195 protein-coding genes, 2 tRNA genes, 3 pseudogenes and 1 riboswitch (2 of these 201 only partly in view) are annotated in these 230,686 nt (G+C 61.9%); of the genes and pseudogenes, 82 read left to right on the top strand and 118 right to left on the bottom strand.

Annotated elements, in window-relative coordinates; translation table 11 throughout:
* Positions 1 to 151, top strand: the end of a protein-coding gene (locus DTP52_RS05460) for an AGE family epimerase/isomerase (RefSeq protein WP_109752190.1). The gene continues 983 nt to the left of window position 1, outside the view; the window shows 151 of its 1,134 coding nt (coding positions 984-1,134); its start codon lies off the left edge, out of view; its stop codon occupies positions 149 to 151.
* Between the two features lie 159 nt (positions 152 to 310).
* Here DTP52_RS05460 and DTP52_RS05455 read toward each other — a convergent pair whose 3' ends face one another.
* From DTP52_RS05455 to DTP52_RS05415, 8 genes are all read right to left on the bottom strand, one after another.
* Positions 311 to 1,075: an SDR family oxidoreductase gene (locus DTP52_RS05455; protein WP_003197302.1), complete on the bottom strand. Its 765-nt coding sequence runs from the start codon at positions 1,073 to 1,075 to the stop codon at positions 311 to 313.
* An 850-nt stretch (positions 1,076 to 1,925) separates the two neighbouring features.
* The gene (locus DTP52_RS05445) at positions 1,926 to 2,642 is read right to left on the bottom strand and encodes an ABC transporter ATP-binding protein (protein ID WP_018606262.1); all 717 of its coding nucleotides are present in this window, start codon (positions 2,640 to 2,642) and stop codon (positions 1,926 to 1,928) included.
* Positions 2,639 to 3,511 (bottom strand): ABC transporter ATP-binding protein, encoded by an 873-nt coding sequence (locus DTP52_RS05440; protein WP_109752188.1) that lies wholly within the window; start codon positions 3,509 to 3,511, stop codon positions 2,639 to 2,641. Before DTP52_RS05440 ends, DTP52_RS05445 begins: the two co-directional genes overlap by 4 nt.
* Positions 3,508 to 4,788 (bottom strand): high-affinity branched-chain amino acid ABC transporter permease LivM, encoded by a 1,281-nt coding sequence (gene livM / locus DTP52_RS05435; RefSeq protein ID WP_109752187.1) that lies wholly within the window; start codon positions 4,786 to 4,788, stop codon positions 3,508 to 3,510. The genes DTP52_RS05440 and livM overlap by 4 nt, the downstream gene beginning before the upstream one ends.
* Positions 4,789 to 4,790: 2 nt before the next feature.
* Positions 4,791 to 5,705: a branched-chain amino acid ABC transporter permease gene (locus DTP52_RS05430; protein ID WP_042732182.1), complete on the bottom strand. Its 915-nt coding sequence runs from the start codon at positions 5,703 to 5,705 to the stop codon at positions 4,791 to 4,793.
* A gap of 164 nt (positions 5,706 to 5,869) precedes the next feature.
* Positions 5,870 to 7,006: a branched-chain amino acid ABC transporter substrate-binding protein gene (locus tag DTP52_RS05425; protein ID WP_109752186.1), complete on the bottom strand. Its 1,137-nt coding sequence runs from the start codon at positions 7,004 to 7,006 to the stop codon at positions 5,870 to 5,872.
* 371 nt (positions 7,007 to 7,377) lie between these two features.
* Positions 7,378 to 8,661, bottom strand: a complete 1,284-nt coding sequence (locus DTP52_RS05420) for an FAD-binding oxidoreductase (protein WP_109752185.1) — start codon at positions 8,659 to 8,661, stop codon at positions 7,378 to 7,380.
* 155 nt (positions 8,662 to 8,816) lie between these two features.
* A complete protein-coding gene (locus DTP52_RS05415) occupies positions 8,817 to 10,307 on the bottom strand; it encodes an aldehyde dehydrogenase family protein (protein ID WP_109752184.1) in 1,491 nt (496 codons plus the stop codon).
* A 178-nt stretch (positions 10,308 to 10,485) separates the two neighbouring features.
* Between DTP52_RS05415 and DTP52_RS05410 the strand changes: the two genes are divergently transcribed.
* From DTP52_RS05410 to nadE, 3 genes are all read left to right on the top strand, one after another.
* Positions 10,486 to 11,397, top strand: a complete 912-nt coding sequence (locus tag DTP52_RS05410) for a LysR family transcriptional regulator (RefSeq protein ID WP_109752183.1) — start codon at positions 10,486 to 10,488, stop codon at positions 11,395 to 11,397.
* Positions 11,398 to 11,539: 142 nt separating this feature from the next.
* A complete protein-coding gene (pncB, locus tag DTP52_RS05405) occupies positions 11,540 to 12,766 on the top strand; it encodes a nicotinate phosphoribosyltransferase (protein WP_109752182.1) in 1,227 nt (408 codons plus the stop codon).
* Between the two features lie 4 nt (positions 12,767 to 12,770).
* A complete protein-coding gene (nadE, locus tag DTP52_RS05400) occupies positions 12,771 to 13,598 on the top strand; it encodes an ammonia-dependent NAD(+) synthetase (protein ID WP_109752181.1) in 828 nt (275 codons plus the stop codon).
* Positions 13,599 to 13,769: 171 nt separating this feature from the next.
* Here nadE and azu read toward each other — a convergent pair whose 3' ends face one another.
* The gene (azu, locus tag DTP52_RS05390) at positions 13,770 to 14,216 is read right to left on the bottom strand and encodes an azurin (protein ID WP_109752180.1); all 447 of its coding nucleotides are present in this window, start codon (positions 14,214 to 14,216) and stop codon (positions 13,770 to 13,772) included.
* A gap of 342 nt (positions 14,217 to 14,558) precedes the next feature.
* On the opposite strand from azu, the gene DTP52_RS05385 reads away from it, so the two are divergent.
* Both DTP52_RS05385 and DTP52_RS05380 read left to right on the top strand, forming a co-directional pair.
* A complete protein-coding gene (locus DTP52_RS05385; RefSeq protein WP_109752179.1) occupies positions 14,559 to 15,146 on the top strand; it encodes a TIGR00730 family Rossman fold protein in 588 nt (195 codons plus the stop codon).
* Between the two features lie 68 nt (positions 15,147 to 15,214).
* On the top strand, positions 15,215 to 15,403 hold the full coding sequence (locus DTP52_RS05380; RefSeq protein ID WP_109752178.1) for a hypothetical protein: 189 nt from the start codon (positions 15,215 to 15,217) through the stop codon (positions 15,401 to 15,403).
* A 43-nt stretch (positions 15,404 to 15,446) separates the two neighbouring features.
* On the opposite strand, the gene DTP52_RS05375 is transcribed toward DTP52_RS05380, so the two are convergent.
* The 14 genes from DTP52_RS05375 to rnr all read right to left on the bottom strand — a co-directional run bounded on the left by DTP52_RS05375 (position 15,447) and on the right by rnr (position 34,347).
* Positions 15,447 to 15,824 (bottom strand): NUDIX domain-containing protein, encoded by a 378-nt coding sequence (locus DTP52_RS05375; RefSeq protein ID WP_109752177.1) that lies wholly within the window; start codon positions 15,822 to 15,824, stop codon positions 15,447 to 15,449.
* 124 nt (positions 15,825 to 15,948) lie between these two features.
* Positions 15,949 to 16,842, bottom strand: a complete 894-nt coding sequence (locus DTP52_RS05370) for a transglutaminase family protein (protein WP_109752176.1) — start codon at positions 16,840 to 16,842, stop codon at positions 15,949 to 15,951.
* Positions 16,842 to 19,328, bottom strand: coding sequence for a circularly permuted type 2 ATP-grasp protein (locus DTP52_RS05365; protein WP_109752175.1), 2,487 nt, complete (start codon positions 19,326 to 19,328; stop codon positions 16,842 to 16,844). The genes DTP52_RS05370 and DTP52_RS05365 overlap by 1 nt, the downstream gene beginning before the upstream one ends.
* Positions 19,329 to 19,416: 88 nt before the next feature.
* Complete coding sequence (locus tag DTP52_RS05360; RefSeq protein WP_109752174.1) at positions 19,417 to 22,692, bottom strand: DUF2126 domain-containing protein; 3,276 nt, start codon at positions 22,690 to 22,692, stop codon at positions 19,417 to 19,419.
* A gap of 174 nt (positions 22,693 to 22,866) precedes the next feature.
* A complete protein-coding gene (locus tag DTP52_RS05355) occupies positions 22,867 to 23,328 on the bottom strand; it encodes a hypothetical protein (RefSeq protein ID WP_109752173.1) in 462 nt (153 codons plus the stop codon).
* A complete protein-coding gene (locus DTP52_RS05350) occupies positions 23,325 to 24,251 on the bottom strand; it encodes an NAD synthetase (RefSeq protein WP_109752172.1) in 927 nt (308 codons plus the stop codon). Before DTP52_RS05350 ends, DTP52_RS05355 begins: the two co-directional genes overlap by 4 nt.
* A gap of 303 nt (positions 24,252 to 24,554) precedes the next feature.
* Positions 24,555 to 26,855, bottom strand: a complete 2,301-nt coding sequence (locus DTP52_RS05345) for a YgiQ family radical SAM protein (protein ID WP_109752171.1) — start codon at positions 26,853 to 26,855, stop codon at positions 24,555 to 24,557.
* A 196-nt stretch (positions 26,856 to 27,051) separates the two neighbouring features.
* Positions 27,052 to 28,449: a replicative DNA helicase gene (gene dnaB / locus DTP52_RS05340; RefSeq protein WP_027911801.1), complete on the bottom strand. Its 1,398-nt coding sequence runs from the start codon at positions 28,447 to 28,449 to the stop codon at positions 27,052 to 27,054.
* 117 nt (positions 28,450 to 28,566) lie between these two features.
* Positions 28,567 to 29,013: a 50S ribosomal protein L9 gene (gene rplI, locus DTP52_RS05335; protein WP_003197251.1), complete on the bottom strand. Its 447-nt coding sequence runs from the start codon at positions 29,011 to 29,013 to the stop codon at positions 28,567 to 28,569.
* A gap of 18 nt (positions 29,014 to 29,031) precedes the next feature.
* On the bottom strand, positions 29,032 to 29,922 hold the full coding sequence (locus tag DTP52_RS05330) for a hypothetical protein (protein WP_109752170.1): 891 nt from the start codon (positions 29,920 to 29,922) through the stop codon (positions 29,032 to 29,034).
* 36 nt (positions 29,923 to 29,958) lie between these two features.
* Positions 29,959 to 30,189 carry a 30S ribosomal protein S18 gene (gene rpsR, locus DTP52_RS05325; protein ID WP_002551829.1) on the bottom strand — a complete coding sequence of 77 codons (231 nt, stop codon included), beginning with the start codon at positions 30,187 to 30,189 and terminating at the stop codon, positions 29,959 to 29,961.
* 28 nt (positions 30,190 to 30,217) lie between these two features.
* A complete protein-coding gene (rpsF, locus tag DTP52_RS05320; protein ID WP_003186395.1) occupies positions 30,218 to 30,646 on the bottom strand; it encodes a 30S ribosomal protein S6 in 429 nt (142 codons plus the stop codon).
* 306 nt (positions 30,647 to 30,952) lie between these two features.
* Complete coding sequence (rlmB, locus tag DTP52_RS05315) at positions 30,953 to 31,714, bottom strand: 23S rRNA (guanosine(2251)-2'-O)-methyltransferase RlmB (RefSeq protein WP_109752169.1); 762 nt, start codon at positions 31,712 to 31,714, stop codon at positions 30,953 to 30,955.
* Entirely contained in the window at positions 31,711 to 34,347 is a 2,637-nt protein-coding gene (rnr, locus tag DTP52_RS05310; RefSeq protein WP_109752168.1) for a ribonuclease R, read from the bottom strand. The genes rlmB and rnr overlap by 4 nt, the downstream gene beginning before the upstream one ends.
* A gap of 227 nt (positions 34,348 to 34,574) precedes the next feature.
* On the opposite strand from rnr, the gene DTP52_RS05305 reads away from it, so the two are divergent.
* Both DTP52_RS05305 and DTP52_RS05300 read left to right on the top strand, forming a co-directional pair.
* Positions 34,575 to 34,661: transfer RNA gene (locus tag DTP52_RS05305), tRNA-Leu, on the top strand.
* Between the two features lie 177 nt (positions 34,662 to 34,838).
* Positions 34,839 to 34,925 (top strand) — tRNA-Leu (locus DTP52_RS05300).
* Positions 34,926 to 35,299: 374 nt separating this feature from the next.
* Here the strand turns inward: DTP52_RS05300 and DTP52_RS31530 are convergent.
* The 13 genes and pseudogenes from DTP52_RS31530 to DTP52_RS05240 form a co-directional block, all read right to left on the bottom strand.
* Entirely contained in the window at positions 35,300 to 36,004 is a 705-nt protein-coding gene (locus DTP52_RS31530; protein ID WP_370873794.1) for a methyl-accepting chemotaxis protein, read from the bottom strand.
* A 201-nt stretch (positions 36,005 to 36,205) separates the two neighbouring features.
* Positions 36,206 to 36,259 (bottom strand): annotated as a pseudogene (locus tag DTP52_RS31525) (hypothetical protein); the annotation flags it as partial.
* A gap of 1,125 nt (positions 36,260 to 37,384) precedes the next feature.
* Positions 37,385 to 38,677 (bottom strand): adenylosuccinate synthase, encoded by a 1,293-nt coding sequence (locus tag DTP52_RS05290; RefSeq protein ID WP_003186407.1) that lies wholly within the window; start codon positions 38,675 to 38,677, stop codon positions 37,385 to 37,387.
* A 54-nt stretch (positions 38,678 to 38,731) separates the two neighbouring features.
* Positions 38,732 to 39,919 carry an ATP phosphoribosyltransferase regulatory subunit gene (locus DTP52_RS05285; RefSeq protein WP_109752166.1) on the bottom strand — a complete coding sequence of 396 codons (1,188 nt, stop codon included), beginning with the start codon at positions 39,917 to 39,919 and terminating at the stop codon, positions 38,732 to 38,734.
* A 313-nt stretch (positions 39,920 to 40,232) separates the two neighbouring features.
* Positions 40,233 to 41,102 carry a protease modulator HflC gene (hflC, locus tag DTP52_RS05280; RefSeq protein ID WP_109752165.1) on the bottom strand — a complete coding sequence of 290 codons (870 nt, stop codon included), beginning with the start codon at positions 41,100 to 41,102 and terminating at the stop codon, positions 40,233 to 40,235.
* Positions 41,102 to 42,274 carry an FtsH protease activity modulator HflK gene (gene hflK, locus DTP52_RS05275; RefSeq protein ID WP_109752164.1) on the bottom strand — a complete coding sequence of 391 codons (1,173 nt, stop codon included), beginning with the start codon at positions 42,272 to 42,274 and terminating at the stop codon, positions 41,102 to 41,104. Before hflK ends, hflC begins: the two co-directional genes overlap by 1 nt.
* Before the next feature lie 85 nt (positions 42,275 to 42,359).
* On the bottom strand, positions 42,360 to 43,661 hold the full coding sequence (hflX, locus tag DTP52_RS05270) for a ribosome rescue GTPase HflX (protein WP_109752163.1): 1,302 nt from the start codon (positions 43,659 to 43,661) through the stop codon (positions 42,360 to 42,362).
* A 12-nt stretch (positions 43,662 to 43,673) separates the two neighbouring features.
* Positions 43,674 to 43,934 (bottom strand): RNA chaperone Hfq, encoded by a 261-nt coding sequence (gene hfq, locus DTP52_RS05265; protein WP_003186419.1) that lies wholly within the window; start codon positions 43,932 to 43,934, stop codon positions 43,674 to 43,676.
* 91 nt (positions 43,935 to 44,025) lie between these two features.
* Positions 44,026 to 44,997, bottom strand: a complete 972-nt coding sequence (miaA, locus tag DTP52_RS05260) for a tRNA (adenosine(37)-N6)-dimethylallyltransferase MiaA (RefSeq protein WP_109752162.1) — start codon at positions 44,995 to 44,997, stop codon at positions 44,026 to 44,028.
* Positions 44,997 to 46,910: a DNA mismatch repair endonuclease MutL gene (gene mutL / locus DTP52_RS05255; protein ID WP_109752161.1), complete on the bottom strand. Its 1,914-nt coding sequence runs from the start codon at positions 46,908 to 46,910 to the stop codon at positions 44,997 to 44,999. Before mutL ends, miaA begins: the two co-directional genes overlap by 1 nt.
* On the bottom strand, positions 46,907 to 48,337 hold the full coding sequence (locus DTP52_RS05250) for an N-acetylmuramoyl-L-alanine amidase (RefSeq protein WP_109752160.1): 1,431 nt from the start codon (positions 48,335 to 48,337) through the stop codon (positions 46,907 to 46,909). The genes mutL and DTP52_RS05250 overlap by 4 nt, the downstream gene beginning before the upstream one ends.
* Positions 48,337 to 48,807, bottom strand: coding sequence for a tRNA (adenosine(37)-N6)-threonylcarbamoyltransferase complex ATPase subunit type 1 TsaE (gene tsaE, locus DTP52_RS05245; RefSeq protein ID WP_109752159.1), 471 nt, complete (start codon positions 48,805 to 48,807; stop codon positions 48,337 to 48,339). The genes DTP52_RS05250 and tsaE overlap by 1 nt, the downstream gene beginning before the upstream one ends.
* Positions 48,795 to 50,294 carry an NAD(P)H-hydrate dehydratase gene (locus DTP52_RS05240; RefSeq protein ID WP_109752158.1) on the bottom strand — a complete coding sequence of 500 codons (1,500 nt, stop codon included), beginning with the start codon at positions 50,292 to 50,294 and terminating at the stop codon, positions 48,795 to 48,797. The genes tsaE and DTP52_RS05240 overlap by 13 nt, the downstream gene beginning before the upstream one ends.
* 63 nt (positions 50,295 to 50,357) lie before the next feature.
* Here DTP52_RS05240 and queG point away from each other — a divergent pair, with 63 nt between their 5' ends.
* The gene (gene queG / locus DTP52_RS05235) at positions 50,358 to 51,437 is read left to right on the top strand and encodes a tRNA epoxyqueuosine(34) reductase QueG (RefSeq protein WP_109752157.1); all 1,080 of its coding nucleotides are present in this window, start codon (positions 50,358 to 50,360) and stop codon (positions 51,435 to 51,437) included.
* Here queG and DTP52_RS05230 read toward each other — a convergent pair.
* Positions 51,419 to 52,033 (bottom strand): trimeric intracellular cation channel family protein, encoded by a 615-nt coding sequence (locus tag DTP52_RS05230; RefSeq protein ID WP_170866829.1) that lies wholly within the window; start codon positions 52,031 to 52,033, stop codon positions 51,419 to 51,421. The genes queG and DTP52_RS05230 overlap by 19 nt on opposite strands.
* Positions 52,034 to 52,286: 253 nt before the next feature.
* A complete protein-coding gene (gene orn, locus DTP52_RS05225; protein WP_003197208.1) occupies positions 52,287 to 52,829 on the bottom strand; it encodes an oligoribonuclease in 543 nt (180 codons plus the stop codon).
* A gap of 109 nt (positions 52,830 to 52,938) precedes the next feature.
* Between orn and rsgA the strand changes: the two genes are divergently transcribed.
* Complete coding sequence (gene rsgA / locus DTP52_RS05220) at positions 52,939 to 53,970, top strand: small ribosomal subunit biogenesis GTPase RsgA (protein ID WP_028237543.1); 1,032 nt, start codon at positions 52,939 to 52,941, stop codon at positions 53,968 to 53,970.
* Between the two features lie 138 nt (positions 53,971 to 54,108).
* Here rsgA and motB read toward each other — a convergent pair whose 3' ends face one another.
* On the bottom strand, positions 54,109 to 55,146 hold the full coding sequence (gene motB, locus DTP52_RS05215; RefSeq protein ID WP_109752156.1) for a flagellar motor protein MotB: 1,038 nt from the start codon (positions 55,144 to 55,146) through the stop codon (positions 54,109 to 54,111).
* Positions 55,147 to 55,149: 3 nt separating this feature from the next.
* Entirely contained in the window at positions 55,150 to 56,001 is an 852-nt protein-coding gene (gene motA, locus DTP52_RS05210; protein WP_003197198.1) for a flagellar motor stator protein MotA, read from the bottom strand.
* A gap of 166 nt (positions 56,002 to 56,167) precedes the next feature.
* Here motA and DTP52_RS05205 point away from each other — a divergent pair, with 166 nt between their 5' ends.
* From DTP52_RS05205 to DTP52_RS05190, 4 genes are all read left to right on the top strand, one after another.
* Positions 56,168 to 57,706: an HDOD domain-containing protein gene (locus DTP52_RS05205; protein ID WP_109752155.1), complete on the top strand. Its 1,539-nt coding sequence runs from the start codon at positions 56,168 to 56,170 to the stop codon at positions 57,704 to 57,706.
* Between the two features lie 42 nt (positions 57,707 to 57,748).
* Positions 57,749 to 58,564, top strand: coding sequence for a rhodanese-like domain-containing protein (locus tag DTP52_RS05200; RefSeq protein ID WP_109752154.1), 816 nt, complete (start codon positions 57,749 to 57,751; stop codon positions 58,562 to 58,564).
* A 19-nt stretch (positions 58,565 to 58,583) separates the two neighbouring features.
* The gene (asd, locus tag DTP52_RS05195; protein WP_109752153.1) at positions 58,584 to 59,444 is read left to right on the top strand and encodes an archaetidylserine decarboxylase; all 861 of its coding nucleotides are present in this window, start codon (positions 58,584 to 58,586) and stop codon (positions 59,442 to 59,444) included.
* 125 nt (positions 59,445 to 59,569) lie between these two features.
* Complete coding sequence (locus DTP52_RS05190) at positions 59,570 to 61,330, top strand: molecular chaperone (RefSeq protein WP_109752152.1); 1,761 nt, start codon at positions 59,570 to 59,572, stop codon at positions 61,328 to 61,330.
* 184 nt (positions 61,331 to 61,514) lie between these two features.
* On the opposite strand, the gene serB is transcribed toward DTP52_RS05190, so the two are convergent.
* Positions 61,515 to 62,729 (bottom strand): phosphoserine phosphatase SerB, encoded by a 1,215-nt coding sequence (serB, locus tag DTP52_RS05185; RefSeq protein WP_003197189.1) that lies wholly within the window; start codon positions 62,727 to 62,729, stop codon positions 61,515 to 61,517.
* A gap of 133 nt (positions 62,730 to 62,862) precedes the next feature.
* Here serB and DTP52_RS05180 point away from each other — a divergent pair, with 133 nt between their 5' ends.
* Complete coding sequence (locus tag DTP52_RS05180) at positions 62,863 to 64,380, top strand: AhpA/YtjB family protein (RefSeq protein WP_109752151.1); 1,518 nt, start codon at positions 62,863 to 62,865, stop codon at positions 64,378 to 64,380.
* A 236-nt stretch (positions 64,381 to 64,616) separates the two neighbouring features.
* Here DTP52_RS05180 and DTP52_RS05170 read toward each other — a convergent pair whose 3' ends face one another.
* From DTP52_RS05170 to DTP52_RS05120, 10 genes are all read right to left on the bottom strand, one after another.
* Complete coding sequence (locus tag DTP52_RS05170) at positions 64,617 to 65,321, bottom strand: membrane integrity-associated transporter subunit PqiC (protein ID WP_109752149.1); 705 nt, start codon at positions 65,319 to 65,321, stop codon at positions 64,617 to 64,619.
* A gap of 179 nt (positions 65,322 to 65,500) precedes the next feature.
* A complete protein-coding gene (gene parC / locus DTP52_RS05165) occupies positions 65,501 to 67,765 on the bottom strand; it encodes a DNA topoisomerase IV subunit A (protein ID WP_109752148.1) in 2,265 nt (754 codons plus the stop codon).
* A 10-nt stretch (positions 67,766 to 67,775) separates the two neighbouring features.
* On the bottom strand, positions 67,776 to 68,297 hold the full coding sequence (locus DTP52_RS05160) for a TIGR02281 family clan AA aspartic protease (protein ID WP_109752147.1): 522 nt from the start codon (positions 68,295 to 68,297) through the stop codon (positions 67,776 to 67,778).
* Positions 68,294 to 69,280, bottom strand: a complete 987-nt coding sequence (locus DTP52_RS05155; protein ID WP_109752146.1) for an esterase-like activity of phytase family protein — start codon at positions 69,278 to 69,280, stop codon at positions 68,294 to 68,296. Before DTP52_RS05155 ends, DTP52_RS05160 begins: the two co-directional genes overlap by 4 nt.
* Positions 69,280 to 71,184 (bottom strand): DNA topoisomerase IV subunit B, encoded by a 1,905-nt coding sequence (parE, locus tag DTP52_RS05150; RefSeq protein ID WP_109752145.1) that lies wholly within the window; start codon positions 71,182 to 71,184, stop codon positions 69,280 to 69,282. The genes DTP52_RS05155 and parE overlap by 1 nt, the downstream gene beginning before the upstream one ends.
* Positions 71,185 to 71,226: 42 nt before the next feature.
* Complete coding sequence (locus DTP52_RS05145) at positions 71,227 to 71,835, bottom strand: YqiA/YcfP family alpha/beta fold hydrolase (protein WP_109752144.1); 609 nt, start codon at positions 71,833 to 71,835, stop codon at positions 71,227 to 71,229.
* A gap of 589 nt (positions 71,836 to 72,424) precedes the next feature.
* Positions 72,425 to 72,781, bottom strand: a complete 357-nt coding sequence (locus DTP52_RS05140; RefSeq protein ID WP_109752143.1) for a DUF6124 family protein — start codon at positions 72,779 to 72,781, stop codon at positions 72,425 to 72,427.
* Between the two features lie 799 nt (positions 72,782 to 73,580).
* The gene (gene cpdA / locus DTP52_RS05130; protein WP_109752141.1) at positions 73,581 to 74,396 is read right to left on the bottom strand and encodes a 3',5'-cyclic-AMP phosphodiesterase; all 816 of its coding nucleotides are present in this window, start codon (positions 74,394 to 74,396) and stop codon (positions 73,581 to 73,583) included.
* Between the two features lie 99 nt (positions 74,397 to 74,495).
* On the bottom strand, positions 74,496 to 74,948 hold the full coding sequence (locus DTP52_RS05125; RefSeq protein WP_003186471.1) for a DUF1249 domain-containing protein: 453 nt from the start codon (positions 74,946 to 74,948) through the stop codon (positions 74,496 to 74,498).
* Complete coding sequence (locus DTP52_RS05120; protein ID WP_109752140.1) at positions 74,939 to 75,556, bottom strand: NUDIX domain-containing protein; 618 nt, start codon at positions 75,554 to 75,556, stop codon at positions 74,939 to 74,941. Before DTP52_RS05120 ends, DTP52_RS05125 begins: the two co-directional genes overlap by 10 nt.
* A gap of 214 nt (positions 75,557 to 75,770) precedes the next feature.
* Between DTP52_RS05120 and DTP52_RS05115 the strand changes: the two genes are divergently transcribed.
* Positions 75,771 to 76,517 (top strand): DUF3298 domain-containing protein, encoded by a 747-nt coding sequence (locus DTP52_RS05115; protein ID WP_109752139.1) that lies wholly within the window; start codon positions 75,771 to 75,773, stop codon positions 76,515 to 76,517.
* Here DTP52_RS05115 and cytX read toward each other — a convergent pair.
* On the bottom strand, positions 76,486 to 77,778 hold the full coding sequence (cytX, locus tag DTP52_RS05110; protein WP_109752138.1) for a putative hydroxymethylpyrimidine transporter CytX: 1,293 nt from the start codon (positions 77,776 to 77,778) through the stop codon (positions 76,486 to 76,488). The genes DTP52_RS05115 and cytX overlap by 32 nt on opposite strands.
* A gap of 171 nt (positions 77,779 to 77,949) precedes the next feature.
* Positions 77,950 to 79,839, bottom strand: coding sequence for a phosphomethylpyrimidine synthase ThiC (gene thiC / locus DTP52_RS05105; protein WP_109752137.1), 1,890 nt, complete (start codon positions 79,837 to 79,839; stop codon positions 77,950 to 77,952).
* A 175-nt stretch (positions 79,840 to 80,014) separates the two neighbouring features.
* Positions 80,015 to 80,120: riboswitch (TPP riboswitch) on the bottom strand.
* A gap of 154 nt (positions 80,121 to 80,274) precedes the next feature.
* Between thiC and DTP52_RS05100 the strand changes: the two genes are divergently transcribed.
* Positions 80,275 to 81,714 carry a TolC family outer membrane protein gene (locus tag DTP52_RS05100; protein WP_109752136.1) on the top strand — a complete coding sequence of 480 codons (1,440 nt, stop codon included), beginning with the start codon at positions 80,275 to 80,277 and terminating at the stop codon, positions 81,712 to 81,714.
* Positions 81,715 to 81,846: 132 nt separating this feature from the next.
* Here DTP52_RS05100 and waaA read toward each other — a convergent pair whose 3' ends face one another.
* Both waaA and DTP52_RS05085 read right to left on the bottom strand, forming a co-directional pair.
* On the bottom strand, positions 81,847 to 83,121 hold the full coding sequence (gene waaA / locus DTP52_RS05090) for a lipid IV(A) 3-deoxy-D-manno-octulosonic acid transferase (RefSeq protein WP_109752134.1): 1,275 nt from the start codon (positions 83,119 to 83,121) through the stop codon (positions 81,847 to 81,849).
* 22 nt (positions 83,122 to 83,143) lie between these two features.
* The gene (locus DTP52_RS05085) at positions 83,144 to 84,034 is read right to left on the bottom strand and encodes a LysR family transcriptional regulator (RefSeq protein WP_109752133.1); all 891 of its coding nucleotides are present in this window, start codon (positions 84,032 to 84,034) and stop codon (positions 83,144 to 83,146) included.
* 104 nt (positions 84,035 to 84,138) lie between these two features.
* On the opposite strand from DTP52_RS05085, the gene DTP52_RS05080 reads away from it, so the two are divergent.
* The 4 genes from DTP52_RS05080 to DTP52_RS05060 all read left to right on the top strand — a co-directional run bounded on the left by DTP52_RS05080 (position 84,139) and on the right by DTP52_RS05060 (position 87,659).
* The gene (locus tag DTP52_RS05080; protein WP_109752132.1) at positions 84,139 to 84,471 is read left to right on the top strand and encodes a multidrug efflux SMR transporter; all 333 of its coding nucleotides are present in this window, start codon (positions 84,139 to 84,141) and stop codon (positions 84,469 to 84,471) included.
* Between the two features lie 203 nt (positions 84,472 to 84,674).
* Positions 84,675 to 85,850: an FAD-binding oxidoreductase gene (locus tag DTP52_RS05070; protein WP_109752130.1), complete on the top strand. Its 1,176-nt coding sequence runs from the start codon at positions 84,675 to 84,677 to the stop codon at positions 85,848 to 85,850.
* Positions 85,847 to 86,659, top strand: a complete 813-nt coding sequence (locus tag DTP52_RS05065; protein WP_109752129.1) for an aldo/keto reductase — start codon at positions 85,847 to 85,849, stop codon at positions 86,657 to 86,659. Before DTP52_RS05070 ends, DTP52_RS05065 begins: the two co-directional genes overlap by 4 nt.
* 34 nt (positions 86,660 to 86,693) lie before the next feature.
* Complete coding sequence (locus DTP52_RS05060; RefSeq protein WP_109752128.1) at positions 86,694 to 87,659, top strand: metal ABC transporter ATPase; 966 nt, start codon at positions 86,694 to 86,696, stop codon at positions 87,657 to 87,659.
* Positions 87,660 to 87,800: 141 nt separating this feature from the next.
* Here DTP52_RS05060 and hldE read toward each other — a convergent pair whose 3' ends face one another.
* From hldE to DTP52_RS05025, 5 genes are all read right to left on the bottom strand, one after another.
* Positions 87,801 to 89,222 (bottom strand): bifunctional D-glycero-beta-D-manno-heptose-7-phosphate kinase/D-glycero-beta-D-manno-heptose 1-phosphate adenylyltransferase HldE, encoded by a 1,422-nt coding sequence (hldE, locus tag DTP52_RS05050; protein WP_109752363.1) that lies wholly within the window; start codon positions 89,220 to 89,222, stop codon positions 87,801 to 87,803.
* Between the two features lie 99 nt (positions 89,223 to 89,321).
* Positions 89,322 to 89,930: an adenylyl-sulfate kinase gene (gene cysC, locus DTP52_RS05040; RefSeq protein WP_176688733.1), complete on the bottom strand. Its 609-nt coding sequence runs from the start codon at positions 89,928 to 89,930 to the stop codon at positions 89,322 to 89,324.
* On the bottom strand, positions 89,923 to 90,627 hold the full coding sequence (locus tag DTP52_RS05035; RefSeq protein ID WP_109752124.1) for a sulfotransferase family 2 domain-containing protein: 705 nt from the start codon (positions 90,625 to 90,627) through the stop codon (positions 89,923 to 89,925). The genes cysC and DTP52_RS05035 overlap by 8 nt, the downstream gene beginning before the upstream one ends.
* A gap of 314 nt (positions 90,628 to 90,941) precedes the next feature.
* The gene (gene msbA / locus DTP52_RS05030) at positions 90,942 to 92,747 is read right to left on the bottom strand and encodes a lipid A export permease/ATP-binding protein MsbA (protein WP_109752123.1); all 1,806 of its coding nucleotides are present in this window, start codon (positions 92,745 to 92,747) and stop codon (positions 90,942 to 90,944) included.
* A 15-nt stretch (positions 92,748 to 92,762) separates the two neighbouring features.
* Entirely contained in the window at positions 92,763 to 93,935 is a 1,173-nt protein-coding gene (locus tag DTP52_RS05025; RefSeq protein ID WP_109752122.1) for an O-antigen ligase, read from the bottom strand.
* Between the two features lie 107 nt (positions 93,936 to 94,042).
* Here DTP52_RS05025 and DTP52_RS05020 point away from each other — a divergent pair, with 107 nt between their 5' ends.
* Positions 94,043 to 94,648, top strand: a complete 606-nt coding sequence (locus tag DTP52_RS05020; RefSeq protein ID WP_109752121.1) for a toluene tolerance protein — start codon at positions 94,043 to 94,045, stop codon at positions 94,646 to 94,648.
* Here the strand turns inward: DTP52_RS05020 and DTP52_RS05015 are convergent.
* From DTP52_RS05015 to glnE, 15 genes are all read right to left on the bottom strand, one after another.
* Positions 94,634 to 95,737, bottom strand: coding sequence for a glycosyltransferase (locus DTP52_RS05015; RefSeq protein ID WP_109752120.1), 1,104 nt, complete (start codon positions 95,735 to 95,737; stop codon positions 94,634 to 94,636). The two genes, DTP52_RS05020 and DTP52_RS05015, sit on opposite strands and share 15 nt — an antisense overlap.
* A gap of 48 nt (positions 95,738 to 95,785) precedes the next feature.
* On the bottom strand, positions 95,786 to 96,550 hold the full coding sequence (locus DTP52_RS05010) for a hypothetical protein (RefSeq protein WP_109752119.1): 765 nt from the start codon (positions 96,548 to 96,550) through the stop codon (positions 95,786 to 95,788).
* Between the two features lie 55 nt (positions 96,551 to 96,605).
* The gene (locus DTP52_RS05005; protein ID WP_109752118.1) at positions 96,606 to 97,562 is read right to left on the bottom strand and encodes a glycosyltransferase; all 957 of its coding nucleotides are present in this window, start codon (positions 97,560 to 97,562) and stop codon (positions 96,606 to 96,608) included.
* An 84-nt stretch (positions 97,563 to 97,646) separates the two neighbouring features.
* On the bottom strand, positions 97,647 to 99,047 hold the full coding sequence (locus tag DTP52_RS05000; protein WP_109752117.1) for a PIG-L deacetylase family protein: 1,401 nt from the start codon (positions 99,045 to 99,047) through the stop codon (positions 97,647 to 97,649).
* Positions 99,048 to 99,055: 8 nt separating this feature from the next.
* Positions 99,056 to 99,952, bottom strand: a complete 897-nt coding sequence (locus tag DTP52_RS04995; RefSeq protein WP_109752116.1) for an antimicrobial resistance protein Mig-14 — start codon at positions 99,950 to 99,952, stop codon at positions 99,056 to 99,058.
* Positions 99,952 to 101,082 (bottom strand): glycosyltransferase, encoded by a 1,131-nt coding sequence (locus tag DTP52_RS04990; RefSeq protein ID WP_109752115.1) that lies wholly within the window; start codon positions 101,080 to 101,082, stop codon positions 99,952 to 99,954. Before DTP52_RS04990 ends, DTP52_RS04995 begins: the two co-directional genes overlap by 1 nt.
* Entirely contained in the window at positions 101,066 to 102,823 is a 1,758-nt protein-coding gene (locus DTP52_RS04985) for a carbamoyltransferase (RefSeq protein ID WP_109752114.1), read from the bottom strand. The genes DTP52_RS04990 and DTP52_RS04985 overlap by 17 nt, the downstream gene beginning before the upstream one ends.
* A 358-nt stretch (positions 102,824 to 103,181) precedes the next feature.
* A complete protein-coding gene (locus DTP52_RS04975; RefSeq protein WP_109752113.1) occupies positions 103,182 to 104,642 on the bottom strand; it encodes a lipopolysaccharide kinase InaA family protein in 1,461 nt (486 codons plus the stop codon).
* Positions 104,642 to 105,394, bottom strand: coding sequence for a lipopolysaccharide kinase InaA family protein (locus tag DTP52_RS04970; RefSeq protein WP_109752112.1), 753 nt, complete (start codon positions 105,392 to 105,394; stop codon positions 104,642 to 104,644). Before DTP52_RS04970 ends, DTP52_RS04975 begins: the two co-directional genes overlap by 1 nt.
* Positions 105,391 to 106,125: a lipopolysaccharide kinase InaA family protein gene (locus tag DTP52_RS04965; RefSeq protein ID WP_109752111.1), complete on the bottom strand. Its 735-nt coding sequence runs from the start codon at positions 106,123 to 106,125 to the stop codon at positions 105,391 to 105,393. Before DTP52_RS04965 ends, DTP52_RS04970 begins: the two co-directional genes overlap by 4 nt.
* On the bottom strand, positions 106,125 to 106,931 hold the full coding sequence (gene rfaP, locus DTP52_RS04960; RefSeq protein ID WP_109752110.1) for a lipopolysaccharide core heptose(I) kinase RfaP: 807 nt from the start codon (positions 106,929 to 106,931) through the stop codon (positions 106,125 to 106,127). Before rfaP ends, DTP52_RS04965 begins: the two co-directional genes overlap by 1 nt.
* The gene (locus DTP52_RS04955; protein ID WP_109752109.1) at positions 106,928 to 108,052 is read right to left on the bottom strand and encodes a glycosyltransferase family 4 protein; all 1,125 of its coding nucleotides are present in this window, start codon (positions 108,050 to 108,052) and stop codon (positions 106,928 to 106,930) included. The genes rfaP and DTP52_RS04955 overlap by 4 nt, the downstream gene beginning before the upstream one ends.
* A complete protein-coding gene (waaC, locus tag DTP52_RS04950; protein WP_109752108.1) occupies positions 108,052 to 109,110 on the bottom strand; it encodes a lipopolysaccharide heptosyltransferase I in 1,059 nt (352 codons plus the stop codon). Before waaC ends, DTP52_RS04955 begins: the two co-directional genes overlap by 1 nt.
* Position 109,111: 1 nt before the next feature.
* On the bottom strand, positions 109,112 to 110,146 hold the full coding sequence (gene waaF / locus DTP52_RS04945; protein WP_109752107.1) for a lipopolysaccharide heptosyltransferase II: 1,035 nt from the start codon (positions 110,144 to 110,146) through the stop codon (positions 109,112 to 109,114).
* Positions 110,147 to 110,490: 344 nt separating this feature from the next.
* Positions 110,491 to 113,430 carry a bifunctional [glutamate--ammonia ligase]-adenylyl-L-tyrosine phosphorylase/[glutamate--ammonia-ligase] adenylyltransferase gene (gene glnE / locus DTP52_RS04940; protein ID WP_109752106.1) on the bottom strand — a complete coding sequence of 980 codons (2,940 nt, stop codon included), beginning with the start codon at positions 113,428 to 113,430 and terminating at the stop codon, positions 110,491 to 110,493.
* A gap of 382 nt (positions 113,431 to 113,812) precedes the next feature.
* Between glnE and aceE the strand changes: the two genes are divergently transcribed.
* From aceE to msrA, 5 genes are all read left to right on the top strand, one after another.
* Entirely contained in the window at positions 113,813 to 116,458 is a 2,646-nt protein-coding gene (aceE, locus tag DTP52_RS04935; RefSeq protein WP_063323231.1) for a pyruvate dehydrogenase (acetyl-transferring), homodimeric type, read from the top strand.
* Positions 116,459 to 116,469: 11 nt separating this feature from the next.
* Positions 116,470 to 118,110, top strand: coding sequence for a dihydrolipoyllysine-residue acetyltransferase (gene aceF, locus DTP52_RS04930; RefSeq protein WP_109752105.1), 1,641 nt, complete (start codon positions 116,470 to 116,472; stop codon positions 118,108 to 118,110).
* Positions 118,111 to 118,461: 351 nt separating this feature from the next.
* Complete coding sequence (locus tag DTP52_RS04925) at positions 118,462 to 119,853, top strand: alkaline phosphatase D family protein (protein ID WP_109752104.1); 1,392 nt, start codon at positions 118,462 to 118,464, stop codon at positions 119,851 to 119,853.
* 194 nt (positions 119,854 to 120,047) lie between these two features.
* A complete protein-coding gene (locus DTP52_RS04920) occupies positions 120,048 to 122,741 on the top strand; it encodes a bifunctional diguanylate cyclase/phosphodiesterase (RefSeq protein WP_109752103.1) in 2,694 nt (897 codons plus the stop codon).
* Positions 122,742 to 122,859: 118 nt separating this feature from the next.
* Positions 122,860 to 123,507, top strand: coding sequence for a peptide-methionine (S)-S-oxide reductase MsrA (msrA, locus tag DTP52_RS04915; RefSeq protein WP_109752361.1), 648 nt, complete (start codon positions 122,860 to 122,862; stop codon positions 123,505 to 123,507).
* 122 nt (positions 123,508 to 123,629) lie between these two features.
* Here the strand turns inward: msrA and DTP52_RS04910 are convergent, their stop codons facing one another.
* From DTP52_RS04910 to tssI, 3 genes are all read right to left on the bottom strand, one after another.
* Complete coding sequence (locus DTP52_RS04910) at positions 123,630 to 124,469, bottom strand: 23S rRNA (adenine(2030)-N(6))-methyltransferase RlmJ (protein WP_109752102.1); 840 nt, start codon at positions 124,467 to 124,469, stop codon at positions 123,630 to 123,632.
* 81 nt (positions 124,470 to 124,550) lie between these two features.
* A complete protein-coding gene (locus tag DTP52_RS04905) occupies positions 124,551 to 125,282 on the bottom strand; it encodes a DUF4123 domain-containing protein (protein ID WP_162893888.1) in 732 nt (243 codons plus the stop codon).
* Entirely contained in the window at positions 125,279 to 127,333 is a 2,055-nt protein-coding gene (tssI, locus tag DTP52_RS04900) for a type VI secretion system tip protein TssI/VgrG (RefSeq protein ID WP_109752101.1), read from the bottom strand. The genes DTP52_RS04905 and tssI overlap by 4 nt, the downstream gene beginning before the upstream one ends.
* 266 nt (positions 127,334 to 127,599) lie before the next feature.
* On the opposite strand from tssI, the gene DTP52_RS04895 reads away from it, so the two are divergent.
* Positions 127,600 to 128,094, top strand: coding sequence for a DUF2165 family protein (locus DTP52_RS04895; protein ID WP_109752100.1), 495 nt, complete (start codon positions 127,600 to 127,602; stop codon positions 128,092 to 128,094).
* A 220-nt stretch (positions 128,095 to 128,314) separates the two neighbouring features.
* Here the strand turns inward: DTP52_RS04895 and putP are convergent, their stop codons facing one another.
* The gene (gene putP, locus DTP52_RS04890) at positions 128,315 to 129,799 is read right to left on the bottom strand and encodes a sodium/proline symporter PutP (RefSeq protein ID WP_109752099.1); all 1,485 of its coding nucleotides are present in this window, start codon (positions 129,797 to 129,799) and stop codon (positions 128,315 to 128,317) included.
* Positions 129,800 to 130,262: 463 nt separating this feature from the next.
* Here putP and putA point away from each other — a divergent pair, with 463 nt between their 5' ends.
* Entirely contained in the window at positions 130,263 to 134,216 is a 3,954-nt protein-coding gene (gene putA / locus DTP52_RS04885; RefSeq protein ID WP_109752098.1) for a trifunctional transcriptional regulator/proline dehydrogenase/L-glutamate gamma-semialdehyde dehydrogenase, read from the top strand.
* Positions 134,217 to 134,484: 268 nt separating this feature from the next.
* Positions 134,485 to 136,287 carry an acyl-CoA dehydrogenase gene (locus DTP52_RS04880; protein ID WP_109752097.1) on the top strand — a complete coding sequence of 601 codons (1,803 nt, stop codon included), beginning with the start codon at positions 134,485 to 134,487 and terminating at the stop codon, positions 136,285 to 136,287.
* Positions 136,288 to 136,449: 162 nt separating this feature from the next.
* On the opposite strand, the gene DTP52_RS04875 is transcribed toward DTP52_RS04880, so the two are convergent.
* Complete coding sequence (locus DTP52_RS04875; RefSeq protein ID WP_109752096.1) at positions 136,450 to 136,752, bottom strand: cell division protein ZapA; 303 nt, start codon at positions 136,750 to 136,752, stop codon at positions 136,450 to 136,452.
* Positions 136,749 to 136,979, bottom strand: a complete 231-nt coding sequence (locus tag DTP52_RS04870) for a hypothetical protein (protein WP_109752095.1) — start codon at positions 136,977 to 136,979, stop codon at positions 136,749 to 136,751. Before DTP52_RS04870 ends, DTP52_RS04875 begins: the two co-directional genes overlap by 4 nt.
* A 258-nt stretch (positions 136,980 to 137,237) precedes the next feature.
* Here DTP52_RS04870 and DTP52_RS04865 point away from each other — a divergent pair, with 258 nt between their 5' ends.
* From DTP52_RS04865 to DTP52_RS04840, 5 genes are all read left to right on the top strand, one after another.
* A complete protein-coding gene (locus DTP52_RS04865; protein ID WP_109752094.1) occupies positions 137,238 to 138,863 on the top strand; it encodes a methyl-accepting chemotaxis protein in 1,626 nt (541 codons plus the stop codon).
* A gap of 275 nt (positions 138,864 to 139,138) precedes the next feature.
* Entirely contained in the window at positions 139,139 to 140,881 is a 1,743-nt protein-coding gene (locus DTP52_RS04860; RefSeq protein WP_109752093.1) for a potassium/proton antiporter, read from the top strand.
* A gap of 34 nt (positions 140,882 to 140,915) precedes the next feature.
* On the top strand, positions 140,916 to 144,278 hold the full coding sequence (gene mscK, locus DTP52_RS04855) for a mechanosensitive channel MscK (RefSeq protein WP_109752092.1): 3,363 nt from the start codon (positions 140,916 to 140,918) through the stop codon (positions 144,276 to 144,278).
* A gap of 36 nt (positions 144,279 to 144,314) precedes the next feature.
* Positions 144,315 to 145,778: a protein adenylyltransferase SelO gene (gene selO / locus DTP52_RS04850; protein WP_109752091.1), complete on the top strand. Its 1,464-nt coding sequence runs from the start codon at positions 144,315 to 144,317 to the stop codon at positions 145,776 to 145,778.
* A 538-nt stretch (positions 145,779 to 146,316) separates the two neighbouring features.
* Positions 146,317 to 146,667, top strand: coding sequence for a DUF6124 family protein (locus DTP52_RS04840; RefSeq protein ID WP_109752090.1), 351 nt, complete (start codon positions 146,317 to 146,319; stop codon positions 146,665 to 146,667).
* A 124-nt stretch (positions 146,668 to 146,791) separates the two neighbouring features.
* Here DTP52_RS04840 and DTP52_RS04830 read toward each other — a convergent pair whose 3' ends face one another.
* The 3 genes from DTP52_RS04830 to DTP52_RS04820 all read right to left on the bottom strand — a co-directional run bounded on the left by DTP52_RS04830 (position 146,792) and on the right by DTP52_RS04820 (position 148,931).
* The gene (locus tag DTP52_RS04830) at positions 146,792 to 147,193 is read right to left on the bottom strand and encodes a type II toxin-antitoxin system HigA family antitoxin (RefSeq protein ID WP_109752089.1); all 402 of its coding nucleotides are present in this window, start codon (positions 147,191 to 147,193) and stop codon (positions 146,792 to 146,794) included.
* A 303-nt stretch (positions 147,194 to 147,496) separates the two neighbouring features.
* The gene (locus DTP52_RS04825; RefSeq protein WP_109752088.1) at positions 147,497 to 147,775 is read right to left on the bottom strand and encodes a hypothetical protein; all 279 of its coding nucleotides are present in this window, start codon (positions 147,773 to 147,775) and stop codon (positions 147,497 to 147,499) included.
* Positions 147,776 to 148,025: 250 nt separating this feature from the next.
* Positions 148,026 to 148,931: a LysR family transcriptional regulator gene (locus DTP52_RS04820; RefSeq protein WP_204334279.1), complete on the bottom strand. Its 906-nt coding sequence runs from the start codon at positions 148,929 to 148,931 to the stop codon at positions 148,026 to 148,028.
* Positions 148,932 to 149,138: 207 nt separating this feature from the next.
* Between DTP52_RS04820 and ycaC the strand changes: the two genes are divergently transcribed.
* Positions 149,139 to 149,765, top strand: a complete 627-nt coding sequence (gene ycaC / locus DTP52_RS04815) for an isochorismate family cysteine hydrolase YcaC (RefSeq protein WP_109752086.1) — start codon at positions 149,139 to 149,141, stop codon at positions 149,763 to 149,765.
* A 175-nt stretch (positions 149,766 to 149,940) separates the two neighbouring features.
* On the top strand, positions 149,941 to 150,363 hold the full coding sequence (gene trxC / locus DTP52_RS04810; protein WP_178082462.1) for a thioredoxin TrxC: 423 nt from the start codon (positions 149,941 to 149,943) through the stop codon (positions 150,361 to 150,363).
* 152 nt (positions 150,364 to 150,515) lie between these two features.
* Here trxC and DTP52_RS04805 read toward each other — a convergent pair whose 3' ends face one another.
* Positions 150,516 to 151,286, bottom strand: coding sequence for a ParA family protein (locus tag DTP52_RS04805; protein WP_109752084.1), 771 nt, complete (start codon positions 151,284 to 151,286; stop codon positions 150,516 to 150,518).
* 340 nt (positions 151,287 to 151,626) lie between these two features.
* Here DTP52_RS04805 and DTP52_RS04800 point away from each other — a divergent pair, with 340 nt between their 5' ends.
* From DTP52_RS04800 to DTP52_RS04700, 21 genes are all read left to right on the top strand, one after another.
* Positions 151,627 to 152,355, top strand: coding sequence for a beta-ketoacyl synthase chain length factor (locus tag DTP52_RS04800; RefSeq protein WP_109752083.1), 729 nt, complete (start codon positions 151,627 to 151,629; stop codon positions 152,353 to 152,355).
* On the top strand, positions 152,331 to 153,140 hold the full coding sequence (locus tag DTP52_RS04795; RefSeq protein ID WP_109752082.1) for a 1-acyl-sn-glycerol-3-phosphate acyltransferase: 810 nt from the start codon (positions 152,331 to 152,333) through the stop codon (positions 153,138 to 153,140). The genes DTP52_RS04800 and DTP52_RS04795 overlap by 25 nt, the downstream gene beginning before the upstream one ends.
* The gene (locus DTP52_RS04790) at positions 153,121 to 153,378 is read left to right on the top strand and encodes a phosphopantetheine-binding protein (RefSeq protein WP_109752081.1); all 258 of its coding nucleotides are present in this window, start codon (positions 153,121 to 153,123) and stop codon (positions 153,376 to 153,378) included. Before DTP52_RS04795 ends, DTP52_RS04790 begins: the two co-directional genes overlap by 20 nt.
* Positions 153,379 to 153,387: 9 nt before the next feature.
* Positions 153,388 to 153,642: an acyl carrier protein gene (locus tag DTP52_RS04785; protein ID WP_030140951.1), complete on the top strand. Its 255-nt coding sequence runs from the start codon at positions 153,388 to 153,390 to the stop codon at positions 153,640 to 153,642.
* Entirely contained in the window at positions 153,639 to 154,184 is a 546-nt protein-coding gene (locus tag DTP52_RS04780) for a hypothetical protein (protein ID WP_109752080.1), read from the top strand. Before DTP52_RS04785 ends, DTP52_RS04780 begins: the two co-directional genes overlap by 4 nt.
* Positions 154,181 to 155,860, top strand: coding sequence for an AMP-binding protein (locus tag DTP52_RS04775; RefSeq protein WP_109752079.1), 1,680 nt, complete (start codon positions 154,181 to 154,183; stop codon positions 155,858 to 155,860). Before DTP52_RS04780 ends, DTP52_RS04775 begins: the two co-directional genes overlap by 4 nt.
* Before the next feature lie 146 nt (positions 155,861 to 156,006).
* Positions 156,007 to 156,741: a glycosyltransferase family 2 protein gene (locus tag DTP52_RS04770; RefSeq protein WP_109752078.1), complete on the top strand. Its 735-nt coding sequence runs from the start codon at positions 156,007 to 156,009 to the stop codon at positions 156,739 to 156,741.
* Entirely contained in the window at positions 156,738 to 157,682 is a 945-nt protein-coding gene (locus tag DTP52_RS04765; RefSeq protein WP_109752077.1) for a glycosyl transferase, read from the top strand. The genes DTP52_RS04770 and DTP52_RS04765 overlap by 4 nt, the downstream gene beginning before the upstream one ends.
* Positions 157,663 to 159,207, top strand: coding sequence for a histidine ammonia-lyase (gene hutH, locus DTP52_RS04760; protein WP_109752076.1), 1,545 nt, complete (start codon positions 157,663 to 157,665; stop codon positions 159,205 to 159,207). Before DTP52_RS04765 ends, hutH begins: the two co-directional genes overlap by 20 nt.
* The gene (locus DTP52_RS04755) at positions 159,200 to 159,625 is read left to right on the top strand and encodes a thioesterase family protein (protein WP_109752075.1); all 426 of its coding nucleotides are present in this window, start codon (positions 159,200 to 159,202) and stop codon (positions 159,623 to 159,625) included. The genes hutH and DTP52_RS04755 overlap by 8 nt, the downstream gene beginning before the upstream one ends.
* Positions 159,622 to 160,215: an outer membrane lipoprotein carrier protein LolA gene (locus DTP52_RS04750; RefSeq protein WP_109752074.1), complete on the top strand. Its 594-nt coding sequence runs from the start codon at positions 159,622 to 159,624 to the stop codon at positions 160,213 to 160,215. The genes DTP52_RS04755 and DTP52_RS04750 overlap by 4 nt, the downstream gene beginning before the upstream one ends.
* A complete protein-coding gene (locus DTP52_RS04745) occupies positions 160,199 to 162,538 on the top strand; it encodes an MMPL family transporter (protein WP_109752073.1) in 2,340 nt (779 codons plus the stop codon). Before DTP52_RS04750 ends, DTP52_RS04745 begins: the two co-directional genes overlap by 17 nt.
* Positions 162,535 to 163,692, top strand: coding sequence for a sodium:proton antiporter (locus DTP52_RS04740; RefSeq protein ID WP_109752072.1), 1,158 nt, complete (start codon positions 162,535 to 162,537; stop codon positions 163,690 to 163,692). The genes DTP52_RS04745 and DTP52_RS04740 overlap by 4 nt, the downstream gene beginning before the upstream one ends.
* Positions 163,679 to 164,926 carry an NAD(P)/FAD-dependent oxidoreductase gene (locus tag DTP52_RS04735; RefSeq protein WP_109752071.1) on the top strand — a complete coding sequence of 416 codons (1,248 nt, stop codon included), beginning with the start codon at positions 163,679 to 163,681 and terminating at the stop codon, positions 164,924 to 164,926. The genes DTP52_RS04740 and DTP52_RS04735 overlap by 14 nt, the downstream gene beginning before the upstream one ends.
* 10 nt (positions 164,927 to 164,936) lie before the next feature.
* Positions 164,937 to 165,665 (top strand): class I SAM-dependent methyltransferase, encoded by a 729-nt coding sequence (locus tag DTP52_RS04730; RefSeq protein ID WP_109752070.1) that lies wholly within the window; start codon positions 164,937 to 164,939, stop codon positions 165,663 to 165,665.
* The gene (locus DTP52_RS04725) at positions 165,662 to 166,144 is read left to right on the top strand and encodes a DUF3261 domain-containing protein (protein ID WP_109752069.1); all 483 of its coding nucleotides are present in this window, start codon (positions 165,662 to 165,664) and stop codon (positions 166,142 to 166,144) included. Before DTP52_RS04730 ends, DTP52_RS04725 begins: the two co-directional genes overlap by 4 nt.
* On the top strand, positions 166,141 to 167,337 hold the full coding sequence (locus DTP52_RS04720) for a beta-ketoacyl-[acyl-carrier-protein] synthase family protein (RefSeq protein ID WP_109752068.1): 1,197 nt from the start codon (positions 166,141 to 166,143) through the stop codon (positions 167,335 to 167,337). Before DTP52_RS04725 ends, DTP52_RS04720 begins: the two co-directional genes overlap by 4 nt.
* Entirely contained in the window at positions 167,334 to 167,801 is a 468-nt protein-coding gene (locus DTP52_RS04715) for a hotdog family protein (RefSeq protein ID WP_109752067.1), read from the top strand. The genes DTP52_RS04720 and DTP52_RS04715 overlap by 4 nt, the downstream gene beginning before the upstream one ends.
* Positions 167,798 to 168,526, top strand: a complete 729-nt coding sequence (gene fabG / locus DTP52_RS04710; protein WP_109752066.1) for a 3-oxoacyl-ACP reductase FabG — start codon at positions 167,798 to 167,800, stop codon at positions 168,524 to 168,526. The genes DTP52_RS04715 and fabG overlap by 4 nt, the downstream gene beginning before the upstream one ends.
* On the top strand, positions 168,526 to 169,752 hold the full coding sequence (locus DTP52_RS04705; RefSeq protein WP_109752065.1) for a beta-ketoacyl-ACP synthase: 1,227 nt from the start codon (positions 168,526 to 168,528) through the stop codon (positions 169,750 to 169,752). The genes fabG and DTP52_RS04705 overlap by 1 nt, the downstream gene beginning before the upstream one ends.
* Before the next feature lie 42 nt (positions 169,753 to 169,794).
* Positions 169,795 to 170,241 (top strand): hypothetical protein, encoded by a 447-nt coding sequence (locus DTP52_RS04700; protein ID WP_003197008.1) that lies wholly within the window; start codon positions 169,795 to 169,797, stop codon positions 170,239 to 170,241.
* Positions 170,242 to 170,396: 155 nt separating this feature from the next.
* Here the strand turns inward: DTP52_RS04700 and DTP52_RS04695 are convergent, their stop codons facing one another.
* The 3 genes from DTP52_RS04695 to DTP52_RS04685 all read right to left on the bottom strand — a co-directional run bounded on the left by DTP52_RS04695 (position 170,397) and on the right by DTP52_RS04685 (position 172,225).
* Positions 170,397 to 170,672 carry a PAAR domain-containing protein gene (locus tag DTP52_RS04695; protein ID WP_109752064.1) on the bottom strand — a complete coding sequence of 92 codons (276 nt, stop codon included), beginning with the start codon at positions 170,670 to 170,672 and terminating at the stop codon, positions 170,397 to 170,399.
* On the bottom strand, positions 170,669 to 171,202 hold the full coding sequence (locus tag DTP52_RS04690; RefSeq protein ID WP_109752063.1) for a PAAR domain-containing protein: 534 nt from the start codon (positions 171,200 to 171,202) through the stop codon (positions 170,669 to 170,671). Before DTP52_RS04690 ends, DTP52_RS04695 begins: the two co-directional genes overlap by 4 nt.
* 579 nt (positions 171,203 to 171,781) lie before the next feature.
* Positions 171,782 to 172,225, bottom strand: a complete 444-nt coding sequence (locus tag DTP52_RS04685) for a DUF2846 domain-containing protein (RefSeq protein WP_109752062.1) — start codon at positions 172,223 to 172,225, stop codon at positions 171,782 to 171,784.
* A gap of 246 nt (positions 172,226 to 172,471) precedes the next feature.
* On the opposite strand from DTP52_RS04685, the gene DTP52_RS04680 reads away from it, so the two are divergent.
* The gene (locus tag DTP52_RS04680) at positions 172,472 to 172,885 is read left to right on the top strand and encodes a hypothetical protein (protein ID WP_146206836.1); all 414 of its coding nucleotides are present in this window, start codon (positions 172,472 to 172,474) and stop codon (positions 172,883 to 172,885) included.
* Here the strand turns inward: DTP52_RS04680 and DTP52_RS04675 are convergent.
* On the bottom strand, positions 172,875 to 173,777 hold the full coding sequence (locus DTP52_RS04675) for a LysR family transcriptional regulator (RefSeq protein ID WP_109752060.1): 903 nt from the start codon (positions 173,775 to 173,777) through the stop codon (positions 172,875 to 172,877). The two genes, DTP52_RS04680 and DTP52_RS04675, sit on opposite strands and share 11 nt — an antisense overlap.
* 221 nt (positions 173,778 to 173,998) lie before the next feature.
* Here DTP52_RS04675 and DTP52_RS04670 point away from each other — a divergent pair, with 221 nt between their 5' ends.
* On the top strand, positions 173,999 to 175,174 hold the full coding sequence (locus DTP52_RS04670; RefSeq protein ID WP_269154843.1) for an MFS transporter: 1,176 nt from the start codon (positions 173,999 to 174,001) through the stop codon (positions 175,172 to 175,174).
* A 261-nt stretch (positions 175,175 to 175,435) separates the two neighbouring features.
* Here the strand turns inward: DTP52_RS04670 and gspM are convergent, their stop codons facing one another.
* From gspM to DTP52_RS04540, 24 genes are all read right to left on the bottom strand, one after another.
* Entirely contained in the window at positions 175,436 to 175,882 is a 447-nt protein-coding gene (gspM, locus tag DTP52_RS04665) for a type II secretion system protein GspM (protein WP_109752058.1), read from the bottom strand.
* Positions 175,882 to 176,985 (bottom strand): type II secretion system protein GspL, encoded by a 1,104-nt coding sequence (gene gspL / locus DTP52_RS04660; protein WP_109752057.1) that lies wholly within the window; start codon positions 176,983 to 176,985, stop codon positions 175,882 to 175,884. The genes gspM and gspL overlap by 1 nt, the downstream gene beginning before the upstream one ends.
* Positions 176,986 to 177,831, bottom strand: coding sequence for a type II secretion system protein GspK (locus DTP52_RS04655; protein ID WP_109752056.1), 846 nt, complete (start codon positions 177,829 to 177,831; stop codon positions 176,986 to 176,988).
* Positions 177,828 to 178,361, bottom strand: a complete 534-nt coding sequence (locus DTP52_RS04650) for a type II secretion system protein GspJ (RefSeq protein ID WP_109752055.1) — start codon at positions 178,359 to 178,361, stop codon at positions 177,828 to 177,830. The genes DTP52_RS04655 and DTP52_RS04650 overlap by 4 nt, the downstream gene beginning before the upstream one ends.
* A complete protein-coding gene (gene gspI, locus DTP52_RS04645; protein ID WP_109752054.1) occupies positions 178,354 to 178,740 on the bottom strand; it encodes a type II secretion system minor pseudopilin GspI in 387 nt (128 codons plus the stop codon). Before gspI ends, DTP52_RS04650 begins: the two co-directional genes overlap by 8 nt.
* A complete protein-coding gene (gspH, locus tag DTP52_RS04640) occupies positions 178,733 to 179,200 on the bottom strand; it encodes a type II secretion system minor pseudopilin GspH (RefSeq protein WP_109752053.1) in 468 nt (155 codons plus the stop codon). Before gspH ends, gspI begins: the two co-directional genes overlap by 8 nt.
* Before the next feature lie 2 nt (positions 179,201 to 179,202).
* Complete coding sequence (gspG, locus tag DTP52_RS04635) at positions 179,203 to 179,658, bottom strand: type II secretion system major pseudopilin GspG (RefSeq protein ID WP_109752052.1); 456 nt, start codon at positions 179,656 to 179,658, stop codon at positions 179,203 to 179,205.
* Between the two features lie 3 nt (positions 179,659 to 179,661).
* Positions 179,662 to 180,870 carry a type II secretion system inner membrane protein GspF gene (gene gspF, locus DTP52_RS04630; protein WP_109752051.1) on the bottom strand — a complete coding sequence of 403 codons (1,209 nt, stop codon included), beginning with the start codon at positions 180,868 to 180,870 and terminating at the stop codon, positions 179,662 to 179,664.
* A gap of 4 nt (positions 180,871 to 180,874) precedes the next feature.
* Positions 180,875 to 182,347, bottom strand: coding sequence for a type II secretion system ATPase GspE (gene gspE / locus DTP52_RS04625; RefSeq protein ID WP_109752050.1), 1,473 nt, complete (start codon positions 182,345 to 182,347; stop codon positions 180,875 to 180,877).
* Complete coding sequence (gene gspD / locus DTP52_RS04620) at positions 182,344 to 184,260, bottom strand: type II secretion system secretin GspD (RefSeq protein ID WP_109752049.1); 1,917 nt, start codon at positions 184,258 to 184,260, stop codon at positions 182,344 to 182,346. The genes gspE and gspD overlap by 4 nt, the downstream gene beginning before the upstream one ends.
* 7 nt (positions 184,261 to 184,267) lie before the next feature.
* Positions 184,268 to 184,807, bottom strand: coding sequence for a type II secretion system protein N (locus DTP52_RS04615; protein ID WP_109752048.1), 540 nt, complete (start codon positions 184,805 to 184,807; stop codon positions 184,268 to 184,270).
* The gene (locus tag DTP52_RS04610; protein WP_109752047.1) at positions 184,804 to 185,346 is read right to left on the bottom strand and encodes a cytochrome b; all 543 of its coding nucleotides are present in this window, start codon (positions 185,344 to 185,346) and stop codon (positions 184,804 to 184,806) included. Before DTP52_RS04610 ends, DTP52_RS04615 begins: the two co-directional genes overlap by 4 nt.
* Positions 185,347 to 185,413: 67 nt before the next feature.
* The gene (gene gbpA / locus DTP52_RS04605) at positions 185,414 to 186,880 is read right to left on the bottom strand and encodes an N-acetylglucosamine-binding protein GbpA (protein ID WP_109752046.1); all 1,467 of its coding nucleotides are present in this window, start codon (positions 186,878 to 186,880) and stop codon (positions 185,414 to 185,416) included.
* A 343-nt stretch (positions 186,881 to 187,223) separates the two neighbouring features.
* Complete coding sequence (hemE, locus tag DTP52_RS04600) at positions 187,224 to 188,291, bottom strand: uroporphyrinogen decarboxylase (protein ID WP_109752045.1); 1,068 nt, start codon at positions 188,289 to 188,291, stop codon at positions 187,224 to 187,226.
* A gap of 279 nt (positions 188,292 to 188,570) precedes the next feature.
* Positions 188,571 to 189,989 carry an FAD-dependent oxidoreductase gene (locus DTP52_RS04590; protein ID WP_003196992.1) on the bottom strand — a complete coding sequence of 473 codons (1,419 nt, stop codon included), beginning with the start codon at positions 189,987 to 189,989 and terminating at the stop codon, positions 188,571 to 188,573.
* Positions 189,990 to 190,022: 33 nt separating this feature from the next.
* Positions 190,023 to 194,471, bottom strand: coding sequence for a glutamate synthase large subunit (gene gltB / locus DTP52_RS04585; RefSeq protein ID WP_109752044.1), 4,449 nt, complete (start codon positions 194,469 to 194,471; stop codon positions 190,023 to 190,025).
* Positions 194,472 to 194,820: 349 nt separating this feature from the next.
* Entirely contained in the window at positions 194,821 to 196,404 is a 1,584-nt protein-coding gene (locus DTP52_RS04575; RefSeq protein ID WP_109752043.1) for an AAA family ATPase, read from the bottom strand.
* Positions 196,405 to 196,414: 10 nt separating this feature from the next.
* A complete protein-coding gene (gene aroB, locus DTP52_RS04570) occupies positions 196,415 to 197,515 on the bottom strand; it encodes a 3-dehydroquinate synthase (RefSeq protein ID WP_109752042.1) in 1,101 nt (366 codons plus the stop codon).
* A 148-nt stretch (positions 197,516 to 197,663) separates the two neighbouring features.
* Entirely contained in the window at positions 197,664 to 198,182 is a 519-nt protein-coding gene (gene aroK, locus DTP52_RS04565) for a shikimate kinase AroK (protein WP_003196983.1), read from the bottom strand.
* Positions 198,183 to 198,186: 4 nt separating this feature from the next.
* On the bottom strand, positions 198,187 to 200,274 hold the full coding sequence (gene pilQ, locus DTP52_RS04560) for a type IV pilus secretin PilQ (protein ID WP_109752041.1): 2,088 nt from the start codon (positions 200,272 to 200,274) through the stop codon (positions 198,187 to 198,189).
* A 13-nt stretch (positions 200,275 to 200,287) separates the two neighbouring features.
* Complete coding sequence (locus DTP52_RS04555; RefSeq protein ID WP_109752040.1) at positions 200,288 to 200,815, bottom strand: pilus assembly protein PilP; 528 nt, start codon at positions 200,813 to 200,815, stop codon at positions 200,288 to 200,290.
* Positions 200,812 to 201,435 (bottom strand): type 4a pilus biogenesis protein PilO, encoded by a 624-nt coding sequence (gene pilO, locus DTP52_RS04550; protein WP_109752039.1) that lies wholly within the window; start codon positions 201,433 to 201,435, stop codon positions 200,812 to 200,814. Before pilO ends, DTP52_RS04555 begins: the two co-directional genes overlap by 4 nt.
* Positions 201,432 to 201,998 (bottom strand): PilN domain-containing protein, encoded by a 567-nt coding sequence (locus DTP52_RS04545; protein WP_109752038.1) that lies wholly within the window; start codon positions 201,996 to 201,998, stop codon positions 201,432 to 201,434. The genes pilO and DTP52_RS04545 overlap by 4 nt, the downstream gene beginning before the upstream one ends.
* Positions 201,998 to 203,062 (bottom strand): pilus assembly protein PilM, encoded by a 1,065-nt coding sequence (locus tag DTP52_RS04540; RefSeq protein ID WP_109752037.1) that lies wholly within the window; start codon positions 203,060 to 203,062, stop codon positions 201,998 to 202,000. The genes DTP52_RS04545 and DTP52_RS04540 overlap by 1 nt, the downstream gene beginning before the upstream one ends.
* A gap of 207 nt (positions 203,063 to 203,269) precedes the next feature.
* Between DTP52_RS04540 and DTP52_RS04535 the strand changes: the two genes are divergently transcribed.
* Positions 203,270 to 205,714: a penicillin-binding protein 1A gene (locus tag DTP52_RS04535; RefSeq protein WP_178082464.1), complete on the top strand. Its 2,445-nt coding sequence runs from the start codon at positions 203,270 to 203,272 to the stop codon at positions 205,712 to 205,714.
* 296 nt (positions 205,715 to 206,010) lie between these two features.
* On the opposite strand, the gene DTP52_RS04530 is transcribed toward DTP52_RS04535, so the two are convergent.
* Positions 206,011 to 207,279, bottom strand: coding sequence for a malic enzyme-like NAD(P)-binding protein (locus DTP52_RS04530; protein WP_109752035.1), 1,269 nt, complete (start codon positions 207,277 to 207,279; stop codon positions 206,011 to 206,013).
* 303 nt (positions 207,280 to 207,582) lie between these two features.
* Positions 207,583 to 207,807, bottom strand: coding sequence for a 50S ribosomal protein L31 (gene rpmE, locus DTP52_RS04525; RefSeq protein ID WP_003196965.1), 225 nt, complete (start codon positions 207,805 to 207,807; stop codon positions 207,583 to 207,585).
* Positions 207,808 to 208,014: 207 nt separating this feature from the next.
* On the opposite strand from rpmE, the gene DTP52_RS04520 reads away from it, so the two are divergent.
* The 10 genes from DTP52_RS04520 to DTP52_RS04465 all read left to right on the top strand — a co-directional run bounded on the left by DTP52_RS04520 (position 208,015) and on the right by DTP52_RS04465 (position 221,165).
* Positions 208,015 to 210,234 carry a primosomal protein N' gene (locus tag DTP52_RS04520; protein WP_109752034.1) on the top strand — a complete coding sequence of 740 codons (2,220 nt, stop codon included), beginning with the start codon at positions 208,015 to 208,017 and terminating at the stop codon, positions 210,232 to 210,234.
* 210 nt (positions 210,235 to 210,444) lie between these two features.
* Positions 210,445 to 212,181: an arginine--tRNA ligase gene (gene argS / locus DTP52_RS04515; protein ID WP_109752033.1), complete on the top strand. Its 1,737-nt coding sequence runs from the start codon at positions 210,445 to 210,447 to the stop codon at positions 212,179 to 212,181.
* A 1-nt stretch (position 212,182) separates the two neighbouring features.
* Positions 212,183 to 212,878 (top strand): SPOR domain-containing protein, encoded by a 696-nt coding sequence (locus DTP52_RS04510; RefSeq protein ID WP_003196959.1) that lies wholly within the window; start codon positions 212,183 to 212,185, stop codon positions 212,876 to 212,878.
* Between the two features lie 266 nt (positions 212,879 to 213,144).
* Complete coding sequence (hslV, locus tag DTP52_RS04505) at positions 213,145 to 213,675, top strand: ATP-dependent protease subunit HslV (protein ID WP_003196958.1); 531 nt, start codon at positions 213,145 to 213,147, stop codon at positions 213,673 to 213,675.
* 50 nt (positions 213,676 to 213,725) lie between these two features.
* Positions 213,726 to 215,063 carry an ATP-dependent protease ATPase subunit HslU gene (gene hslU / locus DTP52_RS04500; RefSeq protein WP_109752032.1) on the top strand — a complete coding sequence of 446 codons (1,338 nt, stop codon included), beginning with the start codon at positions 213,726 to 213,728 and terminating at the stop codon, positions 215,061 to 215,063.
* A 195-nt stretch (positions 215,064 to 215,258) separates the two neighbouring features.
* The gene (locus DTP52_RS04490; protein ID WP_109752031.1) at positions 215,259 to 215,636 is read left to right on the top strand and encodes a gamma-butyrobetaine hydroxylase-like domain-containing protein; all 378 of its coding nucleotides are present in this window, start codon (positions 215,259 to 215,261) and stop codon (positions 215,634 to 215,636) included.
* A gap of 278 nt (positions 215,637 to 215,914) precedes the next feature.
* Positions 215,915 to 217,594, top strand: a complete 1,680-nt coding sequence (gene phaC / locus DTP52_RS04485) for a class II poly(R)-hydroxyalkanoic acid synthase (RefSeq protein ID WP_109752030.1) — start codon at positions 215,915 to 215,917, stop codon at positions 217,592 to 217,594.
* A gap of 240 nt (positions 217,595 to 217,834) precedes the next feature.
* Positions 217,835 to 218,689, top strand: coding sequence for a poly(3-hydroxyalkanoate) depolymerase (phaZ, locus tag DTP52_RS04475; RefSeq protein ID WP_109752028.1), 855 nt, complete (start codon positions 217,835 to 217,837; stop codon positions 218,687 to 218,689).
* Positions 218,690 to 218,801: 112 nt separating this feature from the next.
* The gene (phaC, locus tag DTP52_RS04470) at positions 218,802 to 220,484 is read left to right on the top strand and encodes a class II poly(R)-hydroxyalkanoic acid synthase (RefSeq protein WP_109752027.1); all 1,683 of its coding nucleotides are present in this window, start codon (positions 218,802 to 218,804) and stop codon (positions 220,482 to 220,484) included.
* Positions 220,485 to 220,544: 60 nt separating this feature from the next.
* On the top strand, positions 220,545 to 221,165 hold the full coding sequence (locus DTP52_RS04465) for a TetR/AcrR family transcriptional regulator (protein WP_109752026.1): 621 nt from the start codon (positions 220,545 to 220,547) through the stop codon (positions 221,163 to 221,165).
* 206 nt (positions 221,166 to 221,371) lie between these two features.
* On the opposite strand, the gene DTP52_RS04460 is transcribed toward DTP52_RS04465, so the two are convergent.
* The 3 genes from DTP52_RS04460 to DTP52_RS04450 all read right to left on the bottom strand — a co-directional run bounded on the left by DTP52_RS04460 (position 221,372) and on the right by DTP52_RS04450 (position 223,247).
* Entirely contained in the window at positions 221,372 to 222,271 is a 900-nt protein-coding gene (locus DTP52_RS04460; RefSeq protein ID WP_109752025.1) for a phasin family protein, read from the bottom strand.
* 10 nt (positions 222,272 to 222,281) lie between these two features.
* The gene (locus tag DTP52_RS04455; protein WP_039592410.1) at positions 222,282 to 222,704 is read right to left on the bottom strand and encodes a phasin family protein; all 423 of its coding nucleotides are present in this window, start codon (positions 222,702 to 222,704) and stop codon (positions 222,282 to 222,284) included.
* A gap of 267 nt (positions 222,705 to 222,971) precedes the next feature.
* Positions 222,972 to 223,247: a polyhydroxyalkanoic acid system family protein gene (locus DTP52_RS04450; protein ID WP_109752024.1), complete on the bottom strand. Its 276-nt coding sequence runs from the start codon at positions 223,245 to 223,247 to the stop codon at positions 222,972 to 222,974.
* A 155-nt stretch (positions 223,248 to 223,402) separates the two neighbouring features.
* Here DTP52_RS04450 and ubiE point away from each other — a divergent pair, with 155 nt between their 5' ends.
* The 11 genes and pseudogenes from ubiE to DTP52_RS31515 form a co-directional block, all read left to right on the top strand.
* Positions 223,403 to 224,173 (top strand): bifunctional demethylmenaquinone methyltransferase/2-methoxy-6-polyprenyl-1,4-benzoquinol methylase UbiE, encoded by a 771-nt coding sequence (gene ubiE / locus DTP52_RS04445; RefSeq protein WP_003196937.1) that lies wholly within the window; start codon positions 223,403 to 223,405, stop codon positions 224,171 to 224,173.
* Positions 224,173 to 224,797: pseudogene (locus DTP52_RS04440) on the top strand (SCP2 domain-containing protein). The gene ubiE and the pseudogene DTP52_RS04440 overlap by 1 nt, the downstream one beginning before the upstream one ends.
* Complete coding sequence (ubiB, locus tag DTP52_RS04435) at positions 224,794 to 226,398, top strand: ubiquinone biosynthesis regulatory protein kinase UbiB (RefSeq protein WP_109752022.1); 1,605 nt, start codon at positions 224,794 to 224,796, stop codon at positions 226,396 to 226,398. The pseudogene DTP52_RS04440 and the gene ubiB overlap by 4 nt, the downstream one beginning before the upstream one ends.
* 81 nt (positions 226,399 to 226,479) lie before the next feature.
* Positions 226,480 to 226,878: a phosphoribosyl-AMP cyclohydrolase gene (gene hisI / locus DTP52_RS04430; RefSeq protein ID WP_003196931.1), complete on the top strand. Its 399-nt coding sequence runs from the start codon at positions 226,480 to 226,482 to the stop codon at positions 226,876 to 226,878.
* Positions 226,871 to 227,203, top strand: coding sequence for a phosphoribosyl-ATP diphosphatase (locus DTP52_RS04425; protein ID WP_003186671.1), 333 nt, complete (start codon positions 226,871 to 226,873; stop codon positions 227,201 to 227,203). The genes hisI and DTP52_RS04425 overlap by 8 nt, the downstream gene beginning before the upstream one ends.
* 24 nt (positions 227,204 to 227,227) lie before the next feature.
* Positions 227,228 to 227,515: a twin-arginine translocase TatA/TatE family subunit gene (locus DTP52_RS04420; protein WP_109752021.1), complete on the top strand. Its 288-nt coding sequence runs from the start codon at positions 227,228 to 227,230 to the stop codon at positions 227,513 to 227,515.
* 10 nt (positions 227,516 to 227,525) lie between these two features.
* Positions 227,526 to 227,945, top strand: coding sequence for a Sec-independent protein translocase protein TatB (gene tatB, locus DTP52_RS04415; protein WP_109752020.1), 420 nt, complete (start codon positions 227,526 to 227,528; stop codon positions 227,943 to 227,945).
* On the top strand, positions 227,942 to 228,739 hold the full coding sequence (tatC, locus tag DTP52_RS04410) for a twin-arginine translocase subunit TatC (protein WP_109752019.1): 798 nt from the start codon (positions 227,942 to 227,944) through the stop codon (positions 228,737 to 228,739). Before tatB ends, tatC begins: the two co-directional genes overlap by 4 nt.
* Positions 228,736 to 229,443, top strand: coding sequence for a 16S rRNA (uracil(1498)-N(3))-methyltransferase (locus tag DTP52_RS04405; protein WP_109752018.1), 708 nt, complete (start codon positions 228,736 to 228,738; stop codon positions 229,441 to 229,443). Before tatC ends, DTP52_RS04405 begins: the two co-directional genes overlap by 4 nt.
* Positions 229,444 to 229,607: 164 nt before the next feature.
* Positions 229,608 to 230,621, top strand: a pseudogene (locus DTP52_RS31520) (methyl-accepting chemotaxis protein); the annotation flags it as partial.
* Positions 230,622 to 230,630: 9 nt separating this feature from the next.
* Positions 230,631 to 230,686: the beginning of a methyl-accepting chemotaxis protein gene (locus DTP52_RS31515; RefSeq protein WP_371925583.1), read on the top strand. 838 nt of this gene lie beyond the right edge of the window; the window shows 56 of its 894 coding nt (coding positions 1-56); it begins with the start codon at positions 230,631 to 230,633; its stop codon lies off the right edge, out of view.

The raw sequence follows: 230,686 nt of genomic DNA, 5'->3' as shown, positions 1-230,686 counted from the left end.
ACTACGGGCGTTGCAACAGCATTTCCTGCATGCCAAGGGCTGGAACGAATGCCTGGACGCCGATGGCATGGTCAGCCGTCGGGACATGCCGTCCACCACGCCGTATCACCTGCTGACCTGCTATCGCGGGCTGGCCGATTATCTAGGCTGATTGACAAACCGCTATCGCGGGCAAGCCTTGCTCCCACAGGGATTTGAGCAGCCCTGCTCCCCCAGGGATAGATCAAGCCTGTGGGAACAGCCCTATTTCCCAGAAATGAATCAAAACCTGTGGGAGCAAGGCTTGCCCGCGATGAACGATAACGCGGTCTTATGTTTTGTTGCGCTCAATGGCGAAACCAGCCCAGGTCTGGCTCACCGGCATCAGCTCCAGGCTGTTGATGTTGATGTGCGCCGGGGCGTTGAGCACCCAGAAAATCGTATCGGCGATGTCCTGTGGCTGGATCGGCTCGGCACCGGCGTAGGTGGCGTTGTAGCGCTCCTGGTCGCCACCGAAGCGCACCAGGGAAAACTCGCTTTCGCACAGGCCTGGCTCAATATTGCTCACCCGCACGCCCGTGCCTTGCAAGTCGCAACGCAGGTTCAGGGAAAACTGTTTGACGAACGCCTTGCTCGCGCCATACACGTGGCTGCCCGGATACGGGTAGTTGCCGGCGATGGAACCCAGGTTGACGATCCCGGCCCCTCGGCCGTGGGCGATCAGGCGCGGCAGCAGCAGGCGAGTGCTATAGATCAGCCCTTTCACATTGGTGTCGACCATGGTGTCCCAGTCATCGAGATCACACTTGGGCGCCGGGTCGACGCCCAGGGCCAGGCCGGCGTTGTTGATCAGCCCGCGCAATTTGGCGAAGGACGGCGGCAGGTTGGCGATTGCCTCTTCCATGGCCTTGCGATCACGCACGTCCAGGACCAGGCCATGGACTTCGGTCTGCTTCGACAACTCGGCACAGAGAGCATTGAGGCGTTCTTCACGACGACCGGTCAGCACCAGTTTCCAACCGGCCTCGGCAAAACGACGGGCACAGGCTTCACCAAAACCGGACGTCGCGCCGGTGATAAACAGGGTGTCAGACATCGTGTTCTCCTTGTTTGAACTTCAAAAGCCGTTGAATGGAAATCGGCACACAGCATGCCCGGCCTGGCACGCTGGGAGCAAGGCTTGCACACGCGCGTTGCCCCACAACTGCTCATAAAACATCCAATCCAGGCCAGGCCTTGTCCAACAAGGCCCGCAGCCGGTTGCCCGCATCTTATCCACAGGCACGTCCACAGTAATCGGGGGCAAGTGCAAATCCCGCAAGCCGCTGTGCATAAGGCTTTGCGAGGTATTTGGAAATTTTTTTCGCTTGACCCTGCAAGTGACGTTGTGCAGCGCAATTTATCTGCTATAAGCCGACACTGGGTGGGCGATGGCTCCAAGCCAGTAACGACGGCCCTCAGCGCGGTCTTTCCAGAGTTTAATCACAGACTTATCCACAGGCTTGCCCACAGAATTTCGAGCCCATTGCAGCGCCCATAAAAGTGTTGACAACAGCTCCTTGAGCTTGACCAAAAACACCTGATCAAAAAATAACCACAGCCCTGCAAGCCACGTATTCAAAGGCTTGCAGCCAGCTACTCCCACGTTACCCACAGCCAGTTCCACAGCAAACGGGGACAAGTCAAAACCGTGACAAAACAACTGTTTGCGGCGACTTTATGTCGCGGTTTCGCAGGGGCTCAGGATTGTTGTCCACAATTCTTCGGCACAGCCAAAATCCCATTGTGGGAGCGGGCTTGCTCGCGAAGGTGGCGGGTCAGTCAACATTGACGTCCCCGGCACTCCGCTTTCGCGAGCAAGCCCGCTCCCACAGGGGTTTTCGGTGGGTTGAAGAATAAAAAAACCCGGCGATCACTCGCCGGGTTTTGTTATTGCTGTACCCGCCTCAGTGCCCGCCCAGATACGCGTTGCGCACTTCCTCGTTGGCCAGCAGTTCCTTGCCCGTGCCGGTCAGGCGGATTTCACCGTTGACCATCACATAGGCCCGGTCCGACAGCCTGAGGGCGTGGTTGGCGTTCTGCTCCACCAGGAAGATGGTCATCCCGGTGGAGGCCAGCTCACGCAGGGTGGCGAAGATCTGTTTCACCACGATCGGTGCCAGCCCCAGGCTCGGCTCATCGAGCAGCAACAACTTTGGCCGGCTCATCAATGCCCGGGCGATGGCGAGCATTTGCTGCTCGCCACCGGACATGGTCATGGCCCGCTGGTTGCGCCGCTCCTTGAGCCGTGGAAACAGCTCGAACATGCGCTGCATGTCTTCGCTGGCGTATTTGTCACCAATGGGGATGGTGCCCATCAGCAGGTTTTCCTCGACGGTCATGTCGGGGAAGACCCGCCGCCCTTCCGGCGACTGCGCAATGCCGTTGGAGGCAATGTAGTGCGACGACTTGTGGGTGATGTCCACGCCTTGGTAGATGATCTGCCCGCCTGCCGCACGTGGCTGGCCGAAGATCGACATCAGCAGCGTGGACTTGCCGGCCCCGTTGGAGCCGATCAGGCTCACGGTCTCGCCTTCGCCAATGTGCATCGAGACTTTTTTCAGGGCCTGGATCGGCCCGTAGAACACATCCAGTTCCTTGAGTTCGAGGATAGGTCCACTCATACCAGTTCCTCTTCATCGGCACCCAGGTAGGCCGCGATCACCTTCGGATCGTTGCGGATCGCCTCGGGACCGCCCTCGGCGATCACGTTGCCGTGGTCCAGCACCACGATGTGGTCGGAAATGCTCATTACCATGCCCATGTCGTGTTCGATCAGCACCACGGTCAGATCATGCTCGTCACGCAGCAGCCGGATCATCGCGCTCAGCGCTTCGGTTTCCTGAGGGTTGAGGCCGGCGGCCGGTTCATCGAGGCAGATGATCTGCGGGCGGGTGCACATGGCCCGGGCGATTTCCAGGCGCCGCTGCTGGCCATAGGAAAGCTCCCCGGCGAGGCGGTTGGCACAATCCACCAGGTCCACCACTTCCAGCCAGTAGAACGCATGGTCCAGGGCGTCGCTTTCAGCCTTGCGGTAGCCCTTGGTGTTGAGGATGCCCGCCACCAGGCTGCGGTTGACCCACATGTGCTGGGCGACCAGGAGGTTTTCCAGCACCGACATTTCCTTGAACAGGCGAATGTTCTGGAAAGTGCGCGCCAGGCCGGCGCGGTTCACCAGGTGGGTGCCGCCGAACATCTTGTAGTACAGCCGGCTGGCGAAGGATTTCGGCGACACGAAGTCGGTTGGGCGAAACGCTTCGCCCAACAGCTTGATGACGTTGGTTCGCTCGCCACGCACGTTGAGTTCGATCTTGCCGCCCGAGGCCTTGTAGAAACCGGTCAGGCAGTTGAACACCGTGGTCTTGCCCGCGCCGTTGGGGCCGATCAGGGCGAAGATCGAGTTGCGTTTGACTTGTAGGCTGACATCGCTGAGGGCCTTGATGCCGCCGAACTGCATCATCAGGTTTTCAACTTTGAGTACGACTTCGCTCATGGCGCTACCCCCTTGCGCGGCGTCACACCGGTACGGCTGATACGGATCAGGCCGCGCGGGCGCCAGATCATCATCAACACCATCAGTACGCCGAACAGCAGCACCCGGTATTCAGAGAAACTGCGCAGCAGCTCCGGGGCCACGGTGAGCACGAACGCGGCAATCACCACGCCGACCGTCGAGCCCATGCCCCCCAGCACCACGATTGCCAGGATCAGCGCCGACTCGAAGAAGGTGAACGACGCCGGGTTGACGAAGCCCTGGTAACTGGCGAAGAACACCCCGGCCAGGCCCGCCGTGGACGCGCCAATAGTGAAGGCCGAGAGCTTGACCAGCACATGATTCAGGCCCATGGAGCGGCAAGCGATTTCATCCTCGCGCAGGGCCTCCCAGGCACGCCCGACTGGCATGCGGGTCAGGCGATGCTTGATGTAGAGCACCAGCAGCACAACGATGAACAGCACGATGTAGATGAACAGGAATTTCAGGTTCGGGTTGTAATCGATGCCGAAGAACTCATGGAACGGCACCCCGCCATCTTTCGCCCTTCGACCGAACTCCAGGCCGAAAAAGGTCGGCGAAGGCACAGGCATGCCGTTCGGTCCGCCGGTGAACGACAGCCAGTTGTTGAGCACCAGGCGAATGATTTCCCCGAAGCCCAAGGTCACGATGGCCAGGTAGTCACCGTGCATTCGCAACACAGGAAAACCCAGTATGCACCCGGCCATCGCCGCCGTAATGGCCGCCAGCGGCAGCACCGTCCAGAAACCCAGCCCCAGGTATTGATAGCCCAGCGCCAGGCCATAGGCGCCGATGGCGTAGAACGCCACGTAACCCAGGTCGAGCAGCCCCGCCAGGCCAACCACGATGTTCAGGCCCAGGCCCAACAGCACATAGATCAGCCCGAGGATGACCACCGTGAGCACATATTTGTTGGCAAAGAACGGAAACACGATGGCAATCACGATCAGCGCCGGGATAATCCAGCGCAGGTTCGACTTGTAGTCCGGTGGCAGTACATGAACGCCGGAACCGGTGCTTTCGAACCCCTGGAGCACCTTCAGGCCCTTGGGTGTTTGCAGGAACAGGCTCAGGGCAAAGCGCCCGATCATCACGATCGCCACCAGCCAGCCAACGCGGGTCGGTTGCAGGTTGAAGCTGTAGCCGTCGAGCACCACGCCGACAATCGGCCCGAACACGATCAGCGAGATCAGGCCGGCCAGGATCGCGTCGATGACGCTCTTTTTGATATCAATCGGTTTATTGGCAGCAGACATACTTATACCTTCGCCACGAGTGGGCGACCCAACAGGCCTTGGGGACGGAAAATCAGAATCAGCACCAGCAGCGAGAAACTGAACACGTCTTTGTAGTCAGAGTTGATCAGACCGGAGAACAGCGACTCGGAGATCCCGAGGATGATCCCGCCAAGCATCGCCCCAGGCAGGGAGCCGATACCGCCGAGTACCGCCGCGGTGAACGCCTTGATGCCGATGATGAAGCCGGCATAGAAGTCGAACGTGCCGTAGTTCATGGTGATCAGCACACCGGCCAGGGCCGCCATGGCTGCACCGATGATGAACACGTAGGAAATCACCCGGTCGGTGTTGATCCCCAGGATCGACGCCATCTTGCGGTCTTGCTGGGTGGCGCGGCACATGCGCCCGAGCTTGGTGTACTTGATGATGTAGGTCAGCAAGGCCATCCCGGCGAATGCGGCGACCAGGATGAAAATCTTGGTGTAGGTGAGCTGGACGAAGCCGCTGCCGATGTCGACGCGCATGGCGCCTTCGAGCAGTGTCGGCACGCCCTGTTGGCGGGCGCCCTGGCTGATCTGCGCGTAGTTCTGCAGGATCAGCGAAATGCCGATGGCACTGATCAGCGGTGCCAGCCGGGTCGAGTTGCGCAGGGGTTTATAGGCGACGCGTTCGATGACCCAGCCATAAACCCCGGTGACCACGACCGTGAACACGAGAGTGCCGAGGATCATAAGCGGAAAGGATTCGATACCGAAGTAAGCCAGCAGAGCCAGACTGATTGCCGCGAGGTAAGCGGAAATCATGTAAACCTCGCCATGGGCGAAGTTGATCATGCCGATGATGCCGTAGACCATTGTGTAGCCGATGGCGATCAGACCATAGACCGACCCGAGGGTCAGGCCATTGATCAGTTGCTGCAGGAAAATACCATCCATAACGCAATCTCACGCAGTGAGAACCTGCACACCCTGGGGTGTGCGGTTCTTCTAAGGAAAATACAGATGTACGTCGGAGCAATGTCAGGCACGACCGCTGCGCATCCCTTGGCAACCGGGGCTTGCCCGGCTCCCAAAGGAGGCCTGGACGGTCGCGTCAGGCCTTACTTCTGTTTTTCCAGCTGGTGGTATTTGCCGTCCTTGTCCCACTGGTAAACCACGTAGTCGGAGACTTTCAAGTCGCCCTTGGCGTCCCATTCCTTCTTGCCCATCACGGTCTGGACAGGGTTGGCCTTGAGCCACTTGGCCGCGTCTTCGCCTTTATTGGACTTGGCGCCATTGAAGCCGGCGGCCAGGGCCTGGACCGAAGCGTAGGCGTACAGGGTGTAGCCTTCAGGCTCGGTGCCATTCTTGCGGAATTCGTCAACCACGGCCTTGCTGTCTGGCAGCAGGCGCGGGTCGGCGCCAAAGGTCATGTACACGCCATCGACGTATTGCGCGCCGCCGGCGGTGGTGACCAGTTCGTCGGTCACGATGCCATCGTCGGACATGAATTTCACGTCCTTGAGGCCTTGTTCACGCAATTGGCGAACCAGCGGGCCGGCTTCCGGGTGCAGGCCGCCGAAATAGACCACATCGGCACCCGTCGAACGGATCTTGGTGACTACGGCGCTGAAGTCTTTTTCGCCACGGGTCAGGCCTTCGTACAGCACTGGCTTCACGCCACGCTCCGTGAGCCGGGCCATGGTTGCATCCGCCAGGCCCTGGCCGTAGGTGTCCTTGTCGTGCAGCACGACGACTTTCTTGCCCTTGAGCACGTCGACAATGTAGTCACCCGCCACGATGCCTTGCTGGTCGTCACGACCGCACATGCGGAACATCGCGCTCAGGCCACGCTCGGTAACCTTCGGGTTGGTCGAGCCCGGGGTGATCGCGATGATGCCGGCTTCGTCATAGACCTCGGAGGCCGGGATGGTATTGGACGAGCAGAAGTGCCCGACCACGCCGATTACCTTGTCCTGTTCGACCAGGCGGTTGGCCACGGCAACGGCCTGCTTGGGTTCGCAGGCGTCGTCGCCCGCAACCAGTACGATTTTCTCGCCGTTGACGCCACCCGCTTTGTTGATGACATCGGCTGCCGCCTGGGCCCCCTTCATGTACTGCTCGCCAAATGCAGCGTTGGCGCCGGTCATCGGCCCCGCCACACCAATTTTCACATCAGCTTGAGCAAACGCAGAAACACCCAGCGCAGCTGCCACTGCGAGGGCCAGGAAACCTTTCTTGTAAAACGTCTGGGACATGAGGTGGTGCTCCAAGGTTTTTTTTAGTTGGCACTGCGACTTCATTTCACTGAAAAGCTCAGAGCAAGGGCCGTGCCATCGGTTTTTTATTCTGAAAAAAGTCGCTGCTTTATTGTTATTTCGACTGTTTCGGGCCCTTTTTCATAGGGCGTGCAACCGTCTAAACCGCACGAGGTGCAACCTTTTACTTAAATGGGTGAAACCCTCCTTGAGCCATCATTGCAACCATCACACGAAACGGCGTGCAACCACTGTGTAACAACCCACGTCACCGAACTGCACACTGTCGGTGCGCGACTGCTACAACCCGCACCATAACAGGCTAGACGCTATGCCGGAAAAACGTGGCTTCCGGCAACATTTTTCAACACTCAAATGACGATCCGCAGGCACTGGCCCGCGTGATACAGCGAAAAGCCCGCCTCATACAAGCAACTGCGCAGGCCCACCCCGGCCAACGGCTGCATGGGTGCGAACGGAATCGGCAGCGCCTGGGCATTGCCGTGGCACAGGTAGTCGGCGAAAGCCTTGCCCACCACTGTACCGGTGGTCACGCCCCGACCGTTGTAGCCGGTCACGGCCACCAGCCCCGGGGCCGGTTCGAACAGACGCATCAGGTGATCAGGGGTGAAGGCAATGCAACCGGTCCAGGTACATTCCCACTCAACCGACTTGAGGTAAGGGAAATAGTGCTGCTGCACCCGGTCGGCCCAAGCCTTGAGGAACCAGGTCGGCTTGCGGTTGCCATTGCCCAGGCTGCCCAGTAGCAAACGGCCGTCCTTGTCCCGACGGATGCTGCTTAACACCTGGCGGGTATCCCACGAACCCTGCCCACCCGGCAGAATGCGTCGGGCGGCCTCGTCGGTCAGTGGGGTGGAGGCGACCTGATAGTAATAACCGGGGAAGAAATTTCGCCGCAGCTCGGTCCAGTCGCCTTCGGTATAGGCGTTGGAGGCGATCACTACCTGCTCGGCCAATACCGAACCCTGGGCGGTCTGCACCGACCAGCGCTGGTCTTGGCGTTCCAGGCGCGTCACCTGGGAATGGTCGAACAACTGGCCGCCAAGGTCCGTGGCCGCCTTGGCCAACCCGCTGGTGTAGGCCATCGGATTGAGGGTGCCGGCGCGGCGGTCGAGCAATGCCGCGGCGATTTTCGACGTACCGGTCGCCTCGGCACACGCCTGGCCGGTGAGTAACTCCACCGGGGCACCACGGCGTTTCCATTGTTCTTCGCGACTGCGCAGGTCTGCCTCACCCCGGGCGTTATGGGCCATGTGCAAAGTGCCTTCGCGGCGCAACTGGCAATCAATGTTGTATTTATCGATGAGGCTGAACACCAGGGCCGGCGCGGCCCCCAGCATGCGGTTGAGCTGGCTGCCCACCGCCTCGCCGAACCCGGCCTCGATGTCGTCCGGCGGGATCCACAGGCCGGCGTTCACCAGGCCGACGTTACGCCCCGATCCGCCATGCCCGGCGCGGTGGGCTTCCAGCACGGCAACACGCTTGCCCTGCTCCAACAAGTGAACCGCCGCCGACAGCCCGGTGAAACCGGCACCGATCACACACACATCAACGGTGATTTCGCCCGTCAGCGCGGTGTTTTCAGGCCTTTGCGGCGTCAGCTTTTCCCACAGACATTCTTCGCGTAACGGCATTGCCAGACTCCGAAAAAGAAACCCAACCATCACACACGACTCATTGTGGGAGCGAGCCCGCTCGCGATGGCGGTGTATCTGCCAATATTGATGTCGGCTGATCCGGCGCTATCGCGAGCAGGCTCGCTCCCACAGGGAATTCCGTTGACTCAGCCTCAGTCGAAGGTAATCCCCTGCGCCAACGGCAACTCCAGCGAGTAGTTCACGGTGTTGGTCTGGCGACGCATGTAGCCGCGCCAGGCGTCGGAACCGGATTCGCGACCGCCGCCGGTTTCTTTCTCACCGCCGAATGCACCGCCGATTTCCGCGCCGCTCGGGCCGATGTTGACGTTGGCGATGCCGCAGTCGCTGCCCACCGCCGACATGAACTGCTCGGCTTCACGCACGTCGGTGGTGAAGATGCAGGACGACAGGCCTTGGGGCACGGCGTTGTTCAGGTGCAGGGCCTCGGCAAAGTCCTTGTAGCCGACCACGTACAGGATCGGGGCGAAGGTTTCGCTACGCACCACATCACTCTGCTCCGGCATCTCGACGATGGCCGGCGAGACGTAATAGGCATTCGGGAACTGGTCTTCGAGCTGGCGCTTGCCACCAAATACTCGCCCGCCTTCGCTCAAGGCCTGCTCCAGCGCATCCTGCATGTTGTCGAAGCTGTGCTTGTCGATCAGCGGCCCGACCAGATTGCCTTCCAGTGGGTGGCCAATGCGCACTTTCGAATAGGCGGCCTTGAGGCGGGTGACGATTTCTTCCTTCACCGACTCGTGGGCAATCAGCCGGCGCAGGGTGGTGCAACGCTGGCCGGCGGTGCCGACGGCGCTGAACAGGATGGCGCGCACGGCCATATCCAGGTCGGCGCTCGGGGCCAGGATCATGGCGTTGTTGCCGCCCAGCTCCAGAATGCTGCGGGCGAAGCGCGCGGCGACTTTCGGCGCCACTTCACGGCCCATGCGGGTGCTGCCGGTGGCGCTGATCAAGGCCACGCGCGGGTCATCCACCAATGCTTCACCGGCATCGCGACCACCAATGATCACCTGGCTCAGGTACGGCGGTGCATCGCTGAAGTTCTTCAGTACACGCTCGAACAACGCCTGGCACGCCAGGGCGGTGAGCGGGGTCTTTTCCGACGGTTTCCAGATCACCGCGTTGCCGCACACCAGGGCCAGCGTAGTGTTCCAGGCCCAGACCGCGACGGGGAAGTTGAAGGCACTGATCACCCCGACCACGCCCAGCGGGTGCCAGGACTCACGCATGTGGTGGCCCGGACGCTCGGAGGCGATGGTCAGGCCGTACAACTGGCGGGACAGGCCGACGGCGAAGTCGCAGATGTCGATCATCTCTTGCACTTCACCCAGGCCTTCCTGGGTGATCTTGCCAGCTTCCCACGACACCAGTTCGCCAAGGTCAGCCTTGTATTCACGCAACAGGTCACCGAATTGACGTACCAGCTCGCCACGACGCGGGGCCGGCACCTGGCGCCACAGGTCGAAAGCGTGTTCGGCACGGCTGACCTGCTGCTCGACTTCAGCCGCGCCTTCCCAGTTCACGGCGCCGATGCGACTGCCATCAATGGGCGAATGCACCGGTTGTGTGCCGTTCTGGTACAGGGCCGAGTCGACGCCCAGGCGATCAAGCAATGCAGCAACCATGGAAAATTTCCTCAAACGAAAGACAAAGAATTGGCAGCCGGACGAATACGGCTGATCAGACCTGTAGTTGTAGCTGGCCCGAGACTTGCCAACAAACGACCTTTAAGCGAGATATCATTCCGTTTATTCATGCTGGCCATGACCGGATAAGCAGAGCCACAAGAAATAAGGCCTCATCATGCTCAATAAACGCTATTTGCCGTCGATCACGGCACTGCAGTGCTTCGAAGCGGTGACCCGCCACCTGAGCTTCACCCGCGCCGCCGAAGAGCTGAACCTGACCCAGAGCGCAGTCAGCAAGCAGGTCGCGCAATTGGAGGAGTTGCTGCAGCATTTGCTGTTCCGGCGCATACGCCGCCGCTTGCAACTGACGCCAGCCGGAGACTTGTACCTGGGAGAAGTGCGAAAAATCCTCACGCAGGTGGAGATGTCTACCCATTACCTGCGCTCCTACGGCGGCGATACCGAAGTCCTGCGCGTTTCCACTCCCCCGACCTTCGGTGCCCGCTGGCTGGTCCCGCGCCTGAAGGGCTGGCGACTGCGGCATCCGACGATTCACCTGGACCTGTGCAGCGAGCAGGAGGCCGACGATCTGCTGCAAGGGCGCAGCGACCTGGCGTTCTATTTCGGCCAGGGCTCACGGCCCGGCACCGAATCCCTGAAGCTGTTTGGCGAAGAACTGGTGCCGGTCTGCGCGCCCGGCAGCCTGCCTGAGCAGCCTTTTACCGACCCGACCCAACTGGCCGAGCTGGTGCTTTTGCAAAATGCCTCGCGCCCCCAGGCCTGGCACGACTGGTTCGACAACCAGGGCTATCACACCGAACACAGCTACCACGGGCCGCGCTTCGAAACCTTCTACATGTGCATTCGTGCCGCCCAGGTTGGCTGTGGCGTAGCCTTACTGCCGCGTTTTTTGGTGGAAGAAGAATTGGCCGACGGCAAGTTGGTCATTCCCTGGCCTCATGCGATGCCCAGCACCAACGCCTACTACCTGGCCTACCCGGAACATTCGGCGGAAGTACCCAAGGTGCGGCTTTTTGTCGAGTGGATGCTGGAGCAGATCGACAACCCGGATGGACTGCAGCAATAAGCCATGGATGACGTTCATGGCCAAAAAAGCTTCAGTGACCAAAAAAAACTGGCAATCATCATGAGTGATATGCGCCACTAACCCCTTCACCAACCGCAGCACCCCGCCGCCTACCGCAGCGGCCTGTCTGGAGATTCCCGTTATGAGCGAGAGCGTATTTGCCGATCGTATCGTGCAGAACCTGCTCGACACCGACTTCTACAAACTGACGATGATGCAGGCAGTGCTGCACAACTACCCCAACGTCGAAGTCGAGTGGGAATTTCGTTGCCGCAACAGCGAGGACTTGCGCCCGTACCTGGCGGAGATCCGCTTCCAGATCGAGCGTCTGGCCGAGTTGAGCCTGAGCGCCGACCAGTTGGGCTTCCTGGAGCGTATCAGCTTCCTCAAACCGGACTTCCTGCGTTTCCTGGGACTGTTTCGCTTCAACCTGCGCTACGTGCATACCGGTATCGACAACGGTGAACTGTTTATCCGCCTGCGTGGGCCGTGGCTGCACGTGATTCTGTTCGAAGTGCCGCTGCTGGCGATTGTCAGCGAGGTACGCAACCGCTATCGCTACCGTGAAATTGTCCTGGAGCAGGCCCGCGAGCAGTTGTATCGCAAGTTCGACTGGCTGAGCGCCAACGCCAGCGCCGAAGAGCTGTCCGAGCTGCAAGTCGCGGACTTCGGCACCCGCCGTCGTTTTTCCTTCCGCGTCCAGGAAGAAGTGGTCAACGTGCTCAAGCACGACTTCCCGGGGCGTTTCGTTGGCACCAGCAACGTGCACCTGTCCCGTGAGCTGGACATGAAACCGCTGGGCACCATGGCCCATGAATGGATCATGGCCCACCAGCAACTGGGCCCGCGACTGATCGACAGCCAGATCGCCGCCCTCGATTGCTGGGTGCGCGAGTACCGCGGTCTGCTGGGGATCGCCCTGACCGACTGCATCACCATGGACGCCTTCCTCAAGGATTTCGATCTGTTCTTCGCCAAGCTGTTCGACGGTTTGCGCCACGACTCCGGCGACCCGGTGATCTGGGCCGAAAAAGCCATCGCCCACTATCACAAGCTCGGCATCGACCCGATGAGCAAGACCCTGGTGTTCTCCGATAGCCTGACATTGCCCAAATGCCTGGAGATTTTTCGGGCATTGCGTGGTCGCATTAATGTCAGCTTCGGTATTGGCACCAACCTGACATGTGACATTCCAGGTGTAGAGCCGATGAGCATCGTGCTTAAAATGATCAGCTGTGACGGGCAACCCGTGGCCAAGATTTCAGACGAGCCCGGCAAGACCCATTGCAAAGACCCGAATTTCGTCGCCTACATGCGACACGTTTTCCAAGTACCTGCCGCCCTTTCTGACACATCAAGCAAGGAGTGAATTCATGCAAGCCGTACAGCGTGAGATTGCTGAACAGCTCAAGGTCCAGCCACCGTTCGCCGATGACGCCGCCCTCAAGGCCGAAATCGCCCGGCGGGTGGGCTTTATCCAGGATTGCCTGGTCAACTCCGGTCTCAAGTCCCTCGTGCTGGGCATCAGTGGCGGGGTCGACTCGCTGACTGCCGGGCTGCTGGCCCAACGAGCCATGCGCGAACTGCGGGAGAAAACCGGCAACACCGCCTACAAGTTCATCGCCGTGCGCCTGCCGTACGAAACCCAGTTCGACGAACATGAAGCGCAAGCCTGTGTGGACTTCATCGATCCGGACGAGCGTCATACCGTCAACATCGGTCCGGCGGTCAAAGCCTTGGCCGAGCAGGTCGCAGCGTTCGAAGGCAAGGCAGCGGTGTCGCGGGATTTCGTGCTGGGCAATACCAAGGCGCGGATGCGCATGGTGGCGCAATACACCATCGCGGGCACTGAGCAAGGCCTGGTAATCGGTACCGATCATGCAGCCGAAGCGGTGATGGGCTTCTTCACCAAGTTCGGTGACGGTGCTTGCGACTTGGCCCCGCTCAGCGGCCTGGTGAAAAACCAGGTCCGGGCCATTGCCCGAGACTTCGGCGCACCGGAATCGCTGGTGGAAAAAGTCCCCACCGCCGATCTCGAAGACCTGTCGCCAGGCAAGCCGGACGAAGCCTCCCACGGTGTGACCTACGCCGAGATCGATGCTTTCCTGCACGGCGAGCCGGTGCGGGACGAGGCGTTCAGGATCATTTGCGACACCTACCGCAAGACCGAGCACAAGCGGGTGATGCCGTACGCGCCGTGACCGGCAGTCCCTGTGGGAGCGAGCCTGCTCGCGATAACGGTGGATCAGTTTGCATTGATGTTGAATGTGCCGCAGCCATCGCGAGCAGGCTCGCTCCCACAGGAGATGCGATTATTGGCCGGACACAAAAAAGCGCCCTGCACGGGGGCGCTTTTTTGATGCCGAAGCGGGTTACTTCAGGGTAACAGTGCCTTTCATCATCGAGATGTGGCCTGGGAACGAGCAGAAGAAGCCGTACTTTTCAGCGGCATCCAGTTTCGATACGTCGAAAGTCACCGAGTCTTTCTCCCCGGCACCAATGATTTTGGTATGGGCGATGACGCGAGCGTCATTTTCTTTCAGGTAGTTCTTGTCGATACCGGCGGCCAGGCCATCAGTGGCGATCGGCTGCATGTCAGCCTCTTTGCTCAGCACCCAGTTATGGCCCATGACGTTTTTCGGCAAGCTGCCCGAGTGAGTCAGCTCAACGGTGAACGTCTTGCAGCTCTTGTCGATCTCGATGGCCTTGGTGTTGAAGGACATCTGGTCGGTCGAATCGATGGTGGTCTTGCACTCCGCTGCCATCAGTTGGCTGCTGGCCAGCGTCAACAGGGATACTGCAACAAGTTTGGCAAACATCGTGAATCTCCAAGGCATGGTTAACAAAATTCCGTCAAAGGGGAAGACTGCCTGAATTTGAGACAAGTTCCTATGACCTGAATCAAACATTGTATACAACTTAAGGCTATCAGCCTGATGGACACAATCAACCAGCCAGAGGAATGACACCTCTCTATGATTGGCCCCATCACCTCTCTGGAGCGCCCATCATGAACCTCAACAGCCTGTTGTGCAGCTTGCTCGCCGCCTATGCCTGCGGCGCCAGTGGTACCTACGAAAAACCCCAACGCGAGGTTTAAGTCCTTTGCGCAGCATAGGCCAGGCTTTACTCTGGATCGGTTACTGATCATGGAGTAAAGCATGTCCATAGCATCCGTTTGTGTATTTTGCGGCGCCAGCACCGGCACCGATCCAACGTATCGTGAAGCGGCGCAGGCCCTGGGCCGGGCGTTGGCGGAACGAAAATTGACCCTGGTCTATGGTGGCGGAGCCGTCGGCCTGATGGGCATCGTCGCCGATGCGGCCCTGGCGGCCGGCGGCGAGGTCATCGGTATCATCCCGCAAAGCCTGAAGGACAAGGAAATCGGCCACGGCGGCCTGACCCGCCTGGAAGTGGTGGATGGCATGCATGCCCGCAAGGCGCGCATGGCCGAACTCAGCGATGCCTTCATCGCCCTGCCCGGCGGCCTCGGCACGCTGGAGGAGTTGTTCGAGGTCTGGACCTGGGGCCAGCTCGGCTACCACGGCAAGCCGCTGGGGCTGCTGGAAGTGAACGGTTTCTACAGCAAGCTCACCGGTTTTCTCGATCATATCGTCGGCGAAGGCTTCGTCCGCCCGGCCCATCGTGACATGCTGCAAGTGAGCCAATCACCGCACAACCTGCTCGATGCGCTGGACGAATGGCAACCGTCCGTGCAGCCAAAGTGGGCCGAACAAAAACCCAGCTAACGGCTCGGCCCCGATACAGGGCAGAATACGCGCCGCTCTACCTCACCTTCGACCCCAGAGGATCGCCCATGGCTAAACCCAATTATTCCTTCGCCAAACGTCAGAGAGACCTGGCCAAGGAGCAGAAGAAAGAGGAAAAGCTGCAGCGCAAGAAAGCCACAGCTGAAGAAGAAGCCGCACTGAGCCCGGATACCGAAGGCGAAGTAGCAGCAGAACATGACGTCGATGCACCGAAAGATCAGGCACCCGACGCCTGATACCCCATCTTGTGTCCAGGGCCGACAGCCCCGCTGTCGACCCTTACAATCCCAGCGCCTTGGTAATCGACAGGCGATAACCGACAGGCAGGTTCACCGGCAACCGGCCCGGCGCGAACAGCCCGATCTCTTTGTGCTCATGACTGACGATCGGCACGAAACCGCCCAGCAACTGGCAGCGGTACGTGGAGATGAAGACGTGCTTGCCGGGAATGACCTCGAACAGGTACGAATCCAACGGCTCCCCTACACTCACCTCAACCGCCAGCTCCTCGGCAATTTCCCGCGCCAGACATTGCGGCGCCGTTTCGCCCAGTTCGATCCGCCCACCGGGCAGTTCCCATTCGTCCCGTTCGTTGAGCATCAGCACAACCAGGCCTTCGGGGGATTGCAGCACGCCTTTGATGGACACCGGGAACATGCACCCTCCTTAGTTCGATACATACTGTGGGAGCGAGCCTGCTCGCGATAGCGTCACGACAGTCAATTACATGCTGGATGTGATGGCCTCATCGCGAGCAGGCTCGCTCCCACAAGGGAACGCTTCACGACTCCAGTGGCATCACCGTCACACGCACTTCAGGATCATGGGCACCGCCCCCCAGGATCACTCCCCGCAGCGGCGACACATCGGAAAAATCCCGGCCCCAGGCCAGAGTGATGTGTTCCAGGGCCGGCTGTACGTTGTTGGTCGGGTCGAAGTCCACCCAGCCCAACACCGGGCAATACACCGAGACCCAGGCATGGGACGCATCGGCGCCAATCAGCCGTGGCTGGCCGGGTGGCGGCTGGGTCAGCAGGTAGCCACTGACGTAACGCGCCGCCAAACCGCGAGAGCGCACACAAGCCAGCATCAGGTGAGCAAAGTCCTGGCATACGCCCCGCCGCCGCTCCAGCACCTCCACCAGCGGCGTTGCCACCTGGGTCGCCTCGGCATCGAAGGTGAACTCCTCGAAAATTTTCTCCATCAGCGCTCGAACCCCCACCATCAAGGGTCGCCCCGGCGGGAAGCAGCTTTCGGAAAACTCGACGAAACTGCGCTTGAGGTGCACATACGGTGACTCGAAACGGTAACGGCACGCCTCCAGCAGTGGCGCCGCGAGTGGCCGGCCACTGTAGGTCAGCGCGTTGCAGGTCGACTCCCAGGCCGGGGACAGGTTGAAATCCAACTCGGGGCGAGTCAGCACCTCGACACTCAAGCGAGCATTGACCAACAGCTCGTCATGGGGCCGTTCAAAGGCCAGGCGCGTCAGCGGGTTGCCGAACACATCCTGCTCATCGCGACGGATCGTCGGCTCCGGGCTGATCAGCAACTGTTGTTCGGTGCACCGCTGCCAGTCACAGGCGCGCGGCCACAAGTGAGCGAGTTGCTGGGCCAGGGACACCGGGCTGTCGTAGTGATAATGAGTGTCGTGGAGGATCTGGTAACGAGCGTTCATCAGACGGACACCGTGCGTTGGCTGACATCATCGACATGGGCGAAATGACGCAACGCCAGGCGATCGGAGACCTGGCCACTGACGTCGGCCACTTCCTGCAACAGGTCGGCCAGACCATCGAGTGCGGCGCGCAGGCTGGCTTCACCAAACAGGGGGTTTTCCAGGCATCGCAGGTCAAAGCGTGACAGGCGTGCGACCAAGTCCGGCAATGCGGTTTCCCTGGGCGCGGCAAAATCATCGTTCAAGCGCTTGAGGGTACGGGCCACCAATTTCAACTGGAAGAGCACCGCGTGGGGGTTCTGCTCGTCCAGTAGCAACAGGTCCAGCACCGGGATCAACTGGGCCACCGCCAAATAGCGCGAGCGGTAGGTGATGCTGCTGTTGCCCAGTTCCAACAACCACTCCAGCCCGGCCTGGTCGAACACCGCCTCGCCCCGCAGGAACGCAGCCAGGCTACTGCTGAGAAACTGCAAGCGCTCCAGGCGCCGGCCCATCATCAAGAAGCGCCAGCCCTCATCGCGGGTCATATCGTCCAGGGCGAACCCGGACAATGCCGCCAGGGACATCACCAATCGGTTGAGGAAATCCAGCAGTTCACCAAAATCCGGCTCCCCGGTTTCCAACTCCATGGCCTCGCGCTGCAATTCCACCAGCGCTTGCCAGTTTTCCCGGGACAACTTGCCGCGCACCTGCGAGGCCGCCCACTGCAAGCGTTGCAGGTTGGCGCGCAGGCTGAACGACCAGTCATCCCCCAACAGTGCCGCCAGCAAACGCTCGGGCAACTCGCCCTCTTCGGGCAACAGCATCAGGCTTTCGCCCAGGGACACCGCCGATTGCAGGGCCTGTGGGTCGTCGCCATCGACATAGCGCGCCAGCATGATCCGCAGCAGCCGCGCGCTGTCGTCGCAACGCTCGCAGTAGCGACCGAACCAGAACAGGTTTTCCACCACCCGCGAAGGCAAATACGGATCGCGTCGAACCAGGTCGTGGACCCCCACGGTTCGCTGGGCCTTCCATTGTTCACCGCCAGGCGCCTGCTCCCCCAGCACCCAGGTGTCCTTGCTGGCGCCACCGCGCTGCATCGACACCACTTCGGCGTCGGCCTCGGCGGCCACGCGGGTCAGCCCACCCGGTAGCACCCGGTAATCGTCCTTGCCGGACACGGCATACATGCGCATGCCAATCGCCCTGGGCTGGATCTGGCCATCTTCGGCCTGCCAGACCGGGGCCTGGGACAATTGCGCCAGTTCCTGGGCGACATAGGCATAGGGCCGTGCCTGCATGCGCGCCGCCAGTTGGACGCGCTGCTTCTCGCTCAGGTCGCGGCCGAACACCGGGCTGAAACTCTGGGAAGGAAACGCCGGCTTGATCAACAGCTGCGGCAATTTTTCCAGGGCCTGGGCCAGCACCGGCGGCTCACCGCACCACCAGGTGGCGATGGACGGCAGCAGCAGCTCTTCGCCGAACAGGTACTGGTTGATCTTTGGCAGGAACCCCAGGAGGCCCGGTGATTCCAGCACGCCGCTGCCTAGAGCATTGGCCACCAGTACCCGGCCCTGACGCACCGCTTCCAACAACCCTGGCACGCCGAGGGCTGAATCGGTGCGCAGCTCCAAGGGGTCGCAGAAATCGTCGTCGAGCCGGCGCATGATGGCGTGGACCCGACGCAGGCCGCTGAGGGTCTTGAGGTAGACCGTGGCGTCCCGAACGGTCAGGTCACCCCCTTCTACCAGCGGATAACCCAACTGGCGCGCCAGGTAGAGATGTTCGAAATAACTTTCGTTGAAGCGCCCCGGCGTCAACAGCACCACCAGCGGCGATTCGCCGTCGCTGGGAGCCTGTCGTGCCAGGGTTTCCTGCAAGGTACGGAAAAAGCCGGACAAGTGCCGCACCTTCAGATCACGATACAAATCGGGAAAGGCGCGGGAAACGATCATGCGATTTTCCAACGCGTATCCGGCACCTGAAGGCGCCTGGGTCCGATCCGCCGTGACCCACCAGCGTCCATCGGGCGTGCGCGCCAGATCCACCGCATACAGGTGCAGAAAGCTGCCGTCCGGCGGCGCGATGCCCTGGCAAGGCCAAAGGAAATTGTTGTGCCCATACACCAGTTCTGCCGGCAACAGCCCTTCGCTGATCAGCCGTTGTGGCCCGTACAGGTCGGCCAGCACCGCGTTGAGCAGCCGAGCACGCTGGGCGATTCCGGCCGACAGTTGCTTCCACTCTTGCGGGTCGATCACGTGGGGCAGCAGGTCCAGTTCCCACGGCCGGTCGGCGCCTTTGGGGTCCGCGTAGACGTTATAGGTCACGCCGTTTTCCTGGATCTGCCGGGTCAGCAGGGCCTGGCGCTGGACCAACTGGGCCGGCGTGCTGCGCTGCAACTGGTCGAACAGCCGCCGCCAGTGCGTACGCACGGTGCCGCTGTCGTCCAGCAGTTCATGATAGGTGCCCGTTGTCAGCGGGTAATGGTCAAGCAGGTCAGGCATGGAAAGCTCGGCAGACGGCAATGAAAGGTGAGACTAGCGCAAGCGCATGACGCCCGGATAGTTGAAATATCCGGGCGTCGCGTAAGACTCAGAACCGTCGCAGATCGAGCGTGAGGGGAAACTCGTCATCCATGGCCAGGCTGGGTATAGGAAGTTTCCCAGGCGTGTGTCCGAGACGGAAGAAACGCGCCATCCGCCGGCTCTCAGCCTCATTGGCATTGACCGGCAGGCTGTCGTAGTTGCGCCCGCCCGGATGAGCCACGTGATACTGGCAACCGCCTATGGAACGTTGCATCCAGGTGTCGAGCAAGTCGAAGACCAGCGGCGCATGCACCGGGATGGTCGGTTGCAAGCAGTTGGCCGGTTGCCAGGCGCGGAAACGCACCCCGGCGACGAACTCGCCAACCCGGCCGGTGGGTTGCAACGGCACCGGCACGCCATTGCACGTCAGCAGGTAGCGTTGCGGCGCCAGGCCGCTGAGCTTGACCTGCAAGCGCTCCAGGGAGGAGTCCACATAACGCACAGTGCCGCCCACCGCGCCCTCTTCCCCCAGCACATGCCAAGGCTCGAGGGCCTGGCGCAATTGCAGTTCGATACCGTTGACCGCGTAATCGCCCACTTTGGGGAAGCGGAACTCCAGGTGTGCGGCGAACCACTCGGCCCGCAGCGGGTAACCGGCGGCGTTCAGCTCATGGATGACGTCGGCAAAATCCTGCTCGATAAAGTGCGGCAACAGGAAACGGTCATGCAGCTCCGTGCCCCAGCGCGCCAATTTCGCCGGTGCATAAGGCTCACGCCAGAACCGCGCCACCAGCGCCCTTAGCAATAATTGCTGGGCCAGGCTCATGCGCGCGTGAGGCGGCATTTCGAAAGCACGCAGTTCCAACAGGCCAAGACGGCCCGTGGCGCCGTCCGGTGAGTAGAGCTTGTCGATGCAGAATTCGGCGCGGTGGGTATTGCCTGTCACGTCGATCAACAGGTTGCGCAGCAAGCGATCGACCAACCATGGCGGGCATTCCTCGCCGGGTTGTGGCATTTGCGCAAAAGCGATTTCCAGCTCGTACAACGCGTCGTTGCGCGCCTCATCCACCCGAGGCGCCTGGGAGGTCGGGCCGATGAACAATCCGGAAAACAGGTAGGACAACGACGGGTGGTTATGCCAATAGCTGATCAGGCTGCGCAACAGGTCGGGACGCCGTAGGAACGGTGAGTCAGCCGGTGTCGCGCCACCCAGTACGAAATGGTTACCGCCACCAGTGCCGGTGTGCCGGCCATCGATCATGAATTTCTCGGTGGTCAGCCGAGTCTGTCGCGCCTGCTCGTAGAGGAACTCGGTGCGCTCGACCAACTCATCCCAGGTTGCCGAGGGTTGCACGTTGACCTCGATCACACCGGGGTCGGGGGTGATGCGAAAATTGCTCAGGCGCGGGTCGCTCGGCGGCTCGTAGCCTTCCAACAGCACCGGACAGTGCAACTCCTCAGCCGTCGCCTCGATGGCGCTGACCAGCTCCAGATAATCCTCGACCCGCTCCAGCGGCGACATGAACAGATAGAGCCGGCCTTCACGGGCCTCGGCACAGAAGGCAGTGCGGGTCAGCCAGTCGGCGGATATGTCGATCTGTGGGACACGCTCCTGTTCGGTCGCCGACTCGCCGTGACGCGCCAGCGACTCGGTGCCGGGCAGTTCAGGCAAGTCCTGGTTCGGGTCGGTGGGATGAATGTACGGGTACTCGGCCGCCGTCACCCAAGGCTGGGACGCCAGCGGCAAGCGATAGCCCAGGGGCGAATCCCCCGGCACCAGGCGGCAGTGGTTGTCGCGCAGGTACCAACGACCGCTTTGCCATTGATCGCCCTTGGCAGTGCGAGCCAGCGGCAGGACCTGGCCAATCACTTTATCCAGGCCCTGGCTGAAGACCTTGCGCAATCGTGCCCGCTCCAGGGCGTCCTCCAGACGCGGATCCTCGGCCGTGACATTCGACGGCAACGCACCTTCGCGCCAGAGGTAGTAGAAATTGTCTTCGTAGGCCGGAAACACGAACCGCGCAGGAATCTTCAAACGCTCGGCGACGCTCGCCAGGAAGCGCCCAGCCAGTTCGCCATCGGCACCGTAATCCTCCTGCTCGTCGGCGATCAATGCGCTGTTGTGCCAGATCGGCACACCATCGCGTCGCCAATAGCAGTTGAGCGACCAGCGCGGCAATTGCTCGCCCGGGTACCACTTGCCCTGGCCAAAGTGCACCAGACCTTGGGGCGCATAGTGCTTGCGCATGCGCTGGAACAGCTCGGCGGAGAGCCGGCGCTTGTCCGGCCCGAGGGCGGCGGTGTTCCACTCGGCGCCGTCCGGGTCATCGATGGAGACAAAGGTCGGTTCGCCGCCCATGGTCAGGCGCACATCGCCCTCCAGCAGGTCGGCGTCGATCTGGCGCCCCAGCGCCTGGATCGCCAGCCATTGCGCTTCGGTGTACGGCTTGGTCACCCGCGGCGCTTCCCAGACCCGCTCGACGGACATTTCGTGGCTGAACTCACACTCGCAAGGCTCCACCAGGCCGCTGATCGGTGCTGCCGAGGACGGATCGGGACTACAGGCCAGCGGAATATGGCCTTCACCGGCGAACAGCCCGGACGTCGCATCCAGGCCGATCCAGCCGGCACCGGGCAGGTAGACCTCGCACCAGGCATGCAGGTCGGTAAAGTCCACCTCGGTGCCGGATGGGCCATCGAGGCTTTTCACATCGGCGGTCAACTGGATCAGGTAACCGGACACGAACCGCGCCGCCAGGCCGAGGTTGCGTAACAACTGCACCAGCAACCAGGCCGAGTCGCGGCAGGAGCCGGACGCGTGCTCCAGGGTGTGCTCCGGCGTCTGCACGCCGGGCTCCATGCGGATCAGATAGTTGATGTCTTCGCTCAGGCGCTGGTTGAGCGCCACCAGGAAATCCACCGCCGGCAATGGCGTGCGGTCGATGCCATCCAGATACGCCTGGAACCTCGGCGTCAGCGGCGGGGTTTCCAGGTAAGGCGCCAGTTCCTTGCGCTCATCGGCCGCGTAGGCGAACGGAATCTTTTCGGCGTAGGGTTCGAGGAAGAAGTCGAAGGGATTGAATACCGCCATTTCCGCCAGCAGGTCGACCTCGATCCGCAGCTCCCGGGTTTTCTCGGGAAACACCAGCCGCGCCAGGTAGTTGCCCTGGGGATCCTGCTGCCAGTTGATGAAATGCTGGTCGGGCGAAACCTTCAGCGCATAGGAAAGAATGCGCGTGCGGCTGTGGGCCGCCGGGCGCAGGCGAACGATCTGCGGGCCGAGCTCGACGGCGCGGTCGTAACGGTAATGCGTGACGTGATGCAATGCGACATGGATCGACACGACGTGCCTCCTGCGAGCCTGGGCGATATCGAAAGCGGCGCAAGACTTATGCCATGCAGGCAGGCCGGACACTTTCTTGATCTACTCAAGGCAGTAGAGCACTAAAAACGCGCGATGCCCGTATTCATCTGCAAAGCAACGCACATAAATGCGGCGCGGGCAGCGCGAATCGACTCAGCGACGCGACCGTGGTGCCTTGGCGGCCTGGGTGATGAGTGAGCGCTGGCGGCGGATCTCCACCAGTTTTTTGCGCATTTCCCGGTGGCGCTTGCTGTTGAGCAGCAACAGCCCCAGCAGTGGCAACAGCACCGCGAACAGGTACACCCCCTGATGCGGTCGATAAGCGAGCATAGGCACCACTGCCGCCAGACAGGCCAGGAAATACCCCGCTACCCACCAGACCGCCCAGGCGCGTCCGCGAACGATCAAGAGGTTGCCCAGGACCAGGACGAGCACCAGGGCCAGAGTGCCGAGCCCGATATAGTCGGTCCTGGCTGACGGCTCCAGGGCACGCCAATAAGTGGTTCCGGCCAACACAAGCAGGGTCGACCCGGAAAAGCAGCCCAGCAGGATCGTCCCCATGAAAACCGGAAAATAACGGGCGAGGAATTGCTTGAGCGATCCGCCACCAATCATTCCGTGAATTCCTCATACAGGCCGACGGCAACAGTCTTCACGGCGCCATCGCCGGTATAACTGCCAATGATCCCCAGCGCGCCGCCGAGGGAATCCTTTATCTGGGTCAGGGTCGCGTGCCTGATTTCGGCTGAAGAATAACGCTTGGGCATGGCCCCGGCCCGTTGCTGCAACTTGAGTAGCTTGGCAGTCAGGCTCGGGTCCTTGAGCGTCAACAGTTCCTTGGTCAGCTTGCTTCGCTCTTGCCGATTCAAGCCCTTGAGCAACTGATACCAACTCTTTCCAGTGCCAGCCGCCTTGTTGGCCTTGAGCAGTCGGACAGTCGTCAGGGCCGAGCCACCGACACCCACCAGGGACACTCCGTCAAGGATCGGCGACACGATGTTGTACCAGTCAGCATCATTCATCTCATCGTTGCCAGTCGGATTGGTCAGCTCATTGGCCACCCGCATCCCGCCAATGACACATTGCGCGGTACTGGCCGTCGCGGCAGCAGCGCCCAGGGCAACGACAAAGGCGCTGGCCCCCGCCGTAAAGGGCACCGCGACGCTGCCACTGAACACCACCACCCAACCAATCACCGCGGCGACACAGGACAACCCGGCATTGGTTGCTTCAAGCCCGAGCTTGGATTCACGCGGGCTGCTTTTCACCTGGTCGATGAACTGCTGCGGCGCGATGTATTTTTTCGCCTCGCGCAGAATGATGCGCTTGGGCGCGATGCTGCAAATCGGCTTGAATTCGCGCAGGGTCACAACGTTGTATTCGGAATCGACATAGACCACACCCGCTCCGGCGATGCCAGGATCAGCGTCGATGGCAGCGAACAGGCGTGGCAGGTTGATCTGGCTTTCGATGCGTTTGCGGGCCATGAACTGGGAGAAGCTCAGGTCCATGCCGATGCCCGTTGAAGCGCTGCTCATATGAATCGTCCTTGAGAGTCGGAAAGTGAGTCTTTATCCACACACAATACTGTGGCGAGGGAGCTTGCTCCCGCTCGGCGGCGAAGCCGTCGTAAACCGGCCGGCACGGTCTGTCTGAGAACATTGCATGGGATTATTTGGGGCCGCTTCGCAGCCCAGCGGGAGCAAGCTCCCTCGCCACAAAAGGCTATGCATCCGCCATCACGTCGTAAGGCGGTCGCCACGATAACAAACGGCCAGCACCGTCGCTAGAAAGCAAAACGCCAGCACTTAAGGCTGGCGTTTTACGTTGTCGCTCAAGGATCAGCGCGGCACGACAGGCTTGCGCGCCGGTTTCGGGCCCTTGCCCTTGGCGGCGTCCTTGCGTTCCTTGGCGGCCTGCTGGTTGCGGGCGAATGCCGCGGCCTTGGCTTGCTCACGCTTGTCCCATGGGTTGCCACCGTCACTGGCACGCGGTGGCAGCCCAGTGTGCTGGGTCAGGATCTTGGTGGTTTCCTTGCCCACCTTGTGGCTGCCAGCCGGCGTCGAGTTCTTGCGCCGGGCGCTCTGGTAGCTGTCGGTGGCCGGCTGGTGCAACGGAATCAGCTGGTTCTTGCCCGGCCCGATCAGGTCGGCGCGGCCCATGCGGGTCAGCGCTTCACGCAGCATCGGCCAACCCTTGGGGTCGTGATAACGCAGGAAGGCCTTGTGCAGGCGGCGCTGCTCCTCGCTCTTGACGATGGTCACCGCATCGCTCTTGTAGGTGACCTTGCGCAGCGGGTTCTTGCCCGAGTGGTACATGGCGGTCGCGGTAGCCATCGGCGACGGGTAGAACGCCTGCACCTGGTCGGCACGGAAACCGTTGCTCTTGAGCCACAGCGCCAGGTTCATCATGTCTTCGTCGGTGGTACCCGGGTGAGCGGCGATGAAGTACGGAATCAGGTACTGCTCTTTCCCGGCTTCCTTGGTGTACTTCTCGAACATCCGCTTGAATTTGTCATAGCTGCCGATGCCCGGCTTCATCATCTGGTTGAGCGGGCCTTCCTCGGTGTGCTCCGGGGCAATCTTCAGGTAACCACCAACGTGGTGGGTCACCAGTTCCTTGACGTATTCCGGCGACTCGACCGCCAGATCGTAACGCAGGCCGGAGGCGATCAGGATCTTCTTCACCCCAGGCAATGCCCGGGCGCTGCGGTACAACTGGATCAGCGAAGAATGGTCGGTATTGAGGTTCGGGCAGATGCCGGGGAACACGCACGACGGCTTGCGGCACGCGGACTCGATTTCCGGGCTCTTGCAGGCGATGCGGTACATGTTCGCGGTCGGGCCGCCGAGGTCGGAAATGACGCCGGTGAAGCCTGGGACCTTGTCGCGGATCTCTTCGATCTCGCGAATGATCGATTCTTCGGAACGGTTCTGGATGATCCGGCCCTCGTGCTCGGTGATCGAGCAGAAGGTGCAGCCGCCGAAGCAGCCACGCATGATGTTCACCGAAAAACGGATCATCTCGTAGGCCGGGATCTTTTCCTTGCCATAAGCCGGGTGCGGAACACGTGCGTAAGGCATACCAAACACGTAGTCCATTTCCTCGGTGGTCATCGGAATGGGCGGCGGGTTGAACCAGACATCGACCTCGCCGTGTTTCTGCACCAGGGCACGGGCGTTACCCGGGTTGGTTTCCAGGTGAAGTACCCGGTTGGCGTGGGCGTACAGCACCGCGTCGCCACGGACCTTTTCCACCGATGGCAGACGAATCACGGTTTTGTCGCGGGTCATCTTCGGGCTCGCCAGGATCTGCACAACCTTGGCTTCGCTCGGATCTTCAACCGGCCCCTTCTCCTGCTCGATGGCGCAAGCAGCAGTGTCCTGGGTATTCACATACGGGTTGATGATCTTGTCGATCTTGCCCGGGCGGTCGATGCGCGTGGAATCGACTTCGTACCAGCCTTGCGGCGTGTCGCGGCGGATGAACGCCGTGCCGCGCACATCGGTGATGTCTTCGATCTTGTGGCCGTAGGACAGGCGCTGGGCGACTTCGACAATCGCCCGCTCGGCGTTGCCGTAGAGCAGGATGTCGGCGCAGGCGTCGATCAGGATCGAATTGCGGACCCGGTCCTGCCAGTAATCGTAATGGGCGATACGCCGCAGCGACGCTTCGATACCGCCAAGCACGATCGGCACATGCTTGTAGGCTTCCTTGCAGCGCTGGCTGTAGACCAGGCTCGCACGGTCCGGCCGCTTGCCCGCCAGGCCGCCGGGGGTGTAGGCGTCGTCGGAGCGGATTTTCTTGTCGGCGGTGTAGCGGTTGATCATCGAGTCCATGTTGCCGGCCGCGACACCGAAAAACAGGTTGGGCTCGCCGAGCTTCATGAAGTCGTCTTTGGACTGCCAGTTCGGCTGGGCAATGATCCCGACGCGAAAGCCCTGGGCTTCCAGCAAACGGCCAATGATCGCCATGCCGAACGACGGGTGATCGACGTAGGCATCACCGGTCACGATGATGATGTCGCATGAATCCCAGCCGAGCTGATCCATCTCCTCCCTGCTCATGGGCAGGAACGGCGCCGGGCCGAAACATTCGGCCCAGTACTTGGGATAGTCAAATAACGGCTTGGCTGCTTGCATGTCGATGACCGGTATAAAGGATGAAAAATCGCGGGCGCGGAATATAGCACAAAATTTGACCAATTCCGACGGCTATGGTCGGAAATGGTGACGCCCTCATCGCGAGCAGGCTCGCTCCCACAAAATATCTGCAACACACAGATCCCATGTGGGAGCGAGCCTGCTCGCGATGAGGCCAGATCAGGCGATGAAGAATTTACTCATCGTCATCAAAATTGTAGCTACCCGGCGCCAGGTTCTCGAATCGGGTGTATTTACCGATGAACGCCAGGCGAATGAAGCCGATCGGACCGTTCCGCTGTTTGCCGATGATGATTTCGGCGATGCCCTTGTGTTCCGTCTCAGGGTGATACACCTCGTCACGGTAGACGAACATGATCACGTCGGCGTCCTGCTCGATCGCTCCGGATTCCCGCAAGTCGGAGTTCACCGGGCGTTTGTTCGGGCGCTGTTCCAGGGAACGGTTCAACTGGGAAAGTGCAACCACCGGGCAGTTGAATTCCTTGGCCAGGGCCTTGAGGGACCGGGAGATTTCGGAAATCTCGTTGGTCCGGTTGTCGCCGCTGGAACCCGGGATCTGCATCAATTGCAGGTAGTCGATCATGATCAGCGCGATGTCACCATGCTCACGCACCAGGCGACGGGTCCGGGCACGCATTTCCGACGGGCTGATACCCGCGGTATCGTCGATGAACAGCTTGCGGTCGTTGAGCAGGTTGACCGCCGATGTCAGGCGCGGCCAGTCATCGTCTTCCAATTGGCCGGAACGGACCTTGGTCTGGTCGATACGCCCCAGGGACGAGAGCATACGCATGATCAGCGATTCGCCTGGCATCTCGAGGGAGTACACCAGCACGGCTTTGTCGCTGCGCAGCACGGCGTTTTCCACCAGGTTCATCGCAAAGGTGGTCTTACCCATGGACGGACGGCCGGCGACGATGATCAGGTCGGATGGCTGCAGACCGCTGGTCTTCTCGTCGAGATCGGTGTAGCCAGTGGACAGGCCGGTGATGGCGTTGTCGGTGTTGAACAAGGTGTCGATACGGTCGATGGCCTTGGTCAGCAGGTCGTTGACACTCACCGGGCCGCCGGTTTTCGGCCGGGCCTCGGCGATCTGGAAGATCTGCCGTTCGGCTTCGTCGAGGATCTCGGCGGCGGTGCGGCCTTCCGGGTTGAAGGCGCTGTCGGCGATTTCAGTGCTGATACCGATCAACTGACGCAACGTCGCCCGTTCGCGGACGATCTGCGCATAGGCCTTGATGTTGGCGACCGACGGCGTGTTTTTTGCCAGTTCGCCCAGGTAACCGAGGCCACCGACCTGGGACGTCTGCCCTTCCTTGTCCAATTGCTCGGCCAGGGTGACGACGTCGATCGGCATGTTCTGATCGGCAAGCCTGGCGATCGCACGGAAAATCAGGCGATGGTCATGTCGATAGAAATCGCCGTCGGAGACTTGATCGAGCACACGTTCCCAGGCGTTGTTGTCCAGCATCAGGCCACCGAGCACGGCCTGTTCGGCCTCGATGGAATGCGGGGGCACCTTCAGGGCAGCGGTTTGCAGATCATATTGCTCGGGAGCGGTGATTTCGTTCATGGCCACGTCTGGTTATGAAATTCAGCAATTGCAGAAAGACAAAGGGCACGACCTGTAAACAGGATCGTGCCCGATGTTACCGGCAAGCACCCGAGGGTGCCAGCCGACAGGTGTTGCTTAGGCTGCTACCACGACAACGCGTACGGTGGCTTCAACTTCGGCGTGCAGGTGCACGGCTACGTCGAATTCGCCTACGTTGCGGATGGTGCCGTTCGGCAGACGAACTTCGCTTTTCGCAACTTCAACGCCAGAGGCGGTCAGTGCGTCAGCGATGTCGTGAGTACCGATCGAACCGAACAGCTTGCCTTCGTCGCCAGCGGTGGCAGTGATGGTCACTTCCAGCTCGGCCAGTTGGGCAGCACGGCTTTCAGCCGAGGTTTTACGGTCTGCGGCAGCTTTTTCCAGCTCAGCGCGACGCTCTTCGAACGCAGCCAGGTTGGCAGCGGTCGCAGCGGTGGCTTTGCCGTAAGGCAGCAGGTAGTTACGACCGTAGCCGGCCTTAACGTTTACTTTGTCACCCAGGTTGCCCAGGTTGGTGACTTTTTCCAGAAGGATCAGTTGCATGTGAAAATCCTCTAACTTTTAACCTTCACCGTTCGCGTTGTCGGCGTCTTTCGGCGCCATACGACCGCGAAAATCAATCAGGCTGTCGACGATGGCCAAGACCACGAGCAACGGACCGAGCAAGTGCATGAAAGGCAACAACGTCACGTATATCCCCACCAGCCAGAACGTGGCCAGTCGCTTCTGCGCCACCAGCCCGTGAATCAGGGCCAGGCCGGCGAAGACCAGCGGTACACTGCACAACGGCAACAGGATCAGTGCATGCAGCCCGAAAAACGGGGCAACACACATGACGGCCAGCAGTGACAGCGCCACGCTCTTGGGGAATCGGATGGCGCGAAACTCGCGACCGAAACCACCGGGGTTATACAACGACGCCTGCCAATAGCGCCCAAGAATCAGGCACAGCACGCTAAAGATCTGCAGCGAAGACGCTATCGAGATGATCATCAGCGGAGCGCTCAGCGCGGCGAGAAATGCCTTCTGGTCTGCCGAGAATGTCTCGTAGACCTCACCCATCGCCAGCGGCAGGACGTGTTCGAACGTCTGCGCCAGTGACTCGATGAAGGAACCGAATACGGTCCCCAGGCTCACCGCACACAACAACCCCACGGCCACGCTGCACAGCAGCACGCGGTTCCAGGTATGTCCGGCGCGCAGAACCAACGCCAGGCCACAAGCCCCGAGCAACACCAGGAGTGTTGTCGGGTCCTTCAGGAAATACCAGCTCACCAACGCTGACAGCAACCCGATACCCAGGACGCTCAAGGCGTCCGAACCGCGCCGCAGGAGCACAAGGCACCCAGCGGCGGCACTCAACCAGAACAACAGCGGCAATGCCGCGGATCCGGCCACAACCAACGTGGCCTGCACACGTCCCCGCATGATGAAGTCAGCTAAGGCGCGCATGCATTCAATCCCTTACTACTCGTCGACTGCCCGGTCTCAGCGGCCGTGGCTGTCGGTGTAGGCCAGCAGGGCCAGGAAGCGGGCGCGCTTGATAGCGGTGGCCAGCTGACGCTGATAACGAGCTTTGGTACCGGTGATACGGCTTGGAACGATTTTGCCGGTCTCGGATACGTAGGCTTTCAGAGTGTTGAGATCTTTGTAATCGATCTCTTTCACGTCTTCAGCGGTGAAGCGGCAGAATTTACGACGACGGAAGAAACGTGCCATGTGATTGGCTCCTTAAAAGGTCCGTGGATTACTCGTCAGCGTTATCGCTGTTGTCGCTGTCGCTATCGCTGTCATCGCCATCGGCGCTGTCAGAGTGCTCAGGACGGTCGCGACGCTCACGGCGCTCACTGCGGTTTTCTTCAGCCTTGAGCATCTCGGATTGGCCGGTGACGGCTTCTTCGCGACGGATGACCAGGTTACGGATCACTGCATCGTTGTAGCGGAAGTTGTCTTCCAGCTCGGCCAGGGCCTTGCCAGTGCACTCAACGTTCAGCATCACGTAGTGAGCCTTGTGAACATTGTTGATTGCGTAGGCCAGTTGACGACGGCCCCAATCTTCCAGACGGTGGATTTTGCCGCCGTCTTCTTCGATCAGCTTGGTGTAACGCTCAACCATGCCGCCGACTTGCTCGCTTTGATCCGGGTGGACCAAAAAGATGATTTCGTAATGACGCATGAATGCTCCTTACGGGTTGTAGCCTGCCGCTCAAAAACGGTCAGACAAGGAGTGAATGACACTTATGGACTTGTGGACGCTAGACACATAAGTGCCTGCCATCACAGCAAGGGGCGCAATTGTAGAGAAGGGCCGAGGGAGGCGCAAGGTAATTGGTGATTATTTGAACAGCCACCAATCCACGCTCAAACACAAAATCAATGTGGGAGCGAGCTTGCTCGCGATGAGGACGCCACATTCAACATTTGCGCTGAATGACACGCCGCTATCGCGAGCAGGCTCGCTCCCACAGGACTTACAGCAAGATCAGGGCTTTTTGGCGACAGCCTTGACGCTACGCTGGCGCAGCGCTTCGAACAGGCACACCCCAGTCGCCACCGAGACGTTGAGGCTGCTGACGCTGCCAGCCATCGGCAACTTGACCAGGTAATCGCAATGCTCGCGGGTCAGGCGGCGCATGCCCTTGCCTTCGGCCCCCATGATCAGGATCGTCGGGCCGGTCAGGTCCTGGTCATAGATGCTGACCTCGGCCTCGCCCGCCGTGCCGACCACCCACAGGCCGCGCTGCTGGAGTTTTTCCAGGGTGCGCGCCAGGTTGGTCACCGCCACCAACGGAATCACTTCCGCGGCGCCGCAGGCGACTTTACGCACCACTGGCGTCAAGGTGGCCGACTTGTCCTTGGGCACGATCACCGCCAACGCACCGGCGGCATCCGCCGAACGCAGGCAGGCGCCCAGGTTGTGCGGATCGGTCACGCCATCGAGCACCAGCAGCAAGGGCGCGCCCTCGGTGCGATCGAGCAGTTCGTCGAGCATCGCTTCGCCCCAGACCTGGCTCGGACTGACCTCGGCCACGACACCCTGGTGCACGCCTTCGACCCAGGCATCCATTTCGCGCCGTTCGGCCTGGCCGACCGCGACGCGGCTTTCGTTGGCGAGTTCGACCAGGGTCTGGACCCGCGGATCGCTACGGCCTTCGGCCAACCAGATCTGCTTGACCCGCTTGGGGTGATGACGCAACAACGCTTCCACGGCATGCACGCCGTAGATTTTTTCCAACTGACTCATGACTTGGCCTTGGGTTTACGCGCCCCGCCGCTCTTGGCTGGGGCCGAGCCCGCTTTCGGCGGACCCTTCCGGTGTTTGCTTGGCTTGCTCGACGACTTTTCCGCCCCGTGGGACTTTCCCCCAGACGCCGCTTTACCACCGCTTTTGGCTTCGTTGAGCAACTGCTGCTTCAACTCGCGGCTCTTGCGAAGCTCGGCGTTCTTCGCCGCTGCGTCGCTGGGGCGGTAGGCTTCGGGAGCCTTGTCCTTGACGGACGAACGACGACCGGCCTTGGCTGGCTCAGACTCTGCGGTTTTGGCAGGAGCACCTTTACCTTTACCCTTGGTCGCAGGCGCTGCGGTCTCGCCGCCACGCTTTTTACGGCCAGTCGGCGCTTCGGCGGGCTTGTCAGACATTCCGAAGTCGATCTTGCGCTCATCGAGGTCGACGCGCATGACCTGCACTTCCACAGTGTCGCCCAGACGGAAGCTGCGACCGGTGCGCTCGCCCGCCAGGCGGTGGTGCACAGGATCAAAGTGATAGTAATCACCCGGCAAGGCGGTGACGTGCACCAGGCCCTCGACGTAGATGTCGGTCAGTTCGACAAACAAACCAAAGCCGGTCACCGCAGTGATCACGCCTGGGAACGACTCGCCCACGCGGTCTTTCATGAACTCGCACTTGAGCCAGTTCACTACGTCACGCGTGGCTTCGTCGGCGCGGCGTTCGCTCATGGAGCATTGCTCGCCCAACTGTTCCAGGGCCGCTTCGTCGTACGGGTAGATCCGCGCCTTTGGAATGGTCATGGCACCGGCGCGCTTGACGTGCGGGGTGTTCAGCTTGGAATGGATCACGCTGCGGATCGCGCGATGCGTGAGCAGGTCCGGATAACGGCGGATCGGCGAGGTGAAGTGGGTGTACGCCTCGTAATTCAGACCAAAGTGGCCCTGGTTGTCGGCGCTGTACACCGCCTGGCTCAGAGAGCGCAGCATCACCGTCTGGATCACATGGTAATCCGGGCGGTCCTTGATGCTGGCCAGCAGTGCCTGGTAGTCCTTCGGCGTCGGACCGTCCTTGCCTTTGTGCAGGGACAGGCCGAGCTCGCCGAGGAAGGCGCGCAGTTTTTCCAGGCGCTCCGGCGGCGGGCCGTCGTGCACGCGATACAACGCAGGAATCTCGTGCTTCTTGAGGAACTCCGCAGTGGCCACGTTGGCCGCCAGCATGCACTCTTCGATCAGCTTGTGCGCATCGTTACGGGTCGTCGGGGTGATTGCGGCGATCTTGCGCTCGGAACCGAAGACAATCCGGGTTTCCTGGGTCTCGAAATCGATCGCGCCGCGCACGTGACGGGCACCCAGCAACACCTTGTACAGCGCGTACAGCTGCTTGAGGTGCGGCACCACGCCAGCGTATTCGGTGCGCAACGCCTTGGCTTCACTGGTCTTCGGCGTTTCCAGGATGGTGCTGACCTTGTTGTAGGTCAGACGCGCCTGGGAGTGGATCACCGCTTCGTAGAACTGGTAGTCGGTCATTTCGCCGGTTTTGGAGATGGTCATCTCGCAAACCATGGCCAAACGGTCGACTTTCGGGTTCAGCGAACACAGGCCGTTGGACAACTGCTCAGGCAGCATCGGGATCACGCGCTCAGGGAAATACACGGAGTTGCCGCGCACCTGGGCTTCGTTATCCAGGGCCGAACCGATCTTCACGTAGCTGGACACGTCGGCAATCGCGACGAACAGCTTCCAGCCGCCGGAGAACAGGCGCAGCTTACCGGGTTTGGCTTCGCAGTAGACCGCATCGTCGAAGTCGCGGGCGTCTTCGCCGTCGATGGTGACGAACGGCAGATGGCGCAGGTCGATGCGTTTTTCTTTATCTTTCTCTTCGACTTCCGGCTTGAGCTTGGCGGCTTCCTTGAGCACAGCCTCGGGCCAGACGTGAGGAATGTCGTAGGTGCGCAGCGCAACGTCGATTTCCATGCCCGGCGCCATGTAGTTGCCGACCACTTCAACGATATCGCCCTGTGGCTGGAAGCGCGCAGTTGGCCAGTGGGTGATTTTCACCTCGACGAACTGACCCACCTTGGCGGCGCCATTACGACCCGGAGTAATCAGCACTTCCTGCTGAACCTTCGGGTTATCCGGCACAACAAAACCGATGCCGCCTTCTTCGAAGTAACGGCCGACAATGCTTTCATGGGCACGGGACACCACTTCGACGATCACGCCTTCACGGCGACCACGACGGTCCAGGCCGGAAACACGGGCCAGGGCCCGGTCGCCATCGAACACCAGACGCATTTGCGCCGGGCTCATGAACAGGTCGTCGCTACCGTCGTCCGGAATCAGGAAACCAAAGCCGTCACGGTGGCCGGCGATGCGGCCCAGGATCAGGTCGAGCTTGTCCACCGGCGCATAGGTGCCGCGCCGGGTGTAGATCAGTTGAGCGTCGCGCTCCATGGCGCGCAGACGGCGGCGCAGGGCTTCGAGCTGGTCCTCGGTGGTGAGACCGAACTCTTCGACCAACTGCTCGCGGCTAGCAGGCGAACCCCGATCGGCGAGATGCGCCAGGATCAGTTCGCGACTAGGAATAGGGTTTTCATATTTTTCCGCTTCACGAGCGGCCTCGGGATCGAGGGACTGCCAATCGGCCATTAGAGAGTTTTCACCTTGTCTATATGCGGGTTAGTTTGGCATAGGCTTAATGAAACGGGAAATTTCAAACATGCGATGGCTTTTCCAGATCGATTTGGCCTGCCTTTGAAGCCCCGGAAAAGCACCGCTCGTGAAATTTAGCGGTTTTTTTCTCAGGAGGGGTTTACAGTTAAAAACACGCTCCGTATAGTGCGCGCCATCGACGACGTACACACGTTGCCGATACTGCCCAGATGGTGAAATTGGTAGACACGCCAGCTTCAGGTGCTGGTGACCGCAAGGTCGTGGAAGTTCGAGTCTTCTTCTGGGCACCAATTTCGAGCAACAGGTCAATGACCTGCAAGCCCAACAAAAACCCGCGAAAGCGGGTTTTTGCATTTCTGTCTCCCTGAAATTGCGTTTGGCAATTACTAAAACAAAAACAGGGGTTTACAGATCAAAACGCGCTCCGTATAGTGCGCCACATCAACAGCGGCAACGCTGAAGATGCTGCCCAGATGGTGAAATTGGTAGACACGCCAGCTTCAGGTGCTGGTGACCGCAAGGTCGTGGAAGTTCGAGTCTTCTTCTGGGCACCAATTCAAGCTTCAAGGTCACGACCTTGAACCTCACAGAAACCCGCGAAAGCGGGTTTTTGCGTTTCTGCCATCTGAACTTTTGCTCCCGCTGGAGGGCAAAGCCCTCCCCGACCGAACCAGGCCTGATGGAGGCACGACCGGAAGAACCGGGTCGGCTGTCAGGCCGCCTTCGCGAGCAAGCTTTGCTCCCACAAAATCTGACTGGTGTACCACCGGGAAGAACCAGGCCGGCTGTCAGGCCGCCTCGCGAGCAAGCTTTGCTCCCACAGATCTGATGGGTGTACGACCGGGAGGACTCAGGTCGGCTGTTAGGCCGCCTTCGCGAGCAAACTCGCACACAGGTTTTGGTCGCGTATAAGCCTGTGAAAACCCGATCAAGCCCTGAACTGCCCCAAACTCGCCTTCAACTGCGCCGCCAAACTATCCAGCACCTTGCCACTGGCCGTGGTCTCAACCACAGCCTGGGCCGCTTTCTCAGCCTGGGCATGAATCGTCTCCACCCGCCCACGCACCGCCTGCGCCCCCTGGGCCTGATGAGCCGCCGCCTGAGTAGCCAGACCAATAGCCGCATGCACCTGCTCTACAGAGGCCTGCACCGACTGCTGCAACCGCGCGCTGTCTCGCAGCACCAACAAACCTTCACTTGCCTGGCGCCCAGCTTGGCCGATGGCGGCCACAGCCTCGCGAGCCCCCTGCTGCAAGGCCACGATATGCGCCTGTATATCGCCCGTCGAGCTTTGGGTCTTGCTCGCCAACGCCCGCACCTCATCCGCTACTACGGCAAACCCGCGCCCGGTTTCCCCAGCCCGCGCCGCCTCGATGGCCGCGTTCAAGGCCAGCAAGTTAGTCTGCTCGGCGATGCCGTGGATCACCGTCAACACCACTTCGATCTGCTCGCTCTGTTGCGCCAGCCGCTCGATCACTTTCGCCCCTGTGTCCACCTGCCCAGCCAGCGCCTCGATCAAGCCACTGACCTTGGCCGAAGTGCGGGTGTTTTCATCGGTGGCCTGGCGAATTTCTACCACCTGCTGCAAAGCCGCCTGCATCGCCTGGCTTTCCGACTGAGCTTCATCAGCCATTTGCGATAGCGCACGCAGGCTCTCGGCCACTTCATCACGCTGCATCCCGGCCGCCGCATCGGCACCGGAGTTACGCAAGGTCATCGCACCGATTTCCACACCGGTACGCTGGGCCACATCACCCGCCTCGCGCACGATGGGCTGCAACTTATCCACAAAGCGATTGACCGCCGAGGCCATGTCGCCAATTTCGTCCTTGCTGTTGATTTGCACACGCTTGGTCAGGTCCCCCTCACCCGCCGCCAGGTCGTTCATGGCCGCGATCAGCAACTTCAAGCGATTGACCACCCGACGCCCCAGCACCACAGCCAGCAGCGCCAGCACGCCAAAGCCCACCAGCGCCAGGCCCAGGCCGATGCGCCAGCGCAGGGTAGCCGCGGCTTCCTGCACGGTGGTGGCGGTGTTGGTCTGCATCTGCGTGGCGGTGGCCTGGGCCGATTCCAGGCGACCGCGCATGGCGGTGGCGCTGTCGGCTGCCGCCCCCTTGAGGCTGTCGCCGACCAACTGGTCGCTGCTGGCGATCAAGGCCGAGAAGCGCTGGTCCAGCGCCTTCAGATCGGTTTCAACGGCAGCCGTGGAAACCCCCATCAGTACTTTGCCGATCTCCACGCCGTTGGGATTGATCGAGGCTTCAAGGTAATACACGGAAGGGTCGTTCTTCGCCGCATCCAGCACCTTGTCCAAGGCCCGCTCGCCCTTGCCTTTCTCCAGCAGCGCCTTGTTGATCGGGTTTTCCCGGTTCAGGTAGCGGGTGAGGTGCTCACCATTCGCGTCGTCATAAATGACAAACAGCACATTGGGATTACGCTGGGCCCGACGGGCGAATTCGGAGAGCGTGGGCACGTCGCTGTCCCACATGGCGCGAGGAGCGACGGAAGCCAGGAGTTGCGCCATATCATTGGCGGAATCCCTCAAATCCTTTTCCAATGTCCCACGCAGTTGCGCCTGCTCATCCTTCAGGCGAGCCGACAACCCGGCATTGAGCCGCTGGCGGGTATTGGCAGAGAGACTGTCCAGGCTCGACGTGACTTCACGCCCCGCCTGCTCCAGCTCGCCGGAAAGCTTCTGGCTGTCAGCCCCCAGGCGCGCACCGAGGTCGGCTTCCAGCGCCGTGACCGTGCTTCGGGTCAGCGCAACGGCCACCAGTACCTGCACCAAAAGGGCGATACCGAGGGTAATGAACACAGGCCGCAACAAACGGCTTTGTAACAGTGAGAGAACGGCCGACACGTGAAATCCCTCTACCAAACGCCATTAATTTGATGGCACTTATGGAAGCGGTGCCTTAATGAAGATGCATAGCAAGTGTCGTGCCGTGCGGCAACCAGAAACGACAAAGGACCCAAACGAGGGTCCTTTGTTTTTTACATCAATGACTTATCAGGCAAACGGATGACGCAGAACGATGGTTTCGTTGCGGTCCGGCCCCGTCGAAATAATGTCGATCGGCGCACCGACCAACTCTTCGACGCGCTTGATGTAGTTGCGAGCCGCCACAGGCAGTTCTTCCAGGGTCTTGGCACCCACGGTCGATTCAGTCCAGCCAGGCATCTGCTCGTACACCGGCTCCAGGCCAATGTAGCTGTCGGCGTCGGTCGGAGCGTCGATGACGGCGCCGTCCTGGTTCTTGTAGCCCACGCAGATATTGATGGTTTCCAGGCCGTCCAGCACGTCCAGCTTGGTCAGGCACAAGCCCGAGATGCTGTTGACGTCGATGGCGCGACGCAGGATGACGGCATCGAACCAGCCGCAACGACGGGCACGGCCAGTGGTAGCACCGAACTCGTGGCCACGCTTGGCCAGGAAGGCACCGACGTCGTCGAACAGCTCGGTCGGGAACGGACCCGAACCCACGCGAGTGGTGTAGGCCTTGGTGATGCCCAGGATGTAGTCCAGGTACATCGGACCGAAACCCGAACCGGTGGCGATGCCGCCAGCGGTGGTGTTGGAGCTGGTGACGTACGGGTAGGTGCCGTGGTCGATGTCCAGCAAGGAACCCTGGGCACCTTCGAACATGATGTCCTTGCCGGCGCGACGCAGCTCGTGCAGTTCGGCAGTGACGTCGAGCATCATCGGCTTGAGCAGCTCGGCGTACTCCATGCACTCGTCCAGGGTTTTCTGGAAGTCGATGGCCGGTTCTTTGTAGTAATTGACCAGGACAAAGTTGTGGTAGTCCAGCAACTCGCCCAGCTTGGCCGCGAAACGCTCACGGTGGAACAGATCACCGATGCGCAGGCCACGACGGGCCACCTTGTCTTCGTAGGCCGGGCCGATGCCGCGACCGGTGGTGCCGATCTTCAGCTCGCCACGGGCCTTTTCACGGGCCTGGTCCAGCGCAACGTGATAGGACAGGATCAGCGGGCAGGACGGGCTGATACGCAGGCGCTCGCGCACCGGTACGCCTTTCTCTTCCAGCTTGATGATTTCCCGCAGCAAGGCGTCGGGAGCAACCACCACGCCGTTGCCGATCAGGCACTGGACGCCTTCGCGCAGCACGCCCGAGGGGATCAGGTGCAGGACGGTTTTTTCACCGTCGATCACCAAGGTGTGACCTGCGTTGTGGCCACCCTGGTAGCGCACTACGGCGGCAGCATGTTCGGTCAGCAGATCAACGATCTTGCCTTTGCCCTCATCACCCCACTGGGTGCCCAGGACTACGACATTCTTACCCATAACACTTGTCCTCATTCGCGCAAACTTGGTGCCGGCCGCGGCCGGCAGGAAAACTCAAGAAGCCAGCGGCAATACTTGCCAAAGCCCGTTCTGCTGAATCAATTGCCGGTCGCAGTCCGCTTCACGGGCGGCGGCCAATGGTTGCCCAGGCAAGGCCTGGACGACACGCTGACCCTCACTGCGCAACTGGCAGACTGCTTGCCAGAGTGCCGCATCCGTACTGTCAGGCATCCAGATACCGCCAGACGGTAGCTCGACTTCAGCACGCCCCAGGGTCACCAGGGTTTTCAAATCGGTAGAAAAACCGGTCGCCGGACGGGCACGACCGAAGTCGGCACCGATGTCGTCATAACGACCGCCCTGGGCAATGGACTGGCCCACGCCCGGGACGAACACGGCGAACACCACGCCGGTGTGGTAGTGATAACCGCGCAACTCACCCAGGTCGAAATACAGCGACAACTCGGGGAAGCGCACCGACAGACGCTCGGCAATCGCCAGCAAGTCGTCCAGCGCCGCCAATACAGGCGCCGGCGCACGAGCCAGGCGCTCACGGGCAGCGGTCAACACCTCACGTCCGCCACACAGATCCACCAGCGCCCGCAACATGTCCGACAGATCGGCCGGCAGGCCCTCGGTCAGGCTGATGACCTCGTCGATGGCCTTGCGTTGCAGGGCATCGAACAACTGTTGCTCCACTTCGCCGGACAAACCGGCCGCACGGGCAAGGCCGCGATAGATGCCGACATGCCCCAGGTCCATGTGGACATCCGGCACGTCAGCCAGTTGCAGCATGGCCAACATCAGGCTGATGACTTCTACGTCGCTGCTCGGGCTGGCGTCGCCATACAATTCGGCACCCAGCTGGATCGGGCTGCGCGAAGACGACAAGGCCCGCGGCTGGGCATGCAGCACACTGCCGGCGTAGCACAGGCGGCTCGGACCTTCACGGCGCAGGGTGTGGGCGTCGATGCGCGCCACTTGCGGCGTGATGTCGGCACGAAAGCCCATCTGCCGGCCCGACTGCGGGTCGATAACCTTGAAGGTGCGCAGGTCCAGGTCCTGGCCCGCGCCGGTGAGCAGGGATTCCAGGTACTCGATATGCGGGGTGACGACGAACTCGTAACCCCAACTCTGGAACAGATCCAACACCTGCCGACGCGCTACTTCGATACGCGCAGCTTCCGGTGGCAGTACTTCTTCGATGCCATCTGGCAGCAGCCAGCGGTCTACCGTTGCCATTACGCCATTCCCCTATGGTCCGGGCGGCCAGCCCTCGGGCAAGCCTTGAGTGAAGCAGAAAACACTTGGCCCACACGCAAAACACGCGCATGAGCGACGTGACGAATGGCCCGCAATCGGCCTCGCCCAGCGCTTTCCTCGAAAAACCTGTCGGATCGTTCGACCCGACGCCTGCAACCAAAACCGCAATCAAACGTGCAGACGCAAAAAAGCCGGGAATTTCCCGGCTGCCGCATCATACACACGTTTTCCCAAAGGATCACCCCGCCCGACGCTTTAGCCGCCGGGCGGAGTGTCTCAGGTCAACGTCGCATCAAGGCTTGGACTTTTCCAGGTAGTGGAAGAAGTCGCTGCTTGGGTCCAGGACCAGGACGTCGGATTTGTTCGCGAAGCTTTCACGGTAGGCACGCAGGCTACGGTAGAACGCGTAGAACTCCTGATCCTGCCCGTAGGCCTTGGCATAGATCGAAGCGGCCTGGGCATCACCATCACCACGGACCTCTTCCGATTCACGATAGGCTTCGGCCAGCAGCACACGGCGTTGACGATCGGCGTCGGCACGGATGCCTTCGGCCAGCTCGTTACCCTTGGCACGGTGCTCACGGGCTTCACGCTCACGCTCGGTGCTCATGCGCTCGAACACGCTGCGGTTCACTTCCTTCGGCAGGTCGATGGCCTTGACCCGGACATCGACCACTTCGATACCCAGCTCTTTTTCTGCCATCGAGTTCAGCGAACGGGTGATGTCGGCCATGAGCGCATCACGCTCACCGGACACCACTTCATGCAATGTGCGCTTACCGAACTGGTCACGCAGGCCCGACTCCAGGCGACGGGACAAGCGCTCGTCGGCGATCTGCTTCAAACCCGAGGTCGCGGTGTAGAAGCGCTCGGCATCCTTCACGCGCCACTTGGCATAGGCGTCGACCATCACGGCTTTCTTTTCCAGCGTCAGGAAGCGTTGCGTCGGCGCATCCAGCGTCATCAGACGCGCGTCGAACTTGCGCACCTTGTTGACGTACGGCACCTTCACATGCAGCCCCGGCTGGACATCAGCCTGGACCACGCGACCGAATTGCAGCAACACCGCACGCTCGGTCTGAGCCACGATGTAGAAGCAGTTCCAGGCAGCGATCGCCACGACGACACCGACAATAAGGGCGATCAGCGATTTATTGCTCATCAGCGACTCTCCCTGGTACGTGCTTGCTGTTGCTGCAGATCCGCCGCCGCACGAGCGTTGGCTTCATTGCTGGCGGCCGCCGAACTGGTCGCTGGCGTGCTGGTGTTGCGACCGCTCTCGACCATCTTGTCCAGTGGCAGGTACAGCAGATTGCTCTGGCCGTTCTTGTTGCCGGTCACGAGGACCTTGCTGGTGTTGCTGAAGACTTCCTGCATGGTGTCCAGGTACAGACGCTGGCGGGTCACTTCAGGGGCCTTGCGATACTCGGCCACCAACTTGGTGAAGCGATCAGCCTCACCCTTGGCGCGGGAGACCACTTCGTCACGGTAACCGTTGGCATCCTCGATGATGCGCTGGGCCTGGCCACGGGCTTCCGGCACGACGCCGTTGGCATAGGTTTCGGCCTGGTTGCGCGAACGCTGCTCGTCTTCACGGGCACGGATCACGTCATCGAAGGCTTCCTGGACCTCACGCGGTGCCGCTGCGCTCTGGACGTTGACCTGGGTCACGGTGATCCCGGTGCGATAGGTATCGAGGAACCGTTGCAGGCGTTCCTTGATTTCGCTGGCCATCAGTTCACGACCTTCAGTCAGCACCTGGTCCATGGCGGTGGAACCCACCACATGGCGCAGGGCGCTTTCGGTCGCGTGCTGCAGGCTGATTTCCGGCTGGTCGACGTTCAGCACGAAGTCCTGCAGGTTGGTGATCTTGTATTGCACGGTCAGCGGCACTTCGACGATGTTCTCGTCTTCGGTCAGCATCTGGCCCTGCTTGGTGTACGCCCGCTCACGCGTGACGTTTTCCATGTACTTCTGGTCGATCGGCGGGAAATAGATGTTCAGGCCCGGGCCAACCGTCTCGTAGTACTTGCCGAAGCGCAGCACCACGGCCTGCTCCTGCTCGTCCACGACATAGACCGCGCTGTACAGCCAGACAGCCGCCAGCACGACGAGGCCGATGCCGAGCAGGCCGAAACCGCCGCCCTTGCCCGGACGACCACCACCCTCGTCACCGCGTTTTTTACCACCACCGAACAAACCGTTCAGGCTTTCCTGCAGCTTTCGGAAGGCCTCGTCGAGATCCGGCGGCCCCTTGCGGTCGCCGTTGTTACGACGCTTGCCACCCCAAGGATCCTGATTATTCGAGTTGCCACCCGGCTCATTCCAAGCCATAGCGCTCTCCATCTGATAAAGCAAAGACGCACCCACGGCGCGCCGACCAATGCTACAGAATGCCTGACACAGCTTTCTCAGGCTTTTATTGCAAAGTGTGTTGCTCGATGAATTCCATCGGTTGCAGCCCTTCGCGGCTGACCAGCCGGTTGAGCTCCGACCGAGGCAGGCGAACAGCCAGCAGGCAGACGCCTTCGTCGTCGTGTTCTTCTTTTTGCACGGCCCCCAGCTCGAAAAACTGCGCACGCAGCCGGGCGAAACGTTGCGGCAATTTCAGGGTGCCTACAAACAGATCGTTGCCCAACAGCTCGGCCACGGCCTGCCTGAGCAGGTCCAGGCCGGTGCCATCGCGGGCCGACAGCCAGACCCTTTGCGGCTTGCCATCGGCATCGCGCTGGATCTGCGGCTCCACGCCTTCGAGCAAATCGAGTTTGTTGTATACCTCGAGGATCGGCAAGTCCTGGGCTCCGATCTCACCCAGCACCACCATCACCTGCTCGATCTGCAGCATCCGGTCCGGTTCGGCGGCATCGATCACGTGCAGCAGCAGGTCGGAGTTGCTCGACTCTTCGAGCGTAGCCCGGAAAGCCTCGACCAGCTTGTGCGGCAGGTGACGGATGAAGCCTACGGTGTCGGCCAGCACGATCGGCCCGAGGTCGTCCAGGTCGAGCCGGCGCAGGGTCGGGTCGAGCGTGGCGAACAATTGGTCGGCGGCGTAGACGTCGGATTGGGTGACGTTATTGAACAGGGTCGATTTGCCGGCGTTGGTATAGCCCACCAGTGAAACCGTCGGGATATCCGCGCGCTTGCGGCCGCGTCGCGACTGCTCGCGCTGGCTGCGGACCTTTTCCAGCCGCCCCTTGATCTGGCGCAGGCGAACCCGCAACAGGCGCCGGTCGGTTTCCAGCTGGGTTTCACCCGGGCCGCGCAGACCGATACCGCCTTTCTGCCGCTCAAGGTGAGTCCAGCCTCGAACCAGCCGCGTACTCATGTGCTCAAGCTGGGCCAGTTCGACCTGGAGCTTGCCTTCATGGGTGCGGGCGCGTTGGGCGAAGATATCGAGGATCAGCCCCGTACGGTCGATCACGCGACACTCGAAGACACGTTCGAGGTTACGTTCCTGACTGGGCGTGAGGATGTGATTGAAAATCACCAGGTCGACCTGCTCGGCCTTGACCAGGTCGCGCAACTCCTCGACCTTGCCACTGCCGATCAGGAACTTGGCGGTTGGCCGATGACGCGGCACGTTGAAAAACGCGACGGTCTCGGCGCCGGCCGAAAGTGCCAATTCCTGAAACTCCTGCGGATCTTCGCGCGCCTCAGGGTCCTGTCCATCCAAGTGAACGAGAATGGCCCGTTCACCACCACCGTGGCGCTCAAAGAACAAAGGAGGCTCCTATCAGGCGTTACCCGGTTCAGCGTCACCGCCTTCGGATTCGGTTGCGCTAGGCAGACGAATTGGACGAACTGGCACGACTGTAGAGATCGCGTGCTTGTAGACCATCTGGCTGACGGTGTTTTTCAGAAGGATGACGAACTGGTCGAAAGACTCGATCGTGCCTTGCAGTTTGATCCCGTTGACCAGATAGATGGACACCCCAACTTTCTCTTTACGTAAAGTGTTCAAGTAAGGGTCTTGTAGCGAATGCCCTTTTGACATGTGCCGCACTCCTTTAAGGATCAATTATAAAAATCGGAATCAGATGGCTTGGGCCGTCACACCCCCAAGGATAGACGGCAATTGCAAGGACTCAGCTCAATATGGAGATGGTCCCAAGGTATTTCAAGGCGCGTGGCAGATTGTCGCAATCGAGACTGTCGAGCCAATGCAGGTCAGTCCAGCTGCGCAGCCAGGTGAACTGGCGTTTCGCCAATTGGCGCGTGGCAATGATCCCACGCTCCTGCATCTCGGCTGACGTCAGCTTGCCGTCCAGGTAATCCCAGACTTGTCGATAACCTACCGCACGTATAGACGGCAACCCGGGATGCAGGTCACTTCGCTCACGCAGGGCTACGACCTCGTCTATGAACCCCTGTTCCAACATTAATGTGAATCTTTGTTCAATTCGCCGATGCAGCACTTGCCGGTTCGCCGGAGCGATGGCCAGATTCGCGACAGTATAGGGCAATTGTTGCAGTCCCGAAGCGGCTGCTTCAGTACTTTGCGCAGATTGTCGTTGGCGCAGGGCCGTCATGCTCTGGCCGCTGACCCGATAAACCTCCAGGGCCCGACTGAGCCGCTGCGGGTCATTGGGGTGAATACGCGCCGCCGACTCCGGGTCGATGACCGCCAATTGCTCATGCAGGGCTTGCCAGCCAAGGCGCGCGGCTTCTTCTTCAATCTGCGCGCGCACCTCGGGATCGGCCGCCGGCATGTCCGCCAGCCCGTCGACCAAAGCCTTGTAATACAGCATCGTGCCGCCCACCAGCAGCGGGATCTTGCCTCGCGCGGTGATTTCGGCCATGGCCTGGAGCGCGTCACGGCGGAAGTCGGCCGCTGAATACGCCTCGGCCGGGTCCAGGATGTCGATCAGGCGGTGGGGAAATTCGGCCAGCAGTTCTTTTGACGGCTTGGCAGTGCCGATGTCCATGCCCCGGTAGACCAGGGCCGAATCGACGCTGATCAGCTCGCAGGGCAAAACCTTGGTCAACTCGATCGCCAGGTCGGTCTTGCCGGCGGCGGTCGGGCCCATCAGGAAAATCGCAGGAGGCAACTGGCTCATCAACGACCGCGCAGGAACAGTTTGTCCAGGTCGTCCAGGCCCAGTTGGGTCCAGGTCGGCCGGCCATGGTTGCATTGACCGCTACGCTCGGTGTTTTCCATGTCCCGCAGCAGGCCGTTCATTTCCGGCAGGGCCAGGCGCCGGTTGGCGCGGATCGCGCCGTGGCAGGCCATGGTGCCGAGCAGTTCGTTCAGGTGCGCCTGGATCCGGTCGCTGGTGCCGTATTCCATCAAGTCCGCCAGCACGTCGCTGACCAGGCGATTGGCCTCGGCCTGTTTCAACAACGCCGGAATCTGGCGGATCGCCAGGGTTTCCGGCCCCAGGCGCTGCAATTCGAAGCCCAGGCGCTGGAACCAGGCCACATGTTCCTCGGCACAATCGGCTTCGCGCTGGCTGACGGCCAGGGATTCGGGCACCAACAGCGGCTGGCCGCTCAAGCCTTCGCTGGCCATGGCGATTTTCAGCCGCTCGTACATGATCCGTTCGTGGGCGGCGTGCATATCCACCAGGACCAGGCCCTGGGCGTTTTCCGAAAGGATATAGATGCCTTTGAGTTGTGCCAGGGCATAGCCCAGCGGCGGGATATCGCCCTGGCCGTCGGGCATCGCTGCCGCTCCCGCTTCCGGCAAAGGCTTGAAGAACTCGCGATAGGCCGCCTGGGCCTCGGCCGCCGGCACGTTGGATTGCGGGCGCGGGGTGTATTGATACTGGTAGCCGCTGCCGGCACCGCTCCCGGCCGTGTTGTAGCTCGGTTGTGGCTGAGGTTGCTCCAGCAGTGCGTTGGCCGCCAGGCGCATTTCGCCCTGCGGGCCGAACTCGCCCGCTTCCAGCCCCGTTGGCCGGACCATGCCAGCCACTGCCGCCGGAGCCGCCAACTGATCTTCCGGGCGCACATCGCCCAAGGCACGGTGCAAGGTGCCATAGAGGAAATCGTGGACCATGCGCCCGTCACGAAAGCGCACTTCGTGCTTGGTCGGGTGCACGTTGACGTCCACCACCGCCGGGTCGACTTCGAAAAACAGCACGAAGGTCGGATGCCGACCGTTGAACAGCACATCGCGATAAGCCTGGCGCACCGCGTGGGCCACCAGCTTGTCGCGCACAGCGCGACCGTTCACGTAGAAATACTGCAAGTCCGCCTGGCTGCGGGAAAACGTCGGCAACCCGACCCAACCCCACAGGTGCAGGCCATTGCGCTCCACCTCGATGGGCAATGCCTGCTCCAGGAAACCGGCACCGCACACCGCGCCGACACGGCGGGCACGGGCCGCATCATCATGGGCCTCGTGCAGGCTGAGAATGGTCTTGCCGTTGTGGCGCAAATGGAACGCCACGTCAAAACGCGCCAGGGCCAGGCGCTTGATGACTTCCTGCAAGTGATCGAATTCAGTCTTCTCGGCCTTGAGGAACTTGCGCCGGGCCGGAGTGTTGAAGAACAGGTCGCGCACTTCCACCGAGGTACCCACCGGATGGGCCGCGGGCTGGACGCGAGAGGCCATGTCCCGGCCCTCGGTCTCGACCTGCCAGGCCTGTTCGGCGTCACGGGTGCGGGAGGTGAGAGTCAGGCGCGACACCGAACTGATGGACGCCAGCGCCTCCCCCCGAAAGCCCAGGCTCATGACCCGCTCAAGGTCTTCCAGGTCGCGAATCTTGCTGGTGGCGTGACGCGCCAGGGCCAGCGGCAGGTCCTCGGAAGAAATACCGCCACCGTCATCGCGTACCCGCAGCAGCTTGACGCCGCCTTGCTCGACATCCACATCGATGCGCCTGGCCCCGGAGTCGAGGCTGTTTTCCAGCAACTCCTTGATGACCGACGCCGGCCGCTCGACCACTTCGCCGGCGGCGATCTGGTTCGCCAGCCGGGGGCTGAGCAGCTCGATGCGGGCGTTGCTGCCGATCACTTCGTCACTCATTGCTGAACCGCCACGTCATTGCCGGGAATGGTCAGGGTCTGGCCGATCTTGAGCTCGTCGCTCTTGAGGTTGTTGGCGCTGCGCAAGGTCGCAGGCGACACCTGGTAACGCACGGCGATCATCGCCAGGGTTTCGCCGGGGTTGACCCGATGGTCCCGCGGGCCCTGGGCAATCTTGCCGGAATCGCGCAGCCAGGCAATGTAGGTACCTGGTGGTGGATTCTGCTGGAAGAACTGCCGCACGCCACTGCTGATGGAACGGGCCAGGGCCTGCTGATGACTGGAGGACGACAGCTTGGACGCCTCGTTGGAGTTGGAGATGAAGCCGGTTTCCACCAGGATCGACGGGATGTCCGGCGACTTGAGCACCATGAACCCGGCCTGTTCGACGCGCTGCTTGTGCAGCGGCGTGACGCGACCGATGTTGCTCAGGACTTTCTGGCCGACGTTGAGGCTGGAGGTCAACGAGGCCGTCATCGACAAATCGAGCAATACACCGGCGAGCATCCGGTCCTTGTCATCGAGGCTGACGTTGCCGGCACCGCCGATCAGGTCGGAACGGTTTTCGCTGTCGGCCAGCCAACGGGCGGTCTCGGAGGTGGCGCCACGGTCGGACAGGGCAAACACCGAGGCCCCGAACGCAGCGGCCGAAGGCGCAGCGTCGGCGTGGATGGAGACGAACAGGTCGGCGCCCTTCTTGCGGGCGATTTCGGTACGCCCGCGCAGGGGAATGAAGTAGTCGCCGGTACGGGTCAGCTCGGCGCGGAAGCCTTTCATGCCATTGACCTGGCGCTGCAATTCGCGGGCAATGGACAGCACCACGTCCTTCTCACGTTGTCCGCGCGAGCCCGAGGCTCCAGGGTCTTCGCCACCGTGACCGGCATCGATCACCACGATGATGTCGCGCTTGCCGGCCGGGGCCGGTGGTAGCTTGAGCGCAGGCTCGGTAGGGGTCACCGGCACCGCTGGGACCGTGGCGACATTGGTCGGCGGCGGTGGAGGTGGCGCCGCATCGGCCGGGTTGTCGAACAGGTCCACCACCAGCCGGTTGCCGTATTGGGCGTTGGGGGCCAGGGTGAAGCTTTTCGGGGTCACGGCTTTTTTCAGGTCGATGACCACCCGCAGGTCGGTCGGCGTACGCTGGGCCGAGCGCATCGCGGTAATCGGCGTGTTGGCGGTCGCCACGTTCAATGGCGCGCCCAGGGTCGCACCATTGATGTCGATCACCAGGCGATCCGGGGCGGTCAGGGTGAATACGCTGTGCTGCACCGGGCCCGTCAGGTCAAACACCAGCCGTGTATTGTCCGGCGCCCGCCAGAGGCGAACGCTGTTGACCTTTGTCTCGGCCACAGCATCGACGGCCAGTGCCGTAAGCAACAGTCCTACGACAGCAACCACCGCGCGAAAGCGCATACCAAACCCCATCATCAATTAGTTTCCAATGCCAAAGCGGCACACCACGACTCGCCACGCGAGCCTTGCGGCGTCAGTTTCAGCGAACGCCCGCCGTTCTGCGCGCCAATGGTAATGGTCAGGTCGGGCTTTGGCAAAAAGCCTGCACCCTTCTGGGGCCATTCGATCAGGCACAAGGCGTCATCTTCGAAATAATCGCGGATACCGAGGAATTCCAGCTCTTCAGGATCCACCAGTCGATACAGGTCGAAATGGAAGGCGCGAATGTCGCCGATCTCGTAGGGCTCGACCAGGGTGAACGTAGGGCTTTTGACGGAGCCGACGTGCCCGAGGCCGCGAATGATGCCACGGGACAAGGTAGTTTTCCCCGCGCCAAGGTCGCCTTCGAGAAAAATCAGGCCATGGCCGGCGGTGATCTGTGCGATGCGAGCGCCAAATTGTGTCATGGCGTGTTCGTCGGCCACGTACAGGGTTACTTCAGACACGGTGAATGCTCCTCCAACAACTGACGAATGGTCGGGATCAGATCGGTCGCCGCCAACCCCCGCCCCGCACGACCGGCCTGGGCGCCAGCACTGGCATGCAGCCAGACCGCCAGGCTCGCGGCCTCGAAGCTCTCCATGCCCTGGGCGAGCAAGGCACCGACCACGCCGGCCAACACATCCCCCAGGCCCGCCGTGGCCATGGCCGGATGGCCCTGGCTGCAAACCGCCAGGCGACCATCCGGGCTGGCAATCAGGCTGCCGGCGCCCTTGAGGATCACCGTGGTGGTGTATTTCTGACTCAATGCATGGGCCGCCGCCGGGCGATCGGCCTGCACCTGGGCTGTGGATATCCCCAGCAATCGCGCCGCCTCGCCCGGGTGTGGGGTGATCACACACTGCTCGGGCAAACCAACGCCACCGTTGCTCAGCAGGTTCAGCGCATCGGCATCCCACACTTGCGGCAGCGACGCATTGGCCGCCGCCGACAACAGGCTACGCCCCCAAGCGGCCTGGCCCAGGCCTGGCCCGACCACCAGCACACTGGCCTGTTGGAGCAAGCCCATCAATTGGTTCGCCGAATGGGTACCCTGCACCATGACTTCAGGTAAACGCGTCAGCGCAGCCGCTACATGCTCGCTGCGGGTCGCCATCGACACCATGCCCGCACCGCAGCGCAGGGCGCTTTCGGCACTCATCTGGATCGCACCGCCAAAACCCCGGTCGCCACCGATCAACAGCACGTGACCGAACTTGCCTTTGTGGGACGTGGCGGCGCGAGGTGTCAGACGTGGCAGATTATGGGGTGAAAGCAGTCGGGCACTGGCCGGTGTGGCTTCAACAATATCTGGGTCGGCGTGCAGATCATTGAATACCAGTTCACCGACCCGGTCCGCCGCTTCGCCGGTAAACAGGCCCAGTTTCAAGCCAATGAAGGTCACGGTCAGGTCAGCCGTCACCGCCGTGCCCAGCACCCGCCCGGTGTCGGCACACAACCCCGAGGGAATATCCACCGCCGCGACCGGCAGGCCGCTGACATTGATCGTATCGATGGCCTGCACATAAGGCTCGCGCACATCGCCACTCAGGCCCGTGCCCAGCAGTGCGTCCAGCAATACGCCACGCAACTCTGCCTCATCCGACCATGGCTCCATCGGCACGCCCACCGCCACGGCTTCGGCATGGGCATTGGCCGCGTCGCCCTGCAATCGCCGGGGCTCGCCCACCGTCAGCACCCGCACCGACCAGCCAGCGCGCCGGGCCAGGGTAGCGACCAGGTAGCCATCACCCGCATTGTTGCCATGCCCGGCCAGCACGGTCAGTTCGCGGGCGTCAGGCCAGCGCCGAACAATCGCTCGCCAGGTGGCGCGGGCAGCACGCTGCATCAATTCGAAACCGGCGGTGCCGGCCGCGATCAGTTGTGCGTCGAGGGCCCGGACCTGCGCAGCACTGTACAGCGCGTCGGGAAAATCATCTTTAGTGTGCGGCATGCGTCTTCGGGCTCCGATGTCTGGCAGAATTATACGCATCTCAGCTCTGGTTTCTCTCGCCTCATGCCTGCCATTCCCACAGACCTCCCCGCCCTCGCCCAATCCATCAAGGAATGGGGCCGCGAGCTGGGTTTCCAGCAGGTCGGCATCAGCGGCCTGGACCTTGCCGAGCATGAGCAACACCTGCAACGCTGGCTCGACGCCGGCTACCACGGCGAAATGGACTACATGGGCGCCCACGGCAGCAAACGCTCACACCCCGAGGAGCTGGTGCCAGGTACGCTGCGGGTGGTGTCCCTGCGCATGGACTACCTGTCGGGCGACACGCACATGGCGCAGATGCTCGGTCAACCGGAGAAAGCCTACGTCTCGCGTTATGCGTTGGGCCGCGATTACCACAAATTGATCCGTAAACGCGTGCAACAACTGGCAGAAAAAATTCAGGCGGTCATCGGCCCCTTCGGTTATCGCGCCTTCGTCGACAGCGCGCCGGTGCTGGAAAAAGCCATCGCCGAACAGGCCGGGCTGGGCTGGATCGGTAAAAACACCTTGGTGCTGAACCGCAAGGCCGGCAGCTATTTCTTCTTGAGCGAGCTATTTGTCGATCTGCCCCTGCCGGTGGACCCGCCCCATGCCAGCGAACATTGCGGAAAATGCACCGCATGCCTGGATATCTGTCCTACGAATGCCTTCGTCGGGCCCTACGTGCTTGACGCCCGACGCTGCATTTCCTACCTGACCATCGAACTGAAAAACGCCATCCCCGAGGAGCTGCGGCCGTTGATCGGCAACCGGGTGTTCGGCTGTGATGACTGCCAGATCGTCTGTCCATGGAACCGCTTCGCCCGACCGTCCGGGGAAAGCGACTTCAAACCACGGCACAACCTGGACAATGCCGGGTTGGCCGAGCTGTTCATGTGGGACGAGGCGACTTTCCTCAGCAGCACCGAAGGTTCACCGCTGCGCCGCGCCGGCTACGAGCGCTGGCTGCGCAACCTGGCGGTGGGCCTGGGTAATGCGCCCTCGACGATTCCCGTGCTGCAAGCTCTGGAGGCCCGGCGCGACTACCCGTCGGAGCTGGTGCGCGAGCACGTGGAGTGGGCGTTGCGCCAACATGCCGAGCGTCAAACTTCGTCGTTGTAGACGAACTTCGGCATTTCCCAGTGGAAGCGAATCGCCAGGAGCCGCAACAGGAAACCACCGAACAAGGTGATGAGGATCGCTTGTTCGTTCGGCAGTTGCAGGAAGACACACAGCAGATAACACCATGCCGCGGCAAACGAGACGCTGGCGTAAAGTTCACGACGGAAGATCAGCGGAATATCGTTGCAGAAGATGTCCCGCAGAATGCCGCCGAACACCCCGGTGATCACCCCACTGACCGACGCCACCAGCATGCCATGACCCATTTCCAGGGCCGTCATGCAGCCGATCAGGGTGAACGCCACCAGGCCCACGGCGTCGAGCACCAGGAACAACGAGCGCAAATGGCGCATCCAGCGCGCCAGGAACACCGTCAGCATCGCCGCTGCCGTGGTCAGCACCAGGTATTCGGGGTGCTTGACCCATGTGAGCGGGTAATGACCGAGCAGCACGTCGCGCACCGAGCCGCCACCCAGCGCCGTGACACAGGCGATCAGCACCACGCCGAACCAGTCCATGCCCCGGCGTCCGGCAGACAAGGCGCCGGTCATGGCTTCGGCGGTGATGGCGATCAGATAAAGCATCAGCAACATGATGGCGGTCCGTACGGGAAGGCGCGCAGTCTAGCCAGTTTGGGCAGGCACCAAAAGAGGGCGCAGCAGCGTCTTCTGCCTGAGCGCCATACCGCCAACTACCTCTGTGGCGAGGGAGCTTGCTCCCGCTCGGCTGCGCAGCAGCCGCCAAACCGGACAATTCGGCCTACCTGAAGCTGTTGGGGCCTGCTGCGCAGGCCAGCGGGAGCAAGCTCCCTCGCCACAAAAGCAATCTGGCCAGCCGCTGGGGTGCCGGTTAGAACTTGATGAAGTGCTTACGGTAATGCTGCAACTCGGCAATGGACTCGCGAATGTCGTCCAGGGCCAGGTGGCTGCCACCCTTCTGGAAGCTGTCGCGCACTTGCGGGGCCCAGCGGGCGGCCAGTTCCTTGAGGGTGGAGACATCCAGGTTGCGGTAGTGGAAGTAGCTTTCCAGGGATTTCATGTGGGTATAGAGGAAGCGACGGTCCTGGCAGATGCTGTTGCCACAGATCGGCGACTTGCCCTTTGGCACCCACTGTTCCAGGAAGGCGATGGTCTGGGCCTCGGCCTCGGCCATGCTGATCTTGCTTTCGCGCACCCGCTGGGTCAGGCCCGAGCCGCCGTGCTGGCGGGTGTTCCATTCGTCCATGCCGGCCAGGATCTCGTCGCTGTGATGGATTGCGATCACCGGGCCTTCGGCCAAGGTGTTGAGGTCGCTGTCGGTGACGATGGTGGCCATTTCGATGATGACGTCGGTATCAGGGTTCAGACCGGTCATTTCCAGGTCGATCCAGATCAGGTTCTGCGGGTTTTGCATAGGGAAGCTCCTCGGCGTAGCCACGCAGTTTAGCCTAGGCCGGCCTTTGGGCGTGCTAAACTCGCGGCCGTTTTACCCTATTCGCTGCATTTCTTCATACGGAACACCCATGGCCAAACGCCAACTCAATCGTCGTCAGAACTGGCGCATCGAAAAGATCCAGGGCGAGCGCGCCGCCCGCGCCGCCAAACGCGAATCCAGTGCTGTCGAAGCCCTGGAGGGTGGCGACCTGGGCCCTGAACAGACCGGCCTGGTAATCGCCCACTTCGGCGTGCAGGTCGAGGTCGAGGCCCGGGAAGGCGAATTGGCCGGCCAGGTATTCCGCTGCCACCTGCGCGCCAACCTGCCGGCGCTGGTGACGGGCGATCAGGTCGTCTGGCGTGCCGGCAACCAGGGCATCGGCGTGATCGTCGCACAATTGCCGCGCCACACCGAGCTGTGCCGTCCAGACAGTCGGGGCCAGCTCAAGCCCGTGGCCGCCAACGTCGACATGATCGTCATCGTGTTCGCCCCGCTGCCCGAACCCCACGCCAACCTGATCGACCGTTACCTGGTAGCCGCCGAGCATGCTGGCATCCGACCGTTATTGCTGCTCAACAAGTTCGACCTGATCGACGAACACAACGCTCCGGCGCTGAACGCCTTGCTGTCGGTCTATCGGGACTTGGGTTACCCGGTGCTGGAAGTCTCGGCCCATCACGGCAACGGCATGGAGCAATTGCAGCAGCAACTGGACGGGCGCATCAGTGTGTTCGTCGGCCAGTCCGGTGTCGGCAAGTCGTCGCTGGTCAACAGCCTGCTGCCGGACGTCGAGACCCGTGTCGGGCCACTGTCCGAACTGTCTGGCCAAGGCACCCACACCACCACCACCGCGCGACTGTTCCACTTCCCCGGCGGCGGTGAATTGATTGACTCACCGGGCATCCGTGAGTTTGGCTTGGGTCACGTGAGCCGGGCCGATGTCGAAGCCGGATTCATCGAGTTCAACGAGCTGATCGGCACCTGCCGCTTCCGCGACTGCAAGCACGATCGCGAACCCGGCTGTGCCCTGCTCAAGGCCTTGGAAGAAGGTCGTGTGCATCAGCAACGGATGAACAGCTACCGCTCGATCATCGCCAGCCTGCCGGAAAGCAGTTACTGACCCGACCGGACACCTTTGTGGCGAGGGGATCCGTGGGAGCAAAGCTTGCTCGCGAAACAGGCACCTCGGTCTCTGAAAGACCGCATCGCCTTCATCGCGGGCAAGCCTTGCTCCCACAGGTCTGTATCGGCTCTTAGGTCACTGCGCCGGCGGTTCGGCCGGTTTCGGCGCAGCATCGTCGAACAGGTTCAGACGTTCGCGCAGCTCATGGGCCGGCACCGGTTGCTTATCCGCCGGCAAGGCGTTCGGATCAACCGCAGCACCAGGCGTCGCCGGGACTTCACCCGGTGCGCCCTGGCCCTGGGCCGGATCCGGCGCCGGGTCGTCGGTTTGCGAACCTTCGATGGCTTGCTGGGCCTTCTTGGTCAACACCACGATATCGATACGCCGGTTGACCGGGTTGAACGGGTCCTTGCGGTCGAACAACGCCGAGGATGCGTAACCGACCACCCGCGCCACCTGTTCGTCCGGATAGCTGCCAGCCACCAGGGCACGACGGGCCGCGTTGGCGCGGTTGGCGGACAGCTCCCAGTTACCGAAATCACCTTTGCCGACGTAGGGCTTGGCATCGGTATGACCGCTGATGCTGATCTTGTTCGGCACCGCCTTGATGGTGTCGGCCATGGCCAGCAGAATGTCTTCGAAATAAGGTTTCAGGCGCGCACTGCCGGAATCGAACATCGGCCGGTTCTCGGCGTCCATGATCTGGATGCGCAAGCCGTTCGGCGTAATCTCGAACAGGATCTGGTCCTTGAATTTCTGCAGCTGCGGGTTCTCCTCGACCTTGTTCTGCAATTCCTGCAGCAACAATTCCAGGCGCTCGCGCTCGATCTGCTCGGCCATGCCTTCGACCTGCTCGGAATCCACCGTCACCTTGTCGGGCTGGGGCTCGGATTTGACTTCAGGATTGAGGGTCGTGTCCGGCGCCAGGGTCGGTGAACCACCCAGGTCGATGATGTACGGCGTGCCGCTTTCAGTAAAACCGACCGGGTCCTTGAAGTAACCGGCGATGGCGATCTTCTGTTCCGGGGTCGCGGTGGACAGCAGCCACAGCACCAGGAAGAACGCCATCATCGCCGTCGCAAAGTCGGCGAAGGCGATTTTCCAGGCGCCCCCGTGATGCCCCGCGGCTATGCGCTTGACGCGCTTGATGATGATCGGCTGGTTATTTTCCATGACTTAACGACCGCGAACCGCTTGTTCCAGCTCGGCGAAGCTTGGACGGTGCGCCGGGTACAGGACCTTGCGACCGAACTCCACCGCCAGCGATGGCGGCATGCCCGAGGCCGAGGCCACCAGGGAAGCCTTGATGGCTTCGTAGACGTTGAGTTCTTCCTTGGCGTCATGGGCCAGGGAGTGGGCCAGTGGGCCGAAAAAACCATACGCAGCCAGAATACCGAAGAAGGTACCCACCAGTGCCGCCCCCACGTGCAGGCCGATGGACTTCTGGTCGCCGTCGCCCAGGGAAGCCATGGTCACCACGATGCCCAATACCGCCGCGACGATACCGAAGCCGGGCATGGCGTCGGCGATACCGGTGACTGCGTGGGAAGGGTGCTCCAGGTCTTCCTTGAGGCTGTACAGCTCCATGTCGAACAGGCCTTCGAGCTCATGGGGCGCCATGTTGCCGGACGACATGATGCGCAGGTAATCACAGATGAACGCCGTCATGCGGGCATCTTTGAGCACCGCAGGATACTTGGCGAAAATCGGGCTGGCAGCGGCGTCTTCAATATCGCCTTCGATCGCCATCATGCCTTCGCGGCGGCTCTTGTTGAGAATCTCGTAGATCAGGCCCAGCACTTCGAGGTAGAAGGTGTGGCTGAAACGCGAACTGAACATGCCCAGGGACTTCTTGAGCACGTGCATCGTCATATAGCCAGGGTTGGCCTGCAAGAATGCGCCAAGGGCCGCGCCACCGATGATCATCACCTCGAAAGGCTGGATCAGGGCGGCAATCTTGCCATGGGAGAGCACGTATCCGCCGAGTACGCTCGCGAACACGACAATGATGCCGATAATTTTAGCCATAGATAGAAAGTACTTATTTAAGTCGGGTTCAAGGTCATATTCGGAAGCTGAAAAATCTCTTCTTCTACTTATCGGCAAAACTGCGCCAGACTATAGCCAGTTCTGGCGAAAAGCCAGTTTGGCCCGCTTCGGGCGTAGAGAATTCATACGATGATCACGTCCAGCCATGACTAACGAAACTAAGGTTCCAACGCCGCGACCGACCACGCTCGAAGGCTGGGTAAAGCTGCTGGACGGCGTGCACCTACCAGTGCCCCAGGCCAGTCATGACCTGGTCTGCAAGGCCATTGCCGACAGCCGCCGCTCGTTGCGCGACATCGCCGAACTGATGCAGGACAGCCCGGCCCTGGCCCTGAGCGTCATCCGCGAGGCCAACCATCACACCCATGGCAGCCTTGCAGAACCGGCGGAAAATCTCGAAGTAGCCATCAACCGTCTCGGCCTCAAGCGCACCGAGGAACTGCTCGCTCGCTTGCCGTCGTTGCCGGGGCAAGAAATCCCCGTTGCCTTGCGCCAGCTGCAATTGATCAGCCAGCACGCCACGCAACAGGCCAATGGCTTTTTTGCCAGCCGCCTGGCGCGACTGTGGCAGGACATACACTGGGGCAGCCTGTTGTTTCTGTCGCCGCTCTGGCCCCTGGCACTGACTCACCCGCGGTTGCTGGGGGAGTGGGAGTTGCGGGTCGTCCATAAAGGTGAGCCCGCGAGCAAGGTCGAGCGCGAATTGTTCGGCGTCAGCCTGCTGAAGATCTGCCTGGCGCTGGTAGAAACCTGGCGCTTGCCGATCTGGGTGATGCAGGGCTATCGCCTGCTGCTCAATGAACGCCGCGAGCTGGTAAGAGTGCTGCGCATCGCCCGGGACAGCGAACACCCACTGCGCCAACAGAATCGCCTGGACGATGACCCGACGCTGCGGCGCTGGCTCAATCAACCGGCCAATACCGTATTGCTGGCCAACGGCCTGGCACTTTCAGCGCAACAGGCCTGGGACAGCCCCCACATTGTCCGCTGGCAATACCTCACCAGTTTGTATCTGCAGATACCGATGGATGAGGTCCAGCAACAACTGCACCAACAAGCTGTCACCAGCGCCCGTCATGACGCCATGCCGGACCTCTGGCACCCGGCCGTGGCGTTGCTCTGGCCCTGGGACAGCCGTCGCATCCACCCCGGATTGCTCCCCCCCGCCCCACCCAGCGCCGAAGACCTGAGCCAGTGGCGCAAGCAATGCTCCGCACTGTTGGTGGAACCGAGCCCCTTTCGCAATGCCATGCACTTGACCACCTCGGCACGGGACGTGTTGGTGGCCTGTGGCATGCGTCGGGTGATGATCCTGATGGCCGACCGCAGCCAGGCCAGCGTGCGCGTACACCAGACCGCCGGCCTGCCGAAAGAAGCCGCGGCCATGAGTTTTACCATCAGCCAGAGCAAGATATTGCAGCGGTTGCTGGCCCAGCAAGCCCAGGTTCGCCTGAACCCGGACAACAATGCGCAGTTTTCGGCTCTGCTGCCACCGGGCCTGCGCAGCCTGTTCCGGGGTGAGCACCTGCTGTTGCGCTCACTGACCTGCAATGGCCGAGTCATCATGCTGGTGGCGGTGGACCAGGGCGGCGGGCCGTTCTCGGACGTGACCGTGCAAGCCTTCGGCAAAACCGTGCAATGCATCGAACGGGCCCTGCATACCTTTACCAACCGCGGCCGCTGAACTTGCTACAATCCTTTCCCTTTGCGCCCCTGGAGACCTCACATGCCTGACTTCTCTGGCTTGCCACTGGTGATCGAGCCGAGCGAACTGCTACCGCGCCTCGACGCCCGCGAACTGATTCTGGTGGACCTGACCAGCGCCGCCCGCTACAGCACCGGGCATATTCCCGGTGCACGCTTCGTCGATCCCAAACGCACCCAGCTCGGCCAGCCGCCAGCCCCGGGCCTGCTGCCAGCCAAAGCCGACCTCGAAGCACTGTTCGGCGAGCTCGGGCATAACCCGGATGCGGTCTACGTGGTCTACGACGATGAAGGCGGCGGCTGGGCCGGGCGTTTTATCTGGCTGTTGGACGTGATCGGTCACTCGAACTACCACTACCTCGACGGCGGCTTGCTGTCGTGGCTGGCCGAAGGCCTGCCGGTGTCCGTCGACGTCCCTGCACCGGTTGCAGGCCCGGTCAGCCTGACACTGCACGATGCTCCCACCGCTACCCGCGAGTATCTGCAAAGCCGTCTCGGCGCTGCCGACCTGGCCATCTGGGACGCTCGCGGCCCGCTGGAGTATTCCGGCGAGAAAGTCGTCGCAGCCCGAGGCGGACACATTCCCGGAGCGGTCAATTTCGAATGGACTGCTGGCATGGACCAGGAGCGCAACCTGCGCATCCGCAAGGACATGCCGCAAATCCTCGAACAATTGGGCATCACGCCCGACAAAGAAATCATCACCCACTGCCAGACTCACCACCGCTCCGGCTTCACCTACCTGGTGGCCAAGGCGCTCGGTTATCCACGAGTCAAAGGCTATGCCGGTTCCTGGGGTGAATGGGGCAACCACCCCGATACCCCCATCGAGCTTTGAAGGTTCTTAAGGACAGTTAATGAAAAACCGTTTGTTCATCCTCACTCAATACCTGCTGCCCCACCACCTGCTGTCGCGGCTGGCCGGCTGCATTGCCGAATGCCGCGTGCGCTGGTTCAAGAACGCCTTCACCGCGTGGTTTGCCAAGCGCTACCAAGTGGACATGTCCCAGGCCCTGGTGGAAGACCTGACGGCGTACGAGCACTTCAACGCCTTCTTCACCCGCGCCCTGAAAGACGGTGCGCGTCCGCTGGACCCAACCCCGGGCGCCATCCTCAGCCCCGCCGACGGTGCCGTCAGCCAGCTCGGCCCGATCGAGCACGGCCGGGTATTCCAGGCCAAGGGCCACAGCTTCAGCGTACTGGAGCTACTGGGCGGCGATGCAGCCAACGCGGCGCCGTTCATGGGCGGCGATTTTGCCACCATCTATCTTTCCCCCAAGGACTACCACCGCGTGCACATGCCGCTGGCCGGCACCCTGCGGGAGATGGTTTATATCCCAGGACGAATTTTCTCGGTCAACCAGACCACCGCCGAAAACGTTCCAGAACTGTTTGCTCGTAACGAACGCGTGGCGTGCATTTTCGACACCGAACGCGGGCCGATGGCCGTGGTGCTGGTGGGCGCGATGATCGTGGCGTCCATCGAAACCGTCTGGGCCGGCCTGGTGACACCGCCCAAGCGCGAACTCAAGACTTTCCGCTACGACGAAGTCGCCCGTGCGCCGATCCACCTGGAAAAAGGCGCCGAACTGGGCCGCTTCAAGCTGGGTTCGACCGCCATCGTGCTGTTTGGTCCGGATCAAGTGAAATGGGCCGAGGAACTGGTGGCCGGTTCGCCCGTGCAGATGGGTCAAGGCCTGGCACTGCCAAAAGCCTGAGTCATCGGCCCCTGTGGGGAGCGAGCTCCCCACAGGGCATGCTGCATAGATAGAGCACCTCTTTCGCCCACAACTGCTAGAGTTGGAAACATCACGTTTATTTCCCGCCGGAGCCCGACCACGGCATGAATGAGACCAGCCCTCTCCAGCTATTGCGCGTCCAGCCCCCAACGCAATCACGCCTGTCGTTCTGCGATGCCACGCCACGGGACCTCAAGCGCTGGATCGCCAACCTGCCCAAGGCCAACATCGGCGAAACCGCCCGCCTGTTGTACCAGGCCCTTGGTGAACTCAACCAACTGCTCACGCCCAGCGACAATCGACTGCAACTGCTCGAGCTGCTGCGGCCCGAGGTGTATTACGTCTGCAAGCATCTGGAGCGGCACTTCCTGCAACAGGCCATCGTGCTGGATGAGCGCTCGCGCAAGATCGTCAACCTGTGCCAGGCCCTGCAAACCCAACTGGCGATGGGCTACAAACAGATCGTGGCGCGTATCGCCTCGAAATACACCAAGGATCGGGCTCGCCTGCTGAGCACCGCGCTGCAACGGGCGATACATGCCCTCAACGGCCCGCTGCTGCGTGCCAGCCAGCTGTACAGCCCAGTACCTGAAGGGCTATGGCTCGATTTGCATCAGCTGTACCGGATCGCTTGCCTGCACCGCTTGCAGCACCTGAGCGTGAGTGATGACCTGGCCAGCCAGGTTCATCAATTGAACGCCGAGCAAACCTATGTCGTCGCCCTGCTGCTGGGCGCGTCACGCAGCAATCAACTGCGCCAGAGCCAGATCGGTCGACTGACCCAAGTGCTCGAATCCTGGAGCCAGTGGGTCAAGCTGGACCCTGCCACCGCTGCCAGCAGCCTGTTCGCGGTCGCGCCGGAGCTGGATGTCGGGCCGCGCTACCGCTCCAAGTTCCGAGCCGAACAGCAGCCGACCTTGCAGGGCTTCGATCCCCAGCCCCTGGTGCGTGCAATCGCCACTCACCTGGAACAACCTGCCGAGAACAACCTGCCAGTACCTGGCGGCATGAGCGTCGACACCTTGCATCACCTGCAAGCGGCCTGGGGCGAAGCGGCCGAACGCAGCTTCCAGCGCACCGAGGGCAACGGCACGCTGACCCTGTGCGTGGGCATGAGTGCGCTGCACTACTACCTCGGCGGCGAGCGCTCTTTCAACGAAATCCTGAAAAGCCCCACCACCCGCAAAGCCCGCTTCGAAGCCTCGCCGAGCAAGACAAACGACGCCTGGAAGCAGGCCTTCGACGCCGCCCCCGCCGGTGACAGCGACCTGCTGCCCTATGAAGAAATCGAGTACCCGGTCAACCCGGCCGATGACGACGGCACCAGCTCCGACAATCAGCACCACTTTCCCACCTACGACCTGCCGATCATCAACCACAGCCCTGGCGGTTATTGCCTCGGTTGGCCCAAGGAAGTGCCGGAACAGCTTCAAGCCGGTGAAATGATCGGCATTCGAGACAGCAGTGACCAAGCCTGGAGCGTTGCCGTGGTGCGCTGGATCCGACAAGTGCGCAACGGCGCCATGCAGATGGGCATCGAACTGGTCGCACCCCATGCCCAGCCTTGTGGGCTGCAACTGGTCCGGGAAGAGAACGAGCACGGTCACTACCTGCGCGGCTTGTTACTGCCCGAGATCAGCGCCATCGACCTGCCTCCCACCATGATCGCCCCACGCCTGCCGTTCCAGGAGGGCCAGCGTGTACTGATCAACACCAACGGCCAGGAACGCCGCGCCGGCCTGGACCGCCGGGTGACCAGTACCCACAGCTTCAACCAGTTTTCCTATCACCCGGAAGACTCAGCCGAGACTGAGGGTGGCGGCGACCAAGAGGGGAATTTTGATTCGTTGTGGAAGTCGCTCTAAACAGCGCATAGCCCCCTGTGGCGAGGGAGCTTGCTCCCGCTGGGGCGCGTAGCGGCCCTAAACCTGAGACCGAGGAGTGTCAGGTTGGCCGCCTTGGGCCTGCTGCGCAGGCCAGCGGGAGCAAGCTCCCTCGCCACAAAGTGCGTGCCTCCCCAGAGTCGGCGTATTGCTCAAAGCATGTTACTTAGAGCTGCCCGTCACGATCCCTGAAACCCAACAGGTACAACACCCCATCCAGCCCCAGGGTTGAAATCGCCTGCCTGGCCGACTGCTTGACCAGCGGCTTGGCGCGGAACGCCACGCCCAGGCCGGCGATCGCCAGCATCGGCAAGTCGTTGGCGCCGTCTCCCACGGCGATGGTCTGCTCCAGGCGCAAGCCTTCCTTTTCAGCCAGCTCTCGCAGCAGGTCCGCCTTGCGCTGGGCATCGACGATCGGCTCCACGGCCACGCCGGTCACCTTGCCATCCACCACTTCCAATTCGTTGGCGAATACGTAGTCGATACCGAGCTTGGCCTGCAATTGCTTGGCGAAGTAGGTGAAGCCGCCGGACAGGATGGCGGTCTTGTAACCCAGGCGCTTGAGTTCAGCGAACAGGGTCTCGGCACCTTCGGTCAGGCGCAGGGAAGCGCCGATGGAATCCAGCACACTGACGTCCAGCCCCTTGAGCAGCGCCAGGCGCTCCTTGAAGCTGGCGCGGAAGTCCAGCTCGCCGGCCATGGCTCGTTCGGTGATGGCCGAAACCTTGTCGCCGACGCCGGCCGCCTTGGCCAGTTCATCGATGACTTCGGCCTCGATCAGCGTCGAATCCATGTCGAACACCGCCAGGCGGCGGTTACGACGGAACAGCGAATCTTCCTGGAAGGCGATGTCGACGTTCAGTTCCTGGGCCACGCTGAGGAACTCGGCACGCAACGCCTGGGGGTCAGCCGGCTCGCCACGCACGGAAAACTCAATGCAACCCTTGCCCTTGTCGTCCGGGGTGTCCAGCGGCATGCGCCCGGACAGTCGGTCGATATGGTCGATGTTCAGGTCATATTTGGCGGTGATCGAGCTGACGCGCTGCAATTGTTCGGCAGTGACCTTGCGGGTCAGCAAGGTAACGATGTGGCGCTTCTTGCCCTGGCCGGCCACCCAATGCCGGTAATCGTCCTCGGACACCGGGGTGAAGCGCACCTGTTGGTCGAGCTTGTAGGCGGTGAACAGGATGTCCTTGAGCACCGACTTGCCTTGTTCGGCGTCCGGAATTTCAACCAGGATGCCGAACGACAGCGTGTCGTGGATCACCGCCTGACCGATGTCGAGAATGTTCACACCACCCTGGGCCAGAACGCCGGTAATGGCCGCAGTCAGACCCGGACGGTCGCTGCCAGTGATGTTTATCAGGACGATTTCGCGCAAGGCGCACCCCCGCAGGTGGAAAAAAACCGCATTCTACCCACATTCAGTGACCATCGGGCACCGCCAGTGCTTTGCCGGTCATGGGGCTGTCGCTATACTGCGCGTCAATTTCACGGACAAAGAGCCGAGCTCAGTGAACCGGCCCACGCCAGTCAAAACCGACAACTTCTTCCTGCTGATCTTCCGTGCACTGCGTCACCGTCGTGTACCGATTGCATTGCGCATTGCCAGCCATAACGTGATCCTGGTCGCCCTGGCCCTGGTTATCTATGCCTGCGTGATGGGCTTGCAATTCAAGCAGGCGATGCACGAGCAGGCCGATGCCCTGGGTGAAAGCCTGACCACCCAGACCGCCACGTCCGCCACCGAGCTGCTGGTGTCCAACGACATCCTCAGCCTCAACGTGCTGCTCAACAACCTGACCAAGAACAAACTGGTGGCCCACGCCGCCATCTACAGCGTGGACAACCGCATCCTCGCCGAGGCCGGCCAACGGCCCAAGCCGGGCCTGCTGGGTGAGTCCGGCGGCATGTACCAGAGCAAGATCACCTTCCAGGACGTGACCGCCGGACAACTGCGCATCAGCCTGGACATGGACCAGTTCCAGCAACCGATGACCATCAGCCTGCAAAGCATGGGCATCCTCAGCGCGATACTGCTGGCCCTGGCTTTGGCCTTGAGTCTGCGCCTGGGGCGGCACATCTCCACGCCGCTGTTGCAATTGCGCGTCTGGCTGCGGGACATCGACGAACACACCCCTGCCACCCAGCGCCAGGATGAAATCGGCGACCTGGCCCGGCAACTGCACGCCAGCTTCGCGCCGGAACCCGAGCCCTTGCCGGAACCTGAAGACATCGACTACGTGGACGACGAGGACACTGAGCCGGGCTTCGAAGTGCGTAACCTGCGCGACCCGGGCTTTGATGAAAGCCAGCCGATGCCCGCCTCCAAACCGGCGCCACGCCACGTGGTGCGCACGGTGGAGGATGAGGAAGACGATGACGCCTTCGCCGACCTGCGTGACGAATCAGTCGATGGCGCACCTCAACCGCTCGCCAGGCCCGCTGCCTCGAACCTGCCCCAGCACAGTGCCGTGCTGGCCGTGCAACTGGGCGCCCAGGACCAACTGCGCCGCTTGCCCCAGGCCCGCCTGAAGGAACTGCTCGAACGCTACCGCGACTGCCTCGACCAGGCCGCCTCGCTTTATCAGGGTGAACTGCACACCCTGAACGACGGCAGCACGCTGATGCTGTTCCACACCGAAGACAGCGGCGACGACTACCTGACCAACGCCATTTGCTGCGGTGAGTTGCTGCGCGCCTTGGGCCACCAGTTGCAGATCGAAGTCGCCGACAGCGGCATCACCTTGCAACTGCAATTGGGCCTGACCTTGGGCGATGGTCTGTTCGGCCTGAGCCAGATCGACCTGCTGCTGACCGAAACCGCCCAGGACGCCCTGGCGTTGTCGCAACACAGCCGCAACCTGCTGCTGGTGGAACGCAAGATCAACGACGACGCCCTGATCCGCCAGCGCGCCCGCATCCGCCCCATCGCCAGCCCCGAAGGCGCGTGCTGCGTGGAGCGCTTGATGGAGCCTTATCCATCGTTGCTGGAGCGGCAACTGGCGCGGATGCATGAGCGCCAGGCCTGAGTCCCGGTACTTGAAGTAACGAAGCCCGCAGATGAGTGATTGTCTGCGGGCTTTTTGTTGTCTTCAGCGCCGCCATCGCGAGCAGGCTCGCTCCCACATTGGGTCTGTGGCTTGCAGAGCTCCCCTGTGGGAGCGAGCCTGCTCGCGATGAGGCCGGTACAGACACTGAAGAACCAACCCGCAGAAACAACAAAGCCCGCATCAATGCGGGCTTCGCTTTGCATCCAGGCCTGGCGTCAGAACCTGAACACTTCCATGTCCGTACGAATCGGCAAGGCCATGGGAATCTTGTCCTTTTCCTTTTCCACCGGCTTGGCTGGGGCTGGAGCGGGCTTGCGTGGCACTTCGGCGACAGGCGGCTGGTTGGCCAGGGGCTTGAGCGATACAGACAGTTGTTCGGCCAGGCGTTGCAGGAGCACGCCTTGAGCCTGGACCTGCGCGGCGGTGGTGCCGGCATGTTGCTCTTGCAGATGAACGATGCGGTTCTCACGCACCTTGCCACGACGGTCGATCAACCGCCATTGGGCATCGAGCACTGCCGGTTGCGCTTTACCCGAGTCCAGGCGAGTAATCGACAGCAGCACCTGCACATCCGGGGTGAAGCCCTGGGTCGCAGGCGCCAGTACCACACGCTGGCTGTCCAGGTGCCCGGCGACCTGACGCAACAGCAATTGATCGATGTCGGAAGACAGGCTGCCAGCCCAGCGTCCGTCGGTGGCGGCCTGCAGGCTACCGTCCGGTTGGCGTTGCAATAAGGTTTCGCGTTGCAGGTAATCGGCGATCAGGACCGGCCCCAGCAATACTGCCATGCCTGTGCTTTGCGCAGGCTGGGCCGGGGTTCCGCTGTCGAGTTGGTACAGCGACACCGGCTGGTTCATGCTGCAACCCGCCAGGCCAAGCAGGCCGGCGAGCCACAAAATAGGAAGGCGCAGAGCAGTCATCGTTCCGTCCAGGTGGCAGCCACAAGGCTTGCCACAGTGAAAAAATACTCGGTCATTATGAAGAACGCTCGGCCACGCCGGCGCTTGAAAGGGCCTATCATCCGTGAATATGCGCCGCGACTCCAGCGCCAAAGCATCGATCTGCGGCTTTTAATCGCAGACCGAGCCCTCTAGCACGCCTAATTGAGGTTTTCGACGAGCAGTGCATCCACCCGCTGGAAACCTCTTGGAAGCTTGTTGCCTCGCCGCCCGCGCTCACCTTTGTAATGTTCAAGATCGTCTGCTTTCAACGAAAGCGTACGTTTTCCAGCCTGTAGCACAAGCGTGGCGCCTTCCGGCAACACTGCAATATCCGTGACATATTCCTCGCGACTGGCCACCCGTTCGCCGGAAATACCGATGATCTTGTTGCCCTTGCCTTTACCCAACTGAGGCAAGTCGCTGATTTTGAACACCAGCAAGCGACCTTCGGTCGTTACCGAAGCCAGCCAATTGTTCTCTCGATCGCTGACCGCCCTCGGGGCAATGACCTTGGCGTTGTTCGGCAGGCTCAACAACGCCTTGCCCGCCTTGTTCTTGGCTTGCAGGTCTTCACCCTTGACCACGAACCCATAACCCGCGTCCGATGCAATAACGTACAGCCCATCATCATCAGGCATCAGCACGCATTCAAAAGTTGCACCCGACGGGGGCGTTAAACGACCGGTCAGCGGTTCGCCCTGGCCGCGAGCCGATGGCAGGGTGTGGGCCGGCACCGAATAACTGCGCCCGGTAGAATCGACGAACACCGCAAACTGGTTGGAACGCCCGGCCGCCAGCGCCTTGAAACCGTCCCCAGCCTTGTAGGAAAGCCCGGTAGCGTCAATATCATGACCCTTGGCCGAGCGCACCCAGCCTTTTTCCGACAGTACGACGGTCACTTTCTCGTTCGGTAGCAGGTCGTGCTCACTCAATGCCTTGGCTTCGGCGCGCTCAACGATTGGCGAACGACGATCATCACCATAAGTCTCGGCGTCCTTGAGCAGTTCAGTGCGCACCAGCTTCTTGAGTTTGGCTTCGCTGCCCAACAAGGCTTGCAACTTGGCTTGCTCCTTGAGCAGTTCATCCTGCTCGGCGCGCAGCTTCATCTCTTCCAACCGCGCCAATTGCCGCAGGCGGGTGTCGAGGATGTAGTCGGCCTGGATTTCGCTCAGGGCAAAGCGCTCGATCAGGCTGGCCTTGGGGTGCTCCTCGGTGCGGATGATGTGGATCACTTCATCCAGGTTCAGGTAGGCAATCAGCAAACCGTCCAACAGATGCAGGCGGCGCTCGACCTTGTCCAGGCGGAACTGCAGGCGCCGACGCACGGTCTTGACCCGGAACTCCAGCCATTCGACCAGCAATGCCCGCAGGTTCTTCAACTGCGGTTTGCCGTCCAGGCCGATGATGTTGATGTTGACCCGGTAGCTGGACTCAAGGTCAGTGCTGGCGAACAGGTGCTGCATCAGCGCGTCGTGGTCGACCCGGCTGTTGACCGGAATGATCACGATGCGGCAGGGGTTCTCGTGGTCGGACTCATCGCGCAAATCGGCGACTTGTGGAGCTTTCGACGGTTTTGCCTGCATCATCGCCGCGATTTGCTCCAAGACCTTCGCCCCGGAGACTTGGTGCGGCAATGCCGTGACAATGATGTCGCCGTCTTCGATGTGGTACACGGCGCGCATGCGCACCGAACCGCGACCGGTCTCGTAGATTTTCAGCAGGTCGGCGCGCGGCGTGATGATTTCCGCTTCGGTCGGGTAATCCGGGCCCTGGATGTGTTCGCAGAGTTGTTCCACCGTGGCTTTCGGCTCGTCCAGCAGACGCACGCAGGCCGTGGCCACTTCCCGCAGGTTGTGGGGAGGTACGTCAGTGGCCATGCCCACGGCAATGCCGGTGGTGCCATTGAGGAGAATATTCGGCAAACGTGCAGGCAATACGAGGGGTTCTTCAAGGGTGCCGTCAAAGTTCGGGCCCCAGTCCGCCGTACCTTGGCCCAGTTCGCTGAGCAGAACCTCGGAATAACGCGACAGCCGCGCCTCGGTGTAACGCATGGCAGCGAAGGACTTGGGATCGTCCGGCGCACCCCAGTTACCCTGCCCGTCCACCAGCGTGTAGCGATAGCTGAACGGCTGGGCCATCAGCACCATGGCTTCATAGCAGGCCGAGTCGCCGTGGGGGTGGAACTTACCGAGCACGTCACCGACGGTCCGCGCCGATTTCTTGTGCTTGGAATCGGCATCCAGCCCCAGCTCACTCATGGCATAGATGATCCGCCGCTGGACCGGCTTCAGACCGTCGCCAATGTGCGGCAAGGCGCGGTCCATGATCACGTACATGGAGTAATTGAGGTAGGCACTTTCGGTGAAGTCAGCCAGCGATCGGCGTTCTACGCCGTCTAAGCTGTCTGCAAGAATGTCGCTCATGCGGGCCTCATCAGTTCGTTGTCTGGCGCAGCAGCATGGTGCCGTCGCGCTGGGTAAATTCAAGTTTGTTCAGGGCGCTCATGCCCAGCAGCACTTGCGTGCCACCCAGGCCTGGCGCCACCAGGGCACGGACATCGCGCAAGACGATGTCGCCCAATTGCAGCCGGTCGACGCGGGTACGGTAGCCCTCGCTCACACCGTTGGCGGTGCTCAAGGTCACGCCGAAACCCTTTTCCAGCTTGAGGCGCTCGGCCAACTCCATCGGAATCGCCACGTCGGTGGCTCCGGTGTCGAGCATGAAGTCCACCGGCTGACCGTTGATCTGGCCGCTGGCGACGAAATGCCCCTGTTGATTGCCGACCAGCTTCACCTCGATAAAACCTTCACCTCTTTGCGAGTACACCTGGGTATTGGGGTTTTGCTGGCGCTGTTCCCATTGGGCAAAAAACCGCGTCGCCAGAAACAGCGCCGCGCACCAGGCCAATATCATCAACACCCGGCCAGCACGCTTGCCCGGCGGCTGCTGACTCATGGCGAGGCGCCCCAACCACCGTCCGGCGCGGCAAAGCGCCAGATGATCGGCCGCGTTTCGCCGTCGGCGCGAGCACCATCGTTGTTGTCCAGGCCGATCCAGGCGCCCTCGGCGTCCACTACCAGCGCTTCGGCCAGGCCATAGGCCTGCGCGTAACGACGATTATCCAGCAACGCCTCGGCGGCGAACGACCAGCAGCGCTCCACTTGGGCGGTCTGCGAGTCACGCCGGCAGATCTGAAAGGCGTTGCGCTCCAAGGTAAACAGCTTGCCATTGAACAGTGACAGATCGGCGAAATCACGTGGAACCGCCTTGGCCTTGGGGAACTGCGCTGGCTGCATCTCCAGCCCCGCTTCGCTCAGCAATACACAATTGCCATCGCAGTCCCACACCGTCTGCTTGCGCTTGATCAGCAACAGGCCGCGACTTTCGCGCTCGGCCGCCAGCCACAATTGATCGCCAGCCGGGTTGATCGCCAGGCCTTCGAACAGGGCATTGAAATGCAGCAACATGCCACTGGCACGGGCCTGGCGGATCAGCGTCGGGGCGATTTTCAACCACGACGCAGGTCCCGATGGCGGCACCTGCAACACCGCGGCATGGGACTCACTGACCACATAGCGATTGCCAGCACTGTCGCAGCTGATGCCTTCGAAATCCAGCTCGCCACCGCGCAGGAACGACGCCGCCCAGGTGCGGGATTTCAAGCCCCAGGGAAAACCGCTGTCCGGCACCTCAGGCACCTCGATATCGACCACTTGCGCCGGCCAGACTGGTGCCTCGGAGGGTGTGAGGCGGTAGATCCGATCATCGTCGCGATCAGACACCGTCCACATTTCACTGCCGCACAGGGCCAGCCCGGACAGATTGCCACCGCGCATGCCCTCGACGACGTGCTCGGACAGCAACTTCAGTTCCGGCGCCGGTCCTGCGACCACAACCCCCGCCCACAGCAATAACGCCAGGGCGAAACCGTTGCGCATCAGGCCAGCACCTCGGCCAGGTCCCCTTTGGATTCGAGCCAGGACTTGCGATCACCGGCGCGCTTCTTCGCCAGCAACATGTCCATCATTTCCGAAGTCGCTTCGAAATCATCCAGGGTCAACTGCACCAGGCGGCGAGTGTTCGGATCCATGGTGGTTTCGCGCAGTTGCGGCGGGTTCATTTCGCCCAAGCCTTTGAATCGGGTGACCTGCGGCTTGCCACGTTTCTTCTCGGCCACCAGACGATCGAGGATGCCGTCACGCTCGGCTTCGTCCAGGGCGTAGTAGATTTCCTTGCCCAGGTCGATCCGATACAGCGGCGGCATTGCGACGTAGACGTGGCCGGCATCCACCAGTGGGCGAAAATGCTGGACGAACAAGGCGCAGAGCAACGTGGCGATGTGCAGGCCGTCGGAGTCGGCGTCGGCGAGGATGCAGATCTTGCCGTAGCGTAGCTGGCTCATGTCCTCGGCGCCCGGATCGACACCGATGGCCACTGCGATGTTATGCACTTCCTGGCTGGCCAGCACTTCGCTGCCGTCCACTTCCCAGGTGTTGAGGATCTTGCCCCGCAGCGGCAGTATCGCCTGGAACTCTTTGTCCCGCGCCTGCTTGGCCGAACCACCGGCGGAGTCACCTTCCACCAGGAACAGCTCGGAACGCATCGGGTCCTGCCCGGCGCAATCGGCGAGCTTGCCCGGCAACGCCGGCCCTTGGGTGATGCGCTTGCGCTCGACCTTCTTGCTGGCCTTGAGGCGCCGGCCGGCGTTGTTGATCGCCAGTTCCGCCAGGGCCAAACCGGTTTCCGGGTTGGCGTTGAGCCACAGGCTGAACGCGTCCTTGACCACACCGGAAACAAACGCCGCCGCTTCGCGGGACGACAGGCGCTCCTTGGTCTGGCCGGAAAACTGCGGTTCCTGCATCTTCATCGACAGGACAAAGGCGATGCGTTCCCAGACGTCTTCCGGCGCCAGCTTCACGCCACGGGGCAGCAGGTTGCGGAACTCGCAGAACTCGCGCATGGCATCGAGCAAACCCTGGCGCAACCCGTTGACGTGGGTGCCGCCCTGGGCCGTGGGGATCAGGTTGACGTAGCTTTCCTGGACGCTTTCGCCACCTTCGGGCAGCCACAGCAGCGCCCAGTCCACCGCTTCCTTGTTACCGGCCAGGCTGCCGCAGAAGGGCTCGCTGGGCAGGCGTTCGAAATCGTTGACCGCGTCCACCAGATAAGAACGCAGGCCGTCTTCGTAATGCCACTCGACTTTCTCTCCGCTGGCCTTGTCCTCGAAACTGACCAACAGCCCCGGACACAACACCGCCTTGGCCTTGAGCACGTGCTTGAGGCGGCTGACGGAAAACTTCGGTGAATCGAAATACTTCGGATCCGGAGCGAAATACACGCTGGTCCCGGTGTTGCGCTTGCCGACGGTGCCGACCACTTCCAGCTCGGTGGCCTTGTAGCCGTCGGCGAAGGTCATCTGGTATTCGTTGCCATCACGCTTGACCCGCACCCGCACCTGAGTCGACAAGGCGTTGACCACAGAAATACCCACCCCGTGCAGACCGCCGGAGAACTGGTAGTTCTTGTTGGAAAACTTGCCGCCGGCGTGGAGCTTGGTGAGGATCAGCTCGACGCCCGAAACACCCTCTTCAGGGTGAATGTCCACCGGCATGCCGCGACCGTCATCGCTGACTTCCAGCGAGTGATCGGCGTGCAGGATGACCTGCACCGACTTCGCATGCCCGGCCAAGGCTTCGTCGACACTGTTGTCGATGACTTCCTGGGCGAGGTGGTTCGGCCGACTGGTGTCGGTGTACATGCCGGGGCGCTTGCGCACCGGGTCGAGGCCCGAGAGGACTTCGATGGCGTCTGCGTTATAGGAGCTAGCGCTGGGAGTGGCCATGGGGTCTCGTCGTCAGTGTTCAATGAAAAAGGGGCGATGGGCTCACAGCGACGTGAAGTCGATCGCCTGGTACAAATCGGCGCCAATGCCGGCAAAACTCAACAGCGCCGGCAACTGCTGGGCAAACCCTTGGAAACTGTGGTCGCCGCCGGCCTGGATGCGCAAGGCACAGGCGCGGTAATACTGCTGGGCGTGGCGATAATCCAGCGTTTCGTCACCGGTTTGCAACCATACCTGATACCGCTGCGGATCCTGGGGCGCCGGCACTTCCAGTTCGGCCAGGGCCGTGACGTGGTCGTGGGTCAATTCCCAGGTTTCGTCGGTGTACAAATTCTTCTGCGTGCCCAGGTAACCGTCAAACATCCGATGGGGGCTGACGGCAGGGTTGATCAACAGGGCCTTGAGGCCGTGGCGCTCGGCCAAGTGAGTCGCATAGTAGCCGCCGAGCGAGCTGCCGACCAGCAGCGGCCGTCCCAGTTGTGTAATCGCCTGCTCCAGCTGACCGATGGCCTGGCGGGGGTGGTGGTGCAAGGCGGGCACCTGTAATTGGTCGCTCAGGCCGAGGCGGGCCATCACCTCGGTCAACTGACAGGCCTTGGTCGACGCTGGGGCGCTGTTGAAGCCATGGATATAGAGGATTGAACCCGACATTGCCGACTCCCTGGGTGTTGGGCAAAGGCCGGAGTTTACAGGGAGTTTGTGGGGGTTTGGGGGATTTGACTGTCTTGTTGTTGCCGATGATCAGTTGATCACGGTGCCTGTGGGAGCAAAGCTTGCTCGCGAGGCGGCCTTATAGCCGGCCGGGATTTTGTTGATTGAGTACATATCCATTGCTGCGGTAACGGCGACTTATGGTTCCGCTCTTACAGCGGGTCACTTTCGAAAAGCGCGAAAGTAACCAAAGCGCTCCTGCCCCACCACTCGGCACCTCGCCTAGGCTCGGTGTGCCCTCACTCCGGCATTGCTCCGTGGGCCCGCCGCGAAGGGCCATCCATGGCCCAGCGCGGCTATCCCGGCATCCATGCCGGGATGGCCACTCCGCAATACCTGCGTTCGGCCATCGTGGTTAACGGGGCGCCGAGATCAACGTCCACCATGAGGCGGCCTAGTAGCCGACCTGGTTCTTGGTGAGACCGCGTTTCTCCTGTGGGAGCGGGCTTGCTCGCGAATGCGTCGGGTCAGCCAACATCAATGTTGAATGACACACCCAAGTGCTCCCACACAATGCTTGCGCTTGACGTTAGCGCGGATCGACGATGTCCAACGCCCGGTTCGCCAACAATTCACTGAGTTCGATCATCTGCTGGACTCCCAGGGCGAAATGCCGACGCGAGCCTTCCAGGTCGAAGGTCAGGTCGCCGAGCATGGCGTTGGCGGAGGCCAGGGTTTCGCTGAGGTTGGCTAGGAGGGTTTCGGTGTCTGCGCTCTCCGCGACGGAGAACAATTGGCTTGAGGGTTGTTTCTTCTTGGGTTGGGGCTTGGGGTCGAGGTAATGGTCGATGGCGCGCTTGGCGGCTTCATCAAGCATTGGGGGAATCTGGCTGGCTTCGGGAGAAATGGAATCTTTTTTTGTTGGCCCAGAGTTACTTTCAGACATGTTGAGCGCTCCATTAGGATTGAAATAACGCCCCCTACTTTCGGGTTTCCAGACCCGGCCGCTGAGTTTTCAGCGACAGAAAAAGGTTAGCGACAGCCCTTCCCACCCGGCAACCGCCAGAGCTCGTCGGAAAAATCTAATGCAGCCCGGAGGGGTGTCCGACCATTCCCACAAACCCTGGTCGGCTGTCAGGCCGCCATCGCGAGCAAGCTCGCTCCCACACAGGTTTTTGGTCGTTTATAAGATGAGCGTCCATCGCCGATCCCTGTGGGAGCTGAGCTTGCTCGCGATAGCGGTGGGTCTGCTTGCATCAATGTTGAATGTACCGCCGCCTTCGCGAGCAGGCTCGCTCCCACAGTTGGATTGGGTACACCCGCAAGAGCAGGTCGGCTATAAGGCCGCCTCGCGAGCAAGCTTTGCTCCCACAGGTCCAGCTCAAACAAGTCTGATGGGTGTACACCCCACAAGAGCCAGGTCGGCTATCAGGCCGCCTCGCGGTGGACGTTGATCTCGGCGCCCCGTTAACCACGATGGCCGAACGCAGGCGTTGCGCAGTGGGCATCCCGGCATGGATGCCGGGATAGCCGCGCTGGGCCATGGATGGCCCTTCGCGGCGGGCCCACGGAGCAATGCCGGAGTGAGGGCATGCCGAGCCTAGGCGAGGCACCGAGTGGTGGGGCAGGAGCGCTTTGGTTACTTTCGACTGGGCCGGCTTCCGGGCTTTTCGAAAGTGACCCGCTGTAAGAGCGGAACCATAAGTGGCCGTTACCGCAGCAACGGATATGTACTCAATCAAAACTCAGTAACCGTTGGACTCATAGTCCGGGGTAAACGCAAACCCAACCACCCGCTCAACCCCCGTCTCCAACCGCCCATCCGGCCAAAGCCGCAACCACCGATACCCCGGCGCCTGCGAGCCCACCGCAAAATCCTCACTCCCCGGCTCAAACTGAATACAGGTCGAAGGCGAAGCCAACAAACGAACCCCCTCCCGCACCCGATCAACCTCCTGATGCACATGCCCCCACAGCACAGCACGCACCTGAGGAAACCGATCCAACACCGCAAACAACGCCTCCGGATTACGCAACCCAATCGGCTCCATCCACACACACCCAACCGACACCGGATGATGATGCAGACAAACAAGGTGATGCCGCTCCGGCGCCTCGCTCAAGGCATTGGCCAACAGAATCAGCTGCTCCTCGGCCAAAAAACCCGGCACCGACCCGGGCACGGCGGAGTCGAGCATCGTCACGCGCCAGTTGCCAATATCCACCACAGGATCGAGCAACGTGCTCTTGACCGCCGCCTCGAGCATCACCTGCGGCTCATCATGGTTACCCGGAATCCAACGCGCCGGAGCCTCGATTAGTCCACTCAACTGCCGAAACGCTTCATAGGATTCCAGCGTCCCGTCCTGGGACAAATCCCCAGTGGCAAGCATCAGGTCGATGTCGGGCTGCTGCTTGAGCACCAGGTCAATGACCGCCCGCAAACTGTCACGGGTGTTCATGCCCAGCAACGAAGCATCGGCCTCGGCGAACAAATGGCTATCGGACAGTTGGACCAACAACGCCGCATCGGCAGTGGTCAGGCTGGATACGCTCGGCAAATCGCTCTCTCCCAGGCGCAATCACGCCGTTGCATGAAGCCGCAATTATGCTGGGGGACGATCGAAAGGGGAAACCCGCGAACCGGAACCGGTTCACAACTACCGAACGACTTCGAACTCGTGACCCAACGCCAGGCAATGACTCAGCCATTCACCCAAAAACAGATTCAACTGGGCTTTTTCGTCCGGCTGGTGCATTGACGCATTGGGGTAAGGATAGATGCCACGAAAGCGTCGTGCATGTTCAGCGCTCACGACTTCGGCCATGCGCGCATCGTGATAGACCTGCACTTCCAGTTGCGGCACCGGCAACCAGGGCAGGCTGTGTTCCTGGCGCACCTGCAAGGTGGTGGTGTAGGGACAGGTCTGCAATACCTCGAGGGCCAGCACGCCGAGCATCTGGTCGCCGTGGGTCACGGCGATGCGCCGTGGCGCCGGGTCGTTGCGCATGTCCGGCAACAGGCGCATCAGGCGGGCGTAGTTGGCCTCGCAGGCGGCCTGCAGCCCCACCAGATCGACGCGATAACGATCGCGCAGCTTGTTCAGGACCATAGCCCCCTCACTTCATCGCGATTCAAGGCCAGCCATTGCAAGGCAATGATGCTGGCCGCGTTGCAGATACGTCCGTCGCGCACCGCCTGCAAGGCATCTTCGAAAGCCCAGACCTTCACCCGAATGTCTTCAGCTTCCTCCTCCAGGCCATGCAGGCCTCCGGCCCCCGTGCTGTCGCAACGCCCCAGGTACAAATGTACGAATTCATCACTGCCGCCCGGCGATGGAAAATACTTGGTCATCGGCCAGAGCGCAGCGAAGACAAGCCCAGCTTCCTCCTGCGCCTCACGATGAGCAACTTCTTCCGGTTGCTCGTCCTTGTCGATCAGGCCGGCCACCAGTTCAACCAGCCAAGGGTTGGTCGTCTTGCCTATGGCGCCCACGCGAAACTGTTCGATCAACACCACTTCATCGCGCTGCGGGTCGTAGGGCAACACGCACACCGCGTCATGGCGTACGAACAGTTCACGGTTGATTTCACGGCTCATGCCACCGGCAAACAACTCGTGGCGCAGGACGAGGCGATCGAGCTTGTAGAAACCCTTGAAGCAGGTTTCACGCTTGACGATGTCCACGGTGCTGGGTGCGGCGTTGGCGAAGTCGGTCATGACAATCCTCGTGTGCAGTGAATCAATACGAGGTTCCAACCTCGGCTTCGCGCCATCCTAACGCGCCCGTACCCTTTGATGCAGCCCCTTTCCACTCATCGGGATGGACGGCAGAAGGTGAAAGAACTCTAATGAGCTTAGTGGCGAACTGATTGTCCTGCTGGCAGTCGAAGCGGGTAACTTTTCGCCTTTCCCTGTTCCATGAAGGACGCCCATGTCGCTTTTCAAAACTGCCTCCGTGGCCGCCATTGCCCTGACCCTGGGCGCTTGCCAAAGCCTGTTCCAACCCAACTACCGCGCCCCGCTGGAAACCACCCGCGATGCCTCGGAACAACTGCAACAAGGTTGCGCCAGCGCCGACTGCCCATTGGTAAACATCGACACCTTGCACTTCCCCACCGAACCGGTCCTGGACGGCATTATCGAAAAACGCCTGTTGGAACTGACCCGCACCACCCCGGGCGCCCCCGTGGCACCGACGCTGGCCGCCTATCGCGAGCAGTTTTTGCGCAGCGCCGCACCGCGTAACAGCAGCTATTTGCAAGCCAAGGTACGTGAGCAACATGACGGCCTGGTGATCATCGAACTGTCCAGCTACCTGGACACCGGCGGCGCCCACGGCACGCCGGGGCGCGGCTTCATCAACTATTCGCGCCAGCAACACAAGGTGCTGACCCTGTCGGACATGCTGCTGCCGGGCCAGGAAGAAGCCTTCTGGAAAGCCGCGCAGGTCGCTCACAACAGTTGGCTGATCAGCACCAAGCTGGATCAGGAACCCGATTTCCTGAAACAGTGGTCCTTCCAGAAAACCCCACACGTGGCGCTGACCTACGGCGGTGTGATCCTCAAGTACGAAGTGAGCACCATTGCGCCCTACGCCCTGGGCCACATCGAATTGAAGATCGCTTACCCGCGCCTCAATGGCATTCTCAAGCCCGAGCTGTTTCCTGGCCGTAGCTGAAGGCCCGGCCCAGCAACAGCTGCAGCAACCCTGCCAGGATCAGCGACGGCAGGGTTGCGCCAACATCCGGATAGAAGTTCGCCAGCAGGTGATAAGTGCTCACCCCACCCAGCCAGGCCAGCAGCGCCGGCCAGCGCAACGCGGCTGACAGCACCTGGCTGCGGCGTTTGCGCAGGATGAAGTGGTCCACCAGCACCACGCCGAACAGCGGCGCGAACACCGAGCCGATCAGCAACAGGAAGTTCTGGTATTGCGCCAACGGCGCGAAGCAGGCGATCAAGGTGCAGATGACGCCAATCGCCAAGGCCAGGTGTTCGACTTTCAGCCCCGACAGCATGCCACTGGACACCGCCGCCGAGTGAATGTCAGCGAAGGCATTTTCCGACTCATCCAGCAAAATCAAAAGCAGTGGAATCCCCAACCCGGCGCCCGCCAGGGCCAGCAGCAGCGCATTGACTTCGCCGCTTGGCGCAAACGCCAGGGTGTAGGCCACGCCCAGGCTCATCAGCCAGAAATTACCGATGAAGAACCCCAGCGCGGTACCGCCGAAGACATTCTTGGCGCGTTTACCGAAGCGCGAATAGTCGGCGATCAGCGGCAGCCACGACAGCGGCATCGCAATGGCGATGTCAAACCCCACCGCCAGCGGCATCGAGCCGTCACCCGCCTGGGCCCACAACGCCGCCAGGTCAGCCTTGGCGAACAGGTTCCAGGTCAGCCAGATGCACGCCGCCAGCAACAGCCAGATGCCCCATTTACGCAGGACCTTGCGCACGAACGTCAGCGGTCCGCTCACCGCGAGCAGCGTCGCCAAGGCGCCAAAGAACAGCGTCCACAACAGCGGATTCGCCCCCAGGCTACCTTCGCTGAAAGCCCGGGCGCCAAGCAGGCTGGCGGCGTCACGCATGACAATGATTTCGAATGAACCCCAGCCGATCAGCTGCAGCAGGTTCAACACCGCCGGCACACTCGCGCCCTTGCCGCCAAGGCTGAGCTTGAGGGCGGCCATGGCCGACAGGCCAGTGTCGCTGCCGATCACCCCGACGGCCGCCAGCAGCAGGACGCCCACCAGCGTGCCGAGGAAAATCGCCAGCAGCGCACCACTCAGGCCCAGGCCCGGCGCGAGCAAGGCGCCGACCTGCAAGACCATCAGGCCGATGCCGAGGGAGAACCACAGGGAAAACAGGTCGCGAGCGCCGAAGACGCGTTTGTCCAGGGGGACGGCGGTGTCTGGGGAGTAGGTGCTGGGTTGGATGTTCAAGAGTTGTTATCTCAGAGGAATATTTGTTGTTCTATCGATCGCTTTCGCGAGCAGGCTCGCTCCCACAGGGGACTTGCGGCGAACACGAGATGGGTGAACGACCGAGATCCATTGTGGGAGCGAGCCTGCTCGCGAAGGCGGCGGTGAAAACACCGCCGCCCACAGCTCACATCACACTTTCTTGTAAAGCTGACTACCTTCCTTCTTGAACCGCTCAGCCTGTTCCGCCAAGCCCTGGGCGACATCGACATCCACCGCTTCAATGCGCTGGTTGGCCGCGTACTCGCGTACTTCCTGGGTAATTTTCATCGAGCAGAACTTCGGCCCGCACATCGAGCAGAAATGCGCGACCTTGGCCGAATCCTTCGGCAGGGTTTCATCGTGGTACGAACGGGCGGTGTCCGGGTCCAGGCCGAGGTTGAACTGGTCTTCCCAGCGGAACTCGAAACGCGCCTTGCTCAAGGCATTGTCGCGGATCTGCGCGCCCGGGTGCCCTTTGGCAAGGTCGGCCGCGTGGGCGGCGATCTTGTAGGTGATGATCCCGGTCTTGACGTCATCCTTGTTCGGCAGGCCCAGGTGTTCCTTCGGTGTGACGTAGCAGAGCATCGCGCAACCGAACCAGCCGATCATCGCCGCACCGATGCCGGAGGTGATGTGGTCGTAGCCCGGCGCGATGTCGGTGGTCAGTGGGCCGAGGGTATAGAACGGCGCTTCATCGCAGCACTCGAGCTGCTTGTCCATGTTCTCCTTGATCAACTGCATCGGCACGTGGCCCGGGCCTTCGATCATGCACTGCACATCATGCTTCCAGGCGATCTTGGTCAGTTCGCCGAGGGTTTCCAGCTCACCGAACTGCGCTTCGTCGTTGGCGTCGGCAATCGAGCCCGGACGCAGGCCATCGCCCAGCGAGAAGCTGACGTCGTAGGCCTTCATGATTTCGCAGATGTCTTCGAAGTGGGTGTAGAGGAAGTTCTCTTTGTGGTGTGCCAGGCACCACTTGGCCATGATCGAACCACCACGGCTGACGATACCGGTGACGCGCTTGGCGGTCATTGGCACATAGCGCAGCAGCACGCCGGCGTGGATGGTGAAATAGTCGACGCCCTGCTCGGCCTGTTCGATCAGCGTGTCGCGGAACAGCTCCCAGGTCAGGTCTTCGGCCACGCCGCCGACTTTTTCCAGGGCCTGGTAGATCGGCACGGTGCCGATCGGCACCGGCGAGTTGCGGATGATCCATTCGCGGGTTTCATGGATGTGCTTGCCAGTGGACAGGTCCATGACCGTGTCCGAACCCCAGCGAATACCCCATGTCAGTTTCGCCACTTCTTCTTCGATGGACGAACCCAGGGCACTGTTGCCGATGTTGCCGTTGATCTTCACCAGGAAGTTACGGCCGATGATCATCGGTTCCAGTTCGGTGTGGTTGATGTTGGCCGGGATGATCGCGCGACCGCGGGCGATTTCATCGCGTACGAATTCCGGGGTGATGACTTTCGGCACGCTGGCGCCGAAGCTGTGGCCGGCGTGTTGCTGGTCCAGCAGGCCGGCGGCGCGGGCCACTTCCAGCTTCATGTTTTCGCGGATGGCGACATATTCCATCTCGGCGGTAATGATGCCTTTGCGCGCGTAGTGCATCTGGCTGACGTTGGCGCCCGGCTTGGCACGGCGCGGGTTGTTCACGTGGGCGAAGCGCAGCTTGGTCAGCTCGGGGTCGGCCAGGCGTTCCTGGCCGAAGTTGGAACTCAGGCCAGCCAGGCGTTCGGTGTCGCCACGGGCTTCGATCCACGGCGAGCGCACATCGGCCAGGCCCTTGCGCACGTCGATGATCACGTTCGGGTCGGTGTAGGGGCCCGAAGTGTCATATACCACCACCGGCGCGTTGATTTCGCCGCCGAAGTCGGTGGGGGTCACGTCGAGGCTGATTTCGCGCATGGGCACGCGGATATCCGGGCGACTGCCCTGGACATAGATTTTTTGCGAGCGGGTAAAGGGCTGGACCGATTGCTCATCGACCTGGGCCGATTCACTGAGGTTGGTCGCGTTTTTTGCTTTTGTCGTCATCACGGGCTCTCCAGACACACATCCAGGCAGTGGATTTTTGTCGGAGCGAACCTGTAGCGAATGGACGCGTCCCTGCACGAGAGTGCGGACGCTGTGCTTGCTGCTCGAGGATGCTCGAAAATCGAAAGTCGATGGTCGAACAACATCCCGGACGAAGCACAAGAGGACTCGCCGGGTGACGAGAAATCTTGTTCCCTACGCAGGCGTTAACCTGATCAGGTTCAACGGGATCCGAAATTATTCGATCTCAGCCTCATAGCAAGGCACCCCGACAAGAACCCGGCCAGTCTAGACACAACTACCAGAGAACGCCATCGCCAGGGCAAAAGGCGTGATGAATGGCGCATATACAGGATTGTTGCCGTGCCATCGCGCAACTACACTCGCTACGCCGCGCCTCTTGTGCGCACTCATCCGTGAAATAGGGATCGCCTCATGTTGCGCAAACTCTCACTGGCCCTAGCCGTGTCTTGTGCGTCCAATGGAATGGCCTGGGCTGCCGAAGCGCCCATCACCACCAAAACCGATCTGGTGAGCGTGTACCAGGAAGCGGTAGACAACAACGCCGACCTGGCCGCTGCCCGCGCCCAGTACGGCGCCCAGAAGGAAGTGGTACCCCAGGCGCGTGCCGGATTGTTGCCAAACCTGTCCGGCGGTGCCGAAGTCGCCAACGTGCGCACCGATATCGACCAGCCTGCCGCGGTCGCCAACCGCAGTGCCCGCTCGTATCAGGCCACACTCTCCCAGCCGCTGTTTCGTGCCGACCGCTGGTTCCAGTTCCAGGCGGCCAAGTCGGTGAACGAACAAGCGTCGCTGCAACTGTCGGCCACCGAACAGAACATGATCCTGCAAAGCGCCGAGAGCTACTTCAATGTGCTGCGCAGCCAGGACAACCTGGCCTCGACCAAGGCCGAAGAAGCCGCGTTCAAGCGTCAGCTCGACCAGTCCAACGAGCGCTTCGACGTGGGCCTGTCGGACAAGACCGATGTGCTGCAATCCCAGGCCAGCTACGACACCGCCCGGGCCAACCGGATCCTGGCCCAGCGCCAGGTCGAGGACGCCTTCGAAGCGCTGATCACCCTGACCAACCGCCAGTACAACTCGCTCCAGGGCATCGTCCATACCCTGCCGATCCTGCCGCCGACGCCCAACGATGCCAAGGCCTGGGTCGACACCGCCGCCAGACAGAACCTTAATCTGTTGGCCAGCAACTACGCCGTCACCGCCGCCGAAGATACTTTGCGCCAGCGCAAGGCCGGTCACGCGCCAACCCTGGACGCCGTTGCGAAATACGAAAAAGGCGACAACGACGCCCTGGGCTTCAGCAACCCGAACGCATTTGGCCGCGCCTACAGTGGCGACGTCGATCAGCGCACGCTGGCCTTGCAACTGAACATTCCGATTTTCAGTGGTGGGCTGACCAGCTCCCAGGTGCGCGAGTCCTACTCGCAACTCACCCAGACCGAGCAACAACGCGAAGCCCTGCGCCGCCAGGTCGTGGAGAACACCCGTAACCTGCACCGCGCGGTGAACACCGATGTGGAGCAGGTCCAGGCCCGACGCCAGTCGATCATCTCCAACCAGAGCGCGGTGGAAGCCACGGAGATCGGCTACCAGGTCGGCACGCGCAACATCGTCGATGTGCTCGATGCCCAGCGTCAGCTATATACCTCGGTGCGCAACTACAACAACGCCCGCTACGACTACATCCTCGACAACCTGCGTCTCAAACAGGCCGCCGGCACGTTGAGCCCGGCGGACCTGCAGGACCTGTCACGCTACCTCAAGCCCGACTACAACCCCGACCGCGACTTCCTGCCGCCGGACCTGGCCAAGGCGGCAGCGGAGCAGTTGCGTTCGCGGCCGGCGCAGTAACCCCTTGGAGGGAAGCCCTGCCAACAACATCCTGTGGGAGCAAGGCTTGCCCGCGATGAATACAACTCAGTCTCCCTGGAACCGGGGCGCTTGCATCGCGAGCAAGCTTTGCTCCCACAGATATTCAGTCGCTCAATCAATCAACCGCCCCAACCCCTCCAGCAACCGCTGCAACGCGCCCTGATTGCGGCGCATCACCGCAAGCCCCGCCTCGGCCATGCGCTGGGCATCGCGGGGCAGTTCGAACAGGCGCTGTACCGCCAGGGCCAGGCTTTGGGCATCGTCCACTTCCGCCAGGGCACCGGCGGCACGCAGTTGCGCGGCGATTTCGAGGAAGTTGAACAGGTGCGGCCCGCTGAGCACCGGTTTCGCCAGCGCCGCCGGCTCGAGCAGGTTGTGTCCGCCGTTGGGCACCAGGCTGCCTCCGACAAAAGCGCTGTCGGCCAAGGCGTAGAGAAACAGCAGTTCGCCCATGGTGTCGCCCAGCAACACTGACGTCTGGGCGGTGACCGGTTGAGCGCTGGAGCGCCGGGCCGTGGCGAAGCCTTGGTTCTCACAGAGCTGATGCACGGCATCAAAACGCTCGGGATGCCGCGGCACCAGGATCAGCAAGGCATCGGGATAGCTGTCGAGCAGCCGACGATGGGCGGCCAGCACCACTTCGTCCTCGCCTTCATGGGTGCTGGCGGCGATCCATACTGGACGCTCGGTCGCCTGCCACTGGCGGCGCAAGGCGCTGGCGCTCTCCAGCAATTGCGGGTCGATGGTCAGGTCGAACTTGATGGAACCGGTGACTTCGACGGTTTCCGTCCGAGCGCCCAACTGGCGAAAACGCTCGGCTTCGGCTTCGGTCTGTACAGCGAACAGGCTCATCTCGGCAAGCATCGGTCGGGTCAACTTGGGGAACCGCGCGTAACCGCGTGCCGAACGCTCCGACAGCCGCGCGTTGGCCAGGGCCACGGGAATGCCGCGCCTGGCGCATTGGTGAATGTGGTTGGGCCATAGCTCGGTTTCCATGATCACCGCCAGGGACGGTCGGACCCGGTCGAGAAAACGCTTGGCCGCGCAAGGCAAATCGTACGGCAAGTAGCAATGCTGGATACGCGGCTCGTTGGCGAACATGGCCTGGATCCGCTCCGAACCGGTGGGCGTCATGCAGGTAACCGTGATCGGCAGCTGTGGATAACGTTGCAGCAAGGCACGGATCATCGGCGCGGCGGCAATGCTCTCGCCCACCGACACCGCATGAACCCAGATGCCCCCCGGCACCATGACCGGCAGCCCCCAGGAAAACCGCTCGCCAATGCGCCGGGCATATGCCGGCGCCTTGCGGGCCCGTAACCACAGCCGAATCGCTACCAGTGGCAGCCCCAGATAAAACAACGCGCTATAGAGAGTTCTGTTCATGGCGGCGGAGTTTATCGGTTTTTCAGCCGATCGCCTGCAACTGCACGGCAAAACGTTCCGCCAGCCAACGGGCGGCTGGGCCCAGGGGTTCGTCGCGGCGCCAGACCAGTTCCACCACCAGGGCCGGAGGGGTCCATTCGCTGCTGAGTTCGATCATGTCGCCCAGGTACGCCGGGTATTGCACCACATGCCGTGGCAACCACGCCCAGCCCAGGCCACTCCTCAGCCATTCGGCCAGCACATAGAAACTGTCGGCCCGCCAAACTTGCGGGCTGGCCTGTTCGCTGCCGGGGTAGACGCTGGACTGGGTCGCCATCAACAATTGGCGATGCCGGGCCATTTCCCGGCAGGTCACATAACCATGGTCCGCCAATGCATGGCCCCGGCCGCACACCGTGACCATTTCGACGCTGCCCAACACCCGGCGTTCCAGCGCCTCGGGGATCTGGTCGTGATAGAACAGCAAGCCCAGGTCGGCGCGCCGCTCCACCAGTTTGCGCGCCACATCGCCCTGGGCGGCGCTGGCCAGTTGCACTTCGAGGGTGGGAAATTGCTCGGCCAGGGCCGCCAGGCTGTCGATGACCGGTTGATAGGGCATGGCTTCGTCCTGGGCCAGGCGCAGCGACGCTTCCTGCCCGCGCATCAGGGCCAGGGCCCGGCCATTGAGGCGCTCGCACTGGCGCAGCACCTCCCTGGCTTCTTCGAGCAGGGCTTCACCAGCGTCGGTGAGCCTCGGCTGACGGCCGCTGCTGCGCTCGAACAGGCTCACCCCCAGGTCGTCTTCCAGCAAGGCAATCGCACTGCTGATGGCCGACTGCGCCTTGCGCTGGTCCCGGGCCACGGCGGAAAACGAACGCTTCTCGGCGACCCCGACAAACAGTCGCAATTGCTCCAGGTTCCACTGTACGTTCATGGCCCAACCTATCTTGATTACAGATAGGTAATGACTTTACCGCATCTGGGCAATCTCTAGAATGGCCTCCATCGAAAGACGCAACCGTCGAAGAGGAACTGCCTATGAACGCCTACTACTACCTGGCCATCGCCATCTGCGCCGAAGTGATCGCCACCGTTTCGATGAAAGCGATCAAGGGCCTGAGCACACCCCTGCCCTTGCTGCTGGTCATCGCCGGCTACGGCACCGCGTTCTGGATGTTGACGCTGGTGGTACGCACCGTACCGGTGGGCGTGGCCTACGCGGTCTGGGCCGGGTTGGGGATCGTCATGGTCAGCGTGGCGGCGCTGTTCATCTACGGGCAGAAACTGGACGTGCCGGCGATGCTGGGGATGGCCTTGATTGTGTTGGGGGTGGTGGTGATCCAGCTGTTTTCCAAGACGGCAGGGCACTGAAGACACAGCTTAATAGGGCTGAAAATACATGTTTGGCAAGGAGGAATCTGGGAGCAAGGCTTGCCCGCGATGAAAACGACGCGGTCTCTCTGGAACCGAGGCGCCTGTATCGCGAGCAAGCTTTGCTCCCACAGGTTGAGCGGCGAAAACTCCACCCATCGAGTCTGTATACTGCGCCCTCGTCTTGAACACTGAGGTCGCTCATGTCATCCGTTATTTCCACCGACATTCTGATTGTCGGCGCAGGCGTCGCCGGTCTCTGGCTGAACGCCCGCCTGCGGCGCCAGGGTTTTTCGACCGTGCTGGTGGAAAGCGCCAGCCTCGGCGGCGGGCAGAGTGTCAAATCCCAGGGCATCATCCATGGCGGCGCCAAGTACGCCTTGCATGGCGCCCTGACCGGTGCCTCGGAAGCCATCGCCGACATGCCGCGCCGCTGGCGCGAAGCCCTGAAAGGGGAAGGTGAACTGGACCTGTCCGGTGTGCGTATGCTTTCCGACGCCCATTACCTCTGGTCCCCCGGCACCCTGGCCGGCAACCTCACCAGTTTCTTTGCCAGCAAGGCCGTGCGCGGGCGAGTCGACCAGGTCAAGGGCGATCAACTGCCGCCGGCCCTGCAAGACAAGCGCTTCAAGGGCAAGGTCTATCGCCTGGCCGAACTGGTGGTGGACGTGCCCAGCCTGATCGCGCGCCTGGCGGAACTGGCCGGCGACAGCCTGCTGGCCGGGCAGCGCATCGAGCCATTGCGCGAAGCGGGTGAGCTGGTCGGCCTGAAGGTCGACGACCGCGAGATCCGTGCCCAACGCATTATCCTCAGCGCTGGCGCGGGCACCGCTGACCTGCTCAAAGCCCTGGGCCTGGACAAACCGGCCATGCAGACCCGGCCGTTGCACATGGTTTTGGCCAAGGGGCCGAGCCTCAAGCCCCTTTACGCCCATTGCCTGGGCGGGGGACCGAAGCCGCGCGTCACCGTGACCACCCACCCGGCCGCCAATGGCCAATGGGTCTGGTACCTGGGGGGTGACCTCGCCGAAGGCGATGCCATCGCCCGCGAACCCGCCGAGCAGATCGCCGTCGCTCAGAAAGAACTTGGCCAATTGCTGCCGTGGATCGACCTCAGCACCGCGCAATGGGCCACGCTGCGGGTTGACCGCGCCGAACCGTTGCAGTCGGGCCTGACCCGCCCGGACAACGCCTTCCTCGCCGAGCAGGATCGTCTGCTGGTGGGTTGGCCGACCAAACTGGCCCTGGCCCCGGACTTCGCCGATCGGGTGGTCAATGCGCTGCAACGCGATGGCATCCAACCCAGTCACCCTGCCCCCTTGCCGGAGCTGCCGAAGCCGCCGATGGGCGTGCCTGCCTGGGAGCAACTGTTGCCATGAGCCAACCGACCCTGCATGACCTCTATCGCCCCTTGGGCCATGATGGCCCGCGGGTCTCCCCGTTGGGCCTGGGCACCGTCAAGCTGGGCCGCGACCAGGGCGTCAAATACCCCAACGGCTTTCGGATCCCCGATGACGACGAAGCGCGCATGTTGCTCAAACAGGCACGCGACCTGGGTATCAACCTGATCGACACCGCGCCGGCCTATGGCCGCAGCGAAGAACGTCTCGGCCCGCTGTTGCGTGGCCAACGCCAGGACTGGGTGATTGTCAGCAAGGTCGGCGAAGAATTCAGCGATGGCCAGTCACGCCACGACTTCAGTGCCGCCCATACCCGCTTCTCGGTGGAACGCAGCCTCAAGCGCCTGGAAACCGACTATATCGACCTGGTGCTGGTGCATTCCGACGGCAACGACCTGGCGATCCTCAACGACAGCGAGGTCTACCCGACCCTGGCGGCACTCAAGCGCGAAGGCAAGATCGGCGGTTTCGGTTTTTCCGGCAAGACCGTCGACGGCGGCTTGAAAGCCTTGGAGCAAGGCGATTGTGCGATGGTCACCTACAATCTGAACGAACGAAACGAAAAGGCGGTCATTGACTACGCCAGCGAGCACGGCAAAGCGATCCTGGTGAAGAAAGCCCTGGCCAGCGGTCACGTCTGCCTGAGCCCGGGCGTGGACCCGGTCCGTGCCAGTTTCGAACTGTTGTTTGAGCATCCCGGGGTCGCCAGTGCTATTGTCGGCACCATCAATCCGCTGCACCTCGCCCATAACGTCGCGACCGTAGCCAAGGTCCTGCGTAAAAACTGACGCCGCCCTACGCGGCCTTAAGGAAGGAGCCGACATGCCGCGTACGCTCATCAGAAAGAATCCAAGCAACTTCAAGACCCTGCCCCTGTTCGTCGAAGCAACACCCGAAGGCCTGACTTACCAGAGCGTCGGGATGCCACTGAATTTCGCCCAGACCTTGCAGCGCCGCCGCCCTGTCGCGGTGGCCGATACCGAGCGCTTCTCCCTGGAGCTGGCCAACCTGGGCGTCTCGGTGCGCCTGACCCTGCATTGGCAGAACCGCGATTACTGGGTGCTGGTGCGCCAACGCCGACAGGATCGCGGCGACGTGGTGCTCAAGCTGATTTCCGGCTACGTCCCGGCCCATGAACTGAACCTGCCGCTGCTCACCGCCATCAGCGAGATCGCCGAAGAATGCCTGCTGGAAACCCCTGAAGGCTGGCTTGGCGGGCGTTTCAACGACACCTGGCTGCCGGCCCCCTACGCCACGGCCCTGCATTATCGCGAAGCCTTGCCGTTTCGCCTGACGCCGCTGTCGGGCTCGGCCCGCCCGGTGCGTAGCGCCAACCTGCAACTGATCGAGCGGCCACGGGCCTACGTGCACCTGCCGACGGCATCACTGCAACTGATCTATGACTTACGCCTGGATGTGCCCAGGGAAGCCAAGTCCCTGAGCCTGTTTCACGTTGATGAGCGCCTGGAGGGCGATCAACTGGTTGCGCGCCTGGACCGCAAGCGGCCTGACCTGTACCTGATGCCGCTGCAGGATGGGCAGCCCTTGCCTGAGCTGTACACCTTGAAAAAGGATCAGTTGTACCCGGCCAGCACTCGGGGGCTGTACCTGGCGGAAAGTTTCGCCCGACAGGATGGCTGGCTGGTGCGCGACGAGCGGATTCGCTGGAAGGACTGGCTGCGCCAGCAAGGGCTGACACCACCGGGCAAGGAGTCGGGCCTGACCCGACTCAAAGGCAAGGCCCGGCAATTGCTCAAGAAGATCGTGCCGCGCAAGGTGGCTCGTTAGTTACAGCAATTGGAACGCTTCTGTGGCGAGGGAGCTTGCTCCCGCTTGGGTGCGCAGCGCCCATAAAAAAGGGGTTGCTGCGCAACCCAGCGGGAGCAAGCTCCCTCGCCACAACAGCCGCCAGGCCCTACAAACTGCGGCTCAGTTATTGCGGATCTTTTCCACAATCGCCGTCGTCGAGCTGTTTTCCACCAGCCCCAACACCTTCACCGTACCGCCGTAGGCCGTGACGATGTCCGCGCCCACGACCTGATCGATGCCGTAGTCACCGCCCTTGACCAGCACATCCGGCTTGACCTGGCGCAGCAGGTTTTCCGGCGTGCCCTCGCTGAAGCTGATCACCCAGTCCACCGCGCCCAGGCCGGCCAGGACCGCCATGCGCCGGTCGACGCTGTTGATCGGGCGACCCGGTCCTTTGAGACGGCTTACGGACGCATCGTCGTTGACCGCGACGATCAGGCGATCGCCTTGGGCCCTGGCCTGCTCCAGGTAGGTCACGTGACCAGCGTGCAGGATGTCGAAGCAACCGTTGGTGAAGACGATTCTTTCGTTGTGAGCTCGCGCGTCGTCAACGGCCAGCAGCAGTTGTTCCAGGCCCAGCACGCCTCGCTCGGATCCTTCCTCGCGCTGGATGGCGCGGCGTAGCTCGGGAGCGCTGATGGCCGCCGTGCCGAGCTTGCCGACGACAATGCCCGCCGCCAGGTTCGCCAGGGCGACCGCATGGGGCAATTCCTCGCCGGCAGCGATCGCCGCGGCCAGGGTGGAAATCACGGTATCGCCGGCACCCGTCACGTCGAACACTTCGCGGGCACGGGCCGGCAGGTGCAACGCGGGGTGATCAGGACGCAGCAGGGTCATGCCGTGCTCGCCACGGGTCACCAGCAAGGCACCGAGGTCGAGGTCCTGCATCAACTGCGCGCCTTTGCTCACCAGGTCGTGCTCATCGACGCAACCACCGACGATGGTTTCGAATTCGCTGAGGTTCGGCGTGATCAGGCTCGCGCCACGGTAAATGGAAAAATCCTTGCCCTTGGGGTCGGCCACTACCGGAATACCACGGGCACGGGCAGCCTGGATCAGCACCTGGTGGTTTTTCAACGCGCCTTTGCCGTAGTCCGACAACACCAGGACCTTGATACCTTCGAGCAGGTTGTCGACCTCGGCACCGAGGGCCAAGGGATCAGTGGCGAACGGTTCTTCGAAGTCGATACGCAGCAGTTGCTGGTGACGACTCATGACCCGCAGCTTGACGATGGTCGGCTGGTGCGCGATGCGCTGGAATATCGCCCGCACACCCGCCCCCTTGAGGCTGTTGGTCAGGCTGTCGGCAGCCTCGTCGTCGCCGGTCACCCCCACCAGGGAGGCCGGCGCGCCGAGGGCGGCGATGTTCAGGGCAACGTTGGCGGCACCACCGGGGCGATCCTCGATGTGCTCGACCTTGACCACCGGTACCGGGGCCTCAGGGGAAATCCGTGAGGTACCGCCATGCCAGTAGCGGTCGAGCATGACATCGCCGACCACCAATACAGGGGCTTGATCGAATCGCGGCATGGACAACTTCATGGAGCATCCCACATACAAAATGAACAGGGCCGCGATATTAGCACAGGGTTGGCGAAGGCTTATCCATGGCTGCAAGGCGACCCCAGGATGCGCGCTCGATCAAATCTGCAGCAACGCCGACAGCCGGGCACAGGCCTGGGCCATTTCCACCTCGCTGGTATCGATCGCGCAGTCCGGCGCGAGTGGCGCCTCGTAGGGACTGTCGAGCCCGGTGAAGTTCTTGATCCGCCCGGCACGGGCTTCGCGGTACAACCCCTTGGGGTCACGCTGGGCACAGACGTCGAAAGGCGTACTCACATAGACTTCCACGAAGGTGCCTTGGGCAAACAACTGTCGAGCCGCTTCCCGGTCGGCGCGAAACGGTGAGATGGCCGCAACGATGACGATCAGGCCGGCGTCGACCATCAGGCGCGCCACCTCGGCAATGCGGCGGATATTTTCCTTGCGGGCCTCGGCATCCATGCCCAGGCCCCGGCACAGTCCCTGGCGCAGGTTGTCGCCATCGAGCAGGGCGGTGTGCAAACCCTGCTGGTTGAGTTGCACCTCCAAGGCATTGGCCAGTGTCGACTTGCCCGCCCCCGACAGTCCGGTCAGCCAGATACAACGTGGGCGCTGGGCTTTGATGGCAGCCCGATCCTCGGGCGTGAGCGCCTGCGCATAAGGACGAATCTGCACCTGTTGCATCGATACCTTTGACGTTTCATTCATAACCAAGCATCTCGTAGTCACGTTGGTACACCCGCCGCACCAGCCGACGGGTCCGTACCGAGCAAATGTCCCGTACCGGCACCACGACGCGCTGGCGGGTGCGGTTCACATGGGGCAACGTCGCAGCCAGCCCCAGGTACTCGCACACCCGCTGATAGTCCCGCTCCAGGTATTCCTGATAACCGATGAAGTCCAACGCCAGGTGGCCGAGGGAGTCGGTGAGGAAATCTGTCTGCGCAGCGAAATGCAATTGCCGGGTGATGTTCTCCGGATGCAGCCAGCGAACGACAAAATCGTCGAAGTCGCGGTATTGGCCGACCAGTTTCTGAGCCGCATGGTCGCGCGACCCCAACGTGTTGCCCCGCAGGAAAGCATAGGCCGAATATGCACGTTCCAGCGGATCACGGACAAAGGCAAACTTGAAACTGGCGGCGTACTGCTGCGCAAACTGCTCTTCGTACCAGTACAACGGCAGGTGGCCCGGGCTGTAGCCATCGAAAAGCCCGACGCAAATACTGCTGCCGGCGCATTTTGGCACATGGATGAACAAACAGCCGCGTTGGGCGAAAGCTTCGGGAAAACGGCAATTGGCCGACATCGATTTGTTCACGACCTGTCGGTCGACAACCGACAGGCGCCCCAACAGAAAGGAGCGCTGCGACTTGGGCAGTAGCTTCCAGAGATAGCGTTGCAACATTCAAGCACCCGCGCGAGAAGGATGGCCCCCTCGATGACTAAGTTGGTCCAGGAAAAGTCCTGTGGCCAGACCTTAGCAGTCACGAGTCGCGGATTTATTGTGGGTTGGTCAAGGCGGGTAAAGATTTCGATACAAACTTGTGGGAGCGAGCCTGCTCGCGATGGCGTCGGAACATTCGACATCGCCGCCCCGGAGACACCACTATCGCGAGCAAGCTCGCACATTGGTAATGGCTGCACACAACATTTGTGCCCCACAGTTGATCGAAGCCGGCCGAAAGAAACAGGCCGGCTGTCACAGCCTGGAATCCGAACTCAGGCGATATTCTCGGCGGGGGCGTCCAGCCCCATGGCGTGAAGACGCGCGTAGTAGCCGTTCTGCGCCAGGAGCTCGCCATGGGTTCCCCGCTCGACGATACGGCCCTGGTCCATCACCAGGATCATGTCGGCTTTTTCGATGGTCGACAGACGATGGGCGATGACCAGGGTCGTACGGCCTTTCATGACCTGATCCAGCGCGGCCTGGATATGCCGTTCGGATTCGGTGTCCAGCGCCGAGGTGGCCTCGTCGAGGATCAGCAGCGGCGCGTTCTTCAACAACGCCCGGGCAATGGCCAGGCGCTGGCGCTGGCCGCCGGACAGCAACACGCCGTTTTCGCCGACCTCCGTGTCCAGGCCATCGGGCAACTGCTCGATGAAGTCCATCGCATAGGCATCCCGAGCCGCCTTTTCAATGTCGGCCCGTGGCGCACCGGCCAGGTCACCGTAGGCGATATTGTTGGCCACCGTGTCATTGAACAGCGTGACATGCTGGGTCACCTGGGCGACATGACGACGCAGGTTACGCAGGCGGTAGTCTTCGATTTCCACGTCGTCGAGCAGAATCTGGCCGACCTCATGGTGATAGAAGCGCGGGATAAGGCTCGCCAGGGTCGATTTACCACTACCTGAACGGCCCACCAATGCAATCATCTGTCCGGGTGCCGCCGTGAAGCTGATGTCCTTGAGTACCTCGCGCTCAGCGTCGGGGTAGGTAAAGCTCAGGTTGCGCACATCGAGACGACCACTGACCCGCTCCTGCTCAACGGTCCCCCTGTCGATCTCCGGCTCGACATCCAGTTGCTCGAAGATGCTCTCGGCACCGGCCACGCCTTTCTGGATGGTGGAGCTGACTTCCGAGAGTTGGCGAATCGGCTTGGGCAGCAGACCAGCAGCCGTGATGTAGGCCACCAGGTCACCGGCCGTCGCGTCGCCGCGCAGGAACAGCACCAGGAACATCAGGGCCGCCATGGCGGTGTAGATCACCAACTGCAACATCGGCGTGTAGACCGCGCCGGTGCGAGTCATGCGCAATTGCTTGTCGGTGTTGCCCTGGCTGGCGTTGGTAAAGCGCTGCTCTTCATAGGCCTCACCGCCGAAGCTGCGCACCACTCGGTAGCCCTGGATGGTCTCGGAGGCAACGTGAGTCACGTCGCCCATGGCCACCTGGATCTTTTTGCTCTGCTTGCGGAATTTCTTGCTGGTACTGCTGACCATGACCGCGATCAGCGGCAGGATCGCCAGCATCACCAGGGTCAGCTTCCAGTTCATCCACACCAGGTAGGCGAAGAGGAACACCACGGAGAGACCTTCGCGGATCACCACCTTGATGGCATCGGTGGCAGCACCGGTGACCATGGTCACGTTGAAGGTGATGCGGGAAATCAGGTGCCCGGAATTGTGGGTGTCGAAATAGCGATTAGGCAGCACCAGCAACTTCTTGAACAACTCGACCCGCAAGTCGTGCACCAGCCCCAAGGAAACCTTGGCCAGGTAATAGTTGCCCAGGAACGACCCCAGGCCCTGCCAGGCAGCGATCAGAACGATCAGCAGCGGCACCGCCATCAGCAGTTTCAAATCCTTGAGGTACGGCACGTTGGGGAAGAGCACCGCATCGGGGTTGCTCAAGCCGTCGACGAAATATTTGAGAATCCCGGCCAGCATGGGCTGGGTCGAGGCAAATATCACGAAACCCACGATACTCAGCAGAAAAATGCCCGCGTAGGGTTTGACGTATCCCAGCAACCGAAAATAGATCTTCAGGCTGGAATCCTGTTCCGCTTTGGGCGGTGCGTCACTCATCGTCGGGCTCACTGGTTAGGAAGAACGCGGAATTTTATCACAGCCACCGGCATTGGCCTGCGCCCAGGTCAAAACGCTGGCCAGACCAATCGGCAGCCAGGTAATGAACCATTCGGCGCGGGGGGTTCCGGTCAGGCTCGCAGCGTCGAACTGCATCGCCAGGAATGAAAACACCCACATACCGAGCACGCCCCGGCCCAGCAGGCTTTCCCGGGCGCGCCAGGCTTCGCGCAGCACGGCGAACCAGACGATGCACCACAGCAGCAGCCCCGGCAACCCGAGTTGAATGGCGACATGGCTGAACAGATTGTGGGCGTGATCGAACTTGAGGCCGTGGACGATAACCCGGTAATCAGCCGCCACGCCAAGACCGCCCCATGGGCGCTCGGCAATCATGTGCAGGCTCGACATGAAAATCTCGGGCCGATAGGAAGCACCGCGCGCCATGACCAACGGCTCGAGCAACCAGAAAGTCAGCATTGCCAGCACCAGGGTCGTGGCGGCGATAATCCGGACCCTCTGGTCCCGACAATAGATCGGCATGGCCAGTACGCTGAGCAGCAAGGCCAGCGCAGCGCCGCGACTCTGACTCGCCACGACGAATATGCCCAACAGCGCCAAGGCCACGACCCAAAGCACTTGCAACCCCAAATGACGTGGCATCCAATGCAACATCCAGATTGCCGCCAACCCGATCACGTAGCCGCCAAGGATTGGATGAGACAACTCCCCCAACCCTTGCAGACGCACATTCCAGTGATGGTTCGCATACCCATAGAAATGGATGATGGCCAACAAGGCCGTCAGCGCAAGCCCCAGGCCGCCCCATTGCATGATACGAATCACGCGTTCGGGCTGACCGTTGGCAAAGATCGGGAAAAACAACAGGAACGCCAGGATGTAGAGCAATCGCTTGGCCTCGCGGGCAGGCTCTGCCACTTCGGCCCAGGCCAGTGTCACCAGGGCCCAGGCCATCAGCGCCAGCAGCGCCGTGTAGATCACGCGTTGGGCACGCCATACCTCCGCCAACCGATGACGGGCCGGCCAGGCGAAGACGATCACCGGCAGCCAGACAAATACAACCAACCCCTGTTGATAAATCTTGTTAGTCGGTGCCAGGGCTATCGCCAGCAAAAACCATAACAAGCCAAAGGCCATCCAGCCCTGTGCCCAACGTGTTGCCTGCATCTAACGCTCCTAAACGGTCTACCAGCCAAACCGGCATGGTGAAAACAAAAACTTTTGGGCATCATGGCCCGCCACGGCACCGGTTCTTTCAACAAGGTTTCCCTACGATGCAATCCTCACGGCTTCCCCAAGCCGCTTTGAATCAATTGATTGAAGGCGCCAGCATTCTGGAGGCCGACAGCTACGGCCCAAAAGTCTATCTGCTGCAGGATGGGAATATCCTCAAGCTGTTTCGCCGCAAGCGGCTTTTTTCTTCGGCCTTGCTGAGGCCTTATTCAACGCGATTCATCCATAATGCGGCCCGCCTGCAGAAGCTCGGCGTACCGACCCTCGAAGTGCTGGCCTTCTACAAACTGCAAAAACCCGGCATGACCGCCGTACTGTATCGACCGCTTCCTGGTAAAACCCTGCGTCAATTATCAAGTCAGGAAAACTTCAGCTGGCAGCATACCCTTCCAGCGCTTGTCGAGTTGATCCGCAGCCTGCATGCCAGCGGTATTTATTTTCGCTCGCTGCATCTGGGCAACATCGTCGTCACGCCTGAAAACCAACTGGGGTTGATCGATGTGGCCGACATGCGCTTCCTGCGCTCGCCACTGCCACGCTATCTGGCACGTCGCAACTTGCGGCATTTCGCTCGTTATATTGCCCGAGAGAACCTGAACGGGAGCTTTCCGATGCAAGCATTGGAAAATGCCCTACTGACTGCCTGAGATCAACTGCCGGGCGACCTGGCTGAAGCTCGACCAGGCCTCGTCAGGGGCCAGTGCCCGGTACTGAGCCGCTGCGACCGTATCGGCCGAAGCCTGCGCCGCTCGTTCGATCGCCTCGCTCCAGCCACTTTCGTCGTTGGGCATCGCGTACCAGCCGGTGTCGCCCAGTTGTTCACGAAAGACCGCAAGTTCGCTGGCCAGCACCGGGACACGAGCCAGGACAGCCTCTTGGAGGGTCAGTCCAAGGCCCTCGTCCAGGGACGGGATCAGCACCCAGTCAAATGCCCGATAGAGCGTCGCCACATCCTCCAGATGCCCCACCAGCAAGACTTTGTCGACCAGATCCGGCCGGGCGATCCTCGCTTGCAGCGCTTCGCGCCTCGGTCCCTCGCCGACAATCACCAGGCGCCAATCGGGGTGGTGGATCGCCGCCCGGCCAAACGCCTCCAGCAGACAGGCGAACCCCTTGCTGTCCACCAGCCGTCCCACCGCGCCAAATATCCGCGTCTGCGAGTCTGGTAGACCCAGTCGGGCACGTGCCGCTTCGCGAGACAGCAGCGCGGCCTGGAATTGCGCCGGATCGAACGCGCTACGCAGCGCAGCGACCTGCATGCCCAACTCGTCCTGGAGCGACATCGCCAGGGTCTGGGAGACCGCAGCCAGGGTCAGGCGGGAGGCAGGGAAGCCGCGCAACAGCTCGCGCCCCGCAGGATTGAGCCGTGTCGCGCCATGGAAGATCACCACTACGCGGATCTGCGGCATGACCTTGAGGACCGGCAACAGGGTACGGGCCACACCGATGCCATCGAGCAATACCACACGCGCATCGCTGTCGAGCAACGCCTGACGGAAACGATTGTGCATCAGGGGTTTTAGCAGACGCCAAACGTGTCGACCCTTGAGCCGGGCCGATGTCATATTCCACTCAAGCGCCGCCCCGACATCAATCTGGCAGGCAGCCGCCGACCCCTGCAAGAGCCATGTCTTGACAGGCATCGCTGGTTCCATCCGCGAGAGAATCTGATTATGGACCTTGTGTACCGAAGCGAACGGTGCACCGCCCGCCCACATGACATTGATAATGCTCATCGAGCAGCAAACCTTTTATCGCGGACCAGGATTCATGCTTCGCGGCATTCAGTAGTTGATAAGCCAGCCAATGCAGACCCCGAGCAAGAGAACCAGGGACAACTTGACTTGCTCGCGGCGCTTGCGGCGGGCCTTGCGCTGGCGCTCCACGGGTACTTCCACATGCACCCCGAATCCGGTATGCAAAACAGCATCCCCTTCGAGCGTGACCGCCGTCAAGTTCAGTTCGGCATAACGAAGCGACAAGGCTTTTTCACCGCCGAAACCGGCGAAAGGGGCACACAGCCGATACTCCTTCAACCGCCGCAGGCCAGGATTGAGGGAGAAGCTTTGCCATTCGGGCTTGTCTGAAATCAATGGATAACAGGGCACGCCGCCGATGACTTCACGCTCGCCCAGGCGAATATAGGGACTGTGCACGCACAAATCGTAGACATAGTTACGCAACCACACCTGAAGAATATCTGGCCGTTGCTCCAGGATCGTGCGCGAATCTTCCACGAAGGCCGGGCGATAGAACGCCCAGTCATCTTCACAGTGAAAGATATAAGGCGTCTTGACGTGCTCGTACGCCAGGTCGATCGAAGCCAGTTGTCCCAGCTTCGGTCGATTGACGAAGGCCGTCGTGCGGTCCTTCCAGTGAGCGGGAATGACCGCATGTACGCCTTCGTCGCCGGCATCTTCGGTAATGAAGACCTCACGGATCGGCGCGGTGTTGAAACGGTCGAAGCTCTCCAGGGTCTGCTTGAGCAGGTCGAGCCGGCCGCAACTGGTTACCACCAGGGTAATGTCACTATCGTCGGAAAACTGCACTGAAATACCATTTAGTCAAACGCCATCTGAACACCGGATGGCTCAACGGTTCGTATCAAACGCCCAGTTTCAGGCGCAATGTTTCCAGCAGATTCAATGGGGCTCGAGGCCGCAGCGGCGGCTCCAATGCTTCAACGATTTTCTGCCCGATGCGCGCGAAGCTGAACTGCTCAAGCGCCAGCTTCTGGCCGTTGTGCGCCACACTGCGCGCCAGCTCGGGGTCGGCGCGCAGCCGGGAAAGTTTTTCCTGGAGCTGTGGGATGTCACGGTACAACACCACGTTGTGCATGTCCTGCAACCCCAACGCCCGCGCCTCCTCGACGCCCTGATCGAACGCCAGCAGCACACAACCGCAGGCCATCGCTTCAAAATTCTTGATCATGAATTCGCCCATGCCTACGTCGGCACTGACGAAAAAACGGATACGGTTAAGGGTTTCGCAATACTCTTCGCCGGACTTGGTCCGGGTCACGACCAGCGGCTCAACGCGCCCCAGCTCATCCAGCAGGGCCTTGCGACCACTGTAGGCGACACTGTTGGTGCTGCCGACGAAGGCCAACTCGATGTCCCGCTCACGCCCCTGATCCTGCAATAACGACTGATCGTAGCCCTTGGGCACGAAAACCGCATCGAAACCTTCGCCGCGCAGACGTTCGGTCACCATGAAGCCGGAGCTGATCACCCGCACCCACGGCAGGCGACGGTAATGCGCACTGAACTTGCCGGTGTATTTGCACGGGATGTAATTCTGGTAGGCATCGTGCTCGAGGATCACCAGGTTGGGGATCGTGCGAATGAAACCAGCCTGGCGGATCTCCTGCTTGAAACGCAGGAAAAACACGATCCGGTCATAACGCGATACATCCACGTGGCGGCGGAAATATCCCCGCAGGTTGCGTTGCTCCTTGCTGTCGAGCCAGCGCAAGTCGCACTCGCAATGAGCGGCCACGCCTTCGTAGAGTCGGTCCAGGATGGCCCGCTGTTCTTTCTGCACCAGAAACAGAACTTTCATCGTTTTCCTTGCGGCACCGAACGACTTGATAAATAACCGGAGGCCGGTTTGCGCCGTAGCGCAAAGCCTCCCCACCTTGGGCCGTTACAACCGCCAGAACAGCTCATGGCGACGCACAGCCTTGCGAAAAAACTCGTTCTCGCCATACGGCGAGCCCGTGCGCCCGGCCAGCAGGCGCTGGATGCCACGGCGCAAGCGTCGCTTGAACGGCGCGCGCGGTTGCAGGTCATGCATCATGCCCAGCGCCATGGCCTTGTCGCGCTGTCCAGGCAACGCCAGCGGCAGGCTGACAGGCTGCATCGGCTGGGCCGGCTCGAAATACGGCGGCAACGCAATGCCTGTGCCCGCATCCCCCATGGGCCAGCGATCATTGTCGTGCAGGTGATTGGCGTAGCCCAACAGCGTGGTCGGTTGCCACTCCAGGCCTTCGAGGGCTTGCAGGACGGCATGATGGGCGCAGAGATGATCGGGGTGCGGATCGAGGGTCGGATGTGGCAATACAATGACTTCGGGACGCGCCTTGAGCAGCAGTTCGCGCAGGTCCGCCAGCAGGTTGTTCCAGGTCGGCGCGCCGTCGGCATCGCCCGGCAAGGTGAACGGGTTCAACTGGCGGAACAGCCGGATATCGCTCAGGCCAGCCTCGCGAGAGCCTTGTGGTTGGCTCGGCGCCGCCTGCATGGCCGCCAGTTGCAGGCAGAAATACCCCAACTGCACACAGTGCGCTTCAGGCACCCCTGCCCAACGCGGTACGGCAATGCTGTCCCAGGCGCGCAAACGGCCCTTGAGCCGCGCGGCCTCGACACGGTCCAAGCCCATCTGTTGATAATGCTCAGCTTCGATTTCACCGGCGGTCAGCGTCACAATCCAGGTTTCGTCTGCCTGGCTGTACAAACCATAGGCAGCCAGTTCCGCATCATCGGCGTGAGGGGCGATGACCATCACCCGCTGGCGCTGGACTTGTGGTGGCGTGAAAGACCACAGCGTCGGCTCGCCCAGCAAACGGCAATGGCGCCCACGCAGACGCAGCTCGCCCCGGGACAACGCCGGACCCTGCTCGCTGAGGTTGAGATAGCGCAGGCCATTGACCCCGCGCTCGAAAGTTTGCAGGTCCCTTTCGCCGCCCGACAATTCGACGAGCGGGTCGATAAAGCGTCCCAGCCAAGTGCTCTTGATCCGCAGCGCGAGGATCAGCGTCGCGCCATCGTCCAGGATCACGCCTTCGTCCAACCGTAGCCGCCCGGCATTCAAATGCACCTTGGGTTGCTGGGTGAACGGCGGGAAGCTGTATTGGTAATCGTCCCGGGGCGAATAGAACAAGTGATCGGCGAACCACGCCTCGTGGGCGATCCAGCCCAGCACCGCCAATACCAGGGGCAGCCACCAGGCCACCGCGACGCCCAGCGACACCAACACCACCAGGGCGAGTAACAACCCCACGCGCTTGTTGCGACGGTGGCGCCGGAGCAGCTGTTGCTTGCGACTCATGGGTGGGTTCATACGGTAAACACCGGCACGGGGTTGCACCAACGGTCCTTGTATTCCCGGTCCGCCCGGCCGAATGAAAAACGCAACGGCTTGCCGGCGGCACGAGCATGTTCCCAGGCGCTTTGGGTGTTGAGGAAGCTCAACACGCTGCCAGGGCTGAATTCGCGGGTCTGCGGATCGACGCCACCGTTGATGTACTCGACGCTGATCCACTCGGGCGCTTCTACGCGATACACCAACTGGATGGCAATCGGCGCATCGTTGAGAAAAATCACCGAGCCGATCAACCATTCGCGCAGCAACTCGATCACCTCGCCCATGCGCTCGGCACCGGTGGCCGCAAAGCCCCAGCGACGCAGGAACAGGTCACAGTAGATCGAGGCCAACTCGGCGCTGGTAAACTCGCCGACCGGCCGTACCACCCCGCCCGCCTCTTCCAGCAAACGCAACTCGCGGCGCTGGTTGTAGCGAAACTTCTTGGACAGTTCTTCCGGCGTGCGGGCCATGGCCAGTTGTTCCTGCTGCAACTTCAAGCCGCTGAAGCGTCCCTCATTGAGGGCCGACAGGTAACGTCCACGATGCCGCAACGGGGCTTGTGCATCGGGCGCCGCCGGCAGGATCAGCTCGGCATTGCCCAGGTCGAACAGGCCCTTCTTGCCGCTGCGCTTGAGCACGTCTTTGGACAGCGCCAGGTCGCGGCCCCAGGTCGGTATGGCGGCCTTGAGTTCGCCATCCTGCTCGAACGCCAGGTAGCGCACGGGAATCCCGGCCAGGGCCGCCAGGCGCTCGACCACCAAAGGATGGGTCGCCACACTGCCGCCAAAACGCTGCCAGGCCTGGGCATAAATCGACGCATCGACAGCGGTCCAGCCGCGCTCGCGCCAGCCTTGGAATCGGTTGAGCATCAGGCCCTCGGCGCCAGTTCGGTGACTTGGGGCAAACGCCAGAATGCCTCGCGTACGGCGCGATCCGAGAAGCGTTCGCGCAAGCGGTCGAGCATCAGCTCGGCGCATTGGCGACGCTGCAGATCGTCCATGGCCGCCAGGTGTTGCAGCCCCTGGGCCATGTGCTCGGCGTCGCCCAGCGGAAACAGGATGCCCACGTCCTCGACCACTTCCTTGGCGCCGCCGCAGGCCGTGGCCAGCAACGGCACGCCAGCGGCCATGGCTTCGAGCAGCACCATGCCGAACGGTTCGTGGTCGGAGCTCAGGGCGAACACATCAAAAGCGCGGAAATAACGGCGCGCCTCGGGCACCTGGCCAAGGAACAGCACGCGATCAGCAATGCCCAGCTCACGAGCCAGTGCCTTGAGATCCTGCTCCAGACGGCCCTTGCCGAGAATCGCCAACTGGCTGTTGACCGGCAGATACTCCAGTGCCGCGGCAAAGCCGCGCAACAGTGTGGCCTGGTCCTTGTCCGGGTGAAGACGGCCAACATTGCCGACAATCCAGGCGTCCGTATCCAGCCCGAGCGTATGCCGCGCCTCCTCCCGGGAGACTTGGCCGGCCTGGGCGGCATCGAGGTCGATGCGGTTGTAGAGAGTCTGGATCCGCGTAGCCGGCCATTTCGGCAGGCAGCGACGCATGTCGTCACGCACCGCATCGGACACTCCGAGCAGGCTCAGACGCTTGCGAAACACATGGGCGAACAGCCGGCGCGTACGCCGCTGGTAGTCACCAAAGGCATGGTGCACGCCGATCACCGGCAGGCGCGTGCCCAGCAGGGCGATGTAGATCGGCTTGAAGCGATGGGCAATGCAGAAACTGAAATTGCGTGAGGCGGCGATCTTGCGCAGATCGCTGATGGCCCCCAGCTTCAGGCCGCGAACGGCACTGGAGCTGTACTCCATGAACAGCACCTCGTCCGAGGCACAGCCGGCGGCGACCTCAGCATCGGCCGCCCCAGTGAGAAACACCGTGGTCACGCGATAGCCAGTGCCCGCGAACAGGCTGGCGTACTGACGGGCGCAGTCGAGGAACGGCCCGTCATAACCGTGGCAGAACTGCAGCACATGTCGCTCAGCCGAGCGTGTCATAAGCGTCCACGCCGTCTTTGACCACCAGGATGTCTTCCATGATCAGGTACTGCAGGTCGGAACCATAGAACATGTTCAGCGCGTCGGTCGGCGAGCAGATCATCGGTTCGCCACGACGGTTGAGCGAAGTATTCAGCGACACGCCGTTGCCGGTCAGGACTTCCAGCGCCTTCATCATGTCGTAGTAGCGCGGGTTGTATTCACGCTTGAGCACCTGGGCCCGGGACGTGCCGTCTTCATGGACGACTTCCGGCACGCGGGTTTTCCATTCTTCGGCCACTTCGAAGGTGAAGGTCATGAACGGCGCCGGGTGGTCGACCTTGATCATCTGCGGCGCGACGGTGTCGAGCATCGACGGGCAGAAAGGCCTCCAGCGCTCGCGGAACTTGATCTGTTCGTTGATGCGATCGGCCACGCCGCTGGCGCTCGGGCAGCCAATGATCGAGCGACCGCCCAGGGCGCGCGGGCCAAACTCCATGCGCCCCTGGAACCAGGCCACCGGATTGCCGTCGACCATGATCTTGGCGATGCGCTCAGGCGTGTTGTCGATCTTGCGCCATGCCGGCTTGCTCGGATGGCGGGCGCATGCAGCGATCACGTCTTCGTTGCTGTAGGCCGGGCCGAGGTAGACATGTTCCATCTTCTCTACCGGCACACCACGGGCGTGGGACACATAAGCCGCCGCACCCACCGCGGTACCGGCGTCACCGGAAGCCGGTTGCACGAACAGCTCCTTGACGTCGTCGCGGGCGATGATTTTCTGGTTCAGCTTGACGTTCAACGCGCAGCCGCCGGCGAAAGCCAGCTTGCCGGTTTCCTTGAGTACGTCGCCCAGGTAGTGATCGATCATTTGCAGCGCGAGCTTCTCGAACAGCGCCTGCATGCTGGCCGCGTAGTGAATGTACGGCTCGTCGGCGATGTCGCCTTCGCGTTTCGGGCCGAGCCACTCGATCAGCTTCGGCGAGAAGTAGAAACCCTTGCCCTTCTCTTTATAGCGACGCAGGCCGATCACGTTGGCATAGTCGGTGTTGATCACCAGCTCGCCGTTTTCGAACGAGGCCAGGCGCGAGAAATCGTACTTGCTGGCATCGCCGTAAGGCGCCATGCCCATGACCTTGAATTCACCGTCGAGCATTTCAAAACCGAGAAACTCGGTGATCGCGCCGTACAGGCCACCCAGGGAGTCTGGGTCGAAGAATTCCTTGATCTTGTGGATCTTGCCGTTTTCGCCGTAGCCGAAGAAGGTCGTGGCGTATTCGCCCTTGCCATCGATGCCCAGGATCGCGGTTTTTTCCTGGAAGCCCGAGCAGTGGTAGGCGCTGGAGGCGTGGGCCAGGTGGTGCTCGACCGGCTCGATCTTGATTTTTTTCGGATCGAAGCCCAGTTGCTCCAGGCACCAGACGATCTTGCGGCGATAGCGCTTGTAGCGACGGTTACCCATCAGGATCGCGTCGAGGGCGCGGTCCGGGGCGTACCAGTAACGCTTGGCGTAGTGCCAGCGAGCCTCGCCGAACAGGCTGATCGGGGCGAAGGGAATCGCCACCACGTCAACGTCGGACGGCTTGATGCCAGCCTGTTCCAGGCAGAACTTCGCCGACTCGTAGGGCATGCGGTTCTTTGCATGTTTATCGCGTACGAAGCGCTCTTCCTCGGCCGCCGCGATCAGCTTGCCGTCAATGTACAGCGCTGCGGAAGGATCATGGCTAAGGGCGCCGGACAGGCCAAGAATCGTCAATGCCACAGGGGTCTAGCCTCTTATGTCTGCATACGGGCGACAAGCGCCGCGAAAAATTGATGTGCCGCGCGCCAAGGGTGCGGGGCAGCTAAAGGGCGGGATTATAGCTTAAAAGCGGCCTTAAGCCTCTAGCGGTGAGTGGCGAGCGTGCAGCACACGATCGCCTGGCGCTTGCAGGGCAGCGTACCTGTGGCGAGGGAGCTTGCTCCCGCTCGGCGGCGCAGCCGTCGTAAACCGGTTGATGCGGTTTTCCTGCGGGAATGCGCCGGCCTTTTTGGGGCTGCTGCGCAGCCCAGCGGGAGCAAGCTCCCTCGCCACGGTGCATCGGCGACCTCACGTGAACAGCACGGTCTTCACTTGCGATTCATAGGGCGGACGAGGCGCTATCGATTGTTTTGGGCAACCGCCCATCAATCACCCGATACAACGCACTGTCCTGCGGCCAATTGCGCATGAACCGCGCGCGATCCCGGGCGTAGGCCGGGGCGAAGCTGGCCTGGGTGCGGTGTTGGCACATGGAGTCGAGGTCGATCAGCGCCCAGCGGTCGTGCTGCCAGAACAGGTTGTGGCCCTTGAAGTCGCCATGGCTGATGCGCTCGCGGATCAGGTCGGCAAACAAGCGATCCAGCGCCAGCAATTCAGCTTCGGGGGCTTCACCGTTCTCCACGTAAGGGCCGAAGCGCTCGATGATGTCCGGCCCCGCCAGGTGTTCGGTGACCAGGTAGGCGCCGCGGCGCAACCACAGGAAGCGCTTCTCCAGCAAAGCCAGCGGCTTGGGTGTGGCAATGCCGAGGAAAGCCAGGCGATGGCCTTCGCGCCAGGAATGCCAGGCACGACTCGGGCGCCAGAAGCGCTTGAGCCAGTGGGCGAAGTTCTTGATGTTGTAGCGCTTGATCACCAAGGTACGACCGTTCGCCTCGACTTTGCCGACGCTGGCCGCGCCACCGGTCTTGTACAGATGGCCCTGGTCAAGCAACGCATCGGCCTGCTCCAGCACCGGCGTCATCGCCGCTTCTTCATCACGACGGACCGCCCGCAGGCCGAACGCCCCGCGCTGCACACTGAACAGGCTGCACTCACGCCCGACTTTTGCCAGGAAGTCCTTGAGACGCCAGGCTTGCACCTTGTCGATCTGTTTTTGCAACGCTTCCATGGGCAGCGCGTGTTCGGCGTTGCCCAGCAGGTAATACACCAGCAGCTCTTCATTGAACGGCTGGAGGGTTTTGGGCAGCTGGGCGAAAAATACCCCCAGGTTCTCCAGGACCTTCTGCCGCGACAACGGTTGCCCCGGGGTCTCAGCGCGGATGCCAGCGCCGTCGATCAAATAGAGCTGGCCGTCATGGCGCAGCAGATTGTCCAGGTGCAGGTCTTCCTGCCAGAGGCCTTTGCCGTGCAGTTGCGCGATGGCGCCGAGGGCTTCGGCCAGCACCGCCGCCTGCTCGTCGGCCAGCAACGGCAGGTGTTCGACCTGTTTCCAGGCATCGCCCAGGCTCTCGGCGTCTTCGAGCAATTGGAACAACAACCAGCCGCCTTCACCCTCTTTCAGGCCATCGGCGAGCAATAACGGCGTGGTCAACCCTTGCTCGGCCAGCAAGCGCACGCCTTGCAGTTCCCGCTGGAAATGCCGGGCGGCCTTGCTGCCCACCAATAATTTGGCCAGCACCGGCCGACCACGCCAGACGCCCGCGCCGACATAACGCTGCCCCGGCAACACCCGCAACAGCGAAAGCAGCTGCAATTGCGCCGCGCCAGCAGCGTCGGCCAGTTCCAGGCTCAGCGGCAGGCTGGGGCTGCGGCCGGCATTCTTCAATTCGGACAAATGCATCAACGGGCTTCCTTGTGGCTACGCCGGGCGGTCAGGCGGGTCATCCAGCTGTCGACCAGCCCACTGTCGAGCGGCTGGTCCAGGTAGGTAGACAGCAATTGGCGCACATCGGCATCGCTCCAGACTGCCGCGCGACGCAGCAGAGGCTCCAGGTCCTTGACCCGATCCCGTTGGCCGAACAGCAGTGGCCGGGTCTTTTCCAGGTCGATCAATTGCGCCTGGTAACCGCTGGCGGTGGCTTGCAGGAAGATGTGTTTCGGATAAAAGCAGCCGTGCACCTGATGCATGCCGTGCAGTCGCCGCGCCAACTGACCGCAGGCGTCGAGGATGGTGGTGCGCTGCGCCGTCGTCAGGCTCGGCCAGCGTTGCAAGAGTGAATCCAGGTCGTCCCAGCCATCCAGGGCGCGGGTCAGCAGGATCGCTCGCACCTCGCCATCCACTTTGCGCTGGCCGTAGAACACCGCTTGCAGGGCCGGAATCCCCAACTGGCGATAACGGCTGATGTTGCGAAACTCCCGGGAAAAACTCGGTTCGCCAAACGGGTGGGACCAGGTTCGGGTCAGGTAATTGCTCTGGCGCTTGAGGTAATAACCCTGCCCTTCCAGCTCCAGTCGGAACACGCTGCTCCAGCCGTCGCCCGAGGTATTGGGTTCGTCCACCGCCTCCAGTTGCCGCGCCCACAAGGCCTCGAAGCTGTCCAGGCCATGACGCTGCAACAACGCCCGGTCTTCAGCGGCCAGAAAATCAGTCATTCACGCCCCTCGAAAAATCTCACCACGTGACGGATGCGTTTCTTGTCGCACGCATCGAGCCGGTCGCGCTGACGGTATTGCAGATAAAAACGCAGGCGCTGCGTGGCCGACAAATGGTATTTGGCCACTTTATCCAGGCACGCCAAATCCTTGGTGATACGGTACTTGAGCCAGAAACCACGCCAGAAGTCGCCGTTTGGACAGTCGATCAGAAACAGCCGCGAGCGATCGTCGATCAACAGGTTGCGCCACTTCAGATCGTTATGGGTGAAGCGATGGTCGTGCATGGTCCGCGTGTAGCCGGCCAATTGCCGGCTCACGCCATCGACCCAGGCGCGATCCGCCAGTCGCGGGTCGTGCCGCTCGGCCAGGGCCGAGAGGTCTTCGGTATGCGGCAGTTCGCGGGTGATCAGCGCGCCACGGGCATAGGTCGCGCCGTTTCGCTCCAAGCCCCAGCCCACGACTTCGGCGGTGGGGATGCCCCATTTGGCGAAGCGCTTGAGGTTCTGCCACTCGGACTTGACCCGCGGCTTGCCCAGGTAGCGGCGCAAACCCTTGCCGGCGCCGACGTAGCGCTTGACGTAATAGTTCACGCCGTTGCGCTGCACCCGGATCACCTCTGACAACGGGTCACGGGTCAAACGCTCCCCTTGCAACGCGAACACCGCGTCGAGACTGCCAAAGTCCTGCGCCAGCTCGACGTACGCAGGTTCCAGATTCCAACCCGACATCAGAGCGCGTCCCCGTACCGCTGCTTGCGGGCATACAGCTTGTTGGCCTTGCCTTCGAGCCAGGCCAGCAACGCAGCCTCTTCGGCGAGGATCCGCCGTAACGGCTGCTGGAAATAGCCCTTGAGGAAACGCAACTTGTCGCGGCGGGTCAGGCCGATGTCCAGCGCCGAGAAATACAGTGCCGCCAGGTCCTTGTTGCGCCAGCGAGTGGTGATGGCCGGGCGGGTCTGGGCGCGGTGCAGGTCGATCACCGAGAGTTTGAAATCCGCCGGCGTCACCGGCTTGTCGGTATGCAACAGGAAGTGGCAGATGTAGCAGTCACGATGATTGACCCCGGCGCGATGCATCATGCCGGTCATGCGCGCCACTTCGGCGATCAGGGCACGCTTGAGTGTCGGTTGCGGCGGCTGCTTGACCCAGTCGATGCTGAAGTCTTCGAGGCTGACGGTCGGCGCCAGCTCTTCGGTGACGATGAACGAATGCTGGTCCGCCGGGTTGCGGCCTTTCTCGCCGTAGGCTACAGCCGTCATGGTCGGTACGCCGACTTCCTGCAAACGCTGGATCGCCTTCCACTCCTGACCCGCGCCGAGTACCGGCAGCTTGGCGGTGAACAGGTTCTTGAAGATCTCGCCCCAACCGATACCGCGGTGGATCTTCACGAAAAAACCACGACCGTCCACCTCCGTGCGCAAGGTGCGCCGGGCTTCCAGTTCGCGATAGACCTCGCCCTTGAGCGCCTCGACTTCGGCGAACGCATCGCGCCCGGCCCAAAGGCTCTTGAACGGTTCGGCCAGCATCAATTTCATTGTGCGTGCTCCGCCAATATCACATCGGCCGCGTGCTGCGGCATGCTGTAGAGGTCGGCCGTCTCGGCGAAGGCCAGACCATTGCGGCTCCAGGCCGCCCGGGCATCGGCGTCGTTCAACATGCGCTCCAGGTATTCGTTGAGCTGGGCTTGTTCGAACGGCTCGTCGAGCACCAGGCCACTGTCGGCCTCGGCGATGTAATGGGCGTACCCACATACCGCGCTGACCAGTACCGGCAACCCGGCCACCAGCGCTTCGAGCAGCACGGTGCCAGTGTTCTCGTTGTACGCCGGATGGATCAACAGGTCTGCGCCCAACAGGAAACGCGGGATGTCGCTGCGGCCCTTGAGGAACCGCACATTGTCACCGAGCCCCAACGCAGCGCTCTGCAGTTGGAATACTTTGGGGTCGTCCTGGCCGATTACAAACAGTCGGGTGCGTTTTCGCAGTTCGGCTGGCAACGCGGCCAGGGCCTTGAGGCTGCGATCCACGCCCTTGGTCTTGAACCCGGAGCCGATCTGCACCAGCAGCAGGTCGTCGGCGGCCAGCTCGAATTCAGCCCGGAACGCCGCGCGGATCTCCTCGGCATCGGCGGGCCGACGGCGGTCCTGGGCGATGCCCGGTGGCAGCAGGTGAAAGCGTTCCAGCGGCGTGCCGTAATGCTTGATGAACAGTGGCTGCTGGACTTCGGAGATCATCAGCACGTCAGTCTTGGCGTCCTTGGCGAACACCGCCCGCTCGTACTCGGCGAAATGCCGGTAGCGACCCCAGCGCCGGTACAGCGAATTGCGCAGGTTCTGCGCCTTGTCTTCGAAGCAGCCGTCGGCGGCGTAGTACACGTCCAGGCCGGGCATTTTGTTGAAGCCGATCAAACGGTCCACCGGGCGCTTGGCCAGATCGGCCTCCATCCACGCACTGAGCTTCTCGTTGCGGCGATGGTTGAACAGCGCCTTGACCGGCGCCACCAGCACCTCGAAGCCAGGCGGCACGTCGCCTTCCCAGATCAGCGTGTAGACACGGATCTGGTGGCCGCGTCGCTGGCATTCCAGGGCGATGCGCATGAAGTCACGCTGCAGGCCACCAAAGGGGAAGTACTTGTAAAGGACAAAAGCCAATTGCATCAGCGCGGCTCCTCAGCCAATAACGTGCTCAGGTGGCTGGCAACACGCTCGGGGTTCAGACGCGTGAAGCACAGGGGCTGCTCGCGTTTCAGGTCAAACCGCCGAGCATCTTCGGCGGTCGGCGGGTAAGTGCATTGTTTCTGCATGCACGGCGCGCAGGGGAAATCACTGGCGAGGTGAATCTGGCCCTTGCCGTAGGCGCCGGTCAGCACCGGATTGGTCGGACCGAGCAGCGAAATGGTCGGCACGTCCAGGGCCGCGGCCAGATGCCCCAGACCGGTGTCCACAGCCACGCAGGCCTGGGCGCCGGCAAGCACCTTGCCCATCCCGCCCAGGTTCAGTTTCGGCAGTACCAAGGCGTTGCGCAGCCCGCTGGCGATGCGTTCGGCCCGGGCCTTTTCGGCGGGGTTGCCCCACGGCAGTTTTACCACCACTCCGAACTGCCCCATGCGCTCGGTGAGCTGGCGCCAGTAAAGTTCGGGCCAATGCTTGGACTCCCAGGTCGTGCCGTGCAGGAACACCACGTAGGGGTAGGGGCGTGGCAATTCCACCAATCGGTCGATGTCGAGGCCATAACTGCCCTGGGTTTGCGGCAAGTCATAGCCCAGCGCCAGAGCAAACAACTGGCGCACGCGCTCGACCGCATGCTGACCACGGGCCACCGCCAGGCGCCGGGAATAAAAGCGCGCCGCCAGGGGTTCGCGGGCCGAGTGCTTATCCAGGCCGGCGACCGGGGCCTTGACGTAGCGGGTCAGCCAGGCGCTTTTCAGCAGGCCCTGGGCGTCGATCACCAGGTCGTACTTTTCGGCCCGCACGTTCTGTTTGAAGCGTCGCCATTCGCCACTCTTGATGGTTTGCCAGAGGTTCTTGCGCCAGCGCCGGATCGCCACCGGGATGACCTTGCCCACGGCCGGGTGCCAGGTGGGGATTTCGGCGAAGCCTTCTTCCACCACCCAATCGAACTTGATGCCAGGAATCGCTCGCGCCGCGTCGGTCAGCGCCGGCAGGGTATGAACCACATCCCCCAGCGAAGAGGTCTTGATCAGCAATACCCGCAAGTTACCGGACCTCCACGGGTGTGCCTTGCAAACGTTCCAAGGCTTCGTTCACGGCAGGCGGCATAAGCTGGCGCAGGCAGTTGTAATGACCGAAGCGGCAGGTGCGGTCGAAGCACGGGCTGCACTCGATGCCCAGGCGCACGACTTCGACCTTGTCGGCCAACGGTGGTGTGAAGCCTGGCGAAGTAGAGCCGTAGACCGCCACCAATGGCCGATTCAGGGCGGCGGCCACGTGCATCAGGCCGGAGTCGTTGGACACCACGGAATCGGCGCAGGACAGCAGGTCGATGGCCTCGGCCAGGGAGGTGTCGCCGCTGAGGTTCACCGACTCTTCCCGAAGCCCCGGGATCAACCGCGAGCGGATGTCCTCGCCCACCGGATGATCTTTTTTCGAGCCGAACAGCCAGACTTGCCAGCCTTCGCGAATCTTCGCCTCGGCAACCTGGGCGTAATGCTCCGCCGGCCAGCGCTTGGATTCACCGAACTCGGCACCCGGACAGAGAGCCAGCACCGGACGATCCAGGCTCAGGCCGAACTTGGCCAGCGCCGCTTCACGGGTCACCGGGTCGATCGCAAGGCTCGGTCGCGGATAGGGTTTGGGCAACTCGACCCCAGGCTCGTAGGCCAGGGCCATGAAGCGCTCGATCATCAGCGGATAACGTTCTTTATCCAGTGTGCGCACATCGTTGAGCAGGCCGTAGCGAAACTCGCCACGCCAGCCGGTGCGCTTGGGGATACGGGCGAAGAACGGCACCAGTGCCGATTTCAACGAATTGGGCAACAGGATCGCCTGGTCGTACTGGCCGGCCAGGGATTTGCCGATACGCCGACGGGTCGCCAGTTCCAACACGCCGTGGCCGAGCGGGAAGCTCAAGGCCTTGCGTACTTCGGGCATGCGCTCAAGGATCGGCCGGCTCCACTCGGGGGCCAGGACGTCGATTTCGCACTGCGGATGGCGCTGTTTCAGGCACTGGAACAGTGTCTGCGCCATCACCATGTCACCGACCCAACTGGGCCCAACGATCAGAATATTCATGTGCTTTCCAAAAACGATACAGGGAGGCCTACGCCTCCCCGCCTCGAGAATCACTGTGGCTTAGGTCGTTGCCTGTTGCCCTAATCTACAACACACCCCCATCAACTGTGGGAGTGAGCCTGCTCGCGATGAGGCCGGTACATTCAACATCAATGTCGCCTGACACTCCGCCATCGCGAGCAGGCTCGCTCCCACAAGGGGCCTTCATCTGTTTCAAGTACAGTGCCGCACCGCAAATCCACTGTGGGAGCGAGCTTGCTCGCGATGAGGCCATCACATCCAACCTCAATGTCGCCTGACACTCCGCCATCGCGAGCAGGCTCGCTCCCACATTCATTCAATACTCAGCTCAGCCCCAGCTCCCGCCAGATCCGCAAGACCTGCCGGCGTTCATCCACGAACTGGTCGCCTGCGATCACCCCGGTATCTTTCTGCAAGGCCTGGCGGTGGGCAGCGGAGCGGTAGGCTTTATAGGCTTCGCGCAACAGCGTGGCATCTTCGGCCGGCATCAACCCGAGCTCCTGCAACCCGTCGAGGATGCGGATGTTATCGGTGTAGCGCACCAGCGAGGGGTGTTCCTCGGACCACGCCAGGGCCGCGTATTGCACCATAAATTCAATATCGACGATACCTCCGGCGTCCTGCTTGAGGTCGAAGGGCGCCGCGGCCTCGAAGGCATTCGGCGCAGTCCCGGCGGCGGTAGCCTTGCTGCCAAGGTTGTCCCGCATCTTGGCGCGCATTTCGCTGACTTCCTGACGCAGCATCGGCAAGTCACGCTTGCGTCCCAGCACCTGGGCGCGGACCTTCTCGAACGCCTGGCCCACATCCTGGCTCCCCACCAGCACCCGGGCTCGCACCAATGCCTGGTGTTCCCAGGTCCAGGCTTCATTCTCCTGATAACGGGCAAACGCCCCAAGGGAACTGACCAGCAACCCCGACGCCCCGGACGGTCGCAGGCGCATGTCCACTTCGTACAACTGCCCGGAGTTGGTCTGGGCGGTCAGCAGGTGGATGATCCGCTGGCCGAGCCGGGTGAAGAACTGCGCGCCGTCGATGGGTTTCGGGCCATCGGTTTCCGCCTGTGGGTCGCCATCGTGGATGAACACCAGGTCCAGGTCGGAACCATGCCCCAGTTCCAGCCCGCCGACTTTCCCATAACCGACAATAATGAAGCCCGGATCGCACAGACTGCCATCGGTGCGCAATGGCACGCCGTGCTTGGTCACCGTCTGGCGCCAGGCCAGGGCCAGCACTTGCTCGAGAATCGCCTCGGCCAGCCAGGTCAGGTAATCGCTGACTTTCATCAGCGGCAGGCTGCCGGCGATTTCCGAAGCCGCTACCCGCAGGCGATGCGCCAGCTTGAAATGCCGCAACGCCTCCATCTGTTGCTCCAGATCATCCTCGGGAATGCGCGTCAGGCGCTCACGCAACTCCGCCGCCAACTCCGGCGCCAGGGGCGGCTTGAACAGCCGGCCCTCATTGAGCAATTCATCGAGCAACAATGGGAAACGGGTGATTTGTTCCGCTATCCAAGGGCTCGCCGCGCACAGCGTCAGCAAGCGTCGCAGGGCTCCGGGGTTTTCCGTCAGCAACACCAGATAGGCCGAACGGCGGGCGACAGCCTCTACCAATGGCAGCACCCGCTCCAGCACCAGGTCCGGATTGGCATGCTCCACGGCCTGGGCCAACAGGCGTGGAATGAAGGCATCCAGACGCTCGCGCCCCAGGCGCTGCATGGCGCGCAGTTGCGGGCTCGCGCGCAAGGCAGCCAGTGCCTTGAGGGCCTTGGGTGCATCGACGAAGCCACCGTCCTGCAACTGACGACATGCCGCCTCTTCATCCTGGCTGTCTTCCCACAAGGGCAACCATTCGCCACCCACCACCACTTCGCTTTCCCCGCCCTCCTCTTCATCCGGGTCGGCGATGACCTGGCCGAAATGCCAGGCCACACGCCCGCGCCAGTACATCAATTGCTCGTGAAAGGCCGACCAGTCGGCAAAACCCAGCATGAATGCAATGCGCGCCTGATCCTGTGGGCTGTCCGGCAACATCTGGGTCTGGCGGTCGGCGATGGCCTGGATAGCGTGCTCGGTATAACGCAGGAACTCATACCCCTGGCGCAACTCGTCGACCACCTTGGCCGGCAGATAGCCCTGGCCTTCCAGGGTGCCCAGCACTTTGAGCAACGGCCGCTGCTGCAAGCTCAAGTCGCGACCGCCGTGGATCAGTTGGAACGCCTGGGCAATGAATTCCACCTCGCGAATGCCGCCCGAACCCAGCTTGATGTTGTCGGCCATGCCCTTGCGCCGCACCTCCTGCTGGATCAGTTGCTTCATGGTGCGCAGCGCTTCGATGGCGGAAAAATCCAGGTAACGGCGATAGACGAACGGGCGCAACATGTCGAGCAATTGCGTACCGGCCACCTGATCGCCCGCCACCACCCGCGCCTTGATCATGGCGTAGCGTTCCCAATCGCGGCCCTGGTCCTGGTAATACTGCTCCAGGGCATTGAAGCTCAGCACCAGCGCGCCGGCCGAGCCGTAGGGGCGCAGGCGCATGTCGACGCGAAAGACAAAACCGTCGACGGTCATCGGGTCCAGGGCCTTGATCAGGCGCTGGCCGACACGGATGAAAAACTCCTGGTTATCCAGCGGTCGCTTGACGCCAACGGTTTCGCCGCCCTCGGGGTAGGCGAAAATAAGGTCGATGTCCGACGACAGGTTCAGCTCCACGGCGCCAAGCTTGCCCATGCCCAGGATGACCATCTGCTGCGGCTCGCCGCTGCGCCGTCCGGTGGGCGTGCCGAATTGCTGACTGAGGCGCTGGTACAACCATTGATAGGCTTGGTCGATGCAGGTGTCGGCCATGTCCGAGAGATCGCGACAGGTCTGGACCAGGTCGGCCTGGCGGGTCAGGTCGCGCCAGATGATCCGCACCTGCTGGCGCGTACGCTGACGGCGCAGGACGCGTCCCAGTTCATCCTCGGTCTCGGCGGCCTGTACTGCGGCACCGATCTGTGCGCACATTTCACCGGGAGCCAGGCTGCGGTCCAGTTCGCCGCTGCGCACCAGCTCCAGCAGCATCGCCGGGTCACGGAGACTCTGCTCGATGAAAAAATCACTGGCGGCGGCAACGCGCTTGAACGCATCCCAACGCTCGGGCGTCCAGGCAGACAACCCGTGGTCGTCGTCGAACAAGGCGACCGCGGCACGGAACGACTGCTCGGCCCGACTGACCAATGACTGGAGAATGGCCGGTACTTCGGCAAGCGAGGGCAGGCTCATGGTCTATCCTTGATCGGCGCGGGAGAGGCTGGATGTAGTGTTTTTTCAGAAGACACTACCTGATCGACTGTCGAACAAAGATGATAAATAGCTGAAAATCTGATTTTATTGGCAGCCGGCATCAAGTTTTTACCTGTTCGAGTTGGCTAAAGACCAACAGTAACGATTATTCTCACAACGAAACGAGCGGCCATAAGCCGCTCATGTGTAGTTTTACTACTCGTCTATACATTCGAAAGGCTGAAACGGCCAACGATTTGTAGTAAAACTACACGCCGCCGAAACAACCTTCGGCAATCCAAGAATTTATATCGTCTGCCCACAAGGCCAGTCGCAAACTCAGGCAACCGATTCTGGTAGCCTTTCCGCCCTGGAGCAAGCCATGCAAGACCTCGATCCCGTCGAAACCCAGGAATGGCTGGACGCCCTGGAATCGGTTCTCGACAAAGAAGGCGAAGACCGTGCTCATTATCTGATGACCCGTATGGGCGAACTCGCGACCCGCAGCGGTTCGCAACTGCCCTACGCCATCACCACGCCGTACCGCAACACGATCCCCGTTACCCACGAAGCACGCATGCCTGGCGACCTGTTCATGGAACGCCGCATTCGCTCGCTGGTACGTTGGAACGCGTTGGCCATGGTCATGCGTACCAACCTGAAAGATTCTGACCTGGGCGGTCACATCTCCAGCTTCGCCTCCAGCGCGACGCTGTATGACATCGGTTTCAACTACTTCTTCCAGGCCCCGACCGACGAACACGGCGGCGACCTGATCTACTTCCAGGGCCACGCATCGCCAGGCGTCTACGCCCGTGCGTTCATGGAAGGCCGCATCTCCGAAGACCAGATGAACAACTTCCGCCAGGAAGTGGACGGCAACGGCCTGTCCTCGTACCCGCACCCTTGGCTGATGCCAGACTTCTGGCAGTTCCCGACCGTATCCATGGGCCTGGGCCCGATCCAGGCGATCTACCAGGCGCGCTTCATGAAGTACCTGGAAGCCCGTGGTTTCATCCAGCCAGGCAAGCAGAAAGTCTGGTGCTTCATGGGTGACGGCGAGTGCGACGAGCCGGAATCCCTGGGCGCGATCTCCCTGGCCGGCCGCGAGAAGCTGGACAACCTGATCTTCGTCATCAACTGCAACCTGCAGCGCCTCGACGGCCCGGTTCGCGGCAATGGCAAGATCATCCAGGAACTCGAAGGCGTGTTCCGTGGCGCCCAGTGGAACGTCAACAAAGTCATCTGGGGCCGTTTCTGGGACCCACTGCTGGCCAAGGACGTCGACGGCATCCTGCAACGTCGCATGGACGAAGTCATCGACGGCGAGTACCAGAACTACAAGGCCAAGGACGGCGCGTTCGTCCGTGAGCACTTCTTCAACACGCCTGAACTCAAGGCAATGGTTGCCGACTTGTCCGACGACGAGATCTGGAAACTCAACCGTGGCGGCCACGACCCGTACAAGGTCTATGCGGCGTACCACGAAGCGGTCAACCACAAAGAGCAGCCGACCGTCATCCTGGCCAAGACCATCAAGGGTTATGGCACCGGTGCCGGCGAAGCGAAGAACACCGCGCACAACACCAAGAAGGTCGATGTCGACAGCCTGAAGCTGTTCCGCGACCGCTTCGACATTCCGGTCAAGGACAGCGAGCTGGAAAACCTGCCGTTCTTCAAGCCGGAAGAAGGCAGCGCCGAAGCCCGTTACCTGGCCGAGCGCCGTGCCGCGCTGGGCGGTTTCGTACCACAGCGCCGCGCCAAGAGCTTCAGCGTCCCGACCCCGCCACTGGAGACCCTCAAGGCGATCCTGGACGGCTCGGGCGACCGTGAAATCTCCACCACCATGGCCTTCGTGCGGATCCTCGCGCAATTGGTCAAGGACAAGGAAATCGGCCAGCGCATCGTCCCGATCATCCCGGACGAAGCCCGTACCTTCGGTATGGAAGGCATGTTCCGTCAGTTGGGCATCTACTCCTCCGTCGGCCAGCTCTACGAGCCAGTCGATAAAGACCAGGTGATGTTCTACCGCGAAGACAAGAAGGGCCAGATCCTCGAAGAAGGCATCAACGAAGCGGGCGCCATGAGTTCCTTCATTGCCGCCGGTACTTCGTACTCCAGCCACAACCAGCCGATGCTGCCGTTCTACATCTTCTACTCGATGTTCGGCTTCCAGCGTATCGGCGACCTGGCCTGGGCGGCCGGCGACAGCCGTACCCGTGGCTTCCTGATCGGCGGTACCGCTGGCCGGACCACGCTGAACGGCGAAGGCCTGCAACACGAAGATGGCCACAGCCACATGCTGGCCGGGACCATCCCGAACTGCCGCACCTATGATCCGACCTATGGCTATGAGCTGGCGGTGATCATCCAGGACGGCATGAAGAAGATGACCGAAGAGCAACAGGACGTCTTCTACTACATCACCGTGATGAACGAGTCCTACCAGCAGCCAGCCATGCCGGCCGGTGTCGAGGCAGGCATCGTCAAGGGCATGTACCTGCTCGAGGAAGACACCCGCGAAGCGGCGCACCACGTCCAGCTGATGGGCTCCGGTACCATCCTGCGCGAAGTGCGTGAAGCAGCGAAGATCCTGCGTGAAGAGTTCAACGTCGGTGCCGACGTGTGGAGCGTCACCAGCTTCAACGAACTGCGTCGCGACGGCCTGGCCGTAGAGCGCAGTAACCGCCTGCACCCTGGCCAGAAGCCTAAGCTGAGCTACGTCGAAGAATGCCTGAACGGCCGTAAAGGTCCTGTCATCGCCTCTACCGACTACATGAAGCTGTTCGCCGAGCAGATCCGCCAGTGGGTTCCTTCCAAGGAATTCAAAGTGCTGGGCACCGACGGTTTCGGCCGTAGCGACAGCCGCAAGAAGCTGCGTCACTTCTTCGAAGTCGACCGTAAGTTCGTTGTGTTGGCAGCCCTGGAAGCCCTGGCTGACCGTGGCGATATCGAACCGAAAGTGGTGGCCGAAGCCATCGTCAAGTTCGGCATCGATCCGGAAAAACGCAACCCACTGGACTGCTGAGGAGAATTTTCGTGAGCGAACTCATTCGCGTACCTGACATCGGCAGCGGTGAAGGTGAAGTAATTGAACTGTTTGTGAAGGTCGGCGACCGCATCGAAGCCGACCAGAGCATCCTGACACTTGAATCGGACAAGGCCAGCATGGAAGTGCCTGCGCCGAAGGCCGGTGTGATCAAGAGCCTGAAAGTGAAGCTGGGCGACCGCCTGAAAGAAGGCGACGAGTTGCTGGAGCTGGAAGTCGAGGGCGCCGCCGCGGCGCCTGAAGCGGCCGCACCCGCTGCTGCCCCGGCCGCGGCTGAAAAGCCTGCCGCCGCACCGGCTGCCGAGGCGGCTCCCGCACCCGCTGCTGCGCCTGCCGCTGCCACGGTCCAGGACATTCATGTCCCGGACATCGGTTCGTCGGGCAAGGCCAAGATCATCGAGGTGCTGGTCAAGGCTGGCGACACCGTCGAAGCCGACCAGTCGCTGATCACCCTGGAATCCGACAAAGCCAGCATGGAAATCCCATCGCCGGCCGCCGGTGTGGTGGAAAGCGTCGAGGTCAAGCTGGACGACGAAGTCGGCACTGGCGACCTGATCCTGAAGCTGAAAGTAGCGGGCGCCTCGGCACCTGCCGCGCCAGCCCCAGCCGCTGCGCCTGCCGCCAAGGCTGAAGCAGCTCCAGCGCCAGCCGCCGCGCCTGCGGCCAAGGCCGAAGCGGCTCCTGCGCCTGTTGCCGCCGCGCCTGCGCCAAGCGGTGCCAAAGTGCATGCCGGTCCTGCGGTGCGTCAGTTGGCCCGTGAATTCGGCGTCGAGCTGTCTGCCGTTGGCCCGAGTGGTCCACACGGTCGCGTGCTGAAGGAAGATGTGCAGGCCTACGTCAAGGCCATGATGCAGAAGGCCAAGAACGCACCGGCCGAAGGCGCCACTGGCGGCGCGGGCATTCCGCCGATCCCGGCGGTGGACTTCAGCCGCTTCGGCGAAACCGAAGAAGTGGCCATGACTCGCCTGATGCAGATCGGCGCGTCGAGCCTGCATCGCAGCTGGCTGAACATTCCCCACGTGACTCAGTTCGACCAGGCCGACATCACCGAGCTGGAAGCCTTCCGCGTCGCCCAGAAAGCCGTGGCGGAAAAGGCCGGTGTGAAGCTGACCGTGCTGCCGCTGTTGCTCAAGGCCTGTGCGCACCTGCTCAAGGAACTGCCGGATTTCAACAGCTCCCTGGCGCCAAGCGGCAAGGCAGTGATCCGCAAGAAATACGTACACATCGGCTTTGCCGTCGACACCCCGGAAGGCCTGCTGGTACCGGTCATCCGCAACGTCGACCAGAAGAGCCTGCTGCAACTGGCTGGCGAAGCCGCTGCCCTGGCCGAAAAAGCCCGGAACAAAAAGCTCACCGCCGACGACATGCAGGGCGCCTGCTTCACCATCTCCAGCCTCGGCCACATTGGCGGCACCGGCTTCACGCCGATCGTCAACGCGCCGGAAGTGGCGATCCTGGGTGTTTCCAAGGCCACCATCCAGCCTGTCTGGGATGGTAAAGCCTTCCAGCCGAAGCTGATGCTGCCACTGTCGCTGTCCTACGATCACCGTGTGATCAACGGCGCCGCCGCCGCACGCTTCACCAAGCGTCTGAGCGACCTGCTGGGCGACATCCGTACCATCCTGCTGTAACACCGGGCGGCCCTCCCTTTGCGGAGGGCCATCCGGACCGCTGTTTTCCGAGCGCCACGCTCGTACCTCAACCCCGCCCGTTTGGCGGGGCTTTTTTTTGCCTGCCATTCAAGCCAGTCAGCAGGCCGGGCGCTTCTGTGGGAGCGAGCCTGCTCGCGATAGCGGTATGCCAGACATCCCAGCACTTTTCCTACCCCGCAAGTTTTAAATGACTACGCCCCCTATTAGTCATTACCCACAACCTGTGCCCCCTCCCCTCTCGATATTTATGACGCGCGGCGCTTTAGCATCAAACCGCCAAGGCAACTTGATGCTTACCCCCACCGATTACAACTTCGAATGGATTCGAACATGTTCAAACCTACCGTCGGCCCCATCGTCGGCCACACGACAACGGATCACGCTCGGATATTTCTGCGAGGCGATCTCGACAACAACCTGGTATTCGCCGGAGTTCGCCACAGGCGCCAAGGTGATCCCCACTGGTCGAAAGGGCATTTCGTCCAACTGAAGGCCTACCGCGACATGTCCGATGTCATCGTGTTGAAAGGCCTGCAACCCGACACCGCCTACGAATACCAGGCCGGCTGGTTCAGCCCCCTGAGCCCCACCCATACTGTGGAAACCGTCCAGGAACTGCCGCTGCAATGGCCCCGCAACACTTACTGCTTCCGAACGCCGGCCAGCAGAACCAACGCACCGCGCGCTTACATCGTGGGTTCTTGTCGCTACTTGCGAATCGCCGCCCGCACCCCATTGTTACCCGGGCTTGGGGACCGCACCTTTGCCGGTATCAATCGCATCGTGGCACAGGCCAACCCGCCGATCAGCGCAGTGTTAATGATCGGTGACCAGGTTTATCTCGATGACCTTAACGTCATCGGCCCGGACCGAATCTATAAGAACATTCTCTTCAGGTACCGTGCGGTGTTTACCCAGCCGCACATCAGGAAGTTAATGTCGGGCATCCCTACCTACATGATCCTCGACGACCATGAAATCGAAGACAACTGGCCCGCCAGGAAAACCGTCAACGACGACGTTCTATACGCAAATGCCATGGACGCTTATGGGCTTTATCAGGCCAGCCATGGGCCCGCCCATGAACTGTCGGGCGACGGAAGATTAAACAAGTCGTTAACGCACTACTGGTACATCCTCACTCACGGCGATATCCAATGGTTCGTCACCAACAGCCGGACGCAACGCAATCTGTCGGCGGACGACCGACGCATCCTCGACGAGGAACAGGAACAGTCTTTGCTCCAATGGCTCATCGACAGCCCCGCCCGGGTCAAACTCATCGTGACCAGCGTCATGTTCTTCCCTGACAGCAAGCACAATGACGGCGATGCCTGGCAGGCCTTCCCCGAACAACGCCTGCGCCTGCTGGAAACCATTCGCCACCATCGGATCAAAAACGTGGTTTTCGTCTCGGGCGATGTCCACGGCTCCATGACCAGCCGATTGCGTCACAGCGAGGATCCTGATTTCGAGGTCAACACCGTGGTTTCCTCGCCGTTCTACAACAGCAAATTGCTGCCTTTTGCAAAAGCCTCGGATTTTATTTTCCACAGGCCCATGGCCCGCACCAAAAGCGGTCAGTATCGCTATGAACTGACCAGCAAAGTGGTGAGCCAAGACAACTTCGCCCGCCTGCATGTCACGGCGCAGAGCCTTCAAGTCACTTTCCACGACCGGGACGGCGCCCCCTTGCAGAGCGTCGATATACCACTGCAATGACAGGCACTGGTACCTTCCATGGCCTCTGATCGGTCGGCGACTGGAGAAATCCCCTCGTCGGCCGATAAAAGGTTTATAGCACTTGGCCTTCATCTCTCTTGTCAGCCAGTGCCGCAATGATGCAACCTTGCGCCAATCCGTAATAACGAGGGCGTCAGCCCGGCGCGATCAGCATTTTCGAAGCGAGTTTCCCCATGAAAAGCCAACCCGATGCCGCCAGCCGTATGGCGGCCGAGGTAGTGACGCAGTTACCGGTGCCCTCGCGGCTCGGTATGCTGCGTTTCGAACGGCTGAATGAAGCAAGCTGGGCGCTGTTGTTCCTCGACCCCAACTGCGAGCGATACTTCGGCCTGCCGGCGGTAGAGCTGTGCTCGCTGGTCAGTGCGCCCTATGCCAGCCTGATGGAGCCCGAAGCGCGCTATCAGTTGCATGACGCCATCCAGCAGCAACTGGCCCAGGCCTCGCATTACCAGATTCGCTACACGCTACACACCGCCAAAGGCCCGATGAACGTGCTGGAAACCGGTGAGGCCTATAAGCAACACAATCGTCATCTGCTGCGCGGTTTCCTGCTGGCGGTGGACAATTTGCTGCAAGGCGAACCCTCCATGCCGGCCCTGGACCTGGAAACCCAGAATTCACGCTTGCAGATCGCCCTGGAACTGAACCAGCGCGCCCAGCAAGAACAGCTCCAGCATCTGGACCGGGTGCGAGCCCAGCAAGACCTGATTCTGCTGCTGACCCGTCAACGCTACAGCGCCAACAATTCCCTGCTCGAAGCGGCCGAACTCATCACCCGCAGCGCCTGTGACATCTACCAGATCGACTGCGCCAGTATCTGGAACCTGGACGACGGCAAACTGGTACCGATCTCCGCCTACAACCGCGCTTCCCAGGAGTATTTCCTGCCGGAGGTGATCGACGCCAACGACTTTCCCGACTACATGGAGGCGTTGCAGACCTGCCGCGCCATCGACGCTCACAACGCGATGCGCGACCCGCGCACCCGGGAAATGGCCGAGAGCCTGCGCGCCCGCGACGTCAACGCCATTCTCGACGCCAGCATTCGTATCGACGGCCAGGTAGTCGGCGTACTGTGCCTGGAACAGGTCGGCGTCACCCGAGCCTGGCAATCGGACGAAATCGCCTTCGCCGGTGAACTGGCCGACCAGTTCGCCCAGGTCATCAACAACCACAATCGACGAACCGCGACCAGCGCCCTGCACTTGTTCCAGCGCGCCGTGGAACAGAGCGCCAATGCGTTCCTGCTGGTCAATTGCGACGGTGTGGTGGAGTACGTCAACCCAAGCTTCACCGCGATCACCCAGTACACCACCGAGGAAGTCCACGGCCAACGCCTCTCGGAACTGCCGGCCCTGGAGAACCTCAGCGAACTGCTGTTCGACGCGCCATCGGCGCTGGCCCAGAGCAACAGTTGGCAGGGCGAATTCAAGAGCCGGCGCAAGAACCTGGAACCCTACTGGGGCCAGTTGTCGATTTCCAAGGTCTACGGCGACAACCGCGAACTGACGCACTACATCGGCATCTACGAAGACATCACCCAGACCAAGTTGGCCCAGCAGCGCATCGAGCGCCTGGCCTACACCGACAACCTGACCAACCTGGGCAACCGTCCGGCGTTCATCCGCAACCTCGATGAACGCTTCGCCCGGGACAGTGATTCGCCCATCAGCCTGCTGCTGGTGGACATCGACAACTTCAAGCGCATCAACGACAGCCTTGGCCACCAGACCGGTGACAAGCTGCTGATCAGCCTGGCTCGGCGCCTGCGCAACAGCCTGAGCCCCAGCGGCAGCCTGGCGCGATTCGCCAGTAACGAATTCGCGGTCCTGCTGGACGACACTGACCTGGAAGCCGGGCAGCAGATCGCCAGCCAATTGCTGATGACCCTCGACAAACCCATGTTCGTCGACAACCAACTGATCAGCGTGACCGGCTCCGTGGGCCTGGCCTGCGCTCCGCTGCACGGCCGCGATCCACAGACCCTGATGCGCAACGCCGGCCTTGCCCTGCACAAGGCCAAGGCCAACGGCAAACATCAGGTCCAGGTATTCACCGAGGCGCTGAATGCCGAGGCCAGCTACAAGCTGTTCGTGGAAAACAACCTGCGCCGCGCCTTGACCCAGAACGAACTGGACGTGTTCTACCAACCCAAGTTGTGCTTGCGCAGCGGCCGTCTGCTGGGCATGGAGGCGTTGCTGCGCTGGAACCATCCGGAAAAGGGCATGATCCGCCCGGACCAGTTCATCAGCGTGGCCGAAGAAACCGGGCTGATCATCCCTATCGGTAAATGGATCGCCCGCCAGGCCTGCCGCATGAGCAAGCAATTGACCGCCGCCGGCCTGGGCAACCTGCAAGTGGCGATCAACCTGTCGCCCAAGCAGTTCTCCGACCCCGACCTGGTCGCCTCCATCGCCAGTATCCTCAAGGAGGAACAACTGCCGGCCCGGCTGCTGGAACTGGAGCTGACCGAAGGCCTGTTGCTGGAAGCCACCGAAGACACCCACTTGCAGCTCGACCAGCTCAAGCGCCTGGGGCTGACCCTGGCGATGGACGACTTCGGCACCGGTTACTCGTCCCTGAGCTACCTGAAGAAATTCCCGATCGACATCATCAAGATCGATCGCAGCTTCATCCATGAGATCCCGGACAACCAGGACGACATGGAAATCACCTCGGCGGTGATCGCCATGGCCCACAACCTGAAACTCAAGGTCGTGGCCGAAGGCATCGAAACCGCCCAGCAGTTGACATTCCTAAGGCGTCACCGCTGCGATGTCGGCCAGGGCTACCTGTTCGACCGCCCGATCCCCGGCGCCGAGCTGATCGAAAAGCTCAAGCGCTACCCCCGCGGGCCGCTCGTCTGACGGCCTTGCCTGCCCCTACGTCCATCCCCTCGTCAACGCTGTGTCTTTCTTAACTAACCGGCATTGGGCACACTGACGGTCTATTTCGCTCAACCCAATCTGACTGAGAGGACTGATGATGGTCTTGCGCTCGGAAATCCTGGTGAACAAAAACGTGCTCCCTACTCAAGAACAAGCCCTGCCTGGCCGTGAAACCCCAATGACCGTGCCGGAAAAACACTTCGTACTCGACGCGCCGCTGCTGGGCCCGTTTGCCATGGACGTGGATTTCGCGATCTTTGGCCTGGGCTGCTTCTGGGGTGCGGAACGCAAATTCTGGCAGCGCGAAGGCGTGGTCAGCACGGCGGTGGGTTACGCCGGCGGCTTCACGCCAAACCCGACGTATGAAGAAGTCTGTTCGGGCCTTACCGGCCACAGCGAGGTGGTACTGGTGGTCTATGAGCCGGCAAAAGTCAGCTACGACCAGCTTCTGAAAATGTTCTGGGAACTGCACAACCCGACCCAGGGCATGCGCCAGGGCAATGACATCGGTACCCAATACCGCTCGGTGATCTATGCCACCAACCCGGCTCAACTGGCGGCGGCCAAACACAGCGAGCAAGTATTCCAGGCTGAGTTGACCAAGGCAGGCAAAGGCACCATCACGACCGAAATCGAAGAAGCACCGACGTTCTACTTCGCCGAGGCCTACCACCAGCAGTATCTGGCGAAAAACCCGGAAGGCTATTGCGGGATTGGCGGGACCGGCGTGACGTGCCCGATCTGAACCCTCTGTCCTGAAAAAAAGCTTCGCGAGCAAGCTCGGCTCCCACAGGGATTGGTGGCAGTGCGTCCACATGTGGGAGCGAGCCTGCTCGCGATGGCGGCCTTCCAGACGCCATCGGTGCATCAGCTTTCAGCGATCAACCAATCCATCTGCCACCCACCTTGGGTCTGCCCCAGTTTTTTCGACAGCCACGGCAGCAGTTCACGCAGCTCCTCCTCCAGCCCCCACGGCGGATTGGCAATCGCCAGGCCGGAGCCGTTCAGGCTGTTGGGCGTCGCCAGTGGGTGCACCAGCAACTCCACGCGTAACAGCTTCGGCGCCCCTGTGCCGGCCAGGTCCTGGTAGAAACGGCGCAACATCCGCTGGTCCTTCACCGGGTACCAGATCGCGGCCACTGTCTGGCGCATCCGGCCAATGGCCTCCTTGAGCGAAGCGGCGCAGCGCTGCATTTCGTCAAGCTGTTCGAAGGGCGGATCGATCAGCATCAGGGCACGCTTCTCCGCCACCGGCAGCAGTGCTCGCGACACATGCCAACCTTCACCCAGGTGTACCGCCACGCGACGGTCGCCTTTCATGTTGTCCTTGAGCAATACACCGTCTTCAGGGTGTTTCTCATTGAGCAGCACACGGTCCTGCGACCGGGTCAGGCGCCGCGCCAGCTCCGGCGAGCCCGGGTAGTAGCGCAACTGCCCGTCCGGGTTCATCTCGCGCAGCACCTTCATGTAATCGGCGGTCAATGGCGGCAGATCGCTCTCGCCCCACAACCGCGCGATGCCTTCCAGGTACTCACCGGTACGGTTGGCCTGGTCACCCTGCAAGTCGTACAACCCGATGCCCGCATGGGTATCGAGGTAAGCGAAGGGTTGCTCCTTGCGCGACATCAAGGCGATGAGGCGGGTCAAGGTCAGGTGTTTGAACACATCGGCGTGATTGCCGGCGTGGAAGGCGTGGCGATAATTCATGGCGGCTCCTGCGAAGGGCGACGAGTTTACCTCGAAGCGCGTCGGACGTCAGGCGTTCGCAGCCCGGCGGACAGGCCACAATCAGCCCAGCTCTCGCACCAGATACGCCAGCAATGGCGCCTTTGATGCTTCAACCGACTCCGATCGCTCAAGAAAGTAGGCAATCTTGCTGCGCAGGACGCTGTCGTCGACGCGCTCGAACAAATACGGATGCTCTTCGCCCAGCCAAGTGAGCAAGTTATCCAACAGACAGTCCGTCGGGATCTCGGCCATTGTCTCCAACAACGCGACGGGTACCTGCCACCATGGAAAAGCCCGGGCCGCCCGCTGGGCATTTCCCATGATCTCAAGGGATTGCCCGTTGATCAGGCAGCGCGTGATGACTGGCAAGAGTTGCCCGGCCTCCACCTCCGTCGATTGCAGGATCGACCGCACAAAGCGCCCATCCCAAAAACGCAGGAAGACCGGCTTGCCACCCGGCAACAGCACCTGCGTGAGCCCCCGCAAATGTTCGGCAAGGGTCTGCTGGTTCACACACGAAACCGCCAGCCAGCCCCAATCGAGCGAGTCGGTGGCGGCTATCCAATCAAGAAATCCGTTGTCCACGCCGACAAGCCCTACATAGGGCATGACCGATTCCCACTCGGCGTATGGCGTGTCGGCCCAGATCGGACTCGCCTCCGAGCTCATCGAGCGCTTCCAGGCCGACAACACCCCGGCGCTACTGGCGTTGCTGAAGATGGCGAAAAGTTGCTCGCAGGCCTGCAAGGGATGGTCCTCAAGCCAGGCGCGGGGAGATTGACCGCAGCTCATGGTCGCTCCTGGATATCGACAGGTTTGCGAAAGACCGATGGCGCTACGCAGACGCCGCTTCTGCAACGTTCACACTCCTCGCAGAACGGCGCCGAGCCCTGGAAACTGAGGATTTGCGCGAGGGAAAGCGCAGGCGCCGCAGCGACCCGTTTCTCGGCACTGCCTGGCGTGCCGGATGCCGCGCTCATGACCGCCATCGGCGCCCCACCGACCTCGATCGGCACGCTGCTGGAGATCCCGCCGGCCCCGATGCTGATCCAATGGCCGCCGGCCTGGAGGGTCACACTGGCACCCGCTTCCAATACTACGTGTTGGCCGGCGCTGACATGAAACTGCTGGCTCGCACTCAGCACCTGACTGGTGACACGAATATGCCGTTCGCCACTCACCAGCAGATGATCATCCTGCCGGACTTCAGCCCGGCGCCGACCATGGGTAAGGCGCTGTTCATCGGCCTTGAGCTCGTGTCGCGCCGTACCGGTGACGACAATGCTGCGCTCATGATCGACCTGCACCCGCTGGTCATGCAGCACATGCTGGGTCCAGTTTCGCTGGGCCCGCAGGTAGATCTCCTCGGCGCCCTTGCGATCCTCGATGCGCAGTTCGTTGTAACCTCCCCCGCCAGGGCTGCTCCGACTGCGCAACAGGCTGCGGGTCTTGTCCGCCGGCAAGTCCAGCGGCACCGGGTTGGCGCCATTGGGCAGACAACCCACCACCATCGGCTTGTCCACGTCGCCATCGATGAACCCGACCAGGACTTCCATGCCAACCCGGGGGATCATCACCACGCCATAGTGATCGTGGGCCCAACCGGAGGCCACACGCAGCCAGCAGCTGGAATGTTCGTCGTGTTTACCGTCGCGATCCCAGACCAACTGCACCTTGACCCGCCCGAACTCATCGCAATGGATCTCGCTGTCGACCGGCCCGGTCACCACCGCCGACTGATAACCATGGGCCCGCGGCTTTTCGTGATGCAGGGGTGGCCGAAAGAACACGTCCCATGGCGTGGCGAGAAAGGTATTTTTGTAACCCTGGAATTCATCCGGGCCGGCACTGGCGACTTCTTCCAGCACCTGCGGTTGACGACCATGATGGTCGACATGCGTCAAGAGCCAGAGATCATTGAACTGCTCACGAGGATGCTCCTTCATGCACATGAAATGTCCGCTGACGAAGGCGCTTTCATCGCTGCCGCCCTCTGCCACGCGCTGGTCGGCACCATGACGCTCAAGGGCGCGCCGGGTCAGATGCTTGCCGTCGTCACGGGCAGAGAATCCGCCGGGATAGCGATAGTCTTCCAGGGCAGGACGCTGCCGATTATCCAAATGGGTTTCCAATAACAAGCCGGGCTTGCGGAAGTCGTAATCGCGCAACGTTACGGCAGTGGTGCAGGTCTGGAGCCGCACCGCCAGGCGCTTGATCGCCGACTCGTCGGCGACCATGCCGCTGTCCGGCAGGTACAGCGTCGATTCGGGCAGGCGGGGAAACACCGTCTGGTCGTCACCGAACACCAGCAGATGGCCGTCAGGGCGGTGCCTGAAGTGATAATGGATACCGACTTCGGCGCAAATTCGCTCGATGAAGGCCAGGTCGCTTTCGCCATACTGCACACAATATTCGCGTTCGGGGTACTGCCCGCCAAGCGTGAACTGGCAGGCATCCGCCAGGATTCCGTGTTCCTTCAACACCCGGGCGACGATATCGGGCACGCTCAGGTGTTGGAAAATCCGCTGGTTGATGCGATGGCGCAAGTAGGCCAGGCGAGGCACCAGGCTGATCTGGTAACGGGTCAGGCGTTTGCCCGAATCCCCCTGGGCCACGCTGTAGACCTGACCGTGTATGCCACCCTTCCCGCCATCGAAACCCAGAAATGCCTGGCGATGCAGGAGTTCTTCCAGTGCCAGGTCAGACCGCTCACTGACCAGCTCCAGGTCAAAACGATAGGGCTGACTGATGGCTTCCGTGCCCTTGAACTCAAGCACCTTGAGGTCATTCGGTCCGCTGTCGAGCGTCAGCGTGAAAAGCGGTGGGTTGGCAGGCGGGAACATCCGATGTGCCTCTGCAAAATGGAGGCGGGCGATTGTGCATGAGCCCTACGCAAAGCTGATCGACCCTCATTAAAAACAGATTTGCCTTACACCCAAGAAGATAAAGGCATGCGGCATGCGCTGTATTTTCCGACAGACATTCCTTGCGTGACGGCAAACTGAAATGGCCGCACGAACAATCAGCAACTTCCTACAAAGTGACGGGCCTCGGGACTGCAACTGGCCGTGCTAACGTTCTTTCGTCGCAAAAAGCAAAGGAAGCACCGATGACGATCCGTTACGCAAAAATCGCAATGATCCTGGCGCTCGCCGCCTTCGCCTTCCTGACCGTGTTCAACAACATCACGGACTACAGCTCCAACTTCAATTTCGTCCATCACGTGCTGAGCATGGACACCACCTTCCCCGACAATGCCGCCCGATACCGGGCCATCGATCAGCCCTGGATGTGGCATGGCGCCTATTGGCTGATCATCGTCGGCGAAGCGCTGACAGCAGGGCTTTTGGGTTACGGCACACTGAAACTGTGGCAGGCACGCCGGGCCGAGGCCTCGGTGTTCGCCCGCGCCAAGGGGTGGGCCGTTGCCGGTCTGACGGTGGGTTTCTTCGTCTGGTTCTTCGGTTTCATGGTCGTCGGCGGCGAGTGGTTCCTGATGTGGCAATCAGAAGTCTGGAACGGCCAGGATGCCGCGTTCAGGTTCTATATGGCGATTTTGGGCGTGTTGATCTTTCTCAACCAGCCTGACACCGAGGTGAAGTGATGCGCGTCCTTTGAAGATCCAGCGTGGGAGCGAGCCTGCTCGCGATAGCGGCGTACCAGCTTGCCTGGATGCTGAATGTGACACCTCATCGCGAGCAGGCTCGCTCCCACAGGTAACAGGCGTGGTCGATAAATTCCGCGCATAAAAAACGGCCCGTTTCCATTGGAGACGGGCCGTTTTCATGTTCTTCAAGCGCGCCGTCAAGGCCGCGCTGAAGGTCTTACTGATTCAGACGGAAATCTTTCTCGGCCGCTTCGAAGCGCTGCAGCATACCGGCGGTAGGCGAGCCCATCTTGCTGACAACGTAGATGGCCAGGCTGGCGAAGATGAAGCCCGGGATGATTTCGTACAGGCCCAGCAGCTCGAAATGCTTCCAGACGATCACGGTGATCGCACCGACCAGGATGCCGGCCAGCGCGCCGTTACGGGTCATGTTCTTCCAGATCACCGAGATCAGCACAACCGGGCCGAACGCGGCACCGAAACCGGCCCAGGCGTAGCTCACCAGGCCCAGTACGCGGTTTTCCGGGTTGGCGGCCAGGGCGATGGCGACCAAGGCCACCAGCAACACCATGGCACGGCCGACCCAGACCAGTTCCAGCTGGGAAGCGTTCTTGCGCAGGAAGGTCTTGTAGAAGTCTTCGGTCAGGGCACTGGAGCACACCAGCAACTGGCAGCTCAGGGTGCTCATTACCGCCGCCAGGATGGCCGACAGCAGGACACCGGCGATCCACGGGTTGAACAGCAGTTTCGCCAGCTCGATGAACACGCGCTCATGGTTTTCGGTCACCGGACCGGCCACTTCAGGGTGCGCCGAGAAGTAAGCGATACCGAAGAAGCCGACAGCCACGGTGCCGCCCAGGCACAGGATCATCCAGGTCATGGAGATACGACGGGCGTTGGCGATGGACTTGACCGAATCAGCCGCCATGAAGCGCGCCAGGATGTGCGGTTGACCGAAGTAGCCCAGGCCCCAGCCCATCAGCGAAATGATGCCGATGAAGGTGGTGTTTTTCAGCATGTCGAAGGACGAAGGATCTTTCGCTTCGATGGCCAGGAACGTGGTGTCCACGCCACCGGTGGCCAGCAGCACGATGATCGGCGTGAGGATCAGCGCGAAGATCATCAGGGTGGCTTGTACGGTGTCGGTCCAGCTCACGGCCAGGAAACCACCGACGAAGGTGTAGGCGATGGTCGCGGCGGCACCGGCCCACAGCGCGGTCTCGTAGGACATACCGAAAGTGCTTTCGAACAGACGGGCGCCGGCGACGATGCCGGAAGCGCAGTAGATGGTGAAGAACACCAGGATGACCACCGCGGAGATGATCCGCAGCAGGCCGCTGTGGTCCTCGAAACGGCTGGAGAAATAGTCTGGCAGCGTCAGCGCGTCACCGTTGTGCTCGGTCTGCACCCGCAGGCGCCCTGCCACGAACAGCCAGTTGAGGTAGGCACCGACGATCAGGCCAATGGCGATCCAGCTTTCCGACAGGCCAGACATGTAGATGGCACCCGGCAAACCCATCAACAACCAGCCGCTCATGTCGGAAGCACCGGCGGACAATGCCGTGACCACGCTGCCCAGGCTACGACCGCCCAGGATGTAATCGGAAAGGTTATTGGTGGAGCGGTAAGCCATCAGACCGATCAGGACCATGGCTGCGATGTAGATCACGAAAGTGATCAAGGTGGGATTACTAACACTCATGAGTTACGCCCTGGCTTTGTTTTTATGTAGCGGTGGCAGTTGAAAGCGTCGACAACGCGGACGTTGTAGCGACGATTTGCAGTCCCGCGAATTTATGACTGATGTTTCCCCAGGAAAGCCATCAGCCGATGCCCCTCGACTTTCAAGCCGGTTGCACCTTGGCCGCGAATGCTATTCAACAAATGAAATAAGGTGCAACCTGTTTCGCTCGAATAAGTTGCACCTGATCGGTTTTATCGCAGAATCTGTACTTTTTGCTCCTTTTTAGTGCAGTCCATAGCGGTCCGCTAGAAGCCAAAGCACTAAGCCGGTGCAGGATTGACGGGGCAGAATTTGCTTCCAGATGAACTGCCTGTCATTTCAAGAAAAAAAGGGTTGCACCCGGTTGCACCTCAATCATCGCGCAGCTAATCTTGCCGCCAGCTGATGCCACGCCATACGTGGTAAACATGAGGATAAAAATATGGCTACCACCACCCTTGGGGTCAAACTCGATGACCCGACCCGCGAACGCCTCAAGGCGGCCGCAACCTCGATTGATCGCACACCACACTGGCTGATCAAGCAGGCAATTTTCAATTACCTGGAAAAACTCGAGGGTGGTGCAACCCTGACCGAGCTGAACGGTTCACCCCGCGCCGACAGCGATGATGCCGGCGATGTACAGGTCGACCACGCTCACCAATGCTTCCTCGAATTCGCCGAGAGCATCCTGCCGCAATCGGTCCTGCGTGCCTCCATCACCGCCGCTTACCGTCGCCCCGAGCCGGAAGTGGTGCCGATGCTGATCGAGCAGGCCCGCCTGCCGGCGCAAATGGCCGAAGCCACCAACAAGCTGGCCGCCTCGATTGCTGAAAAGCTGCGCAACCAGAAAAGTGCCGGCGGCCGTGCCGGTATTGTCCAGGGACTGCTGCAGGAGTTTTCCCTGTCATCCCAGGAAGGCGTGGCGCTGATGTGCCTGGCCGAGGCGCTGCTGCGTATCCCGGACAAAGGCACCCGTGATGCACTGATCCGCGACAAGATCAGTACCGGTAACTGGCAACCGCATTTGGGCAACAGCCCATCGCTGTTCGTCAACGCTGCCACCTGGGGCCTGCTGCTGACCGGCAAACTGGTTGCCACCCACAACGAAGCCGGCCTGACTTCCTCCCTGAGCCGTATCATCGGCAAGAGCGGCGAGCCGATGATCCGCAAGGGCGTCGACATGGCCATGCGCCTGATGGGCGAACAGTTCGTCACCGGCGAAACCATCGCCGAGGCCCTGGCCAACGCCAGCAAGTTCGAATCCAAGGGCTTCCGCTATTCCTACGACATGCTGGGTGAAGCCGCGCTCACCGAACATGACGCCCAGAAGTACCTGGCCTCGTACGAGCAAGCCATCCACTCGATCGGCAAAGCGTCCCATGGCCGTGGGATTTATGAAGGCCCGGGCATTTCCATCAAACTGTCCGCATTGCACCCGCGCTACAGCCGCGCCCAGTACGAACGCGTCATGGACGAGCTGTACCCGCGCCTGCTGTCGCTGACCTTGCTGGCCAAGCAATACGACATCGGCCTGAACATCGACGCCGAGGAGGCCGACCGCCTCGAGTTGTCCCTGGACCTGCTGGAACGCCTGTGCTTCGAGCCGCAACTGACCGGCTGGAACGGCATCGGCTTCGTGATCCAGGCGTACCAGAAGCGTTGCCCGTATGTGATCGACTACGTTATCGACCTGGCTCGCCGCAGCCGTCATCGCCTGATGATCCGCCTGGTGAAAGGCGCGTACTGGGACAGCGAAATCAAGCGCGCCCAGGTCGAAGGCCTGGAAGGCTATCCGGTCTATACCCGCAAGGTGTACACCGACGTGTCCTACATCGCTTGCGCCCGCAAGTTGCTGTCGGTGCCGGAAGTCATCTACCCACAGTTCGCCACGCACAACGCCCATACCCTGTCGGCGATTTATCACATCGCCGGTCAGAACTATTACCCGGGCCAGTACGAATTCCAGTGCCTCCACGGCATGGGTGAACCGCTGTACGAACAGGTTGTAGGCAAGGTCTCCGAAGGTAAGCTGAACCGTCCGTGCCGCGTGTACGCTCCGGTAGGTACTCACGAAACCCTGCTGGCGTACCTCGTACGTCGTTTGCTGGAAAACGGCGCGAACACCTCGTTCGTCAACCGCATCGCCGACCAGTCCATTTCGATCCAGGAGCTGGTGGCCGATCCAGTGGCCAGCATCGAGCAGATGGCAACCCTGGAAGGCGGCTTCGGCCTGCCGCATCCGCGCATCCCACTGCCACGCGACCTGTATGGCAGCGAGCGCGCCAACTCCAGCGGCATCGACCTGGCCAACGAGCATCGCCTGGCGTCGCTGTCTTGCGCCCTGCTGGCGACCGCCCATAACGACTGGAAAGCCGTGCCGATGCTCGGTTGCGCCGCCAGCGAAGAAGCACCGGCAGCAGTGCTGAACCCGTCCGATCACCGTGACGTGGTCGGCCATGTGCAGGAAGCCACGATCAGCGACGTCGACGATGCCATCCAGTGCGCCCTCAACGCCGCGCCTATCTGGCAGGCCACGCCGCCAGCCGAACGCGCCGCGATCCTCGAGCGCGCCGCCGACCTGATGGAAGGCGAGATCCAGCCGCTGATGGGCCTGCTGGCCCGCGAAGCCGGCAAGACCTTCGCCAACGCCATCGCCGAAGTACGTGAAGCCGTGGACTTCCTGCGCTACTACGCAGTGCAGGCACGCAACGATTTCACCAATGACGCCCACCGTCCTTTGGGTCCGGTGGTTTGCATCAGCCCGTGGAACTTCCCCCTGGCGATTTTCAGCGGCCAGGTCGCCGCCGCCCTGGCCGCCGGCAACCCGGTACTGGCCAAGCCCGCCGAGCAGACGCCATTGGTGGCGGCCCAAGCGGTGCGCCTGATGCTCGAAGCCGGCATTCCGGAAGGCGTGCTGCAACTGCTGCCGGGCCGTGGCGAAACCGTCGGCGCCCGTCTGGTGGGTGACGAGCGGGTCAAAGGCGTGATGTTCACCGGCTCCACCGAGGTCGCGCGCCTGCTGCAACGCAACATCGCCGGTCGCCTGGACAACCAGGGCCGTCCGATCCCACTGATCGCCGAAACCGGTGGCCAGAACGCCATGATCGTCGACTCCTCGGCGCTGACCGAACAAGTGGTCATCGACGTAGTGTCTTCGGCCTTCGACAGCGCCGGCCAGCGTTGCTCGGCCCTGCGGGTGCTGTGCTTGCAGGAAGATTCCGCCGACCGTGTCATCGAAATGCTCAAGGGCGCCATGGCCGAATCGCGCCTCGGCAATCCTGAACGCCTGTCGGTAGACATCGGCCCGGTGATCGACGCCGAAGCCAAGGCCGGCATCGAGAAACACATCCAGGCCATGCGCGATAAAGGTCGCACCGTGTACCAGATGGCAATCGCCGACAGTGACGAGTGCAAGCGCGGCACCTTTGTGATGCCGACCCTGATCGAACTGGAAAGCTTCGACGAGCTGCAACGGGAGATCTTCGGACCGGTGCTGCACGTAGTGCGCTACAAGCGCAAGGAGCTGGATCAGTTGATCAGCCAGATCAACGCTTCCGGTTATGGCCTGACCCTCGGCGTGCACACCCGTATCGACGAGACCATCGCCAAAGTGGTCGATAACGTCCATGCCGGCAACGTCTACGTGAACCGCAACATTGTCGGGGCCGTGGTCGGCGTGCAGCCGTTCGGTGGCGAAGGCCTGTCGGGCACCGGCCCCAAGGCCGGCGGTCCGCTGTACTTGTACCGCCTGCTGTCGACCCGTCCTACCGATGCAATCCAGCAATCCTTCGTGCGTGGCGATGCCCTCACTGCGCCAGACCTGCGTTTGCGTGAAGCCCTGAGCAAACCGCTGACCGCCCTGCAAGCCTGGGCCGACAGCCAGAAACTCGCCGAGCTGAGCGCCCTGTGCGTGCAGTTCGCCGCCCAGTCGCAAAGCGGTATTACCCGCCAGCTGACCGGCCCGACCGGCGAACGCAACAGCTACGCCATCCTGCCGCGCGAGCACGTGTTGTGCCTGGCGGACGTGGAAGGCGATCTGCTGACGCAACTGGCGGCGGTACTGGCTGTGGGCGGCTCGGCCGTGTGGCCGGAAACCGACACCAGCAAGGCTTTGTTCGCACGCTTGCCGAAGGAGATTCAGGCACGCATCCAACGGGTTGCCGACTGGACCAAGGACGACGTGCTGTTCGACGCCGTGCTGCATCACGGCGATTCGGACCAACTGCGCGGCGTTTGCCAGCAAGTGGCCAAGCGGGCCGGTGCTATCGTCGGGGTGCACGGTTTGTCCCAGGGCGAGACCAACATTGCGTTGGAGCGTTTGGTGATCGAGCGGGCGTTGAGCGTGAACACGGCTGCCGCGGGTGGTAACGCCAGTCTGATGACCATTGGCTAAACCGTTGTAGACCAGGCACCTGCAATGGGTGCCTGGTCATAGAAACCCTATGTGCGAGTTTTGTGGGAGCAAAGCTTGCTCGCGACCCAGGCGCTGCGGTCCTCAAGAGACCGCGGCGCTTTCATCGCGGGCAAGCCTTGCTCCCACAAAACTCGCTCCCATATTGAATTAGTGTCGCCCTAACCTCTGCATCACTGCCATCAATCATCCTGTTCAGCCTCTATTCCCACGCCTAGACTCGGCCCATTCCAAAAAAAGGTAGGCCGCCATGTCCGAGACGTTGCTCAGTTCCCGCAATCTGGCTTTCGAGCTGTATGAAGTCCTCGATGCCGAGGGCCTGACCCAGCGCGAGCGGTTTGCCGAGCACAATCGCGAAACCTTCGACGCAGCCCTCGCTACGGCCCGCAGCATCGCCGAGAAATTTTTCGCGCCCCACAACCGCAAGAACGATGAAAACGAACCGCGCTACGAGAACGGCGAGGCGATTCTGATTCCCGAGGTGAAACCGGCGGTGGATGCCTTCCTCGAGGCTGGCTTTCTCAATGCCGCACGCAGCTTCGAGGCTGGCGGTATGCAACTGCCGACGTTGTTGTCCCAGGCCTGCTTCGCGCATTTCCAATCGGCCAACGCCGCTTCGACCTCTTACCCGTTCCTGACCATGGGCGCGGCGAATCTGATCGAGAGCTTCGGCAGCGAGGAGCAAAAGCAACGCTTCCTGCAACCGATGATCGACGGCCGCTTCTTCGGCACCATGGCCCTGACCGAGCCACATGCAGGTTCTTCGCTGTCGGATATTCGTACACGCGCGGAGCCGGCGTCCGACGGCACCTACCGACTCAAGGGCAACAAGATCTTCATCTCCGGCGGCGATCATCCGCTATCGGAAAACATCGTGCACATGGTGCTGGCGAAACTGCCGGATGCACCGCCTGGCGTGAAAGGCATTTCGCTGTTTATCGTGCCCAAGTTCCTGGTCAACGACGACGGCAGCCTCGGCCCGCGCAACGATGTGCTGCTGGCGGGGCTGTTCCACAAAATGGGCTGGCGTGGCACCACCTCTACCGCGCTGAACTTCGGCGACAACGGCGAATGTGTCGGTTACCTCGTAGGCAAACCGCACCACGGCCTGAGCTACATGTTCCAGATGATGAACGAGGCACGGATCGGCGTCGGCATGGGCGCGGTGATGCTGGGTTACGCCGGCTACCTGTATTCACTTGAATACGCCCGCGAGCGCCCGCAGGGCCGGGTACCCGACAGCAAGGACCCGACTACGCCGCCGGTGGCGATCATCCAGCACGCCGACGTACGCCGCATGCTGCTGACCCAGAAGGCCTACGTTGAAGGTTCATTTGACCTGGGCCTGTACGCCGCGCGGCTGTTCGACGACACCACCACCCTGGAAAGCGAAGCCGAGCGCCGGCGCGCCCATGAGCTGCTGGATTTGCTGACCCCTATCGTCAAATCCTGGCCCTCGGAGTTCTGCCTGAAGGCCAACGAGCTGGCGATTCAGATTCTTGGCGGCCACGGCTACACCCGCGAATACCCGGTGGAGCAGTATTACCGCGACAACCGCCTGAACCCGATCCATGAAGGCACCCACGGCATCCAGTCCCTGGACCTGCTGGGGCGCAAGCTGGCGCAGAACGGCGGCGCTGGCCTCAAGCAATTGATCCGGCTGGTGGCCGACACCACTGAGCGCGCCCAGGCCCACGCATCACTGACGCCATTGCGCCAACCACTGGAAGCGCTGGTAGCACGCCTGCAAACGGTTACCCTCGGCCTGCTGACGGACCTGGCCCAAGGCAAGGTCAACAGCAGTCTCGCCAACTCGGCGCTGTACCTCAAGGTGTTTGGTCACATGGTGATTGGCTGGCGCTGGCTGGAACAGGCGATTCGGGCCGAGGAAGGTTTGGCCAAGGGGAACGAGGCGGACAGCGACTTCTATAAGGGCAAGCTGCAAGCGGCGCGGTACTTCCTGACCTGGGAAGTGCCGGGGTGTCACCATGAGCTGGAGCTGCTCGAGACGCGGGATGATACGTGCCTGGGGATGCGGGATGAGTGGTTCTGAGCCTGCTCTTGTGCGGGGCTGAAAACCGATCGCGAGCAGGCTCGCTCCCACAGTGGAACGGGGTGAACACAGATTTTATGTCCACTTAGCCCCTATGTGGGAGCGAGCCTGCTCGCGATGACTCAGGTGCAGACAACACTGCTGCACAAGCCCGTCGCAGGTTCAGGCCTGCTGAATAGTCTTGGCAATCACCTCGACCGTGGCGCTGACTTGCTCTTGGTAACGGTCGAGTTCCGCTTGATGAGCCTTTTGCATTTCCATCTGTTGCGAACACAGGTTCATCGCCGCCAGTACCAGCAGGCGATCACCGATCAGCGTCGGGTATTTCCTCTTGGTATCGGCCAGGGCGGCCTTGAGCATGGCAGCGGCGTCCAGCAGGGCCTGCTCCTGCCCGGCCGGGGCCTTGATTGAATAGTCTTCTCCCAGGATCGAGATGACTGTCACCCCATCGGCGCCGTGCTTCATGCGCTGACAGGACCGGCGCTGGCGCGCTCGATCAACGCCTGGATGCGGGCAGCGGTAGCGCCGTGCAGTTCTTCCTGTTCCATCAGGCTCAGTTGCAGGCTCTCGTTTTCATCCTTGGCCCTGGCAAGTTCCGCGCTCAGGGTTTCGTTCAGGCCGGTGAGGTGACGGTTCTGTTGCACCAGGTCGTTGACCAGTTGCTCCAGCTGGCTGAGGGATGTTTCCAACATATTGATTTCCAGGCATTTTCAAGGGGCGCGTACGATAAAGAAAAGTCACCGCCGATGCCACGGTTACACGGCGGCGGTGCTTCGCTCGCGAGCTGTAGAGACTGCGATTCGGGAATCTGGTTCCTACCCTTCGTCGCACGGTAGGTGTTGCCCTGCGACAAAAGCACGCGTCGGCCTCAAGACTTCAGTCGTATGACCGATAAGTCAGGGAACAGCAGTCACAGCCCCGCACGGACGCGTCTTCTTCCGGTACTTCCCATGTCTCTACGTAATATGAACATCGCGCCGCGGGCGTTCCTGGGGTTTGCCCTGATAGGCGCCCTGATGCTGGCCCTCGGGGTGTTTGCCCTGGCCCAGATGAGCAACATCCGCACCTCTGGCGAAAGCATCGCCCGCAACAGCGTGCCCAGCATCAAGGCCCTGGATGAGTTCACCCAGCTCACCCTGCGTCTGCGGGTGCTGTCCTATCGCTTGCTGACCAACCGCGAACCGGACATCCAGCAGAAAACCTACGATCTGTTCGAGCAACGCAACCAACAGATCCGCGCCGCCCAGACGGCCTACGAAAAACTCATCAGCGCCCCGGAAGAACGGGCCGCCTACGATCAGTATGTGCAACTGCTGGGTCAGTACCGTCAGCTCGAAGAGCGGATGAAAACCCTGTCGCGCAATAATCAGATCGAGGAACTGCGGGTATTGCTCAACACCGAACTGCTGAGCAACTCCGAAGCCATCAACGCAATCCTGGGCCGCCTGCTGGAAATCAATAACCACCAGGCCGAGGCTTTCAACCAGAGCGCTGAGCAGCAATATTCAAAAGCCTTCATGCTGGTCGTCACGCTGCTGGTCATCGCCACCGGCCTGACCCTGCTGTTCGCCTGGCTGCTGACCAATAGCATTACCAAGCCGATTGCCAATGCCCTGGACGCCGCCGAGGAAATCGCCAAGGGCAACCTGACCCGGCCAATCACCGTCGATGGCACCGATGAAGCCGGTCGCCTGCTCAAAGCGATGGCGACCATGCAGGAGAAACTGCGCGACACCCTGCAGCGGATTTCTGGCTCGGCCACACAACTTGCGTCGGCGGCCGAAGAGCTCAACGCCGTCACTGACGAAAGCGCCCGTGGCCTGACCCAGCAGAACAACGAAATCGAACAGGCCGCCACGGCAGTCAACGAAATGACCAGTGCCGTGGAAGAAGTGGCGCGCAATGCGGTCAGCACCTCCGAAGCATCGAAAGACGCCACGACTTCCGCCGGTGATGGCCGTGACCTGGTGCAGGAAACCGTCAGCGCCATCGAACGCATGAGCGCCGACGTGCAAAGCACTGCCACGCTGATTGGCAACCTGGCCAATGAGTCCCGCGATATCGGCAAGGTGCTGGACGTGATCCGTGGCCTGGCCGACCAGACCAACCTGTTGGCGCTGAACGCCGCTATCGAAGCGGCCCGTGCCGGTGAGGCCGGTCGTGGTTTTGCCGTGGTCGCCGACGAGGTCCGCGCCCTGGCTCACCGCACGCAGCAATCGACCAGCGAGATCGAACGCATGATCGGCAGTATCCAGAACGGCACCGAACAGGCCGTGGATTCGATGCGCAACAGCACCGAACGCGCCGAGTCGACGCTGAACATCGCTCGCGGCGCCGGCATGTCCCTGGACACCATCAACACCGCCATCGTCGAGATCAACGAACGCAACCTGGTGATTGCCAGCGCCGCCGAGGAGCAGGCCCAAGTGGCCCGCGAAGTGGACCGCAACCTGGTGAACATCCGCGACCTGTCGGTGCAATCGGCCACCGGCGCCAACCAGACCAGCGCCGCCAGTACCGAACTGTCGCGCCTGGCCGTGGACCTGAACAGCATGGTTGGACGGTTCAGCCTTTAACCGCAAACCATTGATCGCTCACAATCCATGAGCGATCAATGCTGTTGTGGCGAGGGAGCTTGCTCCCGCTGGGCTGCGAAGCGGCCCCAAAACTTCAAAAGCGACGACTGCTTCGCAGCCGAGCGGGAGCAAGCTCCCTCGCCACAAGGGCTGCGCCCAGAACCCGATCCCCCAACCTTTTTTGACAGCATCACATTTCAACAGGTTAGAATCGCTGGCACGCAGACTGCATGGTCAGTCTGTGCCCGCCCTTCAGTTTTCCCGGAGTAACGCCTTTGACTGCGACGACCATCAACAGCCTGTTCTTGATCGGCGCGTTGCTGGTAGGTGCGAGCATCCTGGTGAGTTCTCTTTCGTCCCGCCTGGGTATCCCGATCCTGGTGATCATCCTGGCCGTGGGCATGGTGGCCGGTGTCGATGGCGCCGGTATTCTTTTCGATAACTACGCCACGGCCTACCTGGTCGGCAATCTCGCATTGGCTGTCATTCTGCTCGACGGCGGCTTGCGCACGCGGGTGTCGAGCTTTCGCGTGGCGCTGTGGCCGGCGTTGTCGCTGGCCACGGTCGGGGTATTGATCACCACTGGACTGACCGGCCTGGCGGCGGCGTGGCTGTTCAACCTGAACCTGATCCAGGGCCTGCTGATCGGCGCCATCGTCGGCTCGACGGATGCGGCGGCAGTGTTTTCACTACTGGGCGGCAAGGGCCTGAACGAGCGGGTCAGCGCCACCCTCGAGATCGAGTCCGGCAGTAACGACCCCATGGCGGTGTTCCTCACCGTCACCCTGATCGGCATGCTCGCCAGTGGCGAAACCGGCCTGCACTGGAGCCTGCTGGGACATCTGGTGCGCGAGTTCGGCATTGGCTCGGTGCTTGGCCTGGGCGGTGGCTGGCTGATGCTGCAACTGGTCAATCGCATCAACCTGGCCAACGGCCTCTACCCGATCCTGGTCATCAGCGGCGGCCTGGCCGTGTTCGCCCTGACCAACGCCCTGCACGGCAGTGGTTTCCTGGCGGTGTACCTGTGTGGCCTGGTGCTGGGCAACCGTCCGGTACGCAGCCGCCACGGCATCCTGCACATGCTCGATGGCATGGCCTGGCTGGCGCAGATCGGCATGTTCCTGGTGCTGGGGCTGCTGGTCACGCCCCACGACCTGCTGCCCATTGCCCTGCCGGCCCTGGGCCTGGCGCTGTGGATGATCCTGTTCGCGCGCCCGCTGTCGGTCATGGTGGGCCTGCTGCCATTCAAGGCGTTCCATGGTCGCGAAAAAGCCTTTATTTCCTGGGTCGGCCTGCGCGGCGCGGTGCCGATCATTCTCGCCGTGTTCCCGCTGATGGCCGGCCTGCCCCACGCCCAACTCTATTTCAACCTGGCGTTCTTCATCGTGCTGGTCTCGCTGCTGGTGCAGGGCACGAGCCTGCCGTGGGTCGCCAAGTTGCTGCACGTGACCGTCCCGCCCGAGCCGCTGCCGATTTCCCGGGCGGCGCTGGAAGTGCACGTCACCAGCGAATGGGAGCTGTTCATCTATCGCCTGGGCGCGGAAAAATGGTGCATCGGCTCGCCCCTGCGGGACCTGAAAATGCCCGAAGGCACGCGCATCGCTGCACTGTTTCGCGGCCAACAACTGCTCCATCCGTCGGGTAGTACGGTGTTGGAAGTCGATGATTTGCTCTGTGTTATCGGCCATGAACATGATTTGCCGGCCCTTGGAAAACTGTTCAGCCAAGCGCCGCAACGGGGCCTTGATTTGCGCTTTTTCGGCGACTTCGTACTCGAAGGAGACGCCCAGTTGGCCGCGGTTGCCGCCCTGTACGGATTGCAACTGGATGGCATCGATCCGGACATGTCCCTGGGGCGCTTCATTGCCCAGAAAGTCGGCGGCGCGCCGGTGGTCGGCGACCAGGTGGATTGGAACAACACCCTGTGGACCGTCGCGGCCATGGACGGGAACAAGATCGGCAAAGTGGGCGTCAGATTCCCCGAAGGAAGTCGCCCGGGTCCCGGCTTGTTCCTCTAAACTGCTCCCACTCTCACTTGCTCGACCGGTCTCTATGCCTACCCTGCGCTCCTTTTTCGCCATCGCCCTGCTGGGCTTGAGTCTCTCCGTCTGCACACTGCAAGCCGCTGATCTTCCCTCCAGTGCTTCGGTGCAGGCCAGCCTGGACAAGATCGCCGACCGCAAACTGCCGGAAGCCGACCAGAAAGCCCTGCAGGCCGTCTTGCAGAACACGCTGACCCAGCTCAGCAACAAGGCCGACTACGAACAGAAGTTGCAGGCGCTCAAACAGCAACTGGCCACCGCGCCCAAGCAGAACATCGAGAACCAGCGCGAACTGGCGCGGCTCAAGGGCACCACGGTGGTGCCGGTGGCGCAACGCTATGCCAACCTGCCGATTCCCCAGCTTGAGCAAATGCTCTCGGATCGCTCCACCCAGCAGGGTGATCTGCAAAAAGCCCTGGCCGACGCCAACAGCCTGATCATCACCGCCCAGACCCGTCCCGAGCGTGCCCAGGCGGAAATCTCCAGCAGCCAGACCCGCATCCAGCAAATCAACACCATCCTCAAGGCCGGTCGAGACGCCGGCAAAACCCTGAGCGCCGAGCAACGCGACCAGCTCAACGCCGAGTTGGCGGCGCTCAACGCGCTGATTCCGCTACGCCGCCAGGAGCTGGCCGGCAACAGCCAACTGCAGGATCTGGGCAACGGTCAACACGATTTGCTGATGGAAAAAATCGCCCGCACGGAGCAGGAAATCCAGGACCTGCAAAACCTGATCAACCAGAAGCGCCTGGCCCAGTCCCAGGAGACGGTGACCCAGCAATCCATCGAAGCCCAGAAGGCCGGTGGCAGCAGCTTGCTGGCGACCGAAAGCGCGGCCAACCTGAAGCTCTCCGACTACCTGCTCAAAAGCACCGACCGCCTCAACGAGGTGACCCAGCAGAACTTGCAGACCAAGCAACTGCTGGACAGCGTCACCCAGACCGACGCCGCCCTGGACGAGCAGATCAGCGTGCTCAAGGGCAGCCTGCTGCTCTCCAAGATCCTCTACAAGCAGCGCCAGACCCTGCCGCGCCTCAAGCTGGACCAGAACCTGGCCGACCAGATCGCCGACATCCGCCTGTACCAGTTCGAAGTCAGCCAACAACGTGAGCTGCTGAACAATCCCAGTGCCTATGTCGACAACCTGCTGGCCTCCCAGCCATCGGAACAGGCCACGCCGCAACTGCGCAAGACCTTGCTGGAACTGGCACTGACCCGCGTCGACCTGCTGGAACGGCTGAACCGCGAATTGAGCGCAGTGCTCAACGAATCCATCACCCTGCAGCTCAACCAGAAGCAACTGCTCAGCACCGCCCAGAACCTGCGGGCGACGCTTGAAGAGCAGATGTTCTGGATTCCCAGCAACAAGCCGCTGGATTTCGAATGGATGCGCGGCGTGCCGATGCGCCTGGAAAAACAGATCGATTCGCTGCCCTGGGCTTCGAGCCTCAGTGAGCTGGCCGATGGCCTGACCCAGCGTCCGCTGCTGTTCCTGCCCCTGGCGCTGCTGATTGGGGCACTGCTGTGGCGGCGCAAGAATCTTTATGCGCGCTTGAACAAGGTTCACCAGGACGTTGGTCACTTCAAGCGCGACAGCCAGTGGCACACGCCCCAGGCGATCCTGATCAATATCCTCCTGGCAATGCCGGTGGCCCTGGCGCTGACCCTCTGCGGCTATGCCTTGCAGATCGACGCCCGCGGCCAGAACGCCAACCTCGGCGCGGCGCTGCTGCAGATCGGCCAGGCCTGGCTGGTGTTCTACACCGCCTATCGGGTGTTGGCCCCGGGCGGCGTGGCCGAATTGCATTTCCGCTGGGAGAAACCCCAGGTCGAATTCCTCCAGGGCTGGATCCGCCGGCTTGGGCTGGTGGTGCTGGCGTTGGTGGCCGTGGTGGCCGTGGCCGAGTTGCAGCCCTCGACCCTGGCCGATGACGTGCTCGGCATGCCGGTGGTACTGACCTGCTACGCGCTGATGGCGTGGTTGCTCAGCCGCCTGTTGCTGAGTAGCCCGACACACAAGAACACCTCGCTGTTCCGCAAGGCCGTCGGGGTGCTGTTCACCGCGCTGCCGATCGCGCTGTTCGTGGCGGTGTGCTTCGGCTACTACTACACCGCACTGAAGCTCAGCGACCGGTTGATCAATACCCTGTACCTGCTGATGTTCTGGCTGGTGATCGAGGCGACCTTCGTGCGCGGCCTGTCGGTGGCGGCGCGGCGCCTGGCCTACCAGCGTGCCTTGGCCAAGCGCCAGGCCGCCAAGGAAGCCGGCGACGGCGAAGCGGTGGTCGAGGAGCCGACCCTGGACATCGAGAAGGTCAACGAGCAGTCCCTGCGCCTGATCCGCCTGGCCTTGCTCGGCGGCTTCATCGCCGCGTTGTACTGGGTCTGGTCGGACCTGATCAGCGTGTTCTCGTACCTGGACAACATCACCCTCTACGAATACACCAGCGGCACCGGCGTCAACATGAGCATGGTGCCGATCAGTATCGGCGACATGCTCGGCGCGTTGATCATCATCGGCATCACCTTCGCCCTGGCACGCAACCTGCCGGGCCTGTTGGAAGTGTTCGTACTGTCGAAACTGAACCTGGCCCAGGGCAGTGCCTATGCCACCACCACGCTGCTGTCCTATGTGATCGCCGGTGTCGGCTTCGTCACCACGCTGTCCACCCTGGGCGTGAGCTGGGACAAACTGCAATGGCTGGTGGCCGCACTGTCGGTGGGCCTGGGTTTCGGCATGCAGGAGATCTTCGCCAACTTCATCTCCGGGATCATGATCCTGTTCGAGCGTCCGGTGCGCATCGGCGACACCATCACCATCGGCAACCTGTCGGGCACCGTCAGCAAGATCCGCATCCGCGCGACCACCATCACCGACTTCGACCGCAAGGACATCATCGTCCCGAACAAGACCTTCATCACCGGGCAACTGATCAACTGGTCGTTGACCGACACCGTGACCCGGGTGACCCTGAAACTGGGCGTGGACTACGGCTCGGACCTGGATCGGGTGCGCGAACTGCTGCTCAAGGCCGCCCGTGAAAACCCACGGGTACTGAAGGAGCCGGAACCGATCGTGTACTTCCTGAACTTCGGTGAAAGCACCCTGGACCATGAGCTACGCATGCACGTGCGCGACCTCGGTGACCGCAACCCGGTACTGGACGAGATCAACCGTTTCATCAACCGAGAGTTCAAGAAGGAGCACATCAACATCTCCTTCCGGCAGATGGAAATCTATCTGAAGAACATGCAAGGCCAGGAATACAAACTGGTGCCTGCCGAGCCCGACAAAAAGACCATCGCACCCGTGCCTTCGGCTGTTGCCAGCATCAAGCCGGTACCCGAGCCGCCGCAAGAAACACTCGACTGATGCGCGCTGCCTGAAGGCCTCGCGCCGGAGACGGCCATGAAAACGCTGGAAACGTTGACCTTCGATAACCGTTTCGCCCGCCTGGGCGACGGGTTATCGACCCACGTGCTGCCCGAGCCCATCGACAATCCGCGACTGGTGGTCGCCAGCCCGGCCGCCATGGCGTTACTGGACCTGGATCCGGCCGAAGCCGAGGCTCCGCTGTTTGCCGAGATCTTCGGCGGCCATAAGCTCTGGGCCGAAACCGAGCCCCGGGCGATGGTGTATTCGGGGCATCAGTTCGGTCACTACAACCCGCAATTGGGCGATGGCCGTGGGTTGCTGCTGGGCGAGGTGTACAACGAGGCCGGCGAGCATTGGGACCTGCACCTCAAGGGTGCCGGCCAGACGCCGTTCTCACGGATGGGCGATGGGCGGGCAGTGCTGCGTTCCTCGATCCGCGAATTCCTCGCCTCCGAAGCCCTGCACGCCCTGGGCATCCCCACCACCCGCGCCTTGTGCGTGATCGGTTCGGACACCCCGGTGTGGCGCGAAAAACAGGAGCGCGCCGCCATGGTGCTGCGCCTGGCACCCAGCCACGTGCGCTTCGGCCATTTCGAATATTTCTACTACACCAAGAAGCCCGAGCTGCACGCGGCCCTCGCCGAGCACGTGTTGAACCTGCATTTTGCCGAGTGCCGCGAGCAGCCGGAGCCGTACCTGGCGATGTTCCGCGAGATCGTCGAGCGCAACGCCGAGCTGATTGCCAAATGGCAGGCCTACGGTTTCTGCCACGGCGTGATGAACACCGACAACATGTCGATCCTGGGCATCACCTTCGACTTCGGGCCGTTCGCCTTCCTCGACGACTTCGACGCCAATTTCATCTGCAACCACTCCGATGACCAGGGCCGCTACTCATTCAGCAACCAAGTGCCCATCGGTCAGTGGAATCTCAGCGCCCTGGCCCAGGCCCTGACGCCGTTCATCAGCGTCGAAGCCCTGCGCGAAACCCTCGGCCTGTACTTGCCACTGTTCCAGGCCCACTACCTGGACCTGATGCGCCGCCGCCTCGGCCTGACCCTTGCCGAAGAAGATGACCAGAAACTGGTGGAGCGCCTGCTGCAACTGATGCAGAACAGCGGCGTCGACTACAGCCTGTTCTTCCGTCGGCTGGGCGATCGATCACCCGAACTGGCCATTGCCAACCTGCGCGACGACTTCGTCGACCTCAAGGGTTTCGATGCCTGGGGCGAGCTGTATATTGCCCGCGTCAACCGCGAAGGCGTTGTCGATCAGGACCTGCGCCGAGCCCGCATGCATGCCGTCAACCCACTGTATGTGCTGCGTAACTACCTCGCGCAGAAAGCCATCGACGCCGCCGAATCAGGCGACTACGAAGAAGTCCGCCGCCTGCACACAGTGCTGAGCAAGCCGTTCGAAGAACAACCGGGCATGGACAGCTACGCGCAACGTCCGCCGGAATGGGGCAAGCACCTGGAGATCAGCTGTTCGTCGTAACCTTCCCGCCAAACACATAACCCTGTGGCGAGGGGATTTATCCCCGCAGGGCTGCGCAGCAGCCCCAAGAACCAGGCAGCGCGGTGCAACAGATAAACCGCGTCAGCCGGATTACGACTGCTTCGCAGCCGAGCGGGGCGGTGCGACGTTTCGCTAAATCCCCTCGCCACAAGAGCACTGCAGTCACCGCGTTTATTTCGATGTAGGACCACTCAGGACCAGGCTACGCCGCCTTGCGCCATTGCCTACAACTACGCCAGAATCCGCCGGCTTGTGCGCCTTGGGGTCGGGCTCTATCGTTTCCCCGTCGCTGAAAATCAGCGATCGGGTTTAGCGATCCGACTCAACACAGACGCAACAATGCCCAGTCTCGATTGCAGTCTTTTACATCTGCAATTTGCTTAATGGTGGCTGTGCGTGGGAGACCTTCTGGTCTACCCGGGGTTTCTGTGACCCGGATCGCTAACCTGCGTACAGCCGCCACCTTTACTTGTTTAGCGATAGGTCGTGGCGGCTCAACCAATCACGGAGATTCGCCATGTTCAAAGCAACCCCCAACCCGCCTGATACCGATCCAGCCCACCCAAACTCAAAAGAATTCGACGAAACGGCCGACCGCGTCCTCGACTACTACCTCAACCCAAAACCCAGCAAACCCGAGGCTGATCCCAGCCAACTGTTCACCGTCGTCAATGGCGTCGACACCGAAACCCTGCTCGCCAACCTCAGCGAAAACCTAGCCTCGGCCAACGCCATGATCAGTGACCTGGCATTCGACCTGAAAGGTTCCAGGCGGCACGTTGCCATGGGTATTCAGCAATTGATCGAGCTGAGCAGCTTATTGGCGAACAGCGCACTGGACAGTGTCGAACCACGCCAGTCGACATAACGCATCCCCCTGTGGCGAGGGAGCTTGCTCCCGCTGGGCTGCGCAGCGGCCCCAAAACCTCAAAAGCGACGACTGCTTCGCAGCCGAGCGGGAGCAAGCTCCCTCGCCACAGTACGCCAAGCCATCAAATAAAGGTCTCAACCGATACGCCGAAGCGCTCCGCCAGCCAGCGGATCTGCCTTAAATTGAGCTGGCGCTTGCCGCTCAATATCTCCGACACCACCGACTGGGTGCCTATGCCCGGCAAATCGCTCTGGCTCAAACCGTGTTCACGCATCAGATAACGAAGCGCCTCAACGCCAGTAGCCTTGGGCATCGGCCGGTGTTGATGATCCCAGGCCTCGATCCATTCACCGATGATGTCCACCAGGCTCATCAGCGGATGGGCTTCTTCTTCGCCAACCAACTCCAACAATTCATCGAGCGCTGCAGCCAACCGGTCGTAATCCTCTTCGCTCCTGGGCTTACGCAGCAGGGGCGACACAAACTCCCAATGGGCGGCGACTTGTTCGATCAGCGGACTCATCTTTTTACTCATCTCATTTTGCTATGGACGAGTTAACCACGGACTTGGCTAATCGCAAACTGCGATAATTTCGGCAAGAGTGATGAAAACAGACGAAGCTTCTGTGGCGAGGGGATTTATCCCCGTTGGGTTGCGAAGCAGCCCCAAAAACCAGTCAACGTGGTGCAGCAGATAAACCGCATCAGCCGGGTTACGACTGCTTCGCAGCCGAGCGGGGCGGTGCGACGTTTCGCTAAATCCCCTCGCCACAATGTTTCTGACTGGCTTTGAGTGGTTCATCGCCCGCCCAAACCGTCTGCCTGCTCATCCAACCTTATCGTTCCCCTGCTCAGGCGTCTCGATCCCCGACTCTGCCTCTTCAACCCCCTTCTCCTTGGGGTTGGCCGGTGGTTTTTCCTCGGGATAGCCGGGCATGCCGCGGGCGTCTTCAGGGGTCAGTTCATCCCGGTCGTGGCGGCGGTCGGTGGCGTAGGACGGGGCGGCGTTGGGGTCTTCATCGCGGCCGGCGGTGCCGAGGACGAAGCCGTCGTCGTTAGGGTTGTCCACTGCCTGGGGCGTGGTTGGGTCTTGAGGATGGCTCATGGGACCTCCTGAGTCTGCAAACAGGTACGTGGTGTCTTTTTGAGGCCGTGACACCTTCTCAGTGCGGCGCACCTGATGAATGGCAGCCTTGGATAACTTTGGCGAAACTCGGAAGGAAGATCAGTGAAAAGCCTGTGGGAGCTGAGCCTGCTCGCGATGAAGGCACCACGATCTACCGGAAGATCGCGTTATCGTTCATCGCGAGCAAGCTTGACTCCCACAGAAGCACGCTCACTCAAGAGCGCCCGCCCTACGCCATATCACTGTGGCTGAATTCCTCGGCCAGAAAATCAATCAACGTACGCACCGACGGCAGCAACCCCCGTCGCGAAGCAAAGATCGCATGGACGATGCCGCACTTGGGCGTCCAGCCCGGCACCAGCTCCACCAACCGCCCGGCTGCGATATCTTCGCGCACCACCACGGTGGGCAGGTGAGCGACGCCGATGCCGGCCAGCACGGCGTGACGCAAGGCCAGCAGGTCGTCGGTGACCATGCGCGGTTCATGACGGATCAGCGCGCGGGTGCCGTCGGGGCCGAACAATTCCCACTGGTATTCACGTTGTGCCGCCCCCCAGTGCACGCTCGGCAAGCCGTTGAGGTCCGCCGGGGAAGCCGGTGCAGACAAACGCTCCAGGAACGCCGGGCTGCCCACCAGGCATTGGGTGCTGTTGCTCAACACCTTCATGACCATGTCGGTGTTTTCCAGCGGCGGAAAGCGCACCCGCAAGGCGATGTCGAACCCTTCGTGGATCAGGTCGACCCGGCGGTTGGTGCTCTCGATGAACAACTCCACCCGTGGGTACTTGAGCATGTAGCGGGTCAGCATCGGTCCGACCCAACTGTTGAGCAGCGCCGTCGGACAACTGATGCGCACCAGCCCCTGGGGTTCGGAGCGGTTGCGCTCGATCACTTCCGCCGCGCTCTCGGCCTCGACCCGCATCGCCAGGCAGCGCTGGTAATAGGCCTGGCCGATCTCCGTCAGCGTGCAATGGCGGCTGGTGCGGTGGAGCAGCCGCACCCCGAGTCGCTCTTCCAGTTGGGCGATACGTCGGCTGAGTTTCGACTTGGGCATGTCCAGCGCGCGACCGGCGGCGGCGAAACCACGGTGCTCCACGACCTGGGTGAAGTAGTACAGCGTGTTGAGGTCTTCGATGATCGTTCTCCAAATAGAACGCTAAGGCTGATTTTCGCAGTCTAGCGCATCAAAGGTGCCAGTTTTAATCTACACCCATCGAAACGCAACACGGTTTGAAGCCGAAGCGCTTCGACCGGATGAGTCACCGATCAATCGCTACACCGACATTAAAAACCTTAACCACGCCGAAACCTTCGGCAACCAAAACTTAATGAGGGCTACGCCATGACTACTTCCTACAACCGTCTCGACAAAGATAACGCCGCCGTTCTGCTGGTGGACCACCAGGCTGGCCTGCTCTCGCTGGTGCGTGACATCGACCCGGACCGTTTCAAGAACAACGTGCTGGCCCTGGCCGACCTGGCCAAATACTTCAAGCTGCCAACCATCCTCACCACCAGTTTCGAAACCGGCCCCAACGGCCCGCTGATGCCAGAACTCAAGACCCTGTTCCCGGACGCGCCGTACATCGCCCGTCCCGGCCAGATCAACGCCTGGGACAACGAAGATTTCGTCAAGGCCATCAAGGCCACCGGCAAGAAGCAACTGATCATCGCCGGCGTGGTGACTGAAGTCTGCGTGGCCTTCCCGGCACTCTCGGCCCTGGCCGAAGGTTTCGAGGTGTTCGTGGTCACCGATGCCTCAGGCACGTTCAACGAACTGACCCGTCAATCGGCCTGGGACCGCATGTCCTCCTCCGGTGCGCAACTGATGACCTGGTTCGGCCTGGCCTGTGAACTGCACCGCGACTGGCGCAACGATGTGGAAGGGCTGGCGACCTTGTTCTCCAACCACATCCCGGACTACCGCAACCTGATGACCAGCTACAACACGCTGACCAACGCCAAGTAACAGCCACACCGATCCACCTTTGTGGGAGCGAGCCTGCTCGCGATGACGGCAGGACAGTCAATGATGTATTGACTGTCAGGTCGCAATCGCGAGCAGGCTCGCTCCCACAAAGGTTTGCGGTGTGCTTTGCACGGTGTTCAAATCTTCGCCAATGATTTTTCTGGAGACTGCCCCGATGCTGATCCCCTGCCCCCATTGCAACGGGCTCAACCGCATCCCCGCCGAACGCCTGGGCGACCAGCCCAAGTGCGGGCGCTGCAAGGCCCCAGTGCTATTGAACAAACCGTTCGAACTCAAGCAAGGCGACTACGCCAGCCAGATCAAGGGCGACCTGCCGTTGCTGGTGGATGTCTGGGCCGATTGGTGCGGACCGTGCAAGTCCTTCGCGCCGGTGTTCGAACAGGCCGCTGCGCAACTGACGGGTAAATGCCGGTTGGCCAAGCTCGACAGCGAGGCTAATCAGCAGTTATCGGCGCAGTTGGGGATCCGCTCGATTCCCAGCCTGATTCTGTTCAGGGAAGGCCGGGAGGTGGCGCGTCAGAGTGGGGCGTTTCCCTTGCCTCAGTTGATGAGCTGGTTGCGCAGCCAGGGGATTTGAAGCCATGAGATAACTGTGGGAGCGGGCTTTTTGTGGGAGCAAAGCTTGCTCGCGATCCAGGCGCTGCGGTCCTCAAGAGACCGCGGCGTTTTCATCGCGGGCAAGCCTTGCTCCCACACAGTTGCTCCCACAGGGTTTTGCACAGGCCAGAATCAGGCGCCTTCCAGCAGGCTATGCAATTCCATGAACTGCTGGGTCAGCTTGTGCCGTGGGTCCAGGTGGATCAGCGGCAAACTGGCCTGGTGGGATTCGCGCATGCGCACCGAACTGCTCAGGTACACCGGCAGTACCGGCAGGCCTTCGGCGATCAGTTCGTCGAGGATCTGCTGCGGCAGGCTGGCGCGAGCCTGGAACTGGTTGACCACGATGCCTTCGACTTCCAGGCCCTCGTTATGGTCGTCCTTGAGCTCTTCGATTTCCGCCAGCAGGCCGTACAGGGCCTGACGGGAGAAACTGTCACAGTCGAAGGGGATCAGCACTCGATCAGCAGCGATCAACGCTGAAACCGCATAGAAATTCAGCGCTGGCGGGGTATCGAGGTAAATCCGGTCGTAATCTTCCTCCAGTTCTTCAAGCAGTTTGCGCAGCTTGTTGATCTTGTGCTTGGCCTCAAGCTTGGGCTGCAGATCCGTCAGCTCCGCCGTGGCGGTGATCACGTGCAAGTTGTCGAACGGCGTTTCGTAGATATCCACCTTGTTCTTTTTCGAAAAGGGCCCGGATGACAGGGTTTGCTTGAAGAAATCGGCAATGCCCATGGGAATGTCATCGCCGGTCAGGCCCGTCAGGTATTGCGTGGAGTTGGCCTGGGCATCCAGATCCACCAACAGCGTGCGATAGCCTTCGCTGGCGCTGACTGCCGCCAGGTTGCAGGCGATGCTGGATTTGCCCACGCCACCTTTCTGATTGAACACCACACGCCGCATGTCAAAACCTCCGTGTATCAAAGATCCCCGAGTGTAGTAGGCCGCGACACCGCTTAGCTACCTTCTGCGTAGAAGGACTACGGCAACAGTGGCTTTTCCAACAATCGAAGCGTCAATTCACCCGGAAAATGACAGAAAGAACCGACAGACAGGCGAGCAATGATCGCGACAATAGTTTGCAACTGAACCAAGTCGTACATTTCGCTGGACAAAATGTAACCAGTATTTGCTACAAGCCAACCGCACCGGGATAATGCGCGCCACTTGGGTCGCAAGGCCATGCAGGGTTGGACGCGGGTCAAACCACTGAGCCGTGACAATAAAAGCCCGCAGGGGTGGGATGAATTTTGTGATCAATTTCAATATCGCCCAATGGCGCGCGTGGGCCCCTGGGCTCGAAAGCGTGGACGACTGGCAGGCCTGGAGCCGACAGCCGGTCGTATTGCCGCCCAGCGATGCCTCCCCTGACGTATCGTTCCTGCCGGCCATGCAGCGTCGGCGCCTCAGCCGCCTGGCGCGGATGGCCTTCAGTGTTGGCTGGCCGCTGGCCGAGGATCGGCCGGACCTACCGTTGGTCTTTATTTCCCGCCACGGCGAAACCCCACGCACTTTCGAGATTCTCAAGGACCTGGCAGCCGACCAGCCCTTGTCGCCGACCCAATTCAGCCTGTCGGTGCACAACGCAGTGATTGGCCTGTGGTCGATCATGCGAGGCGAAACCAGCGAAATGACTGCCCTGGCCGCTACCGGCGACGGGTTGGAGCACGGTGTGCTGGAAGCCGCCGCACTGTTGAACGAAGGCTCGCCGGCGGTGTTGCTGGTGATCACCGAGGAGCAACCCCCGCAGGTCTACGCGCCGTGGGTCAATGACGTGCCGTTTCCCTATGCCATGGGCTTGCTGCTAACCCCGGGCGACGACTGGCAACTGGACCTGTGTGCGCAAACCGGCCAATTGCCTGGCAGCGACTGGCCCCATGCCCTGGATCTGTTGCGTACCCTGCTGAACAACGAAACCACCTGCCAACATGCCTGGAAGAATCGTGTATGGACCTGGCAACGCAACCGGTGACCGGTAAACATCGCGACGCCTATTACTGGCGCCTGATCGCGACCGCCGCAAGCTTCGCCCTGTTCGGGCTGGGCGGGCTGTGCCTGCGTTTGCTGGTGTTTCCGTTGCTGGCCTGGTGGCCCGGCGATGCCCAGGCCCATCGGCAACGGGCCCGTCGCACGGTCGGGCGGTTGTTCTGGTTCTTCATCCGGTTCATGGCCCGCACCGGGGTGCTGACCTACCGGATCGACGGCGCCGAACGGCTCGGCCGCCCCGGACAAATGATCATCGCCAATCACCCGTCGCTGATCGACGTGGTGTTCCTGATCGGGCTGGTGCCCAACGCCAACTGCGTGGTCAAGCAAAGCCTGTGGGACAACCCCTTCACCCGCGGCCCGCTGCGCTCGACCCAATACATCAGCAACGACGGCAGCATGGACATGCTTGATGCCGCCAGCGATGCCCTGCAGGATGGCCAGACCCTGATCGTCTTCCCCGAAGGTACGCGCACCCAGCCCGGCCAGGCACCGGCCTTTCATCGGGGGGCGGCGGCCATTGCCCTGCGGGGTGCGAAAATCCTCACGCCCGTCACCATCAAGGTTTGCCCCACTACTCTGACCAAGGCCGAACCCTGGTATCGCATTCCCCAGCGCCGCGTGCACTTCAGTTTTCGCGTGGGGGCCGATATAGACCCACAGGCCTTCGCCGCGCTCGGCCCACCACCCCAGGCTTCGCGCAGGCTCAACGATTTTTTGCATCACTATTTCATCAAGGAGCTCGCCGAAGATGAGCGATCTGCACCGTGACATCAAACAGCTGATCATCGATGCCCTCGGCCTGGAGGACATAAGCATCGACGATATCGGCGACCACCAGACCCTGTTCGGCGAAGGCCTGGGCCTGGACTCGGTGGATGCCCTGGAGCTAGGCCTGGCGATCCAGAAGAAGTACGGCATCAAGATCGATGCCGACGCCAAGGACACCCGTAACCATTTCAGCAATGTGGCAAGCCTTGCGGCCTTCGTCACTGCAAAAAGCGCCTGAGACCAGACCATGCAAACTCGTGACGACATCTTCAACACCCTGCGCGATGCTCTGGTCGAGCTCTTCGAGCTGGACCCCGAGCGCGTGACGCTGGAATCGAACCTGTACCAGGACCTGGAAATCGACAGCATCGATGCGGTCGACCTGATCGACCACATCAAGCGTCAGACCGGCAAGAAAATCGCCGCCGAAGAATTCAAGTCGGTGCGCACCGTCAATGACGTGGTCGAGGCGGTCTATCGACTGGTCCAACCGGCCGCATGACCCGGCTGATTGGCCTCGGCCTGCTGCTGGCGGGCCTGCTGTACCCCTTTGCGGTGTATTTCGGCATGGAGCACTTCGCCCCGTGGCAGTTCGGGTTGCTGCTCGGCAGCCTGTGGCTGGCCCGGGCATTGCTTGGCAAGGGCGGGCCCGGCAGCCGCTGGATGGCGGCCACGGCGATCGTGTTTTGCGTACTGCTGGCGCTGTTCGACAGCCCGCTCCTGCTGCGCTGGTACCCGGTGCTGATCAGCGCGTTCATGCTCGGGCTGTTCGTCCTGAGCCTGAAATACGGCCCGCCGATGATCGAACGCCTGGCCCGCCTGCGCGAACCGCAGCTACCTGCCAAGGCGGTGGTGTATACCCGCCAGGTCACAGTGGCCTGGAGTGTGTTTTTCCTGTGTAACGGTTTGCTCGCCGCCGCCCTGACCCTCTGGGCGCCGCTGAGCTGGTGGATGTTGTACACCGGCCTGATTTCCTACGGATTGATGGGGCTGCTGTTTGCCATTGAATGGCTCATACGACAACGGGTAAGAGGCCGCCCATGAATTGGATAACACTTGAGCAGATTCTGCTCAGGACTGAACCGGAACGCGCCGTCGCGCTCGATCCGGCGCTCAGTCACACGCAACTGCGGGGCGCGGCGTTGAGCCTGGCGGCCGGCCTGCAAGCCCGTGGCGTGCGGCATGTGGCGGTGCACCTGGAAGACGCCGCCGACCTGGCCATCGCCCTGCTCGGCGCCTGGCGCGCCGGAGTCCGGGTCTTGCTTCCCGCCGACCTGCAGGTGCAGACGCGCCAGCGCTGGGCGGCGGACGTGGACCTGTGGCTGACCGACCAGCCCGGCGACACGCATCCCAACGACGTGCAACAGGCGCCGATGGACGCCGCCGAACTGGACCTCGATCACTGCTGGCTGAGCCTGTGCACCTCCGGCTCCAGCGGCGAGCCCAAGCGCATCGAGAAAACCCTGCGCCAGTTGAGTAACGAAGTCCACGCCCTGGAGCACTTGTGGGGCGCCGACCTGGGGCCGGCCTGCATGATCGGCAGCGTTGCCGCCCAGCATATCTACGGGTTGCTGTTCCGGGTGTTGTGGCCGCTGTGCGCCGGGCGCCCGTTCGTGCGTCGGCAATTGGCGTTTCCCGAGGACCTGCAACGCGCCAGCCGCGAACAACCGGCCTTCGCCTGGGTCGCCAGCCCGGCGCTGCTCAAGCGCATGGGCGATAACCTCGATTGGCCGGCCCTGAGCAGCGTGCGCCGGGTGTTCTCCTCTGGCGGCGCCTTGCCCCCCGAGGCTGCACAAAGCTTGCAGCAACGTCTGGGACAATGGCCGACGGAAATTTTCGGCAGTTCGGAAACTGGCGGTATCGCCTGGCGTCAGGGTGACGGATTGTGGCAGCCCTTTGCCGGCGTCGAGCTCAGCCAGGACAGCGACGGCGCCTTGCTGATCGCTTCGCCCTATCTGCCGGCCGGGCATGTGGAACACACCGCCGACGCGGCGCGAATCGCCACAGATGGACGCTTTGAGCTGCTCGGGAGACTGGATCGCATCGTCAAGCTCGAAGAAAAACGCATCTCCCTGCCGATGCTGGAACAAGCGCTGATGGCCCACGACTGGGTCAGCGAAGCGCGGCTGGGGGTGGTGCAGGAGAAGCGCGCCTCCCTTGGCGCACTGGTGGTGCTCAGCGAAAACGGCCTGCACGCCTTGCGCAACCTGGGCCGGCGCGCCGTTACCGAAGGCCTGCGTCGGCACCTGAGCGAACATTGCGAAACCCTTGCCCTGCCCCGGCGCTGGCGCTGGCTGCGGCAGTTGCCGCTCAACGCCCAGGGCAAGTTGCCCCAGGCCGAGGTCGAGGCGTTGCTGATGGCGCCACGTCCCAAAACCCCTGACGTGCTGGAGCAAGTCGAAACCGACGGTGAGTGGAACCTGCAACTGGTCGTGCCTGCGGACCTTGCATACTTCAGCGGCCACTTCCCCACCGCGCCAGTGTTGCCAGGCGTAGTGCAGGTCGACTGGGCCTTGAGCCTGGGCCGGCAATTGATGGACCTGCCGCCCCGGTTCGTCGGCATGGAGGTGCTGAAGTTCCAGCAACTGGTTCGCCCTGGCGATGAAGTCCAACTGCACCTGCGCTTCGACCGCGAGCGCGGCAAGCTGTACTTTGCCTACCGCAATGACACGGCGGCCTGTTCCAGTGGGCGGATTGTGTTGGGGGAAAACAATGCCTAGGCACCTGTACAAATCACTGTGGCGAGGGAGCTTGCTCCCGTTGGGCTGCGAAGCAGCCCCTGGTATTTCAAGAGCGAGTGCTTCGCACTTGAGCGGGAGCAAGCTCCCTCGCCACAAAATGCTCCTTGGCCACCGAGACATGCCGCATGCATAACCCCTGCGCCGTCATCCCGGTCTACAACCACGAAACCGCCATCTCGGCCGTGGTCCAGGCGTTGCTCGCCAACGGCCTGCCTTGTGTGCTGGTGGATGACGCCAGCAGCCCGGCGTGCGCCGCCGTGCTGGAGCGGTTGGCCGAAGACGAGCGGGTTCATCTGGTCAGGCTGGCGATCAACCAGGGCAAGGGTGGCGCGGTGATGACCGGCCTGCGGGAAGCGGCGCGCCTGGGTTTCAGCCACGCCTTGCAGGTGGACGCCGACGGACAGCACGATCTTGGCGACGTGAAGACTTTCATCGAGCAATCCCGCGCCCACCCGGACGCGGTGATCTGTGGTTATCCGCACTACGACGCCAGCGTGCCGAAAGGTCGTCTGTACGCGCGCTACCTGACTCACATCATGGTCTGGATCAACAGCCTGTCCCTGCAAATCCGCGACTCCATGTGCGGCTTTCGGGTCTATCCCCTGCCACCGACCCTGGCGCTGATCGACTCGGCCAACATCGGCAAGCGCATGGATTTCGATTCGGACATCCTCGTGCGCCTGGCCTGGCGCAATCAACCGATGCACTGGCTGCACACCCGGGTCCATTACCCCCAGGACGGGGTCTCGCACTTTCGCCTGTTCCACGACAACGTGCTGATTTCCAGCATGCACACCCGGTTGTTCTTCGGCATGCTGGTGCGCTTTCCCCTGATTCTCTGGCGACGGTGGCGGGCATGAGCCTTCAGGCAGACAAGCAACATTGGGCCGACCGCCAGGAGCGCGGCAGTTTCTGGCTGATGAAACTCACCGCAGTCGCCGCCAAGGTGCTCGGCCGGCGCTTATTGACCCCGGTGCTGTACGGCATCGTCCTGTACTTCTTCATTTTCGGCCGCAGCGCCCGCCAGGCCGCCTGGCAATACCAGCAGCGCCTGGCCGAATGGAGCGAGCGCCCCGAACTGCGCCCGACCCACCGGCGGGTGTTCGGCCAGTTCATGGCGTTTGCCGATTCCCTGTTGGACAAGCTCGATGTCTGGAACGGCAAGCTGAGCATCGACCAGATCGAAATCGTCGACCCGGCGCTACTGCGCAATCACTTGCGTGACGCCCGCGGGCAGATGCTGGTGGGCGCGCACCTGGGCAACCTGGAAATGTGCCGGGCCCTGGCCGAGCTGGGCGAGAAAGTGACCATGAACGTGCTGGTACACACCAAGCACGCCGAGCAGTTCAACCGCTTGCTCGGTGAAGCCGGCGCCACGCACCTGCGGCTGATCCAGGTCAGCGAGCTGGACCCGGTGATCATGTTGCAACTGAGTGAACGCCTGGAGCGTGGCGAGTGGCTGGCGATTGCCGGCGACCGCGTACCGCTGCACGGCGGACGCAGTGTGACCGTGGATTTCATGGGCCACCCGGCGGCATTCCCCCAGGGGCCCTGGTTGCTGGCTGGCCTGCTGAAATGCCCGGTCAACCTGCTGATGTGCCTCAAGCACGAGGGACGCTATCGCGTCACCCTGGAACCCTTCGCCGATGCCGTGGCGTGGAAACGCAACGACCGCGAGCAAGTGATCGCCCACTGGGCCGGCCGCTATGCCGAGCGCCTGGCGCAGTACTGCCTCCAGGGCCCCCAACAGTGGTTCAACTTTTACCCTTTCTGGAAGACCGATGACGATGCCCACTCTTGAGCCGGTAACCTTCGGCGAATGCCCCTTGCGCATTGAAGATGTGCTGGCCCTGGCCAACCGCCGGGCGCCGACGCAGTTGCAGGATGACCCGGCGTTCCGCCAACGGATTGCCAAGGGTGCGCAATTCCTCGATTCCCTGCTGGACAAGGAAGGCGTGATCTACGGCGTGACCACCGGTTACGGCGACTCCTGCGTGGTGGCCGTGCCGTTGCACCACGTCGAGGCCCTGCCGCGTCACCTGTACACGTTCCATGGCTGCGGCCTGGGCAAGTTGCTCGACGCCCAGGCTACCCGTGCGGTGCTGGCGGCGCGTTTGCAGTCGCTGTGCCACGGCGTGTCGGGGGTGCGGGTGGAACTGCTGGAACGCCTGCAGGCCTTCCTTGAACACGACATCCTGCCGCTGATTCCGGAAGAAGGCTCGGTGGGCGCCAGTGGCGACCTGACCCCGCTGTCCTACGTCGCCGCGACCCTGTCCGGCGAGCGGGAAGTGATGTTCCGTGGCGAGCGGCGCCTGGCTGCGGACGTGCACCATGAACTGGGCTGGACCCCGCTGGTGCTGCGGCCCAAGGAGGCCCTGGCGCTGATGAACGGCACCGCCGTGATGACCGGCCTGGCCTGCCTGGCCTTCGCCCGCGCGGACTATCTGCTGCAACTGGCGACCCGCATCACCGCGCTGAACGTTGTCGCCCTGCAAGGCAACCCGGAACACTTCGACGAGCGCCTGTTCGCCGCCAAGCCACACCCGGGGCAGATGCAAGTCGCCGCGTGGCTGCGCAAGGACCTGGCGATCGACGCGCCGACCGCGCCGCTGCATCGCCTGCAAGATCGCTACTCCCTGCGTTGTGCGCCCCACGTGCTCGGGGTATTGGCCGACAGCCTGGGCTGGCTGCGCTCCTTCATCGAAACCGAACTCAACAGCGCCAACGACAACCCGATCATCGACGCCGAAGCCGAGCGCGTACTGCACGGCGGGCATTTCTACGGCGGGCATATCGCCTTCGCCATGGACAGCCTGAAGAACCTGGTGGCCAACGTCGCCGACTTGCTGGATCGCCAGCTCGCGCTGCTGGTGGACGAGCGTTACAACCACGGCCTGCCGAGCAACCTGTCCGGCGCCAGCGCCGAGCGGGCGATGCTCAACCATGGCTTCAAGGCCGTGCAGATCGGCACCAGTGCCTGGACCGCCGAAGCCCTGAAAAACACCATGCCGGCCAGCGTGTTCTCGCGCTCCACCGAATGCCACAACCAGGACAAGGTGAGCATGGGCACCATCGCCGCCCGGGACGCGATCCGCGTGCTGGAGCTGACTGAGCAAGTGGCCGCCGCAACGCTGCTGGCCGCCAACCAGGGCGTGTGGCTACGCAGCCGCGCCGAAGACGCGCGACCGCTGCCCCCGGCCCTGGCCGCCATGCACCAGCAACTGGCCGAGGATTTCGCCCCAGTCATCGAAGACCGCGCCCTGGAAGGCGAACTGCGACTGTGCCTGCAACGCATCGCCGACCAACACTGGAGGCTGCATGCGTAACCAAGGTGTTTTGCACGTCGACACGCAGATCGTGGTGCCATTTTTCGATGTCGATTCGATGAACGTGGTCTGGCACGGCCACTACGTCAAATACCTGGAAGTGGCCCGCTGCGCCTTGCTCGACCTGATCGGCCACAACTACAACGACATGCTCGAATCCGGCCATGCGTGGCCGATCATCGACCTGCAACTGCGCTACGTGCGCAGCGCCGTGTTCGGCCAGGCGCTGACCGTGCGTGCCAGCCTGGTGGAATGGGAAAACCGACTGAAGATCAACTACCTGATCAGCGACGCCGCCACAGGCGAACGCTTGACCCGCGCCAGTTCGGTACAAGTGGCCGTGGACCTCGCCAGTCGCGAAATGCTGTTGGCCTCGCCTCGGGTTTTTGTCCAAGCCGTTGAAAGGAAACTGCCATGAAGCGCCTGTCAGTCTGGCTGTTGCTGTGCTGCCTGGCGCCCCTGGCCCAGGCGTTCGACTTGCAACAGCTGAGCGACCAACTGGCCCGCCCGGAAGTGATCCACGGGCAGTTCATCCAGGAAAAACACCTGCGCGCCCTGCCCCAGCCACTCACCAGCAAGGGACGCTTCGTGCTGGCGAAAAAACACGGCCTGCTGTGGCTGCTGCAAACCCCGCTGCAACAGGACTACCGCATCACCCCCCAGGGCATCGCCCGGCGGGACGGCAACGCCTGGCAGATGTTGCCGAACAAGAGCGCCGGGGCCGAGCAGAACCGCTTGTTCCTGGCGGTATTGCAGGGCGACAGCAGTGGCTTGCTGCGGGACTTCGAACTGAGCCTGTCGGGCGAGCCACAACAGTGGAAACTCACCCTGACCCCACGCTCGGTGCTGCTCAAGCAGGTCTTCAACCAGATCAACATCGACGGCGGCGAACTGGTGCAGCGCATCGAACTGCTGGAAACCCAGGGCGACAGCACCGTGCTGCGCATGCAGGACAGCATCAGCACGCAACCCTTGAGCGAAGCGGAGCAACATGATTTTGCCGAGTGAACGGATGCTGCCCCGGCTGTTCCTGGTCCTGCTGCTGGCAGTGCTGGCGCTCGCCGGTTGGCAATGGCGCAATGGCGCACCGCTGTCGGCCAATCTCATGGAGCTGGTGCCGGGCACGGCGCCCGATGCCCTGGAGCTGATCGCCGAGCAACGCATGCAGGAGCCGCTCAATCGTGAAGTGCTGGTGTTGGTCGGCCACACCGACCGCCAGCAAGCCATCGCCCTGGCACAGACCCTGGGTGAGCAATGGCAGGCCAGCGGCCTGTTCGACAAGGTCCAGTGGACGTTGCAGGCCGACTTGCCGGCGCTGCGCACGCAATTGCTCAACGGGCGGTTGGCGATGCTCTCGGCGGCGGACCGCCAGCAATTGATCGAGCAGCCCCAAGCGTTTATCCAACAACGGGTGCAGGCCCTGTTCGACCCATTCAGCGGCTTCAGCCTGGTGCCGAACCAGGACGACTGGCTGGGCCTGACCGGGCGCATCCAGAATAGCCAGCCACAACGCGGCGCGATCAAATTCGATATTGGCAACGGTGCGTTGGTCGCCGATGCCGACGGTAAGAGCTGGGTGATGCTGCGGGCTCGCGCCCAGGGCAACGCCTTCGACATGAACCTGCCGTTGCAAGTGGCCGAACTGCTGCGGCGCAGCCGCGACCAGGCGGGCCAGGCCCAAGGGCAACTGCTGGCGGCCAGCGGCCTGCTGTACGCCGCCAGCGGCCAGCAACAGGCCTCGCGGGAAATCACCTGGGTCGGCGGCGGCGCGACGGTCGGCATCTTGCTGCTGTTGTTACTGGCCTTCCGGCGTTTGCGCGTGTGGCTGGCGTTCGTGCCAGTGCTGGTGGGCATGCTGTTCGGCGCGGTGGCGTGCGTGGCCTTGTTCGGGCGCATGCATGTGATGACCCTGGTCCTGGGTTCCAGCCTGATCGGCGTCGCGGTGGACTACCCGCTGCACTACCTGTCCAAGAGCTGGAGCCTCAAGCCCTGGCGCAGCTGGCCGGCCTTGCGCCTGACTCTGCCGGGGCTGAGCCTGAGCCTAGCGACCACCTGCATCGGCTACCTGGCCCTGGCCTGGACGCCGTTCCCGGCCCTGACCCAGATCGCGATATTTTCCGCCGCCGGGCTGGTAGGCGCCTACTTGACCGCCGTCTGCCTGCTGCCAGCGTTGCTCAAGGGTGCCGATTTGCGTCCGGCCCAGTGGCCGCTGCGGCTGTGCGAATGCCTGCTCCAGACCCGCCAGGCGCTGTTGGCGCGGGTGCCCACGCCAGTGCTGCTGGTGTTGCTGCTGAGTTTTTGCGCAGGCGGCCTCTGGCACCTGACCACCAAAAACGACATTCGCCAGTGGATCGGCACGCCCCAGCACCTTACCGACGAAGCCCGCGACATCGCGCGCATCACCGGCTTCCAGCCCACCAGCCAGTTCTTCCTGATCCGCGCCGGCGACCAGGCACAACTGCTGGAGCGCCAGACCGCCCTCAACGAGCGGCTGGATCAGTTGATCGGCCTGGAGAAACTCCAGGGCTACCTGTCGCTTAACCAACTGGTCAGCCCACCCGCCGAACAGCAGAAAGTGCGTGAGGCCCTGGCCCGCCTGCCAGCCTTCTGGCAACCGCTGTTGGACCTGGGCGTGCCGGTCGCTGCGCTGCAAACGGAGCTGGCGCAACTGCAAGCCTTGCCGGTGGAAGACATCGATGCAGCGTTGACCGGCCCCTTGGCCGAGCCCTATCGCACACTCTGGCTCGGCCCGACAGAACAAGGCGTGGCCGCCATGATCAGCCTGCAAGGCTTGAACGATGCCGCGCTGCTGCGGGTGCAGGCGGTGGATTTGCCAGGCGTGCAACTGGTGGATCGCCTGGGCGACCTGAACCGGGTCTTCGCCGCCACGCAGGTCAGCGCCGCCGAGTTGAAACTGGCCTCCTGTGTGCTGATTGTGCTGGTGCTGATCTGGCCGTTTGGCGTCGGCGGCGCCTTGCGCATCGTGGCACTGCCGCTGCTGGCTGCGCTGTGCAGCCTGGCGAGCCTCGGCTGGCTGGGGCAGCCACTGACCTTGTTCAGCCTGTTCGGCCTGTTGCTGGTGACGGCCATCGGCGTCGACTACGCGATCCTGATGCGCGAGCAGATCGGCGGTGCCGCCGTGAGCCTGCTGGGCACGTTCCTGGCGGCGGTCACCACCTGGCTGTCGTTCGGCCTGCTGGCGCTGTCCAGCACCCCGGCGGTGAGTAACTTCGGCCTGGCAGTGAGCCTGGGGCTGGCCTTCAGCTTCATGCTGGCGCCGTGGGCCGGGCATCAGGCCCACGCGGCTGCCGTCGCGGAGCCCGCCCCATGATGACCCTGCTGTTCTGGCTCATGGCCCTGGGCTTGTTCGCTGTCGCAACCCGCATAGGCTGTCGCTTCGGGTTGATCCCGATTGTCAGCCAGTTGTTGCTGGCGACCTTCGGCCTGCCCCTGCTGATGTATTTCTGGATCGAGCCGGGCTGGCAGCTCAGCGGCGCGCAACTGGTGTCGCCGGTGTGGCTGAAGAACCTCTACAGCCTCGCGTTCGCGCTGTTGCTGGGGCACATTCTCAGCGACGTGATCGACCTGCGCCTGGATCGCCAGAGCGTGAAGATCGCCCTGCCCAGCTTCGTCGTTCCGTTTGCCTGCGGCCTGGCGACAGCGTTCTGGCTGCTGCCGCCCCAACCCTGGATCAGTTCCCTGGCGGTGGGGCTGCTGTTTGCGATCACCGCGATCCCGGTGCTGTACCTATACCTGCGTCACATCGACTATCCGCCCGCCGCCACGCGGCGATTGGTGCAAACGGCGATCCTGATCGACCTGGCCTGCTGGAGCCTGTTCGGCCTGGCCCAGGGCAGCCTCCACTTGAGCAGCCTGTTGCTGCCGCTGGCCTGCGCCGGCGTGCCGCTGCTGTTGCGCCTGCTCGGCCTGCGCCAGCCGTTGCTGTACAGCGGCGTGTTCTTTGCGCTGTTGGTGGTGGCCGAGCACTACCGGCTCAATGCACTGATCGTCGGCATCGGCTATCTGCTGTGCATGGCCGCGCTCAAAGTGCCCTTGCGGCTGCCGCTCGATGCCGCCTGGATGCAGGGTTTGCAGACGTACCTGGCGATCCCGCTGATCCTCACGTTCGGCATTGTGCAGATCAACGTCCACAGCGCCATGAACAGCCTCGACTGGGTGCAATTGACGGCGTTGCTGCTGTTGCCCATCGCCAGCAAACTGCTGGGCAACTGGCTGGGGCTGGGATGGGCCGCCGCTCCCTTCGCCGGCGCCAGTCGTTGGCGCGAAAGTGTCTTGCTGAATATTCGCGGCTTGAGTGAAATCGTCTTCCTCAATCTGCTCTTGCAACAACAGCTCATCAGCCCCGCGCTGTACTTCATGCTGATGCTGATGGGACTGATCGCGACATTGCTGCCGGCCTTGGCCGGTTTCCACCGTATTCCCTCGATTGCCGTCCCGGCCAGGAGCTCCAGTGCCAACAGTTGAAATGGAACGTCGGCAGGTCGTCGTCATCGGCGCAGGCCCTTCCGGCGCTATCGCGGCGGCGCTGCTCAAGCGCAAGGGCCACGATGTGCTGGTCATCGAGCGCCAGCATTTCCCCCGGTTCTCCATCGGCGAGAGCCTGTTGTCCCATTGCCTGGATTTCGTCGAAGAAGCCGGCATGCTCGACGCGGTGAATGCCGCTGGATTCCAGCGCAAGAACGGCGCCGCGTTCGCCTGGGGCGAGCGCTACAGCGCCTTCGATTTCGGCGACACCTTCAGCAACGGCAAGCCCACGACCTTCCAGGTGCAACGCGCCGACTTCGACAAATTGCTGGCCGACCAGGCTGCGCTGCAAGGCGTGGAGATCCGCTACGGCCAAGCCATTGCCAGCGCCGATTTCACTCTCGCCAAGCCGCAACTGGGCGTGCAGCGCGAAGACGGCAGCGAGTACCGGGTCGAAGCCGACTTCGTGCTCGATGCCAGCGGCTATGGCCGAGTCCTGCCGCGCCTGCTGGACCTTGAGGCACCGTCGAACTTCCCGGTGCGCCAGGCCGTGTTCACCCATATTGAAGATCGCATCGACGCGGCGACTTTCGACCGCGAAAAAATCCTCATCACAACCCATCCGAGCAAGCGCGACGTGTGGTTCTGGACCATTCCGTTCAGCGGCGGGCGTTGCTCGGTGGGCGTGGTCGCCGCCGCGGAACATTTCGCTGGCCGCACCGACGACCTCGATGCCTGCCTGCGCGGCTTCATCGACGAAACCCCAAGCCTGGCCGGCGTGCTGCGCAACGCCGTGTGGGACACCCCGGCGCGGACCATCGGCGGCTACTCGGCCAACGTCAAGACCCTGCATGGTCCTGGTTTCGCCCTGCTGGGCAACGCCGCGGAATTCCTCGACCCGGTATTCTCCTCCGGCGTGACCATCGCCATGCGTTCGGCGAGCATGGCCGCCGACGTACTCCACCGTCAGTTGCAAGGCCAAAGCGTGGACTGGCAAAGCGAGTTCGCCGACCCCCTCAAGCGCGGCGTCGACACCTTCCGCTGCTATGTCGAGGGCTGGTACGCCGGCACCTTCCAGGACGTGATTTTCTATACCGAAGGTTCGGACGACATCCGTCGCATGATCAGCTCGATCCTGGCCGGCTACGCCTGGGATCAGCGCAACCCGTTCGTCAGCGAACCCAAGCGGCGCCTGCGCATGCTTTCGGAAATCTGTGCGAGCCCGGCACCATGAGTCAGCAACCATGAGCTACCTGAGCGACAACTACGTCGAAGAAACCCGCTTCGGCTTCTGGTTCCTGCGCAGCCACACCTGGCAGCACCATGTGTTGCGCGTAGCGATCAACGACCTGCGCAGCCTGTTCAGCACCCCGCTGCCGGCCAACCCGGTGCTGCTGGATGCCGGCTGCGGCCAGGGCAAATCATTCCAGTACCTGCGTCAGGTGTTTGCGCCGCAACGCCTGATCGGCGTGGATGCCGACCCCCAAAGTCTGGATCTGAGCCGTGAGGAAGCCGCGCGCCAGGGCATCACCGTGGAGCTGATCGGCAGCGACTGCGCGACATTGACGGTGCCCGATGCCAGCGTCGACCTGCTGTTCTGCCACCAGACCTTCCATCACCTGGTGGAGCAGGAAAAGGCCCTCGCCGAGTTCTATCGCGTACTCAAGCCCGGCGGCTACTTGATGTTCGCCGAATCCACCGAAGCCTACATCGACACCTGGGTGATTCGCTGGCTGTTCCGCCATCCCATGCACGTGCAGAAAAGCGCCGCGCAATACCTGGAGATGATCCGCGAGCAGGGTTTCCAGTTCGAGGCCCGCAACGTGTCCTACCCGTACCTGTGGTGGAGCCGTGCCAAGGATTTCGGCCTGCTGGAACGCTTTGGCCTGCGTCGTCCCAAGCCATTTGGCGAGCGGGAGGAAACCCTGGTCAACGTGGTGGCTCGCAAACCTCTCGAAGGGGCTGCCGGATGATCCGTGGCCTGCTGATCGCCTGTGTGTTGCTGCTCAGTGCCTGCGCCAGCCACGCGCCGCTGCCCGCGCGCATGCCGACCCTGGCGTTGCCGATGCAACTGCACATCGAGCGGACAATGGCCGGCCAACGCCAGGACTGGTTGCTGGTGATCCAGCGCGAAGACGCCAGCATCCGTTGGTCGATGATGGACCCGCTGGGCATTCCAGCGGCCCGTCAGCGCCTGGTCGCTGGCCAGTGGCAGGCCGACGGTCTGCTGCCGCCCAACGCCGAGGCCCGGGAGTTGTTCGCCGCGCTGCTGTTCGCCCTGACCCCCGAAGCCGAACTGCCCGACAACTACCCGGCCGCCCGGCAACAGGCGTCGCAACGGAGCCTCGATAGTCGCTGGCTGGTGCGCTACAAGCAGCCGCTGGATTTTGAACTGAGCCTGCCCCAAGGCCCCCGCTACCGCATCACACCGTTGACCGAGAACGCCCCATGACCGCCTATTTGAATGCCCTCGGGGTGATCTGCGCCCTGGGCCGCGACAGACATAGCGTCGCGCGCAACCTGTTTGCCGGCGACTGCTCAGGCGTGCGCATCGAGGATGGCTGGGTGGCCGAACGCGCCTTGCCGGTCGCCTCGGTGCCGGGGGAACTCGCGCCCATCCCCCCTGCCCTTGCGGCGCAACGCAGCCGCAACAACCAACTGCTGCTGGAAGCCGGGTTGCAGATTCGCGCAGAGATCGACCAGGCCATCCAGGCCTACGGTCATGCCCGTATCGGCATCGTCCTGGGCACCAGCACGTCGGGCATCGATGAGGCCAGCCAGGGCATCGCCCACTACCTGCGCGAACAACGCTTCCCCGATGGCTACGACTATCAGCAACAGGAACTCAGCGCGCCGGCCAATTTTCTTTCCGACTGGCTCGGCCTGAGCGGTCCGTCCTACGTGATCTCCACGGCCTGCACCTCCAGCGCCCGCGCCTTGATGAGTGCCCGACGCCTGCTGGACCTGGGCCTGTGCGATGCCGTGCTGTGCGGTGGCGTGGACAGCCTGTGCAAACTGACCCTCAACGGTTTTTCCGCACTGGAAGCGGTATCGAGCGAACGCTGCAATCCGTTTTCGGTGAACCGCAGCGGCATCAACATCGGCGAAGCGGCGGTGCTGTTCCTGATGAGCAAGACCCCGGGAGACGGCCCCAGGATCGCCCTGCTGGGCGACGGCGCCAGCTCCGATGCCCATCATATTTCCGCCCCCGAGCCCAGCGGTCGCGGCGCCCGCCAGGCCATGGAAAAAGCCCTGCATTGCGCGGGCCTCGAAGCCAGCCAGATCGACTACCTGAACCTGCACGGCACCGCCACGCAGCACAACGACGCCATGGAGAGCCAGGCCGTGGCCGGGCTGTTCCCGGCGGGTGTGCCCTGCTCGTCCACCAAGCCCATGACCGGCCATACCCTCGGCGCGGCCGGGGCGCTGGAAGCGGCGTTCTGCTGGCTGGCCCTGAGCCCCCAAAACAGCGCCCAGGCCCTGCCACCGCATGTCTGGGACGGCCAGGCCGATCCTGCGTTGCCGGCGCTGGACTGGGTCACCGCCAGCACCCGCCTGAACCCGGCCATCCCGCGCCGCCTGATGAGCAATTCATTTGCCTTCGGCGGCAACAACGTCAGCCTGATTATCGGAGACGCCCCATGATTGACTGGCCGCTCGCCGAACTGCTGCCCCACGCAGGGGACATGATCCTCATCGACCGGATCCTGTCGTTCGATGACGAACAGATCCATACCCACACCACCGTCAAGCCTGGTGGTTTGTTCAACCGCGAAGACGGCGCGCTGCCGGCCTGGGTCGGCATCGAGCTGATGGCCCAGAGCGTCGCGGCGTTTGCCGGTTGCCATGCGCGCCGGCGCGGCGATGCCGTGGAGCTGGGCTTTTTGCTCGGCACCCGCAAGTTCGAATGCAACGTCGACTGTTTTCCCGTCGGTGCCGAGCTGAGCATCCACGGCGTGCGCTCCCTGGAAGACGACAACGGCATGGGCGTGTTCGAATGCCACATCCACGCCCCCGGCATCCATGCCACGGCCCGGCTCAACGTTTTCCGTCCGCCCAAGGCCGCCCATTACCTTCATGAACCGTCCGCAACAGGAAACCCGTCATGACTGAATCCGTACTGGTCACCGGCTCCAGCCGTGGCATCGGCCGCGCCATCGCCCTGCGCCTGGCCGAGGCCGGGCACGACATCGTGCTGCATTGCCGCAGCGGCCGCGCCGAGGCCGAAGCGGTCCAGGCAGAAATCCAGGCCCTGGGCCGCCAGGCGCGAGTACTGCAATTCGATGTGTCCGACCGCGCTGCCTGCAAAGCGACTCTCGAAGCCGACGTCGAAACCCACGGCGCCTATTACGGCGTGGTGCTCAATGCCGGCCTGACCCGCGATGGCGCCTTCCCGGCCCTGAGCGAAGACGACTGGGATGTGGTGATGCGCACCAATCTCGACGGTTTCTACAACGTGCTGCACCCGGTGATGATGCCGATGATCCGGCGTCGCGCCGCCGGGCGGATCGTCTGCATCACCTCGGTCTCCGGGCTGATCGGTAATCGCGGGCAGGTCAACTACAGTGCTTCGAAGGCCGGTTTGATCGGTGCGGCGAAGGCGTTGGCAATCGAGCTGGGCAAGCGCAAGATCACCGTCAATTGCGTCGCGCCCGGCCTGATCGACACCGCCATGCTCGATGAAAACGTACCCGTGGAAGAACTGATGAAAATGATCCCCGCCCAGCGCATGGGCACTGCGCAAGAAGTGGCGGGTGCGGTGAATTTCCTGATGTCCGCCGAAGCCGGCTACATCACCCGGCAAGTCCTGGCCGTCAACGGAGGCTTGTGCTGATGAAGCGCGTTGTCGTCACCGGCATGGCCGGTATCACCTCCATAGGCAGCGACTGGGAAACCATCGCCGCCAACTTCGCCGCCAATCGCAGCGGCATCCGGCGCATGGATGAGTGGGACCGCTTCAGCGAACTGAACACGCGGCTGGCCGGCCCCATCGACGACTTCCAGGTCCCGGCCCACTGGACCCGCAAGCAATTGCGCAGCATGGGCCGCGTATCGCGCCTGGCGGTCGCCGCGGCGGAACAGGCCCTGGCCGACGCAGGCCTGTTGGGCGATGAGTCGATCAAGGACGGGCGCATGGGCGTGTCCTGTGGCTCGTCCACCGGCAGCACCGACGAAATCAAGGCGTTCGGCAACATGCTGCTCAACAGCGTGGCCGAAGGGCTGAACGCCAACTCCTACGTGCGGATGATGCCCCACACCACGGCAGCCAACATCAGCATCTTCTTTGGGCTGACCGGGCGCCTGATCCCCACCTCCAGCGCCTGCACCAGCGGCAGCCATGGCATCGGCTATGCCTACGAGGCAATCAAGTTCGGTCGCCTGCCGCTGATGCTGGCCGGTGGTGCCGAAGAGCTGTGCCCGACCGAAGCGATGGTCTTCGATGCGCTGTACGCCACCAGCCTGAAAAACGATGCGCCGCAAACCAGCCCACGTCCCTACGACAAGGGCCGCGATGGCCTGGTGATCGGCGAAGGCGCCGGCATACTGGTACTCGAAGAACTGGAACACGCCCTGGCCCGTGGCGCAAAAATCCATGCCGAGATCGTCGGCTTTGGCAGCAACGCCGACGGCCAGCACGCCACCCGACCCGAACTGAGCACCATGCGCCGGGCCATGGAGCTGGCCCTGGAAGACGCCGGCCTCGAACCCTCGGCCATCGGCTACGTCAACGGCCACGGCACCGCGACTGAGCAGGGCGACATCGCCGAGACCCTGGCCACCAGCAGCCTGTTTGGCGAACACATGCCCATCAGCTCGCAAAAGAGCTTCCTCGGCCACACCCTGGGTGCCTGCGGGGCGCTGGAGTCCTGGTTCAGCATCGAAATGATGAATCGCGACCTGTACGTGCACACCTTCAACCTCGATGAGGTCGATCCCCAGTGCGGCAAGCTCGATTACCTGCGCAACGAATTCCGGCCGATGAGCCACGAATACGTGATGAACAACAACTTCGCCTTTGGTGGGGTCAACACCTCGCTGATCTTCCGCCGCTGGCGCTGAATCGGATTCAAAACCCTGTTACCCCTCGTCAAGGAGACCATGATGTCGTTGAAGAAAATCGCCGTAACCGCCGCCCTGTTGCTCAGCACCCTGCCAAGCCTCAGCCAGGCCCGTGATACCGCGCTGTTCCTGCCGTTCGACAAAGTCGTCGCCGAGGCCATCCGCACCGGCAAGATCGACGGCAGCGTGAAGTTCTACCTGGCCGGCAACAAACCGGCCGGCAACGTCACCGTGGTCAGCCCCGGCGCCGTGACCAACAAGAAAACCAACGCCTTCAACAAATCCGATGAAGTGGCCTGCGAATGGGTGCTGCAATCGGCACTGATCAGCCTGCACCAGGCCGCCAAGAACGCCGGCGCCAACGCCGTCACCAACATCGTCAGCTTCTACAAGAGCAACGAACGCAAGGACCCGACCACCTATGAATGCCACGCCGGCGCGATCATGGCGGGCGTCGCGTTGAAAGGGGATCTGGCGAAGGTGCAATAAACCCGGATCCGCCGCAATCGCGAGCAGGCTCGCTCCCACAGTGGATCCAGGGTGTACGCAATCTGGTATGCCACCAAATCCTGTGGGAGCGAGCCTGCTCGCGATTGCAGTGGGTCAGCACCGATGATGTTGGCTGGGCTACCGTCATCACCTCTTCATTTGTAGGTAGCCCAGAGCACCGAAGGGATCAGTCGCGCTTTGCAGGGGCAGGTACTGTGGCTATCCAGCGTGCCGGCCATATGCCTGCCATGACTGACCATATGCGCGATGCCGCCGCTGATCTGATAGGTTTTTCCATCCCGGCCACACGAGACGCGATCACCTTCGCGGGCATGCAGCAGGCCAAACATGTTGCCCCTGCTATCGCCTTCCAGCACTTTCCCACCACAAGTGGTCTTGTCACCCAAGCCGATGAAGTACCCCTCTCTCATTGGATGTTCTCCTTCACCCCATTCGAGTGCAGGTAATGAACATCCGCCAGTTTGAGAGCGGGCAAAAAGTCCTCCGCCATCGGCACGCCTTCACGCACGATGATCAGAAAACGTCTCTGCGGCGTATTGATGATCTCGTCGCCATTGCTCAAGCGGCTGCCGACCAGGGCGATGTTGCTATTGGCGGCCCCGGCGGCGGTTACGATCCGCGCGGTGCTGCCATCGGCATACACGACCTGGTCGCCTTTCTGCGCCGCTTGTACTTTCCAGCCATTGTCCAGGGTGAACGTCAACGACGATGACACTTGCTGGATCGTTCCGCCGTAACGCGTCTGGCTACCCTCGGTGGCCACCCGGTAAATAGCGATTGGGGGATGAGCCATGACGAACGCTTTTTGTTGATTAAGAAATGTGATGACTTTTTCGTCAAAACCATCAAGCGGCTGTTGCTCCAAGTACAAATCGTCCAAATGACGGAGATATTCACGAGAGACTTCGTTGGTGTATGGGGTGTAGGAAGATGAGTGCATTTCCAAGGGCCTTATTCACGGGCTTTGGGCTACTTCCCTTTCCGCCGGGAAGGAGCATTGGGCCAGACAATTCGGAATGATGAATAAGACGTTGCTACGCTGGTGAATCGCAAGCCCAACAGCGTGGACATCTGGAGCGAATAGGAAACATCGCAACTAGGAAAGCGTATTTTCCTACAGTCAACAGGAGCTCTATGCAGGGCGCTCGTGGTTTGTACGGGGGGCTCCAGCATGTTCTCTTCCTGAAAGTTTTCGGAAGAAATAACCTATCGAAGACGCGCGAAGTGGGGGCGATATATAGATACCGCATGAGGCGGTGTCAGGCGGTGTACAGGTGTTGCGGATACATAATCCGTGTGGGGACGTACTAGCTCGTGATGAACCCTGGCGGTAATTGGGGGCATCGCATCATGCTGGCCGGTTCAGGTACTGGCATGCAGTCAGTCCCAACGCTTTGACAATTTTTTGTTCAATGGTCCTGGAAAGTTCAGACAACGCATTGATCACCATCAGGCTAACCCCATAGAAAAGGGCGCTTTTCAGCGCCCTCTCAAACAGCACGGATCAGAGACAGTCGAGTCACTCAGCTTGAATCAACTTGCTTTCCACTACCCCGGCACGGCCGGTTTTTTCATCGACAACCTGCAGGTTGTTACGAGCCTTGATGAAACCCACTTTCACTTCCTGCCAGACAAAATAGTTCTTGCCCGCTTCTGTACTGAGCTTGAGTTCTGAATCGTTTTCCGCAGACGACACCAGCGTCTGCTGGCCAGCCGGTACCGATAGCATCAGATACGACTTGGCAACGGTCTGCCCGACAGCTTTACCGTTGAGCGTTACCGGCATTTTCACCCCGGCGCCCATGCTTTCGTTGCGATAAACGTAGATGTTCGCTTTGTCAGGAACGGTCTGGAAGGTTTTCGCCTGAGCATCCTGGGTGTCATCCGCCATTTTTACCGAAGCACACCCCGTGGTCAGCGCGGCGACTGCCAGCAAGGCAGTAAAGGTCAATCGCTTGAACATCCTGTTTCTCCATGATTGGGTAGGTCGAACAATCGGATATCGGCTGAGACGGTGAAAAACTGAAGCAATGTTGGCTTGCTCGGTCACGGGTGGCGCCTGGCAACAGCAAGCCTCAAGCCCAGACAGGTAACCTTCCGTAAAACTTGTAATCCATTTCCCAAGCTGTCATTAGGGCATTGAGTCTCTTATTCATGCGTGCTCAATTAGCCGTCAAAATAAGCAATGCCATGGATAGGGATAAAAATCGTGAAAACAAAACACTCTCTTTGGTCTTACCTGATGAGCCTTTCAACCACTCTAATCATTGGCAGTTATAACTTATTCGCAAACTATACAAACAACCTCTACCCAGCCGAACATGACATTATCGCCATCCCATTCGCAGCAATGATCGGCACCCTGCTCACATTACTACTCCTGCTACTTTTCCAGCATCCTTATCGCTTAAGAAAAGCAAATAACGCGCCCAATACCCTTCTTACCAAATCCGCGAGCGTCCTCGCCACGACCGTAACGGTGATCCTGTTGCTGGAGCACATACTCTATTGGTCAACGCCAAAACATTTGCCAACTTTCTGGATTTTCCTTACCACCCTCTGTTTTTACATTCATTACCAACTTCAACTTTATGGTTTCATCCGCGCCGACATTAACCACTAGGTAACTCCACCTCATCGGTCAACAACGCCACAAACGCCTTCGCCATCGGCGACCGCTGGTCCTTGCGCTGTACCAGCCACACCGCCGACACCGCCGCCGGGTCGAGCAGCGATCGATAGACCACGCCGTCGATACGCATGCGCTGGTATGACGCCGGCAGGACTGAGACACCCAGCCCCGCCGCGACCAGGCCGATGATGGTCATGGCTTCACCGGCCTCTTGGGCGAAGTGTGGGCTGAAGCCGGCGTCGCGGGCCAGGCTCAGGAGTTGCGCGTAGAGGCCGCTGCCGTAGCTGCGAGGGAAGAACACGAAGGGTTCCTGAGCCAGCGCCGAGAGGAACAGGCCCGCTTCGCTGCCCTGGGCCAGGGGATGCTTGGAGCTGAGCACGGCCACCAGCGGTTCGCGGCTGAGTTCGATTTCCTGCAAGGAGTCGGGCAGTGGCAGCGGACGCATGATGCCCACCTCGATCGCTTCGTCTACCAATGCATCCGCGACCTGGGTGCTGCTCATTTCCCGCAGGTTCAGGTGCACGGCCGGGAAGCGTTGGCGAAACGTGAAGATCGCTTGGGGAATGGTCGAGTTGAACGGCGCCGAGGAAGTGAAGCCGATTTTCAGCTCACCCAACTCGCCTAACTGGGCACGGCGGGCCACGTCAGCCGCCTTATCGACCTGAGCCAGTACCCGTCGCGCCTCTTCGAGGAACAGTCGCCCGGCCTCGCTCAGTTCGACCCGACGATTGGTGCGCTCGAACAGCCGTGCACCGATCTCCTGCTCCAGCGCCTGGATCTGCTGGCTCAAGGGCGGTTGGGAGATGCCCAGCACCAGGGCCGCGCGGCCAAAATGCAGCTCTTCGGCCACGGCGATGAAGTAACGCAGATGACGCAATTCCATGGGCAATCCAATAGGTCGTAAAACGTCTTAAACAGGTCGAACAATATATTGGATAGAAACATTAGCCGGCTATATGCTTTTTTCATTGCCTGCCTGGCCGTGTTCGTTCGAGGTCCACCGTGAAAACTGCTGTCGCTCCACTGGCCCATGAAATCCCACCTAGTGTGCAGGATGACGTCGTCGCCGAATTGAAGGACATCTACATCGAGAAAGGCACGCCGATGTTCATGCGCACGGTGCTGGCGCTGTTCAGCGGTGGCTTTGCGACCTTCGCCTTGCTGTACTGCGTGCAACCGATGATGCCGCTGCTGTCCAAGGAGTTCTCCATCAACGCGGCGCAGAGCAGCCTGATCCTGTCGGTGGCGACCGGCCTGCTCGCCATCGGTCTGCTGGTCACCGGCCCGATTTCCGACCGCATCGGTCGCAAGCCAGTGATGGTCGCGGCGCTGTTCGCGGCCTCGGTGTGCACGATTGCCAGTGCCATGATGCCGACCTGGCAAGGCGTACTGGTGCTGCGCGCCTTGGTGGGTTTGTCATTGAGCGGGTTGGCAGCGGTGGCGATGACCTACTTGAGCGAAGAGATCCACCCCAAGCACATCGGCCTGGCGATGGGCCTGTACATCGCCGGCAACGCCATCGGCGGCATGTGCGGGCGCCTGATCACCGGGGTCTTGATCGACTTTGTCAGCTGGCACACCGCGATGCTGGTGATCGGTGGCCTGGCCCTGATCGCGGCGGCGGTGTTCTGGAGGATTCTGCCCGAGTCGCGCAACTTCCGCCCGCGCTCGCTACACCCGCGCAGCCTGCTGGACGGTTTCACCATGCACTTTCGCGACGCCGGTCTGCCGCTGCTGTTTCTCGAAGCCTTCGTGTTGATGGGCGCGTTCGTGACGCTGTTCAACTACATCGGCTACCGCTTGCTGGCCGAGCCTTATCATCTGGATCAGGCGTTCGTCGGATTGTTATCGGTGGTGTACCTGTCGGGCATCTACAGCTCGGCGAAAGTCGGTGCACTGGCAGACAAACTCGGTCGGCGCAAAATGCTCTGGGCCACCATCGCCCTGATGCTGGCCGGGCTCGCGCTGACCATGGCCACGCCACTGTGGCTGGTGGTCCTGGGCATGCTGGTGTTCACCTTCGGCTTCTTCGGCGCCCACTCGGTCGCCAGCAGCTGGATCGGCCGCCGCGCCCTCAAAGCCAAGGGCCAGGCATCGTCGCTGTACCTGTTCAGCTACTACGCTGGGTCGAGTGTGGCGGGTACGGCGGGCGGCGTGGCCTGGCACCTGGGCGGGTGGAACGGTATCGGCCTGTTCATCGGTGGCTTGCTGGTGGTGGCGTTGCTGGTGGCGGTGAAACTGGCGAAGTTGCCGTTGTTGCCGGGGAATGTGCAGGTTTAGATCCAAGGCAGGGGCAATAGACACTTTGTGGCGAGGGGATTTATCCCCGCTGGGCTGCGCAGCAGCCCTAAAGCAGTGAACTCAATCTTCCTGGCCCACCGAGTTGCCTGGTGTGGGGGCCGCTTCGCAACCCAGCGGGGATAAATCCCCTCGCCACAGGGCTTGTTTCTTGCTCGGCAGCGCAGCGTCGAAGACGCGGCGGCCACTCTCTCACCACAAAAACCTCATACCCCTGGCCAAAATTGCTGTGTACTCGATCGATCATTGACGTAACACCACGCGCGCCTCCAGCACACGATCACGCGCTTCCAGGGTCAACGACTGCAGTGCCGCGCCCTCCTGCTCACGTTGATCCAACCAATGAAGCAACGAATTGGCATCGCCACTGACGACGAGCCGCAACGAATCGCCGTCGACCTCCATCTCTGCAATGTCCAACCCCGCCGCGCTTGCACTGTCATTGACGCGCACCGACAAGGGTCGTGTCGCGGTGGTCAGATCCCGGGGGGGGTCGGCGCGCTGGATTCGGGCGTGCAGCTCAGCCTGTTGGCGATACTGCCGCTCGGCAACTTCCAGCCGTTGCCGGGTCGGTTGCCAAATCGAGGTGTAGGCCACGACCACCAGCAACAGCCCGGCCAGGCCCAGCAACAATTGTTGCTCACGGCGTGACACCCTCCCCCAGGCCTGGATCAAGCGATTGAAGTTCATCAACTGTTCTCCAGCGTGAGCGTGGCCTGCACTCGGTTGTTCTGTTTGCTGGCACTGCCCAGGGTAACTGGCAGTCCGGTTTGCTGCCCGCGTTCGCGCAGTTGCTCAAGCTCGACGAAGCTGTTGGCGGTCAGCTGGATTTTCCAACCTTCGTCCTCACGAAAATCGACGCGTTGCACTTCGACGTTGCTCGCGCCAATGACCTGCTCCGTCAGACGGACCAGGCGCGCAACCTGGGTGTCCTGACTTTGCCCACGACGACTCTGCAACGCCTGGAACTGCGCCGCCAGGTCGACGATGCGGGTTTGCTCGGGATACAGCGACCTGAATCGCTGCTCGTCCTGGGTGTACAGATAACGAGTTTCGCCTTCAAGAAATCGTATGCGAGCCTCGCTGAACGCCCAGGTGAGCAATAACAATCCCGACGCAGCAACCGCCACGCCACGCCACGGCAAAGGCTGACGACGTCGACGAAACTCGCCCTGCAACAGGTCGATGGGATGTCCGCCAGCGCTGAGCAGCCACTCATCGATACCTTCGCGATCGCGTCCCTCGTCCAGCCAGTGAATGTCCTCGGGCAAGTCAGGCTTGAGCGTTGCCAGGGCCCGGGGCGACAGCGATACCCGCGCCGGCAACGCCCCGCCCAACAGCCAGCGACCGAACCAACGCACGGCAAAAGCCTTGTCATCGGGAAGCAGGTCGGCATCGACATGCATCGCACGTACATCGAAGCCTTGCGCGGCCAGCAACGCCAGCAATGCCTGGAACCGGCTTCGCTCGGTCACCATCAGCGGGTAGCGCTGCTGACGATCCCGCGCGCCGACGCTGATGTGCAACGTCTCCAGATTTTCACTCAACTGTTCTTCGATGGCGAATGCTAGGGCCTGGGGTCGCGGCTGGCGCCGTGACGGCCACGGATCGCTGCGCAGCCAGCTGCACATTTCCATCGGCAACAGCACGTCGACGACTCGCCCGTGCAACTCGCGGGCGGCTTCATGCAAGGGCAGGCAACGTCGTTCGCCCGTGGGCGACCACACACAACACGGCCAGTTGGCGCAAAGCGCCTCCATACCGTCGGCCGTCAGGTAAAGCCAGGTTTTCATCTAAGGGTGCTCGCTGAGGCTGATGGGTAAAAAACGACGCTGAGTCACCGTCCAGCGTCCGCTAACGGGATCTCGCTCAATGTCCGAGGCCAGGCGCAGACGGCTGCCGGCACGGGCCACGCTCACGGTGATTCGAAACCAGCGGCTACTCACGCCCAGGCCATGGCTGCCAATGCCCAACCCGGACAACAGCGGGTCATTGGTAAAAGCCTGCACGCTGGCGTATGGCGCGTGGCGGCGCTGGTTGATCAACGTTTTGGCCGGCCCATCCTCCATACCGTCCAGGCTCATCAACACTGGCAGCGGGGCGGTATTGATATTCAACAGGGCCTCCCTGGGTAGCAATACCACCCAAGGCTCCAGGCGCCGCAGCGTCTGGCCGTCGATGCCCGGCAACAGACGCAGTTGACTCAACTCCTGCACCGAGCCGACCTGGGGCAATGCCTGCGCGGGTAAATCCAGCAACGCCAACAATCGCGTCCAACGACCGAGCGTGACTTGATCGGTTTGACCCTGGGCCAGCAGCGCGTTGAGGTTCAGGCGCCCGGCCAGATCCTCTATATCGATGTGAACCTCGGCGTCTTCCATTTCGAATGCAGGTTTGAGCCGGGCCCAATCCTGGCTCAGGTCTACCGGCCCGGACGAAGTGATCGCGCTATCTTCCAACACTGCCTGCGCCCAGGCTTCAGCGGCCAACCCCAACTGACGCAGCTGGACCTGCTGCAACTGCTGCGCGCTGCTCTGCAACAGCAGGCGATGACTGCGCAACAGGCCGGCGGTGAGCAGCAGCGCCAGGCTCAGGACCAACAGCACACTGATCAGCGCCACGCCCCGTTGTCGCTTCACGGCAACGCCCCAGGCAACAGCAGCACGCGACGGATCTGCTGGAAACGCCCCGTGGAAATCACCAGTTCCAGCGCCAGTGGCGCGTTGCCGCGCACGGTTTCGCCGTGCCAGCCCCGCTGCGCGTCGAACACACGCCAGCTCAGGCTACGTACGTCCTCGAGCAATTTCTGCTGTTGCACGCTGACCGGCCCTTCACCACGACTGTCGCGCCACAACACCGCTCCCTCGAGTCGATAGTTCACCGTTTGCCGCTCGCTGCGTGGCTGGTCCAGTGGATTGGCCCAATGGCTGCGCTGCAATTGCAGGCGCCCTGACGCGAGCCCGATGGAACCGGCAACGGCCTGCCACACATCCCGTTCGATCACCCCCACCGCACGTTGCAAGACCCTGACTTCACGCTCATGTTGACCGGTGCCCTGCTGGGTACGCACGACACTGTCGAACAGGCGCCAACTGGCCAGGCCAAGCAGGGCAAAAATGGCGATAGCGATGACCAGCTCCAACAAGGTGAAGCCCGACTGTCTATTCATGACGGTTGCGGATCCATCCGGTGGTGCGGTGCACGGCAGCTGGGCTGCCGGCCCGGCTGACCTGGATCTCGACCTGGAGCAGACGCGGGTCGCGGGCCGGGGCGACACGCTGGTGCAAGAGCCAATCGCGCTGATCCAGGCGTCGGGCCAGGCCCTGTGCGCCAAGTGGCGTAGCGCCTTGCAGACGGAGCTCACTGAGTTGGTTGTCCGCTAGCCAGGCGCCGAACAGACGATCCTCGAGCCCGGCGCTTTGCTTGAGCACGAACTGGCTGGCCGACAGCACCGCAGCCGCCAACGTGGCGAAAATCGCCAGCGCGACCATGATTTCCAACAGCGTGAATCCCTGGCAATCGGCGGCCAGCCTGCGAGCGTCAGCCATCGATCAGCGGCTCCGCCAAGCCATCACTCACGACCTGGGAAATCGTCTGGCCGGCAACTTTGACGAACAATCTGAACGGACTGATCTCATCACTGCTGAGCATCAGCAACTGTGGCGGGCCTTGGGCATCATCGAGCGCCAGGACATGGCCGTCCTGCTCCAGTCCAAACGTCAGGCTTTCAGGCAGCCGATGCGACGCCGACACCGCTGTCCACCCCAGGGACTCGAGGCGCAACGCCTGATAGCCGCGAGGCTGTACGCGCACCCCATACTCCAGCCCATCCAACACCGCGCGTTCGCGCAACTGCTGCACCACACGGATGAAGTCCTGGGCTTGCTGCCGGGCCTCACGCGCCGGGCTCGGACCGAGAGCCAGACTGACCATGCCCATCACGACTCCGATCAACACAATGACGACCATCAGTTCCAGCAAGGTGAAGCCCCGAGAATGACCGCCCATGTTCACTCGGCCCAATTGCCGATATCGGCGGCGAAGCCCTCGCCGCCCGGCGCGCCATCGGCGCCCAGCGAGTACAGGTCATAGCCGCCATCGAGTGACTTGAGGCCAGGGTTGAGAAACTGGTAGGGCGTGCCCCAGGGATCGACCGGCAGGCTTTTCAAATAACCCTGAGGGTTCCAGTTCTTTGCCACGGGCGTACCGGCCGGACGCTTGCTCAGCGCCTCCAGGCCTTGCTGGGTCGAAGGGTAATGAGCGTTGTCGAGACGGTACATTTCCAGGGCCGTGGCTATCGCCTGGATATCGGTGCGCGCGGCGGTGACCTTGGCTTGGTCGGGCCGGCTCATGAACTGCGGCACGACGATGGCGCCGAGGATGCCGATGATGACCACCACCACCATGATTTCGATCAGGGTGAAGCCGCGCTGAGGACGTGCCGGTCGGTTGCTGTGGAGTTTCATGGGTCAATTCACCAATTGGTTGAGGCTCAAGATAGGAAGCAGAATGGCCATGACGATCAGCAGCACGACGCCGCCCATCAGCACCAACATGGCCGGTTCGAAAAGGCTCACCACCAGCGCGATGCGCGCTGCGAGGCTGGCCTCCTGTTGTTCGGCGGCGCGGGCCAACATGCTGTCGAGTTCGCCGGCACGTTCGCCGCTGGCAATCATGTGCAGCATCAGCGGCGGGATATCCCCGCCGAGCTCCAGGCCACGGGTCAGGGTCCCGCCCTCGCGCACCGAACGAGCGACGTCGGCCATGCGTGCGCGAATGGTCAGGTTGCCGATCACCTGCGCGGCGATGTGCAAGGCGTCCACCAAAGGCACCGAACTCTTGCTCAGGATCGCCAGGGTGCTGGCGAAGCGGGCCGCTTCCATCGCCCGCAGCACCTCACCCAACAACGGCAACCTGAGCAACAAGCGATGCCAACGCAGACGCCACGACGGCTGGCGCAGGCTCCAGCGCCACAGCCCGAGCAGCCCGGCCAGGGCCCCGAGCAGCAGCAGGCCGTAGCGACGCAAGCCGTCGCTCACCGCGATCAGCGCCTGGGTCAGCCAAGGCAACGGCTGGCCACTGTCGACGAAAATCTTCACCACATCCGGCACCACGTAGCCCAACAGGAACGCGACAATTGCGACACAGGCCAACATCAGGATCAGCGGGTACACCAACGCCAGTTGAATGCGCTGGCGCGATGCCTGGCGCGCCTGGGTGTAGGTCGCCAGTTGCTCCAGCACCTGACCCAAATGGCCGGATTGCTCACCAGCGGCAACGGTGGCGCAAAACAGCTCGGGGAAGGCCTGGGGAAATGCCCTCAGCGCCGTCGCCAAGGCGTGGCCTTCCATCACCCGGCTGCGCACCGCCGACAGCAAGTGGACGACTCGCCGCTTCTGGCTCTGTTGCGCCACGGCCCCCAAGGCTTCCTCAAGGGGCAGGCCGGCCTGGATCAAGGTGGAAAGCTGCAACGTCAGCAACGCCAGGTCAGCCGGGCTCAAACGTCCCCCCGAAGGCCGGAAGCCGATCGTTCGCGACTCCCCGGCTTCACGCAACTCGCTGGGCAGCAAGCCGCGCTCGCGCAACAACTGACGGGCATGCCGGGGGCTGTCGCTTTCCACACGGCCCTTGCAGCGGCGGCCCTGGGCATCTTCGGCCCGGTAGTCGAAGGTCGGCATGGCGCTAATCCTCCTGAGTGATGCGCAGCAGTTCATCGACGCTGGTCAGGCCTTCGAGAACCCGCTGGCGCCCGTCCTGGAACAGACTGCGGGAGCTCTTGCGCGCCTCAGAGGCCAACGCCTGCTCGGTGGCCCCCTGATGAATCAACTGCGACAACGCAGCACTGACGTTCACCAGTTCGTAAATGCCGATGCGCCCGCGATAACCTTTCTGGCATTGATCGCAGCCCTGGGCCTTGAACAGCCGTGGCGCGGCACCGGCCTCAAGGCCCAGGCGCAGACAAGTGGCGGCGTCGGCCACATAAGGTGTCTTGCAGCATGGGCACAAGGTGCGCAACAAGCGCTGGGCGACGATGCCGGCCAGGGACGAGGCCAGCAGATAGGCATCCACCCCCATGTCCATCAGCCGCGTGACCGCGCCGACGGCGGTATTAGTGTGCAGGGTCGAGAGCACCAGGTGCCCGGTCAGGGACGCCTGGACGGCGATTTCGGCGGTCTCGCGGTCACGGATTTCACCGACCATCACCACGTCCGGATCCTGGCGCAAAATAGCCCGCAGGCCGCGAGCAAAGGTCATGTCGACTTTCGGATTGACCGGCATCTGGCCGATGCCCGGCAGGTGATATTCGATCGGATCTTCGACGGTGAGGATGTTGCGGCTCTGGTCATTGATGCTGCTCAACGCCGCGTACAGGCTGGTGGTTTTGCCCGAGCCCGTGGGCCCGGTGACCAACACGATGCCGTGGGGTTTGCCGAGCAATTGGCGCAACCCGGCCAGGGTGTCGTCGGGCAGGCCCAGGCGTTGCAGGTCCAGGCGTCCGGCCTGCTTGTCGAGCAGACGCAACACCACGCGCTCGCCATGGGCCGACGGCAAGGTCGAGACCCGCACATCGACTTCGTGCCCGGCCAGCCGCAAGGCCATTCGCCCGTCCTGGGGCACGCGCTTTTCGGCGATATCCAAACGGGCCATGACCTTGATCCGCGACACCAGCAGGTTCGCCAGCTCCCGGCGCGGACGGAGCATTTCCTGCAACTGACCGTCGATGCGCATGCGCACCGACAGGTATTGCTCGAACGTTTCCAGGTGCACGTCCGAGGCGTGTTCGCGGACCGCCTCGCTGAGCAGGGCATTGATCAGCCGGATGATCGGCGCATCACCTTGTTGCTCCAGCAAGTCGGTGGTCTGCGGCATCTGGTCGGCCAGGCTGAGCAGGTCCAGCTCCTCGTCCAGGCCCTGGGCCACCTGCTCGGCGGCACTCTGGCCCTGGCGATAGACGTTGGCCAGGCGCGCGGCGAACGACGCCGGCTCCAGCACCTGGATGGGCAAATCCCGACCGCACAGGCGCCGTACTTCCGCCACGGCGGTCAGGGGCGTGTCACCGCGCATCACCAGGGTCAAGGTCGGCCCCGTGCCTTCGAGCAGCACGCCGAAACGCCTGGCGAAGCCAAAGGGCAACGGGGCCTGTGGGTCCGTCACAGGGCCCCCGAACGCTGTTGCGGATCGGCCGTGTCCGTGGATGAGTCGAACAACTGGCGGGCATCCCGGGGCAACAACAGCGAGTTGTTTTTCCGCGAGCCCGGTTTGCTCAGGTCCCGGAGCGCGTCGTAGCGTTGGCGGCTGACCTCGGCCAGGTCTTCGTTGCTGCGCACAATGGTCGGGCGCAGGAACACCATCAGGTTGCTTTTGGTCTGGGTGTCGCGGTTCCAGCGAAACAACGCGCCCAGGTACGGAATACTGCGCAGCAAAGGAACACCGCTTTGCTGGGTGCGGACGCTGTCGCGGATCAGCCCGCCGATCACGATGATCTCACCATCGTCCGCCAGGATCGTGCTCTTCAAGGCGCGCTTGTTGGTGATCAGGTCAGAGGAATCCACACCGGAGACCGATGGCGCGATGTCCGAGACTTCCTGCTCCACTTCCAGGCGCAAGGTCGAGCCCTCATTGATGTAGGGCTTGACCTTGAGGCTGATGCCGACGTCCTTGCGCTCCACGGTGGTGAACGGATTGTCCGCACCGTTGCCGCTGGTGGCGTAGGAACCCGTTTTGAACGGGACGTTCTGGCCGACGATGATTTCCGCTTCCTGGTTATCCAGGGTCAGCAGGCTGGGGGTGGACAGCAGGTTGCTGTGGGCATTGCTCGCCAGTGCCGAGACCAGCGCACTGAAGCGATCGCTGCCCAGGCGCAGGAACGCGCCTTCGGTCTTTTTATCGAGCTTATTGAGGTCCAACCCGATGATCGGGATGTCGGTTCCCGGAAAATTGATGGCCCCTGTCGCGCTGCCGCTCTCCAGCCCCCACTGCACCCCCAGCGCTTCGGAAATATCGCCGGTGACCTCGACGATGGCCGCATGAATGAGCACCTGAGCCCGGGGTTGGTCCAATTCACGGACGATGTTCTCGATGATGCGAACCTGAGCAGGTTCGGCGATCAGCACGAGGGCATTCTGGCTTTCATCGGCCTTGATCATGAACGAGCTGGCGGCGGCAGTTTCCCGCAAGCCGGTCAGTGCTGGCGTGGTTTTCTTATCCTGGCCGACAGCCTCCAGCACCTCGGCCAGTTGCTTGGCATCGCTATGGCGCAGGCGGATAACCCGGGCGTTGTCCTGAGAGGCGGCGGCCGGGACGTCGAGGGTCCGGGCCAGATCGACCAGGCGCTGGCGCACCGCCGGCGCGCCGATGATCACCAACCGATTGCTACGGGCATCGGCGATCACCAGGCCCGCCGTATCGCCATCGCGCTTGCCGCCAGAGGTTTCCATCAACGGCGCGATATCCCCAGCCTGGGCATGCCGCAACCGCACCACCACATGATTGCGGTTGCGCCCTGAGTCCAGCTGTCGAACCACGTCGGCGATGCGCTGGACATTGGCGGCGGTGTCGGTAACCACCAAGGCATTGGACGATACCGAAGGGCCGACGTAACCATTGCCCGACACCAGGGGCCGGATCAACCCGGCGACGTCGGCGGCGATACTCGATTGCAGGTCGAGGACCCGGGTGACGAACTGCGACGGCGTGGCGCTTTTGGCATCGGCGATTCCGGCCCGCGTCTTGGCATCGCTGACCGGGGTAATGAGGATCCGCTCGCCTTCGTCGATCACGGTGAAGTTATGTGCATCGAGTACCGAATAGAACAACCGACGCACACCCTCGCGGTCCAGCGCCTGGCGGGACATGACTGTAATGCGCCCTGACACCCGGGGATCGAGCACCACGGTCTTGCCCAGGATCGCGGAGAATTCCTCGACCACGTCGCGCAGTTCCGCATTGTTCATCGCCAGTTGCCATCGGGCCTCCTCGGCCCGCAGCGCACTGGGGAACATCAGCGGGCAGGCCGCGGCAAGGCAGAACAGGACGCATGACACACGGCCTCGGATAAAGCTGTTCATGATTCGATCACTCTGATTGCCCGGCCACCGGGCGTAGGTATTGCGAGGAATGAAGCGTGGCATGGCGCCCGTCTTCGAGATCCAGCCGGCGCAGCAAGGGCTTGACCGCTTGCTGCAAGGCCAACCGCTCTTCACGGCCGTTGCGCCACAACGTCACATGGCTGGCCTCGACCCGGCGCAGCACGCTGCCACCGGGCAATCGCTCGCCCACCTGGTAAATGCGCGGGCCGGCGGCATCCGCCAGCAATGCCCGCGACAAGCCTTCGCCGGCGACAAAACTGGCCTGCAACGTAATCGGTTCGGCGCTTGGCGCCTGGGCACCTTCAGGCGCCAGGCCGAGCACGGTCGCCACGGCTTGGACGTTGGGCAAGTCGCGAGCCGGCGCCGCCGGCGAGTCCACCACCACTGGCACGTCACGGCCCAATGCATGGCGAAAACGCCATTCCTGCCCGGCCAGCAATACCCCGTAGAGCAGCGGCACGAGCACCAGCACCAGCACCAGCACCAGCCTCGGCAGACGGCTGTCGACCCGAAACGACAGGCTCACCGTTGCACTCGCTCAAGCGTGCCCGCAGGCTTGGCAAAGGACATTCGCCGCACCACTCTGCGCCCGGAAAACTCATGCCAGAGCACCGCGCACAGGTGCAGCGCGACGAGCATCGAAAGCACCACGCAAGACAGGGTGTGGACGCTGTTGGCCAGCTCGATCAACGTCGGATCAGCCAATGGCTGGGGGAAGCGAACAAGGCCGAAGACACTGATGGCGCTTTTCATCATCAGCACGCCGGTCACCAGCACGACGCCGATGACCAGGTAGATCAGCGCATGCACCGCCGAGGCCAGCCTCTTGCTCCCTGAAAGCGCCGTCCCGCGCGGCTCCAGTTCGTAAAAAAACAGCCAGGCCCGCCACACGAAAAACGGAATGAACAGCGTGGTCAGCGACACATTGAGTGACCCAACCCACTGTTCGGTCGAAGCTGGCACCGGATTGAACGCCACATAAAAACCGGACGCCAACGCCCATAAGATAATGACCGCCGACAGCCAGTGCAGCAGCACCCGGCGCCTGGAGTAATGGATAGACATCACTGCGCACTCGTCTGAAGGCCCCAGGCAACCCGTGTGGATCGCCTGGGACCATGCCTGTCAGGACTTACAGCTTGTCCCAGGCGCTTTGCCAGGAGGCACCGACACCCGGTTCGAAACCGTTCGACGTCGGGCTGTACTGTTTGCAGTAGCCAGACGCAGGGAACGGCTTGCACTCGAAGACTTCGTCAGTCTTGGGCTGCAGCACTTTCGTGCCTACGGTGTAGTCGCTGATGCCTTCCGGGAACACGAAGTCGTACTCGATGCCGGCGCCTTCGCCAGTCAGGGTGACGGCTTGGGTATCCTGGCGAGTGGTGCGTCCGTCTTCGGTGGTCCCCACCAGCGTCAGGGTGTGGGCGCCGGGGGCGCTGCGCACATCCAGGTTCAGGCCGGTGCTGCCTTCACCCACAGTCTGGCTCACGGCACCGACCTGTTTGTTCTTCTCATCGAACAGCGTGGCTTCAAGGTTCATCCGGCGGTTTGCCTGCGCAGTGAACGCCATGCTGACCCGACCTTTATCGAGAACGTACTCTGGTTGCAGGGAGGAAATCTCCATGCTGGCGCTGGCGTCTTCCTGCATGTCCAGTTGCACTTCGTAGCGATTCACACCGCTTTCTTTCTGGGCGTACAGGCTGTTGGCGCCCTTGACCGGCGTGATATTGCCCTCATCGTCACGAATACCGGCGCGAATCAGGGCATGGGCGTTGTTGATGGCTTCGGCCAGTTTGAACGACCAGTTCTCAGCCTTGCCTTCCTCGGCGTTGTCGATGCTGATTTCTACGCTGTACTGGGCATTTTCGCCGGTGGCGGTGAATGCCCGGGCCTTGACCTTGTCACCCACCAGCAACTGGGTCGATGGCGCAATGCTGCCCACCGCCGACCAGCCGCCCGGCAACGCGGCTTCGGCGAGGATGTTTACATCGACCGGGTCATAGAACGCGTTATCGGTGTCGCCTACTGTCCAGACGGCCAGGATGACGTGATGACCCGACTTGCTGTCAGGAATGACGCAGTTATGCGGGGCACCGCCTACCGGCACTTGATTGCCACCCTCCACCGTACAGAACGGCGCGCTATCGAACGAGGCACGCTTGAGCCCTTCGTTCGGGTTCCAACCGTCGCGGGTAATGAAGTATTCGTGTTTGGTCGCCGGGTGCGCGGCGGAGTATTGCCATTGAAAGGTAATGTCCCGGTCCCTGATTTCAGTCAGGTGCCAGCGCGAAGCCGATTGCGCATCGAGGGCAGAGAAGCGGGCAATGCCGCCACTGGCGATTTTACCGTCGATAGGGCCTTGCAGCGGCGCACCACCAGCACCATTCGGGAAGCCCTTGAAGGTTTCACCGGTACTCTGCGGTTCGTATTGCGCGCCACCGCACTGTTGGTTGACACCTTTCTGGCACAACAGCGCACGGGAAGGCGGCACTTCGACGAAACCGTGGGCAAACACACCTTGGGACGCCACCATCGCCGACAACAGAACTAACGACGAAGCACACCCCGTTAACACACTGTTCTTCTTGAAGTTGTTGTTCATATAAATTCCAGACTACTCATCGAGATTGAAAGACGTATCACCGTCATCTTGAAAGGTGCGCTGGGTCGTTCAGCGCTGAACCTGACAAGCGCCGAACCTTATAGAAAGTTGAATATTTCCTATGTAGGAAAAATCTCTCAAAACAGAAGGAATGATCTCTGAAGCCATTTCTATTACATAGTTCGAGAAACTTCTTACGAATAGAAATAACTATCAAACAAACACAAACAGATACTTCACACAAAACAACTAACGAGTTTCACATTGAACCAAATAAACAACCGGGCAAAAAAAAAGCCTGTCCGGCACGGGTCCGGACAGGCTGGGTGACGCAGGGTGGCGATTACGGGTGATATTGCGCCGACAACTCATGTACTGCCCGCAGGAAGGCACCGGCGTGTTCCGGGTCGACTTCCGGGGTAATGCCATGGCCGAGGTTGAACACATGGCCGCTGCCGTTGCCGTAGCTGGCCAGGATGCGTCCGACTTCAGCGCGAATCGCTTCGGGCTTGGCGTAAAGCACGGTCGGGTCCATGTTGCCTTGCAGGGCGACCTTGTGACCGACACGCTCGCGGGCGTTGCCAATGTCGCAGGTCCAGTCCAGGCCCAGGGCGTCGGCGCCGGCATCGGCGATGCTTTCCAGCCACAGGCCGCCGTTCTTGGTGAACAGGATCACCGGGACTTTACGACCTTCATGCTCGCGGATCAGGCCACTGACGATCTTGCGCATGTAGGCCAGGGAAAACTCCTGGTACGCTGCCGCCGACAGGTTGCCGCCCCAGGTGTCGAAGATCTGCACCGCTTGCGCACCGGCCAGGATCTGGCCGTTGAGGTAGGACGTGACCGACTGGGCCAGCTTGTCCAGCAACAGGTGCATGGCTTGCGGGTTGTCGTAGAGCATCGCCTTGGTCTTGCGGAAATCCTTCGACGAACCACCTTCGACCATGTAGGTGGCCAGGGTCCAAGGGCTGCCGGAGAAACCGATCAGCGGCACGCGACCGTTGAGTTCACGGCGAATGGTGCTGACCGCGTCCATGACGTAACCCAGGTCCTTCTGCGGATCGGGAATCGGCAGGGCCTCGATATCAGCCAGGGTGCTGATGACTTTCTTGAAGCGCGGACCTTCGCCGGTCTCGAAGTACAGGCCCTGGCCCATGGCATCGGGAATGGTCAGGATGTCGGAGAACAGGATCGCCGCGTCCAGTTGCGGATAGCGATCCAGCGGCTGCAGCGTGACTTCACAGGCGAACTGGGGGTTCATGCACAGGCTCATGAAGTCACCGGCCTTGGCGCGGCTGGCGCGGTACTCCGGCAGATAGCGACCGGCCTGGCGCATCATCCATACGGGGGTGACGTCTACGGGTTGCTTGAGCAGGGCGCGAAGGAAACGGTCGTTCTTCAGGGCAGTCATGTCGGCATCCGGAAAAAAAGTGCGGGCATTTTCTCAGAGCGCGACGCAAAAGGCACGGCAAGAGCCGTGCCTTTTATCTATCGGGGCAATTTGTCGCGGTGCAACTCGATCTGCTTAACACTGCAAAATGACTGTGGGAAGCATTTTTGTGGGAGCAAGGCTTGCCCGCGATGAAAACACTGCGGTCTCCTGGGTACCGAGGCGCCTGAATCGCGAGCAAGCTTTGCTCCCACAAAGCTCGCTCCCACAGGTTTACTGCATTGCAACTCTGGATCGAGGTCAGACTTGCAGGTAATCCAGAATCCCTTCCGCCGCATTGCGGCCTTCGAAGATCGCTGTCACCACCAGGTCGGAACCCCGGACCATGTCGCCACCGGCGAAGATCTTCGGGTTGCTGGTCTGGTGCTTGTACTGGCCCTGTTCCGGGGCCACGACGCGGCCCTGGCTGTCGGTCTGGATGCTGAACTGCTCGAACCACGGTGCCGGGCTCGGGCGGAAGCCGAAGGCGATGACCACGGCATCGGCCGGGATGATCTCTTCGGAACCGGGGATCGGCTCGGGGCTGCGGCGGCCACGGGCGTCCGGTTCGCCGAGACGGGTCTCGACCACCTTCACGCCTTCGACCTTGTCTTCACCGACAATGGCGATCGGCTGGCGGTTGTAGAGGAACTTCACGCCTTCTTCCTTGGCGTTCTTCACCTCTTTGCGCGAGCCGGGCATGTTCGCTTCGTCACGACGGTAGGCGCAGGTCACCGACTTGGCGCCCTGGCGAATCGAGGTGCGGTTGCAGTCCATCGCCGTGTCACCACCGCCGAGCACCACGACCTTCTTGCCTTTCATGTCGACGAAATCTTCCGGCGACTTTTCAAAGCCAAGGTTGCGGTTGACGTTGGCGATCAGGAAGTCGAGGGCGTCATAGACGCCTGGCAGGTCCTCGCCGGCGAAGCCGCCCTTCATGTAGGTGTAGGTGCCCATGCCCATGAATACCGCATCGTATTCTTCGAGCAGTTGCTCCATGGTCACGTCCTTGCCCACCTCGGTGTTCAGGCGGAACTCGATGCCCATGCCGGTGAAGACTTCGCGACGATTGCTCAGCACGGTCTTTTCCAGCTTGAACTCGGGAATACCGAAGGTCAGCAGGCCGCCGATTTCCGGGTTCTTGTCGAACACCACCGGAGTCACGCCACCACGCACCAACACGTCGGCACAGCCCAGGCCCGCCGGGCCGGCACCGATGATCGCCACACGCTTGCCGGTCGGCTTGACCTTGGACATGTCCGGGCGCCAGCCCATGGCGAACGCGGTGTCGGTGATGTACTTCTCCACCGAACCGATGGTCACCGCGCCGAAACCGTCGTTGAGGGTGCAGGCACCTTCACACAGGCGATCCTGCGGGCACACCCGGCCGCAGACTTCCGGCAGGGTGTTGGTCTGGTGGGACAGCTCGGCGGCCTGGAGGATGTTGCCCTCGGCCACCAGTTTCAGCCAGTTGGGAATGAAGTTGTGCACCGGGCACTTCCATTCGCAATACGGGTTACCGCAACCCAGGCAGCGATGGGCCTGGTCGGCCGACTGCTGGGGTTTGAAAGGCTCGTAGATTTCCACGAACTCTTTCTTGCGTTGACGCAACAGTTTCTTCTTCGGATCCTTGCGCCCGACATCGATGAACTGGAAGTCGTTATTCAGACGTTCAGCCATTGTTAAAACCTCATCAAACTCTTCAGGCGCATATCACTGCGGGTTGGCACGAGTGCTGGAAAGCAACGATTTCAGGTTGGCAGCCTTGGGCTTGACCAGCCAGAAACGGCGCAAGTAGTCATCGAGGTTTTCGGCGAGTTCACGACCCCACTCGCTGTCGGTTTCCGCGACGTACTCGTTCAGCACGTTTTGCAGGTGGCTGCGATAGGCTTCCATCGCCTCGCCGCTGATCCGCTGGATTTCCACCAGTTCGTGGTTGACCCGGTCAACGAAGGTGTTGTCCTGGTCGAGCACGTAGGCGAAACCACCGGTCATGCCAGAGCCGAAGTTGTAACCGGTCTTGCCCAAGACACAGACGAAACCACCGGTCATGTACTCGCAGCAGTGATCCCCGGTGCCTTCCACTACCGTGTGGGCTCCGGAGTTACGCACGGCAAAACGCTCGCCCGCGGTGCCGGCGGCGAACAGCTTGCCGCCCGTGGCGCCGTAGAGGCAGGTGTTGCCGATGATGGCACTGTCCTGGGTCTTGTAGACGCTGCCCTTGGGCGGAACGATGACCAGCTTGCCGCCGGTCATGCCCTTGCCCACGTAGTCGTTGGCATCGCCTTCCAGGTACATGTTCAGGCCACCGGCGTTCCAGACGCCGAAGCTCTGGCCTGCGGTGCCCTTGAAACGGAAGGTGATCGGCGCCTTGGCCATGCCCTGGTTGCCGTGCTTGCGCGCGATTTCACCGGAGATCCGCGCACCGATGGAACGGTCGCAGTTGCAGATATCCAGCTCGAACTCGGCACCGCTCAGGTCGTTGATCGCCGCAGCGGCCATGTCGACCATCTTCTCGGCCAGCTCACCCTTGTCGAATGGCGGGTTGCGGTCGACCTGGCAGAACTGTGGCTTGTCCGCCGGGATGAGATCGCTGCCCAGCAACGGGGTCAGGTCCAGGTGATGCTGTTTGGCGGTCTGGCCTTCGATCACTTCCAGCAGATCGGTACGGCCGATCAGCTCTTCAAGCGAGCGCACGCCCAGCTTCGCCAGCCACTCACGGGTCTCTTCAGCCACGTAGGTGAAGAAATTCACCACCATGTCGACGGTGCCGATGTAATGGTCCTTGCGCAGCTTGTCATTCTGGGTCGCCACGCCGGTGGCGCAGTTGTTCAGGTGGCAGATGCGCAGGTATTTGCAGCCCAGGGCGATCATCGGCGCAGTGCCGAAGCCGAAGCTCTCGGCGCCGAGGATGGCGGCCTTGATCACGTCCAGGCCGGTTTTCAGGCCACCGTCGGTCTGCACCCGGACCTTGCCGCGCAAATCGTTGCCGCGCAGGGTCTGGTGGGTTTCGGCCAGGCCCAGTTCCCACGGCGCACCGGCGTACTTGATCGAGGTCAGCGGCGATGCACCGGTGCCGCCGTCGTAGCCGGAGATGGTGATCAGGTCGGCATAAGCCTTGGCCACACCGGCGGCGATGGTGCCGACGCCGGCTTCCGCCACCAGTTTCACCGAGACCAGCGCCTTGGGGTTCACCTGCTTGAGGTCGAAGATCAGTTGCGACAAGTCTTCGATCGAGTAGATGTCGTGATGCGGCGGCGGCGAGATCAGGGTCACGCCAGGGACCGCGTAGCGCAGCTTGGCGATCAGGCCGTTGACCTTGCCACCGGGCAGTTGGCCGCCCTCACCGGGCTTGGCGCCCTGGGCCACCTTGATTTGCAGCACTTCAGCATTGACCAGGTATTCCGGCGTCACACCAAAGCGGCCAGTGGCGACCTGCTTGATTTTCGAACTCTTGATGGTGCCGTAGCGCGCCGGGTCTTCACCGCCTTCGCCGGAGTTGGAACGCGCACCGAGGCGGTTCATGGCTTCGGCCAGGGCTTCGTGGGCTTCCGGGGACAGTGCGCCCAGGGAAATACCAGCCGAATCGAAACGCTTGAGCACCGATTCCAGCGGCTCCACTTCACTGATGTCCAGCGGCGTGTCGAGGGTCTTGACCTTGAGCAGGTCGCGGATCATCGATACCGGACGGTTGTCCACCAGCGAGGTGTATTCCTTGAACTTGCTGTAGTCGCCCTGTTGCACGGCCGCTTGCAAGGTGTTGACCACGTCCGGGTTGTAGGCGTGGTATTCACCACCATGGACGAACTTCAACAGGCCGCCCTGCTGGATCGGCTTGCGCGGGCTCCAGGCTTCGGCTGCCAGGGCTTTCTGCTCGGCTTCGATGTCGACGAAACGCGCACCCTTGATGCGGCTCGGCACGCCACGGAAGCTCAGCTCGCAGACTTCTTCCGACAGGCCGATGGCCTCGAACAATTGCGCGCCGCGATACGAGGCGATGGTCGAGATGCCCATCTTCGACAGGATCTTGAGCAGGCCCTTGGTGATGCCCTTGCGGTAGTTCTTGAACACCTCATACAGGTCGCCCAGCACTTCACCGGTACGGATCAGGTCGCCCAGCACTTCGTAGGCCAGGAACGGATACACCGCCGAGGCGCCGAAACCGATCAGCACCGCGAAGTGATGCGGATCGCGGGCGGTGGCGGTTTCCACCAGGATGTTGGAGTCGCAGCGCAGGCCTTTTTCGGTCAGGCGATGGTGCACCGCACCGGTAGCCAGCGAGGCGTGGATCGGCAGCTTGCCCGGCGCGATGTGACGGTCGCTGAGCACGATCTGGGTACGCCCGGCGCGCGCGGCTTCTTCAGCCTGATCGGCAACGTTGCGGATCGCCGCTTCCAGGCCGACGCTTTCGTCGTAGTTCAGGTCGATGACCTGGCGCGCGAAGCCCGGACGGTCGAGGTTGGTCAGCGAGCGCCACTTGGCCGGGGAAATGACCGGCGAGCTGAGGATCACCCGCGAGGCGTGTTCCGGCGACTCCTGGAAAATGTTGCGCTCGGCACCGAGGCAGATTTCCAGGGACATCACGATCGCTTCGCGCAGCGGGTCGATCGGCGGGTTCGTCACCTGGGCGAACTGCTGGCGGAAATAGTCGTACGGCGTGCGCACGCGCTGGGACAGCACGGCCATCGGCGTGTCGTCGCCCATGGAGCCGACCGCTTCGTAGCCCTGCTCGCCGAGTGGACGCAGCACCTGGTCACGCTCTTCGAACGTCACCTGGTACATCTTCATGTACTGCTTGAGCTGATCGACGTCGTAGAAAGCCGAGCCATGGTCGTTGTCTTCCATGGTCGCCTGGATGCGCAGGGCATTCTTGCGCAGCCATTGCTTGTACGGATGACGGGACTTGAGGCGGTTGTCGATCGCATCGGTGTCGAGGATCTGGCCGGTTTCGGTGTCCACGGCAAAGATCTGGCCCGGGCCTACGCGGCCCTTGGCGATGACGTCTTCGGGCTGGTAGTTCCAGACACCGATTTCCGAAGCCAGGGTGATGAACCCGTTGGTGGTGGTGACCCAGCGCGCCGGACGCAGACCGTTACGGTCCAGCAGGCACACGGCATAGCGACCGTCGGTCATGACGATACCGGCCGGGCCGTCCCACGGCTCCATGTGCATGGAGTTGTATTCGTAGAAGGCCCGCAGGTCCGGGTCCATGGTCTCGACGTTCTGCCACGCCGGCGGCACCAGCATGCGCACGCCGCGGAACAGGTCGATGCCACCGGTCACCATCAGTTCCAGCATGTTGTCCATGCTCGAGGAGTCCGAGCCCACGCGGTTGACCAACGGGCCGAGCTCTTCGAGGTCCGGCATCAGGTCGTTGGCGAACTTGGTGCGCCGGGCCACGGCCCAGTTGCGGTTGCCGGTGATGGTGTTGATCTCGCCGTTGTGGGCGAGGAAGCGGAATGGCTGGGCCAGCGGCCATTTCGGCAGGGTATTGGTGGAGAAGCGCTGGTGGAACACGCAGATTGCGGTTTTCAGGCGCTCGTCGCTCAGGTCCGGATAGAAGGCGGTGAGGTCCGCCGGCATCATCAGGCCTTTGTAGATAATGGTCTTGTGGGAAAAGCTGCAGATGTAGTGATCGGTGTCGGCGGCATTGGCCACGGACGAACGACGACGAGAGCTGAACAGCTTGATCGACATGTCCTGGTCGCTCAGACCGTCACCTGCGATGAACACCTGTTCGATCTGCGGCAGGCGCTCAAGGGCCAGGCGGCCGAGGACGCTGGTGTCGATCGGCACTTTGCGCCAGCCCACCAGTTGCAGGCCGGCGGCCAGGATCTCGCGGTTCATGTTCTCGCGAGCCGCCTCAGCCTTCACCGGGTCCTGGTTGAAGAACACCATGCCCACGGCGTACTGCTTGGGCAGGGTCACGCCAAACGTTTCCTGGGCAACGGCACGCAGGAACTCGTCAGGCTTTTGAATCAGCAAGCCACAACCGTCGCCGGTCTTGCCGTCGGCGTTGATCCCACCGCGGTGGGTCATGCAGGTCAGGGCCTCAATGGCCGTTTGCAAAAGGGTATGGCTGGGCTCGCCCTGCATATGAGCTATCAGGCCGAAACCGCAGTTATCCTTGAATTCATCTGGTTGGTACAGACCTGCTTTCATAGACACTTTCTCACCAGGCTGCCTCTAATCGAGGCAAATTTCTTTTCAATTCAACCAGTTGCATGCCGCGCCGAACGTACGCCAGCTTTGCGGGGGCAAAAGGGAGGTCATTGTACACACCGACACAGAGGCTCACAAATTTGACGACGAACTGTCGCAAATCCATGTCGCATTTGTGAAAGGTTTAAAGCTATATGCTGTGCTAGTCAAAACTTTTTTGGGTTCGACCGCTACGACTCAAACACTACTGTGACGCAGACACCACAAGGCGCGCGGCCTGAAAGGTCGCCCGCCCTTGCGGAATTTTGAGGTTGCCGGGAGAGGCGGCCTGGGTAAGGCCGCCGAATCTTCAGCGAGTTGCAGCCAGTTCCTGTTGGACGCTGGCGACAGTGCGAGGCCAAGGTTTACCAGCCTGAACCTTCGCTGGCAAGGCCTTGATAGCGGAAACGGCTGCATCACGACTGGCAAAGCTGCCGTAGGTGATGACATACAGTGGCTTGCCGTTGAGCACTTTCTTGAAATAGCGGTACTCGCCGCCCTGCTCCTTGACGAAGTTCTGCGCCGTGGCTTCAGAGCTGGTGCCGAGGATCTGCACCACGTAGTTACCCGGTGCCTGGCCGGCGTACCAGCTACCGCCCGCGGCCTTGGCCGGAGCAGCAGGCTTGGCGGCCGGTGCTGGCGCGGCAGGCTTGGTCGCGGGCGCTGGAGCCGGGGCAGGCTTGGCGGTGGCTATCTGGGTCGGTGCCGGAGTCGGCTTGGCCGCCGGAGCAGGCGTTGGCGTCGGCGCAGGACCGGCCGGCACGCCCGCCGGTGGTGAGGTGGTGGTCACGGTCGGCGGCACGTCGCTGCTGTCGTCGATCGGTGGCGCCGCGCCGTCGTCGCCTTCGGTGATGCCACCGGCCGCTTCGGCCAGCGGGCCGCGCATGACCGGCTGCGACTGGCCGACCAACGGCAGCGGCATCGGCTGGGTGTTGCCGGCGAATTCCACTGCCGGAGCACCACCGTTGGGTTGCGGCGTACCCTGACCGAGGGGCAGTTGCGCCTGCTCGTTGGCAGGAGTGCCCGTGGTCGGCGCCTTGTTGCGACCCGGCATCAGCCAGGCGGCGGCAACCGCGACCACGACGACAGCGGAAATTGCCAATACGTGTTTCTTCGGCATGTTGAACCCCATACTTGGACGCTTCACCGCTGAGCGGCTGACAATCATGACTTCGATCAGAGCATCGCGGGCGACCTGGTTGATGTTGCCAGGCCAACCACCTGCGCTTTCGTGAATCTCAGAGATCTGATCGGCGGTAAAAAGTTCGATACCCCGGCCCGCCCCCTCAAGACGCTGGGCCAGGTATTCACGCGTCTCTTCCTCGGTGTAGGGCGCCAGCTCGATAACGTGGAAGCGCTCTTCCTCAAGACTCAGTTGATCCAGATCAGCGATCAGCGACGACTCGCCGAACAGGAACACATGGGGACGACCTTCCGGCGCACCGGCAGCCAGGGCCAGCAGGGCTTCCAGGGCCGACTCGTCGAGCTGCTCGGCGTCGTCCACCAGCAGATAGACTTCCTGCCCGGTCAGCGCCAACTGCACGATCTGATCGAGAATCGCCCCGATTTCGGCCTGGGCGACATTCAGCGCCTGGGCCACCTGGCGCAACACACCGGCGGCATCGCCGGCGCCGCGGGCGGAGACCACCACGCTTTGCACCGACTGCTTGTTGGTACTGGCCACCAGGGCCTGGCGCAGCAAGGTCTTGCCGCTGCCCTGGGGACCTGTGACCACCAACAGCAACTGGCTGTAGCGTGCCAGGTGATGCAACTGGCCCAGCACCGGTTTGCGCTGGGCGGGAAAGAACTTGAAGCCCGGGACCCGTGGAGCGAAAGGGTCATGACTCAATTGGAAATGGCCGAGGAAAGCCTCGTCGGCATGCAAACTAGTCATCGGAATCTTATTAACCTTTAAGCTGAGCCAGGGCGCGGTAGTCCGCTCCCAGCGTGGCCTGTAGAACTGCTTTCGGATAATCGTCGGTCACCACCGCTTCGCCCATGTGGCGCAGCAGCACCAGACGCAGACGACCGTCGATCACTTTTTTGTCGATTGCCATGTGTTCAAGGAAATCCGCCTCAGTCATTTCCTCGGGCGGAACCACCGGCAGCCCGGCGCGCTGGAACAGACGAATGCCGCGATCGCGCTCCTGCTCGCTGATCCAGCCCAGGCGCGCAGACATCTCCAGGGCCATGACCGTGCCGGCCGCAACCGCCTCGCCATGCAGCCAGACACCATAGCCCATATGGGTTTCGATGGCATGGCCAAAGGTGTGGCCCAGGTTGAGCGTGGCCCGCACTCCCGACTCCCGCTCATCGGCACCGACCACGGCGGCCTTGGCGGCGCAGGAACGTTCAATGGCGTAGGTCAGGGCCGCCTGATCCAGTGCACGTAGACGGTCGACATTCTCTTCGAGCCAGCCCAGGAACGGCTCGTCGCAGATCAGCCCGTATTTGATGACCTCCGCCAGCCCCGCAGACAGTTCACGGGCAGGCAAGGTGTTGAGGGTAGCGGTATCGATCAGCACCACGTTGGGCTGATAGAAAGCCCCCACCATGTTCTTGCCCAGCGGATGGTTGATCCCGGTCTTGCCGCCCACTGACGAATCGACCTGGGACAGCAGCGTGGTGGGGATCTGGATGAAATCGACGCCACGCTGATAGCAGGCGGCGGCAAAACCGGCCATGTCGCCGATCACGCCGCCACCGAGGGCAATCACCGTGGTGCGCCGATCGTGTCGCGCACTCAGCAGGCCGTCGAAAATAAGCTGCAAGGTTTCCCAATTCTTGAAGGCTTCACCGTCGGGCAACACCACGGAAATGACCGAGAAGGCCGACAGGCTGCGGGTCAGACGTTCCAGATACAGGGGCGCGACGGTTTCATTGGAAATGATCGCCACTTGCCGCCCGGCGATATGCGGCGCCAGCAGTTCGGGCTGGTCCAGCAAGCCTTCGCCAATATGAATCGGGTAGCTGCGCTCGCCCAGGTCGACCTTAAGTGTCTGCATGTGTCCCCACAGTGAAGATGGAATCAGGCGTTCTGCCTGCAATTAACGAAAGTCCACGGTGCTTGTTCTGACGCCAGTTAATGGCCATCCGCCACGCCCCAGCCGGGCCACGACGGGACGTCGAGGATAGCGCATTTCGCCAAGCGCATTAACGGGGAGGCAGTTGCTGAAGACGATCAAGGATGTCGAGCACCACCATCCGCGGCGGCCGCTCGTCGGTTTCCACCACCAGGTCGGCGATCTCCCGATACAACGGGTCACGCAGCTCCAGCAGATCCCGCAGGGTTTTGGCCGGGTCGGCGGTACGCAACAGCGGACGGTTGCGATCCCGGGCCGTGCGGCCGACCTGTTGTTCGACGGAGGCATGCAGGTAGACCACTCGTCCGCCGGCATGCAGCGCCCGACGATTGGCTTCGCGCATGACCGCGCCGCCGCCGGTGGCCAGCACCACGCCATCGAACGCGCACAGCTCGGCGATCATCGCCTGCTCACGGTCACGAAAGCCCGGTTCGCCTTCCTTGTCGAAAATCCATGGGATATTAGCGCCCGTGCGCAATTCAATTTCCTTGTCGGAATCTTTGAATGGCAGGCGCAGCTCTTTGGCCAGCAAACGGCCGATGGTGCTTTTTCCAGCGCCCATCGGCCCTACAAGAATCAAATTTCGCACAGAATCAACGACTCACAGCAATCGCCTGGTTGTTCATGATACGCGGAGTGAGGAACACCAGCAGCTCGGATTTTTTCTCCGAGACTACATCACGCCGGAAAAGGCGGCCAAGATACGGCACATCGCCAAGAAATGGCACCTTATCTACAACCTTGCTCTGAGTATTTGAGAAAACCCCGCCAATCACAATGGTCTCGCCGTCATTGACCAAGACCTTGGCGTTGACCTCGTTTTTCTTGATTGGCGGCACATCCTGCACCTTGTTCAAGTAGTCCGGTTCATCCTTGGTGACCTTGACCTCCATGATGATGCGGTTGTCCGGGGTGATCTGCGGAGTCACCTCCAGCGACAGCGAAGCCTCCTTGAACGACACCGACGTGGCACCGCTGGAACTGGCTTCCTGATAAGGGATTTCCGTGCCCTTGAGGATTTTTGCCGTCTCCTTGTCGGAGGTCACCACCTTGGGCTGGGAGACGATTTCGCCGTTGCCGGTCTTTTCCATGGCCGTCAGTTCAAGGTCCAGCAAGACGTTGTCGGTAATGAACGCAATGCCGATGCCCGAGGTATTGCCCGAGGCCCCCATGTCGACGAACGGCTGGTTGGTGCTGGTGCTGCCTGGCGTGCCAATGGTGGTGGAATCGCCGGTGGTCACCCCTGAGGTGTTCCAGTTGCCCTTGTTCTGAATCGACCCACCCCAGCGCACACCCAGGCTTTTGTCGTAGTCGACGTTGGCCTCGACAATCCGCGCCTCGATCATCACCTGGCGCACCGGAATATCCAGTTGCGCCACGATCCTGCGCAGTTCGTCGAGCCGGTCCTGGGTCTGGTAGGCAATGATGTTGTTGGTGCGCTCATCGACCGTGATCGTGCCGCGCTCGTCGGCTTTCGCCTCGGCACTGGTCACCGACTGGAACAGCTTGGCGATGTCCGCCGCCTTGGCGTAGTTGACCTGCAACAGCTCACGCCGCAGTGGTGCCAGGTCGGCAATCTGCTTCTGCGACTCCAGCTCCTGGCGCTCGCGAGCGGCAATTTCATCGGCCGGAGCCACCAGCAGCACGTTGCCGACCTTGCGCTTGTCCAGCCCCTTGGTCTTGAGCACCAGATCCAGCGCCTGGTCCCAAGGCACGTTCTGCAAGCGCAGGGTGATGCCGCCCTGCACCGTGTCGCTGGCCACCAGGTTCAGGTTGGTGAAATCGGCGATCAATTGCAGCACCGAGCGCACCTCGATGTCCTGGAAGTTGAGCGAGAGCTTCTCGCCACTGTAGGCCGCGCGGTCGGCGTTGCGTTTTTGCAGGTCGTCGACGGTCATGGGACGGACGCTGACGGTGAGCTTGTTGTCGGTCTGGTAGGTCGAGTAGTCGAAGGTGCCGCTGGGTTCGATGCTGATGGTCGTCCGGTCGCTGCCGGCGCTGGCATTGACGAACTGCACCGGGGTGGCGAAGTCCTTGACGTCCAGGCGCACCCGCAATGGCTCGGGCAACTGGGTCCTGGCGAAATTGAGGATGATCTTGCCTTCGCGCTCCTGGATGTCCGGGGCGATGGACGGATCAGACAGATCAATTACCACGTTGCCTTCGCCCTGGGTCCCACGCTGGAAGTCAACCCCACGGATCGCCTTGCCCACTGGCGCACTGGCCCTCGCGGGCGCCGCGCTGGCAACCGCCGTGCGCGGGGCCTGGACGGTGTTCTTCGCAGCAGCGCTCTTCGCAGAGCCCCCCTTGCCGACCACCACGAACAGATGGTTACCTTCGACCCGGGTATCGTACGGCGCCAGTTGGGTAAGGCCGATGATCAACCGGGTGCGATCCCCGGCCTCGACCACGGTGGCGCTGCGTGCATTGCCCCCGCCCAGGTCGTGGTTCTTGCTGGCCAGTTGATTGGTCACCCCGGGCAGGTCCAGGGCAATCCGGGCCGGTTGTTCGGTGGTGTAGCCCCGAGGAGTCGGCGGCGGACCATCGAAGGTAAGCTTCAACTCGACACGGTCCCCCGGCAACGCCGCCACATCCAGCGTCTTCAGACTGGCCCCATGAACCATCGGCGACAACAGCGCTATCCATAGCGAAATACCGAGGGCTGAAAAAATCCTGTTCATTGTTCGAGTTCCACTATGAATGCTCTTTCAAAGGAATGGTCCGTGGTCGCTCCAGCCAGGCACCCTCGCCATCGGGAACGATTTCGACCACATCGACCTGAGTGGCACTGATGGCGACGATCCGCCCGTCGTTGCGACCTAGATAGTCGCCGACCTTGAGCCGATGCACCCCGCCCGCGCCACGCAGGAGCGCGAAGGAGCCACTGACGTTGGAGATCGTACCGACCATTTCGAACTGCTCGATGTTGAAGCCCTCCAGGTACTGCTTGACCCGGTTGGGGTCGGGCCGGACATTGCGCGAGCCCCGCTGCCGGTCGGCCTGGTCCACGCGAACCTGCCGGGAAAACGGACTGCGCAGGTTCGCGGCGCTGTAGGTAAAGGTTTCGTAGGGCCTGAACGTGGGTGTCGGCTCGATCTTGCCAGGCGGGCGCAGGCGCACTTCGTTCATATAGGCGTCCAGGTCGCTGAAACCATTGTCGTTGTTGCAGCCCGCCAGCGCGACCAGGCCTGCCAGCAGGCAGATGCGACACACCGGCCTCATGGTTGCGCCTCCTGCTCGTTGTACCGGTAGGTCTTGGCCTGGATACTCATGCGCAGCTTCGTGCCCGCCTCGGGCTCCATCGGAGCGATTTCGAAATCGTGCAGCGTGACGATTCGGGGCAACCCGGCCACTCCACTGACGAACGTCGCCAGGTCGTGGTAGCCGCCGGTCACGGTGATCTGGATCGGCAACTCGATGTAGAACGGCTGGGTGACCTCCGGCAGCAGCTTGATTTCCTCGAACTCCAGGCCGCTGCCCAGGCCGGTGCGAGTGATGTCCTCCAGCAGGCCCGGCACTTCGGTATCGCTGGGCAATTGCCGCAACAGCACACCAAAAGACGTTTCCATCTGCTTCATCTGCTCGGTGTAGCGCTCCAGGTTCGCGGCCATGTGGGCCTTGCCCGCGAATTGCGCCTTGAGGGTGTTTTCTTCCTCGCGCACCTGCTGCAACTGGTTTTCCAGGTCACTCAAGGCAAAGTTATAGCCCAGCCCCAGCACCAGGACCACCAGCAGGACGCCGGCCAGCCATTTGATGGGCGCCGGCCAGGAACCGATGTTGTTGGTGTCCAGGTCACTGAGGTCGATCTTGCGCAGCGCGTCGAACCACTCCCCTGGTTTCATTGGGCGTCCTCCGCATCGGCCGGGCGGGTCTGGCGCACCGTCAGTTGGAAAACGTTGGCCTGGTCGAGTTGCCCGGCGGTGGTGGCCTTGACCTCCGTCAGGTTGGGCGTGTCGAACAGGTCCGACGAGTCCAGGTTGCGCATCAGGTCCGAGACCCGGTTGTTCGATTCCGCGGCCCCCTTGATCGAGAGCGTGTGGTCTTCCATCTTCACTTCGGTGAAATAAACACCTTCCGGCAAGGTCCTCGCCAACTGGTCGAAAATGCGCCCGCTGACCGGCCGGTTCCCCTGCAAGTCCTGAATGATGCGCATACGCTCCAGCAATTGCTGGCGACGAGCCTTCAATTCGCTGATCTGCTTGATGCGCTCGTCCAGCACGGCGATCTGCTCCGAGAGATGGTTATTGCGAGCGACCTGGTGGTCGATGGCGCCGTCGATGTATCGGACCGCAACCAGGACCACGCCGACCGCACCGACCAGCGCGCCCACCAAGGCCAGCAAAAAGCGTTTGCGCCGTTCTTCGCGCAGTTCTTCGCGCCAGGGTAGCAGGTTGATCCGCGCCATCAGTCGAAGCTCCTGAGGGCCAGCCCGCAGGCAATCATCAGCGCCGGTGCATCACTGGCCAGCGCCCCGGCATTGACCTTGCTGCCCAGGGCCATGTTGGTAAACGGGTTGGCCACCTGGGTCGGGGTACCCAGGCGTTGTTCGATCAGCCGATCCAGGCCGGCGACCGAAGCCGTGCCCCCGGCCAGCAGGATGTGGTCGACCGCACTGTACTGGCCCGAGGCGAAGAAGAACTGCAGGGATCGCGAGACCTGCTGTACCAGAGCCTCGCGAAAGGGTTGCAACACTTCGCTCAGGTAATCGTCCGGCAGCCCTCCCTGCTTCTTTGCCAAGCCGGCCTGCTCGGGCGTCAAGCCATAGCGGCGCTGAATTTCCTCGGTCAGTTGGCGGCCGCCGAACAATTGTTCGCGGGTATAGATGATGCGCCCGTTGTGCAGCACGCTGAGGGTGGTCATGGTGGCGCCGATGTCGATAACCGCCACAGTCAGCCGTTCCTGGGAGGCGGCCAGTTGCGTGGCGAGCAAGCCGAAAGCACGCTCCAGCGCATAAGCCTCCACGTCGACCACCCGGGCCGTCAGCCCGGCGAGCGCCAACGCGGCCTCGCGGACCTCGACGTTTTCCTTGCGGCAGGCCGCCAGCAGCACTTCGACGCGCTCGGCACTGCGCGGCGAAACGCCCACCACTTCGAAATCGATGGCCACCTCATCCAGCGGATAGGGAATGTATTGATCGGCCTCGATCTTGAGCTGGTTTTCCATGTCATCGTCGGACAACCCGGCGTCCATCTCGATGGTCTTGGTAATCACCGCCGACCCCGCAACGGCCACCGCCACGCTACGCACGGGCGTCTTGGCCTTGGCCAACAGCCGTGACAATGCCTGGCCCACCCCTTCGAGATCGGCGATGTTCTTCTCGACCACGGCGTTGGCCGGCAACGGTTCGACCGCGTAGGACTCGACGCGATATCGCTCGCCCTGGCGGCTCAACTCGAGCAGCTTCACCGACGTGGAGCTGATGTCGATCCCCAGAAGCGTATGGGCTTTTTTATTGAAGAGTCGTAGCACTACCAATTCCCTATGACTATCCGTGAGTTACGGACTCTCTAATATGCATTGCGTTCAATCACTCCGGTCCGACGGACGTCCGGATGGCATTCGCGACGAAAAAAAATGCTTATAATGCCCAGCGTTTTTTTCGCTTTGTTGCAAGCACGGGTCCATCCCTGCACCTGGCGCCTTTTTCATTCTTTGCCTGGATATCCAAAAGCCTTGATTCGTCTGCTGAAATTTTTCGGATGGTCCATCGTCGCCGTTTTCTGCGGACTGCTCTTGGGCCTGAGCGGTGCCTTCCTTTACCTTAGTCCGGGATTGCCGTCCGTGGAGGCGCTGAGAAGTATTCAGTTGCAGATTCCTCTGCGGGTGTACAGCAGCGATAACAAGCTGATCGCCGAATTTGGCGAAATGCGCCGCACACCGATCCGTTTCGCCGACATTCCCCCCAATTTCATCAATGCGTTACTAAGTGCTGAAGACGATAACTTCGCCAACCACTATGGCGTCGATCCCGGCAGCCTGATGCGCGCCGCCAGCCAGTTGGTCAAGAGCGGGCACATCCAGTCCGGCGGTAGCACCATCACCATGCAGGTGGCCAAGAACTTCTTCCTGACCAGCGAGCGCAGCTTCTCGCGCAAGACCACCGAGATCCTCCTGGCCCTGCAAATCGAGCGACAGCTGACCAAGGATGAAATCCTCGAGCTGTACGTGAACAAGATTTACCTGGGCAACCGCGCCTACGGCATCGAGGCGGCCGCACAGGTGTACTACGGCAAGTCGATCCGCGATGTGAGCCTGGCGCAGATGGCGATGATCGCCGGCCTGCCCAAGGCACCGTCACGCTTCAACCCGCTGGCCAACCCGGCGCGCAGCAAGGAGCGTCGCGACTGGATCCTGGGGCGCATGTACAAGCTCGGCAAGATCAGCGAGGCCGACTACACCGCAGCGATCAATGAACCGCTGAACGCCAGCTATCACGTACCGACCCCGGAAGTGAACGCCCCGTATATCGCCGAGATGGCCCGTGCCGAGATGGTCGGGCGCTATGGCAGCGACGCTTATACCGAAGGTTTCCGCGTGACCACCACGGTACCGAGCAACTTGCAGGAAATGGCCAACACCGCCCTGCACGAGGGCCTGATGACCTACGACCAGCGCCACGGCTACCGCGGCCCTGAATCGCGCCTGCCGGGCAAGACCAAGGAAGCCTGGGCCCTGGAGTTGACCAAGCAACGCACCATCAGCAGCCTGGAGCCGGCGATCGTCACCTCGGTGGACAAGGACGGCATCAAGGTGCTGACCCGCAACGGCGAGCTGGAAGAGCATGTGGCCTGGGACACCATGAAATGGGCACGTCCGTTCCTCAATACCAACAGCATGGGCGCCAACCCACGACAGCCATCCGACGTGGCCCAGGTCGGCGACCTGATCCGCGTCCAGCGCCAGGCGGACAACACACTCAAGTTCAGCCAGATCCCGGCCGCCCAGGGCGCGCTGGTGTCCCTCGACCCGCAGGACGGTGCCATCCGTTCGCTGGTGGGTGGTTTCGCCTTCGAGCAGAGCAACTACAACCGGGCGTTGCAGGCCAAGCGCCAGCCGGGCTCGAGCTTCAAGCCGTTCGTCTACAGCGCCGCCCTGGATAACGGCTACACCGCCGCCAGCCTGGTGAACGATGCGCCGATCGTGTTCGTCGATGAGTACCTGGACAAGGTCTGGCGGCCGAAGAACGATACCAATACATTCCTCGGCCCGATTCGCCTGCGTGAGGCGCTGTACAAATCCCGCAACCTGGTATCGATCCGCCTGTTGCAGGCACTGGGCGTGGACCGCACCATCGACTACATCAGCAAGTTCGGCTTCAACAAGCAGGACTTACCGCGCAACCTGTCCCTGGCCCTGGGCACCGCGACCCTGACGCCGATGGAAATCGCCACGGGCTGGAGTACGTTCGCCAACGGCGGGTACAAGATCACCCCGTACATCATCGACAAGATCGAAAGCCGCAACGGCGAGACGCTGTTCGTTGCCAACCCGCCACGCGTGCCCACGGGCGAGCAGGCCAGCGATGGCCTCGCCGCGCCGTCCACCGAGACGTTCACGGTCAATGCGACGCCGGGCGAAGCCACAACAGCGCCAGGCCTGCCGCAAGCGCCCGCCGTCGCGGAGCGCATTATCGATGGCCGCACCACCTATATCCTCAACAGCATGCTCCAGGACGTGATCAAGCTCGGCACCGGTCGCCGCGCACTGGCCCTGGGCCGCACCGACCTGGCGGGCAAGACCGGTACCACCAACGAATCCAAGGACGCCTGGTTCTCCGGCTACAACGCCGATTACGTGACCACCGTCTGGACCGGTTTCGACCAGCCCGAAAGCCTGGGCCGCCGTGAGTTCGGTGGCACCGTGGCGCTGCCGATCTGGATGAGCTACATGGGTGCCGCCCTCAAGGACAAACCGCCTCACACCCAGCCGGAACCGGAAGGCATCCTCAGCCTGCGGGTCGACCCGGTCAGTGGTCGCGCAGCCACGCCAGGTACCCCGGGCGCGTACTTCGAACTGTTCAAGAGCGAAGACACGCCACCGTCGGTCAACGAGCTGGGCAACGGCGCTGCGCCGGGCAGCCCGCTGCCGGCGGACGAGGCGGCGCCGATCGATCTGTTCTGACCGCCCCCCCCAAAGCCCCGCCTTCGGAAGAAGTGCGGGGCTTTTTTTTGCAGGCTATCTCGTGGCGAGGGGATTTATCCCCGCAGGGCTGCGCAGCAGCCCAAAAACCAGGCAGCACGGAACAACAGATGAACCGGCGCCAGCCGGATTACGACTGCTGTGCAGCCGAGCGGGGATTTATCCCCTCGCCACGGGTTCTGACTTCTGGAAAGATTTCTGACCACCCACAACCCCACAGGCAATAAAAAACCCCGACTCACAGGAGCCGGGGTTTTTCGTTGAAGCGCTACAACGGCTTAGCCGTTGAACACGTCATCCACGCTCTTGAGCGGGTAGTTCTTCGGATACGGCAGGGTCGCCACGCCAGTCTCGATGGCGGCCTTGGCCACGGCGTCGGAGATCAGGGTGATCAGGCGGGCGTCCATTGGTTTCGGAATGATGTACTCACGACCGAACTCCAGCTTGATACCGCCGTAGGCGTCGCACACTTCCTGTGGCACCGGCAGCTTGGCCAGTTCGCGCAGGGCGTTGGCGGCCGCGACTTTCATTTCTTCGTTGATGCGCTTGGCGCGAACGTCCAGGGCACCGCGGAAGATGAACGGGAAGCCCAGTACGTTGTTGACCTGGTTCGGGTAGTCCGAACGGCCGGTGGCCATGATCACGTCGCTGCGGGTAGCGTGAGCCAGCTCCGGGGAGATTTCCGGATCCGGGTTCGAGCAGGCGAACACGATCGGGTTCGGCGCCATGCGCAGCAGGTTTTCCGGGCTCAGCAGGTTCGGACCCGACAGACCGACGAATACGTCGGCACCGTCCAGCGCGTCCGCCAGGGAGCGCTTGTCGGTCGCGTGGGCGAACACGGCCTTGTACTGGTTCAGGTCGTCACGGCCGGAGTGGATCACGCCGGTACGGTCGACCATGAAGATGTTTTCGATCTTGGCGCCCATGCTCACCAGCAACTTCATGCAGGAGATGGCCGCGGCGCCGGCACCCAGGCAGACGATCTTGGCTTCCGGCAGGGTTTTGCCAGCGATTTCCAGGGCGTTGATCATGCCGGCCGCGGTGACGATGGCGGTGCCGTGCTGGTCATCGTGGAATACCGGGATGTCGCACTGTTCGATCAGGGCGCGCTCGATCTCGAAGCACTCAGGTGCCTTGATGTCTTCCAGGTTGATGCCGCCGAAGGTGATGGAGATACGCTTGACGGTGTCGATGAAGGCTTGCGGGCTCTCGGAGTCGACTTCGATGTCGAATACGTCGATACCGGCGAAGCGCTTGAACAGCACACCCTTGCCTTCCATGACCGGCTTGGAGGCCAATGGGCCGAGGTTACCCAGGCCGAGAATCGCGGTGCCATCGGAAATGACTGCAACCAGGTTGCCTTTACCGGTGTATTTGTAGGCCAGTTCAGGGTCGCGAGCGATTTCGCGTACTGGTTCGGCTACGCCGGGGCTGTAGGCCAGCGACAAGTCGCGAGCAGTAGCGGTGGCCTTGGTGAGCTCGACACTCAGCTTCCCTGGACGAGGATTAGCGTGATATTCGAGAGCGGCAGTTTTCAGATCAGACATGTGGGCATTCCGCTTTTTACTGTGTTGGACAGACGGACCGCCGAGGATACGCGCCTCGTAAAATCCCCACAAGACTGACCAGTCACTACTGTCAAGCGCCCTGCCCTACGACTTTGGGCCAAGAGCCATGAAACACAAGGGCTACATGCATACAATCAGATAGAAAAATGTCTACAATTTTTAATCAAGCCCTCTCGCGCAGCCCGATACCTTGCTTTATCGCAGGCACAAAAAAGGCGTCCACAAGGGACGCCTTCTTTATCAATCTGGAAGGGTCGAGACGACCTTCCAAAATGATCAGCCTCAGGCTTTTGGAGTAACTTTGCCGAAAGCACCGAAACGATCGGCGAACTTCTGAACGCGGCCGCCGGTATCCAGAGTCTTTTGCTTACCGGTGTAGAACGGGTGGCATTCGTTGCAAACGTCGATCGCCAGGGCTTTGCCGTAGGTCGAACGCGTTTCGAACTTGTTGCCGCAGCTGCAGGTTACGGCAATTACTGGGTATTCCGGATGGATATCGGTTTTCATGCTGTTTTCCTCAGGCTAGCGTGCCGCCACCCAACACTATTGTTGAATACCGCACGTAAATAGGCCGCGGATTCTACCAGACAACGTCAATCACGCAAGCTATGACTTGCACCAACCGTCTGCTAGGCTCCCCGCCTCATGCGCAAGCTCTTCCACAAGGGTTGTGCCAAGCCTTCTGAATTTGTCTGTATATCGAGACCCTCCCGCGTGCCCGACGCCATCCTGCGCCTCGCCCTGCCTTCGCCCCTGCGCCGCCTGTTCGACTACCGCGCCCCGGCCGGGGTCCTGCGCGCCCAGTTGCAACCAGGCATGCGCCTGCGGGTACCGTTCGGCCGCCGGGAGATGATCGGGATCCTGGTTGAGGTCACCGATCACAGCGAAGTGCCGGCCGACAAGCTCAAACCGGCCCTGGCCCTGCTCGATGCCACGCCACCCTTGCCGGCGTCGCTGTTCAAGCTGTGCCTGTGGACCTCCCAGTATTACCAGCACAGCCTCGGCGATACCTTGAGCTGGGCGCTGCCGGTACTGCTGCGCCAGGGCGAACTGGCCGAGGCGCGCCAGGAGCGGTTCTGGTCGGTGGCCCCGGGAGCCTCGCTGGACGATCCGCGCATCGCCCGTGCCCCGCGCCAGCGCGAAGCCCTGGCGACCCTGGCCCAACATCCCCACGGTGTGGCCCATCAATTGCTGAGCAAACTGATGCTCAGCAAGGACAGCCTCGACCTGCTGCTGGCCAAGGACCTGGTCCAGGTGGAGATCCGCAGGCACGCTCCCGGCGCCCGCCATGAACATTGGCTGGCCCAGCCGGAACTGCCGCTCAACGCCGAACAACGGGCCGCTTGCGAAGCGATCCGGGCCGGCTTCGACAGTTATCACGCCTTTCTGCTGGCGGGCGTCACCGGCAGCGGCAAGACCGAAGTTTATCTACAGCTGATCCGCCAGACCCTGGAAGCCGGCAAACAGGCTCTGGTGCTGATTCCGGAAATCAACCTCGGCCCGCAAACCCTGGCGCGCTTCGAACAACGCTTCAACGCCCGGATCGCCCTGGTGCACTCGGCGGTCAACGACCGCGAACGCCTGGAAGCCTGGCTGGCCGCCCGCGATGGCGAGGCCGACATCATCATCGGCACCCGTTCGGCCCTGTTCACGCCGATGAAAAACCCCGGCCTGATCATCATCGACGAAGAACACGACGGCTCCTATAAACAGCAGGAAGGCCTGCGCTACCACGCCCGCGACCTGGCGCTGGTGCGCGCGCGCCAGGAAAACATCCCCATTGTCCTGGGCTCGGCGACGCCGTCCCTGGAAAGCCTGCACAACGCCTATACCGGCCGCTACGGCCTGCTGCGCCTGAACGAACGGGCCGGCGGCGCCAAGCAGCCGCGCTTCCTGCGCCTGGATGTGAAAAGCCGTCCGCTGGACAGCGGTATTTCCGGGCCGATGCAGCAAGCCATCGGCCAGACCCTGGCCGCCGGGCAGCAGGTCCTGGTGTTTCTCAATCGCCGCGGGTTTGCCCCGACCCTGTTGTGCCATGACTGTGGCTGGATGTCCGGTTGCGAACGCTGCGACGCGCGGATGACCGTGCATCAGCGCCACGGCGAACTGCGTTGCCACCATTGCGGCCACGTCGAGCGCGTGCCAAGGCACTGCCCACAGTGCGGCAAAGTGGATTTGCGCCCGGTCGGCGCCGGCACCGAACGCGCCGAAGAACGGCTGGGCATCCTGTTCCCCGATTACCCGGTATTGCGGGTGGATCGCGACAGCACCTCGCGCAAGGACGCGATGAACCAGTTGTTCGCCACGATCCAGAAGGGCCAGCCGTGCATCCTGGTGGGCACGCAGATGCTCGCCAAGGGGCACCACTTTCCCCGGGTCACGCTGGTGTCGATCCTCGACGCCGATGGCGGCCTGTTCTCCGGTGACTTCCGCGCCAGCGAGCGCATGGCGCAGTTGATCGTCCAGGTCGCGGGGCGGGCCGGACGGGCCGAGGAGCCGGGCAAAGTGATTATCCAGACGCACCTGGCCGATCACCCGTTGTTGATCCAACTGACCGAACAAGGTTATTTCGCCTTCGCCGAACAGGCCTTGAGCGAACGGCGCAGCGCTGGTCTGCCGCCGTTTGCCCACCTGGCATTGCTGCGGGCCGAAGCCCACAAGCCGGGGCAGGCCGAAGCATTCCTCGACGAGGCCTGCAGCGAGGCAGAACGCTTGCTGGCAGAGCAGAGCCTCACCGGCATCGAACTGTTGGGCCCGGTACCGGCACCGATGGAACGGCGGGCCGGGCGCTATCGCGCGCAGCTTTTATTGCAAGCCAATGCCCGGGCGCCACTGCATCGTCTGCTGAGTGCCTGGCTGCTGGTGCTGGAACAAATGCCCAGCGGGCGAGCGGTGCGCTGGTCGCTGGATGTGGATCCGGTGGATTTGTATTGACCCAGGCATCGTCATCGCGAGCAGGCTCGCTCCCACATGGGAATGCAATTTTCTGTGGGAGCGAGCCTGCTCGCGATGAGGCCCGAATAATCACCACACATCCCCAACCGACCCGCTACAGTTGGCAAGCCCGCCTTCGCCACGGATAATGCCCAGTTTTTCCACCAGCGCATCGAAGCGCCGCCGCGCCTGCGGTTGAAAGAGAAGACCATGAAAGACACCATTCGCCAGCTCATCCAGCAAGCCATCGCCCAACTCGTCGCTGAAGGTGTGCTGCCAGAAGGCCTGTCGCCGGCGATTCAGGTCGAAAACACCCGCGACAAGACCCACGGCGACTTCGCCAGCAACATCGCGATGATGCTCGCCAAGCCGGCCGGCATGAAACCGCGGGACCTGGCGGAAAAAATCATCGCCGCGCTACCGGCCGACGAAAATGTCAGCAAGGCGGACATTGCCGGACCCGGCTTCATCAATTTCTTCCAGAACACCCAGGCCCTGGCTTCGCGCCTGGACGCGGCCCTGGCCGACGTGCGCCTCGGCGTGCGCAAGGCCGGCCCGTTGCAGCGCACCGTGGTCGACCTCTCGGCGCCCAACCTTGCCAAGGAAATGCACGTCGGCCACCTGCGCTCGACCATCATCGGCGACGGCGTGGCCCGGGTCCTGGAGTTTCTTGGCGACACCGTGATCCGCCAGAACCACGTCGGCGACTGGGGCACCCAGTTCGGCATGCTGATGGCCTACCTGCAGGAAAACCCCATCACCAGCGACGAACTGTCGGACCTGGAGAACTTCTACCGCGCCGCCAAGCAACGCTTCGACGAGTCGCCCGAGTTCGCCGACCGTGCCCGTGGCCTGGTGGTCAAGCTGCAGGCCGGCGATGCCGAGTGCCTGGCGCTGTGGAGCAAGTTCAAGGACATCTCCCTGTCCCACTGCCAGAAAATCTACGAACTGCTGAACGTCAAATTGACCATGGCCGACGTGATGGGCGAAAGCGCCTACAACGACGACCTGATCAATGTAGTCAATGACCTCAAGGCCAAGGGCATGCTGGTGGAAAGCAACGGCGCCCAGTGTGTATTCCTCGACCAATTCAAGACCGCCGATGGCGAGCCGCTGCCGGTGATCATCGTCAAGGCCGACGGTGGCTACCTCTACGCCACCACTGACCTGGCGGCCGTGCGCTACCGCAACGGCGTGCTCAAGGCCGATCGAGTGCTGTACTTCGTCGACCAGCGCCAGGCCCTGCACTTCCAGCAGGTGTTCGAAGTCGCGCGCCAGGCCGGTTTCGTGACCCGTCCAATGGAAATGGAGCACATGGGCTTCGGCACCATGAACGGCGCCGACGGTCGTCCGTTCAAGACCCGTGACGGCGGCACGGTGAAGTTGATCGACCTGCTGACCGAAGCTCAGGAGCGCGCCTACATCCTGGTCAAGGGCAAGAACCCGGACCTGGCCGAAGACGAACTGCGCAAGATCGCCAAGGTCGTGGGCATCGACGCGGTGAAATACGCCGACCTGTCCAAGCATCGCACCAGCGACTACAGCTTCAACTTCGACCTGATGCTCAACTTCGAAGGCAACACCGCGCCGTACCTGCTGTACGCCTACACCCGCGTGGCCGGGGTGTTCCGCAAGCTCGGCAAAAGCTTCAGCGAAGTGGACGGCCAGATCGTGCTTGAAGCCGCCCAGGAACAGGAGCTGGCGGCGAAACTGGCGCAGTTCGGTGAAGTGCTGAACAACGTCGCCGACAAGGGCACACCGCACATCCTGTGCGCCTACCTGTACGATGTGGCCGGCCTGTTCTCCAGCTTCTACGAGAACTGCCCGATCCTCAATGCGCAAACCCCAGAGCAAATGCAGAGTCGCCTGCGCCTCGCCGCGCTGACCGGTCGTACGCTCAAGCAAGGCCTGGAGCTGCTGGGCCTGGAAACCCTGGAGCGCATGTAAGTTGGCCGCCAAGAAAAAACCTGCACCCAAGCGCGGCGCCAGTCGTTACCAGCCTCCAGCCAAGAAACCGATTCCGGGCTGGTTGTGGATGGCCATCGGCCTGACCGTCGGCGCTTTCATTGTGTTCCTGATGAAGCTGGAGCCGGGCCAGGGCGATGACGTCAAGCGCGTCCGGCAGGAGCAGCAGAAAGCCACGCGCATCGCCGAGGCCAACAAGACCCCGCCGAGTCCGACGCAACCGGTGAAGCCGAAATACGACTTCTACACCTTGCTGCCGGAATCGGAAGTCATCGTGCCGCCCGATGCCGTGCCGGAGAAAACCCTGCCGACACCGCAAGTGCCCACTACACCGGTGACCCCGGCCGAAGCGGCGAAAATCGACACCGCTCGCGCCCAGGCAGCCCTGGCCGGCATCACGCCGCCACCGGCCCCGCCGGTGCAGAAAGCCGCGCCGGTGACCAAGTTCTTCCTCCAGGCCGGATCGTTCCGCAAGGAGGCCGACGCCGACAAGGTCCGGGCGCAGATCATTCTGCTGGGCCAGTCCGTGTCAGTGGAGTCCGGCACCGTCAAGGACGAAACCTGGTACCGGGTATTGGTCGGCCCGTTCAGCAACCGCGAAGAACTGACCAAGGCCCAGAAACAACTGGCCGGCAGCGGTTTCAGCAACCTGTTGTTACAACAACGCCAGAGCCGCTGATTTCTGCTGAAAACACCCGGTGCTGTGGGGCTTTTGTGGCGAGGGAGCTTGCTCCCGCTGGGCTGCGTAGCAGCCCCAAAAGCTTGGGACCGCTGCGCGCTCCAGCGGGAGCAAGCTCCCTCGCCACAGTGAATGCCTTTGCCACAAACTTGATTGCCCCCAGGGCGCCGCTCGTCCCCTCTCCCTCCCCGCAGTTGAAAAACCCCGCGCCACCCCCATATGAGTTCCATCCGGGCATTTTCGCCCCGCTGCGTGGAGACTCTCCCTTGACCACCATCGTTTCAGTCCGCCGTCATGGCAAAGTCGTCATGGGCGGTGACGGCCAGGTTTCACTGGGCAACACCGTGATGAAAGGCAACGCGAAGAAAGTCCGCCGCCTGTATCACGGCGAGGTCATCGCCGGTTTTGCCGGTGCCACTGCCGACGCCTTCACGTTGTTCGAACGTTTCGAAGGCCAGCTGGAAAAACACCAGGGCCATCTGGTCCGTGCCGCCGTGGAACTGGCCAAGGAATGGCGCACCGACCGCTCTCTGAGCCGCCTCGAAGCCATGCTCGCGGTCGCCAACAAGGACGCCTCCCTGATCATCACCGGCAACGGCGATGTCGTTGAGCCCGAGGACGGCCTGATCGCCATGGGTTCCGGCGGCGCCTACGCCCAGGCGGCGGCCAGCGCGCTGCTGAAAAAAACCGACCTGTCGGCCCGTGAGATCGTCGAGACTGCCTTGGGCATCGCCGGCGACATCTGCGTCTTCACCAATCACACCCAGACCATTGAGGAGCAGGACCTCGCCGAATAAGCCTGCCACTTGCGCACCGGCTCATTCATGCTTGAGGACCGCCAATTACTATGTCCATGACTCCCCGCGAAATCGTCCACGAACTCAATCGCCATATCATCGGCCAGGACGATGCCAAGCGCGCCGTCGCCATTGCCCTGCGCAATCGCTGGCGGCGGATGCAGTTGCCCGAAGAGCTGCGCGTCGAGGTGACCCCCAAGAACATCCTGATGATCGGCCCGACCGGTGTCGGTAAAACCGAAATCGCCCGGCGCCTGGCCAAACTCGCCAACGCGCCGTTCATCAAGGTCGAGGCCACCAAGTTCACCGAAGTCGGCTATGTCGGCCGCGACGTCGAGTCGATCATCCGTGACTTGGCCGATGCCGCCATCAAGCTGCTGCGCGAACAGGAAATCACCAAGGTTCGCCACCGCGCCGAAGACGCCGCCGAAGAGCGCATCCTCGACGCCCTGCTGCCACCGGCGCGCATGGGCTTCAACGCCGACTCTGCCGCAACCCAGGACTCCAACACCCGCCAGCTGTTCCGCAAGCGCCTGCGCGAAGGCCAGCTGGATGACAAGGAAATCGAGATCGAAGTCGCCGAAATGGCCGGCGTCGACATTTCCGCGCCACCGGGCATGGAAGAAATGACCAACCAGTTGCAGAGCCTGTTCGCCAACATGGGCAAGGGCAAGAAAAAGAGCCGCAAGCTCAAGGTCAAGGAGGCGCTGAAACTGGTGCGCGATGAAGAGGCCAGTCGCCTGGTCAACGAAGAAGAGTTGAAGGCCAAGGCGCTGGAAGCGGTCGAGCAACACGGCATCGTGTTCATCGACGAAATCGACAAGGTCGCCAAGCGCGGCAATGTCGGCGGCGCCGATGTGTCCCGCGAGGGTGTACAACGCGACCTGCTGCCGCTGATCGAAGGCTGCACGGTCAACACCAAGCTGGGCATGGTCAAGACTGACCACATCCTGTTCATCGCTTCCGGTGCCTTCCACCTGAGCAAGCCGAGCGACCTGGTGCCGGAGCTACAGGGTCGCCTGCCGATCCGTGTCGAGCTCAAGGCGCTGACGCCGGAAGACTTCGAGCGCATCCTGAGCGAGCCTCACGCGTCCTTGACCGAACAGTATTGCGCACTGCTCAAGACCGAAGGCCTGAACATCGAGTTCACGCCGGAAGGCATCAAGCGCCTCGCGCAGATCGCCTGGCAGGTCAACGAAAAGACCGAGAACATCGGTGCCCGTCGCCTGCACACGCTGCTCGAACGCCTGCTGGAGGAAGTCTCGTTCAGCGCCGGCGACCTGGCCAGTGCCCATAATGAAGCGCCGATCCTGATCGACGCCGAGTACGTCAACAGCCACCTGGGTGAACTGGCGCAGAACGAAGACCTGTCGCGGTATATCCTGTAAGTAGCAATTACAGGCGAACGCAGACCTGTGGGAGCGGGCTGTGTGGGAGCAAAGCTTGCTCGCGATCCAGGCGCTGCGGTCCTCAAGAGACCGCGGCGTTTTCATCGCGGGCAAGCCTTGCTCCCACACAGCCCGCTCCCACATTGACTGTGTCGTTTTATAGATCAAGGCTCCTTCAGAGACGGATCACAGGCCATGACCAAACTCCCCACCGCCATCAACCTGCACAAAGCCTCCAGGACCCTGACGCTCAAGTACGCGCCAGACGAGGAGTACCACCTGCCCGCCGAATTCCTGCGAGTGCACTCGCCTTCCGCCGAGGTCCAGGGCCATGGCAAACCCATCCTGCAATACGGCAAGCTCAACGTCGGCCTGACCAAGGTCGAACCGGCCGGCCAGTACGCACTGAAACTGACCTTTGACGACGGCCACGACAGCGGACTGTTCACTTGGGATTATCTCTATCAGTTGGCGGTGCGCCAGCAAGACCTGTGGAACGATTATCTTGGCGAACTCAAGGCCGCCGGAAAAACCCGCGATCCGAACGAGTCCGTCGTCAAGCTGATGCTCTAGCTCAAGGGCTGGCGCTTTAGGGGGATTTTTCTAGACTCATCTGCTTGAATGCCCGCGCAGCAACGTCAATGACTGGCCTGCTTGCGAAAAAAATTAAACTCGGGTAACCAATGGAGCTGGCAAGTTACCTGCAAAGGAACCGACGAGTTCCTGGCATACGTTTCCTCATTGGCCCTCGATGCGGAATTAATGGTCACCCGAGCAGCGTACCTGGTATTGGCTGTGTGGCTTCATGGCACGATACGGGTACTCGTCTGAAGGACAATGGAGCGTCGTAGATGAGCAACAAGAACAACGATGACCTGAAGTACCAGGCCTCGGAAAATACCCTGGGGTTGAATCCCGTCGTCGGCTTGCGCAGGAAAGACCTGCTGGCCTCTGCCCGCATGGTGCTGACCCAGGCCATCAAGCAACCGCTGCACAGCGTCAAGCACGTCGCTCATTTCGGCGTCGAACTCAAGAATGTCCTGTTCGGCAGATCCGAACTGCAACCGGCCGGTGACGACCGTCGCTTCGTCGACCCGGCGTGGAGCCAGAACCCGCTCTACAAACGTTACCTGCAAACCTACCTGGCGTGGCGCAAGGAGCTGCACGCCTGGATCGACGACAGCAACCTCTCGCCGGCGGACATCAGCCGCGGGCACTTCGTGATCAACCTGATGACCGAAGCCATGGCGCCGACCAACTCGGCGGCCAACCCGGCGGCGGTCAAGCGCTTCTTCGAAACCGGCGGCAAGAGCCTGCTGGACGGCCTGTCCCACCTGGCCAAGGATCTGGTGCACAACGGCGGGATGCCGAGCCAGGTCAACATGGGTGCGTTCGAGGTCGGCAAGAGCCTGGGCGTGACCGAAGGCGCCGTAGTGTTTCGCAACGACGTGCTGGAGCTGATCCAGTACCGGCCCATCACCGAGCAGGTCCACGAGCGACCGCTGCTGGTGGTGCCACCACAGATCAACAAGTTCTACGTTTTCGACCTGAGCCCGGACAAGAGCCTGGCGCGCTTCTGCCTGCGCAGCAACGTGCAGACCTTCATCGTCAGTTGGCGCAACCCCACCAAGGAGCAGCGCGAGTGGGGCCTGTCGACCTACATCGAGGCACTCAAGGAAGCGGTGGACGTGGTCACGGCCATCACCGGCAGCAAGGACGTGAACATGCTCGGGGCCTGCTCGGGCGGCATCACCTGCACCGCGCTGCTGGGCCATTACGCCGCCCTCGGCGAGAAAAAGGTCAACGCCCTGACCTTGCTGGTGAGTGTGCTCGACACCACCCTGGACACCGACGTGGCGCTGTTCGTCGACGAGCAGACCCTGGAAGCGGCCAAGCGCCACTCCTACCAGGCCGGCGTACTCGAGGGCCGCGACATGGCCAAGGTGTTCGCCTGGATGCGCCCCAACGACCTGATCTGGAACTACTGGGTCAACAACTACCTGTTGGGCAACGAACCGCCGGTGTTCGACATCCTGTTCTGGAACAACGACACCACGAGGCTGCCGGCGGCGTTCCACGGCGACCTCATCGAAATGTTCAAGAACAACCCACTGATCCGTCCCAATGCACTGGAAGTGTGCGGCACGCCCATCGACCTCAAGCAGGTCACCGCCGACATCTTCTCCCTGGCCGGCACCAACGACCACATCACACCGTGGAAGTCCTGCTACAAGTCGGCGCAGTTGTTTGGCGGCAAGGTGGAGTTCGTGCTGTCGAGCAGCGGCCATATCCAGAGCATCCTCAACCCGCCAGGCAACCCCAAGTCACGCTACATGACCGGCGAGGACATGCCGGCCAAGGCCGAGGACTGGCAGGAAAACTCCACCAAGCACACCGATTCCTGGTGGCTGCACTGGCAGGCCTGGCAGGCCGAGCGCTCGGGCAAACTGAAAAAAGCCCCTACCGTGCTGGGCAACAAGGCCTACCCGGCCGGTGAAGCGGCGCCTGGCACCTATGTGCATGAGCGGTAACGGATGCAACTCGTCTGCTGCGGGAGTGGGCTTGCTCACGAAAGCACTCCGGCAGCCGACATTGATGTTGAATGCTGGGCCGTCTTCGCGAGCAAGCCCGCTCCCACATTTGGATCACTGCGAACTTAAAACCCATGTTCACACCGCTCCATGTGGGAGCGGGCTTGCTCGCGAAGGCAGCGACTCGGTCTGACAGATCGAACACAGGTAAACCGAGACATGACCCATAGGGCTTGAAGCATGCCGCAACCGTACATCTTCCGTACCGTCGATCTGGATGGCCAGACCTTGCGCACCGCGGTACGTCCCGGCAAGCCTCACTTGACGCCCCTGCTGATTTTCAACGGCATCGGCGCCAACCTCGAGCTGGTGTTCCCGTTCATCCAGGCCCTGGACCCGGACCTGGAGGTCATCGCCTTTGACGTGCCCGGTGTCGGCGGCTCATCGACGCCCAACCGGCCGTATCGCTTTCCCGGGCTGGCAAAACTCACTGCGCGGATGCTCGATTACCTGGACTACGGGCAGGTCAACGTGATCGGCGTGTCCTGGGGGGGCGCCCTGGCCCAGCAGTTCGCCTATGACTACCCGGAGCGCTGCAAGAAGCTGGTCCTGGCGGCCACGGCGGCTGGGGCGGTGATGGTGCCGGGCAAACCGAAGGTGCTGTGGATGATGGCCAGCCCTCGGCGCTATGTTCAACCGTCCCACGTGATGCGTATCGCACCGCTGATCTACGGTGGCTCGTTCCGCCGCGACCCGAGCCTGGCGGCCAGCCATGCGGCCAAGGTTCGTTCGGCGGGCAAGCTTGGGTATTACTGGCAACTGTTCGCCGGTCTGGGCTGGACCAGCATCCACTGGCTGCACAAGATCCACCAGCCGACCCTGGTGCTGGCCGGCGACGACGACCCGCTGATTCCACTGATCAACATGCGCATGCTGGCCTGGCGCATTCCCAATGCCCAATTGCACATCATCGATGACGGCCACCTGTTCCTGATCACCCGGGCCGAGGCGGTGGCACCGATCATCATGAAATTCCTGGAGGAAGAACGTCAGCGTGCAGTGATGCATCCGCATCCCTCGCCGCTGGGCGGCTGAAACCGCCCATTAGCGCCTGGCAGGACGCCGGACCGCGCAACGACCCGAAACAGCGACTATGTTGTCTGGTTCGGTGTGTTTGTTTTTAGCCTGATGACGAAGGAGTTGACTCATGCGCGACAAACCGGCGAAGAGTTCCATGCCCGCCCCTGCCAGCTTCATCAACGCACAAAGTGCAGTCACCGGCTTGCGTGGCAGAGACCTGCTGTCCACCTTGCGCAGCGTGGCCGCACATGGCTTGCGCAACCCGGTGCACAGTGCCCGGCATGCGTTGAAGCTGGGCGGTCAACTGGGCCGTGTGCTGCTGGGCGAGACCCTGCACCCCACCAACCCCAACGACCAGCGTTTCGCCGACCCCACCTGGCAGCTCAATCCGTTCTACCGCCGCAGCCTGCAGGCCTACCTGAGCTGGCAGAAACAGGTCACGAGCTGGATCGACGAAAGCACCATGAGCCAGGATGACCGCGCCCGCGCCCACTTCGCCTTCGCCCTGCTCAACGATGCCGTGTCGCCGTCCAATACCTTGCTCAACCCACTGGCGGTCAAGGAACTGTTCAACTCCGGCGGCGCCAGCCTGGTTCGAGGTATCAGCCACCTGGTAGACGACCTGCTGCACAACGACGGCTTGCCGCGCCAAACCACGCCCCACGCCTTTGAAGTCGGCAAGACCCTGGCGACCACACCCGGAGCGGTGGTGTTTCGCAACGAATTGCTCGAGCTGATCCAGTACCGGCCCATGAGCGAAAAACAGTACGCCAAGCCCTTGCTGATCGTGCCGCCGCAGATCAACAAGTTCTACATTTTCGACCTGAGCCCTTCCAACAGCTTCGTTCAGTACGCCCTGAAAAACGGTTTGCAGGTCTTCATCATCAGTTGGCGCAACCCGGATGTACGCCACCGCGAATGGGGCCTGTCCAGTTATGTCGAGGCTGCGGAGGAGGCCATGAATGTCTGCCGGGCGATCACCGGCGCCCGCGAGGTCAACCTGATGGGTGCCTGCGCCGGGGGCATGACCATCGCCGCCCTGCAAGGCCACCTGCAAGCCAAGCGCCAGCTACGCCGGGTCGCCAGCGCCACGTATCTGGTGAGCCTGCTGGACAGCCAGATCGACAGCCCGGCCACGTTGTTCATCGACGAACAGACCCTCGAAGCCGCCAAGCGCCGCTCCTACCAGAAGGGCATCCTCGATGGTCGCGACATGGCCCGGGTATTCGCCTGGATGCGCCCCAACGATCTGATCTGGACCTACTTCATCAACAACTACCTGCTGGGCAAGGAGCCGCCGGCCTTCGACATCCTCTACTGGAATAACGATTGCACCCGGCTGCCGGCGGCTTACCACGGTGACCTGCTGGACTTCTTCAAGCACAACCCACTGACCCATCCCGGCGGCCTGGAAGTGTGCGGCACGCCAATCGACCTGCAGAAAGTGACGGTGGACAGTTTCAGCGTGGGTGGCATCAACGACCACATCACGCCCTGGGACGCGGTGTACCGCTCGACGCTGTTGCTCGGTGGCGAAAAACGCTTCGTGCTTTCCAACAGCGGCCATGTCCAGAGCATCCTCAACCCACCGGGCAACCCCAAGGCCAATTACATCGAAAGCGCGAAACTGAGCAGCGACCCACGGGCCTGGTACTACGACGCCAAGCACGTCGAAGGCAGTTGGTGGACCCAGTGGCTGGGCTGGATCCAGGAGCGCTCCGGCGCCCAACACGAAACCCAGATGACCTTGGGCAACGCGAACTACCCGCCTCTGGACGCAGCCCCGGGGACCTATGTTCGCGTGCGCTGAAGGCCCCACTCCACGGCCAGGTTATTGGCCGTGGCACGACTTGATCACTAAGAAGAACGGATGAAAACCCGCGACCGCATCCTCGAATGTGCCCTGCAGTTATTCAACGAAAAGGGCGAACCGAACGTATCCACCATGGAAGTTGCCAACGAAATGGGCATCAGCCCGGGCAACCTCTACTACCACTTCCATGGCAAGGAGCCGCTGATCCTCGGGTTGTTCGAGCGATTCCAGAGCGAACTGGCACCGCTGCTGGACCCTCCGGCGGACGTGCAGTTGGCGCCGGAAGACTATTGGTTGTTCCTGCATCTGATCGTCGAGCGTCTGGCCCAGTACCGGTTTCTGTTCCAGGACCTGTCGAACCTGGCCGGGCGCTTGCCGAAGCTGGCCAAGGGCATTCGCCAACTGCTCAATGCCCTGAAGCGAACCCTCGCCTCGTTGCTGGCGCAACTCAAGGCCCAGGGGTTGCTGGTCAGCGATACCCAGGCCCTGGGGCAACTGGTGGAACAGATCACCATGACCTTGCTGTTCTCGCTGGACTATCAACGGATCCTCGACCGTGAGGGCGAGGTCCGGCTGGTGGTCTACCAGATCATGATGCTGGTAGCCCCGCACCTGCCGCCTGCGACCAAGGTGGCGACCGAGCAATTGGCGTTGCGCTACCTGGAAGAACACGAGTAAGTACCTTGTGGGAGCGAGCCTGCTCGCGATGACGGTCGCACATCCAACATCAATGTGGCTGACACACCGCAATCGCGAGCAGGCTCACTCCCACATTATTTTCTGGGTGATTTCAATATTTGCACCACCACTCCCACAGGTTGACCTGCGTACAAACAAAAACGCCCGACCTTCACAGGCCGGGCGTTTTTGCATGTCCTCAAGAATCAGGACTGGGTGGGTGGCGTCGTTGGAGCCGGCGCGGTAGTCGGAGTGGCGACCGGGGTCGGCGCTGCGGCGGAGTTCGCCGTGCTCACCGGGGCAGCCGGTTTGGCGGCCGCGGTCGGCGCCTTCGGTGCAGTTGCTTTTGGCGCCGCCGGTTTTTTCACAGCCGGTTTTTTTGCCACCGCAGGTTTAGCGGCTGCTTTGGCAGCAGGCTTGGCGGCAGGTTTGGCTGCCGCTTTGGCCGTAGCAGGTTTGGCCGCTGCGGTTTTAGCAGCAGGTTTGGCCGCTGGCTTGGCTGCCGCTTTCGCCGCCACCGGTTTGGCCGCCGCTTTGGCAGCAGGTTTGGCCGCTGCGGTTTTAGCCGCGGGCTTGGCCGCTGCTTTGGCAGCAGGCTTGGCGGCGGTTTTTGCCGCAGCCTTGACCAATGGCTTGGCTGCCGTTTTGGTCGCCGGCTTGGCCGCTGCCGTCTTGGTCGCTACCGGTGCGACTTTGGCGCCAGTGAGTTTTTCGATCTGCTTGGTCAACGTATCGACCTTGCTGTGCAGTGCCTTCACTTCATTGCGGCTCGGCACGCCCAGACGCGAGATCGCACTGTTCAGGCGCTTGTCGAAAGCCCCCTCCAGTTCGTCCCATTTGCCCAGTGCACGATCCTTCACGCCGCCGATTCGCGACTTGGCGGACTCGGCAGTGCCCTTGGCCGCATCGACTTGTTTGCCGACGGCCGTCTTGGTGAGTTTTTCGGCCTTTTCGCCGTCCTTAACCAGGGACTCGAAGAGTTTGCTGCCGTCAGTGTCGATCTTCGAGTACACGCCTAAACCAGCAAGCCAGATTTTGCGGGAGTATTTTTCAATCTTCCCGGCCCACGAGCTGCCTTCTTTTTCAGTGATCTTTTTGCCAGCCATCCCGTTCTCCTTAATGTTTACGCGCGACACGTTCGAGCAATGCTGTCAGCTCATCGAGCTTAGCAGAGAGTGTCTCAACGTCATGTTTAGACGGAATGCCGATACGATTCAAGGCACTTGCAACACGGGCATCAAATACCTTCTCGACTTTATCGAGTTGTACTTCAACCCGGGCCTTGAAAGTATTGACGTCGGTCTTGGCTTCAATCAATTCGCTGTTGGCCGCTTCAAGTTTCCCGGCAATTTTCTTTTTGCCTTTGGTTTCAATAACTTCGCCAGCCTTTACCAACTCCTGGAAGTACTCGCTGCCTTCCTGGCCGACCTTCGTGTAGGCGCCCAGGCCAGCCAGCCAGATCTTGCGCGCGTACGTTTTCACATCGCTGAGCGTGGAAGATTCAACGTCGGTTTTTTTCTTCAGAATAACTTTGGCCATGGTGCACCTCACTCGAAAAAAGGTTTGAGGAACTGCCCGCGCATGGACGGGCTCAGGCACAAAGTAGTGACAATAATTAGAAAGGGCACCCTAACAACTGACAGACATCCCGTTGGCGCTGACTTCCCATGTGGGAGCGAGCCTGCTCGCGATAGCGGAGCGTCAGCCAACTTTGATGTGACTGATGCAATGCAATCGCGAGCAAGCTCGCACACAGGTGAATAGGTGGTGAACTTGAGTCACGCATTCCATCCACCCTTCGATCAATCAAACCAACGCCTTATCCAGCGCCTTTTCGATTTCCGTCTTGATCGTGCCGCTCATGGCCGACATCAACATGCCCAGCTCCACATCGACGCGGATCGAATCCTCGCCCACATGCACTTCGCCCTTGACCCCGGAACGCTTGAGTTTCAGGGTATCGCCCTCCCACTGCGGCTCCAGGCCATAGCTGTCGGACAACTTCTGGGCCAGCTTGTCGGCCTTCTCTCGCGCCGCTTCCTTGCCCAGGCCATGGGCACGCTCAACAGTTATACGGGCCATCGGGTGACTCCTGTTTTATCGGGACTTGCCTGAACGTTTCAGACCCTGGCTGCGTCAAAACGTCCCGGCGGTAGCCCATCTTACCTTCAGCCTTGCCAAGACAAAGCCCTCCACCGGGATTAGAATGTCCCGCATTCTTTTTTGGTGACCGCGATATGACTGATCAGCGCAAAGGCAGCGATGCCGAACCCACCACTCACTTCGGCTTCAAGAACGTGCCGGAAAGCCAGAAAGCGGAAAAAGTCGCCGAGGTTTTCCACTCCGTGGCCGCCAAGTATGACTTGATGAACGACCTGCTCTCGGGCGGCATGCACCGCCTGTGGAAGCGTTTCGCGATCGAGCTGTCGGGCGTGCGCAGCGGCAACCGCGTACTGGACATCGCCGGCGGCACGGGCGACCTGACGAAGAAGTTTTCCCACATCGTCGGGCCGACCGGCCAGGTGGTGCTCGCCGACATCAACGAATCCATGCTCAAGGTCGGCCGCGACCGCCTGCTGGACCTGGGTGTGGCCGGCAATGTCGAGTTCGTCCAGGCCGACGCCGAGAAGCTGCCGTTCCCCGACAATCATTTCGACTGCGTGACCATCGCCTTCGGCCTGCGCAACGTCACCCACAAGGAAGACGCCCTGCGCTCGATGCTGCGCGTGCTCAAGCCCGGCGGTCGCCTGCTGGTGCTGGAATTCTCCAAGCCAACCAACGCGCTGATGTCCAAGGCCTACGATGCCTACTCGTTCGCCTTCATGCCGCTGATGGGCAAGCTGATCACCAATGACTCGGAAAGCTATCGCTACCTGGCCGAATCGATCCGCATGCACCCGAACCAGGAAACCCTGAAGTCGATGATGGTCGAGGCCGGTTTCGACCGCGTGACTTACCACAACATGACCGCAGGCATCGTCGCCCTGCATCGCGGCATCAAACCCTGATGCTGCTCACCGGCCTGCTCGCCAGCGTCGAACTCGGCCTCAACCGGGTGCTGCGCCTGGACAGCACGGCGCTCGCGCGCCTGGCGCACTTGAGCGGCACAGTGATCGCCGTGGACTGCCGCAGCCCGGCGTTGCGGCTGTTCATCCTGCCCAGCGACGAAGGCCTGATGCTCGCCGCCCACTGGGAAGCCGAGGCCGACTGCACGCTGCGTGCCCCGGCGTCGAGCCTGCTGAACCTGGCCCTGGGCAAGGACAAGACTGCCGTGCTGCACAGCCCTGACGTGGAACTCGACGGCGACAGTGGCGTGCTGCTGGAGCTGGCGGCGATTCTCCAGGACCTGGAGCTGGATTGGGAATACGAAGTGTCTCGCTGGATCGGCCCGGTGGCGACCCAATTGCTCAGCGGCCATTTGCGTAGCCGCGGCCGCTGGTATCGCCAGGGCTTCGCCAGCCTGGGGCAGAATCTGAGTGAATACCTGGCCGAAGAATCGCGTACCCTCGTAGGCCAACGCGAAGCCCAGGCCCGTTTTAATGAACTGGACCAGGTCAAGCTTGACCTGGAACGTCTCGAGGCGCGTTTCGAGCGCCTTTCCCGATCCCTTGAAACCAAGCGATAACGCATGAAGCTGCTTGCCGTCCGCCGTTTGTTGCGCATCCAGCGCGTCGTGATCCGCTACCGCCTCGATGACCTGCTGTTCGCCCTGCCGTTGCCCTGGTTTCTCCTGGCACTGCGTTTCGTGCTGCCGTGGCGCTGGTTCCCCCGGCGAACGCTGGACCTGACGCGCGGCGCACGCCTGCGCCTGGCCTTGCAGGACCTGGGCCCCATCTTCATCAAGTTCGGGCAGATTCTCTCGACCCGTCGCGACCTGTTGCCCGAAGACATCGCCGATGAGCTGATGCTGCTGCAGGACCGCGTGCCGCCGTTCGACTCCAAGCTGTCGGTGGCGCTGATCGAAGAGCAACTGGGCAAGAAGGTCAGCGAAGTCTTCAGCCGTTTCGACGTCGAGCCCCTGGCCTCGGCCTCGGTGGCCCAGGTGCATGCCGCGCAGCTCAAGAGCGGCGAAGAAGTGGTGGTCAAGGTCATCCGCCCGGGCCTCAAGCCGATCATCGCCCAGGACCTGGCGTGGCTGTTCATCCTCGCCCGCGCCGCCGAGCGGCTGTCGGCCGACGCCCGCCTGCTGCATCCGGTGGACGTGGTCCAGGACTACGAAAAAACCATCTACGACGAACTCGACCTGCTGCGCGAAGCCGCCAACGCCAGCCAGTTGCGCCGCAACTTCGAGGGCTCGCCGCTGCTCTATGTGCCGCAAGTCTATTGGGACTGGTGTCGCCCGAAAGTGTTGGTGATGGAGCGCATCTACGGCATCCAGGTCACCGACCTGGCAACCCTGGCCGACCAGCGTACCGACATGAAGCTGCTGGCCGAGCGTGGCGTGGAGATTTTCTTCACCCAGGTATTTCGCGACAGCTTCTTCCACGCCGACATGCACCCGGGCAACATCTTCGTCAGCACCGTGCAACCGTGGAGCCCGCAATACATTGCCATCGACTGCGGCATCGTCGGCAGCCTGACTCCCGAGGACCAGGATTACCTGGCGCGCAACCTGTTCGCCTTCTTCAAGCGTGATTACCGTCGTGTCGCCCAACTGCACATCGATTCGGGCTGGGTCCCGGCCGAGACCAAGCTCAACGAATTCGAAGCGGCGATCCGTACCGTGTGCGAACCGATCTTCGAAAAACCGTTAAAAGATATTTCCTTCGGCCAGGTGCTGATGCGCCTGTTCCAGACCGCGCGCCGCTTCAACATGGAGGTTCAGCCACAGCTGGTACTGTTGCAGAAAACCCTGTTGAACATCGAAGGCCTCGGCCGCCAGTTGTATCCGGACCTCGACCTGTGGAACACCGCCCAACCGTTCCTCGAACGCTGGATGCGCGAGCGCGTCAGCCCCAAAACCTTGCTGGGCAACGTGCAGAGCCAGTTCGAGCAGCTCCCGCACCTGGCCAACATGACCCGCGACCTGCTCGAACGCATGTCCCAGCCCCATGCCCACGACCCGGCGCCACCGTGGCACCGACGCAAGGATGACTGGTTCCTGCGCCTGCTCGGCGCAGCTCACCTGGGAGGTGGCGCAATGCTGGCGGCTGGTGGGCCGTTGAGCGAATTGGGCCATTGGCCCGCTGCAATCATGGTGATCGTCGGCTTGTATCTGGTCGTTCGCCGATAGCCAGCACCGGTTCGCGCTGGCACACTGTTTCAACGCTGGGCCCGCCGACTTCAGGTGCGTGGCCCATGGTCGGAGTCAAAGATGAAAAACTGGCAGGACGAGATCAAATGGGACGCTGACGGCCTGGTGCCGGCCATCGCCCAGGACCACAAGACCGGGCGCGTACTGATGATGGCCTGGATGAACCGCGAAGCACTGGCCCTGACCGCCGCCGAGAACCGCGCCATCTATTGGTCACGTTCCCGTGGCAAGCTGTGGCGCAAAGGTGAAGAATCCGGGCATGTGCAGCACCTGCATGAGATGCGCCTGGACTGCGACGGCGACGTCATCATCCTGATGGTCGAACAAGTCGGTGAGATTGCCTGCCACACCGGCCGTCAAAGCTGCTTCTATCGCGTCTTCGAGAACGGCGACTGGAAAACCGTCGACCCGGTGCTCAAGGACCCGCATGCCATTTATTCAGGACATACCCATGAGTGACACCCTGACCCGCCTGGCCCAGGTGCTGGAAGAGCGCAAAGGCGCCGCGGCCGACAGTTCCTATGTCGCCAGCCTGTACCACAAGGGTTTGAACAAGATTCTGGAAAAAGTCGGCGAAGAGTCGGTCGAGACCATCATCGCCGCCAAGGACGCCGCCATCAGCGGCGATTGCAGCGACGTGATCTACGAGACCGCCGACCTGTGGTTCCACAGCCTGGTCATGCTCGCCCAACTGGGGCAGCATCCGCAGGCCGTACTGGATGAACTGGACCGTCGCTTCGGTCTGTCCGGGCACGTCGAGAAAGCCTCGCGCCCGTCCGCCTGATCAACTTTTGAGAGGAATAGCCACATGGGTATTTTTGACTGGAAACACTGGATCGTCATCCTGGTTGTCGTGGTGCTGGTGTTCGGTACCAAGAAACTGAAAAACCTCGGCACCGATGTCGGCGAGTCGATCAAGGGCTTTCGCAAAGCCATGAACGATGACGAAAAACCGGCCGACCCGACGGCTGCCCCGGCGCAACCGGTACAGCCAGCCCAACCGGTACATCCCCAGGCCACCCAGCCTGTGAATGCGCCGCACACCATCGACGTGCAGGCACAAAAAGTCGAAGAGCCCGTCCGCAAAGACTCGTGAGCACTGACTAATGTTTGGGATCAGCTTCACTGAACTGCTGCTCGTCGGCCTCGTCGCCCTGCTGGTACTGGGCCCAGAGCGCCTGCCGGGTGCTGCGCGTACCGCCGGTCTGTGGATCGGGCGCCTGAAGCGCAGCTTCAATGCGATCAAACAGGAAGTTGAACGTGAGATCGGTGCCGACGACATCCGTCGGCAACTTCACAACGAACATATCCTGTCCCTGGAGCAGGAAGCGCGGAAAATCTTCACGCCGACCCAGCAGGAACCGACGCCGGTGCAACCTGCGGTCGAGCCGACGATTGCTCCACAGGCGCTGGTGGATGACACCGTGCCGGTGCCGGCCGAGACCGCAAAACCAGCGGAGCCTGCCCCGACGCCAGTGACGCCAGCAGCTTCCAACGACCCTACTTTGCCGCCGCGAGCCCCATGAGCGATATCCCTGAAAACGACCAGCCGATGCCGCTGGTATCGCACCTCACCGAGTTGCGCACCCGCCTGCTGCGTTGCGTCGCGGCGGTTTTCATCATCTTCGCCGGGCTGTTTTCCTTCACCCAGCAGATCTACACCTTCGTTTCCACGCCGCTGCGCCAGTACCTGCCGGTAGGGGCAACGATGATCGCTACCGACGTGTCGTCGCCGTTCCTGACGCCACTGAAGCTGACGATGATGGTCTCGCTGTTCCTGGCGATCCCGGTGATCCTGCACCAGATCTGGGGCTTCATTGCACCGGGCCTGTACAAGCATGAAAAACGCATCGCCGTGCCGCTGCTGGTGTCCAGCATCCTGCTGTTCTATACCGGCATGGCCTTCGCCTATTTCCTGGTGTTCCCGCTGATCTTCAAGTTCTTCGCCGCCGCCACCCCGGCGGGCGTAGAGATGATGACCGACATCACCAGCTACCTGGATTTCGTCATGACGCTGTTCTTCGCCTTCGGCGTGGCGTTCGAAATCCCCGTGGCGGTGGTCCTGCTGGTGTGGATCGGCGTGGTCGACGTCGCCTACCTGAAGAGGATCCGCCCCTATGTGATCATCGGCTGCTTCGTGGTCGGCATGATCCTGACCCCGCCGGATATCTTCTCCCAGACCCTGCTGGCCGTGCCGATGTGGCTGCTGTTCGAGATCGGTATCCTGTTCGGTGGCCTGGTGCGCAAGCGCCGGGAAGAAGAGCCCGAGGACCAGCCGGTCGACGACCACAACGACCAGCCGCCAGCGACCCAAGCGTGAACCTGCTGCTGCTCGAAGAGGCCGACTTCATCGGGCCGGACCGCGTGATCCTGAGCGATCGCCGGTTGACCCACATGCAGGAAGTCCATCGCAGCGCCGTCGGTGACAGCCTGCGGGTCGGACGCATCGGCGGGTTGATGGGCACGGCCCAGGTGCTGCGCCTGGAAGCCCGCGAGGCGGAACTGCAAGTGACCCTCGACCAGCCTGCGCCGGCCAAGTTGCCGCTGACCCTGGTGCTGGCGCTGCCGCGTCCGAAAATGCTCAGGCGAGTGTTCCAGACCGTCGCCACCATGGGTGTGCCGCGGGTGGTGCTGGTCAACAGCTATCGCGTGGAAAAGAGCTTTTGGCAGACGCCGTTCCTCGAACCCGAGGCTATCCGCGAGCAACTGATCCTGGGCCTGGAACAAGCCCGGGACAGTGTGCTGCCAGAGATCATTATCGAAAAACGCTTCAAACCCTTCGTTGAAGACCGCCTGCCGGCCATTACCGACGGCACCTTGGGCCTGGTCGGTCATCCCGGCAACTATCCGCCCTGCCCGCGCGCGTTGACAGAGCCGGTGACCTTGGCCATCGGCCCCGAAGGCGGATGGATTCCCTACGAGATCGACCTGCTGGCCAAGGCCGGCTTGCAACCGGTGCAGTTGGGCGAGCGGATCCTGCGGGTCGAGACCGCCGTCACGGCCCTGCTCGCACGGTTGTTCTGATCCCCAGGGCTTGTGCACCTTTGTGACAGGGTGGATTGACCCCGCCGGTTGAGAGCCTACCCACCCTCTGGAAGTAATAACCCCTCACCTATTTTCTACAGATCCTTGTGACATGGTCGATACTCTCCTCATAGGACCTACAAAAGGTTCGAAGGAGTATCAGCATGTTCAGTTGGCTGACCGAAAAGCTGGGAAACGTAAGCGTCAATCGCAAACTGGGTTTCGGTTTTGGCCTGGTACTGCTCATGACCCTCCTGAGCACCTTCGCAGGCTGGAACAGCCTGGGCAGCGTGATCAGCCGTGCGGATAAGCAGGCGTCTATCGCCAGTCTCAATGAGTTGGCCAAGGATCTGCGAGTCGCCAGTCTCGACTATGAGATGCGGCGTGGCGAACAAGGGCCCGCTGTCGTCAGCGAGTTCCTGGGCAAGCTTCAGGAAAGCATACAAGCTGCCCTCAAACGGTTCGTGCGTCCGGCAGACCAGGAATTGCTCAATCAGCAACTGGCCATCCTCGATGAGTACAAACGCGCCTTCGGCGATCTGACCCAGGCGACGCAGAACCGCGAATCGGCCCGATCCAAGCTTGGCGCCAACGCCGACAATGCCGTGGCCAAAGTGAAAGAGGTCGAAAATGCCTTGCGCCAGGGCGACAGTGTTGCGCAATTCGACAGTGTGATCGAGCTGAGCAAACTGCTCCAGCAAGCGCGCTACCAGGTCCGCGGCTACACCTACAGTGGCAAGGCCGATGCCGAGCAACCGGCGCTGGAGGCCATCGATAGTGTCTTGAAAAACCTTGAAAGCCTGCCGGGCAAACTGCCGGAACAACACACCGCCAACCTGCAACAAGCCACTGAATCGATGAAGGCCTATCGTGCCGCCGTCAGCCAGTTCCGCGACTCGCAGGTGAGCAGCGCCTCAGCCCTCAAGAAAATGCTGGATCAAGACGCCCGTTTGAACGAGCTGAACAGTCATCTGACGACCTCGCAGATCGAGAAACGCGACCAGGAGACGGCTCAAGCCAAAGAAACGCTGATCATCGTCACCATCCTGGCGCTAGCGTTTGGCTTACTGGCCGCATGGATCATTACCCGGCAGATCGTCGCTCCACTGCAGCAGACCCTGGTTGCCCTCGAACGTGTCGCCTCCGGCGACTTGAGTCAAAACCTGGTAGTCACCCGTCGTGACGACATGGGCCAATTGCAAGGCAGCCTGCAGCGAATGGTGATCAGCCTGCGGCAACTGAT

Origin of the sequence: Pseudomonas sp. 43mfcvi1.1, assembly GCF_900115935.1 — a bacterium.
Classification (GTDB): Bacteria; Pseudomonadota; Gammaproteobacteria; order Pseudomonadales; family Pseudomonadaceae; genus Aquipseudomonas; species Aquipseudomonas bijieensis.
The sequence above is the reverse complement of the archived record's forward strand: the minus strand, read 5'-3'. Positions and strand labels throughout refer to the sequence as shown.

Excerpts from the sequence above, each read along its gene's own strand:
- gspL (WP_109752057.1), bottom strand. The coding sequence starts at position 176,985 with ATGAAAACCTGGCTTTACCTGACGGCCGACGGTATGGAGGCGCTTTGC.
- DTP52_RS04690 (WP_109752063.1), bottom strand. The coding sequence starts at position 171,202 with ATGCACTCATCTTCCTACACCCCATACACCAACGAAGTCTCTCGTGAA.
- DTP52_RS31530 (WP_370873794.1), bottom strand. The coding sequence starts at position 36,004 with ATGGCTGATGAAGCTCAGTCGGAAAGCCAGGCGATGCAGGCGGCTTTG.
- DTP52_RS05145 (WP_109752144.1), bottom strand. The coding sequence starts at position 71,835 with ATGTCGGGTTCAATCCTCTATATCCATGGCTTCAACAGCGCCCCAGCG.
- DTP52_RS05140 (WP_109752143.1), bottom strand. The coding sequence starts at position 72,781 with ATGTCTGAAAGTAACTCTGGGCCAACAAAAAAAGATTCCATTTCTCCC.
- thiC (WP_109752137.1), bottom strand. The coding sequence starts at position 79,839 with ATGACGACAAAAGCAAAAAACGCGACCAACCTCAGTGAATCGGCCCAG.
- DTP52_RS05035 (WP_109752124.1), bottom strand. The coding sequence starts at position 90,627 with ATGTTGCAACGCTATCTCTGGAAGCTACTGCCCAAGTCGCAGCGCTCC.
- pncB (WP_109752182.1), top strand. The coding sequence starts at position 11,540 with ATGAGCGAGAGCGTATTTGCCGATCGTATCGTGCAGAACCTGCTCGAC.
- DTP52_RS05345 (WP_109752171.1), bottom strand. The coding sequence starts at position 26,855 with ATGCAAGCAGCCAAGCCGTTATTTGACTATCCCAAGTACTGGGCCGAA.
- DTP52_RS05350 (WP_109752172.1), bottom strand. The coding sequence starts at position 24,251 with ATGAGCAGCGCTTCAACGGGCATCGGCATGGACCTGAGCTTCTCCCAG.
- aceE (WP_063323231.1), top strand. The coding sequence starts at position 113,813 with ATGCAAGACCTCGATCCCGTCGAAACCCAGGAATGGCTGGACGCCCTG.
- DTP52_RS04765 (WP_109752077.1), top strand. The coding sequence starts at position 156,738 with ATGAGCCTTCAGGCAGACAAGCAACATTGGGCCGACCGCCAGGAGCGC.
- DTP52_RS04715 (WP_109752067.1), top strand. The coding sequence starts at position 167,334 with ATGATTGACTGGCCGCTCGCCGAACTGCTGCCCCACGCAGGGGACATG.
- DTP52_RS04675 (WP_109752060.1), bottom strand. The coding sequence starts at position 173,777 with ATGGAATTGCGTCATCTGCGTTACTTCATCGCCGTGGCCGAAGAGCTG.
- trxC (WP_178082462.1), top strand. The coding sequence starts at position 149,941 with ATGCTGATCCCCTGCCCCCATTGCAACGGGCTCAACCGCATCCCCGCC.
- DTP52_RS05440 (WP_109752188.1), bottom strand. The coding sequence starts at position 3,511 with ATGAGCGAAGTCGTACTCAAAGTTGAAAACCTGATGATGCAGTTCGGC.
- DTP52_RS05290 (WP_003186407.1), bottom strand. The coding sequence starts at position 38,677 with ATGGGTAAGAATGTCGTAGTCCTGGGCACCCAGTGGGGTGATGAGGGC.
- DTP52_RS04875 (WP_109752096.1), bottom strand. The coding sequence starts at position 136,752 with ATGAAGCACGGCGCCGATGGGGTGACAGTCATCTCGATCCTGGGAGAA.
- putP (WP_109752099.1), bottom strand. The coding sequence starts at position 129,799 with ATGAGTGTTAGTAATCCCACCTTGATCACTTTCGTGATCTACATCGCA.
- DTP52_RS05370 (WP_109752176.1), bottom strand. The coding sequence starts at position 16,842 with ATGAACGCTCGTTACCAGATCCTCCACGACACTCATTATCACTACGAC.
- DTP52_RS04970 (WP_109752112.1), bottom strand. The coding sequence starts at position 105,394 with ATGACTGATTTTCTGGCCGCTGAAGACCGGGCGTTGTTGCAGCGTCAT.
- DTP52_RS05080 (WP_109752132.1), top strand. The coding sequence starts at position 84,139 with ATGAACGCCTACTACTACCTGGCCATCGCCATCTGCGCCGAAGTGATC.
- DTP52_RS04870 (WP_109752095.1), bottom strand. The coding sequence starts at position 136,979 with ATGTTGGAAACATCCCTCAGCCAGCTGGAGCAACTGGTCAACGACCTG.
- hldE (WP_109752363.1), bottom strand. The coding sequence starts at position 89,222 with ATGAAGTTGTCCATGCCGCGATTCGATCAAGCCCCTGTATTGGTGGTC.
- DTP52_RS04880 (WP_109752097.1), top strand. The coding sequence starts at position 134,485 with ATGTCCGAGACGTTGCTCAGTTCCCGCAATCTGGCTTTCGAGCTGTAT.
- DTP52_RS04795 (WP_109752082.1), top strand. The coding sequence starts at position 152,331 with ATGGACCTGGCAACGCAACCGGTGACCGGTAAACATCGCGACGCCTAT.
- DTP52_RS05000 (WP_109752117.1), bottom strand. The coding sequence starts at position 99,047 with ATGAGTCGCAAGCAACAGCTGCTCCGGCGCCACCGTCGCAACAAGCGC.
- rsgA (WP_028237543.1), top strand. The coding sequence starts at position 52,939 with ATGGCCAAACGCCAACTCAATCGTCGTCAGAACTGGCGCATCGAAAAG.
- DTP52_RS04755 (WP_109752075.1), top strand. The coding sequence starts at position 159,200 with ATGCGTAACCAAGGTGTTTTGCACGTCGACACGCAGATCGTGGTGCCA.
- DTP52_RS05410 (WP_109752183.1), top strand. The coding sequence starts at position 10,486 with ATGCTCAATAAACGCTATTTGCCGTCGATCACGGCACTGCAGTGCTTC.
- parC (WP_109752148.1), bottom strand. The coding sequence starts at position 67,765 with ATGAGCGACATTCTTGCAGACAGCTTAGACGGCGTAGAACGCCGATCG.
- pilQ (WP_109752041.1), bottom strand. The coding sequence starts at position 200,274 with ATGAACAGGATTTTTTCAGCCCTCGGTATTTCGCTATGGATAGCGCTG.
- DTP52_RS04670 (WP_269154843.1), top strand. The coding sequence starts at position 173,999 with ATGTTCATGCGCACGGTGCTGGCGCTGTTCAGCGGTGGCTTTGCGACC.
- DTP52_RS05100 (WP_109752136.1), top strand. The coding sequence starts at position 80,275 with ATGTTGCGCAAACTCTCACTGGCCCTAGCCGTGTCTTGTGCGTCCAAT.
- DTP52_RS04530 (WP_109752035.1), bottom strand. The coding sequence starts at position 207,279 with ATGTCTGATCTGAAAACTGCCGCTCTCGAATATCACGCTAATCCTCGT.
- gspF (WP_109752051.1), bottom strand. The coding sequence starts at position 180,870 with ATGCCGACCTTCGACTACCGGGCCGAAGATGCCCAGGGCCGCCGCTGC.
- mscK (WP_109752092.1), top strand. The coding sequence starts at position 140,916 with ATGCCTACCCTGCGCTCCTTTTTCGCCATCGCCCTGCTGGGCTTGAGT.
- nadE (WP_109752181.1), top strand. The coding sequence starts at position 12,771 with ATGCAAGCCGTACAGCGTGAGATTGCTGAACAGCTCAAGGTCCAGCCA.
- miaA (WP_109752162.1), bottom strand. The coding sequence starts at position 44,997 with ATGAGCCAGTTGCCTCCTGCGATTTTCCTGATGGGCCCGACCGCCGCC.
- rpsR (WP_002551829.1), bottom strand. The coding sequence starts at position 30,189 with ATGGCACGTTTCTTCCGTCGTCGTAAATTCTGCCGCTTCACCGCTGAA.
- rfaP (WP_109752110.1), bottom strand. The coding sequence starts at position 106,931 with ATGAAATTGATGCTGGCCGAACCGTTCAAGAGCCTTTGGGCCGGGCGC.
- DTP52_RS05380 (WP_109752178.1), top strand. The coding sequence starts at position 15,215 with ATGGCTAAACCCAATTATTCCTTCGCCAAACGTCAGAGAGACCTGGCC.
- rnr (WP_109752168.1), bottom strand. The coding sequence starts at position 34,347 with ATGGCCGATTGGCAGTCCCTCGATCCCGAGGCCGCTCGTGAAGCGGAA.
- DTP52_RS05005 (WP_109752118.1), bottom strand. The coding sequence starts at position 97,562 with ATGAAAGTTCTGTTTCTGGTGCAGAAAGAACAGCGGGCCATCCTGGAC.
- DTP52_RS04780 (WP_109752080.1), top strand. The coding sequence starts at position 153,639 with ATGACCCGGCTGATTGGCCTCGGCCTGCTGCTGGCGGGCCTGCTGTAC.
- DTP52_RS04650 (WP_109752055.1), bottom strand. The coding sequence starts at position 178,361 with ATGAATAGACAGTCGGGCTTCACCTTGTTGGAGCTGGTCATCGCTATC.
- glnE (WP_109752106.1), bottom strand. The coding sequence starts at position 113,430 with ATGAGCCTGCCCTCGCTTGCCGAAGTACCGGCCATTCTCCAGTCATTG.
- argS (WP_109752033.1), top strand. The coding sequence starts at position 210,445 with ATGAAAGACACCATTCGCCAGCTCATCCAGCAAGCCATCGCCCAACTC.
- selO (WP_109752091.1), top strand. The coding sequence starts at position 144,315 with ATGAAAACGCTGGAAACGTTGACCTTCGATAACCGTTTCGCCCGCCTG.
- DTP52_RS04610 (WP_109752047.1), bottom strand. The coding sequence starts at position 185,346 with ATGTCTATCCATTACTCCAGGCGCCGGGTGCTGCTGCACTGGCTGTCG.
- DTP52_RS05420 (WP_109752185.1), bottom strand. The coding sequence starts at position 8,661 with ATGCCGTTACGCGAAGAATGTCTGTGGGAAAAGCTGACGCCGCAAAGG.
- rplI (WP_003197251.1), bottom strand. The coding sequence starts at position 29,013 with ATGCAACTGATCCTTCTGGAAAAAGTCACCAACCTGGGCAACCTGGGT.
- rpsF (WP_003186395.1), bottom strand. The coding sequence starts at position 30,646 with ATGCGTCATTACGAAATCATCTTTTTGGTCCACCCGGATCAAAGCGAG.
- gltB (WP_109752044.1), bottom strand. The coding sequence starts at position 194,471 with ATGAAAGCAGGTCTGTACCAACCAGATGAATTCAAGGATAACTGCGGT.
- DTP52_RS04720 (WP_109752068.1), top strand. The coding sequence starts at position 166,141 with ATGACCGCCTATTTGAATGCCCTCGGGGTGATCTGCGCCCTGGGCCGC.
- DTP52_RS04420 (WP_109752021.1), top strand. The coding sequence starts at position 227,228 with ATGGGTATTTTTGACTGGAAACACTGGATCGTCATCCTGGTTGTCGTG.
- DTP52_RS05365 (WP_109752175.1), bottom strand. The coding sequence starts at position 19,328 with ATGCCTGACCTGCTTGACCATTACCCGCTGACAACGGGCACCTATCAT.
- DTP52_RS05250 (WP_109752160.1), bottom strand. The coding sequence starts at position 48,337 with ATGATGGGGTTTGGTATGCGCTTTCGCGCGGTGGTTGCTGTCGTAGGA.
- DTP52_RS04775 (WP_109752079.1), top strand. The coding sequence starts at position 154,181 with ATGAATTGGATAACACTTGAGCAGATTCTGCTCAGGACTGAACCGGAA.
- waaF (WP_109752107.1), bottom strand. The coding sequence starts at position 110,146 with ATGAATATTCTGATCGTTGGGCCCAGTTGGGTCGGTGACATGGTGATG.
- livM (WP_109752187.1), bottom strand. The coding sequence starts at position 4,788 with ATGTCTGCTGCCAATAAACCGATTGATATCAAAAAGAGCGTCATCGAC.
- DTP52_RS04770 (WP_109752078.1), top strand. The coding sequence starts at position 156,007 with ATGCATAACCCCTGCGCCGTCATCCCGGTCTACAACCACGAAACCGCC.
- hutH (WP_109752076.1), top strand. The coding sequence starts at position 157,663 with ATGACGATGCCCACTCTTGAGCCGGTAACCTTCGGCGAATGCCCCTTG.
- cysC (WP_176688733.1), bottom strand. The coding sequence starts at position 89,930 with ATGAATGAAACGTCAAAGGTATCGATGCAACAGGTGCAGATTCGTCCT.
- DTP52_RS04725 (WP_109752069.1), top strand. The coding sequence starts at position 165,662 with ATGATCCGTGGCCTGCTGATCGCCTGTGTGTTGCTGCTCAGTGCCTGC.
- gspM (WP_109752058.1), bottom strand. The coding sequence starts at position 175,882 with ATGAACTTCAATCGCTTGATCCAGGCCTGGGGGAGGGTGTCACGCCGT.
- phaZ (WP_109752028.1), top strand. The coding sequence starts at position 217,835 with ATGCCGCAACCGTACATCTTCCGTACCGTCGATCTGGATGGCCAGACC.
- ubiE (WP_003196937.1), top strand. The coding sequence starts at position 223,403 with ATGACTGATCAGCGCAAAGGCAGCGATGCCGAACCCACCACTCACTTC.
- msbA (WP_109752123.1), bottom strand. The coding sequence starts at position 92,747 with ATGAGTGACGCACCGCCCAAAGCGGAACAGGATTCCAGCCTGAAGATC.
- DTP52_RS04865 (WP_109752094.1), top strand. The coding sequence starts at position 137,238 with ATGTCTCTACGTAATATGAACATCGCGCCGCGGGCGTTCCTGGGGTTT.
- motA (WP_003197198.1), bottom strand. The coding sequence starts at position 56,001 with ATGGCTAAAATTATCGGCATCATTGTCGTGTTCGCGAGCGTACTCGGC.
- DTP52_RS04705 (WP_109752065.1), top strand. The coding sequence starts at position 168,526 with ATGAAGCGCGTTGTCGTCACCGGCATGGCCGGTATCACCTCCATAGGC.
- DTP52_RS04460 (WP_109752025.1), bottom strand. The coding sequence starts at position 222,271 with ATGGCTGGCAAAAAGATCACTGAAAAAGAAGGCAGCTCGTGGGCCGGG.
- motB (WP_109752156.1), bottom strand. The coding sequence starts at position 55,146 with ATGGAAAATAACCAGCCGATCATCATCAAGCGCGTCAAGCGCATAGCC.
- DTP52_RS05285 (WP_109752166.1), bottom strand. The coding sequence starts at position 39,919 with ATGGCAACGGTAGACCGCTGGCTGCTGCCAGATGGCATCGAAGAAGTA.
- waaA (WP_109752134.1), bottom strand. The coding sequence starts at position 83,121 with ATGAACAGAACTCTCTATAGCGCGTTGTTTTATCTGGGGCTGCCACTG.
- ycaC (WP_109752086.1), top strand. The coding sequence starts at position 149,139 with ATGACTACTTCCTACAACCGTCTCGACAAAGATAACGCCGCCGTTCTG.
- tatB (WP_109752020.1), top strand. The coding sequence starts at position 227,526 with ATGTTTGGGATCAGCTTCACTGAACTGCTGCTCGTCGGCCTCGTCGCC.
- gspG (WP_109752052.1), bottom strand. The coding sequence starts at position 179,658 with ATGAAACTCCACAGCAACCGACCGGCACGTCCTCAGCGCGGCTTCACC.
- hisI (WP_003196931.1), top strand. The coding sequence starts at position 226,480 with ATGAAAAACTGGCAGGACGAGATCAAATGGGACGCTGACGGCCTGGTG.
- putA (WP_109752098.1), top strand. The coding sequence starts at position 130,263 with ATGGCTACCACCACCCTTGGGGTCAAACTCGATGACCCGACCCGCGAA.
- DTP52_RS05025 (WP_109752122.1), bottom strand. The coding sequence starts at position 93,935 with ATGCAGGCAACACGTTGGGCACAGGGCTGGATGGCCTTTGGCTTGTTA.
- parE (WP_109752145.1), bottom strand. The coding sequence starts at position 71,184 with ATGGCCACTCCCAGCGCTAGCTCCTATAACGCAGACGCCATCGAAGTC.
- DTP52_RS04830 (WP_109752089.1), bottom strand. The coding sequence starts at position 147,193 with ATGAGTCCGCTGATCGAACAAGTCGCCGCCCATTGGGAGTTTGTGTCG.
- DTP52_RS04905 (WP_162893888.1), bottom strand. The coding sequence starts at position 125,282 with ATGAGCTGCGGTCAATCTCCCCGCGCCTGGCTTGAGGACCATCCCTTG.
- DTP52_RS04465 (WP_109752026.1), top strand. The coding sequence starts at position 220,545 with ATGAAAACCCGCGACCGCATCCTCGAATGTGCCCTGCAGTTATTCAAC.
- DTP52_RS05125 (WP_003186471.1), bottom strand. The coding sequence starts at position 74,948 with ATGGTCCTGAACAAGCTGCGCGATCGTTATCGCGTCGATCTGGTGGGG.
- DTP52_RS04805 (WP_109752084.1), bottom strand. The coding sequence starts at position 151,286 with ATGCGGCGTGTGGTGTTCAATCAGAAAGGTGGCGTGGGCAAATCCAGC.
- DTP52_RS05205 (WP_109752155.1), top strand. The coding sequence starts at position 56,168 with ATGACTAACGAAACTAAGGTTCCAACGCCGCGACCGACCACGCTCGAA.
- DTP52_RS05115 (WP_109752139.1), top strand. The coding sequence starts at position 75,771 with ATGTCGCTTTTCAAAACTGCCTCCGTGGCCGCCATTGCCCTGACCCTG.
- ubiB (WP_109752022.1), top strand. The coding sequence starts at position 224,794 with ATGAAGCTGCTTGCCGTCCGCCGTTTGTTGCGCATCCAGCGCGTCGTG.
- DTP52_RS04490 (WP_109752031.1), top strand. The coding sequence starts at position 215,259 with ATGACCAAACTCCCCACCGCCATCAACCTGCACAAAGCCTCCAGGACC.
- fabG (WP_109752066.1), top strand. The coding sequence starts at position 167,798 with ATGACTGAATCCGTACTGGTCACCGGCTCCAGCCGTGGCATCGGCCGC.
- DTP52_RS04790 (WP_109752081.1), top strand. The coding sequence starts at position 153,121 with ATGAGCGATCTGCACCGTGACATCAAACAGCTGATCATCGATGCCCTC.
- DTP52_RS04745 (WP_109752073.1), top strand. The coding sequence starts at position 160,199 with ATGATTTTGCCGAGTGAACGGATGCTGCCCCGGCTGTTCCTGGTCCTG.
- DTP52_RS05375 (WP_109752177.1), bottom strand. The coding sequence starts at position 15,824 with ATGTTCCCGGTGTCCATCAAAGGCGTGCTGCAATCCCCCGAAGGCCTG.
- gspI (WP_109752054.1), bottom strand. The coding sequence starts at position 178,740 with ATGGCTGACGCTCGCAGGCTGGCCGCCGATTGCCAGGGATTCACGCTG.
- DTP52_RS04740 (WP_109752072.1), top strand. The coding sequence starts at position 162,535 with ATGATGACCCTGCTGTTCTGGCTCATGGCCCTGGGCTTGTTCGCTGTC.
- DTP52_RS04965 (WP_109752111.1), bottom strand. The coding sequence starts at position 106,125 with ATGTCGGGTTGGAATCTGGAACCTGCGTACGTCGAGCTGGCGCAGGAC.
- DTP52_RS04955 (WP_109752109.1), bottom strand. The coding sequence starts at position 108,052 with ATGCAATTGGCTTTTGTCCTTTACAAGTACTTCCCCTTTGGTGGCCTG.
- azu (WP_109752180.1), bottom strand. The coding sequence starts at position 14,216 with ATGTTTGCCAAACTTGTTGCAGTATCCCTGTTGACGCTGGCCAGCAGC.
- DTP52_RS05020 (WP_109752121.1), top strand. The coding sequence starts at position 94,043 with ATGCAATCCTCACGGCTTCCCCAAGCCGCTTTGAATCAATTGATTGAA.
- dnaB (WP_027911801.1), bottom strand. The coding sequence starts at position 28,449 with ATGAACGAAATCACCGCTCCCGAGCAATATGATCTGCAAACCGCTGCC.
- DTP52_RS05455 (WP_003197302.1), bottom strand. The coding sequence starts at position 1,075 with ATGTCTGACACCCTGTTTATCACCGGCGCGACGTCCGGTTTTGGTGAA.
- DTP52_RS05190 (WP_109752152.1), top strand. The coding sequence starts at position 59,570 with ATGAATGAGACCAGCCCTCTCCAGCTATTGCGCGTCCAGCCCCCAACG.
- rpmE (WP_003196965.1), bottom strand. The coding sequence starts at position 207,807 with ATGAAAACCGATATCCATCCGGAATACCCAGTAATTGCCGTAACCTGC.
- queG (WP_109752157.1), top strand. The coding sequence starts at position 50,358 with ATGCCTGCCATTCCCACAGACCTCCCCGCCCTCGCCCAATCCATCAAG.
- DTP52_RS05200 (WP_109752154.1), top strand. The coding sequence starts at position 57,749 with ATGCCTGACTTCTCTGGCTTGCCACTGGTGATCGAGCCGAGCGAACTG.
- asd (WP_109752153.1), top strand. The coding sequence starts at position 58,584 with ATGAAAAACCGTTTGTTCATCCTCACTCAATACCTGCTGCCCCACCAC.
- DTP52_RS04450 (WP_109752024.1), bottom strand. The coding sequence starts at position 223,247 with ATGGCCCGTATAACTGTTGAGCGTGCCCATGGCCTGGGCAAGGAAGCG.
- gspD (WP_109752049.1), bottom strand. The coding sequence starts at position 184,260 with ATGAACAGCTTTATCCGAGGCCGTGTGTCATGCGTCCTGTTCTGCCTT.
- DTP52_RS04910 (WP_109752102.1), bottom strand. The coding sequence starts at position 124,469 with ATGAATTATCGCCACGCCTTCCACGCCGGCAATCACGCCGATGTGTTC.
- DTP52_RS04590 (WP_003196992.1), bottom strand. The coding sequence starts at position 189,989 with ATGGCTGAACGTCTGAATAACGACTTCCAGTTCATCGATGTCGGGCGC.
- DTP52_RS04545 (WP_109752038.1), bottom strand. The coding sequence starts at position 201,998 with ATGGCGCGGATCAACCTGCTACCCTGGCGCGAAGAACTGCGCGAAGAA.
- DTP52_RS04825 (WP_109752088.1), bottom strand. The coding sequence starts at position 147,775 with ATGAGCCATCCTCAAGACCCAACCACGCCCCAGGCAGTGGACAACCCT.
- DTP52_RS05070 (WP_109752130.1), top strand. The coding sequence starts at position 84,675 with ATGTCATCCGTTATTTCCACCGACATTCTGATTGTCGGCGCAGGCGTC.
- DTP52_RS05240 (WP_109752158.1), bottom strand. The coding sequence starts at position 50,294 with ATGCCGCACACTAAAGATGATTTTCCCGACGCGCTGTACAGTGCTGCG.
- DTP52_RS05065 (WP_109752129.1), top strand. The coding sequence starts at position 85,847 with ATGAGCCAACCGACCCTGCATGACCTCTATCGCCCCTTGGGCCATGAT.
- DTP52_RS04700 (WP_003197008.1), top strand. The coding sequence starts at position 169,795 with ATGTCGTTGAAGAAAATCGCCGTAACCGCCGCCCTGTTGCTCAGCACC.
- DTP52_RS04685 (WP_109752062.1), bottom strand. The coding sequence starts at position 172,225 with ATGTTCAAGCGATTGACCTTTACTGCCTTGCTGGCAGTCGCCGCGCTG.
- phaC (WP_109752027.1), top strand. The coding sequence starts at position 218,802 with ATGCGCGACAAACCGGCGAAGAGTTCCATGCCCGCCCCTGCCAGCTTC.
- DTP52_RS04750 (WP_109752074.1), top strand. The coding sequence starts at position 159,622 with ATGAAGCGCCTGTCAGTCTGGCTGTTGCTGTGCTGCCTGGCGCCCCTG.
- DTP52_RS05160 (WP_109752147.1), bottom strand. The coding sequence starts at position 68,297 with ATGAGTCAGCAGCCGCCGGGCAAGCGTGCTGGCCGGGTGTTGATGATA.
- DTP52_RS04695 (WP_109752064.1), bottom strand. The coding sequence starts at position 170,672 with ATGAGAGAGGGGTACTTCATCGGCTTGGGTGACAAGACCACTTGTGGT.
- DTP52_RS05155 (WP_109752146.1), bottom strand. The coding sequence starts at position 69,280 with ATGCGCAACGGTTTCGCCCTGGCGTTATTGCTGTGGGCGGGGGTTGTG.
- DTP52_RS05385 (WP_109752179.1), top strand. The coding sequence starts at position 14,559 with ATGTCCATAGCATCCGTTTGTGTATTTTGCGGCGCCAGCACCGGCACC.
- mutL (WP_109752161.1), bottom strand. The coding sequence starts at position 46,910 with ATGAGTGACGAAGTGATCGGCAGCAACGCCCGCATCGAGCTGCTCAGC.
- DTP52_RS04895 (WP_109752100.1), top strand. The coding sequence starts at position 127,600 with ATGACGATCCGTTACGCAAAAATCGCAATGATCCTGGCGCTCGCCGCC.
- DTP52_RS05445 (WP_018606262.1), bottom strand. The coding sequence starts at position 2,642 with ATGAGTGGACCTATCCTCGAACTCAAGGAACTGGATGTGTTCTACGGG.
- DTP52_RS04425 (WP_003186671.1), top strand. The coding sequence starts at position 226,871 with ATGAGTGACACCCTGACCCGCCTGGCCCAGGTGCTGGAAGAGCGCAAA.
- DTP52_RS04785 (WP_030140951.1), top strand. The coding sequence starts at position 153,388 with ATGCAAACTCGTGACGACATCTTCAACACCCTGCGCGATGCTCTGGTC.
- DTP52_RS05415 (WP_109752184.1), bottom strand. The coding sequence starts at position 10,307 with ATGGTTGCTGCATTGCTTGATCGCCTGGGCGTCGACTCGGCCCTGTAC.
- gspH (WP_109752053.1), bottom strand. The coding sequence starts at position 179,200 with ATGGGCGGTCATTCTCGGGGCTTCACCTTGCTGGAACTGATGGTCGTC.
- DTP52_RS04730 (WP_109752070.1), top strand. The coding sequence starts at position 164,937 with ATGAGCTACCTGAGCGACAACTACGTCGAAGAAACCCGCTTCGGCTTC.
- gbpA (WP_109752046.1), bottom strand. The coding sequence starts at position 186,880 with ATGAACAACAACTTCAAGAAGAACAGTGTGTTAACGGGGTGTGCTTCG.
- hfq (WP_003186419.1), bottom strand. The coding sequence starts at position 43,934 with ATGTCAAAAGGGCATTCGCTACAAGACCCTTACTTGAACACTTTACGT.
- DTP52_RS05430 (WP_042732182.1), bottom strand. The coding sequence starts at position 5,705 with ATGGATGGTATTTTCCTGCAGCAACTGATCAATGGCCTGACCCTCGGG.
- DTP52_RS04975 (WP_109752113.1), bottom strand. The coding sequence starts at position 104,642 with ATGCATTTGTCCGAATTGAAGAATGCCGGCCGCAGCCCCAGCCTGCCG.
- DTP52_RS05015 (WP_109752120.1), bottom strand. The coding sequence starts at position 95,737 with ATGAGCATTATCAATGTCATGTGGGCGGGCGGTGCACCGTTCGCTTCG.
- DTP52_RS05425 (WP_109752186.1), bottom strand. The coding sequence starts at position 7,006 with ATGTCCCAGACGTTTTACAAGAAAGGTTTCCTGGCCCTCGCAGTGGCA.
- DTP52_RS04990 (WP_109752115.1), bottom strand. The coding sequence starts at position 101,082 with ATGACACGCTCGGCTGAGCGACATGTGCTGCAGTTCTGCCACGGTTAT.
- DTP52_RS05120 (WP_109752140.1), bottom strand. The coding sequence starts at position 75,556 with ATGACCGACTTCGCCAACGCCGCACCCAGCACCGTGGACATCGTCAAG.
- orn (WP_003197208.1), bottom strand. The coding sequence starts at position 52,829 with ATGCAAAACCCGCAGAACCTGATCTGGATCGACCTGGAAATGACCGGT.
- tatC (WP_109752019.1), top strand. The coding sequence starts at position 227,942 with ATGAGCGATATCCCTGAAAACGACCAGCCGATGCCGCTGGTATCGCAC.
- tssI (WP_109752101.1), bottom strand. The coding sequence starts at position 127,333 with ATGTTCCCGCCTGCCAACCCACCGCTTTTCACGCTGACGCTCGACAGC.
- hemE (WP_109752045.1), bottom strand. The coding sequence starts at position 188,291 with ATGACTGCCCTGAAGAACGACCGTTTCCTTCGCGCCCTGCTCAAGCAA.
- pilO (WP_109752039.1), bottom strand. The coding sequence starts at position 201,435 with ATGAAACCAGGGGAGTGGTTCGACGCGCTGCGCAAGATCGACCTCAGT.
- phaC (WP_109752030.1), top strand. The coding sequence starts at position 215,915 with ATGAGCAACAAGAACAACGATGACCTGAAGTACCAGGCCTCGGAAAAT.
- hslU (WP_109752032.1), top strand. The coding sequence starts at position 213,726 with ATGTCCATGACTCCCCGCGAAATCGTCCACGAACTCAATCGCCATATC.
- DTP52_RS05170 (WP_109752149.1), bottom strand. The coding sequence starts at position 65,321 with ATGACTGCTCTGCGCCTTCCTATTTTGTGGCTCGCCGGCCTGCTTGGC.
- DTP52_RS05355 (WP_109752173.1), bottom strand. The coding sequence starts at position 23,328 with ATGATTGGTGGCGGATCGCTCAAGCAATTCCTCGCCCGTTATTTTCCG.
- DTP52_RS04555 (WP_109752040.1), bottom strand. The coding sequence starts at position 200,815 with ATGAGGCCGGTGTGTCGCATCTGCCTGCTGGCAGGCCTGGTCGCGCTG.
- DTP52_RS05060 (WP_109752128.1), top strand. The coding sequence starts at position 86,694 with ATGCCGCGTACGCTCATCAGAAAGAATCCAAGCAACTTCAAGACCCTG.
- DTP52_RS04920 (WP_109752103.1), top strand. The coding sequence starts at position 120,048 with ATGAAAAGCCAACCCGATGCCGCCAGCCGTATGGCGGCCGAGGTAGTG.
- DTP52_RS05330 (WP_109752170.1), bottom strand. The coding sequence starts at position 29,922 with ATGCGCGCCTTAGCTGACTTCATCATGCGGGGACGTGTGCAGGCCACG.
- rlmB (WP_109752169.1), bottom strand. The coding sequence starts at position 31,714 with ATGAGTCAGTTGGAAAAAATCTACGGCGTGCATGCCGTGGAAGCGTTG.
- DTP52_RS04925 (WP_109752104.1), top strand. The coding sequence starts at position 118,462 with ATGTTCAAACCTACCGTCGGCCCCATCGTCGGCCACACGACAACGGAT.
- DTP52_RS05085 (WP_109752133.1), bottom strand. The coding sequence starts at position 84,034 with ATGAACGTACAGTGGAACCTGGAGCAATTGCGACTGTTTGTCGGGGTC.
- DTP52_RS04840 (WP_109752090.1), top strand. The coding sequence starts at position 146,317 with ATGTTCAAAGCAACCCCCAACCCGCCTGATACCGATCCAGCCCACCCA.
- DTP52_RS04995 (WP_109752116.1), bottom strand. The coding sequence starts at position 99,952 with ATGCTCAACCGATTCCAAGGCTGGCGCGAGCGCGGCTGGACCGCTGTC.
- aroB (WP_109752042.1), bottom strand. The coding sequence starts at position 197,515 with ATGCAGACACTTAAGGTCGACCTGGGCGAGCGCAGCTACCCGATTCAT.
- hflC (WP_109752165.1), bottom strand. The coding sequence starts at position 41,102 with ATGAGCAATAAATCGCTGATCGCCCTTATTGTCGGTGTCGTCGTGGCG.
- DTP52_RS04575 (WP_109752043.1), bottom strand. The coding sequence starts at position 196,404 with ATGACTAGTTTGCATGCCGACGAGGCTTTCCTCGGCCATTTCCAATTG.
- msrA (WP_109752361.1), top strand. The coding sequence starts at position 122,860 with ATGGTCTTGCGCTCGGAAATCCTGGTGAACAAAAACGTGCTCCCTACT.
- DTP52_RS04800 (WP_109752083.1), top strand. The coding sequence starts at position 151,627 with ATGAATTTTGTGATCAATTTCAATATCGCCCAATGGCGCGCGTGGGCC.
- DTP52_RS04455 (WP_039592410.1), bottom strand. The coding sequence starts at position 222,704 with ATGGCCAAAGTTATTCTGAAGAAAAAAACCGACGTTGAATCTTCCACG.
- hflK (WP_109752164.1), bottom strand. The coding sequence starts at position 42,274 with ATGGCTTGGAATGAGCCGGGTGGCAACTCGAATAATCAGGATCCTTGG.